General features: G+C 67.0%; 195 protein-coding genes and 2 pseudogenes (2 of these 197 only partly in view). 120 read left to right on the top strand and 77 right to left on the bottom strand.

All coding sequences use genetic code 11. The annotated features are described in order from the left end of the window. From xylB to ACX9OW_RS04735, 5 genes and pseudogenes are all read right to left on the bottom strand, one after another. Positions 1-472 carry the beginning of a xylulokinase gene (gene xylB, locus ACX9OW_RS04755; protein ID WP_445394488.1) on the bottom strand. It extends 1022 nt beyond the left edge of the window, so 472 of the gene's 1494 nt are visible here — the first part of the coding sequence; the start codon lies at positions 470-472; its stop codon lies beyond the left edge, outside the window. A 197-nt stretch (positions 473-669) separates the two neighbouring features. After that, on the bottom strand, positions 670-2202 hold the full coding sequence (locus tag ACX9OW_RS04750; protein ID WP_164152085.1) for a tryptophan halogenase family protein: 1533 nt from the start codon (positions 2200-2202) through the stop codon (positions 670-672). Between the two features lie 294 nt (positions 2203-2496). Then, positions 2497-3213, bottom strand: a pseudogene (locus tag ACX9OW_RS04745) (cupin-like domain-containing protein); the annotation flags it as partial. Between the two features lie 21 nt (positions 3214-3234). Further along, complete coding sequence (locus ACX9OW_RS04740) at positions 3235-3993, bottom strand: SapC family protein (RefSeq protein ID WP_283219304.1); 759 nt, start codon at positions 3991-3993, stop codon at positions 3235-3237. Between the two features lie 137 nt (positions 3994-4130). Further along, a complete protein-coding gene (locus ACX9OW_RS04735) occupies positions 4131-7268 on the bottom strand; it encodes a TonB-dependent receptor (RefSeq protein ID WP_053518517.1) in 3138 nt (1045 codons plus the stop codon). Between the two features lie 401 nt (positions 7269-7669). Between ACX9OW_RS04735 and ACX9OW_RS04730 the strand changes: the two genes are divergently transcribed. Beyond that, a complete protein-coding gene (locus ACX9OW_RS04730) occupies positions 7670-8917 on the top strand; it encodes an arsenic transporter (protein ID WP_459061995.1) in 1248 nt (415 codons plus the stop codon). A gap of 24 nt (positions 8918-8941) precedes the next feature. On the opposite strand, the pseudogene ACX9OW_RS04725 reads toward ACX9OW_RS04730, so the two are convergent. Next, positions 8942-9013 (bottom strand): annotated as a pseudogene (locus ACX9OW_RS04725) (CGNR zinc finger domain-containing protein); the annotation flags it as partial. A gap of 77 nt (positions 9014-9090) precedes the next feature. Here ACX9OW_RS04725 and ACX9OW_RS04720 point away from each other — a divergent pair. Further along, positions 9091-11286: an AsmA family protein gene (locus ACX9OW_RS04720; protein WP_459061994.1), complete on the top strand. Its 2196-nt coding sequence runs from the start codon at positions 9091-9093 to the stop codon at positions 11284-11286. A 66-nt stretch (positions 11287-11352) separates the two neighbouring features. Then, entirely contained in the window at positions 11353-11838 is a 486-nt protein-coding gene (locus tag ACX9OW_RS04715; RefSeq protein ID WP_111186977.1) for a TspO/MBR family protein, read from the top strand. Between the two features lie 13 nt (positions 11839-11851). Here the strand turns inward: ACX9OW_RS04715 and ACX9OW_RS04710 are convergent, their stop codons facing one another. Next, entirely contained in the window at positions 11852-12151 is a 300-nt protein-coding gene (locus tag ACX9OW_RS04710; RefSeq protein WP_065175681.1) for a hypothetical protein, read from the bottom strand. A gap of 195 nt (positions 12152-12346) precedes the next feature. Here ACX9OW_RS04710 and ACX9OW_RS04705 point away from each other — a divergent pair, with 195 nt between their 5' ends. The 4 genes from ACX9OW_RS04705 to ACX9OW_RS04690 all read left to right on the top strand — a co-directional run bounded on the left by ACX9OW_RS04705 (position 12347) and on the right by ACX9OW_RS04690 (position 18077). Next, positions 12347-12889: a biliverdin-producing heme oxygenase gene (locus ACX9OW_RS04705; protein ID WP_459062461.1), complete on the top strand. Its 543-nt coding sequence runs from the start codon at positions 12347-12349 to the stop codon at positions 12887-12889. Positions 12890-12986: 97 nt separating this feature from the next. Next, on the top strand, positions 12987-15224 hold the full coding sequence (locus ACX9OW_RS04700) for an ATP-binding protein (RefSeq protein WP_262218091.1): 2238 nt from the start codon (positions 12987-12989) through the stop codon (positions 15222-15224). Further along, positions 15221-15688: a response regulator gene (locus ACX9OW_RS04695; protein WP_053518529.1), complete on the top strand. Its 468-nt coding sequence runs from the start codon at positions 15221-15223 to the stop codon at positions 15686-15688. Before ACX9OW_RS04700 ends, ACX9OW_RS04695 begins: the two co-directional genes overlap by 4 nt. After that, the gene (locus tag ACX9OW_RS04690) at positions 15681-18077 is read left to right on the top strand and encodes a response regulator (protein WP_263178271.1); all 2397 of its coding nucleotides are present in this window, start codon (positions 15681-15683) and stop codon (positions 18075-18077) included. Before ACX9OW_RS04695 ends, ACX9OW_RS04690 begins: the two co-directional genes overlap by 8 nt. Before the next feature lie 21 nt (positions 18078-18098). On the opposite strand, the gene ACX9OW_RS04685 is transcribed toward ACX9OW_RS04690, so the two are convergent. The 3 genes from ACX9OW_RS04685 to ACX9OW_RS04675 are packed head-to-tail and all read right to left on the bottom strand — an operon-like array spanning position 18099 to position 20100. Beyond that, complete coding sequence (locus ACX9OW_RS04685) at positions 18099-18767, bottom strand: NAD-dependent epimerase/dehydratase family protein (protein ID WP_180875148.1); 669 nt, start codon at positions 18765-18767, stop codon at positions 18099-18101. A 32-nt stretch (positions 18768-18799) separates the two neighbouring features. Continuing rightward, positions 18800-19480, bottom strand: coding sequence for a ChrR family anti-sigma-E factor (locus ACX9OW_RS04680; RefSeq protein ID WP_111186982.1), 681 nt, complete (start codon positions 19478-19480; stop codon positions 18800-18802). Next, positions 19477-20100 carry a sigma-70 family RNA polymerase sigma factor gene (locus ACX9OW_RS04675; protein WP_065182216.1) on the bottom strand — a complete coding sequence of 208 codons (624 nt, stop codon included), beginning with the start codon at positions 20098-20100 and terminating at the stop codon, positions 19477-19479. The genes ACX9OW_RS04680 and ACX9OW_RS04675 overlap by 4 nt, the downstream gene beginning before the upstream one ends. Positions 20101-20231: 131 nt before the next feature. Here ACX9OW_RS04675 and ACX9OW_RS04670 point away from each other — a divergent pair, with 131 nt between their 5' ends. The 9 genes from ACX9OW_RS04670 to ACX9OW_RS04630 all read left to right on the top strand — a co-directional run bounded on the left by ACX9OW_RS04670 (position 20232) and on the right by ACX9OW_RS04630 (position 28285). Beyond that, on the top strand, positions 20232-20999 hold the full coding sequence (locus tag ACX9OW_RS04670; protein WP_459061993.1) for a hypothetical protein: 768 nt from the start codon (positions 20232-20234) through the stop codon (positions 20997-20999). Positions 21000-21092: 93 nt separating this feature from the next. Beyond that, on the top strand, positions 21093-22043 hold the full coding sequence (locus ACX9OW_RS04665) for an acyl-CoA desaturase (protein WP_459061992.1): 951 nt from the start codon (positions 21093-21095) through the stop codon (positions 22041-22043). A 1-nt stretch (position 22044) separates the two neighbouring features. Then, positions 22045-23322: an NAD(P)/FAD-dependent oxidoreductase gene (locus ACX9OW_RS04660; protein ID WP_277381766.1), complete on the top strand. Its 1278-nt coding sequence runs from the start codon at positions 22045-22047 to the stop codon at positions 23320-23322. Continuing rightward, positions 23319-24086, top strand: a complete 768-nt coding sequence (locus ACX9OW_RS04655; protein ID WP_065182212.1) for a DUF1365 domain-containing protein — start codon at positions 23319-23321, stop codon at positions 24084-24086. Before ACX9OW_RS04660 ends, ACX9OW_RS04655 begins: the two co-directional genes overlap by 4 nt. Then, the gene (locus tag ACX9OW_RS04650; RefSeq protein ID WP_180875144.1) at positions 24083-25342 is read left to right on the top strand and encodes an SAM-dependent methyltransferase; all 1260 of its coding nucleotides are present in this window, start codon (positions 24083-24085) and stop codon (positions 25340-25342) included. The genes ACX9OW_RS04655 and ACX9OW_RS04650 overlap by 4 nt, the downstream gene beginning before the upstream one ends. Before the next feature lies 1 nt (position 25343). Continuing rightward, on the top strand, positions 25344-25892 hold the full coding sequence (locus ACX9OW_RS04645) for a DUF2878 domain-containing protein (RefSeq protein WP_346475192.1): 549 nt from the start codon (positions 25344-25346) through the stop codon (positions 25890-25892). Continuing rightward, positions 25889-26674: a DUF1295 domain-containing protein gene (locus tag ACX9OW_RS04640; RefSeq protein ID WP_459061991.1), complete on the top strand. Its 786-nt coding sequence runs from the start codon at positions 25889-25891 to the stop codon at positions 26672-26674. The genes ACX9OW_RS04645 and ACX9OW_RS04640 overlap by 4 nt, the downstream gene beginning before the upstream one ends. After that, positions 26671-27744 carry an SAM-dependent methyltransferase gene (locus ACX9OW_RS04635; RefSeq protein WP_065175693.1) on the top strand — a complete coding sequence of 358 codons (1074 nt, stop codon included), beginning with the start codon at positions 26671-26673 and terminating at the stop codon, positions 27742-27744. Before ACX9OW_RS04640 ends, ACX9OW_RS04635 begins: the two co-directional genes overlap by 4 nt. 7 nt (positions 27745-27751) lie before the next feature. Then, a complete protein-coding gene (locus tag ACX9OW_RS04630; RefSeq protein ID WP_065175694.1) occupies positions 27752-28285 on the top strand; it encodes a lipocalin family protein in 534 nt (177 codons plus the stop codon). A gap of 52 nt (positions 28286-28337) precedes the next feature. Here ACX9OW_RS04630 and ACX9OW_RS04625 read toward each other — a convergent pair whose 3' ends face one another. The 13 genes from ACX9OW_RS04625 to ACX9OW_RS04565 form a co-directional block, all read right to left on the bottom strand. Then, positions 28338-29090: a SapC family protein gene (locus ACX9OW_RS04625; RefSeq protein ID WP_459061990.1), complete on the bottom strand. Its 753-nt coding sequence runs from the start codon at positions 29088-29090 to the stop codon at positions 28338-28340. 110 nt (positions 29091-29200) lie between these two features. Next, on the bottom strand, positions 29201-29473 hold the full coding sequence (locus ACX9OW_RS04620; protein WP_019659661.1) for a hypothetical protein: 273 nt from the start codon (positions 29471-29473) through the stop codon (positions 29201-29203). Between the two features lie 156 nt (positions 29474-29629). After that, a complete protein-coding gene (gene fusA, locus ACX9OW_RS04615) occupies positions 29630-31666 on the bottom strand; it encodes an elongation factor G (RefSeq protein ID WP_459061989.1) in 2037 nt (678 codons plus the stop codon). 370 nt (positions 31667-32036) lie between these two features. Then, positions 32037-32798: a heme ABC transporter ATP-binding protein gene (locus ACX9OW_RS04610; protein WP_459061988.1), complete on the bottom strand. Its 762-nt coding sequence runs from the start codon at positions 32796-32798 to the stop codon at positions 32037-32039. Next, positions 32795-33838, bottom strand: coding sequence for a FecCD family ABC transporter permease (locus ACX9OW_RS04605; protein ID WP_053518563.1), 1044 nt, complete (start codon positions 33836-33838; stop codon positions 32795-32797). The genes ACX9OW_RS04610 and ACX9OW_RS04605 overlap by 4 nt, the downstream gene beginning before the upstream one ends. Next, on the bottom strand, positions 33835-34887 hold the full coding sequence (locus ACX9OW_RS04600; protein ID WP_262218073.1) for a heme/hemin ABC transporter substrate-binding protein: 1053 nt from the start codon (positions 34885-34887) through the stop codon (positions 33835-33837). The genes ACX9OW_RS04605 and ACX9OW_RS04600 overlap by 4 nt, the downstream gene beginning before the upstream one ends. A 51-nt stretch (positions 34888-34938) precedes the next feature. Continuing rightward, positions 34939-36327, bottom strand: a complete 1389-nt coding sequence (locus ACX9OW_RS04595) for a YncE family protein (protein ID WP_128988579.1) — start codon at positions 36325-36327, stop codon at positions 34939-34941. A 122-nt stretch (positions 36328-36449) separates the two neighbouring features. Then, entirely contained in the window at positions 36450-37478 is a 1029-nt protein-coding gene (locus ACX9OW_RS04590) for an alpha/beta hydrolase (RefSeq protein ID WP_065182201.1), read from the bottom strand. Between the two features lie 200 nt (positions 37479-37678). Further along, on the bottom strand, positions 37679-38068 hold the full coding sequence (locus ACX9OW_RS04585) for a DUF805 domain-containing protein (protein WP_065182200.1): 390 nt from the start codon (positions 38066-38068) through the stop codon (positions 37679-37681). Positions 38069-38149: 81 nt separating this feature from the next. Next, the gene (locus ACX9OW_RS04580) at positions 38150-39427 is read right to left on the bottom strand and encodes a replication-associated recombination protein A (protein WP_227255445.1); all 1278 of its coding nucleotides are present in this window, start codon (positions 39425-39427) and stop codon (positions 38150-38152) included. 186 nt (positions 39428-39613) lie between these two features. Continuing rightward, a complete protein-coding gene (gene lolA / locus ACX9OW_RS04575; RefSeq protein ID WP_065182198.1) occupies positions 39614-40252 on the bottom strand; it encodes an outer membrane lipoprotein chaperone LolA in 639 nt (212 codons plus the stop codon). 111 nt (positions 40253-40363) lie between these two features. Beyond that, positions 40364-42307, bottom strand: coding sequence for a DUF3857 domain-containing protein (locus tag ACX9OW_RS04570; protein WP_459061987.1), 1944 nt, complete (start codon positions 42305-42307; stop codon positions 40364-40366). 38 nt (positions 42308-42345) lie between these two features. Then, positions 42346-44709, bottom strand: a complete 2364-nt coding sequence (locus ACX9OW_RS04565) for a DNA translocase FtsK (RefSeq protein ID WP_053517949.1) — start codon at positions 44707-44709, stop codon at positions 42346-42348. Between the two features lie 233 nt (positions 44710-44942). On the opposite strand from ACX9OW_RS04565, the gene trxB reads away from it, so the two are divergent. From trxB to ACX9OW_RS04540, 5 genes are all read left to right on the top strand, one after another. Continuing rightward, positions 44943-45914, top strand: a complete 972-nt coding sequence (gene trxB, locus ACX9OW_RS04560; RefSeq protein ID WP_053517948.1) for a thioredoxin-disulfide reductase — start codon at positions 44943-44945, stop codon at positions 45912-45914. Between the two features lie 83 nt (positions 45915-45997). Further along, on the top strand, positions 45998-47122 hold the full coding sequence (locus ACX9OW_RS04555; RefSeq protein ID WP_111186996.1) for a GNAT family N-acetyltransferase: 1125 nt from the start codon (positions 45998-46000) through the stop codon (positions 47120-47122). A gap of 43 nt (positions 47123-47165) precedes the next feature. After that, a complete protein-coding gene (aat, locus tag ACX9OW_RS04550) occupies positions 47166-47906 on the top strand; it encodes a leucyl/phenylalanyl-tRNA--protein transferase (RefSeq protein WP_053517945.1) in 741 nt (246 codons plus the stop codon). 86 nt (positions 47907-47992) lie between these two features. Next, the gene (gene infA, locus ACX9OW_RS04545) at positions 47993-48211 is read left to right on the top strand and encodes a translation initiation factor IF-1 (RefSeq protein WP_005409596.1); all 219 of its coding nucleotides are present in this window, start codon (positions 47993-47995) and stop codon (positions 48209-48211) included. A 201-nt stretch (positions 48212-48412) separates the two neighbouring features. Continuing rightward, a complete protein-coding gene (locus ACX9OW_RS04540) occupies positions 48413-48790 on the top strand; it encodes a hypothetical protein (protein WP_065182195.1) in 378 nt (125 codons plus the stop codon). Positions 48791-48864: 74 nt separating this feature from the next. On the opposite strand, the gene clpA is transcribed toward ACX9OW_RS04540, so the two are convergent. Next, positions 48865-51144 (bottom strand): ATP-dependent Clp protease ATP-binding subunit ClpA, encoded by a 2280-nt coding sequence (clpA, locus tag ACX9OW_RS04535; RefSeq protein WP_065182194.1) that lies wholly within the window; start codon positions 51142-51144, stop codon positions 48865-48867. A 135-nt stretch (positions 51145-51279) separates the two neighbouring features. On the opposite strand from clpA, the gene ACX9OW_RS04530 reads away from it, so the two are divergent. Then, positions 51280-52092: an APH(6) family putative aminoglycoside O-phosphotransferase gene (locus ACX9OW_RS04530; RefSeq protein WP_459061986.1), complete on the top strand. Its 813-nt coding sequence runs from the start codon at positions 51280-51282 to the stop codon at positions 52090-52092. Positions 52093-52135: 43 nt separating this feature from the next. On the opposite strand, the gene clpS is transcribed toward ACX9OW_RS04530, so the two are convergent. Continuing rightward, positions 52136-52462, bottom strand: a complete 327-nt coding sequence (gene clpS, locus ACX9OW_RS04525) for an ATP-dependent Clp protease adapter ClpS (RefSeq protein WP_053517940.1) — start codon at positions 52460-52462, stop codon at positions 52136-52138. Positions 52463-52570: 108 nt separating this feature from the next. Here clpS and ACX9OW_RS04520 point away from each other — a divergent pair, with 108 nt between their 5' ends. From ACX9OW_RS04520 to ACX9OW_RS04495, 6 genes are all read left to right on the top strand, one after another. Beyond that, complete coding sequence (locus tag ACX9OW_RS04520; RefSeq protein ID WP_111186999.1) at positions 52571-53041, top strand: hypothetical protein; 471 nt, start codon at positions 52571-52573, stop codon at positions 53039-53041. A gap of 1 nt (position 53042) precedes the next feature. Beyond that, positions 53043-53504 carry an NUDIX hydrolase gene (locus ACX9OW_RS04515; protein WP_053517938.1) on the top strand — a complete coding sequence of 154 codons (462 nt, stop codon included), beginning with the start codon at positions 53043-53045 and terminating at the stop codon, positions 53502-53504. After that, positions 53501-54643 (top strand): tRNA 2-thiouridine(34) synthase MnmA, encoded by a 1143-nt coding sequence (gene mnmA / locus ACX9OW_RS04510; RefSeq protein ID WP_459061985.1) that lies wholly within the window; start codon positions 53501-53503, stop codon positions 54641-54643. Before ACX9OW_RS04515 ends, mnmA begins: the two co-directional genes overlap by 4 nt. Beyond that, on the top strand, positions 54640-55254 hold the full coding sequence (gene hflD / locus ACX9OW_RS04505) for a high frequency lysogenization protein HflD (RefSeq protein WP_053517934.1): 615 nt from the start codon (positions 54640-54642) through the stop codon (positions 55252-55254). The genes mnmA and hflD overlap by 4 nt, the downstream gene beginning before the upstream one ends. A 191-nt stretch (positions 55255-55445) precedes the next feature. Next, on the top strand, positions 55446-56636 hold the full coding sequence (locus tag ACX9OW_RS04500) for a methyl-accepting chemotaxis protein (protein WP_053517932.1): 1191 nt from the start codon (positions 55446-55448) through the stop codon (positions 56634-56636). A gap of 98 nt (positions 56637-56734) precedes the next feature. Beyond that, positions 56735-56953, top strand: a complete 219-nt coding sequence (locus ACX9OW_RS04495; RefSeq protein ID WP_053517931.1) for a hypothetical protein — start codon at positions 56735-56737, stop codon at positions 56951-56953. Positions 56954-57168: 215 nt separating this feature from the next. On the opposite strand, the gene ACX9OW_RS04490 is transcribed toward ACX9OW_RS04495, so the two are convergent. Next, complete coding sequence (locus ACX9OW_RS04490) at positions 57169-59931, bottom strand: bifunctional diguanylate cyclase/phosphodiesterase (RefSeq protein ID WP_053517927.1); 2763 nt, start codon at positions 59929-59931, stop codon at positions 57169-57171. A 131-nt stretch (positions 59932-60062) separates the two neighbouring features. Here ACX9OW_RS04490 and ACX9OW_RS04485 point away from each other — a divergent pair, with 131 nt between their 5' ends. Both ACX9OW_RS04485 and ACX9OW_RS04480 read left to right on the top strand, forming a co-directional pair. Then, on the top strand, positions 60063-62165 hold the full coding sequence (locus ACX9OW_RS04485) for a sensor histidine kinase (protein ID WP_111187002.1): 2103 nt from the start codon (positions 60063-60065) through the stop codon (positions 62163-62165). Positions 62166-62169: 4 nt separating this feature from the next. Continuing rightward, positions 62170-63945 (top strand): EAL domain-containing protein, encoded by a 1776-nt coding sequence (locus tag ACX9OW_RS04480; protein ID WP_065182186.1) that lies wholly within the window; start codon positions 62170-62172, stop codon positions 63943-63945. 54 nt (positions 63946-63999) lie between these two features. Here the strand turns inward: ACX9OW_RS04480 and ACX9OW_RS04475 are convergent, their stop codons facing one another. From ACX9OW_RS04475 to flgA, 4 genes are all read right to left on the bottom strand, one after another. Continuing rightward, positions 64000-65217, bottom strand: coding sequence for an ATP-binding protein (locus tag ACX9OW_RS04475; RefSeq protein WP_065175707.1), 1218 nt, complete (start codon positions 65215-65217; stop codon positions 64000-64002). A gap of 91 nt (positions 65218-65308) precedes the next feature. Further along, on the bottom strand, positions 65309-65647 hold the full coding sequence (locus tag ACX9OW_RS04470; protein ID WP_053517922.1) for a flagella protein: 339 nt from the start codon (positions 65645-65647) through the stop codon (positions 65309-65311). Next, on the bottom strand, positions 65644-65949 hold the full coding sequence (flgM, locus tag ACX9OW_RS04465; protein WP_053517921.1) for a flagellar biosynthesis anti-sigma factor FlgM: 306 nt from the start codon (positions 65947-65949) through the stop codon (positions 65644-65646). The genes ACX9OW_RS04470 and flgM overlap by 4 nt, the downstream gene beginning before the upstream one ends. A gap of 75 nt (positions 65950-66024) precedes the next feature. Next, positions 66025-66681, bottom strand: coding sequence for a flagellar basal body P-ring formation chaperone FlgA (gene flgA, locus ACX9OW_RS04460; protein WP_414487526.1), 657 nt, complete (start codon positions 66679-66681; stop codon positions 66025-66027). A gap of 129 nt (positions 66682-66810) precedes the next feature. On the opposite strand from flgA, the gene ACX9OW_RS04455 reads away from it, so the two are divergent. The 65 genes from ACX9OW_RS04455 (at position 66811) to ACX9OW_RS04135 (ending at position 137614) form a co-directional block, all read left to right on the top strand. Next, positions 66811-67755 carry a chemotaxis protein gene (locus ACX9OW_RS04455; protein ID WP_053517918.1) on the top strand — a complete coding sequence of 315 codons (945 nt, stop codon included), beginning with the start codon at positions 66811-66813 and terminating at the stop codon, positions 67753-67755. A gap of 118 nt (positions 67756-67873) precedes the next feature. Then, a complete protein-coding gene (flgB, locus tag ACX9OW_RS04450; protein ID WP_053517917.1) occupies positions 67874-68269 on the top strand; it encodes a flagellar basal body rod protein FlgB in 396 nt (131 codons plus the stop codon). A 3-nt stretch (positions 68270-68272) separates the two neighbouring features. Then, a complete protein-coding gene (gene flgC, locus ACX9OW_RS04445) occupies positions 68273-68680 on the top strand; it encodes a flagellar basal body rod protein FlgC (RefSeq protein ID WP_053517916.1) in 408 nt (135 codons plus the stop codon). A 23-nt stretch (positions 68681-68703) separates the two neighbouring features. Continuing rightward, a complete protein-coding gene (locus ACX9OW_RS04440) occupies positions 68704-69387 on the top strand; it encodes a flagellar hook assembly protein FlgD (protein WP_277381748.1) in 684 nt (227 codons plus the stop codon). A 31-nt stretch (positions 69388-69418) separates the two neighbouring features. Next, positions 69419-70642, top strand: a complete 1224-nt coding sequence (gene flgE / locus ACX9OW_RS04435) for a flagellar hook protein FlgE (protein ID WP_053517912.1) — start codon at positions 69419-69421, stop codon at positions 70640-70642. Positions 70643-70674: 32 nt separating this feature from the next. Continuing rightward, positions 70675-71424 (top strand): flagellar basal body rod protein FlgF, encoded by a 750-nt coding sequence (locus tag ACX9OW_RS04430; RefSeq protein WP_459061984.1) that lies wholly within the window; start codon positions 70675-70677, stop codon positions 71422-71424. A gap of 103 nt (positions 71425-71527) precedes the next feature. After that, positions 71528-72313 (top strand): flagellar basal-body rod protein FlgG, encoded by a 786-nt coding sequence (gene flgG, locus ACX9OW_RS04425; protein ID WP_053517910.1) that lies wholly within the window; start codon positions 71528-71530, stop codon positions 72311-72313. Between the two features lie 22 nt (positions 72314-72335). Continuing rightward, the gene (gene flgH, locus ACX9OW_RS04420; RefSeq protein WP_253118440.1) at positions 72336-73028 is read left to right on the top strand and encodes a flagellar basal body L-ring protein FlgH; all 693 of its coding nucleotides are present in this window, start codon (positions 72336-72338) and stop codon (positions 73026-73028) included. Between the two features lie 8 nt (positions 73029-73036). Further along, positions 73037-74164, top strand: coding sequence for a flagellar basal body P-ring protein FlgI (locus ACX9OW_RS04415; RefSeq protein WP_414487527.1), 1128 nt, complete (start codon positions 73037-73039; stop codon positions 74162-74164). A 1-nt stretch (position 74165) separates the two neighbouring features. Continuing rightward, complete coding sequence (gene flgJ / locus ACX9OW_RS04410) at positions 74166-75362, top strand: flagellar assembly peptidoglycan hydrolase FlgJ (RefSeq protein ID WP_262218047.1); 1197 nt, start codon at positions 74166-74168, stop codon at positions 75360-75362. Between the two features lie 8 nt (positions 75363-75370). Further along, entirely contained in the window at positions 75371-77251 is a 1881-nt protein-coding gene (gene flgK / locus ACX9OW_RS04405) for a flagellar hook-associated protein FlgK (protein ID WP_053517907.1), read from the top strand. Then, a complete protein-coding gene (gene flgL / locus ACX9OW_RS04400; protein WP_053517905.1) occupies positions 77248-78450 on the top strand; it encodes a flagellar hook-associated protein FlgL in 1203 nt (400 codons plus the stop codon). The genes flgK and flgL overlap by 4 nt, the downstream gene beginning before the upstream one ends. Before the next feature lie 370 nt (positions 78451-78820). Beyond that, positions 78821-80038, top strand: a complete 1218-nt coding sequence (locus ACX9OW_RS04395; protein ID WP_053517904.1) for a flagellin — start codon at positions 78821-78823, stop codon at positions 80036-80038. A 72-nt stretch (positions 80039-80110) separates the two neighbouring features. Then, positions 80111-81343, top strand: a complete 1233-nt coding sequence (locus tag ACX9OW_RS04390; protein ID WP_065176170.1) for a flagellin — start codon at positions 80111-80113, stop codon at positions 81341-81343. Between the two features lie 86 nt (positions 81344-81429). Continuing rightward, positions 81430-82608, top strand: coding sequence for a flagellin (locus tag ACX9OW_RS04385; protein ID WP_312550813.1), 1179 nt, complete (start codon positions 81430-81432; stop codon positions 82606-82608). A gap of 436 nt (positions 82609-83044) precedes the next feature. Beyond that, a complete protein-coding gene (gene fliD / locus ACX9OW_RS04380) occupies positions 83045-84460 on the top strand; it encodes a flagellar filament capping protein FliD (RefSeq protein ID WP_053519585.1) in 1416 nt (471 codons plus the stop codon). Positions 84461-84587: 127 nt separating this feature from the next. Beyond that, positions 84588-85004, top strand: coding sequence for a flagellar export chaperone FliS (gene fliS / locus ACX9OW_RS04375; protein ID WP_053519586.1), 417 nt, complete (start codon positions 84588-84590; stop codon positions 85002-85004). Further along, the gene (locus ACX9OW_RS04370; protein ID WP_193396550.1) at positions 85001-85294 is read left to right on the top strand and encodes a hypothetical protein; all 294 of its coding nucleotides are present in this window, start codon (positions 85001-85003) and stop codon (positions 85292-85294) included. The genes fliS and ACX9OW_RS04370 overlap by 4 nt, the downstream gene beginning before the upstream one ends. Beyond that, positions 85291-85869: a PilZ domain-containing protein gene (locus ACX9OW_RS04365; RefSeq protein ID WP_053519588.1), complete on the top strand. Its 579-nt coding sequence runs from the start codon at positions 85291-85293 to the stop codon at positions 85867-85869. The genes ACX9OW_RS04370 and ACX9OW_RS04365 overlap by 4 nt, the downstream gene beginning before the upstream one ends. A 91-nt stretch (positions 85870-85960) precedes the next feature. Then, positions 85961-86593 carry a response regulator gene (locus ACX9OW_RS04360; protein WP_053519589.1) on the top strand — a complete coding sequence of 211 codons (633 nt, stop codon included), beginning with the start codon at positions 85961-85963 and terminating at the stop codon, positions 86591-86593. A 269-nt stretch (positions 86594-86862) separates the two neighbouring features. Beyond that, positions 86863-88272 (top strand): RNA polymerase factor sigma-54, encoded by a 1410-nt coding sequence (gene rpoN / locus ACX9OW_RS04355; RefSeq protein ID WP_459061983.1) that lies wholly within the window; start codon positions 86863-86865, stop codon positions 88270-88272. A gap of 14 nt (positions 88273-88286) precedes the next feature. Next, positions 88287-88664: a response regulator gene (locus tag ACX9OW_RS04350; RefSeq protein ID WP_053519591.1), complete on the top strand. Its 378-nt coding sequence runs from the start codon at positions 88287-88289 to the stop codon at positions 88662-88664. Beyond that, positions 88661-90166 carry a sigma-54 dependent transcriptional regulator gene (locus ACX9OW_RS04345; protein WP_253118439.1) on the top strand — a complete coding sequence of 502 codons (1506 nt, stop codon included), beginning with the start codon at positions 88661-88663 and terminating at the stop codon, positions 90164-90166. Before ACX9OW_RS04350 ends, ACX9OW_RS04345 begins: the two co-directional genes overlap by 4 nt. 259 nt (positions 90167-90425) lie before the next feature. Continuing rightward, positions 90426-90791 carry a flagellar hook-basal body complex protein FliE gene (fliE, locus tag ACX9OW_RS04340; RefSeq protein ID WP_053519593.1) on the top strand — a complete coding sequence of 122 codons (366 nt, stop codon included), beginning with the start codon at positions 90426-90428 and terminating at the stop codon, positions 90789-90791. A 12-nt stretch (positions 90792-90803) separates the two neighbouring features. Beyond that, positions 90804-92450 carry a flagellar basal-body MS-ring/collar protein FliF gene (gene fliF, locus ACX9OW_RS04335; RefSeq protein ID WP_065176166.1) on the top strand — a complete coding sequence of 549 codons (1647 nt, stop codon included), beginning with the start codon at positions 90804-90806 and terminating at the stop codon, positions 92448-92450. 7 nt (positions 92451-92457) lie between these two features. Then, positions 92458-93444 (top strand): flagellar motor switch protein FliG, encoded by a 987-nt coding sequence (gene fliG / locus ACX9OW_RS04330; RefSeq protein WP_053519595.1) that lies wholly within the window; start codon positions 92458-92460, stop codon positions 93442-93444. Beyond that, complete coding sequence (locus ACX9OW_RS04325) at positions 93441-94082, top strand: FliH/SctL family protein (protein ID WP_053519596.1); 642 nt, start codon at positions 93441-93443, stop codon at positions 94080-94082. The genes fliG and ACX9OW_RS04325 overlap by 4 nt, the downstream gene beginning before the upstream one ends. Continuing rightward, positions 94079-95464, top strand: a complete 1386-nt coding sequence (locus tag ACX9OW_RS04320) for a FliI/YscN family ATPase (RefSeq protein ID WP_053519597.1) — start codon at positions 94079-94081, stop codon at positions 95462-95464. Before ACX9OW_RS04325 ends, ACX9OW_RS04320 begins: the two co-directional genes overlap by 4 nt. Before the next feature lie 3 nt (positions 95465-95467). Next, positions 95468-95935, top strand: coding sequence for a flagellar export protein FliJ (gene fliJ, locus ACX9OW_RS04315; RefSeq protein ID WP_065183030.1), 468 nt, complete (start codon positions 95468-95470; stop codon positions 95933-95935). Continuing rightward, positions 95932-97020 (top strand): flagellar hook-length control protein FliK, encoded by a 1089-nt coding sequence (locus ACX9OW_RS04310; protein ID WP_277381740.1) that lies wholly within the window; start codon positions 95932-95934, stop codon positions 97018-97020. The genes fliJ and ACX9OW_RS04310 overlap by 4 nt, the downstream gene beginning before the upstream one ends. 111 nt (positions 97021-97131) lie before the next feature. Further along, positions 97132-97650, top strand: a complete 519-nt coding sequence (locus tag ACX9OW_RS04305; protein ID WP_053519600.1) for a flagellar basal body-associated FliL family protein — start codon at positions 97132-97134, stop codon at positions 97648-97650. 10 nt (positions 97651-97660) lie between these two features. Continuing rightward, positions 97661-98665 (top strand): flagellar motor switch protein FliM, encoded by a 1005-nt coding sequence (gene fliM, locus ACX9OW_RS04300; protein ID WP_065176161.1) that lies wholly within the window; start codon positions 97661-97663, stop codon positions 98663-98665. Beyond that, entirely contained in the window at positions 98662-98997 is a 336-nt protein-coding gene (gene fliN, locus ACX9OW_RS04295) for a flagellar motor switch protein FliN (protein ID WP_053519602.1), read from the top strand. Before fliM ends, fliN begins: the two co-directional genes overlap by 4 nt. Further along, positions 98994-99401 (top strand): flagellar biosynthetic protein FliO, encoded by a 408-nt coding sequence (gene fliO, locus ACX9OW_RS04290; protein WP_053519603.1) that lies wholly within the window; start codon positions 98994-98996, stop codon positions 99399-99401. Before fliN ends, fliO begins: the two co-directional genes overlap by 4 nt. 1 nt (position 99402) lies before the next feature. Beyond that, complete coding sequence (gene fliP, locus ACX9OW_RS04285; RefSeq protein WP_053519604.1) at positions 99403-100185, top strand: flagellar type III secretion system pore protein FliP; 783 nt, start codon at positions 99403-99405, stop codon at positions 100183-100185. Between the two features lie 93 nt (positions 100186-100278). Further along, positions 100279-100548, top strand: a complete 270-nt coding sequence (locus tag ACX9OW_RS04280) for a flagellar biosynthetic protein FliQ (RefSeq protein ID WP_053519605.1) — start codon at positions 100279-100281, stop codon at positions 100546-100548. A 13-nt stretch (positions 100549-100561) separates the two neighbouring features. Next, positions 100562-101353, top strand: a complete 792-nt coding sequence (gene fliR, locus ACX9OW_RS04275; RefSeq protein WP_053519606.1) for a flagellar biosynthetic protein FliR — start codon at positions 100562-100564, stop codon at positions 101351-101353. 163 nt (positions 101354-101516) lie between these two features. Continuing rightward, positions 101517-103649 carry a putative bifunctional diguanylate cyclase/phosphodiesterase gene (locus ACX9OW_RS04270; protein WP_111186092.1) on the top strand — a complete coding sequence of 711 codons (2133 nt, stop codon included), beginning with the start codon at positions 101517-101519 and terminating at the stop codon, positions 103647-103649. A 72-nt stretch (positions 103650-103721) separates the two neighbouring features. Beyond that, complete coding sequence (locus ACX9OW_RS04265) at positions 103722-105956, top strand: CocE/NonD family hydrolase (protein ID WP_459061982.1); 2235 nt, start codon at positions 103722-103724, stop codon at positions 105954-105956. Between the two features lie 81 nt (positions 105957-106037). After that, on the top strand, positions 106038-107168 hold the full coding sequence (gene flhB / locus ACX9OW_RS04260) for a flagellar biosynthesis protein FlhB (protein WP_053520068.1): 1131 nt from the start codon (positions 106038-106040) through the stop codon (positions 107166-107168). Continuing rightward, the gene (gene flhA / locus ACX9OW_RS04255; protein WP_065176156.1) at positions 107165-109270 is read left to right on the top strand and encodes a flagellar biosynthesis protein FlhA; all 2106 of its coding nucleotides are present in this window, start codon (positions 107165-107167) and stop codon (positions 109268-109270) included. The genes flhB and flhA overlap by 4 nt, the downstream gene beginning before the upstream one ends. Positions 109271-109415: 145 nt before the next feature. Continuing rightward, positions 109416-111068: a flagellar biosynthesis protein FlhF gene (flhF, locus tag ACX9OW_RS04250; RefSeq protein ID WP_253118435.1), complete on the top strand. Its 1653-nt coding sequence runs from the start codon at positions 109416-109418 to the stop codon at positions 111066-111068. Beyond that, positions 111055-111942, top strand: coding sequence for a MinD/ParA family ATP-binding protein (locus ACX9OW_RS04245; RefSeq protein WP_053520065.1), 888 nt, complete (start codon positions 111055-111057; stop codon positions 111940-111942). Before flhF ends, ACX9OW_RS04245 begins: the two co-directional genes overlap by 14 nt. Beyond that, the gene (locus ACX9OW_RS04240) at positions 111939-112682 is read left to right on the top strand and encodes an RNA polymerase sigma factor FliA (RefSeq protein ID WP_053520064.1); all 744 of its coding nucleotides are present in this window, start codon (positions 111939-111941) and stop codon (positions 112680-112682) included. The genes ACX9OW_RS04245 and ACX9OW_RS04240 overlap by 4 nt, the downstream gene beginning before the upstream one ends. Positions 112683-112739: 57 nt before the next feature. Continuing rightward, entirely contained in the window at positions 112740-113132 is a 393-nt protein-coding gene (cheY, locus tag ACX9OW_RS04235) for a chemotaxis response regulator CheY (RefSeq protein WP_053520063.1), read from the top strand. After that, the gene (locus ACX9OW_RS04230) at positions 113132-113737 is read left to right on the top strand and encodes a protein phosphatase CheZ (RefSeq protein WP_197571592.1); all 606 of its coding nucleotides are present in this window, start codon (positions 113132-113134) and stop codon (positions 113735-113737) included. The genes cheY and ACX9OW_RS04230 overlap by 1 nt, the downstream gene beginning before the upstream one ends. Positions 113738-113739: 2 nt before the next feature. Continuing rightward, a complete protein-coding gene (locus tag ACX9OW_RS04225) occupies positions 113740-115572 on the top strand; it encodes a chemotaxis protein CheA (RefSeq protein WP_253118434.1) in 1833 nt (610 codons plus the stop codon). A gap of 101 nt (positions 115573-115673) precedes the next feature. Then, positions 115674-116414: a flagellar motor protein gene (locus ACX9OW_RS04220; protein WP_053520060.1), complete on the top strand. Its 741-nt coding sequence runs from the start codon at positions 115674-115676 to the stop codon at positions 116412-116414. A 1-nt stretch (position 116415) separates the two neighbouring features. After that, entirely contained in the window at positions 116416-117429 is a 1014-nt protein-coding gene (gene motD, locus ACX9OW_RS04215) for a flagellar motor protein MotD (RefSeq protein ID WP_053520059.1), read from the top strand. A gap of 4 nt (positions 117430-117433) precedes the next feature. Next, positions 117434-118216, top strand: a complete 783-nt coding sequence (locus ACX9OW_RS04210; RefSeq protein WP_459061981.1) for a ParA family protein — start codon at positions 117434-117436, stop codon at positions 118214-118216. Next, the gene (locus ACX9OW_RS04205; protein WP_459061980.1) at positions 118213-119208 is read left to right on the top strand and encodes a chemotaxis protein CheW; all 996 of its coding nucleotides are present in this window, start codon (positions 118213-118215) and stop codon (positions 119206-119208) included. Before ACX9OW_RS04210 ends, ACX9OW_RS04205 begins: the two co-directional genes overlap by 4 nt. A 117-nt stretch (positions 119209-119325) precedes the next feature. Next, the gene (locus ACX9OW_RS04200) at positions 119326-119634 is read left to right on the top strand and encodes an STAS domain-containing protein (protein WP_053520056.1); all 309 of its coding nucleotides are present in this window, start codon (positions 119326-119328) and stop codon (positions 119632-119634) included. Beyond that, positions 119631-119996, top strand: a complete 366-nt coding sequence (locus ACX9OW_RS04195; protein ID WP_459061979.1) for a response regulator — start codon at positions 119631-119633, stop codon at positions 119994-119996. The genes ACX9OW_RS04200 and ACX9OW_RS04195 overlap by 4 nt, the downstream gene beginning before the upstream one ends. 44 nt (positions 119997-120040) lie before the next feature. Then, the gene (locus tag ACX9OW_RS04190; protein WP_053520424.1) at positions 120041-122050 is read left to right on the top strand and encodes a chemotaxis protein CheA; all 2010 of its coding nucleotides are present in this window, start codon (positions 120041-120043) and stop codon (positions 122048-122050) included. A gap of 345 nt (positions 122051-122395) precedes the next feature. Beyond that, entirely contained in the window at positions 122396-124639 is a 2244-nt protein-coding gene (locus tag ACX9OW_RS04185; RefSeq protein ID WP_459061978.1) for a methyl-accepting chemotaxis protein, read from the top strand. Positions 124640-124841: 202 nt separating this feature from the next. Beyond that, positions 124842-125315, top strand: coding sequence for a hypothetical protein (locus ACX9OW_RS04180; RefSeq protein ID WP_128990761.1), 474 nt, complete (start codon positions 124842-124844; stop codon positions 125313-125315). 3 nt (positions 125316-125318) lie between these two features. After that, positions 125319-127511, top strand: a complete 2193-nt coding sequence (locus ACX9OW_RS04175; RefSeq protein ID WP_459061977.1) for a methyl-accepting chemotaxis protein — start codon at positions 125319-125321, stop codon at positions 127509-127511. A 141-nt stretch (positions 127512-127652) separates the two neighbouring features. Beyond that, positions 127653-128426 carry a flagellar brake protein gene (locus tag ACX9OW_RS04170; RefSeq protein WP_053520423.1) on the top strand — a complete coding sequence of 258 codons (774 nt, stop codon included), beginning with the start codon at positions 127653-127655 and terminating at the stop codon, positions 128424-128426. Positions 128427-128563: 137 nt separating this feature from the next. Beyond that, on the top strand, positions 128564-129055 hold the full coding sequence (locus ACX9OW_RS04165) for a chemotaxis protein CheW (RefSeq protein ID WP_053520422.1): 492 nt from the start codon (positions 128564-128566) through the stop codon (positions 129053-129055). Positions 129056-129191: 136 nt separating this feature from the next. Beyond that, on the top strand, positions 129192-129575 hold the full coding sequence (locus ACX9OW_RS04160) for a hypothetical protein (RefSeq protein WP_053520421.1): 384 nt from the start codon (positions 129192-129194) through the stop codon (positions 129573-129575). 102 nt (positions 129576-129677) lie between these two features. Further along, entirely contained in the window at positions 129678-132053 is a 2376-nt protein-coding gene (locus tag ACX9OW_RS04155) for a methyl-accepting chemotaxis protein (RefSeq protein WP_459061976.1), read from the top strand. 735 nt (positions 132054-132788) lie between these two features. Further along, positions 132789-135044, top strand: a complete 2256-nt coding sequence (locus tag ACX9OW_RS04150) for a methyl-accepting chemotaxis protein (RefSeq protein ID WP_164152593.1) — start codon at positions 132789-132791, stop codon at positions 135042-135044. 34 nt (positions 135045-135078) lie between these two features. Beyond that, positions 135079-135948, top strand: a complete 870-nt coding sequence (locus ACX9OW_RS04145) for a CheR family methyltransferase (protein ID WP_065182661.1) — start codon at positions 135079-135081, stop codon at positions 135946-135948. After that, the gene (gene cheD / locus ACX9OW_RS04140; RefSeq protein WP_053519995.1) at positions 135945-136541 is read left to right on the top strand and encodes a chemoreceptor glutamine deamidase CheD; all 597 of its coding nucleotides are present in this window, start codon (positions 135945-135947) and stop codon (positions 136539-136541) included. The genes ACX9OW_RS04145 and cheD overlap by 4 nt, the downstream gene beginning before the upstream one ends. Then, complete coding sequence (locus ACX9OW_RS04135) at positions 136538-137614, top strand: protein-glutamate methylesterase/protein-glutamine glutaminase (protein ID WP_111186102.1); 1077 nt, start codon at positions 136538-136540, stop codon at positions 137612-137614. The genes cheD and ACX9OW_RS04135 overlap by 4 nt, the downstream gene beginning before the upstream one ends. Positions 137615-137683: 69 nt before the next feature. Here ACX9OW_RS04135 and acnB read toward each other — a convergent pair whose 3' ends face one another. The 8 genes from acnB to ACX9OW_RS04095 all read right to left on the bottom strand — a co-directional run bounded on the left by acnB (position 137684) and on the right by ACX9OW_RS04095 (position 146489). Further along, the gene (acnB, locus tag ACX9OW_RS04130; protein ID WP_053519994.1) at positions 137684-140275 is read right to left on the bottom strand and encodes a bifunctional aconitate hydratase 2/2-methylisocitrate dehydratase; all 2592 of its coding nucleotides are present in this window, start codon (positions 140273-140275) and stop codon (positions 137684-137686) included. A 51-nt stretch (positions 140276-140326) separates the two neighbouring features. Beyond that, complete coding sequence (locus ACX9OW_RS04125; RefSeq protein WP_053519993.1) at positions 140327-140725, bottom strand: type II toxin-antitoxin system VapC family toxin; 399 nt, start codon at positions 140723-140725, stop codon at positions 140327-140329. Between the two features lie 6 nt (positions 140726-140731). Then, a complete protein-coding gene (locus tag ACX9OW_RS04120) occupies positions 140732-140956 on the bottom strand; it encodes an AbrB/MazE/SpoVT family DNA-binding domain-containing protein (protein ID WP_053519992.1) in 225 nt (74 codons plus the stop codon). A gap of 121 nt (positions 140957-141077) precedes the next feature. After that, positions 141078-142514, bottom strand: coding sequence for an OprO/OprP family phosphate-selective porin (locus tag ACX9OW_RS04115; protein ID WP_279942283.1), 1437 nt, complete (start codon positions 142512-142514; stop codon positions 141078-141080). Between the two features lie 113 nt (positions 142515-142627). Continuing rightward, positions 142628-143404: an ABC transporter permease gene (locus tag ACX9OW_RS04110; RefSeq protein ID WP_053519990.1), complete on the bottom strand. Its 777-nt coding sequence runs from the start codon at positions 143402-143404 to the stop codon at positions 142628-142630. Beyond that, positions 143388-144221 carry an ABC transporter ATP-binding protein gene (locus ACX9OW_RS04105; protein ID WP_053519989.1) on the bottom strand — a complete coding sequence of 278 codons (834 nt, stop codon included), beginning with the start codon at positions 144219-144221 and terminating at the stop codon, positions 143388-143390. Before ACX9OW_RS04105 ends, ACX9OW_RS04110 begins: the two co-directional genes overlap by 17 nt. 13 nt (positions 144222-144234) lie before the next feature. Next, positions 144235-145290 (bottom strand): ABC transporter substrate-binding protein, encoded by a 1056-nt coding sequence (locus ACX9OW_RS04100; protein WP_053519997.1) that lies wholly within the window; start codon positions 145288-145290, stop codon positions 144235-144237. Positions 145291-145367: 77 nt separating this feature from the next. Continuing rightward, the gene (locus ACX9OW_RS04095; protein WP_164152603.1) at positions 145368-146489 is read right to left on the bottom strand and encodes a 4-oxalomesaconate tautomerase; all 1122 of its coding nucleotides are present in this window, start codon (positions 146487-146489) and stop codon (positions 145368-145370) included. 109 nt (positions 146490-146598) lie between these two features. Here ACX9OW_RS04095 and ACX9OW_RS04090 point away from each other — a divergent pair, with 109 nt between their 5' ends. The 4 genes from ACX9OW_RS04090 to ACX9OW_RS04075 all read left to right on the top strand — a co-directional run bounded on the left by ACX9OW_RS04090 (position 146599) and on the right by ACX9OW_RS04075 (position 151747). Continuing rightward, the gene (locus tag ACX9OW_RS04090) at positions 146599-147501 is read left to right on the top strand and encodes a LysR family transcriptional regulator (RefSeq protein ID WP_053519987.1); all 903 of its coding nucleotides are present in this window, start codon (positions 146599-146601) and stop codon (positions 147499-147501) included. Positions 147502-147673: 172 nt separating this feature from the next. Then, on the top strand, positions 147674-150427 hold the full coding sequence (acnA, locus tag ACX9OW_RS04085) for an aconitate hydratase AcnA (protein ID WP_193396855.1): 2754 nt from the start codon (positions 147674-147676) through the stop codon (positions 150425-150427). Between the two features lie 313 nt (positions 150428-150740). Next, entirely contained in the window at positions 150741-151115 is a 375-nt protein-coding gene (locus ACX9OW_RS04080; protein ID WP_053520391.1) for a type II toxin-antitoxin system Phd/YefM family antitoxin, read from the top strand. Beyond that, positions 151115-151747 (top strand): AAA family ATPase, encoded by a 633-nt coding sequence (locus ACX9OW_RS04075; protein ID WP_065175621.1) that lies wholly within the window; start codon positions 151115-151117, stop codon positions 151745-151747. Before ACX9OW_RS04080 ends, ACX9OW_RS04075 begins: the two co-directional genes overlap by 1 nt. A 21-nt stretch (positions 151748-151768) precedes the next feature. On the opposite strand, the gene ACX9OW_RS04070 is transcribed toward ACX9OW_RS04075, so the two are convergent. Continuing rightward, entirely contained in the window at positions 151769-153319 is a 1551-nt protein-coding gene (locus tag ACX9OW_RS04070) for a BCCT family transporter (protein WP_111186107.1), read from the bottom strand. A gap of 169 nt (positions 153320-153488) precedes the next feature. On the opposite strand from ACX9OW_RS04070, the gene betI reads away from it, so the two are divergent. From betI to ACX9OW_RS04045, 5 genes are all read left to right on the top strand, one after another. Next, positions 153489-154079, top strand: a complete 591-nt coding sequence (betI, locus tag ACX9OW_RS04065) for a transcriptional regulator BetI (protein WP_053520388.1) — start codon at positions 153489-153491, stop codon at positions 154077-154079. A gap of 40 nt (positions 154080-154119) precedes the next feature. Continuing rightward, the gene (gene betB / locus ACX9OW_RS04060) at positions 154120-155592 is read left to right on the top strand and encodes a betaine-aldehyde dehydrogenase (protein WP_279942281.1); all 1473 of its coding nucleotides are present in this window, start codon (positions 154120-154122) and stop codon (positions 155590-155592) included. A gap of 88 nt (positions 155593-155680) precedes the next feature. Further along, the gene (gene betA / locus ACX9OW_RS04055) at positions 155681-157363 is read left to right on the top strand and encodes a choline dehydrogenase (RefSeq protein ID WP_053520386.1); all 1683 of its coding nucleotides are present in this window, start codon (positions 155681-155683) and stop codon (positions 157361-157363) included. Between the two features lie 213 nt (positions 157364-157576). Further along, the gene (locus ACX9OW_RS04050; RefSeq protein WP_279942280.1) at positions 157577-159253 is read left to right on the top strand and encodes a long-chain fatty acid--CoA ligase; all 1677 of its coding nucleotides are present in this window, start codon (positions 157577-157579) and stop codon (positions 159251-159253) included. A gap of 205 nt (positions 159254-159458) precedes the next feature. Then, positions 159459-160328 (top strand): crotonase/enoyl-CoA hydratase family protein, encoded by an 870-nt coding sequence (locus tag ACX9OW_RS04045; RefSeq protein ID WP_053520223.1) that lies wholly within the window; start codon positions 159459-159461, stop codon positions 160326-160328. Positions 160329-160340: 12 nt separating this feature from the next. On the opposite strand, the gene ACX9OW_RS04040 is transcribed toward ACX9OW_RS04045, so the two are convergent. The 7 genes from ACX9OW_RS04040 to prfB all read right to left on the bottom strand — a co-directional run bounded on the left by ACX9OW_RS04040 (position 160341) and on the right by prfB (position 171730). Next, positions 160341-163055 carry a response regulator gene (locus ACX9OW_RS04040; protein ID WP_080375356.1) on the bottom strand — a complete coding sequence of 905 codons (2715 nt, stop codon included), beginning with the start codon at positions 163053-163055 and terminating at the stop codon, positions 160341-160343. Position 163056: 1 nt separating this feature from the next. Continuing rightward, positions 163057-164196 carry an HD domain-containing phosphohydrolase gene (locus ACX9OW_RS04035; protein ID WP_459061975.1) on the bottom strand — a complete coding sequence of 380 codons (1140 nt, stop codon included), beginning with the start codon at positions 164194-164196 and terminating at the stop codon, positions 163057-163059. A gap of 206 nt (positions 164197-164402) precedes the next feature. Further along, on the bottom strand, positions 164403-165914 hold the full coding sequence (lysS, locus tag ACX9OW_RS04030) for a lysine--tRNA ligase (protein WP_053520221.1): 1512 nt from the start codon (positions 165912-165914) through the stop codon (positions 164403-164405). Positions 165915-166083: 169 nt separating this feature from the next. Continuing rightward, positions 166084-167724: an acetolactate synthase large subunit gene (locus ACX9OW_RS04025; protein WP_459061974.1), complete on the bottom strand. Its 1641-nt coding sequence runs from the start codon at positions 167722-167724 to the stop codon at positions 166084-166086. 64 nt (positions 167725-167788) lie between these two features. Further along, positions 167789-169174, bottom strand: a complete 1386-nt coding sequence (locus tag ACX9OW_RS04020; protein ID WP_164152614.1) for an NAD-dependent succinate-semialdehyde dehydrogenase — start codon at positions 169172-169174, stop codon at positions 167789-167791. A 602-nt stretch (positions 169175-169776) separates the two neighbouring features. Beyond that, positions 169777-170559, bottom strand: a complete 783-nt coding sequence (locus ACX9OW_RS04015) for a helix-turn-helix transcriptional regulator (protein WP_053519318.1) — start codon at positions 170557-170559, stop codon at positions 169777-169779. 45 nt (positions 170560-170604) lie between these two features. Continuing rightward, positions 170605-171730, bottom strand: a protein-coding gene (prfB, locus tag ACX9OW_RS04010) for a peptide chain release factor 2 (RefSeq protein ID WP_111186457.1) whose coding sequence is annotated in 2 segments (ribosomal slippage) — positions 170605-171654 and positions 171656-171730 — 1125 coding nt in all. Because the reading frame shifts where the segments join, the coding sequence is not laid out codon by codon here. Between the two features lie 183 nt (positions 171731-171913). On the opposite strand from prfB, the gene ACX9OW_RS04005 reads away from it, so the two are divergent. After that, the gene (locus ACX9OW_RS04005) at positions 171914-172654 is read left to right on the top strand and encodes a M48 family metallopeptidase (RefSeq protein WP_053519322.1); all 741 of its coding nucleotides are present in this window, start codon (positions 171914-171916) and stop codon (positions 172652-172654) included. Between the two features lie 38 nt (positions 172655-172692). Here the strand turns inward: ACX9OW_RS04005 and ACX9OW_RS04000 are convergent, their stop codons facing one another. Then, a complete protein-coding gene (locus ACX9OW_RS04000) occupies positions 172693-173553 on the bottom strand; it encodes a LytTR family DNA-binding domain-containing protein (RefSeq protein ID WP_065182669.1) in 861 nt (286 codons plus the stop codon). A 175-nt stretch (positions 173554-173728) separates the two neighbouring features. On the opposite strand from ACX9OW_RS04000, the gene ACX9OW_RS03995 reads away from it, so the two are divergent. After that, entirely contained in the window at positions 173729-174937 is a 1209-nt protein-coding gene (locus ACX9OW_RS03995) for an acyltransferase family protein (RefSeq protein WP_459061973.1), read from the top strand. A gap of 64 nt (positions 174938-175001) precedes the next feature. On the opposite strand, the gene ACX9OW_RS03990 is transcribed toward ACX9OW_RS03995, so the two are convergent. From ACX9OW_RS03990 to dapB, 14 genes are all read right to left on the bottom strand, one after another. Then, complete coding sequence (locus tag ACX9OW_RS03990; protein ID WP_459061972.1) at positions 175002-177908, bottom strand: VIT domain-containing protein; 2907 nt, start codon at positions 177906-177908, stop codon at positions 175002-175004. 162 nt (positions 177909-178070) lie between these two features. Further along, the gene (locus ACX9OW_RS03985) at positions 178071-178658 is read right to left on the bottom strand and encodes an SUKH-4 family immunity protein (protein WP_065175611.1); all 588 of its coding nucleotides are present in this window, start codon (positions 178656-178658) and stop codon (positions 178071-178073) included. A 51-nt stretch (positions 178659-178709) separates the two neighbouring features. Then, positions 178710-179576, bottom strand: a complete 867-nt coding sequence (locus ACX9OW_RS03980) for a hypothetical protein (RefSeq protein WP_459061971.1) — start codon at positions 179574-179576, stop codon at positions 178710-178712. A 53-nt stretch (positions 179577-179629) separates the two neighbouring features. Beyond that, positions 179630-180130, bottom strand: a complete 501-nt coding sequence (locus ACX9OW_RS03975) for an SMI1/KNR4 family protein (protein ID WP_459061970.1) — start codon at positions 180128-180130, stop codon at positions 179630-179632. 1 nt (position 180131) lies between these two features. After that, positions 180132-184562, bottom strand: coding sequence for an RHS repeat-associated core domain-containing protein (locus ACX9OW_RS03970; RefSeq protein ID WP_459061969.1), 4431 nt, complete (start codon positions 184560-184562; stop codon positions 180132-180134). 19 nt (positions 184563-184581) lie between these two features. Further along, positions 184582-184710, bottom strand: coding sequence for a hypothetical protein (locus ACX9OW_RS03965; RefSeq protein ID WP_006441023.1), 129 nt, complete (start codon positions 184708-184710; stop codon positions 184582-184584). Then, positions 184707-186323: a hypothetical protein gene (locus ACX9OW_RS03960; protein ID WP_053519336.1), complete on the bottom strand. Its 1617-nt coding sequence runs from the start codon at positions 186321-186323 to the stop codon at positions 184707-184709. The genes ACX9OW_RS03965 and ACX9OW_RS03960 overlap by 4 nt, the downstream gene beginning before the upstream one ends. Positions 186324-186342: 19 nt before the next feature. Further along, on the bottom strand, positions 186343-188586 hold the full coding sequence (locus tag ACX9OW_RS03955; protein WP_459061968.1) for a type VI secretion system Vgr family protein: 2244 nt from the start codon (positions 188584-188586) through the stop codon (positions 186343-186345). 200 nt (positions 188587-188786) lie between these two features. Continuing rightward, the gene (gene recJ, locus ACX9OW_RS03950; RefSeq protein WP_164152632.1) at positions 188787-190544 is read right to left on the bottom strand and encodes a single-stranded-DNA-specific exonuclease RecJ; all 1758 of its coding nucleotides are present in this window, start codon (positions 190542-190544) and stop codon (positions 188787-188789) included. A 175-nt stretch (positions 190545-190719) separates the two neighbouring features. Next, positions 190720-191637 carry a phosphoglycerate mutase gene (locus ACX9OW_RS03945; RefSeq protein ID WP_197571295.1) on the bottom strand — a complete coding sequence of 306 codons (918 nt, stop codon included), beginning with the start codon at positions 191635-191637 and terminating at the stop codon, positions 190720-190722. A gap of 4 nt (positions 191638-191641) precedes the next feature. After that, positions 191642-192106: a transcription elongation factor GreA gene (gene greA, locus ACX9OW_RS03940; RefSeq protein WP_026347191.1), complete on the bottom strand. Its 465-nt coding sequence runs from the start codon at positions 192104-192106 to the stop codon at positions 191642-191644. 8 nt (positions 192107-192114) lie between these two features. Further along, a complete protein-coding gene (gene carB / locus ACX9OW_RS03935) occupies positions 192115-195357 on the bottom strand; it encodes a carbamoyl-phosphate synthase large subunit (protein WP_074901560.1) in 3243 nt (1080 codons plus the stop codon). A 150-nt stretch (positions 195358-195507) separates the two neighbouring features. After that, positions 195508-196635 carry a glutamine-hydrolyzing carbamoyl-phosphate synthase small subunit gene (gene carA, locus ACX9OW_RS03930; RefSeq protein ID WP_053519346.1) on the bottom strand — a complete coding sequence of 376 codons (1128 nt, stop codon included), beginning with the start codon at positions 196633-196635 and terminating at the stop codon, positions 195508-195510. Positions 196636-196961: 326 nt separating this feature from the next. Further along, positions 196962-197693: a 4-hydroxy-tetrahydrodipicolinate reductase gene (gene dapB / locus ACX9OW_RS03925; protein ID WP_128988716.1), complete on the bottom strand. Its 732-nt coding sequence runs from the start codon at positions 197691-197693 to the stop codon at positions 196962-196964. Between the two features lie 68 nt (positions 197694-197761). On the opposite strand from dapB, the gene ACX9OW_RS03920 reads away from it, so the two are divergent. Further along, positions 197762-198544 (top strand): 3-oxoacyl-ACP reductase, encoded by a 783-nt coding sequence (locus tag ACX9OW_RS03920; RefSeq protein ID WP_459061967.1) that lies wholly within the window; start codon positions 197762-197764, stop codon positions 198542-198544. A gap of 42 nt (positions 198545-198586) precedes the next feature. On the opposite strand, the gene ACX9OW_RS03915 is transcribed toward ACX9OW_RS03920, so the two are convergent. From ACX9OW_RS03915 to ACX9OW_RS03905, 3 genes are read right to left on the bottom strand one after another with little or no spacing between them, the layout of a single operon-like run. Further along, positions 198587-198841, bottom strand: coding sequence for a DUF6587 family protein (locus ACX9OW_RS03915; protein ID WP_065175605.1), 255 nt, complete (start codon positions 198839-198841; stop codon positions 198587-198589). Further along, positions 198841-200703 carry a ferrous iron transport protein B gene (feoB, locus tag ACX9OW_RS03910; protein WP_065175604.1) on the bottom strand — a complete coding sequence of 621 codons (1863 nt, stop codon included), beginning with the start codon at positions 200701-200703 and terminating at the stop codon, positions 198841-198843. The genes ACX9OW_RS03915 and feoB overlap by 1 nt, the downstream gene beginning before the upstream one ends. Continuing rightward, complete coding sequence (locus tag ACX9OW_RS03905; protein WP_053519514.1) at positions 200700-200954, bottom strand: FeoA family protein; 255 nt, start codon at positions 200952-200954, stop codon at positions 200700-200702. The genes feoB and ACX9OW_RS03905 overlap by 4 nt, the downstream gene beginning before the upstream one ends. Positions 200955-201073: 119 nt before the next feature. Here ACX9OW_RS03905 and ACX9OW_RS03900 point away from each other — a divergent pair, with 119 nt between their 5' ends. From ACX9OW_RS03900 to yeiP, 5 genes are all read left to right on the top strand, one after another. Then, positions 201074-201862 carry an enoyl-CoA hydratase/isomerase family protein gene (locus ACX9OW_RS03900; RefSeq protein ID WP_053519513.1) on the top strand — a complete coding sequence of 263 codons (789 nt, stop codon included), beginning with the start codon at positions 201074-201076 and terminating at the stop codon, positions 201860-201862. Positions 201863-201864: 2 nt separating this feature from the next. After that, on the top strand, positions 201865-202266 hold the full coding sequence (locus ACX9OW_RS03895; protein WP_053519512.1) for a VOC family protein: 402 nt from the start codon (positions 201865-201867) through the stop codon (positions 202264-202266). Beyond that, the gene (locus ACX9OW_RS03890) at positions 202263-203156 is read left to right on the top strand and encodes a hydroxymethylglutaryl-CoA lyase (protein ID WP_459040399.1); all 894 of its coding nucleotides are present in this window, start codon (positions 202263-202265) and stop codon (positions 203154-203156) included. The genes ACX9OW_RS03895 and ACX9OW_RS03890 overlap by 4 nt, the downstream gene beginning before the upstream one ends. Positions 203157-203259: 103 nt before the next feature. Next, a complete protein-coding gene (locus ACX9OW_RS03885) occupies positions 203260-204030 on the top strand; it encodes an SDR family oxidoreductase (protein WP_128988706.1) in 771 nt (256 codons plus the stop codon). Positions 204031-204078: 48 nt separating this feature from the next. Next, entirely contained in the window at positions 204079-204645 is a 567-nt protein-coding gene (yeiP, locus tag ACX9OW_RS03880) for an elongation factor P-like protein YeiP (protein WP_005409468.1), read from the top strand. 53 nt (positions 204646-204698) lie between these two features. On the opposite strand, the gene ACX9OW_RS03875 is transcribed toward yeiP, so the two are convergent. The 4 genes from ACX9OW_RS03875 to ACX9OW_RS03860 form a co-directional block, all read right to left on the bottom strand. After that, positions 204699-205406: an MliC family protein gene (locus ACX9OW_RS03875; protein ID WP_459061966.1), complete on the bottom strand. Its 708-nt coding sequence runs from the start codon at positions 205404-205406 to the stop codon at positions 204699-204701. 83 nt (positions 205407-205489) lie between these two features. After that, positions 205490-205882, bottom strand: a complete 393-nt coding sequence (locus tag ACX9OW_RS03870; protein ID WP_053519508.1) for a nuclear transport factor 2 family protein — start codon at positions 205880-205882, stop codon at positions 205490-205492. Next, positions 205869-208955, bottom strand: coding sequence for a multidrug efflux RND transporter permease subunit (locus ACX9OW_RS03865; RefSeq protein ID WP_459062460.1), 3087 nt, complete (start codon positions 208953-208955; stop codon positions 205869-205871). The genes ACX9OW_RS03870 and ACX9OW_RS03865 overlap by 14 nt, the downstream gene beginning before the upstream one ends. After that, entirely contained in the window at positions 208841-210196 is a 1356-nt protein-coding gene (locus tag ACX9OW_RS03860) for an efflux RND transporter periplasmic adaptor subunit (RefSeq protein WP_459061965.1), read from the bottom strand. The genes ACX9OW_RS03865 and ACX9OW_RS03860 overlap by 115 nt, the downstream gene beginning before the upstream one ends. A gap of 129 nt (positions 210197-210325) precedes the next feature. Between ACX9OW_RS03860 and ACX9OW_RS03855 the strand changes: the two genes are divergently transcribed. Next, positions 210326-211042 (top strand): response regulator, encoded by a 717-nt coding sequence (locus tag ACX9OW_RS03855; RefSeq protein WP_180876004.1) that lies wholly within the window; start codon positions 210326-210328, stop codon positions 211040-211042. Further along, the gene (locus ACX9OW_RS03850) at positions 211042-212109 is read left to right on the top strand and encodes an ATP-binding protein (RefSeq protein ID WP_053519504.1); all 1068 of its coding nucleotides are present in this window, start codon (positions 211042-211044) and stop codon (positions 212107-212109) included. Before ACX9OW_RS03855 ends, ACX9OW_RS03850 begins: the two co-directional genes overlap by 1 nt. On the opposite strand, the gene ACX9OW_RS03845 is transcribed toward ACX9OW_RS03850, so the two are convergent. The 3 genes from ACX9OW_RS03845 to ACX9OW_RS03835 all read right to left on the bottom strand — a co-directional run bounded on the left by ACX9OW_RS03845 (position 212087) and on the right by ACX9OW_RS03835 (position 215737). Next, a complete protein-coding gene (locus ACX9OW_RS03845) occupies positions 212087-213976 on the bottom strand; it encodes a DUF7844 domain-containing protein (protein WP_459061964.1) in 1890 nt (629 codons plus the stop codon). The genes ACX9OW_RS03850 and ACX9OW_RS03845 overlap by 23 nt on opposite strands. A gap of 10 nt (positions 213977-213986) precedes the next feature. Continuing rightward, complete coding sequence (locus ACX9OW_RS03840; protein ID WP_053519503.1) at positions 213987-214286, bottom strand: DUF2388 domain-containing protein; 300 nt, start codon at positions 214284-214286, stop codon at positions 213987-213989. 62 nt (positions 214287-214348) lie between these two features. Next, positions 214349-215737 (bottom strand): FAD-binding oxidoreductase, encoded by a 1389-nt coding sequence (locus tag ACX9OW_RS03835; protein WP_459061963.1) that lies wholly within the window; start codon positions 215735-215737, stop codon positions 214349-214351. 171 nt (positions 215738-215908) lie between these two features. On the opposite strand from ACX9OW_RS03835, the gene serA reads away from it, so the two are divergent. Beyond that, a complete protein-coding gene (serA, locus tag ACX9OW_RS03830; protein WP_053519501.1) occupies positions 215909-217150 on the top strand; it encodes a phosphoglycerate dehydrogenase in 1242 nt (413 codons plus the stop codon). Positions 217151-217244: 94 nt separating this feature from the next. On the opposite strand, the gene ACX9OW_RS03825 is transcribed toward serA, so the two are convergent. Next, the gene (locus ACX9OW_RS03825) at positions 217245-217859 is read right to left on the bottom strand and encodes an NUDIX hydrolase (protein ID WP_081279755.1); all 615 of its coding nucleotides are present in this window, start codon (positions 217857-217859) and stop codon (positions 217245-217247) included. A 131-nt stretch (positions 217860-217990) separates the two neighbouring features. Between ACX9OW_RS03825 and ACX9OW_RS03820 the strand changes: the two genes are divergently transcribed. The 5 genes from ACX9OW_RS03820 (at position 217991) to mtnC (ending at position 223521) form a co-directional block, all read left to right on the top strand. Continuing rightward, positions 217991-219466 carry an amino acid permease gene (locus ACX9OW_RS03820; RefSeq protein WP_459061962.1) on the top strand — a complete coding sequence of 492 codons (1476 nt, stop codon included), beginning with the start codon at positions 217991-217993 and terminating at the stop codon, positions 219464-219466. Positions 219467-219556: 90 nt separating this feature from the next. Next, complete coding sequence (locus ACX9OW_RS03815; protein WP_053519498.1) at positions 219557-220984, top strand: amino acid permease; 1428 nt, start codon at positions 219557-219559, stop codon at positions 220982-220984. Between the two features lie 560 nt (positions 220985-221544). Further along, positions 221545-222186 (top strand): methylthioribulose 1-phosphate dehydratase, encoded by a 642-nt coding sequence (locus ACX9OW_RS03810; protein ID WP_053516701.1) that lies wholly within the window; start codon positions 221545-221547, stop codon positions 222184-222186. Positions 222187-222264: 78 nt separating this feature from the next. Further along, complete coding sequence (locus ACX9OW_RS03805) at positions 222265-222822, top strand: 1,2-dihydroxy-3-keto-5-methylthiopentene dioxygenase (RefSeq protein ID WP_053516703.1); 558 nt, start codon at positions 222265-222267, stop codon at positions 222820-222822. A gap of 3 nt (positions 222823-222825) precedes the next feature. Then, entirely contained in the window at positions 222826-223521 is a 696-nt protein-coding gene (mtnC, locus tag ACX9OW_RS03800) for an acireductone synthase (protein ID WP_253118754.1), read from the top strand. A 72-nt stretch (positions 223522-223593) separates the two neighbouring features. Here the strand turns inward: mtnC and ACX9OW_RS03795 are convergent, their stop codons facing one another. The 5 genes in view from ACX9OW_RS03795 to ACX9OW_RS03775 are tightly spaced (at most 59 nt apart) and all read right to left on the bottom strand, a layout consistent with a single transcriptional unit that may run on beyond the window. After that, positions 223594-226290 (bottom strand): beta-mannosidase, encoded by a 2697-nt coding sequence (locus ACX9OW_RS03795; RefSeq protein ID WP_429000964.1) that lies wholly within the window; start codon positions 226288-226290, stop codon positions 223594-223596. Positions 226291-226312: 22 nt separating this feature from the next. Next, positions 226313-227539: an AGE family epimerase/isomerase gene (locus ACX9OW_RS03790; protein WP_459061961.1), complete on the bottom strand. Its 1227-nt coding sequence runs from the start codon at positions 227537-227539 to the stop codon at positions 226313-226315. Beyond that, on the bottom strand, positions 227536-228531 hold the full coding sequence (locus ACX9OW_RS03785) for a carbohydrate kinase family protein (RefSeq protein ID WP_053516706.1): 996 nt from the start codon (positions 228529-228531) through the stop codon (positions 227536-227538). Before ACX9OW_RS03785 ends, ACX9OW_RS03790 begins: the two co-directional genes overlap by 4 nt. 7 nt (positions 228532-228538) lie before the next feature. Then, complete coding sequence (gene fucP / locus ACX9OW_RS03780) at positions 228539-229852, bottom strand: L-fucose:H+ symporter permease (RefSeq protein ID WP_459061960.1); 1314 nt, start codon at positions 229850-229852, stop codon at positions 228539-228541. A gap of 59 nt (positions 229853-229911) precedes the next feature. Further along, a protein-coding gene (locus ACX9OW_RS03775) for a LacI family DNA-binding transcriptional regulator (protein WP_180875969.1) crosses the window boundary here: on the bottom strand, positions 229912-230686 show its 3' portion. 278 nt of this gene lie beyond the right edge of the window; the window shows 775 of its 1053 coding nt (coding positions 279-1053); its start codon lies beyond the right edge, outside the window; its stop codon occupies positions 229912-229914.

Here is a 230686-nt window from a genome sequence, read left to right as displayed (position 1 = left end):
GCGGCAGCAGGATGGTCGCCAGCCGCGCATAGGCTGTCGGGCGATGCGTCTTCGTCCACGGCAGCTTGGAGGCCGTATAGCCGGCAAGGATCGGATTGCCGGCCAGCGCGATGGTCCGGTCGATTCCGCCGGCGGCATCCATGATCCGGGTGCATTCGGCCGACGTGCTGGTATCGCACCAGAGCTTGGCCGGCGCCAGCACGTCGCCCGCCGCATCCAGCGGCACGAAGCCGTGCTGCTGGCCCGATACGGCCAGACCTGCAATGCGTGACCGGAGCGATGGATCAATCCCGTCGAAGCAGGTGCGCAGCGCCGCCACCCAGTCGGCCGGCACCTGTTCCCGGCTGCCATCGGCGCCGCTGCTCATCTCCAGCGCCGCGCTGGTGCGGGCGACAACGGCACGCCCCTCCGGGTCGTAGACCAGCACCTTCAAACTCTGCGTTCCTGCGTCGACACCGGCAACCAGACCCATCGAAACCGCCTCCGAACACCGAAAAGTTAGCGCTACCATTTCTGACATTCAAAAAAGGAGGCCTTGTTGCACTGCCTCCTCGTTTGCACGGCGTGCGTGCCGCCCGCCGTGATGCCGCACTGTAACCAGCCGCGGCGGAAAAAGCGTGCTGCAACGCAAAACCCTGCTCGCCGTCGCGGCATCTGCAGGCAGACCTGTTACGACGCCGCCCTGTTCGCGTGCCATACCTCGGGGCCCGACCGGCAATAGCGGTCGATGAATTCCGCCTGCGATGGCATCTGCGTGGCCGCCTGCCGCACCGGCTGCTGGATGCGTTTCAGCAGCGTGCGCAGGTCGGCGTCACTCAGTGCCCGCGCAAGCGGGTGCGGGCGGCCCGGTTGGATGCCCTGGCCAAGCAGCACACTGGTCCACGACTCGACCCGGAACAGCTCGCCGGGGTCCTGCCACGCGTGCGCGCGCTCACGCCAGGCGCGCAGCCGCTGCTGCAACGACTCGGGCACCGCCATCTCGCGGCACGCCTTCCACAACGGCTCTTCGCGCTGGGTGGCGTGGTAATGCAGGATGATGAAATCGCGCACGTGTTCCATCTCCTGGCGACTGACCTCGTTGTAGAGCTGCACCAGTGAGGCCGCGATCCCATCGAACGGAAACAACTGGATCAGCCGCACCACGGCGCTGATCGTCAGATGGATGCTGGTGGATTCCAACGGTTCGATGAAGCCACTGGCCAGCCCCAGCGCAACCACGTTCCTGTTCCAGGCCTGCAGACGGCGTCCACTGCGGAAGGGCACCTGCCAGGGTTCGCGCAGCGGCGGTGCGCCCACGTCGCGCAGCAGCTTCGCCCTCGCCTCATCATCGGACATGTGCCGGCTGGAATAGACCAGCCCGCATCCGACGCGGTGCTGCAGCGCGATATGCCAACGCCATCCGGCTTCATGGGCGATGGCCCGGGTGTACGGCACCGGCGGCGCGATTGATTCGGTCTGTACCGCGACGGCACGATCGCACGGCAGCCATTCGTGCCAGTCCTCATAGCCGGTCTTCAATGTCTGCTCGATCAGAAGGCCACGGAAGCCGGTGCAGTCGATGAACAGATCGCCCTCGATGACCTGCCCGTCGTCCAGCACCAGCGACTGCACCGAACCATCATGCGCATGCTGTCTGACCTCGGCGATCCTGCCCTCCACCCGTCGCAGGCCGTGCGCCTCGGCTCTGCGGCGCAGGAACCGGGCGTAGAGACCGGCATCGAAGTGATAGGCGTAGCTGGGCTGCGGCTGGGTCTGCAGCGAGAAGCGGTCGTCGCGCGAGGCGACGCTCTCCAGGCAGAAATCGCCCAGGTCCGATGGCATCCCGCGGCGGAGGCTGTCCAGCCAGAAATGGTGGAACGGCGTGGCCCAGGTGCCATGTCCGATGGTGCCGAACGGATGGAAGAAGCGCTCGCCCGGCAGGCGCCAGTTCTCGAATGAGATCGACAGCTTGAACGTGCCGGCCACCGCGCGCAGGAACTCCTGCTCGTCGATCTGCAGAAAGTGATGGAAAGTGCGGATGGGTGGTACGGTGGACTCGCCGACACCGACCGTACCGATCTGCTCGGACTCGACCAGGGTGATGTCCAGCTGGTCGCGAAATTGATGGGACAGCGCACATCCGGCCAGCCAACCGGCGGTGCCACCGCCGGCAATGACCACCTTGCGGATGCGCCCTTCTGCTGTGCTCGCGGTATCGATCACGGTGCCCCTCAGCGGTTGAGTCTGCCCAGCAGCATCGCGCGCATGCGGCGCGCGCTGCTCGTCGAACGGTGCAAGATCCCCCCGCGCATCGTCGGGCAGGTGCTGCCCCGCGCGCTCGCCGGGGCCGAATACGTAGTACTGGAAGAGCGCTTCCCACGCCTTCTTTTCACGCGCGGGCAGATCGCGCAGGGCCCACATCGCATGGTGCAGCGCCGGCAGGGGCGAGCCGAGGAAGGCCGGCGAGCTACGCCACCAGTAGTTCACCAGCACATTGAACGGCGCCAGGCTGCGCACATGGTGCCACCACATGCTGGGAATGAAGATGGCATCCCCTGGCTCCAGCACTGCGCTGCGTGCACTCGCCAGGGCCTCCCTGAAGCGGGGATACCGGTCGAAGTCGGGACGTTCGAAGTCCACCACGCTCACCACCTGGCCGCCAGGCGTGGGATCCAGCGGACCTGGGTAGAGATTGTCGATCTGTTCGGGCGGGAACAGCGTGAACTCGCGTCGGCCCACCGCGCAGCACGCAAGGTTGTCGGGGGTATCGAAATGGCACGATGCGGTGACGCGGTTGCCGATCCAGATGCTGGCCAACGCGTCGATGCCCTGCCCTGCCAACCCTGCCTGGTTGGCCTGTGCGAATGCCGGCAGCAATGCCCGCTCCACCGGCAGCGACGCCACGTAGTAGGTGGGCGGCCTTGGCTCATGCAGCGTCGAGGCGATCCCGTCCAGCACCTCGCTGAGCGATGCGCGACGGACCTCGAAGTTCAGCCGGCTGAAGTCGGCGGTGTAGAACGGGCGCCCGTCGATGTCCGGCCCGCCGAACGAGTACTGGATGGGCACGCCCGCGTCGACGCCGCCCAGGTAGGCCAGCGCGTCCAGCGTGGAGCGCTGTCCAGCCTCGACCAGCGCCCAGTGTGACGCAATGCCTCGCAGCACTACCGGCTCTCCGGCCTCGACCAGCGAGGCCAGGGGCAGCGCAGCAGGATCGATGCCCTCCAGTATCCGCATCGCAGCCCCCATCGCCCGCCCTCAGTTCCTGGCCGTGGACGCTGCTGCATCCTGCGCGCGCAGGCGCCGCTGCTTCTCGGCGATCAGGCGGCGCATGTTGTGCAGCGACGCCAGCATCAGGTAGGCGCCCTCAAGGCAGCCAGCGCGATTCAGCGCGGCCAGCGTCGAGTCGTCCAGCAGCGCCAGGCGCTCACGGTCGATGCCGTGCAATCCGTTCACGCTCACCCGGTGATGCTGCGTGATCTGCACGTCGAGCGTGATCGGCTGGATCAGTCCGCTTTCCTCGAGCATTGCAAACATCGCGGCGCCGAACGCGCTGCCATCATGGATGCCACGCAGCACGCCGGCGATGTGGTCCAGGTAGGGGGTGTTGCCACCCTGCGGCAGGAACAACGGCTCGCCGGCCTCGGTGCTGACCCGGGGATGGTCCAGATCGACATGCATCACCGCCTCACGGGTGAGCACACCGTCGACGTAATGCTCCTGGAATCCGATCAGGAACGGCCCCTTCGCTGCGGCTCCAGGAAGATAGGAGGCGTTCCAGCGGCCGTCCTGCAGGAACAGGTTCTCGTGCTGTTCAAACCCGAGCAGGGCGACGGCCTGCCATTCGCCCGATCCGGCCTGTTTGCGCAGGAAGATGGGATATTCCCGCTGCAGTTCGGCGAACTCGCTGGGATAGGCCGGCACCATGCCCACGGCGTCGCCGAACTCGGGGCCGAAGCCGGTGGCGACCCTCAGGTCCCGATGGGCGATGTTGTTGAGCATTTCATAGCGGGCCATCAGGATGTCCAGTCCGGTGCGGGGCCAGTGGCCGGCAGGGTACCGCCGGCACGTGCGACAGGTGCTGCGTCAGGACAGGCCCGCGCGGTACCGTTGCCGGGACAACGGTACCGTGCCGGACGGGTCCGTCGCCAGACTCAGAACTTGTAGCGGACACCCAGCATGTAGCGTGGGCTCTGGTCAGCCAGCTTCACGATCATCTGCGACGTGCGCGAGCGCCAGCGTACGTCCTCGCCGGTCAGGTTGATCGCTTCCAGTCCGAACGACCAGTGGTCGTCCAGCGTGTAGTTCACGCTCAGATCCCACTGCTCGTAAGCCTCCACATAGTAGGGATTGCGGCTGGCGCCCTGGTTGGCCAGGATCAGGTACTGGTCGCGCCAGTTCCACGCCAGGCGGACCGACCAGCCGTACTTCTCGTACATGAGCATGGCGTTGGCGGTATCACTCAGACCGGTGAGCGAGAACTGGTCGATGCCCGGATCGCCGCCATTGTTGTAGCCGACGTCGCCGCTGACGATCGTGTAGTTGGCCAGCACGCCGAAACCGGTGTCGCCGAAGAAGTACTGCCCGCCGAGCTCCCAGCCGTGCAGCTTGGACTTGTTCTGGTTGATCGGGCGGTTGACATTGAACTGGTACAGCGGATCGTCCGCCTGGCCATACAGATCGTAGGCCGCTTCGGTGGCCAGCACCTGCGCGTCGGTTCCGTTGTAGGCCGCCAGTCCGGCGGGGTTGTTGCGCAGCAACGCCAGCGCGGTGAACAGCGAGGTGTCGTTGGCCGAGCAGGCGGCCGCATTGGCGGCACCGACCTGGGAGACGCAGGCTGCACTGGTGAGGAAGTCCAGAGCCGCACGCGCATCCGGGCCGGACGTGGGATCGGTCAGCCCGTACAGGCTCTCCTGGACAACGGTATTGCCGATGAAGTTGTCGACCGACTTGTTCCAGTAGGTCAACGACACATAGCTGGCGTCGGCGAAATACCACTCCAGCCCCAGGTCGAGGTTGTCCGATTCCAGCGGCTTCAGGCTGGGATTCTGCGCATTGCCGCTGGCGCGCGACGACGGATCGATCAGCACCGACCCGAACGGTTGCTGTGCACCCGGGCCCGCATACAGATTGCCGTAGGGCGCGCGGGCGATGCTCTTGCCGAACGAGGCACGGCCCTTCAGCTCATCGGTGAAATCAATGCTGAAATCGAGATTGGGCAGGATGTAGCTGTACCTTGCCTTCTCGGTGAAGGGCTGCTGCTCATCGGACAGCACGATGCGGAAATCGTTGTTGGCCTGCCACTCGATGGACTCGGGAACGGCGATGACCGAGGTCGAGACCACGTCGGTGGTTTCGTAGCGCACGCCCAGCCGGGTATTGGTGCGCATGCTGCCCAGCTGACCATCCAGTTCCACCTGGAAGTAGGCCGCCTTGGTCTTCTCTTCCACGAAGTTGTCGGCCGCGCGTTGCGGGCTGACTCCCAGTCCCACGCCATATTCGTCCGCCGCCCACTGTGCGAGCTGGCCGGCGTTGCCGCGCCATGCGGGCCAGCTGCTGGCGCTGTAGTCGTCGAACAGGCCGACGATGTTGACCGGACGCAGCAGATCCATGAGCCCGGCATCGGTATCCCGGTTCACGTTGGCCACGCCCCAGTCACCGAGGGTCGAGTAGGCCTCGGCTGCCTGGATGCGGTGCGTGGTCGACTTGTTGGTGTCCACGCCGAACTGGAACCGCCCCTGGTCGAAGTTCCATTCGCCGTCCACGCGGGCCTGCTTGATCTCGCTCACCTGCGACTGTGCGTTGACACGCAGCACCTGGGTGCCGATCTCGCCCTCCTGGAAGCCCGGGTTGACCACGCCGTTGGTGCCGGCGATCGCATCTGCCGTGCTGGGATACCAGGTCTGGGTGCCGACCGGCAGACCATTGTTGAACTCCAGTTCCTGCACCCAGGAGCCACCGCAATGGGGGCCACGGGTACAGTTGTTGGTGCCGGCAATGCTCATGAAGATCGAGCCGCCGCCGGTGAGCGGATCATTCGGACGACTCTCGTTCTTCGAATTGTGTGCGTCGAAGCTCAGCTTGAAGCGGTCGGTGACATTCCACACGGCATTGAAGCCAAGCGATCCCAGCTTGTACTCCTGCATGCTGCGCTGCTGTTCCAACCCGAAATCCTTGGTGCCGGCGATCTCACGGATGTAGACCGGGGTGGCCACTGCACCACTGGTATCGAACTGGACGTTGGTGTAGTTGCTGTTCTGCAGCCACATGCCCTGCTCGCCACGGTTCTCGGTGATCTCGTTGGTCGAGTAGGTGTAGTCCACGGTCAGGGTCAGGCTGTCCGTGGGCGCGAACTGCAGAACCGCCTGGCCGTTCACGCGTTCCCGCTCGAACTCCGAGAATGCATAGCGCAGGTCGTTCGGGCGTGCATAGAGCTGGCCGATCTCCGGCGCGTTGACCACCGTCGGGTTGCCGGGCATCGAGCCCGTCCACGGCTGCACGTTCCAGTAGTTCTCCGTGGCCTGCACCGAGCCGCCCTTGCGCTTCTGCTGGCTCGCGCTCAGGCTCACACCGAAGGTCTTTTCCGGGTTGCTGTAACTGAAGATGCCCGACAGCTCCGGCGTCAGATCATTGTCGAACGGCTGGCTGCGGTCCGAGACGAGCTTCGCGCCGGCATTGGCGATGATCCCTTCGTGATCCAGCGGCCGCGCGGTCAGGATGTTGATCGTCGCGCCGATGCCGCCGCTGGGTACCTGCGCCTGGCTGGTCTTGTAGACCTCGATGCCGTTGATGGCCTCGGCGGCCAGCTGCGCGAAGTTGAAGGCGCGGGTGCCACCGTCGACGCCACCGATGGCGACCTGCCCGGACGCACCGAATGCATCGGCACCGGGCATCTGGCGTCCGTTGAGGGTCACCATGTTGAACTGCGGACCGAAGCCACGTGCAGTGACCTGTGCACCTTCGCCGTCACGACGCTCGATGGAGATGCCGGTGATGCGCTGCAGCGACTCCGCCAGGTTGGTATCGGGGAACTTGCCGATATCCTCGGCACTGATCGCGTCCACCACGCCAGCCGAATCACGCTTGATGTCCATGGCCTGGCTGAGGCTGTTGCGGATACCGGTCACCTGCACCGCGTCCAGCTGAGTAGGCTGCGTGGGCTGCGTCTGCGCCGTAGGCGGCTGTGCGGTGGTCGTGGAGGCCTCCTGTGCGAAGGCGGGATTGATCACCAGGACGCCGCCGACGAACGTGAACATGGCCCTGGAGCGGAACTTCGCCAAGGTCCGGCTCATGGACGGGTCCTCGGGTCTGGAGTAGCACGGAAACTGCGAGCGCTCATGAAAGTCCCCTATGACATACGATCGAATGGATGTACCGCCCCCTCCCAGGGGCACGCACGGGCGAGGCCCGTATTCCAAACCGAACATCGCGGGCGCCGGACGCGCCGCGACTCAAACTCGCTTTCAAGCCTGCCAGGACGAACACGCGGTAAAGAAGGCAGCCCCTGGACCCAAACCCCGAATCTATTGGTAGCGCTACCATCGCGTTGAGGCGCAGACTAATCACCCTGGTTCCCGCTTGTCACCGTGCAGCGCAGCAAATCATTCCCGCGGCAGTCCCCTTGTGCGCATCGCACACGCGGCCGCGGCGCGACCCACACGGTATGATGCCGCGTTTCCTGCTCCCCCTCCCCATGCTCGCTTCCTACTCCTCCGCCATCATCTGGTCGGCGGTGGCGCTCGCCACCGTGGGTCTGCTGTTCCGTCCTTTCCGCCTGCCCGAGTATGTCTGGGCCGTCGTGGCGGCGGCGCTGCTGCCGCTGACCGGTGTGATGCAGGTCGGCACGGTCCTGGGCGCGGTCGCCGAAGGCGGTGATGTCTATCTGTTCCTGGTTGGGATGATGGTTCTGGCAGAGCTCGCGCGGCGGGAAGGCCTGTTCGACTGGCTGGCGCTGTACGCGGTGCGGCACGCGGGGAGCTCCGGGCGGCGGCTGTTCGACCTGGTGTTCCTGGTGGGCACGCTGGTGACGGTATTCCTCTCCAACGACGCGACCGCGGTCGTGCTGACCCCTGCGGTCTATGCCGCGTGCAGGGCGGCCCGCGCCAATCCCCTGCCCTACCTGTTCGTCTGTGCGTTCATCGCCAATGCGGCAAGCTTCGTGCTGCCCATCTCCAATCCGGCCAATCTGGTGGTGTATGGCAGGCACATGCCACCGCTGCAGCAGTGGCTGGCGCAGTTCGCGTTGCCGTCGCTGGCGGCGATCGGTGCGACCTACCTGGTCCTGCGCTGGGTGCACCGCCGCGAGATCGCGCAGCCACTGGCCCCGGCGCCGGAACATCGCCCCCTGTCTGCTGGCGGTCGCCTGAGTGCTTACGGCGTGCTGTTCACCGGCTCAGCGCTGCTGGTGACGTCGGCGTTGAACGGCCCGCTGGGTCTGGTGACCTTCTGCGCAGGCAGCGCGAGCGTCGTCGCCGTCGCCCTTCGCCAGCGCCAGAGTCCGCTGCCGCTGCTGCGCAACGTGTCCTGGGGCGTGCTGCCGCTGGTGGCAGGTCTGTTCGTGCTGGTCGAAGGCGTGGCACAGACCGGCGTGATACAGATGGCGGCCAGTGCGCTGGAGTCCCTTGCCCGCACCTCACCGCAGCAGGCCGGGTGGCTGGCCGGCTCGGCCGCAGCCCTGCTCAGCAACCTCGCCAACAATCTGCCGGTGGGCCTGGCCGCAGGCTCACTGGGGCAGATGGCCGACCTGCCGGCGCAGACGCGCGCGGCACTGCTGATTGGTGTAGACCTCGGCCCGAACCTGTCGGTGGCCGGTTCGCTGGCGACCCTGCTGTGGTTGGTGGCCCTGCGTCGCGAAGGCGAACATGTCAGCGGGCTCGACTTCCTGCGCATCGGCGTACTGGTGATGCCGCCCGCGCTGCTCGGGGCATTGCTGCTGCTCTGAGCCATCGCTGGTCCGGCACAGGGTTCAGTGCGGCTGCCTGCGCGAGCGGAACGCCGCCACCTTCATGCGGTTTCCGCACTGGGCCATGCTGCACCAGCGCCGCCAGTCACTTCACATGGTGAACCACGGTACTCGGCCATAGTGGCCGGAGTTCGTCATCATGTTGAGCGTTCATGGCAGCAGTCCGCGCGCACCTCAAGCATTTGCCTCGCCGGTGGCGCACAGCGCTCTACATCCTGCTCGGCCTCTACGCAGCCTATCTGTTGGCGGGCAACGTCTTCCTCAACACGCCGCTGTTCGACAACGTCACCAACCGCAAGCCACAGAAGTTCGTGATGACCACGGGCCCGGCGATCACACTGGTGCCGGGCCACGTGATCGCCTGGAACGTGCACATGCGCGGCCACGTCAACCACACGGTCTATGTGCTGCATGCGGAACGTGCCAGTGCGCGCCTTGCCCTCCTCCCCCTGTTCCGGCGCGAAGTCCGGGTGCCGCGGCTGCAGGCGACCGGTGTTTCGGCCGACGTCAGTCGCGTCGATCAGGTCGTCCCCTCGCCCCCCCGCGGCACCCGCGGGTGGACGCTGCGCTTCAACGCCATCCATAGCGACAGCATCCGCAGTGCCCGGCTGGGCAAGCTGCTGATCATCGGCAAGGGAGCCGGAACGGTCGGTTTCCTCAAGCAACTGCGCGGCGGTCCGTCGGAACTGTTCGACTCCCAGGTCCGATTCGATGCCGCCGACGTCAGTTATGACGGCGTCCAGCTGCTGGGGGACACAGAACTCACGTCCCGCTTCAGCTATCCCCGCCATTTCCGCGACCAGGCGCCCGGCCTGGCCAAACTGGGCCTGTTGCGGGCTGCGCTCAAGGTCAACGCACGAAGCCAGGGGCTGCGCCTGGATACCGGCCTGGCGCAGCCGCGGATCGCCAGTGCCCCGGTGCCGGGGCGACTGCAGATGGACATCCGCATGGACCATGGACGCCTGCAGCCCGGCAGCCACGCGCTGTGGCACCTGCCCCTGCTGCTCGGTGACGGCGCTCCCGGCCGTGGCGTTCTGGCCCTGCAACTCAACACCGCCGACGACATTCGGCTGCAGGCCCGGCTGCCTCCCAAAGAAGGAACGGGCGCAGCGCTGGACGCCGATCTGCGGATTGCTGGCCGTGAGATTCCTTTCCGCCAGATCGACCAGTTGATCGAACGGACCTCGGGAACGGTGCGCGGCGAGTGGACCTTCACCTCGCTCAACTGGATCCCCGCGCTGTTCGTTCGCAAACCCTGGCTGCAGCTCGATGGCGGCGGCGTCCTGCAGGCGGATCTGAAGCTCCGCAACGGTGAACTGGTGGCGGGCAGCACGGTCGACATTCCCTCCGCCAAAGCGGTTGCCGGTATTGCCGGCGTGACGATGGCGGGCACGGCCAGCGCGCATGGTGAGCTCAAGGGCGGATCGCCCACCCGCGCCGAGCTGTCGGTACGCCTGCCCCGCTTCACTGCCAACCCGACGGACGCGCCGCGCACACGGCTGTTCGATGGCCGCGATCTGCAGGTGACGCTGAGCGGTGACGGCCGTATCCGCGAGCTGCGCAACGGTGTGCGCGCGCACCTGCGTTTCAGTGACGCCACCATTCCGGACCTGGCGGCCTACAACCGCTATCTGGGCACGGACCAGGTACGGCTGCTCGGCGGCACCGGCCAGGTGAGCGGCGAGATGCGGCTGGACACCAATGGTCGCATCGGCCAGGGCAGCGCCCGCCTGCTGGGCCGGCAGGCACGTGCGCAGGTCGCCGGGCTGTCACTGGCCGGCGACGTGCAGCTGGATGCAGCCCTGCGCCGCGGCAACTTCACTGACCGCCATTTCGACGTCTCCGGCAGCACCGTCGAGCTGCGCAACATCCAGATGGCCGGTGTCGCACGCAAGACGCCGTGGCGCGGACGTATCGACATCCAGTCCGGGCGCATCGATGCACAGTCGCCGTTCCAGGTGGACGCACGTGGCGCCGTGGCAATGAGCGATGCCTCGCCCCTGCTGGCGGTGTTTGCCGAGCGCGGCGACTATCCGCGCTGGGTGCTGTCGCTGCTCGACGCTGGCCAGGTCGATGCGCAGACCGTACTGCGCTGGCGGCCGGGGCATCTCACCCTGGACGAGCTGACTGCGGAGAATGACCGGTGGTCCGTCCGCGCCCGCCTCGATCTTCCCGGTCAGCACAAGCGCGGCGATCTCTATCTGCGCTGGGGCGTGCTCGGCGCCGGCCTCGAGCTCGACGGCGAGCAGCGCCGCTGGCACCTGGCAAAGGCCCGCGAGTGGTTTGATGAGCGCCCCTCCCTGCTGCCCGCCTCGGCGGCACCTGCGCGACAAGCGCCTGGGGACTGACGGCCGGCGCTGCATCCAAACGTGCCACTCGTTCGTATTGGTTCGAGACCCACGCGAGGATGCCCGATGAAACGAACAACGCAGGCCCTTGGACTGGCCGGCTGGCTTACGCTGACCTTCGTGGCAGCGGCGCTTGGCGCACGGGCCTCGATCTCGGCATCGGACTTCTACTCCACCCTGTCGCTGCCCGCGTGGGCGCCTCCCGCCGGGCTGTTCGGACCGGTCTGGACGGTGTTGTACGCGCTGATGGCAGTGGCCGCGTGGCTGGTCTGGCGCGAGAAGGAACGGCGCCCCAACACGGTGGCATTGGCGCTCTACGTCGTGCAGCTGGCAGCCAACACCGCATGGAGCTGGCTGTTCTTCGGATGGAAACAGGGTGCGCTCGCCTTCGTGGATATCCTGGCCCTGCTGGCGCTCATCATCGCCACCGTGATTGCCTTCGCGCGCGTCCGGACGCTGGCGGCGATCCTGCTACTGCCCTATCTGCTGTGGGTAGGGTTCGCTGCCGTACTCAACTACGCGGTGTGGCAGGCCAACCCCGGGGCCCTGTAAGGCGGTGCGCGCTTCAGGCGGTTGCTTCAGGCGCAGGCTGCCAGCTGCGCAGGGTCGCGCCCTTCAGCGACTGCTGCCCGCAGCCGGTCGGGCAGCGCAGCACGCGGATGGCCGACATACTGACCAGGCCCTGCCCCTCCACCGCCTTGAACACCGTCTCGCAGCGCAGGCAGCGTGCCACCATGGAATACAGGTGAACGATGCGGCGGGTGCCGGGGTCCTGCAGAAGATCCACATCCAGCAGCTGGAACTGGCAGCTGTCCGGCATCGCGCGCATGGAGTGGGACGTGTTCGGGGGTGTGTGCAGGTTCACGACGGAGCGCCAGTGGAAGTGTCCTGCGTACGTTATGGAAACCGGCGTGCAGCGGGTGTGCAGTGCACATGCAGTGACCGCGAAATCTTGTGCGGGCCGCGGACCGATTCTGCTAGGGTGCCGCAGATGCACAGTCCATTGCCGTCCTCCGATCCACCCGCCCGCTGCCAGCAGTCTGCCGGTAGTCCGTTGAGCGTGTACCTGAGGGACGCCACGCGGTCGGTGCACGGCAGCCTCGATGCGTTCCTGATCGGGCAACGCCTGTTCGAATCCACATTGCGCTACGGGCGCTTTCTCCAGGTCCAATGGCATTTCCACCACGCCGCCGCGCCGCTGTACATGGACGGGCTGATGCTTCCGGCAACGGCACGACTGCAGCTGGTTGAACAGGATCTGCTGGATATGGGCGCCCCGCTGCCACGCGCGCATGCCTGGCGTCCCAGGCTGCAGCACGCATCCCGTGCGTCGGCATTGGGTTGGCTGTATACCGTCGAGGGTTCTGCCCTGGGTTCGGCCGTCCTGCTCAAGTACGCCGCCGCGCTGGGGCTGGGTCCCGGCCATGGCGCCCGTCACCTTGCACCTTCGCCTGCAGGCGTGGCCGAGCAATGGCGGATCACCCGCGCGCATCTGGATGCGGAACCCCTCACGCAGCAGCAACGCCAGCAGGCCTGCAGCGCGGCTCAACAGGCGTTTGCATTCGTGCGGCGTTGCGCAGCTGAAGTGTTCAGCAATGCGTGAACAGGCATTCACATCGTCCGGACGGTATGCGGCAGCAGCATTTTCCGTCACCATTCCATTCCGCCCGGCCCGTCACGAATCATGAGTACCGCCCTTGATGCCTTCCGCTGATCGCACCTGGAACGATGCACTGTCGGACTGTGCGCGGGAACCCATCCACACACCGGGCGCCATCCAGCCCTACGGCGTGCTGCTGGTGCTGGATCCGCTGACGCTGCTGGTGCGGGAATGTGCCGTTAGCCAGCCCATCGCGCTGCGCCAGTACGGTGATCCGTTGATGCAGCATGTCGAGAACGCACTGGGCGGTGTGATCGGCCCCTTCGTACATCGCCTGCGGCACATCGCACCCGGCGGCACGCTGCACCTGGGCGCGGTCCACCTGGATGGGCTGGGGCGCCACCAGTTGCTCGCGCATCGTTCAGATGACGATCTTCTGATCGAACTGGAAGCCCCCGTTGCCGGTCAACCCGCCTCGCTGGAGGAGCTGTACCCCGCGATCCGCGAACTGATGCTCGCCATCGAGGGGGCCGCGACGGTCGAGGATCTCTGCCAGCTGGCGGCTGCGCACATACGCAGGATCGCCGGATTCGACCGTACCCTCGTCTACCAGTTCGACGCCGGCTGGAATGGAACCGTCGTGGCCGAAGATGGCAACGGCATCCTGCCTTCGTATCTTGATCTGCGCTTCCCGGAATCGGATATTCCGGCGCAGGCGCGCGCCCTGTATCTGCATAACCGGGTGCGGCTGATCGCCGATTGCGATTACACGCCCGTGCCCCTGGTGCGGGCCGGGCATCATCGCCAGGCCCCGCCCACCGACCTGAGCCTTTCCACGCTCCGCAGCGTCTCGCCGGTGCACCTGCAGTACATGCGCAACATGGGCACGGCGGCATCGATGTCGGTCTCGCTGATCCACGAGGGACAGCTGTGGGGGCTGGTGTCGTGCCACAGCGCACAGCCGCGCCGGCTGCCCTATCACGTGCGCACGGCCTGCGAGTTCATGGGGCAGATCCTGTCGCTGCAGATCGCACTGAAGCAGCGCGCACGCGCCGTGGAGGAACGGGTCGGGCGCCGGTCCTTGCTGGTCAAGCTGCTGGGCCGCATGGCCGGCGACGAGGACTTCATGGCCGCGCTCCGCCGCGACCCCGACAGCCTGCTTTCACTGACCGGCGCGCAGGGCGCGGCCATCGTGCACAGGAACGACTGCGTGCGCCTGGGCCAATGCCCCGGGAATCCGGAGGTACTTGCGCTGGCACAGTGGCTCGCGACCGCGCACGTGGGCGAGGAAATGTACGTCACCGATCATCTGACCGCGGCCTGGCCGCCTGCGGAGCAGTTCAGCGATGTTGCCAGCGGCGTGATCGCCGTATCCATCTCCCAGCTGCATGACAGCTACCTGATGTGGTTCCGCCCAGAGGTGGTACGCACGGTCAGATGGGGTGGCGATCCACGCAAGAGCGCAGGCGGCAGCGACGCCCTGTCGCCACGGCATTCATTCGAGGCATGGAAAGAGACCGTGCAGCAGCGCAGCCTGCCGTGGAACGAGGCCGACTGCGATGCGGCGCTCGAGATGCGCAACGCCATCGTCGACATCGTGCTGCGCAAGGCGGAAGAGATGGCCGAACTGAACGAGCAGCTGATGCGCAGCAACAAGGAGCTGGAAGCGTTCTCGTATTCCATCAGCCATGATCTGCGCGCCCCGTTCCGGCATATCGTGGGCTATTCCGAACTGCTGGGCAGCTCGGCAGCCGAGCGCTTGAACGAGACCGAGCGGCGTTTCCTCGACACCATCGTTGATTCGGCCAAATCGGCCGGCACGCTGGTGGATGATCTTCTGAGCTTCTCCCAGATGGGCCGCTCGACGCTGGGTCGCGCACGCATCGACATGGCAGCCATGGTGGAGGATGTGCGGAAGATGCTGGAGTTCGAATACCACGGACGCGACGTCCACTGGCAGATCGGGGACCTGCCCCAGGTTGAGGCCGACCCCACCATGATGCGCCTGGTCTGGCAGAACCTGCTGTCCAATGCAGTGAAGTTCACCCGCGAGCGCACGCACGCGGTGATCGCAGTGGCGCACGAGCGCTCGGAAAGCGAGGATGTCTTCACTGTGCGCGACAACGGCTGCGGCTTCGACATGCGCTATGTGGACAAGCTGTTCGGCGTGTTCCAGCGGCTGCACCATGTCGAGGAATTCGAAGGTACCGGCATCGGCCTGGCCAACGTGCGCCGCATCATCGGCCGCCATGGCGGCCGCACCTGGGCCGAGGGCGAGCCGGGCAAAGGCGCCACCCTCCATTTCACCCTGCCCCTGCATTCTGGAGATGTTCAATGAGGGACCTGCGGCCGATCCTGCTTGTCGAGGACAGCCCCAAGGATGCTGAGTTGACCCTGGCCGCGCTGTCGCGTTGCCAGCTGCTCAATGATGTCATCCATGTGCGTGACGGCGCCGAGGCGCTGGACTATCTGCGATGCGAGGGCGCCTTTTCCGGTGCCCGCCATGGCGGCCCCGTGGTCGTGCTGCTCGATCTCAAGCTGCCGAAGGTCAATGGACTGGAGGTGCTCGAGCAGGTTCGTGGCGATCCCGTTCTCAGCAGCACCCCGATCGTGATGCTGACCTCGTCGCGGGAGGAGCAGGATCTGATCCGCAGCTATGAACTAGGGGTCAACGCGTTCGTGGTCAAGCCCGTGGATTTCAAGGAATTCTTCGACGCGATCCAGGGTCTTGGCATGTTCTGGGGAATCACCAATCAACCACCGCCGCATCGCCCGAACGGCTCGGGACACCACCATGGGTGATATCACCGACCGCGGCGAGCGCCTGCGCATCCTCATGCTGGAGGACAGCGCACTCGATGCGGAGCTAATCTCCGCCCAGCTGCTGCGGGCCGGCCTGGATTTCGAGGCGGAGCGCGTATGGACGCGTCGGGGCTTCCTCGATGCCATCGACAGCGGCACGCATGACGTCATCCTCGCCGATCATGTATTGCCCGGCTTCGATGGCGATGCGGCCCTGGCCCTGGCGCGCGAACGCGTCCCCCATACGCCATTCATTTTTGTTTCCGGCACGCTTACCGAAGAACTGGCGGTGCAGGCCCTGACCCGTGGCGCGCGCGACTACGTGGTGAAGCAGCGGCTGCAACGACTGCCGGACGCGATACGGCGTGCACGGCAGGAGGCCCACGAGCGTGGCGAGCTGGCCCAGGCCCAGGCGGCACTGAATGACAGCCAGGCGCAGTTGCAGCAGATCACCGACGTGGTTCCGGCGCTGATCGCGCAGTTCGATCACGAACACCGCTTCCGCTTCGCCAACCGTGCGTTTCTCGACTGGCACGGGGTAAGCCTGGCCGAGCTGCAGGGACGGACTGCGCGCGAGATCAGCGGGATTTCAGCCTTCGAGGAGGCGCTGCCCAGCCTGCAGCAGGTCCTCCAGGGAGAGCGCGCCAACTTCCAGGCACGTCTTGCCCATCGCAGCGGTGAGACACGCTTCGTACAGATGGACTGCGTACCGGAGCGCGCAGCCGATGGCCGCGTGGTCGGCTACATCTGCGTGGGCAGCGACGTTTCCCAGCTCAAGCGCGCCGAACTGGCCCTGCGCGAGGACAACCAGTCGCTGGAGCGGCAGGTTCAGGCGCGCACCGCCGAGCTCCGGGCCAGCAAGCGACGTCTGCAGTCCATCTTCGAGTCCAGCTTCCAGCATCAGGTGCTGCTTGACCTGTCCGGGCGTGTCGTCGACGCCAACGTCGCCTCGCTGGCCGCGGTGCTGGCCGAGAAGGCGCAGGTTGTGGATACCCCCTACTGGCAGACGCCCTGGTTCACCACCACGCCCGGAATGAGCGAGGTGATCGACAAGGCGGTTGCCGATGCCGTAAGTGGGCGCAGCTCCCTGCACTCGCTCGAACTGGAGCTGCCCACCGGCCGGCGAAGTTTCGACGTTTCATTCCGTCCGTTGCAGGACGGCGCAGGCGAGGTCACCGCGGTGGTGTCCGAAGCCGTGGAGACCACCGCACGACTACAGGCAGAGCATGCACTTCGGCAGGCGCAGAAGATCGAGGCCGTCGGGCAGCTGACCGGCGGCATCGCCCATGACTTCAACAATATCCTGACGGTCATCTCCGGCAACGTCGAGCACGCGATGCTGTTGAGCGGCCATCCTGGAGCGTCGGCCGAGGCGACCACACGCGCACTGGACAACGCCCTGAAGGGCGTCTCGCGCGCGGCAAGCCTGACCCAGCGGCTGCTGGCCTTCGCGCGCCGCCAGCCCCTGCGCAGCCAGGCCGTCAATCTCAACGACTGCATGCTCGGAATGCAGGACATGCTGCAGCGGGCGCTGGGCGAGCTGGTGCGACTGGAGATCAGCACGGCTGCCGGCATCTGGTGCGTGGAACTGGACGTCGCGCAGCTGGAGGCATCCGTGCTCAACCTCGCGGTGAATGCACGCGATGCGATGCCCAGCGGCGGCCGGCTGAAGGTCGAGATCGACAACAGCCATCTCGACGGCGACTACGCCGCCCTGTTCCCCGATGCGGCTCCGGGCGAGTACGTGATGCTGCGTGTCCGCGACAACGGCCACGGCATGCCGGCCGATACGCTGGCGCGGGTGTTCGAGCCGTTCTTCACCACGAAACAGGTGGGGCGTGGCACGGGCCTGGGGCTCTCCATGGTGCATGGTTTCGTCAAGCAGTCCGGCGGCCACGTCCTGATCGACTCCGTGGAGGGCGGAGGAACCAGCATCACCATGATGTTCCCGCGCTCGCCGCTGCCACTGCCCTGTGAATCTCCCGCGCCGGCAGCGGGCCTGGCCGGCTATGAACAGCGCGGCGAGACCATCCTGGTCGCTGAAGACAATGACGATGTCCGCGCATACACCGTCGACGCCCTGCGCCAGCTGGGCTACCGCGTGCTGGAGGCACATGACGGGCCGTCCGCGCTGCGCCTGCTGGAACGCCCGGACGCGCGCATCGATCTGCTGTTCTCGGATATCGTGATGCCCGGCATGTCCGGCTGGGAACTGGGTCGCGAAGTCCGGGAGCGCTGGCCTGAGGTGGCGATTCTGTTCACATCCGGCTATCCGCGCGATCATGACGCCCCGGGGGGCGCGGGCCGCTCTGCGGCGCTGCTGAGCAAGCCATTCACGCGCGCCGATCTGGCCGAATCGATCCGCGGCGTGTTGGCGTCCTCCAGCTGACGGACCGGGGCGCGCGCCGGCTCAGGGGCCTTGCCTGGTTCCGAGCCGGTTGATCTGCGCGCACTCAACGACGCCCGGCGGCTGTGGCATGTCGGCCAGTGCAACCATCGCCCGCCCCAGGGCCAGATTGCTGGTCGCGATGGAAGGGGCCATGCGTGCAATCAGCCCCAGCACCGGGGCGCCGACACCATAGAGTGGCCTCATCCATGAATGCGCCGTGCCCGTACCTGCAACAGGCTGGACACCGCCTGGCCGCAGCATCACCGTACGGATCGGCAAGCGGGCCAGTGCCTGTTCGGTCTGCCCCTTCACCCGCAATGGCATGATGCGGCTCTGCGGATCGGCATGCGCCCCGGACACGTACAGGAAGCGCCCCTGCGGACATGCGCGGGCAAACGCAGACGCCACCGCGAGCGTGGCATCGAAGGTGACCGCGCGGTACTCGGCTTCGCGGGTTCCCACCGGCGGCGCTCCGGCGCAGTAAAGGCAGGCGTCGAATCCCGAAAACAGGTCAACACTCCCGGCGGCCTGCCGGAAATCGGCGAGCAGCAGCTCGGCGACCTGCTGCCCCGGCCGGCTGCCCGGCCTGCGGACCAGTGCCGTGACACGCTGCACCCGGGGCGATTCCAGGCAGGCCAGGACAACGCCCTGCCCCACCAGCCCTGTTGCACCGGCAACGAGCAGCTTCATGCGGCCAGGGGCGGCGTGGCTGTCCACGGGGCTCAGAGTTTCACGAAACGCTGGATGCGGCGCGCCAGCCAACCACTGAACACCAGCGGGGCATCCAGCGCGGATACACAGATGCATGGCACGCCCGGCGCCGTCACCGGCTGGTGCTCAACGTCCTCGTCAAGATCCGCGACATCGCCAGGCGCGAACAGGCCCAACGCATCGTTGTAGGAACCGCGCAGGATCTGCGTCAGTTCGCTCTGTCCGTGGCTGTGCATCGGCAGGCACTTTCCGGGGGCGATCTTCAGCATGATCAACGATGGCATCTGTTCGGCCCGGATGCAGTGCACGCCAGGCGCGATCCAGCGCCAACGCAGCGCTGCCAGTGACCTGCCGAAATACGGGTGCAGCGACGCCGGCAGGTAGTCCGGATCAGCCTCCGGCCGTTCATGCGGCACCTCCCGCGGCGATGATGGCTCGGCCGCTGCCGAGACCGCCTGCGAGGACAAATGGGCCAGCATGGCCTCGCGCAGGGCGTCCCGGCGGTCTTCGGCAAGCGCAGGCTGGGTGTGTTCCAGCAGCGCCGAACCGATCGCCTCAGCCTCCCGCAGGCGCTGCCGGCACACCGGGCAGCGCTCCAGATGCGTGCCGGCGACGATACTCAGTGGCGCCGGCAGTGCGCCGGCCGCATAACTCATCAACGTCGATTCGTGCAGATGGTGCTGCGGGCTCATTGCGCACCTCCGATCCGCGACTGCAGGCGCAGGAATGCGCGGCGGAGATGCGACTTCACGGTCCCCAGCGGCATGCCCAGAATGGAGGCGATCTCACCGTGGCTCTTGGCCTCGAAGTACGACATCCGGACCATGCGCGCCTGCACGGCCGGCAGTTCGTTGATGCGCTGGCGCAGCCGTGCATGGTCGGCAAACTGCTCGGCGCTGCTGCGCTCGACCAGGTCCGCGGCAGCGGCCTCTTCGACGGCCGCCTGGACCTGCATCCAGCTGCGCTCGCGCCGGACCCGGTCGATATGCAGGTTGCGGGCGATCCGGTAGAGCCATGTACTCAGTGCCGCCTGCGCCGGATCGTAGTCTCCAGCGCGCAGCCACACCTTCAACAGGCATTCCTGCGCAAGCTCTTCAGCCACGGCATCCGGCACGCCGAGTCCGCGCAGATAGACGCACAACCTGGGCATGAAGTGGTCATAGATGCGCATGAAGCAGTCGCGGTCGCGCAACCGCGCCACCGCGTCCATGTCACCGGTCCAGTTCAGTGCGTCAGTGCTGGGCTGCTGGGAACTGGACACGAGGCGGGCGGTGTCGAAGGGAACGGGAGGGCTGGCGGCGTCAGGGTACATCTGCGGTCGCGGCGGGCTGGTGAAGGTCTGTCCTGAGTACGGGCCACGGGCCCGTTTGGATGCAGCACCGACCTGCATCCAGCAACGGCCCTGCCGCGTATGCCAGAACACATCCCGCCGGAGCGCCTTCGATGCGCCTCACCTTCCTGCTGCTGTACCTGCCCTGCCCCGCCCTCGCGGCCACCCTGCTGCACAACGAGGGCGTCGCCACCTTGCCGGATGGCCGGGTGGCCTACCGCGAGATGCATTGGCAGCGGGGCACCACGGAAGGCGCCGAGCGCTGGGTCCAGTACCTGTGCCCGGACGGCCAGCCCTTTGCAAGAAAACACATGACGGCCACGGATCGACCGCTGGCGCGCGGCTACCGGCTGCTCGACCAGCGCTCCGGTCAGCAGGCTGACGTGGAGATGTCCAGCGATGCAGTCCGCATCTCGTGGAAGGAGAGTGCCTCGTCCACATCGCGGCAGGCACGCCTGCCAGCGCCTGCCGGTGCAGTCGTCGATGCCGGCTTCGATGCGGCCGTGCGCCAGCACTGGACACCGCTGCTGCAGGGAGCCGAGGTGACCCTGCCCTTTCTCGTCCCCGGGCGCCAGCGCTTCTATCCGGTCAAGGTCAGCTGGCGTGGTGCGAACCGCTGGCGCGGGCTGGCTGCACAGTCATTCGAGGTCCAGCTGGACACCTGGTATGGCGGCGTGGCCCCACGCCTGTCACTGGTCTACGCCGAGGCCGATCGTCGCCTGCTGGAGTTCCGCGGCACCAGCAACCTGCGCGATGCACGTGGCACTTACCCCGCCGTGGTGGTGCGCTTCGACAGCCCGCCTGCGCCCCAGCCGGACAGCCAGTGGCAGCAGGCGTGGGCGCGGCCTCTGGTCGCCGGGTGCGCCGTTACGGCGAAGTGAAGACAAACAGGAAGACGAAGAATCTGCAACGAGGCGCATCCATTTCCCGCCCTGCTGCGTAGAGAAACACACGCCTCTCTCGAGATCCGCCCCATGGCTTCCGCAGCGCCCCTCCGCAGCCGACGCGAACGCCTTCTGAGCACCCTCCGGCGCTGGTTCGACGCCGGCACTGCAATGGACACCGACAGCGGGCGTGCGGATCGGATCGACTGGCTGCGCGCGCTGCCATTCGCACTGATGCACTTGGCCTGCCTCGGCGTGATCTGGGTGGGGGTGTCCTGGATCGCCGTGGCCGTGGCAGCTGCGCTCTACGCGATCAGGATGTTTGCGATCACCGCGTTCTATCACCGCTACTTCTCGCATCGAACCTTCCAGGCGCCGCGCTGGGTGCAGTTCGTATTCGCGGTGATCGGCGCTTCCAGCGTGCAGCGCGGCCCGCTGTGGTGGGCCGCGCACCATCGGCATCACCACCGCCACGCCGACCAGCCGCAGGACCCCCATTCCCCACGCCAGCGCGGATTCTGGCGCAGTCACATGGGCTGGTTCCTGACCCGCGAGGCGTTCACCACCGACCTTGCCCGGGTGCCTGATCTGGCCCGGTTCCCGGAACTGCGCTGGCTGGACCGCTTCGACATCGCAGTGCCGGTACTGCTGGCGGCAGGCCTTTATGCACTGGGCGAACTGCTCGAACGGGCAGCGCCCGGCCTGCACACGTCCGGGCCGCAGCTTCTGGTCTGGGGCTTCTTCGTTTCCACCGTCGTCCTGTTCCATGCCACGGTCACCATCAACTCGCTGGCGCATCGCTTCGGCCGGCGCCGCTTCGATACCCGTGACGACAGCCGCAACAATCTGTGGCTGGCACTGCTGACCTTCGGCGAGGGTTGGCACAACAATCATCACTTCTTTCCCGGCTCGGTCAGGCAGGGCTTCCGCTGGTGGGAGGTGGACATGACCTGGTACGGGCTGCGCGCAATGGCCGCCCTGCGGCTGGTCAGCGGGCTCAAACCCATCCCTGCGTGGGTCCTGGACAAGGCGAGATACTGACATGCGCATCGCAGTCATCGGCTCGGGAATCTCTGGTCTGGCCAGTGCATGGTGGCTGGACGGCGAACATGACGTCACGTTGTTCGAGGCCAACGACTATCTCGGCGGACACACCCACACCCACGACATCGAGCTGGGCGGGACGCGGATGGCTGTGGACACCGGGTTCATCGTGTTCAATCCGCTGCACTATCCGCTGCTGAGCGCGCTGTTCGACGAGCTGGGCGTCACCTCGCAGCCCACCACCATGAGTTTCTCCATGCACAGCGAGCGTTCGGGCGTGGAGTACAACGCCACCTCGCTGGACGGCCTGTTCTGCCAGCGACGCAACCTCGTTTCGCCGCGCTTCTGGGGAATGCTCTCCGACCTGCGGCGCTTCTATCGCGATGCGCCGCTGCTGCTGGCCGAGCGGGAAGGCCCAACGCTGGGCGACTATCTGCGCAGCCAGCGCTATGGCAAAGCCTTCGTCGACGAGCATCTGCTGCCGATGGCGTCGGCGTTGTGGTCGTCGCCGACGGCGACCGTCCTGGACTTCCCCGCACGCTACCTGGCCCAGTTCATGGCCAACCACCAGATGCTGCAGATGACCGGCCGCGCGCCGTGGCGCGTGGTGGAAGGTGGTTCGGCGCGCTACGTGGACGCCCTGCGCCGCCGCTGGCGGGTGCACGAGCGCCTGGAGTGTCCCGTCCTCGCCGTCGAGCGGATGCCCTGGGGCGCGCGCGTGCACAGCGCTGCGGGCGTGGAAGGATTCGATGAAGTGATCCTCGCCTGCCACAGCAACCAGGCGCTGGCACTGCTGGCCGATGCCGATCCGATCGAGCGTGACGTACTCGGTGCCATCCGCTACCAGCCCAACGACGTCGTACTGCACACCGATGCATCCCTGCTGCCCCGCAACCGCAAGGCATGGGCTGCATGGAACGCGCATGTGCCGCGCGATCCCGCCGCTCCCTGCACCGTGAGCTACTGCATGAACCTGCTGCAGGGTCTGCCCGGCGACATCCCGCTGGTCGTGACGCTCAACCGCACCGAGGCGATCGACCCACGCCGCATACTGCGTAGAATGAGCTATGCACACCCGGTGCACGATCATGCTGCGGTCCGAGCCCAGCAGCGCTGGGCCGACGTACAGGGCCGCCGCCACACCTGGTTCGCCGGAGCCTATTGGGGGTGGGGTTTCCACGAAGATGGCATCCGCAGTGCCCGTCGTGTCGTCGACGCGATGCGCACCTGTTCGCCGCAGCCACGTCTCATGACGCAGGACGAGGCCGCCGCATGAGCGCCAGCGCCCTCTACTTCGGCCACGTGATACACCGCAGGCACCAGCCGCACGCGCACGCCTTCCGCTACCCGGTCGCGCAGCTGCTGCTTGATCTCGACGAGCTGGACACGATCTTTGCCGGACGATGGCTGTGGTCCTTGAACCGCCGCAATCTGGCGGAGTTCCGGCGCAGCGACTACTTTGGCGACCCCTCGATGCCGCTTCCCGAGGCGGTCCGCCGCCATGTCGCAGGCGTGCGGGGTCATCGCCCGGCGGGCCCCATCCGCCTGCTGACCCATCTGCGCTTCGGCGGGCACGTCTTCAACCCGGTCAGTTTCTATTACTGCTACCAGCCTGACGGCAGCACACTGGACTGCATCGTGGCCGACATCACCAATACGCCCTGGAAAGAGCGCCACGCCTACGTCCTGTCAGTGGCAGAAGCGGCCAGCGAGCCGGGCTCACTGCGCTGGCAGTTCCAGAAGCGCTTCCATGTGTCGCCCTTCATGGCGATGGACTGCACCTACGACTGGCGGTTCAGCACGCCCGGCGAGGACCTCAGGGTCCACATGCAGGTTCTGCAGGAGGGCGTGCGCCAGTTCGACGCCACGCAGCACATGCAGCGACGACCGCTGGACGGGCGCGGCCTGGCGAAGGTGCTCACCCTGTATCCCTTGATGACCGTGCAGGTCGTTGCGGCGATTCACTGGCATGCGCTGCGGTTGTGGCTCAAGCGCAACCCGGTCCATGACCACCCCTCACTTGCCGGAAAACCGCGATGAACGAGATGACTCCATCGGCAGCCATGCCCCGGGCCGGCGCGCTCGACGCATACCTGCGCCAACGCCTGCTGTCCCAGCTTGCGCCGCTGCGCGAAGGCCAGCTGCGGGTACGGGATGCCCTCGGCGAAACATTGCTGGGCGACGCTGCGGGGGAACTGCATGTCACTGTGACCATCGATGACCCGGCGTTCTACCGCAAAGTCGCCGCACAAGGCAGCGTAGGCGCAGGCGAGAGCTACATCCATGGCGACTGGCAATGCGACGACCTGGTTGCGCTGGTACGCCTGCTGGTGCGCAACCGCGATCTGCTGGACGGCATGGAACGTGGCCCGGCACGCATCGGCGGCTGGCTGCTGCGCGGCTGGAACCGGCTGCGCCGCAACAGCCGCGAAGGCAGCCGGCGCAACATCGCGGCTCACTACGATCTCGGCAACGACTTCTTCGCCCTGTTCCTGTCAACGGACCTGATGTATTCATCGGCACTGTTCGCCAGCGAGCAGGACACGCTCGAGGACGCCTCGCGGCGCAAGCTCGATCGCATCTGCCAGCAGCTGCGCCTGGCACCCGGAGACCGGGTGGTCGAGATCGGCACGGGCTGGGGCGGATTCGCACTGCATGCCGCGCAGCATTACGGCTGCCATGTCACTACCACCACGATCTCCGCCGAGCAGCATGCGCTGGCCACGGCACGGGTGCGCGCCGCGGGTCTGGAGGATCGCATCACCCTGCTGATGAAGGACTATCGCGACCTCGACGGGCAGTACGACAAGCTGGTCTCGATCGAGATGATCGAAGCGATCGGCGCCCAGTATCTGGACACCTACATGGCCACCCTGCAACGGCTGCTCAAGCCGGACGGGCTGGCCCTGCTGCAGGCGATCACCATTGAAGACCACCGCTACGAGCAGGCGCGCCGAAGCGTGGACTACATCAAGCGCCACGTGTTCCCCGGCAGCTTCATCCCTTCCATCAACGCGATCATGGCCGCCAAGACCCGTGCCAGCGATCTGCAGCTGCTGGCGCAGCAGGACTTCGGCCATTCCTATGCCCTCACGCTGCGGGCGTGGCGCCAGCGATTCCTCGCACAGCTTCCCGCAGTGCATGCGCAGGGGTTCGACGCCCGGTTCTGCCGTCTGTGGGAGTTCTACCTGGCCTACTGCGAGGGCGGCTTCCTGGAACGTTCGATCGGCGTTTCACACCTGCTGCTGGCACGCCCCGGCCATCGGGGCAGCGCGCACGCCACGGGTGCACACTGACATGCGCCGCACCTGGCTCAATCTGCTCGGCAACCAGGCGGTCTGGCTGTGCGCGGTCGCTGGCGCCGGGCGCGGGCTGCAATGGCCAGCACTGCTGGCCGCCACACTGTTCGTGGCCAGCCAGCTCAGCACCAGTCCCCTGCCCCGGGTCGAGCTCCGCCTGCTGGTCCTGGCCTTGGCCTGTGCGTGGCTGGTCGATGGCGCCGCTGCCGCCGCGGGCGTGGTGCGTTATGCCGCTGCGCCCCTGGGCTGGATGCCACCGCCCTGGATCCTCGCACTCTGGGCGTCCTTCGCGATGACGATCAATGCATCGATGGCCTTCCTGCAGCGGAACACGGCGCTCCCCGTGTGCTTTGGCCTGCTGCTTGCCCCGCTGGCGTACCTGTCCGCCAGCCGCGGCTTCGACGCCGTGCAGCTTTCGCCCCCGGCCTGGAAAGGCCTGCTGACGCTGGGTATCGGCTGGAGCATCGCCCTGCCGCTGCTGTGTAGCGCTGCGCGTCGCTGGTCGAGGCTGGCCATCCGCCCACCGTTTGCCGGAGCCCGACCATGAACGCCCTGCCCTGGGTTGCCCTGTATGCCCTGCTCATCATGGCCTCGGGATGGGCATGGCAACGCCGCCACCGCAACATCGGCATCGTCGATGTGCTGTGGGCGAAGGGCGTCGCTGCGTCAGCGCTGATACTGGCCCTGCTCGGTGACGGCGCCGCGCTGCCGCGTGTGGCCCTTGCGGTGCTGGGCGGCCTGTGGGGCGGCCGACTCGCGCTGCACCTGTGGAGCCGCGTGCGGCGCGAGGCCGAGGACGGGCGTTACCGATACCTGCGAGATCACTGGCAGAGCCACCAGGGCAAGATCTTCGGCTTCTTCATCGCCCAGGCGCTGCTGATCGTGCTGTTCTCCCTGCCATTCGTGGCCGTCGCCAGCAACGACTCGCCCGCCGCGGCGGGCTGGGTTGCCGCCGCTGCCGTAGTCTGGCTGTTGAGCGTCGGCGGCGAGGCGCTGGCCGACCATCAGCTCGCACGGTTCCGCGCCGACCCGGCCAACAAGGGGCGCACCTGCCGCACCGGCCTCTGGCGGTACTCGCGGCACCCCAACTACTTCTTCGAATGGCTGCACTGGTTCACCTACGTCCTGCTCGCGGCCGGCTCGCCATTGGGCTGGCTTGCCTGGACAGGACCGGTGCTGATGTACCTGTTCCTGCGCTATCTCAGCGGCATTCCCTTCACCGAAAAGCAGGCGTTGCGCAGCCGTGGTGAGGACTACCGCGACTACCAGCGCAGCACGCCGATGTTCTTCCCGTGGTTCCCGCGTTCGTCCAAGGAGCACCTGCCATGACTGTCGCCACATCACTCGCAACGCCTGCCGATCCGGAAACCGGGCTGATCGCCTGGGCCGAGCGCGGCCTCATTCCGGATGTGGCCCTGCGCTCCGGTATCCGCCGGCTGTGCGCCCAACGCCTCCAGGAAGAGAGTGCCGGGGGCATCGAGGCGCAGTCCGCGCGCTTCAACCAGTGCCTTGAGCAGTTGGCCGGCAGCCCGGTCGCGCTTCATGTCGATGCCGCCAACCGGCAACACTATGAAGTCCCCGCCGCATTCTTCCAGGCCTGCCTGGGCAAGCGCCTGAAATACAGCAGCTGCTACTACCCGAGCGGTCGCGAGACCCTGGACGAAGCCGAAGTCGCCATGCTCGAGCTCTACGGCGAGCGTGCCAGCCTGGCTGACGGGCAGCACATCCTTGAACTGGGGTGTGGCTGGGGCTCGCTGACCCTGTGGATGGCCGAGCGCTTCCCGGGCGCGCGCATCACGGCGGTGTCCAATTCGCACAGCCAGCGCCAGCACATCCTTGAACAGTGCAGGCTCCGCGGGCTGGGCAATGTCGAGGTGATCACCTGCGATGTCAACCGGCTGGAGCTGCCCGCCGGCCGTTTCGACCGCTGCGTTTCGGTGGAGATGTTCGAGCACGTCCGCAACCATGCGCAGCTGATGTCACGCATCGCGCAGTGGCTGAAGCCCGACGGCGCGCTGTTCGTGCACATCTTCGCCCACCGCACCCTGATGTACCCCTTTGAAACCGAAGGCGGCGACAACTGGATGGGGCGGCACTTCTTCACGGGTGGGCTGATGCCCGCTGCCGACACTCTGCTGCACTTCCAGCAGGACCTGCGCCTGCAGCGGCGCTGGCTGCTGGATGGCACGCATTACCAGCGTACGGCTGACCACTGGCTGGCGAACCAGGATGCCGCGCGTGAACGCATCATGCCGATCCTGGAGGCAACCTATGGCAGGCCGGCGGCAAGGCAATGGTGGAACCGCTGGCGCATGTTCTGGATGGCCTGCGCCGAGTTGTTCGGCTACGACAACGGCCAGCAGTGGCTGGTTGCCCATTACCTGTTCCGGCCACGTTGAGGTCACCATGCGCCCCCTTCCGCTGCTCTCGTTCCTGGCGATCGCCCTGTTCGGCACCGGCTGCAGTTCAAGTGACCTGCGCCCCCTGCCGCGACCGCAGGCGGTCGACGTTCCCCGCTTCATGGGCGACTGGTACGTCATCGCCCATATCCCTTCCTGGCCGGAACGCGAAGCGTTTGACGCCATTGAAAGCTACGCGCCGCGGCCGGACGGCCGCATCCAGACCACCTTCACGTATCGCAAGGGCAGTTTCGACGCACCACAGCGATCGATGCACCCGATCGGCAGGGTCGAGAAGGAAGGCAACGGCGCCATCTGGGGCATGCAGTTCGTATGGCCCATTCAGGCCGAGTACGTCATTGCCTGGATCGATAGCGACTACCAGCAGACCATCGTGGCGCGTAGCAAGCGCGACTACGTGTGGTACATGGCGCGCACCCCGCAGGTCTCTGCGGAGGACTATGCGCAGGCGGTGAAACGCATCGCCGCGATGGGATATGACACCCGCGAGCTGCGGCGCGTTCCGCAGTCACTGCGCTGACGTCCCGCACGGACCGGGCCCCGCTGCGCGGGAGCCCGGCCCTTCAGCCCGCTCAGGCTGCCAGGCGTTCCACCTGGCGACGGGTCAGGTCGTTGAAGCGGCCCAGCGACATCAGGTGCTGGTGGATCAGGGCCAGCCAGCCGCTGCGGTGCCATTCGATCACGGTTTCCTCGGGCAGCGCGACGAACTTCTCGACGTCGACCACCTGGAAGCCGTTGAGGTTGAACTCCTGGCCGTTCGGAGCGCGTACGGTCGCGTTGCGCTCGACCAGCAGTCCCTTTTCGATGAGCGCCTTGGAGAAGGCCTGGGTCTGTTCGTGCTCGCGGGTGTACTGGCCGCAGAACTCCAGCGCCTGCTGCACCATGTCGGTAGCCTTGCCGTCGGCGAACAGCGCCTGGCCTTCCTCGCCTCCGTTGACCACGCGCGGGCTCGCTTCATCGATGCCGAGCAGGAAATCGTTGTCCGCGCCGGTGTCGATGAAGATGAAGGGGTGGCGACGCAGATAGGCCGGAACGTAGGCCTCGTCTTCCCACAGCCCGTCCTTGATGAACAGGTTCTCGTTGGTCACGCCGACGGCAGCCATCGGAACGGCGCCGGGGCCGGCGAACAGGATCGGGAAATGGTGCAGTGCCAGCGAGAACTCGCCGAGCACCAGCGGAATGGCGTTGTTGCCGGCGGCGAAATCAAGCTTGCCCGGCAGGATGCGCAGGTCGGCGTGCACATCAGCCTGCAGCGGCACCGGACGGGTGTAGAACAGGGGGGTGCCGGCCTGCGCCGCTTCGGTGGTGGTGTCGCTGGTGGTCATCGTAGGAACCGTTTCATCATGCGCGCCTGCCATCCCGGGCGCGCCAGCGGGAACAACCTGAATCCCGCATTATCAACAAGCCGGGTGACGACCACCACCCCGGCACTGACTTATTTCAGCTGCAGCGGATAGCGCTGCCACAGGACGTGGACAAGGAAGCCCGCCAGTTCGGTGTCGCGCGCACTGACCGCGGCGCGGATCTTGTCCAGCAGGACCATGTCACTGCAGGAGCGCACATCGGCGTGGTTGGCCTGGCCCGACCTGCGTGCGCGGTAACGCGCGGCGCGCTGCGCATCGCTCATCGCGTACCCGAATTTGGGCGGACGACCGCGCTTGCGCGGCAGGGTCAGCTCCAGGGTTCCGGGGTCTTTGTCATCACGCATGAGTGGGGGCAGACAGCGGCAAGCAACGACGGGTGCGCAATTTATCGTGAGGCATCACTTTAATCCAGCTTTTTCTACACTTTTGTTGCAATGCAATGCGCCCTGCCGCCGCTCGCCGGCAGCAAGAGGGGCCCGCGAACGGGCCCCTTGCACACTTCAGGCAGCGCGTACCGGCTCGTAACCGTGCAGGTGCGCTTCACTGCTGGCGCGCCCCTGGCTGAGCGAGCGCAACGCAGTGGTGTAGCCCACCAGCTGCGCCAGCGGTGCAAAGCCGCTCACTTCGGCACGGCCCTCCTGGTCCTCGATGCGCGCGACGCGACCGTGGCGACGGTTGAGGTCGCCGACCACGTCGCCCACCGACGCCGAGGGCGAATGCACCGTTACCGCCATCACCGGCTCCAGCACCTGCGTGCCGGCACTGGCCAGCGCGGCCCTGACGGCCTCACTGCCGGCCCGGTGGAACGCCATGTCCGAGGAATCCTTGGCATGGGCCTGGCCGTCCACCAGGGTCACTTCGATGCCCACGACCGGATGCCCCTGCGGTCCTTCCGACAGCGCCGCACGCGCACCCTTCTCCACCGCTGCGATGAAACCACGGGGGATCACGCCTCCCACGATGCGATCGTTGAACACCACCTGGTCATCCTCGCGCGGCGCCACGTCCAGCACCACATGGGCGAACTGGCCCTGGCCACCGCTCTGCTTGACGACCCTGCCGACCACGCCGGAGACCGCACGCAACGGCATTTCCTGGTAGGCAACGCGCGGCGAACCGATGCCGACATCGACCTTCCATTCGCTGCGCAGGCGCTCGACCATCACCTCCAGGTGCAGTTCGCCCATGCCCCATACCAGCGTTTCGCCGCTCTCGCGATCGGTCTCCACGCGGAATGACGGATCCTCCTGGGCGAGGCTGGCCAGCCCCTGCGCCATGCGGATCAGGTCCGCTGCACGCGCAGGTTCCAGGCGCCACGCCAGCACCGGCGCCTGTGCCTGGATGCTCTCCAGGCGCAACGGCTGATCGCGTGCGCTCAGCGTTTCACCGCTGACTGCATCCTTCCAGCCCAGCACCGCGACGATGTCACCGGCCACGGCCTGCTCGATGTCATGGGTCTGGTCTGCCTGCACCCGCACCAGGCGGCTCACGCGCCGACCCTGCGGATGCTGCGAGCTGGCCACAGCGTCGCCTGCCTTCAGCGTTCCCGAATACAGCCTCACGAAGCTCAGCGCACCGTGCTGCTGATGGGTGATCTTGAACAGCAGGCCCGCCAGCGGACCCTCCGGATCCGGCGGCAGCAGCACGTCGCCGGCCTCGCCTTCGGCAGTGACGGCAGGCCGATCCAACGGCGAAGGCAGGTAATCGACCACCGCATCCAGCAGCGCCTCGATGCCTTTGTCCTTGAACGCCGCACCCGCAAGCACCGGCACGCCCGCACCGGCCAGCGTCGCCCGCCGGAGTGCCGCGCGCAGCAGTTCCGCATCGATCACCCGGCCTTCCAGCCACGCATCGGCCAGACCCTCGTCATGGTCGGCCACGGCCTCCACCAGCGCGTCGCGCCGCGGTTGCCACTGGCTGCGTGCAGCGTCATCCCACGGCGTGATGGTCACCACGCCGCCGTCGCGCCACTGCAGCACGCGCTCATCCACCAGATCGACCCAGCCGCTGAAGTCGCTTTCGCTGCCCAGCGGCACACCCAACGCCCACGGCCGCGCCTGCAGCTTGTCCCGCAGCTGCTCCAGCACGCGCTCGAACGAGGCGCCGACACGATCCATCTTGTTGACGAAGGCGATCAACGGCACCCGGTGCCGGCGCGCCTGGCGCCACACCGTTTCCGACTGCGGCTGCACGCCATCCACGGCAGAGAACACCGCGACGGCACCGTCGAGCACCCGCAGCGAACGCTCGACTTCAATGGCGAAATCGATGTGGCCCGGGGTGTCGATCAGGGTCAGCCGATGCGGCGGCAGATCGCGCGGCGCCCACTGCGCCTGCACGGCTGCTGCGCCGATGGTGATGCCACGCTCGCGCTCGATCGCCGAGAAATCGGTGGTGGCGTTGCCGTCATGGACCTCACCGACGCGGTGGATCTCGCCGCTCTTCCACAGCAGTCGTTCGGTGAGCGTGGTCTTGCCGGCGTCGATGTGGGCAATGATGCCGAGGTTGCGACGACGGGAAAGGATCTGGGTGTTCATGTGATGGGTTCCTGCAAGCCAACTTCGGGGGCCGCGCACCCCGGTTGGCGACAGGGTGCGCGGCTAGCGTTCGGTCTCGGCGATCTGGTGCATGGCACGTTCTCCTTGCGGTGCAGCGGGTGGATGAGAGGGACTGCGGAAACGAAAAGAGCGCCCCGGAGGGCGCTCTGTGGATGGTCCAATGGTGGCCGATTCAGCGGCCCCGTCGAGCTCCAGGCAGACACGCCCGTTCCGCGCTTGCGCGGGTCAGGGTGAAAAACTTCAGGAGCGGCATCCGGTTCATGGGGCGCATTCTAGACCTGCCAATCTGGCGCGCAAGTGCTGATTGCGCGCACCAGTGGAACGATGAGGATTCCTTTCGCCGCCCGGATCAGGTGACCACCACCAGCGGCACGCCCCGCTTCGGATGCTCCAGCACGACCACGTCCTGCTGGTAGACCCGCTGCAGCGTGTCCACGGTCAACACCTGCGCGGGTGAGCCGTCGGCGGCCACCCTGCCCTGTTCCAGCAGCACGATGCGGTCGGCATAGCCGGCGGCCAGATTCAGGTCGTGCAGCACCACGATCACGCAGGCCCCGGCCTCGGCACAGGCACGCACGCTGCGTAGCGTACGCTCCTGGTGGCGCAGATCCAGCGCAGCGGTCGGCTCGTCGAGCAGCAGCAGCGGCGTATCCTGCGCCAGCACGCGCGCGAACGTGGTCCGGGCCGATTCGCCACCGGACAAGTGCTGCACCTCGCGCAGGCGCAGCGCCTGCAGTTCGGTTGCGTCGATCGCGGCCTCCACCTGCGTGTCATCGCGTACGGGATCGGGCGGGTGTGGCAGGCGCCCCATCGCCACCACCTCCTCCACGCTGAAGGCGAAGCGCACGCCGTGCTCCTGCGGCATCACCGCGCGCTCGCGCGCCAGTGGACCGGCCTTGTAGCCGGCCAGCGGCCTGCCAAGCAGGCTCACTTCACCCGCATCGGCATGCAGATCGCCCGCAGCCACAGCCAGCAGCGTCGATTTGCCAGCGCCGTTGGGCCCCACCAAGGCAGTGACCGTCGCCGGCTCGAACGCCAGGTTGATGCCGTGCAGGATCTCGCGCTGCCCGCGTCGCACCACGACGTCGCGCAGATGAAGCAGGGCCGTCATGGGGCTGCCTTGCGGCGCTGCTGCAGCACCAGCCAGAGGAAGAACGGTGCACCCAGTGCAGCCGAGAACAGACCGAGTGGAATCTCCGCCGGCGGGTCGAGCGTGCGCGCGGCCGTATCGGCCACCACGATCAGCAGCGCCCCCAGCAGGCCGGAAAGGGGCAGCAACCAGCGGTGCCCCGGCCCCACCAGCATGCGCGCCACGTGTGGCACCACCAGGCCGACAAAGCTGATCGAACCGGCAAACGCGACGGCCGCACCCACCAGCAGGGCACTGAACGCCACCAGCCGGCGGCGGGTCCGTGCCACGTCCAGGCCCAGATGCTGGGCCTGGCGTTCCCCCAGCGCCAGCATGTCCAGTGGCGTTGCCAGGCGCTGCAGCGCGAACACGCCGATGGCGAACAACGGCACCACGGCGGCGACATCACTCCAGCTGGCGCGGGCCAGCGAACCCATCTGCCAGAACACCAGCGACTGCAGTTCGCTCTCGCTGGCGATGTAGGTCAGGAAACCGATCAGCGCCGAGCAGAACGCCGCCATGGCGATGCCGACCAGCAACAGCGTGGCATTGCCACTGCCCTTGCCCGGCCGGGCAAGGGCGTAGGTCAGGCCGATCGCCAGCGCACCGCCGGCAAACGCGGCCACCGGCACCAACCAGCCGGCCGCACCTGCAGCACCGAGCACGATGGCGGCGACCGCGCCCAGCGCGGCGCCCTGGCTGACGCCGACAATGCCCGGGTCCGCCAACGGATTGCCGAACAGGCCCTGCAGGCTGGCACCGGCCATCGCCAGCGATGCCCCCACCACCGCGCCCAACAGGGCGCGCGGGATGCGCAGCTGCCAGACCACCGCCAGGTCGCGGCTGCTCACCGCCTGCGGATCGAGCAGCCCCATCTTCACCGCCAGCGCCTGCAGCACCTCCAGCGGTGGCAAGCGCAGTGGCCCGACCGCAAACGAGGCCAGAATGGCGGCCAGCAGTGCCAGCATCGCCACCATCAACATCGTCCGCCCGCGACGACGGCGCCGGTCCGCCGGACTCATGCCTTCGGCAGCGCCGCCAGCGCCCGCGCCAGCGCCAGTGCGCCAGCCCCGGAACCTACGCTGGTGTACTTGAGCTGCACATCCGGCATCACCCAGACCCGGTTGGCCTGCCCGGCCGGTGTCTGCTTCAGCGTCGGGTACGACTTCCACAGGCCCTCGGCACCGCCGAACAGCTGCAGATCGTGCTCGGTCACCAGAATCACCTCCGGTGCCGCGGCGACCACGCCCTCATTGCTCAGCTGCGAGTAGTTCTTCACTCCCGCTTCGGTGCCGATGTTGACGCCGCCGGCCAGCGCGATCAGTTGCGCCGATGCGCTGTCGGCGCCCGCAACGGTCGGTGCGCCACCGGCACCGGTGGCCGACACATGGATCACACGCGGCGCATGGCCCAGGCCCCGGCCGATCGCTGCGGCCTCATCCAGCTGACGCTGCACCTGCGTGGCAAGCGTCTGCCCTGCTTCGGCCAGCCCGAGTGCGGCGGCGACCTTGCGCACCTTGTCCGGCGCCGGCTGCAGATCGTCGATGACCACCGCCGGCTCCCCCACCTCGCGCAGCTTCTTCGCCAGCTCGGTGTGGCGGCGCAGGCTGTTGCCCAGGAACAGCGAACCCCGCAGGCTCAGCACACCCTCCACACCCGTGGTGCGGTTGAACAGGAACTGGTGCGGCGCAGCCCGGCCAGCCTCGGTGGTGGTGTTGGTCGGGGCGGCAAATACCTGCTTGCCCAGCCCCAGCGCCTCGATCACCGCGATGACGTCGTCGCCACCGGCGATGATCCGGCGGGTGTCGGTCACCGCGATATCGGCGCCGTCATCGGAATGCACCTTGGCCGGCAGCACGGCCTTCTGGTCATGCACGGCCGGCATCTCGGCACCGGCCACGCGTTTCCAGCCTGCCGGCAACGCGGTGTCCGCGGCGGCCGCCATTGCCGCCGGCGGCGGTTCGGAAGGCTTCTTGGCATCGGAGGGAGCCGACGAGCCGCCACAGGCAGCCAGTGCCAGCGAAACAGCCAACGGAAGTGCGCACAGGCGCAGACGGGGCACGATGTTCATGGACGTTCTCCTTGCTGGCAGGGCGACGCGCGCGCCGCCCTGCCGTCTGACTTACTGCTTCGGGGTGATGCGGGTGATGCGGTCACCCTTCGGGTCTTCAGCGCCGCGCGACTTGTTCACCGCGAACACGTTGCCCTTGCCATCGGCACGGACGTGGTTCGGCAAAGTGCCGCCGTCGAGGTTGGCGACCACCTTGCCCTCGCGGTCGACCACGGTCACGGTGCCGGCGCCACGGTTGCTGACATAGGCCAGGCCGGATGCATCATCGAAGGCGACGTTCAGCGCACCCGCGCCCACCGGCACATCGTGCAGCACCTTGCCGGCTGCGACGTCGACGATCAGCAGGTTGTCGGTGCCCTGCGACGCCACGTACAACCGGTTGCGCGCCGCGTCGAACGCCACGCCCGACGCGCTGATCGAGTTGCCCAGATCGATCACCTTCTCGACCTCACCGCTGGCCACGTCGATCACCGCCGCCTCCGGCGTGCCGATGCTGACGGTGAACAGCTTGCCGCCCTTCTCGTCCAGCACCAGGCTCATCGGCGTGAACTTGCCGTCATCCACGCCCGATTCAAGCGTCACCGCGGGCAGCTCCTTGAACGTCTTCGCATCGAATACCGACAGGTGATCCTCACCGGTGGCCGAGGCAAACACCTTGCCGCGGGTACCATCGATCACCACGTCGCGCGCATGCGGCACCGCATCGACCGGGAACTGGTGCACCAGCGACAGATCCTTCTGGCGATAGACGGCCACGCTGTTCTGACGGGTATTGGTCACCCACACGTTGCCGTTGGCATCATCCACGCCCACGCCGTACACCGCATAGACCGCGCCGTTGGTACTGCCCGGCACCTGCGCCGGCGTGATCGCCTTGCTGACCTTCAGCGACGCCGGGTCGATCTTCAGCAGCTGCGACTGGGTCACCGGCGGCCGGCCGACCGCGGAGGTCACGAACAGCGCATTGCTGGCGGCGCTGTAGGCGGACTGGTACAGGCCCGGCACCAGCTTGTTGGACTGGGTGGTGAACTGCGCCTGGCCCGACAGCGGCAGCTGCGGCGAGACGCGCAGCTTCAGCACCGTCGCGGCGGCCGGCTGGCTCGCCCGCACCACGACCGGATGGGTGCCCGGCACGGCATCGGCGGGAATGGCCAGCTGGGTCTTGAAGTTGCCATCGGCATCAACCACCACCGGCTGGGCGTTCAACACGCTGTCGCCGCGCAGCAGGCTGACCTTCTGGCCCGGCACGAAGCCGCGACCGACCACATCGGCGGTGCTGCCCGGCACCACATTGTCGCCGCGCGAGACCACCTGGCCCTTGAACGTGGCGTTGGCCGGTTGATCGAATACCGGCTGCGCGGTGGCCGCGACGGCCAGCAGCAGGCCGGTGGCCAGAGTGGTGAAGCGAAGCGAAGGACGAAGGGAGGAACGGAACGACATGACAGGCTCCTTGCACACGTAGGCCGCGCCACGTGGCGCGGGATTCATCGGTTGCCTGGGCCGCTGCACGCGGGCAGCCTCGCCTGGGTAGTGGGGTCGCACGGCACGCCGCGCGAAGGGATTCATTCGCTGGACGGCCCATCCGTTGCACTGGCGCCATCGCCTGCACTGCGATCGGTCACCCCGTACAGCTCATGCAGCGCCGCGTGGAAGGACGCCGGCAGCATCGGGCCATGGCCCAGGCCAGGAAACTCGCGGTACTGCACGCTCAGCCCCGGCACCCGGCGCAGCCGCTCGGACAACTGCATCGCCGCGTCAGGCGTGGCGCCGCCGATGCGGCGCAGGTGCGCGACCACCCGCGGGTTGTTCAGGTCACGCTTGCCGCGGTCGCCGACGCGCTCGGCGCCTCCCAGCATCAACCAGACCCTGGCCGGCTGCCCGTGCACGTTCTGCACGAACTGCTGTTCGGGATCGCCCAGCGCCGCGCCCTGCGCCCACCACAGTGACGGACTGGCGGCGAGATAGGCCTGGAACGCGGCCGGCCGGGTGTACAGCGCGTTGAGCACGAACAGGCCACCGAGCGAGTGCCCCCACAGCGCCTGCTGCCCGGTGTCGACGCGGGCGCGACGCTCCACCTCGGGCTTGATGCGGCGTTCGATCACATCAAGGAACGCCGCAGCGCCCCCGCCGACCGCCTGGGTTGCGCCGCTCTCATCGTCGGCGCGGTCGATCCATGCCGTGTAGTCACGGGTCCGCGCCTTCGAGTCGATGCGCAGATCATTGTCGTAGCCGATCAGCACCAGCACCGGAGGCGCCTTGAGTGCTGCAAGTTCAGCCAGCAGCGGCTGGTCGAGCACCATCGCCACCGCATTGCCGTCCAGCGCGTACAGCACCGGCGAAGGTGCACTGGAGGCGCGGACCGGAATCGCCAGATTCACCCGCCAGCGGCGCTGCGTGTCGGCACTGTCGATCACGAAATGCTCGAAGCGATAGCTGGCGGCCGGCTCATCCAGCACGGTGTGGCCGATCTTCTGCAGCGGATTGCGCTGCTGCGCGTACGCATACGGGGTAGCCAGGAGCAGACCCATCATCAGGACGGCAAGGCCGCGGGCCAGCGGACCACGGTGCGGAGGCAGGACGAAATGCTTCATCGGCGGGCGACGTCAGCGGCCTGGGCCGCTGTTTCACAAGGGACCGCAGTCTACCTTAAACGCGAATGATTATCACAACGATCAAACGTCACACTGTGTATCACGCGCGCGATACCGCGGCGTCATGGGACGCATCATCATTGTTCCCGCCAAGGCGGGAAGGCCGATCCAGGACCGGGCGCTGCCCGGCGGGTGCCGCGTCAAGGGCCCGCAGGCACGGGGCCGTACGGGTTTTCCTGCGGCGTGCCGGGCAGCAGAGCGAACACCAGGATCACCAGGCCGCCCATCGGCACCAATGCCAGAAGATAGAGCCAGCCGGACTGGTTGCAGTCATGCAGACGGCGCACGGTGACGGCGATCAGCGGCACGATCGTCGCCAGCCACATCAGGCCCAGCAGCACCATCGTGCCGATCAGGATGGCGCTCAGTGCATCCGGACTGGAGCGCATGAGGATCGCCAGCACGCCGGCCAGCAGCGACACCGCCGTGGCCACCAGAAACAGGAACAGCTGGAACATCCAGTATTCGCGGCGATTGGCCCGACCCTCGAACTGGGCGTAGCGCTTCAACGCCAGAGTCATGTCCTGCATGAACGTCATCCTTGAGAAGTGAACCGGGGATTCTCTCGAATCAGCGTGGACCCGACAATCGGATTGGTTGCATAACGGCGATCAACGCCGCTTCGCCGCCCGCGCCGCCTCGCGCTCGGCGCGCAACCGGTCGAGCTTTTCCTTCAGCTTGATCTCCAGTCCGCGCGGCACCGGGTTGTAGTACACGCGCTCGCCCATCGCATCGGGGAAGCCGGTCTGATCCAGGGCGATCCCGCCTTCCGCATCGTGGTCATACTGGTACTCGGCACCGTAGCCCAGTTCCTTCATCAGCTTGGTCGGCGCGTTGCGCAGGTGCAGCGGCACCTCTTCGGTACCGCTCTGGCGCACGTCGGCCTTGGCCTGGTTGAACGCCGCGTAGCCTGCATTCGACTTGGCGGTGCTGGCCAGATACAGCACCAGCTGGGCGAACGCGAGCTCGCCTTCGGGGCTGCCCAGCCGTTCGTAGATGTCCCACGCTTCCAGCGCCATGCTCTGTGCTCGCGGATCGGCCAGACCGATGTCCTCGATCGCCATGCGGGTCAGCCGGCGCGCCAGGTACGACGGATCGCAGCCGCCGTCGAGCATGCGGGTCAGCCAGTACAGCGCCGCATCGGGATTGGAGCTGCGCACCGACTTGTGCAACGCCGAGATCTGGTCGTAGAACTGCTCGCCACCCTTGTCGAAACGGCGGGTACGGTCGGCCAGCACCTGGGTGAGCGTCTGCGGGGTGATGTGCCCGCCCTCGCCCCCTGCCAGTTCGGCGGCGATTTCCAGCAGGGTCAACGCGCGGCGCACGTCGCCATCGGCAGCGGTGGCGATCTCCAGCAGCAGCTCGGGCGCAACCTCGATGGACTCCTGGCCCAGGCCGCGCTCGCGATCCCCCAGCGCCCGCTGCAGTGCCTCGACGATGTCGGTGGGCGAGACCGCCTCCAGCACGTGCACGCGGCAGCGTGACAGCAGCGCCGAGTTCAGCTCGAAGGACGGGTTCTCGGTCGTGGCACCCACGAACAGGATGGTGCCGCGCTCGATATGCGGCAGGAACGCGTCCTGCTGCGCCTTGTTGAAGCGATGCACCTCATCGACGAACAGCACGGTACGCCGGCCTTCGGCGAAACGCTGCGCCGCTTCGGCCAGGACCTGACGCACCTCCGGCAGGCCGGACAGCACGGCGGAGATGGCGCGGAACTCGGCATCGGAATACTCGGCCAGCAGCAGCGACAACGTGGTCTTGCCACAGCCCGGCGGGCCCCACAGGATCATCGAATGCACGCGACCGGACTCGACTGCCCGGCGCAGTGCGCTGTCCGGAGCGAGCAGGCGCTTCTGCCCGACCATTTCATCGAGCGTCTGCGGACGCATGCGCTCGGCGAGCGGGCGCAGATGATCCCGATCGACACTCAGCAGATCGGGGCCGGGGAAGGAAGTGGAGCGTTGTCTTGGCACCCGCTCATTGTACCGCGCCCCCCGTCGGTCGCGCCGGGCCATGCCCGGCGGATCGGCGAAATGCGCACATCGGTAGCGCCGGGCCATGCCCGGCGTCACCCATCAGTTGCCGATGACGTCGGTGCCGGCCGGCGGGCTGAAGCGGAAGGTCGAGGCCGCGAAGGTCGGGTTGCGCTTCCAGCCGCTGAAATTGATCACGGTGCGCTGGCCGACCGCGTCGGTGATCTCCATCCTCGCCAGCCCCTGGGCGTTGAAGCCTAGTGCGGCGTACTGGAAGCTGGCCTCGGTATCGCGCTTCGGCGACAGCGACAGCCACTGCAGGCCATCCCGTTGTGCCGCCTCCTCGCTGAGGTCGTACTGCTGCTCCAGCAGCGCTGGGTTGATCAGCGCGGTCAAGGGGCTGTTCTGCTCTTCCTTGCCCTGCTCGCGCACGGTGGCCTGCTCCAGGTCCGGCTCGTACATCCAGACCTTCTTGCCGTCGGCCACGATCAGCTGTTCATGCGGCCGCACGTACTCCCAGCGGAACAGGCGCGGGGCCGACAGGGCCACGCGGCCGCTGGTCGACTCCTTGACCTTGCCGCGGCTGTCGAACACCTGCTGGCTGAACTGGCCATCCAGGCCCTTCAGGCCGCTGGTGAAGTTCTTCAGGTCATCGCGGGCACCCGCCCACGCGCTGCCCGCGGCGGCGCAGGCCATGGCGAGAGTGCTGGCGGCAAGAATACGGCGGAGGCGGACGTTCATGCGGGAATCCTGTGGGCGCGGGCGCAAGGAAAGGTGGATGTCAGTGTGCCCGGGCAAAGATGAATGGGCGATCAGGGCGACATTATGCCGCCCCGCACGTCCACCGGCGATTCAGTTGGCAGGCGCAGGCAGCCTTCCATACAGAACCTGTCCGCGGAAGCCGCGGCGCACTTCGCGGTACAGCGCGCGGAACGCGGTGTAGTCCTGGGGCTGGCACAGTGCCTCCGGTCCGCGCACGGCATTCTGCTGCAGGCGATGGTGGACGATCACCTCCTGGCCCTGCCGGCTCCAGTCCACCCGGTACTCGCCCGCGGCATTGGCAAAACGCTGGCTGGCCGGAACGGCGATGATCGGCGCGTTGGCCGGGAACTGCAGGCGATAGGTTTCTTCACGCAGGCTCGCGTTGCAGTAGAACGGCGTCTCGTTGGCCGGTGCAGACGCGGTAGCGTACAGCCCGCGCACCGACTCGCCGCCTGGCGGATCCGGCACCGCCATGCCCCCGGCCACGCTGAAGTCCACGTAGTCTTCCGCCTGGAAGGCCATGCGGTAGCCGAACGGCCGGGTCAGATCGACCGGGACGCCCTGCAGCTGCAGCTGGCCGCGGCCATCAAAACCGGACGCCGCCATGATCGACTCCTCGGCGCGCGCCCGATTCTGCGCATTGAGCTGGGCGAACTGTGCGCGCATGCCGATCTCCGCATTCTCGCCCAGCTGCGGAATCGTCTCGCCACGCAGGTTGCCGTTGGCATCGAACGTGAAGCGCACCTCCATCGAGGTTGCGTTGCGCTGCGGACCATTGGCCGGCGTGCGTGCCAGGCTCGCGTCGGCCGTGCGCATCACCGGCGCGCCCAGGTCGCCCTCGGGCAACTGGCCGAAGCGCGCCCAGGCGGTGGTCGAATCCAGGTACAGATCGAACTCGGGAATGTAGGTGATGGCGTGGTTGAAGCGCCCCAGCACCGGAATCTTCGGCAGCGTCGGCCCGCCACCGGCGCCGATCAGCACCGGCGAACTGGCAATTCCCTTGGCGGCCAGCAGGGCTTCCAGCAGGGTCACATGGTCCTTGCAGTCCCCATAGTGGTTGTCGAGGATGCTCTGCGCGCTGTTGGGCTCCAGCCCGCCATTGCCCAGGTACACCGCGACGTAGCGGATGTTCTGAGCGACCCAGCGGTACAGCGCATCGGCCTGCGAGCGACGGTCGCCGATGCCTGCGGTGACCTGGTCGGCCAGCGCCTGGATCTCCGCCGTGACCTGCGCGGCGGGACCGGCCTTGAGCTGGTACGCCCGGCCCATCTGCGCCCAGTCACGATAGGTGCTGGCCATGATGTTCGGGCCGAACTCCCAGCCGGCGGCCGACCAGTTCTGCGCCTGCATCGCCTCGCGGCGCTGGTAGCGCCAGCGCCACTGCGCCTGGCCGTTCCTCACCACCGGGCGATCGCTGCCCTGCACGCCGCGGCTGTCGACGAACATCGGCAGGTTGGCCGGTGCGCTCAGCGTCACCTCGGCATCCTCGTATTCGGTGAACACATTGAAGGTCTCCCACAGGCCGAAGTAGCCCGGGAAGTACGGCGTGGCCTGGGTGCGGCGCACCTGGTAATACAGGCGCGTGCCCGGCGCCAGGTTCGGGAACACGATCACCCGCACCTTGCGGTCGGCGTACATCGCTGCCGAGGCGCTGGAATAGCTTTCCTGGGTGTAGATGCGATCTGCCGGAACGTCACGGCGCTGGCCATCGGCGGTGATGGTGCAGGCGTCGAGCACCTCCAGCGTCTCCATCTTCTCGCTGTAGCTCAGCCGCACCTGGCTGAACTGCTCGACCGAGGCCTTGGTCTTGAGCAGGACCTCGTAGGTCTCGGTCTGCACATTGCCTGCGTCGGGCCGCACCTGGTAGTCGGCGCGATAGCGGACGATGCTGAAGTTGTTGCTGGCTTCGGTATCGCCGCTGGTGGAAGGCGGCGCCGTAGCGGGCGCGGGGGTGGCGGTCTCCGCCAGGGCCGGGCTGGCGGCCATCAGGCCAGCCAGCGCCAGCGCCAGCGCGCGTGGTACGGGATGAAGCATTCGTCGGATCCTTGGACGTCGTGGGGGTACGTCGGGCCTTACTTCGGCGGCGGCGGTGCCAGCACCGTCCGGTCGCCGTTGTGCTCGGGCGCACTGACAACGCCGGCCGCTTCCATGGCCTCGATCAGTCGCGCCGCACGGTTGTAGCCAATCTTCAGCCGGCGCTGCACGCCGGAAATCGACGCGCGGCGGGTCTCCGTGACCACCCTCAGCGCCTCGTCATACAGCGGATCCGACTCGTCGCCGCCGGCACTGGTTTCCGGCAGGCCGGTGGCACCCACCACCACGCCGTCCCCCAGGGTCTGAACCTCGTCCAGCACGCCCTCGATGTAATCGGCCGGACCCATCGCCTTGAGATGCTCGACCACGCGATGCACTTCATCGTCGGAGACGAACGCGCCGTGCACACGTTCGGGCATGGCGGTGCCCGGCGGCAGGTACAGCATGTCGCCGTGACCCAGCAGCGTCTCCGCGCCGGACTGGTCAAGAATGGTGCGCGAGTCGATCTTCGAGCTCACCTGGAACGCGATGCGGGTGGGAATATTGGCCTTGATCAAGCCGGTGATCACATCCACCGACGGACGCTGGGTGGCCAGGATCAGGTGGATGCCGGCTGCACGGGCCTTCTGTGCCAGACGTGCGATCAGTTCTTCGACCTTCTTGCCGACGATCATCATCATGTCGGCGAATTCGTCGATGAAGATGACGATGAACGGCAGCGTCTCCAGCGGGCGCGGCGCCTCGCCCAGCTCCGGGTTCGGCTTGAACAACGGGTCCATCAGCGGCTGGCCGGCGTCCTCGGCGTCCTTCACCTTCTTGTTGAAGCCGGCCAGGTTGCGCACGCCCACCGCGCTCATCAGCTTGTAGCGGCGCTCCATCTCCGCCACGCACCAGCGCAGGCCGTTGGCGGCCTCCTTCATGTCGGTGACCACAGGCGCGAGCAGATGCGGGATGCCCTGGTAGACGCTCAGTTCGAGCATCTTCGGGTCGATCATCAGCATCCGCAGATCTTTCGGCGAGCCCTTGTACAGCAGGCTCAGTACCATCGCATTGACGGCCACGGACTTGCCCGAGCCGGTGGTACCGGCCACCAGCAGGTGTGGCATGCGCGCCAGGTCGGCCACGGTCGGGCGGCCGGCGATGTCCTTGCCCAGCGCCAGGGTCAGCACGCTGGAGGCCTTGTCGTACTCCTTCGAGCGCAGCAGCTCGGACAGGAAGATCATCTCGCGGGTGACGTTGGGAATCTCCAGGCCGATCACCGACTTGCCGGGAATCACATCGACCACGCGCACAGACTTGACCGACAGGCCGCGGGCGATGTCCTTGTCCAGCGAGCTGATCTGGCTGACCTTGATGCCCGGCGCCGGCTCGATCTCGAAGCGGGTGATGACCGGGCCCGGATAGGCGCCAACCACCTGTGCGTCGATGCGGAAATCCTTCAGCTTGAACTCGATCTGCCGCGACAGGGTCTCCAGCGTCTCCTCGTCGTAGCCCTTGGGCTGTGGCTTGGGATCATCCAGCAGGGCCAGCGGCGGCAGGTCCGAACCATCGCCGTTGACGCCGCGGAACATCGGTATCTGGTTGTCACGCTTGGCCCGGTCGCTCTTCTCGATCACCGGTTCCGGGCGCGGTTCAATCTTCACCGGCTCGCGCTTGGCGCGCACCTCGGCGTCCGCCTTGCGGACTTCCTGACGCTCCTCGCGCAGGGCACGGGTCTGCTTCCACTCGGTCGCCTGTTCCTTCTTGCGCTCCAGCAGCGGCGCCAGCGACATCACCCCACGGCCGATCTTCTCCATCACCGTGAACCACGACAGGCCGGTGGCCAGGGTGATCGAGGCCAGCAGCAGCACCAGCACGAACAGGTTCGCGCCCAGCGCTCCGAACCCGACGGTCAGCGAGTTGCCCACCAGCTTGCCAAGGATGCCGCCCGCACTGGACACATCACCATTGAACAGGCGCACATGCAGGAAGCCGGTGCCGGCGATCAGGAAGCCGACCAGACCGACCAGGCGCAGGGCCGGATCGAGGTCGTTCTCGCCCTTGCTTTCCCGCTTGAGGCCGAACATGGCGATCCAGGCCAGCGCGCCGAGCACCACCGGCAGCAGGAACGCGATGTAGCCGAACAACTGCAGCAGCACGTCGGCGATCCAGGCACCGGCGCGGCCGCCCATGTTGTGCACCGGCGCGACCACGCTGCCGGTATGCGACCAGCCGGGGTCCGACGCCGAGTAGGTGAACAGACTTGCCGCCAGGTACAGCAGGGCCGGCGCGATCGCGATCAGGCCCAGGTCGCGCCAGAGGCGCTGGCGGCGGGGGTTGTCGGTCGTCGCCGCCGCCGCGGCCGTGCGACGTGACGCCTTGCTGTCGTCGGACTTGGAGCGTTCGGGGACCTGCTTCGCCACCTTAGACCATACCTTTGGAATGCGCTGTTAGTGATTGATAATAAATGAGACGGCGTCAGTTTTCAGTTATGCGACGCTGCGAGGCGCCCTCCGGGGCCGGAAACCGTCGATGGGCGACGGCGTTCTGTTCATCGGCTTGAATCGCCCTGCCCCAGCCGCCACTCTATGACCTGCCATGGATGCTGCGCAAACATCGCCAGCGCCTTGTCCCACTTACCTTTTCGCGAGTTTACATGAGCACCAGCCTGCCCTCCCGCCACCAACGGCTTGTCATCCTCGGTTCCGGCCCGGCCGGCTGGACCGCTGCGGTCTACGCCGCCCGCGCCAACCTGAAGCCGGTCGTCATCACCGGCCTGCAGCAGGGCGGTCAGCTGATGACCACGACCGAGGTCGACAACTGGCCGGGTGACGCCCATGGCCTGATGGGCCCGGACCTGATGGCGCGCATGCAGGCTCACGCCGAGCGCTTCGAGACCGAGGTCATCTTCGACCACATCCACACCGCCGACCTGTCCCAGCGTCCGTTCCGGCTGATCGGCGACAGTCACGAATACACCTGTGACGCCCTGATCATCGCCACCGGCGCCACCGCCAAGTACCTGGGCATCCCGACCGAAGAGGCCTTCAAGGGCCGCGGCGTGTCCGCCTGCGCCACCTGCGACGGCTTCTTCTACCGTGACCAGGACGTGGTCGTGGTCGGCGGTGGCAACACTGCGGTGGAAGAGGCCCTGTACCTGTCCAACATCGCCCGCAAGGTCTACCTGGTCCACCGCCGCGACACCCTCAAGGCGGAAAAGATCATGCAGGATAAGCTGTTCGCCAAGGTCGCGGCCGGCAAGATCGAAACCGTCTGGCACCACCAAGTCGAGGAAGTGCTGGGCAACGATGCCGGCGTGACCGGTGTGCGCGTGAAGTCCACCCTGGACGGCAGCACCCGCGACATCGACGCGCACGGCTTCTTCGTGGCCATCGGTCATCACCCGAACACCACCCTGTTCGACGGCCAGCTGGCGATGAACAACGGCTACCTGGAAATCCGCTCGGGCCTGGGCGGCAACGCCACCCAGACCTCGGTGGAAGGCGTGTTCGCCGCGGGCGACGTGGCCGACCAGCACTATCGGCAGGCCATCACCTCCGCCGGCTTCGGCTGCATGGCCGCACTGGATGCCGAGCGCTATCTGGATGCACAGGGCAAGGCCGGCTGAAGATTGCTCCACGCCATGACTGATCCTGGGGGCCGGCGCGGAAGCGCCGGCCTTTCTGTTTTCTTCTGACCTATCCTTGGCCCATGCCCTCCCCCCGTTTCCTCGACTCGCTGCAGTCCGTTACCGCCACCGACTGGGACGCGCTGCATGATGGCCGCAATCCCTTCGTCAGCTACGCCTTCCTGGCCGGACTCGAAGCCCACGGTTGCCTGCGCGGGGATTGGGGTTGGCAGGCATGGCATTTCACCCTGTGGGAGGGCGACGTCCTGGTCGCGGCGATTCCCGGCTACCTGAAGACCAACTCCCACGGCGAGTTCGTGTTCGACCACGCCTGGGCCAATGCCTATGCCCGGCATGGCCGCGACTACTACCCGAAATGGCTCGGCGCCGTGCCGTACTCGCCGGTGACCGGACCGCGGCTGCTGGCCCGGGACGATCCAGCCCGCGCGGGCGTGCTGTCGGCCCTGCGCGGGGCGCTGCCCACGCTGGGCGTGTCCTCGGCGCATATCAACTTCCACACCGCAGCGGATGAAGCGCTGTTCGGCGATGACTGGCTGTTGCGCGAGGATATCCAGTTCCAGTGGCAGAACCCGGGCGACTGGACGACGTTCGATCAGTTCCTTGGCGCCATGGACCACAAGCACCGCAAGAACATCCGCCAGGAGCGCGCCAGGGTCACCCGCCAGGGCATCGGCTTCCGCGTCGTGCACGGCGATGAGGCCAGCCGTGCCGACCTGCAGGCGATGTACCGTTTCTACCTGCAGACCTTCGTCGAGTACGGCAATGCACCGGCGCTCACCGAGCCCTTCCTGCGCCACCTGGCCAGCAGCCTCGGGCGCGGCCTGGTGATGTTCCTGGCCGAACAGGACGGCGAACCGATTGCCGGCGCCTTGTGCCTGCGTGGGGGCGACACGCTGTATGGCCGCTACTGGGGTGGCGCTACCCTGCCTGGCCTGCACTTCGAGGCCTGCTACTACCAGGGCATCGAGTACTGCCTGCGCGAAGGCCTGACCCGCTTCGAGCCCGGCGCACAGGGCGAACACAAGCTGGCGCGCGGCTTCCTGCCGACGCGGGTGCGCAGCCGGCACTGGGTGGCCGATGCGGATTTCGCAGAAGCTCTGCAGGACTGGTGCCGGCAGGAGCGCAGGGACGTGCGGCGCTATGAGCAGACGTTGCAGCAACACAGCCCGTTCCGCACGCAGGACTAGCGCCGCCGCAGAATGGATGCGCCGGCATCGCTACACTCCCGGCATGACCCGTCAATTGCCCTGGCGCCTGGACGATGCGCCGGACGCCCCCTTCCCGCCCGCTGAAACCGCGCTGCGCAGTCCCGACGGCCTGCTGGCCGTAGGCGGCGACCTGCATCCTGCACGCCTGTTGAATGCCTATGCCGGCGGCATCTTCCCGTGGTTCAGCGACGGCGAGCCGATCCTGTGGTGGTCACCGGACCCACGCATGGTGTTCCGCACCTCCGGCGTACACCTGTCCAGCCGCTTCCGCCGCCAGCTGCGCGGCAGCCACTGGGAGGTGACTGCCGACACCGCCTTCAGCCAGGTGATGCGCGCCTGTGCTGCCGCGCCGCGCCCCGGACAGGACGGCACCTGGATCAGCCCGGCAATGGTCGAGGCCTACAGCCGGCTGCACGACCTCGGGTTCGCCCATTCCGTCGAGGTCTGGGACCGGCAGACCCTGGTCGGTGGCATCTATGGCGTGGCCATCGGTACGGTGTTCTTCGGCGAAAGCATGTTCAGCGGCGCCAGCGGCGGCTCCAAGATCGCGCTGGCCGCGCTGGCGGCCACCCTGCATGGCTGGGGCTGGGAACTGATCGATGCACAGGTGGAGAATCCGCATCTGCTGCGGATGGGTGCGGTGCACCTGCCACGCGCCGCGTTTCTGGACCACGTGCGGCAGGCCGTGCGCTGCCCGGGGCGTGAAGGCCCGTGGACCCGGCACATGGGCCGCTTGCCGGCCCGCGTCCTGGCGGGGGGTTAACATAAACTTTGCAAGCCGGCCGCGTCCCGCGTAAAATACTGCGCCTTAGGCCCAGCGTGGCCGTTTTCTGAACCGCACAGGACTACATGTCGAAAGACGATTCCATCGAGTTCGAGGGCACCGTCAGCGAGACGCTGCCGAACACCACTTTCCGCGTTCGTCTGGAAAATGGGCACGAGATCATCGCCCACATCTCCGGCCGCATGCGCAAGAACTACATCCGCATCCTCACCGGTGACCGGGTCAAGGTTGAAATGACCCCGTACGACCTGACCAAGGGCCGTATCACCTACCGCATGAAGTAAGCGGTCGGCGCGTCGCGCCACTTCGACAAGGCCAGCCTGGGTTGCTGGCCTTTTGTCATGCCCGCTCTCCGGCCCTGCCGGAGGTCATCGTGACCGATCTCACCATGACGTCAGTCAGCCCTGCTTGCGGCAGATTCGCAGTTGCGACAGCGGCAGCATTCTGGGATCCGATCCACTCCGGATCGCCACCCCTGCCCCGCCATGAACCTCACTTCCCTGCTCGCCCCCTTGGCCTTGTCCGCCATCGCCCTGCTGGCCCCGTCCGCCCATGCGGCCGACACCCCGGCGGCGCAGTGCGTGCCGCTGTCCGGCGAACAGCAGATCGTTCGCGCCGGCGCCGACAGGAACATCCTGCTCCGCTCCGGCGAAGCGCACTATGTCGTGCACTTCCGCAACAGCTGCCCTTCCGCCGTGCTGGCCACCCGCCTCGGCTTCACGACCGACGGCAAGGAGGCTGACACGCTGTGCAGCGAGGGCCGAAGCAAGCTGGACACCGGTCGCGGCTCCTGCGAGGTGGCGCGCATCGAGCCGATCGATGCCGAGCGGTTCACGCGTGAAGCGCGCCGTCGCAGCCGCTGACACCTGACAGCACAAGGGCGGCCGAAGCCGCCCTTGCCCTTTCCAGTCCTTCACGCCACAGCCCGGGCGTCAGCTCACTCCACCGTGGCCGGCAGCAGCCGCTCCGGCTCGGCCTGGGTCTCGACCACCAGTTCGTCGTCGCGGACATCGATGCTGACCTTGCCGCCGTTGACCAGCTTGCCGAACAACAGCTCGTCGGCCAGCGGACGCTTGATCTTGTCCTGGATCACGCGCGCCATCGGACGGGCACCCATCAGCGGGTCGAAGCCATGGTGGGCCAGCCAGTCGCGCGCGGTCGGCGTGGCCGACAGGCTGACGTGCTTCTCCTGCAGCAGCATCTCCAGCTCGATCAGGAACTTGTCCACCACACGCAGGATGTGCTCGAAGCCCAGTGCCTGGAACTGCACCACCGCATCGAGACGGTTGCGGAATTCCGGGGTGAAGCTGCGGCGGATGGTCTCCATCGCGTCGGTGGCGTGGTCCTGCTTGGTGAAGCCGATCGAACGCCGCGAGGCCTGGGCCGCGCCGGCATTGGTGGTCATCACCAGCACCACGTTCTTGAAGTTCGCTTCACGTCCGTTGGTGTCGGTCAGCACGCCCCGGTCCATGACCTGCAGCAGGATGTTGAAGATGTCCGGGTGCGCCTTCTCGATTTCGTCCAGCAGCAGCACGCAATGCGGCGTCTTGACGATCTTCTCGGTCAGCAGGCCGCCCTGGTCGAAGCCGACGTATCCCGGGGGCGCACCGATCAGGCGGCTGATCGAATGCGGCTCCATGTACTCGGACATGTCGAAGCGGACCAGCTCGATGCCCAGCTGCAGGGCCAACTGCTTGGTCACCTCGGTCTTGCCGACACCGGTCGGGCCGGCAAACAGGAAGTTGCCGATCGGCTTCTCCGGATTGCCCAGGCCCGAGCGCGCCAGCTTGATCGCCGACGACAGGGTCTCGATGGCCGGGTCCTGGCCGAAGATCACCATCTTCAGGTTGCGCTCCAGGTGCTGCAGCACATCCTTGTCGGTGGCGCTGACCTGCTTGGTCGGGATGCGCGCCATCTTGGCAATGATGGCCTCCACCTCCTCCACGTCGATCAGTTCCTTGCGCTGGTCCTCCGGCAGCAGCCGCTGGCGCGCACCTGCCTCGTCGATCACGTCGATGGCCTTGTCCGGCAGCAGGCGGTCACCGATATGCTTGACCGACAGGTCCACCGCGGCCTGCAGCGCCTCGTCGGAGTACGTCACGCCGTGGTGGGCTTCGTACTTGCCCTTCAGGCCCTGCAGGATCTCGTAGGTCTCACCCACGGTCGGCTCGACGATGTCGATCTTCTGGAAGCGGCGCGCCAGGGCGCGATCCTTCTCGAAGATGCCGCGGTACTCCTGGAACGTGGTCGAGCCGATGCAGCGCAGCTCGCCCGACGCCAACGCCGGCTTGATCAGGTTGGACGCATCCATGGTGCCGCCCGACGCCGAACCCGCACCGATGATGGTGTGGATCTCGTCGATGAACAGCACGGCATTGGGCACCTTCTTCAGGGCCGTCAGCACGCTCTTCAGGCGCTTCTCGAAGTCGCCACGGTACTTGGTGCCGGCCACCAGTGCGCCCAGGTCGAGCGAATAGATGACGGCATCGGCCAGCACCTCCGGCACCGAGCCCTCGACGATGCGCCGGGCCAGGCCTTCGGCGATCGCGGTCTTGCCGACGCCGGCCTCGCCCACGTAGAGCGGGTTGTTCTTGCGACGGCGGCACAGGACCTGGATGGTCCGCTCGATCTCGTCGGCACGCCCGACCAGCGGGTCGATGCGTCCGGCCCGGGCCTGCTCGTTGAGGTTGCTGGCGAACTCGGTCAGGGCATCCCCCTTCGGCTCGCCCTCCCCGCCCTCGGCCCGGCTCTCGCCTTCGGAGGAAGGCTGTTCGCCCTCCTCGCCCAGCTTGGCGATGCCATGGGACAGGTAATTGACCACGTCCAGGCGGGTCACGTCCTGCTGGTTGAGGTAGTAGACGGCATGGGAGTCCTTCTCGCCGAAGATGGCGACCAGCACATTGGCGCCGGTGACCTCCTTCTTGCCCGAGGACTGCACGTGGTACACGGCCCGCTGCAGCACGCGCTGGAAGCCCAGCGTCGGCTGGGTGTCGCGGCCATCGTCTTCCGCCAGGCGGGACACGGAGGCCTCGATGGCCTGCTCCAGCTCCTGGCGCAGGCGGTCGGCATCGGCACCACAGGCCTTCAGTACGGCCTGGGCGGACGGGTTGTCGAGCAGTGCCAGCAGCAGGTGTTCGACCGTCATGAACTCATGCCGGGCCTCACGGGCGCGCTTGTAGCACTGGCCGATGGTGTGTTCGAGGTCTTTGCTGAACATGGATTACTCCGGCGGCAGATGGGGACAATATGCGGCCTGACTACGCGATTTCCATCACCCTAGCGGATTGCTGCGTTCAGATGGCGTTAGCAGTGCGGATTGCTTGATCTTCATTCACTCCCGGACGGCCCACCCATGAGCAAACCCTACCTGAGCCGCTGGCGATTGCGACGTGATGGTCCCGCCATCCGTACCCCGCACGCCCGGCTCTGGCCGGTACTGACCGCCGACGACCTGCCGGCAATGCTGAAGATCAGCAGTGAAACCGAAGAACAGAACAGCCATCGCCTGCTGCGCTGGTGGGACGGCGACGGTGCCGCGCGCCTGCTGGCGCACGAGGGGCCGGCCATCCTGATCGAGCGCGCCGGCGGCCAATCGCTGCGGGAGCGCTCGATCGGCGGCGATGACAGCACCTGTACCACGATCCTGTGCCAGGTCCTGCAGCGGCTGCACCGGCCACGGAGCGCACCGCCAGCGGAGCTGGTCTGCCTGCCTACATGGTTCGCCGACCTGCTGCAGCCAAGGGGCTCGCTGCCGCCACTGCTGGAACAGTGCAGATCGCTGGCGGTCGCGCTGCTGGAGGCCGAACAGGAGGTCCGGCCGCTGCACGGTGACCTGCACCACGACAACGTGCTCGACTTCGGCACACGCGGCTGGCTGGCGATCGACCCGAAACGGCTGATCGGTGATCGCGCGTTCGACTACACCACGCTGTACAGCAATCCCGACCTGTGCGGTCCCGGCATCCACGTCGCGACCCGGCCGGAGCGCTTTGCGGCCCGGGTGACCGAGGTCAGCGCCCTGGCGGACCTGGATCGCACGCGCCTGCTGCGCTGGATCGCTGCCAGCGCCGGGCTGTCGGCCGTATGGTTCCGCAATGATGGCGACCCGGCCGATATCGACGAGACAGTCGCGGCGATGGCACTGGAGGCGCTGGCGGAGGGGTGATCCCGCTGTAGCCGAGCATGGGCTCGGCTCTACAAGAGGCCGGTCAGGCCTTTTCCATCGTGCACAGCAGCGGATGCTGGTTCATCCGTGAATACTCGTTGACCTGGCCGACCTTGGTTTCGGCCACTTCGCGGGTGAACACGCCGCAGACGCCGCGACCGCGGGTATGGACATGCAGCATCACCTGCGTCGCCTTGTCCAGGTCCATGTTGAAGAACTGCTGCAGCACGTCCACCACGAAATCCATCGGGGTGTAGTCGTCGTTGAGCAGCATGACCTGGTAGAACGGCGGCGGCGCCACTTCCGGGCGCGCGGGCTCCACGGCGATGCCGTGCTCGTGGTGGGAATCGGGGGAAGACTCGCGGGGCATCCGGTCATTATAGAGGTTGCCGCGCGCCCGCGTCGGCCCTCCCGGAATGGACGGCACGGACGGCCGCCGTCACAATTGTCCTTCCCACCCCGGTTTCACAGGATTTTCATGAAAAGGACCCTTCTGCCTGCCCTGTTGATCGCCCTGGCCTGTGCCGGTCCGGCGAGCGCAGCCGATGCCGACGCTGCCGTCGGTCGCCAGCTGGACAAGCTGGGCTACAACTACGAGGTCGACGAGGATGGCGACTACCGCCTGGTGTTCGACGTCGAGGGCGACCGCACCCAGATGGTGTACGTGCGCTCGGCGGTGGAAGACTTCGGCAGCCACAACATCCGTGAGATCTGGTCGCCAGGCTACACGTCCAAGACCAAGCAGTTCCCGGTCGCGGTCGCCAACCGCCTGCTGGAGGACTCGCAGGACGCCAAGATGGGCGGCTGGGTGAAACAGGAGGCGACCGCGATGTTCGTGGTGAAGATCGACGCCGATGCCACCGCCGACCAGCTCAGCGACGCCATCGATGCCGCGATCCGCACCGCCGACGCGATGGAACTGGAACTGACCAAGAAGGACGATCTCTGAGGTGAATGCCACGCCGGACCCGCGCTGGGCACCGCACGCCACCGTCGCCACCGTCGTGGTCGACGGTGGCCGCGTGCTGCTGGTCGAGGAGACCATCGATGGCCGCGCCGTGCTCAACCAGCCTGCCGGGCACCTCGAACCCGGCGAGAGCCTGGCCGAGGCGGCGCTGCGCGAGACCCGCGAGGAGACCGGCTGGACGGTTCAGCTGACCGACTTCATCGGCTGTTACCAGTGGACGGCGGGCGACGGTACGACGTTCCTTCGCTTCTGCTACGCGGCGCGCCCGGTCTCGCATGATCCGGCGCAGCCGCTCGACACCGGCATCGACCGCGCGCTGTGGATGACCCCGGCCGAGCTGCAGGCCGCCGGGCAGCGCCAGCGCAGCCCGCTGGTATGGCAGGTCGTGGCGGACTATCTGGGTGGCCAGCGCCACCCGCTTTCGCTGGTCCGGGAGGTCGCATGAGCACCCCGCGCGTGATGGTGGGCGTTTCCGGTGGCGTCGATTCATCGGTCGCCGCTTGGCGGCTGGTGCAGCAGGGCGAGGCCGTGGCCGGCCTGTTCATGCAGAACTGGGCCGACGACGGCAGCGGCGACTGCCGCGCCGAGGATGATCGCCGCGATGCGGTGGCGGTCTGCGGCCTGCTGGGCATTCCCTTCCATTTCCGCGACTTCTCCAGCGAGTACTGGCAAGGCGTGTTCGAGCATTTCCTGGCCGAGTACGCCGCCGGCCGCACCCCCAATCCGGACGTGCTGTGCAACCGCGAGGTGAAGTTCAAGCACTTCCTGGACGCGGCGCGTGAACTGGGCGCCGAGCGCATCGCCACCGGCCATTACGCGCGGGTGACCCAGCGCGGCCACCAGTGGCTGCTGCTGCGCGGCGCCGACCGCTCCAAGGACCAGAGCTATTTCCTGCACCAGCTGGGGCAGGAGCAGCTGGCCGCCACCCTGTTCCCGATCGGCGACCTGGAAAAGAGCGACCTGCGCCGGATCGCCCGTGACGTCAGCCTGCCGACCCATGCCAAGAAGGACTCCACCGGCATCTGCTTCATCGGCGAGCGCGACTTCCGCGAGTTCCTGGGCCGCTACCTGCCGGCCCGGCCGGGACAGATCCTCGACCCGGCCGACGGCAGCGTGATTGCCGAGCATCCGGGCGTGTTCTATTTCACGCTCGGCCAGCGCGAGGGCCTGAACATCGGCGGCGTGCGTGGCCGCCCGGCCGCGCCGTGGTACGTGGTCGGCAAGGACGTGACCAGCAACGTGCTGTATGTCGATCAGGACCGCGACAGCCCGTGGATGCTCTCCGAACGCCTGCGTTCGGAAACCGCGCACTGGATCGCCGGCGCACCACCGGCCCGGCGTTTCGAATGCACTGCCCAGACCCGCTACCGCCAGCCCGACGAGCCGTGTACGGTCGATGTGCTGGACGATGGCAGCGTGCTGGTCACCTTTGCCCGCCCGCAGCGTGCCGTCACGCCCGGCCAGTCGCTGGTGCTGTATGACGGCGAGATCTGCCTGGGCGGTGCGGTGATCGCCGCCACCGATGCGCCGCTGGAACAGCGCCTGCGCACCACCCCTTCTCCTTTTGAGGTAATCGCTGCATGAGTTTCACTGTCGACGACCGCGTCCTGGCCCTGGCCGGCATTGCCCAGGCCCTGCAGCAGGTGCGCCGCATCGCCGATACCGGCCATTCCGACGCCGCCGCTGTACGTACCGCGGTGGACAGCGTGTTCCGCGTCGACGCGTCCTCTCCGCAGGAGGTGTTCGGCGACCGCCACGCGCTGAAGTCGGGCCTGCGCCTGCTGCACAACTACTTCCGCAACCAGGGCCAGGATCCGATCCTGCCCAAGCTGGCATTGTCGGTGCTGCAGCTGGAGCGCCGCTTCGTGCAGGACGGCGCAACCGTCAACAAGGTTGCCGCGGGCATCGAGCAGGCGCAGCGCAAGGCCGCCGAACTGGGCGACAGCGGTCACCCGGATGTGCTGGCCAGCCTCGGCGGCGTCTATGCGGACACCATCAGCCATCTCAAGCCGCGGGTGATGGTGCAGGGCAACCCGCATTACCTGGGCCAGGCCGGTGTGGTCTCCGAGATCCGTGCGCTGCTGCTGGCCGCCGTCCGCGCCGCGGTGCTGTGGCGGCAGGTGGGCGGCAGCTACTGGGACTTCCTGTTTGGTCGCAAGGCGATGGTCGAGGCCGTGGACCGCCTGCTGGCCTGACCGTTGCATCCGCCGGGCATGGCCCGGCGCTTCCGCATGGCCTGACCGTCGCGCAGCGCTGCCGGGGTAGCGCCGGGCCATGCCCGGCGAGCGTCCGGCGCCGGAAATCCGACGCATTCAGAAAGCGCATCGACGTTAAAGAGAAAGGGCACACGGCCGATACATCCTCCGTGCACCTCCCGAGAACGTCCATGTACTCACGCATTTTCATCCGTCTGGCCGCCCCGCTGGCCCTGACCCTGCTGCTCCCCTTCGCCATCGGCTTCGAATGGCCGGCCGCCCTGCGCTGGGCGATCCTGACCACGATGACGCTGAGCTGGCTGGGCTTTGCGTGGTGGACCGCCCGCGCCCAGGCGCACCGCTCACCGGAACAGGCCCGCGTCCTGCGTGAGCAGGACCAGCTGCTGACCGAACTGCGCAGCTTCGTCGGCAACGAAATCGACGGTTCGCGCGGCGAAGTGGAACGCGCCCGCGACCTGATCCGCCAGGCGGTATCGAGCCTGGGCGGCAGCTTCGATGCAATGAACCGCAAGTCGCGCCAGCAGAGCCAGGCGCTGTCGCGCATCGTCGACCGTGCCGGCGATGAAGGCAGTGCGGGCCTCGACGTTGCGCGGTTCGCCCAGCATGCCAGTCATCGCATGGAACAGCTGGTGGAAGCGCTGGAACAGGTCAGCGGCCAGAGCTCTACCACCGTGCAGCACATCGACCAGATGGCGCAGCACCTGGACGGCATCTTCGCGCTGCTGGAAGACGTCAAGTCGATTGCCGACCAGACCAACCTGCTGGCACTGAATGCCGCCATCGAAGCGGCCCGTGCCGGCGAGGCCGGCCGCGGCTTCGCGGTGGTCGCCGACGAAGTGCGCAACCTGTCCGAGCGCTCGACCACCTTCAACGAACAGATCCGAAAGCTGGCCCACAGCTCCAAGGACGCCATCGCCAAGGTCCGCGAGACGGTCTCGCACATGGCTTCGCGCGACATGGACCGCTCCCGCGAAGCACGCCAGGAAGCAGCGGCCATGCTGGACAACGTGGCACAGATCAATGCTTCTCTGGGCGAAGGCATGCGCGAGGTGTCCGAGTGCGCGCGTGCCATCGACGGCAGCGTCGCCGAGGCCGTGCGCGCGCTGCAGTTCGAAGATATCGCCACGCAGGCGCTGGGTGGCGTGCATACCCACCTCGACCGCCTGACCGCGATCAACCGCGAAGCGGTGGCCCTGCAGGAACTCCTGCACCGCAATGGCGGCGTCTTCGACGAAGAGATCGCCAGCGCGCTGCAGCGCACCGGCAACCGTCTGCGCGAACTGCGCAACGAATGGGAGCGCCCGCCGCACAAGCCGGTCGCCCAGCAGAACATGGGCGCCGGTACCGTCGAACTGTTCTGAGACGCGTGTCCGCTGCCCTCTCCGGCAGTCTGCAAGGCCCCGGCTCGACCGGGGCCTTTGCCTGTGATCCACCGCCGAATGCATCCTGTACGCGCCCCATGGCCCTGATCAGCGCCCCGCCCTCCTCCCTCACCGACATCGAACGCCCGCGCAACGCCAGCGTGCGAGAACAGCTGCAGCAGCTGGAAAAGGTCGCGCATGAGGAGATCCGCGAGCTGCAGCAGCTCGCCGATGCGCGCCCGCCCTCGCCCGGTACCGCCGGCGAACTGCTGAGCATGGCCTGGGACCTGGGGTTGGATGGAGATGCCCTGAAGTAGTGCCGGGGCGTCTGCCGGGTCTATCGCGGCCCGAACACGAAAGAGCCGAGCGTCGGCTCGGCTCTACGGTGAAACAGGCCCATGCTCGGCTGAGGCGCAGGGATATCCATCGCTCCGACCAGAAAGCGCCGCCGAGCCCATGCTCGGCTCATATGCGCCGCAGGTTCATCGCAACCGGACAGGCCTGGAGACCGCGGGTACGCGGTCACAAATCGTCAACGCACCAGCAGCGCTTCGTTGCCGGCGTCCGTGCGCGACGGTGACTGATGCTGCTGGCGCAGCCACTGCGCCAGGTCGCGCGGGCTCAGCGGCCGCGAGTACAGGTAGCCCTGGATCTCGTCGCAGCCCTGGCGGCGCAGCATGTCTTCTTCCTGGTGCGTTTCCACACCTTCGGCCACGACCTTCATGCCCAGCGCGTGGCCCAGGTGCACGATGGCCTGGGTCACCTCGGCCGTACCCGAGTCGTGCAGCATGCCCTGCACGAAGCTGCGGTCGATCTTCAGGCGGCCCACCGGGAACCGGTTGAGGTAGTTGAGGTTGGAGAATCCCGTTCCGAAATCGTCCACCGCCAGCGGCACACCGTGCCGTTCCAGCACGTCGAAGCAATGACGCAGGATGTCGGTGTCACGGATCAGCGCCGACTCGGTCAGCTCCAGTTCCAGGCGCTGTGGCGGCCAGCCATGGGCATGGCAGATCTCGATCACCCGCTCGGCGAAGCCGCGATCACGCAGCTGCACGGCCGAGACGTTCACCGCGATGCGGTCGAAGTGCAGACCGGCTCTGTCCCAGGCAGTGGCCTGGCGGCAGGCTTCGTTCAGTACCCAGTCGCCGATGCGCACGATTTCACCGCACTTCTCGGCGATGGGAATGAACTCGGCCGGACTGCAGTAGCCGATGCCGGGTCGATGCCAGCGCAGCAGTGCTTCGATGGCCGGCGGCTCGCCAAGGTGGGCGTGCAGCAGCGGCTGATAGGCCAGGCTGAACTCCTCGCGCTCGATCGCGCCATGGAGCGCATGCTCCAGCTCAAGCCGGCGCTGGATGCGGGCCAGTGCGTCCTGGCTGTAGTACTGGTAGGTGTTGCGACCGGCTTCCTTGGCCGCATACATCGCGGCATCGGCGGCGCGCAGCAGTGAATCGAAATCGGTCTGGGTATCGCCCAGCATGGCGATGCCCACGCTGGCCCCCACCTTCAGCGTGGTATCGCCGCGGCGCAGCGGCTCGGCCAGCGAGCCGATCAACTTGCGCGCCACGTGGCCAGCGTCTTCCGGTTCGGCCAGGTCGCGCAGCACCACGATGAATTCGTCACCGCTGAAGCGGCCGAACAGATCATTGTTGCGCAGGTTCTGGTGCAGCCGAGTGGCCGCCGCCTTCAGCAGCGCATCACCGGTGGCATGGCCGAAGCTGTCGTTGATGGTCTTGAAGCCATCCAGGTCGATGAACAGCATCGCCAGCGAGGTGCCGCGATCACGCGCTTCCTCGATTGCTTCAGCCGTCTGCTCGCCCAGCAGCACCCGGTTCGGCAGGCCGGTCAGCAGGTCGTAATGGGCCAGCAGCTCGATGCGCTCGTTGGCCTCGCGCTCTCGCGTGATGTCACGGAACAGCACCACGAAACGTGGCGGCAGGCCATCGCGCCGATCCAGCTCGATCAGCACCTGCACCCATACGCGCAGGCCGGATTGACGATAGAAGCAGAGATCCAGCTGCTCGGGCAGTCCGCCACCGGCAATCCGGCCCAGCGCCGCCTCGAACGCACTGCGCGAGTCCTCGGTGTACAGCGCCAACGCCTGGTCCAGGGTGATCGGCTCCTTGCGCAGTCCGTGGATGCGATAGCACTCTTCGGTCCATTGCATGTGCCGGGTCTGCACCTCGATCTCGCACCCGCCGATGCGGCCCAGTGCCGAAACGCGGTTGAGCAGCTCGGTACGCCAGCGGATCAGCGCATCGGTCTGGTGCTGTTCGGTGATGTTCTGCACCTGGCCCAGCAGCCGCTTGGGCTGGCCCTCGCCGTCCAGCAGCGGCTGCATCCACAGCCGCAGATGCAGCGATGGTTCGCCGCTGCCGCGGGCCAGCTCCAGTTCGAGGCTGGCGGAGCGGCCATCGCGCCACAAGCGGCGCCAGGCTGCCCGCAGCGCTCCACGTGAACGCGGATGCAGCTGCTTGAGCCAGCGTCGCTGGCCGGGCACGTTGCCGGGCTCAAGTGCGAGCAGCGAACGCAGTTCGGGCGACCACCAGAAGGAGCCCGTGCCAGGATCGAACGACCAGCTGCCCATGCTGGCGATGCGCTGCGCCTCGCTCAGGTGCACCTGCTGTTCGTGCAGCAACGCCTCCAGCTGCTTCTGCTGTTCGATGTCGGTGTGGGTGCCGACCATCCGCAGCGGCTGGCCGTCGGCAGTGCGCGCGACCACGCGGCCACGATCAAGCACCCAGCGCCACTGCCCGTCGGGCTGGCGGAAGCGGAACTGTGCGCTGTACTGGTCGCTGGTTCCACGCAGGTGCTGATCCAGCGCGGCGCGCACGTGGCCGATGTCCTCGCCGTGCACGCGCGCCAGCATTCCGCTGGCAGTCTCTTCGCCCAGGCCAGGGGTGCGGGTGACGCGATCGCTGGGAATATCCCAGTCCCACAGGCTGTGGCCGGCGCTGTCCAGCGCCAGTTCCCAGCGTCCGCCACCCGCCAGCGGCACCGGTTCCGGCACGCTCAGGGTGAAGGCCAGCAGATTGCCGGCGCCGTCATGCACGGCGCGCAGGTGGCCGTCGTAATGCCCGCGCGGCCCTCCCGGCAGGCTGCACGCAACAATGCCACCGTCGGCCGCCAGCAGACGCAGGTCCTCCAGCATCGGCGCGTAGGCCGCGACCGTCGCCGGCAGGCCATGCTCGCGCGCGGCCGGATTGGCCGCCAGCGGACGGCCAGTGCGGTCGACGATGACCAGCGCCGACGCGAGCGGATGCTGCAGCAGGCTGGCGATGATCCCTTGGTCCACGCGATCTTGCTCCGGATGAAACGCCCGACAGCGGGGCACGCAGTGGTTAACGGCGCCTGCGGCGGATAATTGAGTGGCTACGGGGCACCTGCGCGGTAAGATGGCCGGCGCCCCTACCTGCTGCCCTGTCCATGCCCGCAGAACCGACCGGCACCGCCCCTGTTCCCGACCCGCGGATGGCCCAATCGCTGGGCCGCGATCGTCGGCGGATCGTGCTGAGTTACCTGGCGATGGCCCTGGCCTGGATGATCGCCACCGACAGCGCCGTGCAGCTGCTGGTACCCGATCCGTACCAGGCATCACTGTGGCAAAGCCTGAAAGGGTCGTTCTTCGCCCTGGCCAGCGCCGGGCTGCTGTACCTGCTGCTGCGGCCGCTGGCCGAGCACGTGCTGCTCACCCATGCCCGCCTGCAGGCCTCCGAGCTGCGCCTGCGGCAGATGTTCGAGGGCAATCCCGGGCCGATCCTGGTCTACGATCTGGACAGCCTGGCCATTCTCGATGCCAATCCTGCGGCCTGCAGCGCCTTCGGCTGGGAGCGCGAGGAACTGCTTGAGCGCACCATCGACGTGCTCTGGCCGCCCGGCCAGGACCAGGCGCTGCAGACCAAGCTCGAAGCCATCCGGGAGGCGCCCGAGCAGCTGTGCATCCTGCGGGCGCAGCTGCAGCTGCGCGATGGCAGCCTGCGGCAGATGGAGCTGCGCTCGAACGCAATCGGTTACGACGGCCACAACGCACGCCTGCTGATTGCCATCGATCGCACCGCCGAGGACCTTGCACAGCTGCGCCGGGACCAGGCACTGGCACGGGTGGAGGAAGCGCATGAGCTGGCGAAGATCGGCGCCTGGGAACTGGACCCCTCCAGCGGGCTGGGCCGGTACTCCAGCCAGGTCTATCGCCTGCTCGGCCGGCGCCCGCCGGAAGCGCGCCGCTGGCATCGCTTCGACGAACTGCTGGTGGCGGCCGATCCGGCCACCGCCGCGCAGGCCGACCAGCTGCTGGCCGAACTGTGTTCCGGCGAACCGGTGCAGGTGGACGTGCTGCTGCCGCTGCTGTCGATGGATGGCCGCGCGTTGATGGTGCACCTGCGCGCGGCCAGCGGCGTTGACGAGGCCGGCCGCGACCGCGTGCTCGGCACGCTGCAGGACGTGACCGAGCGCGAGCAGTCGCGGCGGCTGCTGCGCGAACGCGAGGAACAGTTCCGCGAACTGGTGCGTGTACTGCCGGACGGCGTGGTCATCCTCTTCGAGGAGCACGTGCTGTACGCCAACGCCTGGGCCGCGAGCCTGTTCGGCTATGGCGGCCATGCCCTGCTCGGCGAGCCGCTGGCGGCTCTGGTCGCCGACAGCGATCTGGCGCGGGTACGCGTGCAGCTCCGGGCCGGCCAGCCCCAGCACGGCCCCGGCCACAGCAGCGTGGTGGCGATGCAGCGTGCCGATGGCCGCAGCTTCCACGCCGGCCTGGCCGTGGGCGAAGTCCGCTACGGCGGTCGCGACTGCAAGCTGCTGATCGTGCGTGACCTGAGCGATTCCGAGCGCACCCGCAGTGCGCTGGAGACCAGCAACCGCGAGCTGCAGGCGATGGCCGGCCGGTTGTTCTCGCTGCAGGAGGACGAGCGCCGCGCGATCTCGCGCGACCTGCACGATGACATCGGGCAGGCCATCACCGCCATCAAGCTCTCCGCCTATGCCGCGCAGGACGAAGACGATCCGAAGCGCCGCAGCGAGGATCTGGCACAGATCGTCAGCCTGGCCGACACCACGGTGGCCAAGCTGCGTGACATCTCCACCCTGCTGCGGCCTCCACAGCTGGATGCGCTGGGCCTGGAGGCGGCACTGAGCTGGCAGGCACGGGTACTGTTCCGCTCCTCACCGGTGGAACTGCTGGCCGAAATCGAGCCTCTGCCGCATCGGCCCGACAACAGCATCGAGCAGGCCTGCTTCCGCATCGCCCAGGAAAGCCTGACCAACGTACTGCGCCACGCCCGCGCCAGCCAGGTGCAGCTGCAGCTGCGTGATGTCGGCCAGCGCGGGCTGCACCTGCAGATCCGCGACGACGGCGAGGGTTTCGACCCTGACGGCCCGCGCGGCCTGGGCCTGATCGTCATGCGCGAACGTGCGCAGAGCGTGGGCGGCCACGTGCGCATCGAGTCGGCGCACGGCGCCGGCACCCTGGTCGATGTCCATCTTCCCTACCAGGCGGCCTGCGCGGCTGCCGTCGAAACACCGGATTACTGAGCCTATGTGGAATCCCAATCTGCCGCTGGTCAGCATCGACGATGCCCCTGACCGCCTTGGCGCCGGCAATCCCGAGCTGCAGGCGATGGTGGCCGAAGCCGCTTCGGGTGGCACGCCGCTGATGCTGATGCATGTGGACATCGACCACTTCGCGTCGGTCAACGAGAACATGAGCGCGGAAGTGGGTGACCAGGCGCTGGTACTGGTGGCGCAACGCCTGCAGTCCTACCTGCGCGGGCGCGGCAAGCTGTGGCGCCATGGCAGCGACGAGTTCCTGATCGCCGTGCCGCGCGACGCCGACCTGCCGCTGCCGGAGGACTTCGCCGAAGAAATCCGCCAGCAGATGGAACTGCCGCTGTCGGTGCTGCCCTACACCCTGTTCATGACCGGCAAGCTGGGCGTCAGCCTGTGCCCGGAGCATGCCAGCAGCACCTCGCGCCTGCTCGATCATGCTGAAGATGCGCTGTACCAGGCCGCCCGCGAGGGTGGCAACGCGGTGCGCATCCATGCCGTGGACACACCGCCCAGCGCGCACAGCGAGAGCATCATCGCGCGCCAGATCGTCGATGCCATCCCCAATGCCGAGCTGAAGCTGCGCTACCAGCCCCTGGTCAGCGCACGCGATGGCCATGTGGTGGGCATGGAAGCCCTGCTGCGCTGGCAGTCGCCGACGCTGGGGATGCTGGTACCGGAGCGCTTCATGCGAACGGCCGAGCGGCTCGGCATCATCGTGCAGATCGGTACCTGGGTGCTGGAGGGCGCGCTCAAGCAGGCCCGGCTGTGGCGCGACCAGGGTTTCGACGACTTCACCATTGCGGTGAATGTCTCCACCCTGCAGCTGCTGCGACCGAATTTCTTCGCCGAAGTGATGTCGCTGCTGCAGGCAGCGGGCGTGCCGGCGCAGATGCTGACGCTGGAGATCAACGAAAGCGCGCTGACCAACAACGTCAATTTCGTGCACGAGACCCTGGCCAACCTGCGCAACGAAGGCATCAGCCTGAGCCTGGACAACTTCGGCACCGGCGACTCCAGCCTGAGCGCGCTGGTGCGCTATCCGGTGGACAAGCTGAAGATCGACCGCAGCTTCATCAAAAGCGCACCGGCCGGCAACCGCGAGGCCGCCATCGCCCGTGCGATCATCGCCATGGGCCACCAGCTGGGCATGACGGTGATCGCCAACGGTGTGGAATCACAGGCACAGCTGGGCTTCCTGCGCCGCAACGACTGCGATGTGTTCCAGGGCTATCTGTTCGGCGAACCGATGTCGGCCGATGCCGCGGGCATGACCCTGCGCCGGCGCTACCTGCGCCCGGAAGCATTCGCCGAGACCCGCCCGGACCGCACCCTGCTGCTGCTGGACGATGAAGAGAACGTGCTGCGCTCGCTGGTGCGCCTGTTCCGTCGCGACGGCTACCGCATCCTTGCCGCCGGCAACGTGCGCGACGCCTTCGATCTGCTGGCGATCAACGATGTGCAGGTGATCCTGTCCGACCAGCGCATGAGCGACATGAGCGGCACCGAGTTCCTGGGCCGGGTGAAAATGCTGTACCCCGACACCATCCGCCTCGTGCTGTCCGGCTACACCGATCTGAACACGGTGACCGACGCGATCAACCGCGGCGCGATCTACCGCTTCCTGACCAAGCCATGGAACGACGACGAGCTGCGCAAGCACATCCACCAGGCCTTCCGTACCTACGAGGAACAGCGCCGCAGCAACGCCGGCCCGGTGACGATGGACGCAGGTGACGGTGGCGAGGATCGCCCGCCGTTGCGGTGATGGAGGCCGCCGGGCATGGCCCGGCGCTACCGTGCACCTGTGCCGTGCGGCGGCTCAGCGCGGCTGCTTCACCGGCAACACCACGCGGAAGCGCGAGCCGACGCCGGGGGTGCTGTCCAGATCGATGCGACCGTGGTGCTTGTTGATGATGCTGTAGGAGATCGACAGGCCCAGGCCGGTTCCGCTGCCCACCGGCTTGGTGGTGAAGAACGGATCGAAGATGCGCTGGCGCAGTTCGGGCGAGATGCCGCCACCGGTATCCTCGAACTCGACCCAGACATGGTCGCCCTCCACGCCGGTACGCACGGTGATGGTGCCGCGCTCGGCGATGGCATGGCCGGCGTTGAGCAGCAGGTTCATGTAGACCTGGTTGAGTTCGGACGGCAGGCACTCGACCAGCGGCAGCTGGCCGAACTCACGCACCAGGGTGACCTTGTACTTGAGCTCGTTCCAGATGATGTTGATGGTGGACTCAAGGCCGGCGTGCAGGTCGACCAGCTTCCACGACTCATCGCGGCCGGAGTACGAGAAGTCCTTGAGGTCGCGCACGATGCGCGTCACCCGCTCGATGCCCTCGCGTGATTCGGCCATCAGCTGTGGCAGATCGCGGCTGATGAAGTCGATGTCCAGCCGGTCACGGATGTCGTCGATCTCCGGGATGAGCGCCTTCGGGTCGGGCGCACGCAGGGCGCGCTCGTAGGCCTCGATCACGGTGAACAGGCTGCGCAGGTACTCCTGCAGGCTGCCGAGATTGGAGTGCACGTAGCCGATCGGGTTGTTGATCTCGTGCGCGACGCCGGCGGCAAGCTGGCCGATGGACGCCATCTTCTCCGACTGCAGCAGCTTTTCCTGCGTGCCGTTCAATCGAAGGTAGGCCTGGCGCAGTTCGGCATGGCGCTGCTGCAGCTCGCGCTCGTAGTCTTCCTGGCCCTCGATGTGGCGGAACAGTGCCAGGTAGTGGCCCTGCCCGGGCGGACCGTGATGGTACAGATGCGCGATCACCACGCCCTCGCCCAGCGGCAGGCTGCCGTTCCAGTGACCGTTCTGGCGGGCGTGCTCCAGCGCGTCCGGCGGCAGCAGCTGACGCAGGCGCTGTGGCGCCGGCAGAAGGCCTTCGTCGCTGGCCAGCAGGTTCTGCGCGGCCGGATTGGCCAAGGCGACCTGACCGTCTTCGGTGAACAGCAGCAGGCCCTCGCGCAGGCGTTCAAGCAACGCCTGCAGCACCGGCTGTGGTGGAAGGGGGGCGGTAACCAGGACGTTGGCAGCGGACACGGCGGCTCAGGGGCATTCGAACAGGCGCCCAATATACGCGGTCGTGCCGCAGGCGACAGCCTGCGAGCCGGGAGGTCCGCGCGAAGTTGCGTCAGGCCACCGCCAGAGGACGGCCAGCGGTGACTGCGTGGGCCTGCCCCTTGGCATCGTAGGCCGAGGCCTCTTCGCTGCGGCCCAGCTGGCGCAGCGCCCAGTTCACTTCGCGGCGCCTGCGCGACAGCAGCACGCCGTTGGCGCGATTGCGCTCGGCCAGCTCCTGCAGCTGTTCGCCCTCGCCCACCGGCGGTGCGCCTTCCAGCGCACGCAGCGCCTCCAGCTTGGCGCCGGTGGCGCGGATCAATGCGTGCACGTCATGCTCGACCAGGGCCTGGCGTTCGACGTCCAGGGCCAGCGCCAGGCGCTGCAACGGCTCGCTCATCGCCGCGGTCATCCGTGCAGCTGCTGGTCCAGCTCAAGCATGCGCGAAGCGATCGCGTCCGGATTGATCGTATAGGTGCCGTTCTGCAGCGATTCGCGCACGGCGGCCACGCGCTGGGCGTCGATCGCCGGCGCCGTGGTCAGTTCGCGTTCGATGGCCTGCAGATTGGTGGCCTCGCCGGTCAGGCGCAGGCTGTCGGCCGCCTCCACCGGGCGTGCCGGCGAGTCGCTGCTGACGCCGGGCTTGCTGGCCGGGTTCGTCACGCTGCGCAGTGCCTGGGGGACCTGCAGGTTGCCGTCGATTTTCTGGCTCATGGGGTGTCCTGGAGTTGCCGTTCACAAGGGATAACGGCCGCAGGGCCGTGATCTTTAGGGAAATCTTGCGGGAATTCAACGCGCCACGATTACGTCACCACGGGCATCCACCGTGCCCTGCACGATGCGCCGCGAGGACAGGTTCTCCACCGAGATGCGTTCGTTCTCGCCGGCATCGCCCATCGCCCGGCCCGCGATGCGCACCTCGACCGAGCCGCGCCGCGACACCAGCGCCACATTGTCTCCGCGCTTGATGAGACGCTGGGTGACCAGGTCGGTGCTCGACAGCAGCGTTCCAGCCTGCAGCGGACGCCGGGCGATGCGGCCGATCGCTGCATTGGGATCGGCCAGCACGGCCCCGGCAATGCGTGCAGCATCGCGTTGGGCGGTACTGATATCGGCAGCCGTCAGCGTTTCTCCAGCAGCGATGCCGCGTGCAAGCACCAGCACCGTCTGGTTGCGCCGCACCTTCACCGGTACGAACAGGCGCCAGCCGCCCGCATCGGGGCAGCTGACCTCGACCGTGGTGTTCGCTGTCGGCTGCACCTGCAGCGCTCCCCCGCACCGGGGAAGACGCAGCGCGTCAGCTACCTGGGCCTCGCCTTCGCTGCCGGCGGGCAGGCTCGACAACGCCGCCGCACGGATGCTGGCCACCGGCTGCCAGTCGGCGGCCACTGCCCAGGGCGAGGCAATGGCCAGTGCGACTGCCAGGATGGAGGAGATCGGGCGCATGGCGCCTCCTGTCGATGGGACCTGGCCCGGACGCGTGCAAGCGGCGTGCCAGTGCGACGCGCGGCACCACACTCGGCGCCGCTGGATCGGACCCTCAAGTTCCCGCCGCTGCACGCCGATACAGCAGCCATGTCCCATGACCTGCTCAACCGGATCGACCAGCGGACCCGCCTGGCCGGCCACAACCGACTGGCGCTGCTGCTGTTCCGCCTCGGCGGACGTCAGCTTTTTGGCGTCAATGTATTCAAGGTGCAGGAAGTGCTGCGGCGCCCGGAGCTGTTCCAGGTGCCCGGCCTGCCCGGGCAGTTCGCCGGCGTGGCCGATGTGCGCGGACGCTCGGTGCCGGTCCTGGACCTGGGCCTGGCGATCGGCCATCCCGAGCGCGAGCCGGATGCCGATACCTCGCCCGGCTACCTTGTCGTCACTGAATTCAACCGCTCGATCCAGGGCTTCCTGGTCAGCGGCGTGGAGCGCATCGTCAACATCGCAGTGGAGGACATCCATCCGCCACCGGAACTGGGCGCTGAATCGAGCTACCTGACGGCGGTCACCCGCTTCCAGGGCGAGCTGATCCAGGTGATCGACGTGGAAAGCGTGCTGGCCGACATCGCGCAGATCCGGGGCGAGGCCGTGCTCGATCCACAGATGGCCATGCCCGCCGACGGCCCGCAGCTGCAGGTGCTGGTGGTGGACGACTCGCGGGTGGCACGCCAGCAGATCCGCAGCGTGCTGGACCAGCTGGGGGTCGGCGCCACCCTGCTCTCCGATGGCCGGCAGGCGCTGGACCACCTGCTGCAGATCCACGCCTCGGGCGAGAATCCCGCCGACCGCTACGCCATGGTCATCTCCGATATCGAGATGCCGGCGATGGACGGCTACACGCTGACGACGGAAATCCGGCGCCATCCGGGGCTGGCGGGGCTGTACGTGCTGCTGCACACCTCGCTGTCGGGCGTATTCAACAACGCGATGGTCGAGCGCGTGGGCGCCAATGCCTTCGTCGCCAAGTACTCCCCGCACGAGCTGGCCGATTTCGTGCTGGACCGCCTGCGCAAGGTGGCGATGGCGGCCTGAGGCCGCCGGGGTTCCGCGCCGGGCATGGCCCGGAGAGCGTAGCGGCGCCCCGCCCCGCCCACGACCTTTTGGCACACCGCTTGCAGCTTCCCGGGCAACGTTCCCGTGGGAGTGCATCGTGCGCAACCTGATTACCGACTACCTGGGCGTACATGCCCAGGCCATGCCGTTGCGCGAACAGCGGATGAAGCTGATCGCCAGCAATCTCGGCAATGCCGATACCCCCGGCTACAAGGCCCAGGACCTGGACTTCGACGCCGCCCTGCGCAGCGCACAGGGACAGGATGGCAACGGCCTGATGGCCACCACCCACGAGCAGCACTATGCGATCAACAACGGCCTGAATCCGTTCCAGATCGCGCGCGAGGGTGTCCAGCCCAGCCTTGACGGCAATACCGTCGATCCGGATGCAGAGCGCGCCGCCTACGGTCGCGCCGCGCTGGAGTACCGCGCATCGCTCAGCTTCGTCGAGAGCAAGGTCCGTTCCATGCTGACCGCGATCACGGGGCAATAAGCCATGAGCAACCTGCCGATCTTCGACATCGCCGGCTCCGCGCTGCAGGCGCAGTCGGTGCGCATGAGCACCATCGCCTCCAACCTGTCCAACGCCGACACCGTTGCCGGCTCGGCCGAGGCCGTCTACAAGCCGCTGGAGCCGATCTTCCAGGCGGTCACGAGCAAGGACGACCCGAACATCACCTCGGTGCAGGTGAAGGAAATCACCCGCAGCGAGGCGGCGCCGATCAAGCGCTACGAGCCCGGCCACCCGCTTGCCGACGCCGACGGTTACATCTACCAGCCCGACGTCGATCCTGTCGCGCAGATGGTCAATCTGATCTCGACCTCACGCAACTACCAGGCCGGCGTGGAGATGTTGACCACCGCCAAGGAACTGGCCCTGGCCACCCTGACCATGGGCCGCTGAGGCCCGCAGTACCGGATACCGCCATGACCACTGCCGTCAACAACCAGACCAGCCAGGACGTCTACTCCGCACTGGGCCTGAATGCTCCCAACAGCAACGCCGCCAAGAAGAAGAACACCCTGGACCAGGCCGACTTCCTGCGCCTGATGACCGAGCAGCTGCAGCACCAGGACCCGCTCAAGCCCATGGACAACACGCAGATGGTCGCGCAGATGGCGCAGATGTCGACCGTGCAGGGCATCACCGATCTGAACACCACGGTGCAGGGCTTCCAGCAGTCGATGGCCAGCGACCAAGTGCTGCGTGGCGCCGCGCTGGTGGGACACCAGGTGCTGGTGCCGTCCGAGAAGCTGGTGCTGGAGAACGAAGGCAGCGTGGAGGGCACGGTGGCCGCGCCCGGCGCCGGCATCATCACCGTGGACATCACCGATGCCAACGGCGCCAAGGTCACCTCGATCAGCGTCGAGGCCAAGGCCGCGGGCGAAACCGCATTCCAGTGGGATGGCAAGGATGCCGCCGGCAACCGCATGGAGCCGGGCAAGTACAGCGTGGTCGCCAACCATGTCGATACCGCTGGCAAGAGCACCAAGCTGTCCACCTATGTGCAGGCACCGGTGGAAAGCGTGACCGTCGGTTCCGATGGCCTGTACCTGAACCTCAAGGGCCTGGGCACGGCCCCGATCGACTACGTGCTCCGCGTCAGCTGAGCCGCCTACCCGCATCTACCAGGAGCATCCCATGGGCTTCAATGTCTCGCTGTCCGGCATCAATGCCGCCAACTCCGACCTGAGCGTCACCGCCAACAACGTCGCCAACGTCAACACCACCGGCTTCAAGCAGTCGCGCGCCGAGTTCGCCGACCTGTTCGCCGCCACCAGCTACGGCCTGTCGAAGAACGCGGTCGGCTCGGGCGTGCGCGTCTCCAACGTGGCCCAGCAGTTCATCCAGGGCAACAACGAGCAGACCGGCCGCAGTCTGGACATGGCGATTTCCGGTGAGGGCTTCTTCACCATGAACATGAACGGCCAGCGGGTGTACTCGCGTGCCGGCAACTTCCAGACCGATGCCGCAGGCTACGTGACCAACCCGCAGGGCGCGCGCCTGCAGGTGTTCGCGCCCAACGCCGACGGCACCAACTTCGACGCCGGCCGCATGATCGACCTGCAGCTGCTGACCACCGACAGCCCGCCCCGGCAGACCAGCGATGTAAAGGTTGGTTTCACCCTGCCGGCCAACGCCAAGGAACCGACGGTGCAGCCGTTCGATGCCACCAATTCCAACAGCTACAACCACTCCAGCGGCGGCATTACCGTGTATGACTCGCTGGGCGTGAGCCACATCCAGGTGTCTTACTTCGTCAAGGAAGCCGGCGTCAACCAGTGGACCGTGCACAACTTCGTCGACGGCGAACCCGCAGGTACCCCGACGCCGGTCACCTTCGACAACAGCGGCAAGCTGACCGCACCGGCCAACGGCAGGATCAGCCTCGGCACGTTCACCCCGACCACCGGCGCGGGCGAGTTGAACATGACCCTGGACGTGAGCGGCTCGACCCAGTACGGCGAGAAGTTCGCCCTGCGCAACACCCAGCAGGACGGTTACGCCGCGGGCAAGCTCAACGAAATCACGGTGTCGGACACCGGCGTGGTCTACGCACGCTACTCCAATGGCGACGACAAGCCGCTCGGCCAGGTTGCGCTGACCACCTTCAACAACCCGCAGGGCCTGGAGCAGAAGGGCAACAACGTGTGGGCGGAGACGTTCGATTCGGGTACGGCCCGTACCGGAATGCCCGATACCTCCAACCTCGGCAAGATCCAGGCCGGCTCGCTGGAGGCGTCCACTGTCGACCTGACCGAGCAGCTGGTCAACATGATCACCGCGCAGCGCAACTTCCAGGCCAACGCACAGATGATCACCACCCAGGACCAGATCACCCAGACCGTCATCAACATCCGTTGATGAGCCGCTGACCCTGTCACGGAACTCCCCGCATGGATAAAGCCCTCTACGTGGCGATGACCGGTGCCCGCGCCTCCCTGCAGGCGCAGGGAACGCTCAGCCACAACCTCGCCAACTCCGATACCCCCGGCTTCAAGGAAGCGCTGGCCAACACCGAGGCCTTCCCGATCCAGGGCCGGGGCTTTGCCTCGCGGGTCGATGCGCTGCACGTCGACGCCGGCTTCAACCGCCGGCCCGGTGCGCAGCACATCACCGGCAAGCCGCTGGACTTGGCGCTGCAGACCGGCACCTGGCTGGCCGTGCAGTCCACCGACGGCAGCGAAGCGTACACGCGCGGCGCGGCACTGTCGGTGACACCGAACGGTCAGCTGGTGACTTCCGGTGGGCGCCCGGTACTGGATGACAACAACAACCCGATCGCCATTCCGCCGTACCAGGCGATGGAGATCGGCAACGACGGCACGATCTCGATCATCCCGCAGGGTGAAGGCCCGCAGACCATGGCCATGATCGGCCGGATCAAGGTGGTGCAGGCACCGGACAAACGGCTCGAGCGCGGTCTTGATGGCCTGTTCCGCAACACCGATCCGCTGCAGCCGTTCGCCCAGGCCCTCGGGCCCACCGTGCACAGCGGCCAGCTGGAAGGCAGCAACGTCGATGCCGCTGGTGCACTGGTGCAGATGATCCAGCTGCAGCGCCAGTACGAAATGCAGGTGCAGGTGATCAAGCACGGTGATGACAACGCACGCAGCGCCAACAGCCTGCTGCGACTGGGCAGCTGACGGAATTCCGCCGGCGCCGCGTAACGGCACTGGCACACCGCTTGCACGCCGTACCCCATGGGCCGCAGCACGCGGCCGGTTTCAGCCAGACAGGACTCCGAAGATGAACCAGGCATTGTGGATCGCGAAAACCGGACTGGATGCGCAGCAGATGCGCATGTCGGTGGTTTCCAACAACCTCGCCAACACCAACACCACCGGCTTCAAGCAGGACCGCGCCAGCTTCGAGGATCTGTTGTACCAGCAGGTCCGCCAGCCTGGCGGCGCATCGTCGGCGCAGACCCAGCTGCCGACCGGCCTGCAGCTGGGCACGGGCGTGCGCGTGGTGGCCACCGCCAAGAACTTCGAGCAGGGCAGCCAGCAGCAGACCGGCCGCGCGCTGGACGTGATGGTCAATGGCCGGGGCTTCTTCGAGGTGCAGCTGCCCGATGGCAGCTCCGCCTATACCCGCGACGGCTCGTTCAAGATCAACCAGGACAGCGAGCTGGTCACCAACAGCGGTTACCCGGTGCAGCCCGGCATCCAGATTCCCGAAGGCGCGCAGTCGGTGACCATCGGCAGCGACGGCACCATCAGCGTGAAGATGGCCGACGACGCCGCATCGGTGGAAATCGGTGCGCTGACCCTGACCGACTTCGTCAATCCCGCAGGCCTGCAGGCGCGCGGCGAGAACCTGTTCCTGGAAACCACCGCCTCGGGGCCGGCGCAGAACGGCAATCCGGGCCTGAACGGGCTCGGCAACGTGGTCCAGGGTGCGCTCGAAGGCAGCAACGTGAACGTGGTGGAGGAGCTGGTGTCGATGATCGAAACCCAGCGCGCCTACGAGATGAACGCCAAGGCGATCTCGACCACCGACTCCATGCTGGCCTACCTCAACAACAAGATCTGACCGGCCCAACCGGGATAACGCCATGTCGCCCACTTCCACCCTCGCCCGCACTGTCCTCGCCAGCACGGTGGCCGCCCTGCTCGGCGGCTGCGTGATTGCCGGCGACGTGCGCCCCTACCCCGCGATGGCGCCGCTGCAGCCGATCATGCCGCCCCAGGCGGAGCCGACGGCCGGTGCGATCTATGCGGCAGGGCCAACCCTGCAGCTGTACTCGGACCGCCGCGCGCGTGATGTCGGCGACCTGCTGACCATCACGCTGCTGGAAAACACCACCGCGCAGACCAGCGCCAACACCGCCACCAACAAGGAGTCGAACCTGAGCCTGGGGACGCCCTCGATCTTCGGTGCGCCGGTCACCCTGGGCGGCAAGGACATCCTCAGCGCCAGCGCCAAGGGCGCGCGCGACTTCACCGGCAAGGGCAACAGCGCACAGAGCAACCGCCTGCAGGGCAGCGTCACGGTCACCGTGATCCAGCGCCTGCCCAATGGCAACCTGGTCGTGCAGGGACAGAAGAATCTGCGCCTGAACCAGGGCGACGAGCTGGTGCAGGTGCAGGGCATCGTGCGCCCGGGTGACATCAGCCCGGACAACACCCTTCCCTCCAGCCGTGTGGCCGAGGCCCGCATCGTCTACGGCGGCCGCGGTCCGGTCGCGCAATCCAACGCGATGGGCTGGCTGAGCCGCTTCTTCAACTCCGGCCTGACGCCGTTCTGAGCATGGCCATGACGCTTACCTTCTTCTCTTCCTGGCACCGTCTGTCATCGCTGTGCTGCCTGGTGCTGCTGGCAGTGGCTGCGCCCGCCAATGCCGAGCGCATCAAGGATCTGGCCCAGGTCGGCGGCGTGCGCGGCAACGCGCTGGTCGGCTACGGCCTGGTGGTCGGCCTGGATGGCAGTGGCGACCGCACCAGCCAGGCCCCCTTCACCGTGCAGAGCCTGAAGAACCTGCTGGGGGAGCTGGGCGTGAATGTGCCGGCCAACGTCAATCCGCAGCTGAAGAACGTCGCCGCCGTGGCGATCCACGCCGAACTGCCACCGTTCGCCAAGCCGGGGCAGCCCATCGATGTCACCGTGTCCTCGATCGGCAACGCGGTGTCGCTGCGTGGCGGCTCGCTGCTGATGGCGCCGCTGCGCGGTGCTGATGGCCAGGTCTACGCCATCGCACAGGGCAACCTGATCGTGGGCGGCTTCGGTGCCCAGGGCAAGGATGGCTCGCGGGTGTCGGTGAACGTGCCCAGCGTCGGCCGCATTCCCAACGGTGCCACGGTCGAACGCGCGTTGCCGGATGTGTTCGGTGCCAACGGCGAAATCACCCTGAACCTGCACAACAACGACTTCACCACCGTCTCGCGGATGGTCGCCGCGCTCAACAACGCCTTCGGCGAAGGCGCGGCACGTGCCGTCGACGGCGTGACTGTGGCGGTGGCCGCGCCGACCGACCCGGGTGCACGCATCGGCCTGCTTGCCCGCATCGAGAATCTGGAGCTGACCCCGGGCAGCGCCCCGGCCAAGGTCGTGGTCAACTCGCGTACGGGCACGGTGGTCATCGGCCAGCAGGTCCGTGTCGGCCCTGCGGCGATCTCGCACGGTTCGTTGACGGTGACCATCCAGGAGAACACCAACGTCAGCCAGCCCAACGCACTGGCCGGCGGCAGCACGGTGGTCAGCCCGCAGTCGACCATCACCGCCACCAACGATGGCAGCCGCATGTTCAAGTTCAATGGCGGCACCACACTGGATGAGATCGTGCACGCGGTGAACGCCGTCGGCGCCGCGCCGGGCGACCTCATCGCGATCCTGGAGGCACTGAAGCAGGCCGGCGCGCTGAGCGCCGAACTCGAGGTGATCTGACATGCGCATCACCCCCGCCTTCGAGCTGAATCCGGCGCAGCAGAACGACCCGGCCAGGATCGACAAGGTCGCGCGGCAGCTGGAAGGCCAGTTCGCGCAGATGCTGGTCAAGAGCATGCGCGATGCCAGTTTCGGCGACTCGCTCTTTCCCGGTGAGAACAAGATGTTCCGGGAGATGTACGACCAGAAGATCGCCGAGGCGATGACCCGTGGCAAGGGACTCGGGCTGTCGGCCATGATCACCCGCCAGCTGTCCGGAGCGACCGCCGAAGGACCGGCGCTGGATACCGGCATCGGCGCTGCGAAGGCCAGCCGGGCCTATCAGCTCAACGCGCCCGCCAAGGCGGCGCCGTCGCTGCCGCTGGAGGACGCCGGCCAGGCCGTACGCATGCTGCAGCAGATGGCCGCAGGTGCACAGCAGGACGCGTCGGCCGCCATCGCGCCGATGGAACAGGCCCTGGACCTGATCGCCGGCCGCGAAAGCAGCAGCGTCCACCGGTCGCTGGGCACCGATGATCCGTACATCGCCGGGCTTGACGGCCCCGACTGGGCAGCCCGCAACGACCAGTGGGCCGCCACTGCCAGCAACCGTGGCAGCGGCACTACGACCGATGCGCTGGCGACCCGCAACGCGGTTGCCCAGCTGGGTGCGCATACCCCGGAAGGCTTCGTCGCCAGCATCTGGCAGCACGCGCAGAGCGCAGCCAGGGAGCTGGGCGTGGACGCCCGCGCGCTGGTTGCGCAGGCCGCACTGGAAACCGGCTGGGGCAAGCGCCAGATCAAGCACGCCGATGGCAGCACCTCGCACAACCTGTTCGGCATCAAGGCCAATGGCTGGAACGGGCAGCGTGCGGTGGCCGGCACCCATGAGTACGTCGATGGCGTGCGCCGCAATGAAACCGCAAGCTTCCGCGCCTACTCCTCGCCGGCCGAGAGCTTCGCCGACTACGTGCGCCTGCTGAAGACCAGCCCGCGCTACCAGCAGGCCCTGCAGGCCGGCACCGATGTGCAGGGCTTCGCCCGGGGCCTGCAGCGGGCCGGCTATGCCACCGATCCGCGCTACGCGGCCAAGATCGCCGCGATCGCCGGCGGCCCGACCATCGAGCGTGCCGTCGCCGCCGTGACCGATGCCGGCAGTCGCCTTGGCCAGACCTTCGCCAGCACCGCAACAGCGGCGCTGGGTATCACCCGTCGTTGAGGAACCCCATGTCCAGCGTACTTTCCACCGGTACCGGTGCCCTGCTCGCCTTCCAGCGCGCCCTGGCAACCACCAGCCACAACGTGGCCAACCTCAACACGCCGGGTTACAGCCGGCAGAAGGTCAATTTCGCCACGGCCGATCCGCAGAACTTCGGCTACGGCACGGTGGGCAACGGCACGCGCATCACCGACATCCGGCGCACTGCCGACCAGCTGGCGATCTCGCGCCTGCTCGACAGCAGCGGTGAGCTGGCACGCCTGAAGCAGTTGTCCGGCATGGCCGACCGAGTCAACGCGCTGTTCTCCGACGCCGCCACCAACGTCGCAGGCGTCTGGTCCAGCTTCTTCGATTCGGTCAGCGGCCTGTCTTCCAATGCCTCCGGCACGGCCGACCGGCAGAGCATGCTGGACGGTGGCAAGGCCCTGGCCAACCGTTTCGTGCAGCTCAATACCCATCTGAACAACCTCAACAGCGAGGTCAACAACGGCCTGCTCGCCGGAGCGACCGAGGTCAACCGGCTGGCGCAGGAAATCGCCCAGATCAACGGCGCCATCGGCACCAACATCGCCAGCGCGGCCCCGGACCTGCTCGATCGCCGCGACCAGCTGATCTCGCAGCTGATCGGCTATACCGGTGGCACCGCGGTGATCCAGGACGGCGGCGTGATGAACGTCTACACCGCCGGCGGCAACGCACTGGTGGTCGGCACCACCGCCACCCGGGTCACCACCGTGGCCGATCCGTACCAGCCCGAGCGCCTGCAGCTGGCACTGGAAACGCAGGGCAACACCATCACCCTGGATCCCAAGGCCGTCGGCGGCCAGATCGGTGGGCTGATGGAGTTCCGCGACACCGTGCTGACCCCGGCGCAGGCGGAACTGGGCAAGCTGGCGATCGGCCTGGCCGACAGCTTCAACCAGGTCCACCACCAGGGCGTGGATCTCTACGGCCAGCTCGGCGGTGACTTCTTCAACATCGGCACGCCGCGGGTGACGGCCAACAGTGGCAACAGCGGGACGGCCAGCATCAGTGCCAGCTTCGGCGATCTCGGCAAGCTGGACGCGCAGAACGTCGTCCTGCAGTTCGATGGCACGCAGTGGAAGGCGAGCCGCGCCGACACCGGCGCCAGCATTCCGTTGACCGGCACCGGCACCGCCGCCGATCCGCTGGTGATCAACGGCGTCGAGCTGGTGGTCGGCGGCACGCCGGCAATCAACGACCGCTTCCTGCTGCAGCCCACTGCCGGCGTGGCCGGCAGCCTGGAGATCGCCATCACCGATCCCTCGCGCATCGCAGCCGCGGCTGCCGTGAAGGGCGCCGCCGCCACCGCCAATACCGGTACGGGCAAGCTCAGCGGCGTCTCCGTGACCGATGCCGGCCATGCGGACCTGCGCAATCCTGCGGCGATCGTCTTCACTTCCGCCACCACCTACACCATCGATGGTGGCCCACCGCAGACCTACACCCCGGGCCAGACCATCAGCGCCAACGGTTGGAGTTTCGTTCTCGACGGTGCACCGCGCACCGGCGACACCTTCAACATCACCCCGACCCCGGCCGGCTCTTCGGACAACAGCAACGCGGCAAGGCTGGCCAAGGTGGAGAGCGCCAAGGCGTTCAGCAGCGGCACCGTCACCCTGAACGGCGCACTGGGCGGGCTGACCACCCAGGTCGGCGCGGCAGCGCGCTCGGCCGAGTACTCGCTTGAAGCACAGCTGGTGATCAACGAAAAGGCCCAGGACGCGCGCGACGAAATCTCCGGCGTCAACCTGGATGAGGAGGCAGCGAACATGCTCCGCCTGCAGCAGGCCTACCAGGCCGCCTCGCAGCTGATTTCCACTGCCGACAACATGTTCCAGACCATCCTGGGAGCCGTCCGCCGATGAGCAGCCGCATCTCCACCGGAATGATGTTCAACCAGTCGGTGACGCTGATGCTGGCCAAGCAGGCCAAGCTCAATCACCTGGAGCAGCAGATCGCCACCGGCAGCAAGATCGTCAGCGCCAAGGACGATCCCGTGGCCGCGGGCACCGCCGTGGGCCTGGACCGCAGCCTGGCGGCACTCGAGCGCATGGGCCTCAACGCCGGCAACGTGCAGAACCGGCTCGGCGTGCAGGAGAACACACTGGCCCAGGTCAACGATCTGATGGGCCGCGTCAGCGACCTGACGCTGCAGGCCAGCAATCCGGCGCTGAGCGCCGCGGACAAGAAGACCCTGATCACCGAGCTGAACCAGATCCGCGACGGCCTGCTGTCGCTGGCCAACAGTAGCGATGGTACCGGCCGCTATGTATTCGGTGGCACCCATGACGGCGATCCGCCGTTCGCCAAGATCGACGGCAAGGTGGTCTATCGTGGCGACCAGACCCAGCGCCAGGTGGAAGTGGGGCCGGACACCTACGTGCTCGACGCCCTGCCCGGCAGCGAGATCTTCATGCGCATTCCGACCGGCGATGGCTTCGTCGACGGCAGCGCCGCCGCAGGCAACACCGGCAAGGGCGTGCTGACCAACATCACCCGCGACGGCAGCGACAGCTGGAACGGCCAGGCCTTCAGCGTGCGCTTCACCGCCAGCGACCAGTACGAGGTGCTGGACGCAACGGGCAACGTGACCAGTACCGGCTCCCTGAAGCCCGGCGACGAACTGGAAGTGAACGGCGTGCGCCTGCAGATCACCGGCGCTGCCGAGCCCGGCGATACCTTCAACGTGCAGCCGGCCGGCAGCCGCGACATCTTCGCGACGATGGACAAGCTGATCGCCGCACTCGACGCCGATACCGGCAGCACCGCACAGCTGGCGGCGCAGCAGAACCAGCTGCAGAGTGCATTGCGCGACGTCGGTCGCGCGTCCGAGCGGATGATCGATTCGCGTGCTGCCGGCGGCTCGCAGCTCAAGGCGCTGGACAATGCAGCGGACATGCGCGAAGCCAACAGCGTGACGTTGAAGACCACCCTGTCACAGATGCGCGACCTGGACTACGCCGATGCCCTGAGCCAGTACCAGTTGCAGAGCACCGCGCTGCAGGCTGCACAGACGATCTTCTCGCAGATGCAGTCGATGTCGCTGTTCAACAAGATCGGCTGATCCGTTTCCCGCACACGCCCATGAAGGCCGCGATGCCCTGCATCGCGGTCTTTTTCGTTTCCGCAGCACCCTGCCGCTGCCTCGCCCGCCGGTGCGCCGCGCGCGTTCATTGACGACCCGCGCGCCCAGGTCCGCCCACCCGGCGCCACCAGCGGCGCCCGCCACCCCTGCCCGCCCCCCTTCCAGGCCGGTGAAACCCCGGAAAAACAGCGTCCCGCAGGCTTTTTCCGGCTCATCGAAATTCACGCCTAAAGGTTGTTGACAAAGCGCCGTTATTCATTTGGCAACGGCGAAGCACACAGCCAAACAAAAAAACAGGCGGCGCTTCGTTCCATTCACCTACGGGTTCCAAATAAGAGGAGACGACCCCATGGCACAGGTAATCAACACCAATACGATGTCGCTCAACGCTCAGCGCAACCTGAGCACCAGCGGCAACTCGCTGGCCACCACCATCCAGCGCCTCTCGTCCGGCCTGCGCATCAACAGCGCGAAGGACGACGCCGCCGGCCTGGCGATCTCGGAGCGTTTCAGCACCCAGATCCGCGGCCTGGACGTGGCCATCCGCAACGCCAACGACGGCATCTCGCTGGCCCAGGTCGCCGAAGGTTCGCTGAGCGAAGTCGGCAACAACCTGCAGCGCATCCGCGAACTGGCCGTGCAGGCCTCCAATGCCACCAACTCCAGCAGCGACCGCAAGGCCCTGCAGGCCGAAGTGACCCAGCTGGTCAGCGAAATCGACCGCGTCGCCAAGCAGAGCGACTTCAACGGCACCAAGCTGCTCGACGGCAGCTTCACCAGCCAGCTGTTCCAGGTGGGTGCCAACGCCGGCCAGGCCATCGCCATCAACAGCGTGGTCGACGCCAAGGCCAACTCGCTGGGCGCGACGACCTTCGTCAACGCTGGCAGCGCCACCCTGGATGACGCAGCCGTCGATGCCGCCGCCGGCACGCTGGCCAACATCACGGTGGGCGACGTCAGCATCGGCGACGTCACGTTCGACTACACCACCCCGCCAGGCGCGCCGGCCACCGCGGCCGAGATCGCTGCGGTGCGCAAGGTCAACCAGGACAACGCCACCAAGGCGCTGGCTGCTGCCCTGAACGGCAAGATCGGCGAAACCGGCCTGCATGCCGCGCAGTCCACCACCGCGGGCGAAGTCACCCTGACCTCGGTCAAGGCCGACAACACCGTGGCCGGTGTGACCGTGAAGATGGGGCCGACCGCCACCGCAACCGACCTGAACGCCCCCGCCGCCGGCACCGCTGCCGCCCACGTCGCCGACATCCAGATCGATACCGTCGCCGGCGCCCAGCAGGCCCTGGAGATCGTCGACAAGGCCCTGGAATCGGTCAACAGCGTCCGCGCCGACCTGGGCGCGATCCAGAACCGCTTCACCTCGGTGGTCGCCAACCTGCAGACCTCTTCCGAAAACCTGTCGGCCTCGCGCAGCCGCATCCGCGATACCGACTTCGCCAAGGAAACCGCCGAACTGACCCGCACCCAGATCCTGCAGCAGGCCGGCACGGCCATGCTGGCCCAGGCCAACCAGGTGCCGCAGAACGTGCTCAGCCTGTTGCAGCGCTGACATGAGCCGCTCCCGGGGCACGTCGGGGGCGTCTGACCCAACTCACGTGCAACCGCTCAAGGACCTCTCCTCATGGCACAAGTCATCAACACCAACACGATGTCGTTGAATGCTCAGCGTAACCTGAGCACCAGCGGCAGCTCGCTGGCCACCACCATCCAGCGCCTGTCCTCCGGTTCGCGCATCAACAGCGCCAAGGACGACGCCGCTGGCCTGGCGATCTCCGAGCGCTTCGGCACCCAGATCCGCGGCACCGATGTGGCCATCCGCAATGCCAACGACGGCATCTCGCTGGCCCAGGTCGCCGAAGGCTCGTTGACCGAGATCGGCAACAACCTGCAGCGCGTCCGCGAGTTGTCGGTGCAGGCCGCCAATGCCACCAACTCGGCCAGTGACCGCAAGGCGCTGCAGGCCGAAGTGACCCAGCTGGTCAGCGAAATCGACCGCGTTGCCAAGCAGTCCGAGTTCAACGGCACCAAGCTGCTGGACGGTTCGTTCTCCAGCCAGCTGTTCCAGGTCGGTGCCAACGCCGGCCAGGCCATCGCCATCGACAAGGTGGTCGATGCCAAGGCCGACGCACTGGGCAATGCCGTCTTCGACGCCAACACCATCGCCATCGACGAAGGCGATAGCGTCGCAGCCGATGCGGGCAAGGAAATCACCTATTCCGGCCTGACCATCGGTGGCGGCGGCCTGACCTCGGCGATCAAGATCGCCGACGTCAAGATCACCTCCACCGGCGACGCCGCCAAGGACCAGGCTGCCCTGGCCGCGGCGACCGTGACCGCGATCAACGCCAAGATCGGTGAGACCGGCGTCTACGCCGAACTCGACGGCACCACCGCCGGCCAGATCAACCTGACCTCGGTGAAGGAAAGCGTCGACAAGGACGGCAAGTTCGTCGCCATGTCGGCCACTGCGGGCACCAGCGCCGGCGTCACCGGCTTCGACAGCGCCGCCGCCACCGCCAGCACCGGCGCATCACCGGGCAAGCTGCTGAAGGACGTCGACATCAGCACCGTGAAGGGTGCCCAGCAGGCGCTGGAAGTGGTCGACAAGGCACTGGGTTCGATCAACAACACCCGCGCCGACCTGGGTGCGATCCAGAACCGCTTCACCTCGGTGGTCGCCAACCTGCAGACCTCGACGGAGAACCTGTCCGCCTCGCGCAGCCGCATCAAGGACACCGACTTCGCCAAGGAAACCGCTGAACTGACCCGTACCCAGATCCTGCAGCAGGCCGGTACGGCCATGCTGGCCCAGGCCAACCAGGTACCGCAGGGCGTGCTCAGCCTGCTGCGCTGATCCGCACCGTGATCGACTCCCGGGCGCCGGCCAGGCCGGCGCCCGGACCCTGAACCACGTACCGCCTCCGCCAAAGGAAATGCACCATGGCACAAGTCATCAACACCAATACGATGTCGCTGAATGCTCAGCGCAATCTGAGCACCAGCGGCGCCTCGCTGGCCACCACCATCCAGCGCCTGTCCTCGGGCTCGCGCATCAACAGCGCCAAGGACGACGCCGCCGGCCTGGCGATCTCCGAGCGCTTCGGCACCCAGATCCGCGGCACCGACGTCGCCATCCGCAATGCCAACGACGGCATCTCGCTGGCCCAGGTCGCCGAAGGTTCGCTGACCGAGATCGGCAACAACCTGCAGCGCATCCGTGAGCTGTCGGTGCAGTCGTCCAACGCCACCAACTCGGCCAGCGACCGCAAGGCGCTGCAGGCAGAAGTGACCCAGCTGGTCAGCGAAATCGACCGCGTCGCCAAGCAGTCCGAGTTCAACGGCACCAAGCTGCTGGACGGCTCGTTCTCCAGCCAGCTGTTCCAGGTCGGTGCCAACGCCGGCCAGGCCATTGCCATCGACAAGGTGGTGGACGCCAAGACCGAATCGCTGGGCACCGCGACCTTCGCCACCGGCGGCACGGCCATTCTGGCCGCAAGCACCGATGGCGCACGCATCACCGGCAAGGTGATGGACGTGGATATCGGCACCGTCGAGATCAAGGCCGGCGCCACCGCCGAAGAGGCCGCCAAGGCCGTGGCCACCGCCATCAATGCCAAGATCGGTGAAGCCGGCATCTATGCCGAAGCGAACAGCGACGGCACGATGAAGCTGAGCTCGGTGAAGGAAGGCAAGGACGTCGTCGCTGCCGATATCGCACTGGAGCGCAGCAATTTCGACGCTGCCGCGGGTACCTGGAGCGCGAACGCTGCTGCAGCCGCCTACACTGCGGGCACCGCTACCGCTGCCAGCGTGCAGAAGCTGGACGTGAGCACCGTGCTCGGCGCCCAGCAGGCGCTGGAAGTGGTCGACAAGGCACTGGGTTCGATCAACAACACCCGCGCCGACCTGGGTGCGATCCAGAACCGCTTCACCTCGGTGGTCGCCAACCTGCAGACCTCGACGGAGAACCTGTCCGCCTCGCGCAGCCGCATCAAGGACACCGACTTCGCCAAGGAAACCGCTGAACTGACCCGTACCCAGATCCTGCAGCAGGCCGGTACGGCCATGCTGGCCCAGGCCAACCAGGTACCGCAGGGCGTGCTCAGCCTGCTGCGCTGATCCACGGCAAGAAGGTACCGCTGCCGCCGGTCGAACCGGCGGCAGCGGCAACCCGACAGCCACGGCGCACGCAGGCGCGGGCCATGCCCGGCCCGGGACGCTTCCCGAACCGGCTTGGCATCGCCCGCCCCTGCGGACCTCTGTTTCAGCGCTGTACCTTTGACTGTACGCACCGGGCGGCTTCGTCTCCCCCCGATTGTCAGTAGCCTGATCCCTCCCCTGCTTTGGGGGAGGGTTTTTTGCAGACTCCCGGCAGCCTGCGTCGTCCCGACCGCACCCTGCCCTGTCACTCCTGCAACCTGCATGCCAAACCTGCCGTCCGGCACTGGCACGGCGCATGCATCAACGAAGTCCTCAAGACCCAGCGGCGCAGGCCGCTATTTTCGTTGACGACGGGCGGCCGCAGCGCGGCGCCCGGATTACCAGGAGAAACGACGTGGCAGACTTTGGATACGGTGGCATCGGCTCGGGCCTGGACATCTCCAGCATCGTCAGCCAGCTGGTCGCGGCCGACCGCAAGCCCGCCGACAATGCGCTGAACCTGCAGCAGTCCAAGACCAAGATGCAGCTGTCGTCGATCGGCACCGTCACCGCGGCCTTCGACAAGCTGAAGACCGCACTCACGGCACTGAAGGCCACCACGGCCTTCGACACCCGCACGGTCACCGCCAGCAAGGGCGGCAGCGGCGGTACCGACGAGATCCTGACGGCCAGCGTGGCGCTGTATGACGTCGGCACCACCAAGGCGGCCGCGTCCAATGGCACGCACATCATCGACGTCAAGTCGCTGGCGACCGCACACAAGCTGATCGCCGACACCTCCGTGCCCAAGACCGATACGTTCGCCGCCGGAACCTTGACGTTGACCGTCGGCGTCGGCGACAAGGCCAAGACCATGAACGTGGAGGTCGAGGAAGGCGACACGCTGACCACGATCCGCAACAAGATCGACGCCGCCGGCCGCAAGGAAGGCGTGCAGGCCACCCTGATCAGCTCCGGCGACAACCAGTACCTGTCGATCGCACAGGAAAAGACCGGCGCGGCAAACGCGATCAAGCTCGAATACGCCGGCAGCGACCCGAAGTTGGGAGCGCTGGTCGGCAGCCTGAAGCAGAACACCGCGGCCGCCGATGCCAAACTGACCATCGACGGCGTTGAAGTGGTGAGCGCCAGCAACACCGTGGCCGACGCCGTGCCGGGCCTGACCCTGAACCTGAAGAAGGAAGGACAGAGCACGGTCACGATCAGCACCGACACGGCCGCGGCGACCAAGGTGATGCAGGATTTCGTGACCGCGTACAACGCGGCCATCGCCGCCATCAACACCGAAACCAAGTACGACGCCAAGACCAAGGAGGCGGCAGCCCTCACCGGCGACGCACAGATGCGCGGCGCCGCCAGCCAGCTGCGCTCGGTGATGTCGGGCGTGCTCAAGTCGTTGTCCGGCGATGGCCTGGACGCCAAGGCCATCGGCCTGCAGACCCGTGGCTACCCCAATGCCGATGGCAGCCTGGTGCTTGATACCACCAAGTTCGCTGCCGCGCTTGCCAGCCAGCCGGAGAAGATCCGCCAGGCGATCACCGGCGATGCCGGCGGTGCGGGCCAGCTGTACTCGCTGGTCGACGGCTACGTGAGCACGACGGTCGGCAAGGAGGGTGCGTTCGTTGCCCGCACCAAGGGCCTGAACAACACCCTGGACAGCATCGACAAGCGCCGCAAGGACCTGGATACACGCATGGTCGGCGTGGAGGCACGGTACAAGAAGCAGTTCCTCGCACTGGACAGCCTGATGGGCAAGCTGCAGCAGAGCAGTTCGGCGCTGCAGCAGCAGCTGGCGCAGTTGAACGGTTGACGGACGCGCGCGGCACTCAAGTTTGGTGCCGAACGCACCGATAACGGACGCAACAGCAATCATCGCGGTACTGCCGGCAGTGATCGTCACGATCCTGCTGCAGCACCCAGCGCAAGGAGAATCACGAATGTACGGTTCCAGCCGTCAGTACGCCGAGCAGTACCGCCAGGTGGGTGTGACCAGTGCGGTCACCGATGCCGATCCGCACAAGCTGGTGGCCCTGTTGCTGGCGGGCGCGCTGGAGCGCGTGCGGCGCGCACTGGCCAGCCTCGAGCGCGGCGACCATGCCGGCAAGGGCAAGGCGATCGGCGAGGTCTGCGCCATCGTCGGCCACCTCAACGGCTCGCTGGACCATGAGGCCGGCGGCGAGATTGCCGGCAATCTTTCGTCCCTCTACGACTACGTGCTGCAGCGCCTGACCGAGGCCAACCTGCACAACGACCGCGCCGCCCTGGACGAATCGCTGCAGCTGCTGGGCGAGATCGACAGCGCCTGGAACGCAATTCCGCACGAGCAGCGCCGTACGGCAGCGGTGGCACCATGAGCCTGCAGGCACTGCATGCGCAGCTGGATGCTTTCGAGAAGGCGCTGGGTGAAGATGCCTTCGACACCGCCGACAGCCTGCTCGAAGGCCATGACAGCAAGCTGCACGCGCTGTTGAGCCAACCGCTGGCGGCCGCCGACCATGGGCCACTGACCGCGCTGTTCGAACGCCAGCAGAGCCTGCTGACCCTGCTGCGCCATCGCCGCGACGCGGTGGCCGTGCAGCTGCACGATGGACGGCGCTCCCTTCGCGCCGCGCACGCCTACCTGCAGGCAGAATCGCTGGCATGACCCTCCTGCCGACCACGTCGCTGCATCACCCGGCCGAAAGCGAGCTGTTCGACGAGACGCTCAGCTGCGAACTGGCGCTGCCGGTCGAGTTCCAGGCCGGCAATGCGGCGGGACGTACCAGCAGCGCCGAAGGCCTGCTGCGCAGCCTGGCGCTGGTCGAGGACAGCCGTGTCGATGAACACGACGAGCGCAGCGAGGCCAGCCTTCCGCTGCAGCGGCTGGAAGCCAAGCTGGATCTGGCCATGGTGCTGCTGGGCCGGCTCGTGCGTCAGCAGGGCCCGGCATTGACCCTGCGCCCGGTGCGCTGGTCCCGGCGCGGCATCCGCCTGCAGTTGGGCCCCCGCAGTGGCGCGGCCCCGGGCCAGGCCGGCGTGGTCCGCGTGCAGCCCAGCGACTGGCTGCCCGACCATATCGATCTGCCGGTGGAAGTGGTTGCCGAGGCCGCCGACGGCAGTGGAGGCCACTATCTCTGGCTGCGTTTCCATCGCCTCGGCGACGGGCTGGAAATGGCCATGGAGCGGCATCTGTTCCGCCTGCACAGACGTCAGGTGGCCGAAGCAAGGCGGGCGCGCTGAACCCTGGCACGCCCGCCCGCAACGGACGACGCTTGGCTCGCCCGTTCAGCTAAGTTAAGGTGGACTCCCCTCCCGGACCTCCAGCGTGCCTGTGCGAGTTCTCATCGTCGACGATCACACCCTGGTCCGCGCCGGCCTGGCGCGGCTGCTGCAGGGGTTTGCCGACGTGCAGCTCGTGGCCGAGGCCAGCAACGCCGAGCAGGCGCTGCAACTGGCCCTGCAGCACGCTCCGGACGTGGTGCTGATGGATCTGTCCCTGCCCGGACGCACCGGCCTGGAAGCACTCAGCGACATCCGCATGCGCGCACCCGGCACCCGGGTGGTGATGATGACCATGCACGATGATGCCGCCCACGTGCGCGACGCACTGGATCGCGGTGCCGTCGGCTTCGTGGTCAAGGATGCCGCGCCGCAGGAACTGGAACTGGCGCTGCGCGCCGCACACGCCGGCCAGGTGTTCCTGAGCCCGCAGATCTCGGCGAAGATGCTGGCGCCCATGCTCGGCCGCGAGAAGCCCACCGGCATCGCCGCGCTGTCACCCCGCCAGCGCGAGATCCTGCGCCGCATCGGCAAAGGCGAAAGCAACAAGGAAATCGCCGCCGATCTCGGCATCAGCGTCAAGACCGTGGAAACCCACCGCGCGCGCATGATGGAATCGCTGGGGTGCCGCCGCGCCAACGACCTGCTGCTGCTCGCCGCCCGCCACCAGCACGAGCTGGAGTGACCGCGCGACCCGGATGACGGGTTCCCGTCACCCCCACAGGCACTGACGGAATCCCGTACACGCCGGCACGACGCCCCGACCGCGTACGCAACAGGAAATCAAGGACTTGCGACCGGGGAACGTCAACATCCCGCGCCCATGTCAGGAAAACCCCTACACGCTGTCGGGTAATTCACCAACCACCTCAGGAACCCCCTGATTCCGCACCCGCCGGATCAGAAGCAAGATGCGTTCCACAAGGCGTCGGGGAGCGGCGCCGGGGAACCACGATGAAGGCTGCACTCTCGGCCCAGCTGGGCCAACAACTTCACCTCACCCCGCAGCTGCTGCAGTCGATCCGGCTGCTGCAGCTGGACGGACTGCATCTGGAACAGGAAATCCAGCGCCTGCTCGACTCCAACCCGATGCTGGAGATCGAGGATGCCGAAGCACCTGCACCCGAACCCGGCGACGCCGGCGCCACCACGCTGGAAACCGCGGCGTTCGACGAGCTGCCGGAATCCTCGATGTGGGACGTTGCCGGCGCCAGCTGGCAGGACGGCGACGACGACCGGATGGCACGCATCGCGGCGGGCGAATCGAGTGATCCGCAGCTGCGCGTGCTGCAGCGGCTGGCACTGGACCTGGACGACCGCGAGCTGGCGGTCGCCGCCTTCTGGCTCGAGCATTGCGATGACGCCGGCTATCTGCAGGCACCGCTGGCACAGCTGCAACTGCTGGCCAGCGCCCAGTTCGACATCGCCGCCGATGGTGTCGAAGCGGTCCGCCAGCGCCTGCTGCATGGCGAGCCCGCCGGCATGGCCGCGCGGGACCTTCGCGAAAGCCTGCAGGCCCAGCTGCGCAGCCTGGACGGCGTGGTTCCTGCGCGGCATCTGGCTACCCGCATCCTTGCGGGCGCGCTCGAGCCGCTGGCCGCGCACGACTACCCCGCCCTCGCCCGCCTGCATGACGCCGAGATCGGTGACGCGCGCGAAGCAGTGCGACTGATCCTCTCGCTGCAACCCCGCCCGGGTGACAACCTGCTGCCGGAACGCAATGCCGTGGTGGTACCGGACGTGGTCGCCTGGCACGCCGACGGCCAGTGGAAAGTGGCCCTCAATCCGGCGACCAGCCGCCGCGTATCGATCAACACGCAGTACGAACAGGCGCTGGCCGACAGCAACGAGGCTGCACCGGCGCTGCGCGAGATGCTGCAGGAAGCGCGCTGGTTCAGCCGTGGCCTGTCGATGCGCTATGACACCCTGCTGCGTACCGCGCGGGTGATCGTCGAGCGCCAGGCTGCGTTCCTGGTCCGGGGCGAGGAAGCGATGGCGCCGCTGACCCTGAAGGAAGTGGCCGAGGAGATCGGCATGCACGAGTCCACCGTCTCGCGCATCACCACCGGCAAGTACCTGCAGACCCCGCGTGGCACCTTCGAGCTGAAGCACTTCTTCGCGGTGCGCCTGGAAGGCGCCAGCGTCTCCGGCCAAGCGGTGAAGGCCATGGTGCGCCGCCTGATCGATGCCGAGCCGGCCGGTCGGCCGCTGGCCGATGAGGCCATCGCCGCCCTGCTTTCGCGCCAGGGGGTGAACATTGCCCGCCGAACCGTCGCAAAATACCGAGAACAACTGGATATCGCCCCGGCCCGCGAACGGCGCCGGCTCAGCGCCAGGCAACCGCAGCTGGCCCGGGTGGGCTGAAAAGGATGTTGGACATGAACACGCTCACGGTCCTGCTGGTCGACGACCACGAAGGTTTCATCAACGCAGCGATGCGCCATTTCCGCAAGATCGACTGGCTGCAGATCGTCGGCAGTGCCGGCAACGGCCTGGAAGCGATCGAGCGCTCGGAGACCCTGCGCCCGCAGGTGGTGCTGATGGACCTGGCAATGCCGGAAATGGGCGGCCTGCAGGCGACCCGCCTGATCAAGTCGCAGGATGACGCCCCGTACATCGTCATCGCCAGCCACTTCGATGACGCCGAGCACCGCGAGCATGCACTGCGTGCCGGCGCCGACAATTTCGTCAGCAAGCTGTCCTACATCCAGGAAGTGATGCCGATCCTGGAAGGCCTCAGGGAGGATCGATCGTGAGCGAGTCGCGCATCCTGGTGCTGGACAACGACGCCGTGCGTGCCGAACGCACCGTTGCCCTGCTGGAATTCATGGACTTCAATCCGCGCTGGGTTTCCGACGCGGCAGACTTCGACCTGGGGCGGCAGCGCCAGAGCGACTGGATGGCGGTGATCGTCGGCAGCCTCGACGACAGCGCCGCCAGCACCGCCCTCTACGCATGGCTGGGCGGCAGCAGCCTGCCGCCGCCGGTGCTGCTGGCCGATGGCCAGGCCAGTGCCTTCGCCCACCGCCACGGCCTGCATGAAGCCAACATCTGGCCGCTGGAGACGCCGCTGCGCCATGCGCAGATGGAAGCCCTGCTGCGCCGTGCCAGCCTCAAGCGCCTGGATGCCGAGCACCAGGCGGGCGCCGTGCAGGAGCAGGGACCCACCGGCAATGGTGCCGCTGTGAGCGCGCTGCGCACGATGATCGACCAGGTCGCGGCATTTGATACCACCGTCCTGGTGCTGGGCGAGTCGGGCACCGGCAAGGAAGTGGTCTCGCGCGCCATCCACCAGCGCTCGCCGCGCCGCGACGGGCCATTCGTGGCGATCAACTGTGGCGCCATTCCAGCCGACCTGCTCGAGAGCGAACTGTTCGGCCACGAGAAGGGTGCCTTCACCGGCGCGCTGACCGCGCGCAAGGGCCGCTTCGAAATGGCGGAGGGCGGCACCCTGCTGCTGGATGAGATCGGCGACATGAGCCTGCCGATGCAGGTCAAGCTGCTGCGCGTGCTGCAGGAGCGCAGCTTCGAGCGTGTCGGCGGCAACCAGACCATCCGCTGCAACGTGCGGGTGATCGCAGCGACCCACCGCGATCTGGAGAGTCGGATCGCCGACGGCAAGTTCCGCGAAGACCTGTTCTACCGCCTCAATGTGTTCCCGATCGACGTGCCGGCCCTGCGCGAACGGCGCGAGGATCTGCCGGCACTGGTGGAAACCATTGCCGCGCAGCTGGCGCGCACCGGCCGCGGCGAAGTCCGTTTCACTGCCGAAGCCCTGCAGGCGCTGGCGGGCTACGAATGGCCAGGCAACGTACGCGAGCTGACCAATCTGGTCGAACGCCTGGCGGTGCTGCATCCGGGTGGTTCGGTCCGCGTGCAGGACCTTCCCGCGCGCTACCGGGGCGACGCCCTGCTGGCCCCCGTCAGCACCCCGGCCGCGGTACCGGCAGCACCCAGCGAAGAGCGATTGGACCTGCGCAGCTTCTCCTTCCACACCCCCGGCAGCGGCGGCCAGCCGTCGCTGGAGCACGGCATCGCGGTCAACCGCGCTGCGGCTGCCACTGCCCTGCCCGACGACGGCCTGGACCTGCGCAACCACATGGCCAGCATCGAGCTGGGCCTGATCAATGAAGCGCTGGAGCGGACGCAGGGGGTGGTCGCCCACGCCGCGCAGCTGCTGGGCCTGCGCCGCACCACTTTGGTGGAAAAACTGCGCAAATACGGCATCGAACGCGAGCAGGCCGAACTGGCCAGCTGAGCGTGATCGCCAGCATGAAGGGGGCACGGACGCCTGGGCTTGCCCGGGCGTTCGTGTATCCGGCGGCCGCCGGCAAGGCCAAAAAACCGACGCCGGTTCACTGACACCGGCAGATGACGACAGCGTATCGGCACGCCAGCTCGCCCTTCCTCCGCCGAACGCAAACTTCCGTCACGTTTCTGAACCACTCAGGCGTTCCGGCACGGCACTTGCAGTGATCCCTGCAGATTCCCCACCCCTGTTCCTGGAACCGTTGCAGATGTCCCACTCCGTCACTTCGATCCTTTCGCAGATCCGCACCTACCAGTCCCAGATGGGACAGCCGGTGCTCAATCCGCTGGCTGAAGCGCCGCGCAGCAATGCCCTTCCGGGTGCGGTGCTGGATGCGCCGCAGGTGCAGCCGGCCAGCTTCACCGAGACCCTGCGCGGTGCGATTGCCGGCGTCAACAATGCGCAGCAGACGTCCGGCGCGCTGGCCAAGGCGTTCGAGATGGGCGAACCCGGCGCCGACCTGGCCAAGGTGATGGTCGCCTCGCAGCAATCCCAGATCGCCTTCCGCGCCACCGTGGAAGTCCGCAACCGTCTCGTCCAGGCCTACCAGGACGTGATGAACATGCCGCTGTAAGGAACTTGACGCATGGCACTGACGCTTTCCAAGGACAGCCTGAACGCCGAGAAGGCGGGGCAATGGTTCGACCGCCTGCAGAGCCTGCAGATCACCCGTCGGCTGGGGCTGATGGCGATGATCGCAGTGGCGGTGGCGGCGGGCCTGTTCGTGTTCTTCTGGTCACAGAAGCCCGGCATGGTTCCGCTGTATACCGGCCTGGACCAGAAGGCCACCGCTGAAGCGACCGACCTGCTGCGTGCAGCGCAGATCCCGTTTGCCCTGGACCCGGCAACCGGTGGCATCACCGTGCCGGAGAAGAACCTGCATGACGCCCGCCTGAAGCTGGCCGGCTCCGGCCTGACCGACAGCGGCAAGCTGGGTTTCGAGCTGATGGAGCGCGACCCGGGCTTCGGTGTCAGCCAGTTCGTGGAAAGCGCGCGCTACCAGCACGCGCTGGAGACCGAACTGTCGCGCACCATCAATACGCTGCGACCGGTGCGTGACTCACGCGTACATCTCGCCATCCCCAAGCCCAGCGCCTTCACCCGCCAGCGCGACGTCGCCAGTGCTTCGGTAACCCTGGAACTGCGCGGTGGCCAGCAGCTGGAACGCAGCCAGGTAGATGCGATCGTGCACATGGTCGCCGCCAGCATTCCGGACCTGTCGCCGGAACGGGTGACCGTGGTCGACCAGAGCGGGCGCATGCTCAGCATCAGCGACCCGAACAGCGAAGCGGCGGTCAACGCCGCCCAGTTCGAGCAGGTCCGCAGGCAGGAGACCTCCTTCAACCAGCGCATCCGCGAGTTGCTGGAACCGATGACCGGCCCGGGCCGCGTCAATCCGGAAGTCAGCGTGGACATGGACTTCTCGGTCACCGAGGAAGCGCGTGAGCTGTACAACGGCGAGCCGGCCAAGCTGCGCAGCGAACAGATGAGCGAGAACACCACCAGCACGCCCGGACCGCAGGGTGTGCCTGGCGCAACCAGCAACACGCCTCCGGGCCAGGCTGCGCCGCCACAGACCGCGCAGACGCCGAGCGAAAGCAGCAAGAACGCCACGCGCAACTACGAGCTGGACCGCACGCTGCAGCACACCCGCCAGCCGGCCGGCCGCATCAAGCGCGTGTCGGTGGCGGTGCTGGTGGACAACGTGCCGCGCCCCGGCGCCAATGGTGCACTTACCCCGCAGCCGCTGTCGGCTGCCGAACTGACCCGCGTCGAGGCGCTGGTCAAGCAGGCCGTCGGCTTCAGCGCCGAGCGGGGCGATACGGTCTCGGTGATGAATGCCCCGTTCGTGCGCGAGACCACACCGGTGGAAGGCCCGGCTTGGTGGGAGCTGCCGTGGGTGCACGATGCCGGCCGCATGCTGCTGGGGGCCATTGTGGTGCTGGCGCTGCTGTTCGGCGTACTGCGTCCGGCGCTGCGTGCCATCACCGGCCAGGCGAAGAAGCACGACCCGCTGGCACTGGAACCGCATACCGCTGACGTACAGCTGGTCGATGACGATGGCAGCCCGCTGCCGGCCCTGGGTGCCGAGCGCGCTGGCCTGGGTGGACCGGAGGCGCTGGCCCTGCCGGTGGACTCCTACGAGGAACGACTGCGGATGGCCCGTGAAGCCGTGAAGACCGACTCCAAGCGCGTGGCCCAGGTGGTCAAGGGTTGGGTGGCCAATGACTGAGGTACCGCTGACCGGAGTGCAGCGCGCCGCCGTGCTGCTGCTGTCGCTGGGTGAACTGGACGCGGCCGAAGTGCTGCGCCACATGGAACCCAAGGAAGTCCAGAAGATCGGCATCGCGATGGCCACCATGTCCGACATCACCCGCGAACAGGTGGAACGGGTGATGGACCAGTTCGGCCAGGAGCTGGGCTCCAAGACCTCGCTGGGCGTGGGGTCGGACGACTACATCCGCAACATGCTGGTGCAGGCACTGGGCAGCGAAAAGGCCGGCAACCTGATCGATCGCATCCTGCTGGGCCGCAACACCACCGGCCTGGATGCGCTGAAGTGGATGGATCCGCGTGCGGTCGCCGACCTGGTCCGCAACGAGCACCCGCAGATCATCGCCATCGTCATGGCCCACCTGGAAACCGACCAGGCCGCCGATGCGCTGAAACTGCTGCCCGACCGCACCCGCGTGGACGTGCTGCTGCGCATCGCCACCCTCGATGGCATTCCGCCGAACGCACTCAATGAACTCAACGAGATCATGGAGCGCCAGTTCGCCGGCAACCAGAACCTGAAGTCATCCAACATCGGCGGCGTACAGTGCGCGGCCAACATCCTCAACTTCATGGACAGCGGCCAGGACCAGGCGATTCTGGGCGAGATCGCACGCATCGACGCGCCGTTGAGTGGCCGCATCCAGGACCTGATGTTCGTGTTCGACGACCTGGTGGATCTGGACGACCGCGAGATGCAGCTGGTGCTGCGCGAAGTCAGCGGCGAGCGGCTGGGGCTGGCCCTGCGCGGCGCCGACATCAAGGTCCGCGACAAGATCACCCGCAACATGTCCCAGCGTGCCGCCGAGATCCTGCTGGAGGACATGGAGGCCCGTGGGCCGGTGCGTCTGTCCGACGTGGAAGGCGCTCAGCGCGAGATCCTGGCCATCGTCAAGCGCATGGCCGATGAAGGCACCATCACCATCGGCGGCAGCGCGGAGGCCATGCTGTGAGCACGGTCGTGCGCTGGCTCGCCCCTGACCTGCTGGCCCAGCCGGAACCCGTGCTGGAACAGGAGGACGCGTCCGGGCATGCCGGGCCGGACCCGGAGCACGAGCCGGAACCGCCGCTGCAGTTGCCGACCCTGGAAGAGATACAGGCCATCCAGGACAGTGCCGAGAAGGAAGGCTTCCAGCACGGCCATGCGGAGGGCTATGGCCAGGGCCAGGCCGAGGTGCGCCGGCTTGCCGCGCAGATCGAGGGCATCCTGGACAACTTCAGCCGCCCGCTGGTCCGCCTGGAGAACGAGGTGGTCGGTGCGCTGGGAGAGCTGGCGGTCCGCATCGCCGGTGCCCTGGTCGGTCGCGCCTACGAGGCCGAACCGGCGCTGCTGGCACAGCTGGTCGGCGAAGCCATCGATGCGGTCGGCGGCAGCACGCGCGAAGTGGAAGTGCGCCTGCACCCGGACGACATCGCTGCCCTCGCCCCCTTGCTCACCCTGCCACCGCAGCAGCGGCTGGTTGCCGACACCAGCCTCAGCCGCGGCGACCTGCGCGTGCATGCCGAGGCCGTGCGCATCGACGGCACTCTCGAAGCCCGCCTGCGTGGCGCGCTGGACGCAGTGATCCGCCAGACCGGAGCGAACGCATGACGGCCGAAACGCCACTGCCGCCGCCTGCGGCCGACTGGGCCCTGGCCCGCAATCTACGGTTGGCCCGTCGCCTGGACGGGCTGCGCGTGGACACCGCGCACGGCCGTGGCCTGATCCGCGAAGGCGTGCTGCGCCGCGCGGTCGGGCTGACCCTGGAAGCGGTCGGCTGCGAAGCACCGCTGGGGGCCAGCTGCAAGGTCGAAGTGGTCGACGGTGGCTGGGTGGATGCCGAAGTGGTCGGCTTCGCCGGTGAGCGCACCTACCTGATGCCCAGCGCCGAACTGCATGGCCTGTTGCCCAACGCGCGGGTCGTGCCATCGGCACGGCGCGGCGGCGTGGAAGTGGGCGAAGGCCTGCTCGGCCGGGTGATCGACAGCGATGGCGTACCGCTGGACGGCAAGGGCCCGATCCGTGCCGAAGGCCACGTCGGCATGGCCGGTGTGTCGATCAATCCACTCGCGCGCGAGCCGATCACCCAGCCACTGGATGTGGGCGTGCGCGCCATCAACGCACTGCTGCCGATCGGCCGTGGCCAGCGTGTCGGCCTGTTCGCCGGCTCCGGCGTCGGCAAATCGACACTGCTGGGCATGATGACCCGCTACACCGCTGCCGACGTCATCGTGGTCGGGCTGATCGGCGAACGCGGCCGCGAAGTGCGCGATTTCGTCGAAACCACGCTGGGCGAGGAAGGCCTGCGCCGCGCGGTGGTGGTCGCCAGCCCGGCCGACCGGCCACCGCTGGCGCGCCTGCATGGCGCCTACCGTGCAACCGCCATTGCCGAATGGTTCCGCGACCAGGGCCTGAACGTCCTGCTGCTGATGGACTCGTTGACCCGCTTCGCGCAGGCACAGCGCGAGATCGGCCTGTCGGTGGGCGAACCGCCGACCACGCGCGGCTACCCGCCGTCGGTGTTCGCCAAGCTGCCCGCGCTGGTCGAACGCGCCGGCAACGGCGCCAAGGGGCGCGGCTCCATCACCGCGTTCTACACCGTACTGACCGAAGGCGACGATCCGCAGGATCCGATCGCAGACGCCGCACGCGCGATCCTCGACGGCCACATCCTGCTGTCGCGCCGGGTCGCGGACAGCGGCCTGTACCCGGCCATCGACGTGGAATCGTCCGTCAGCCGCGTGGTCACGGAAATCGCCGACGAACCGTGGCGCCTGCGCATCCGCAAGCTCAAGCGGCTGGTGTCGGCCTACTCGGCCAACCGCGACCTGATCGCCATCGGCGCCTACCAGCGCGGCAACGACGCAGCCACCGACGAAGCCCTGGAACGCTGGCCGGAAATCATGGAATTCCTGGGACAGGACGTGGCCAAGGCCGCGGATCTCCCGCACAGCCAGGCGGCGCTGCAGCGCCTGGTGGAAAACGAGGTGTAAGCGATGAACCAGTCCAAGCGTATCGACCCTCTGCTGAGGCGGGCACAGGAACATGAAGATGCGGTCGCCCGCGACCTGGCCGAGCGCCAGCGCCTTCTCGACACTCACCTGTCGCGTCTGGACGAACTGCGACGTTATGCCGAGGAGTACGCCAACGCACAGATGGCCGCGACCAGTCCCGCCCAGCTGTTGAACCGGCGTGCGTTCCTTGACCGCCTCGACAGTGCGGTGGAGCAACAGCAGCGCACCGTCGACGGCAACCGCGAGAAGGTCGAAGCCGAACGCGCGCGCCTGATCCTGGCCAGCCGCGACAAGGCGGTACTGGAGCAGCTGGCCGCCAGCTATCGCGCACAGGAAAAGGTGGTGACAGACCGCCGCGACCAGCGCGAGATGGATGACATCGGCGCGCGCCGCTCCCGCCTGGCGCAGGCCGAGGACCAGGACGGCGCAGACACCGGAGGCCGTTCGTGACGCCCGCCGCGCTTTCCGGCAGCAGCACGACGGCCACTCCGCCCGGCGTGGGCAGCAGCCCGTCGCGCACGGCACGCAGCGAAGGCGGCAAGGACTTCGGTCAGCTGCTGCAGGGCGGTGCGCCCGTCCCGCCCACGGACAGCCCCGCGCCGACCGGCGTTGCGGCCACCGGCAGCGATGACGCCGCCAGCGTGCGGCCCCCCGCCAGCGAGCAGGCTACGGGCGAGGCCGCTGCGCCACCGGCCGGCAAGGCTGCGACCGACCAGGACGCGACGACGGAAACCGACGAAGCGCCCTGGCCTCCATTCGGTCTGGCCGGGCTGGTGCTGGCCACCCCGCTGCCCGCCGACCCTGCGGCCAGCGTCCCACCGTCCGCAACGGGCACAGCGCCTCCGGCCCTGGCGGCAACCGCCCCCCCATCGCCGGTTGCCGCGTCGCCTGCCGCCGTGGTGCAGTCACCCGCCACGGGCGTAGATGGCGAGGACGGCGCACTGTCCCTGCCCGTCCTGCCGACGGGCGACGCCGCGCTGGAGCGCAGCGGTGACACCGACAGCACGTTGCAGGGTGATCGTGCCCCGCCTGCACCCCTGCAGGCGCCCCTGCCCGCCGCACTGCAGGATCTGAAGGCGGCGCTGTCCAGCAACGCGGTCTTCAACGGTGAACCGACGCCGAAGCCGGTCCTTGGCGACGATGGATTCGACCAGGCCATTGGCGCCCGCCTGGGCTGGCTGGCCGACCAGAAGATCGGCCACGCCCACATCCGACTGAGCCCGGACGATCTGGGGCCGGTGGACGTACGCCTGCAGCTCAACGGTGACAAGGTCCACGCCAGTTTCAGCAGCCCGCACGTGGATGTCCGCCAGGCGCTGGAAAGCAGCCTGCCACGCCTGCGTGAACTGCTGGGCGAACAAGGCTTCCAGCTGGCCCACGCCGATGTCGGCCATCAGCCGGGCGGCGGTGGCGCACCTGCCGGCCAGGCCGGGCAGGAGGCAGGTCGGGGTGACGGAGAACCGACGCGGGGTGATGCCAGCCTGCCGGCCACCCCGTTGATCCGCCAGCGTGGCCTGCTGGACGCCTACGCCTGACGTGCGCGACCGACGCAGGCCCTGCCGACGGATTTCCGTCGCACCCTGCTCCCGGTGCATCGGCACACCCCTTGCATATCCCGGTGAAGCAACCCTCAGGAGCTTCACCTCGTGGCCGCAGCCGCTGACAAAACCAAGAAGAACGTCGAAAAGGACAAGGCCCGCACGCCGCGCAGTCCGATCCTGATCACCGCGCTGGTGGCCGTACTGGCTGCCGCTGCCGCCGGTGGCGGCGTGTGGTTCTTCACCCAGTCCACGCAGGAAGAAAAGACCAGCCAGGCGCCGAAGAAGAAGAACGCCACGCCGGCACCGGCGCAGTACTTCGCGCTGGAGCCCGCGTTCGTGGTCAACCTCAATGGTCCCATCGACGGCCCGCGCTACCTGCAGCTGGAAGTGCAGCTGATGACCCGTGATCCGGCCGCGCTGGAGGCGATCAAGACCCACGCCCCGGCCCTGCGTGCACGACTGCTGATGCTGTTCTCGCAGGTCGAGCCGGCACAGATCGCCGATATCGCCGGCAAGAAGAAGCTGCAGGCCGATTCGCTGGCCGAGGTGCAGAAGGTGCTCAAGGCCGAGACCGGCAGCAATGGTGCCGACGATCTGCTGTTCACCAGCTTCGTGACCCAGTAAGGGCCCACCGATGAATGATCTGCTGTCCCAGGACGAGATCGATGCCCTGCTCCACGGCGTGGACAGCGGCGCGGTCGAGACCGACCCGGAGCCGCCCTCCGGCGAAGCCCGTTCATACGACTTCGCCAGCCAGGACCGCATCATCCGCGGCCGTATGCCGACGCTGGAAATGGTCCACGAGCGCTTTGCGCGCCTGTGGCGCATCGGCCTGTTCAACCTGATCCGGCGCTCGGCCGAACTGTCGGTGCGCGGCATCGAGCTGATCAAGTTCAACGACTACATGCATTCGCTGTATGTGCCGACCAACCTGAACCTGATTCGTTTCAAGCCACTGCGCGGCACCGGCCTGATCGTGTTCGAGCCGACCCTGGTGTTCGCCATCGTCGACAACTTCTTCGGCGGCGACGGGCGCTACCCCACCCGGATCGAAGGCCGCGAGTTCACCGCCACCGAGATGCGCGTGATCCATCTGCTGCTGAAGCAGACCTTCGCCGACCTGCGCGAAGCGTGGGCACCGGTGATGGACGTGGAATTCGAGTACATCAACTCGGAGATCAACCCGCACTTCGCGAACATCGTGACCCCGCGCGAATACGTGGTGGTGTGCCGCCTGCATGTCGAGCTCGACGGCGGCGGCGGCGACATCCACGTCACCCTGCCGTACTCGATGCTCGAACCGATCCGGGAGCTGCTCGATGCCGGCATCCAGAGCGATCGCAATGACCGCGACGAAAGCTGGGGCCAGACCCTGCGCGAGCAGCTCAACATCGCCGAAGTGACCCTGTCCAGCGTGCTGGCCAGCAAGCGCATGACCCTGCGTGACCTGACCCGGTTGAAGGTCGGCGACATCCTGCCGATCGAGCTGAGCCCGCAGGTGCCGCTGTGCGTGGAGAACATCCCGGTGTTCACCGGCGAATTCGGCATCGCCAACGGCATGAATGCCGTGAAGATCACTGCTACCCATCCGCCGGGCACCCGCCCGCGCGTACCCGTCATCCAGGAAGACCCGCAATGAACGATACCGACGCCCTCGAACCGACTCCGGCCCAGTTCGGCACCCTGCACGCCGACGAGGCCTCCGGGGTCGATCTGAATCTGGACGTGATCCTCGACGTGCCGGTGACCCTGTCGCTGGAAGTCGGCCGCGCCCGCCTGCCGATCCGCAACCTGCTGCAGCTCAACCAGGGCTCGGTGGTGGAGCTGGAGCGTGGCGCCGGTGAATCGCTCGACGTATTCGTCAACGGCACCCTGATCGCGCATGGCGAGGTCGTGGTGATCAATGACCGCTTCGGCGTGCGCCTGACCGATGTGGTCAGCCCGAGCGAACGCATCCGGAGACTGCGTTGAGCCTGCTGGCGTCCACCCTGCTGGGCGTCGGCAAGGCCGCCGCCCCGGTCGGCCAGCACGCGGCCTCGGCACCGGGCCTGTTCGGCGCGGTGCTGGCGCTGCTGGCCGTGCTGGCCCTGGTGGTCGGCCTGGGCTGGCTGCTCAAGCGCCTGCCCGGCAGCGGCTTCCGCCCGGCCGACGGCATGAAGCTGGTGGCCAGCCTCAGCGTCGGCGCCAAGGAACGCGTCGTGGTGGTGGAGGTCAACGGCCAACAACTGCTGCTGGGCGTCACCGCCGGCAGCATCAACGCCCTGCACACCCTTTCCGAACCGCTGCCGCCGCCCGCGCCGGTGCGCGTGCCGGACCTGAAGAACCTGCCGAATTTCGCCCAGCTGCTGCAGCAGCGGCTGCGCAAGGACCCCTGACATGCGTGTCATCCGTACCCGTCCAGCTACCCTGATCGCGTGGCTGCTGCTGATTGCCCTGTGCCTGCTGCCCGCGCTCGCCTTTGCCGCGCCGGGCGCTGCTCCGACCACGCCACTGCCGGATGTCAACGTGGGCAGGATCGGTGGCCAGCCGGTCAGCCTGCCGCTGCAGACACTGCTGCTGATGACGGCGATCACCCTGATCCCGTCGATGCTGCTGGTGCTGACCTCGTTCACCCGCATCATCATCGTGCTGGGCCTGCTGCGGCAGGCACTGGGCACCGGCCAGACCCCGTCCAACCAGGTGCTGCTGGGCCTGGCCCTGTTCCTCACCGCGATGGTGATGATGCCGACCTGGGACAAGGCGTGGAGCAGCGGAATGGCGCCCTACCTCAACGGCCAGATCGACTTCCAGACCGCGTGGACACTGACCACCCAGCCGCTGCGCGGCTTCATGCTGGCGCAGATCCGCGAGACCGACCTGATGACCTTCGCCGGCATCGCCGGGCACGGCACCTACGCCAGCCCGGATGCGATCCCGTTCCCGGTCCTGGTCGCCTCGTTCGTGACCAGCGAACTGAAGACCGCCTTCGAGATCGGTTTCCTGATCTTCATCCCGTTCGTGATCATCGATCTGGTCGTGGCCAGCGTGCTGATGTCGATGGGCATGATGATGCTGTCGCCGATGCTGGTCTCGGCACCGTTCAAGATCCTGCTGTTCGTGCTCGTCGACGGCTGGGTGCTGACGGTGGGAACGCTGGCGGCCAGCTTCAATCCGGCGTGACCCGGACCGGCGTGATTGCAGGGGCCGCCCGCCATTGCCGGCGGCCGCATTGACCACCGCCGGGCAGGACCCGGCGCTACCGATGGAAAGACGATGTCTCCCGAACTTGCCCTGACCGAACTGCGTGGCGGCCTGATTGCCGTACTGTGGGTGGCTGGCCCGCTGCTGCTGACCGTACTGGTGGTAGGTGTGGTGGTCGGTGTCGTGCAGGCCGCGACCCAGCTCAATGAGCCCACCATCGCCTTCGTCGCCAAAGCGGCAGCGTTGACCGCCGTGCTGTTCGCCCTGGGCAGCCTGCTGATCGGCCATCTGGTCGAATACACCACGCTGCTGTTCCAGCGCATTCCGCACCTGATCGGCTAGGACGCGCACCGCGATGGATGCCGCCACCCAGATGGCTGCCGACGGCCTGCAGGCCTTCGGCATGATCGGCACCGTGCTGTGGACGATGCTGCGCATCGGCGCGGTAGCCATGGCCATGCCCATGGTCGGCACCCGTGCGGTGCCGGCGCGGATCCGCGTGGTACTGGCCGGTACCCTCGCCATCGCGCTCGCCCCGCTGCTGCCGCCCGTGCCGGAGTGGACCGGCTTCGATGCGGCCACCGTGCTGACCATCGCCCGTGAGCTGGCCATCGGCGTGGCCATCGGCTTCCTGCTGCGGCTGGTGTTCGAAGCTGGCGCGATGGCCGGCGAACTGGTGGCACAGGGCACCGGCCTGGCGTTCGCGCAGATGAGCGACCCCCTGCGCGGCGGCACCTCCGGCGTGATCGGGCAGTGGTTCTACCTGTTGTTCGGCCTGCTGTTCTTCACCGCGAACGGCCACCTCGCGCTGATCTCGCTGGTCGTGGACAGCTACCGGGCACTGCCGATCGGTGCGCCGCTGCCCGATCCGCACGCGTTCTTCAGCATCGCCCCGACATTCCTGCTGACCGTGCTGCGCGGTGCGCTGACACTGGCCATTCCGTTGACGGTGGCGATGCTGGCGGTGAACCTGGCGTTCGGCGTGCTCGCCCGTGCGGCACCTGCGCTCAATCCGATCCAGCTCGGCCTGCCGGTGTCGCTGCTGCTGGGCCTGTTCCTGCTGGTCCTGCTGGCCGGCGAAATGGGGCCCCCGGTGCAACGACTGTTCGATGCGGCGTTCCAGGCTGCGGACGCGGTCACACACTGACGCTTCCATCACGCTTTGCTGCTTGCCGTCCCCCCGGGGACGCGCGTTAGAGTGAATACGCGGCAACCGGGGGGATGCCGCACCTGGCGGCCGCTTCTGGCTGCCTGCCACATGCATGCCCCACCGTAGTTTCCGTCGACAGGCAGGTCCGGGAGACTGACGAATGCTGGTAGGCACGTACAACGCATGGCTGGTGGCAGTCTCGCTGTTGGTGGCCGTGATGGCTTCCTACACGGCATTGGCGATGGCCGGACGCACGGTCACGGCACCCGGCAGGGGCGCGACCTGGTGGTGGCGGCTCGGTGGCGGCTTCGCGATGGGCCTGGGCATCTGGTCGATGCACTTCATCGGCATGCTGGCCTTCGACCTGCCCATTCCGCTGGGGTACGACCTGCCGATCACCCTGCTGTCGCTCGCCCTGGCCATCGCCTCGTCGGTGTTCGCGCTCTGGCTGGTCTCGCTGCCCACCCTGCCACATCCACGCCTGGCAGGGGGCGCCTTGCTGATGGGCACCGGCATCGCCGGCATGCATTACGTCGGCATGGCCGCGATGCGCATGCAACCCGGCATCGACTACCACACGGGCTGGCTGCTGCTGTCGCTGCTGGTTGCGGTCGCTGCATCCTGGACCGCCCTCTACGTCGCCTTCCGCCTGCGCGCGCAGCGCACCCGGGTCGGTGACCGGCTGGCCGCCGCCGGCCTGCTCGGTCTGGCCATCGTGGGCATGCACTACACCGGCATGGCCGCCGCACGCTTTCCACAGGGCAGCATCTGCGGCGCTGCAGTGGGCGATGGCCTGCAGAGCACCTGGCTGGCGATGCTGGTGGTGGTGCTGACCGTCGCGATCCTGGCGGTGGTGCTGGTGGTGTCCTGGCTGGACCAGCGGGTGGAAGCGCAGCTGCTGCGCCTTCGCAACGCGATGCTGAGCACCTCGCTGACGGATGCGCAGGAGGAATTGACCCAGGCCGCGCTGCACGACCCCTTGACCCGCCTTCCGAACAGGCTGCTGCTGCAACGGCGCATCGTGCAGTCACTGGCCGAAGCCGAACAGGGCGGCAGCCGCTTCGCGGTGATGTTCATGGACCTGGATGGCTTCAAGCAGGTCAACGATGCCTATGGCCACCAGGCCGGCGATGCCCTGCTGGTGGCCGTCGCCGAGCGCACCCGCCAGCTGCTGCGGCCGAACGACCTGTTGGCGCGGCTCGGCGGCGACGAGTTCGTGCTGGTGGTGCGCATCGACCATGACGAGGACCTGCCGACCCTGGCCCGGCGCATCCTGCAGGCGGTGGGAGGCGGCCCGCTGCTGCCCGACAACGAACTGCAGGTGACTGCCAGCATCGGCATCGCCATCTGCCCCGACCACGCCGCCAGCGAACGCCAGCTGATGGCCTTCGCCGACGCTGCGATGTACCAGGCCAAGGAATCCGGCCGAAACTCCTTTGTCCTGTTCGCGGATTGGATGAACGACAGCGCCGAACAGCAGTTCCGCCTGCTGGCCGACCTGCGCCGGGCGATCGGCAGCGAACAGCTGTTCCTGCACTACCAGCCGAAGATCCGCGTGGCCACCCAGAAAGTCGCCGGCGCCGAGGCGCTGATCCGCTGGCGTCATCCGGAACAGGGCCTTATTCCACCGGATCGCTTCATCCGCCTGGCCGAGCGCAGCGGCGCGATCAACGAGATCGGCCGCTGGGCGCTGGACCAGGCGTGCCTGCAACTGCGGCACTGGCACGACGCCGGCCACGAGGGCTGGTCGATATCGGTCAACCTGTCGCCGGTCCAGTTCAGCTCGCCGCACCTGCTGCGCGATGTGCGCGACGTGATCGAACGGCATCGCATCACGCCGCGCAACCTGGTGCTGGAGATCACCGAAAGCACCGTGATGCGCGACACCGACACCAGTTTGCGGCTGCTGCAGGCGTTGTCGGTGCTGGGGGTCGGCATCTCCATCGACGATTTCGGCACCGGCTATTCCAGTCTGCTGTACCTCAAGCGCCTGCCGGCCACCGAGATCAAGATCGACCACGCCTTCGTGCGCGATCTCGAACACAGCGCGGAGGACGTGGTGATCGTATCGGCGATCGTGGCGCTGGGCCATGCACTGGACATGGACATTGTTGCCGAGGGCGTGGAAACGGCTGCCCAGCGTGCCTACCTTGAGCGGCTGGGGTGCGATTACCTGCAGGGCTACCTGCTCGGCCGCCCGGTCGATGCGGGCCGTTTCATGCAACTGCACGACCTGCCGCGGCCACGGGTGGAGCTGGCGCAGACCCCGCCCCCACCGGCCCCGCCGGGGTAACGTCGGACTCTCCGCGGCGGGCGGCCACCCACCGTATGATGGCCACGCGCCCGCCATTGCAAGGAACACCCCGTGACCTTACGCGCTCTTCTTGCTGGCCTGCTGCTGGCGCTCACCTGCACCGGCGTGGCCGCCAGCGATCTGCGGTGGTCGCTGCCCCGCGATGCGCCGCCAGCACAGGTGGACACGGCACTGCAGGCGCTGGGTACGGAGCTGTTGCAGTCGGCAACGCTGACCGATGCACAGCGCTGCCACGCGCTGCTGGCCACGGGTCGCTACGCCGAGGCACGCGCCATGATCGAGAAGCTGCGCGCGACGCTGGCCGCTGCCGGCGATGGCGCGGCGGCCCAGCGCTGGATGCCGATGCTGCTGGCAAGCACTGGCGCGCGGGATGCGGAAGCGTATTCGCGCGCCTTCCATTCGGCCTTTGCTGGCCTGGATGATGTTGCCGCCGTGCAGGCCGATGCAGCGCTTGCCTTGCCTCCCGCTGCGGTACAGGCGCAGCTGACGCAGGCGCTTGCGGCACAGGCCGATGCCGCCACCGTGCCGCAGTCAGCCGCGCTGGAGCTGGTGCGCCTGCAGGCTGTGTTGCGCGCGCAGACCCTGGCTGCGGCACTCGCCCCTGCACTGCTTGACGCAGAACAGCAACGCCGCTTCGTGATCGACAGCGGAGTGCGTATCCCCGTGGCCGAAGGGGTGGTGCTGTCCGCACAGCTGGCACGGCCCCGCAGCGCGTCCGCGCCGCTGCCGACGGCCATGCTGTTCACCATCTACACCGACCCGCCCAAGAACCGTCTGAAGATGCTGCTGGCCGCAGCCCACGGCTACGCCGGCATCGTGGTCGACGCACGCGGAAAAGGTCAGGGTACAGGCACCATCGCCCCCTACGAACACGACGGTGTGGACGCCAATGCCGCGATCGACTGGGTCAGCCGCCAGCCCTGGAGCGACGGTCGGGTCGCCATGTATGGCGGCAGCTATGAAGGATTCACCGCATGGGCGGCAGCGCGCCATCACCATCCGGCACTGAAGACCATCGTGCCCTACGTGGCTGCCATTCCGGGCCAGGGCCTGCCGATGGAGAACAACGTATTCCTCAGCGCCAACTACGGCTGGGCCTTCTACGTGGCCAATGGCCCGATGCTGGATGCCGACACCTATGGGCAGCAGGACCGGTGGTCACAGCTGCCCGGCCGCTGGTATGCCTCCGGCCGGCCGTACCGGCAGATCGACCAGATCGATGGCACCCCCAATCCCTGGCTGCAGCGCTGGCTCGCCCACCCGGCCTATGATGGTTACTGGCAGGCCATGGTGCCGTACGCCGAAGACTTCAGGGACATCCGCATTCCGGTGCTGACCATTACCGGCTACTACGACGACGGCCAGATTTCCGCGTTGCAGTACTTCACCGATCACATGCGCTACCGGCCGGACGCCGATCATGTCCTGCTGATCGGGCCGTATGACCACGGCGGTGCCCAGGCCGCCAGCAAGCCGATGCAGCTGCGCGGCTACACGGTGGACCCGGTCGCGCAGTTCGATACGCCTGCGCTGACCTTCCAGTGGCTGGACCACGTACTTCGCGGTGCCCCGCGCCCGGCGCTTCTGGCCGACCAGGTCAACTTCCAGCTGATGGGCAGCAACACCTGGGGGCATGCAGCCACCCTTGATGCCGCTGCCGGCGGCCATCGCACGTACTACCTGTCGACAGCCGCTGAGGGCGACCATCACCCGTTGCAGGAACAGCGGCCAACGCCGGGAACGCTGCGGCAGACGGTGGACCTTGCCGACCGCGAGGAAGTCCGGCATGGCTACTATCCGTTCCCGATCATGGCCGCCGGGGACGAGCCGGACACGGCACTGACCTTCCTTTCCGAGCCCTTCGCAGCACCGATGGACCTGATCGGACGCTTCTCGGGCGATCTGAAGGTCCGCATCAACAAGCGCGACATGGACTTCACGGTCACCGTGTACGAGCTGCTGCCCGATGGGCGCCGGATGCAGCTGTCCTACTACGTCGGCCGGGCCAGCCACGTACGCGACCCGACCACGCGGCAGCTGCTGGTGCCGGGGCGATGGACCGACCTGCCCTTCGATCGCACCCGCATGGTCGCCCGCCGTGTGGGCGCGGGCAGCCGGCTGCTGGTGAAGGTGGACGTGCTCAAGGACGCCATGCACCAGGTGAACCACGGCACCGGACGCGATGTCAGCGACGAGTCAGCCGCCGATGCCGGTGAGCCCCTGCAGGTGGACTGGCACAGCGACAGCACGCTGAGCATCCCGCTGCGGCCGGCCCTGCCCGGCTAGCATCGGCGCTGCCCCGGCGGTGAACCGCGCCGCGGAACAGTTCTTGCAGGCACCCCGGCATCCCCTGCCGCAGTGCCCGTGATGTCCGAGAACGAATCCGCCGGCGAAAAGACCGAACAACCCACCGAAAAACGCCTGCGCGAAGCCCGCGAACAGGGCAACCTGCCGCGTTCCCGCGAACTGGGGACCGCCGCGGTGTTCGGTGGCGGCGTGCTGGCGGTGATGGCCATGGGCGGCTCGATCGGCCGTGGTGCCACGCAATGGATGAAACAGGCGTTGAGTCCCGAGCAGGGGCTGCGGCAGAACCCGAAGGAACTGTTCGGCCACTTTGGCGACCTGCTGCTGCAGTTCATGCTGGTGATCACCCCGCTGGTGCTGGTCTGCCTGCTGGCCAGCTTCGTCGCCCCGCTGGTGATGGGCGGATTGCGCTGGTCGGCCAAAGCGATGATGCCCGACATCAATCGGCTGAACCCGCTGACCGGCCTCAAACGTCTGTACGGGCCGGAAGCCATCGCTGAATTCACCAAGTCACTGCTGCGCGTGGCGTTCGTGGGCGTCGCCGCCGGACTGGTGGTGTGGAGCGGCTTCGACACCCTGCGCGGGTTGATCCACCACCCACTGGAAACCGCCATCACCGATGGCCTGGGCTTCACCCTGCGACTGCTGCTGGCCACCGCCGGGGCAATGCTGGTGCTGGCGGCGATCGACGCGCCGTACCAGCGCTGGAACTGGATGCGCAAGCTGAAGATGACCCGCGAGGAACTGCGGCGGGAAATGAAGGAAAGCGAAGGCAGCCCGGAGGTGAAGGGCCGCATCCGCCAGCTCCAGCAGCAGATGGCCAACCGCCGGATGATGGAAGCGGTGCCCACCGCGGACGTGGTGGTGGTCAACCCGACCCACTACGCCGTGGCCCTGAAGTACGAGGGCGGCGCCATGAACGCGCCCACCGTGGTGGCGCTGGGCGTGGACGAGACCGCCCTGCGCATCCGTGAAGTGGCCGATGGCAACAAGGTCGCCATCGTCTCCGCCCCGCCTTTGGCACGCGCCTTGTATCGGGAAGGCCAACTCGGAAAGGAAATCCCCGTGAGACTGTATTCGGCCGTGGCCCAGGTCCTGTCCTACGTCTACCAGCTGCGCGCCTGGCGCACCGGCCCGATGCCGGGCGCCCCGCACATCGAGGTGGATGAATTCGGCAAGGGAGGCCGGGCATGAGCGCGCAGGCCTCGTCCGGATTCAACACCCGCCGGCTGCTGGAGATGATCCGCCAGGGCCTCGGCGCACCGCTGATCGTGCTGGCGCTGCTGGCGATGGTGGTGGTGCCGCTGGCGGCGCCCGTGCTCGATGCGCTGTTCACCTTCAACATCGCCATCTCGCTGATGGTGCTGCTGGCGGTGGTGTACGTGAAGCGCCCGCTGGATTTCACCATCTTCCCGATCGTGCTGCTGGTCACCACCATGCTGCGGCTGGCACTGAACGTGGCCTCCACCCGCGTCATCCTGCTCAATGGCCAGAACGGCCACGACGCGGCCGGCAAGGTCATCGCCGCGTTCGGTGAATTCGTGATCGGCGGCAACTATGCGGTCGGCATCGTGGTGTTCGCCATCCTGACCATCATCAACTTCGTGGTCATCACCAAGGGTGCCGGCCGTGTCTCGGAAGTGACCGCGCGCTTCATCCTCGACGCCATGCCCGGCAAGCAGATGGCCATCGATGCCGATCTCAACGCCGGCCTGCTGACGCGCGAAGAAGCCAAGCTGCGCCGCGAGGAGGTCCGCGAGGAAGCCGACTTCTATGGCGCGATGGACGGCGCCAGCAAGTTCATCCGCGGTGATGCGATTGCCGGCATCCTGATCCTGTTCATCAACATGCTCGGTGGCCTAGCCGTGGGCGTGCTGCAGCATGGCATGCCGTTCGGCGATGCCGCTGCGACCTACACCCTGCTGTCCATCGGTGACGGTCTGGTGGCGCAGCTGCCGGCCCTGCTGGTTTCCAGCGCAGTGGCGATGCTGGTCACCCGTGCCTCGCGCTCGCAGGACATGGCACAGGCGATGACCGGCCAGGTGTTCGGCCAGTACCGTGCCCTGGCCATCACGGCCGGCATCATCGGCCTGGTCGGCCTGGTGCCCGGCATGCCCAACGTCGCTTTCCTGACGCTTGCCTCCATTCTCGGCTTCATCGCCTGGAAGCTGTACCGGAAGGGACAGGCCCCGGCCCCGAGCGACGCTGCCGGCAGCGACCCCGGCGCGGTCAGTGCGCTGGGCCGACCGGCGGCGCCGGCCCCCACCGCGGAACTGAGCTGGGACGAACTGCGCCCGGTCGACCCGCTGGGGCTGGAGGTCGGTTACCGGCTGATTCCGCTGGTGGACAGCAATCAGGGCGGCGAACTCATGGCACGCATCAAGGGTGTGCGGCGCAAGCTGACCCAGGACGTGGGATTCCTGATTCCATCCGTGCACATCCGCGACAACCTGGAACTGCCGGCCAACGGCTACCGCGTGCTGGTGCATGGCGTGCCGGTGGCAACCGCCGAGATCCATCCCGACCGCGAACTGGCGCTGGACCCCGGCAGTGCGCTCGGCCCGCTGGACGGCATCGCCGGCAAGGATCCCGCCTTCGGCCTGGACGCTACCTGGATCCAGCCGCACCAGCGCGCCCAGGCCGAAACCATGGGCTACACCGTGGTCGACCCGGCCACCGTGGTCGCCACCCATCTTTCCCACCTCATCCGCGAGCATGCGCCGGAGCTGCTGGGCCACGAAGAGGTGCAGCACCTGCTGGCCAACCTCGCCAAGAGCGCACCCAAGCTCGTCGAAGATCTGACGCCCAAGGCGCTGCCGTTGTCGGCCGTGGTGCGGGTGCTGCAGAACCTGCTGGTGGAACGCATTCCGATCCGCCAGCTGCGCAAGATCGCCGAAGCACTGGTGGAGCACGCGCCGTCCAGCCAGGACCCGGCCACGCTCACCGCCGCAGTGCGCACCGCGCTCGGCCGCTTCATCGTGCAGGAGATCGCCGGAATGTCGGCGGAGCTGCCGGTGTTCACCCTCAACCCGCAATTGGAACGCGTCTTGCAGGAGTCCACGCAGGGCAACGGCGCCGCGCTGGAACCCGGGCTTGCCGAGCGACTGCATCAGAGTCTGGCCGAATGTGTCAGCAAGCAGGAAGCCCGCAACGAGCCCGCGGTCGTGCTGGTTCCCGGCCCGGTACGTGCCGCGTTGGCACGCCTGGTCCGTCACAGCGTTCCGTCGCTGTCGGTACTGGCGTACAGCGAAGTGCCGGAGGACAAGCGCCTGAAGCTGGTCGGAACGATCAGCTGACGCCGCCCACCGATGCGTCAGAAAACAGACACCACCTTCGAACCACCGCAACAGACAGATGCCAAGGGGAACCCGTTCCGTGCAGACCACCGACCACCCGCGTTCTCCCACCACCACCCCGCCGTCCCCGTCCCGTGACCACAGCATGAAAATCAAACGATTCGTCGCCGCCGACATGCGCTCGGCCATGAACCTGGTGCGCAAGGAACATGGTCCCGATGCTGTGATCCTGTCCAACCGCCGGATCGAGGAAGGCGTCGAGATCGTCGCCGCAGCCAACTATGACGAGAGCGCGGTGCAACGCGCGCTGGAAGCCTCGCGGCGCGACGTGGCTCCGCCGCCGCCGAAACCGCGCACCGCCGCGGATGCAGTGATCGCCGCAGTCACCCGCCGCCGCTCCGCGACACCGGCCCAGCAGCCGGTGACCGCCACCACATCGGCCGTGGCCGCCCTCGCCCGCGCGGCCGTCGGTGCCACCGGCCGCACCCTGGACAGTGCGGACGAGATCGTGCCCACCCGCGGCAGTTCCGGCTTCGCTGCCACCCTGGCGCGTGCCACCGTCAACGATCCGGCACTGCCGGAGCAGATCTTCGCGCCGTTCGCGAGCGCCGTCGTGGCTCCCGCACCGGCGCCCGCCAACCGCGCCCGTTTCCTGATCGACCCGCCGCAGGACGAGCATCACGAATCCCCCGCGCCGGCAGTGCTGCCGCCGCCGCTGCCGATCACCACTGCGGCCACTGCGCAGGCCGAGTCCGTGCACCCCGAGCCGCCGTACGCGCAGGACGTTGCCGAGACCACGCCAGCCCCTGCCGCTGCCGCTGAAGCGGAGACCGCGCCGGCCCCGGCGCCGCTCCTTGCCCCGGCGCCGGTACTGACGGTGGTTGCACAGGACGATGCCGAGATCCGCCAGCTGCGCCACGAAGTGGCCGGCATGCGCCAGGTCATCGAGCGCGAGATGAACCGCTTCACCGACGAGCGCCTGCGCGGCTGCCCGGTGCGGGCGACCGCCCTGGACCTGATGGACGAGTACGGATTCGATGCCGGGCTGGCCCGCGATGTGGCCATGCAGATACCGCTGGATACCGAAGCCCACCGGGGCCGCGGGCTGATGCTGGGCCTGATCTCGCGCAGGCTGCCGATCGCGCCGGTCGATCCGCTGGAAGAAGGCGGCGTGATCGCTCTGGTCGGTCCAACCGGGGCCGGCAAGACCACCACCATCGCCAAGCTCGCCTCGCGCTTCGCCGAGAAGCACGCGCCGCGCGATGTGGCCCTGGTCACCACCGACACACTGCGCATCGGTGCCCGCGAGCAGCTGTACGGCTATGGCCGCCAGCTCGGCATCGCGGTGCATGAAGCCAACAGCGGTACCGACCTGGACCAGTTGCTGGAGCGCCTGAAGGACTACAAGCTGGTGCTGATCGATACCGCCGGCCTGGGCCCGCGCGACCGCGCCCTGGCCGCGCAGCTGCAGTGGCTGCGTGCCGCCCGCCAGGTCCGCACTCTGCTGGTGCTGCCGGCCAATACCAGCTTTGGCGACATGGACGAGGTGGTGCGCCGCTTCGGCGCGGCCAACCTGCAGGGCCTGGTGCTTAGCAAGCTGGATGAGACCGGCCGCTTCGGCAACGCCCTGTCAGTGGCGGTAGACCACGCGCTGCCGATCACCTGGGTGACCGATGGCCAGGACGTTCCGGACGACCTGCACCGGGCCAGCGCGGCCAATCTTGTACTTCGCCTTGAAGATTTGCGCCGAGCGGCCGATATGCCCTGCAACCCGGAGTTGAACCATGCCGTCGCGTGAGTACGCCAAGCTGACCAAGACCTTCCCGCTGTCGGCCACCCGCAGCGAGCCGCTCGGCCCTGTGCGCACCATCGCCGTGACCGGCGGCAAGGGCGGCGTCGGCAAGACCAACGTCTCGGCCAACCTGGCCGTGGCGCTGGCCGGCATGGGCAAGCGCACGCTGCTGCTCGACGCCGACCTGGGCCTGGCCAACATCGACGTGATCCTCGGCCTGAATCCCACCCACACCCTGGCGGATCTGGTCGCCGGCCGCTGCTCGCTGGAAGACGTGATCGTCGAAGGTCCGAACGGCGTGCTGGTGGTGCCGGCCGCGTCCGGTCGGCGGCACATGGCCGAGCTGGCCCCGGCCGAGCACATCGGCCTGGTGAACGTGTTCTCCGAACTGGAACGCGAGCTGGACATCATGGTGGTGGACACCGCCGCCGGCATCACCGATGGCGTGCTGACCTTCTGCCAGGCCGCACAGGACACCGTTGTCGTGGTCTGCGACGAGCCGGCCTCGATCACCGACGCCTACGCACTGATCAAGGTGCTGTCGCGCGAGCGCGGCGTGGACCGCATCCAGGTGGTGGCCAACATGGTGCGCGACCCCAACGAGGGCCGCGTGCTGTATGAAAAGCTGACCCGGGTCTGCGAGAAGTTCCTTGCCGATGTCTCGCTGAACTACCTGGGCTGCGTGCCGCAGGATGACTGGCTGCGCCTGTCGGTGCAGCGCCAGCAGCCGGTGGTGAAGGCCTATCCATCCAGCCCGGCGGCGCTGGCGATCACCGAGATCGCCCGTCGCACCGCCCGCTGGCAGGCCCCCACCGAGCCACGCGGTGGCGTTGAATTCTTCCTCGAGCGCATCCTCAAGCAACGCGGGGTGGCAGCATGAAAGGCGCGGCCCAGTACAGGGAAGTCCAGCGCTCGGCGGCGACCGAGGTCATCGCCCAGCACTCGGACCTGGTGCGGCGCATCGCCCATCACCTGGCCGCACGCCTGCCGGCCAGCGTCGAAGTGGACGACCTGATCCAGGCCGGCATGATGGGCCTGATCGAAGCCTCGCGCAGCTACGACGCCGACCAGGGTGCCTCGTTCGAGACCTATGCCTCGATCCGCATCCGCGGCTCGATGATCGACGAGATCCGCCGCGGCGACTGGGTACCGCGCTCGGTGCATCGGCGCGCCCGCGATGCGGCCGCCACCATCCGCCGCCTGGAGCAGACCACGGGCCGTGCAGCCAGTGCCACCGAGGTGGCGGCGGCCATGGACATGCCACTGCCCGAATACCTGCGGCTGATGGAGGACGCCTCGCGCGGCCAGGTGCTGAGCCTGGAATCGCGCATCGAAGACCAGGGCGAACTGGACACCGTCGCCCAGGGCGGACCGACACCGCAGCAGGTCCTGGAACGTGGCGAGTTCGGCCGCGAACTGGGCAAGGCCATCGGCCATCTGCCCGAGCGCGAACAGCTGGTGCTCTCGCTGTACTACGAGCAGGAGCTGAACCTGAAGGAGATCGGCGCGGTTCTCGGCGTGAGCGAATCGCGCGTCTGCCAGATCCACGGCCAGGCCGTGCTGCGCTTGCGCGGCCGGCTGAAGATCTTCGAGGCCGCGGATGCCGGGCTTGAAGAATGAACATGCCTGCGGCGGCCACGGCCACCGCGGGCGACTGAACAACAAAGGAACTCCGCTTTGAACAAGAACATGCGCATCCTGATCGTCGACGACTTCTCGACCATGCGCCGCATCGTCAAGAATCTGCTGGGCGATCTGGGCTTCACCAACACCGCCGAAGCCGAGGACGGGCATGCCGCACTGTCGATGCTGCAGAGCCAGCCGTTCGACTTCGTGGTCACCGACTGGAACATGCCGGTGATGACCGGCATCGAACTGCTCAAGGCGATCCGCGCCGATGCCAAGCTCAAGACCCTGCCGGTGCTGATGGTCACCGCCGAGGCCAAGCGCGAGCAGATCATCGAAGCGGCGCAGAGCGGCGTGAACGGCTACATCATCAAGCCGTTCACCGCGCAGACGCTGGAAGAGAAACTGGGCAAGATCTTCGAACGCCTGGCGGCCAGCGCCTGATGGACGCCACGGTCGACAAGAACGCCCTCGTCCTGCGCCTGCAGGAAGCCCTCGACGCGCTCGAATCCGGCGACGAGAGCGCCTGGCGCCAGCGCATCGACGCCCTGGTGGCCGCACGCACGCAGCCGATGATGAGCGGCCTGTCACGGCTGGCCCGCGAACTGGGCCAGGCCCTGGGCGAACTGCCGACCGTCCCCAGCGAGGCGGGCGAGCTGGACGACGCCTGCGCGCGCCTGGACCATGTGGTGGCGATGACCGAACAGGCCACGCACCGCACCCTGGACCTGGCCGAAGAGTGCCGCAGCCTCACCGAACAGCTGCGCGCCGAAGGCCTGCAGCCGGGGCAGGATGCGCAGCTGGAACGCATCCGCCACAACCTGACCGAGATTGCCCTGACCCAGAGCTATCAGGACCTGACCGGACAGATCATCCGTCGCGTGGTCGGCATCGTCCGCCGCGTGCACGAAGGCTTTGGCGCGCTGGGCCTGCCACCGGAGCAGCATCGCACCGATCCGGCGCTGGCCGGACCGGCACTGAAGGGACTGGACCGCCACGCGGTCTCTCAGAACGACGCCGACGACCTGTTGTCGGACCTGGGACTGTAAGCATGAGCGCGGTATCCGACGACATCACCGCCGATTTCATCATCGAGGCACAGGAAATCCTGGATCGCCTCGGCGAACAGCTGGTGTCGCTGGAACAGGCGCCGCAGGACGCCGACCAGCTCAACGCCGTGTTCCGTGGCTATCACACGCTCAAGGGCGGCGCCGGCTTCCTCGGCATCACCGCCATGGTCGAGCTGTGCCATGCCGCCGAAGAGGCACTGGGCGCCGCCCGCGCTGGCCAGGCGGTGCTGCAGCCGCATCACTTCGATGCCGCACAGCAGTCTCTGGACTACCTGCAATCGATGCTGGATGCCGTGTCTTCCGGCAACGAACCCGGCTATGCCCCGCCGGACCTGATCGCCCAGTTCGACGTGCACGGCACTGCTGCGCCGGCTGCTGTCGCCCCCACAGCAGCCGCGCCCGCTGCCGGTGACCTGATCACCGACGACGAGTTCGAGGCCCTGCTCGATCAGCTGCACGGCAGCAACGCCCCCACCGCAGTGGCGACGCCGGTCAAGGCCGACGATGGCCTGATCAGCGAGGATGAGTTCGAAGCCCTGCTGGACCAGCTGCACGGCGGCGCCGCCCCCGGCGCGAAACCCGTGGCTGCTCCGCCGGCGCCTGCGCCTGCACTGCCCGCACCGCGCCCCGCGGCCGCCGCTGCCAAGCCCGCGGCCAACAAGCCGGTGGCCGAGGCCGAGCACACCGTGCGCGTGGATACCAAGCGGCTGGATGCGATCGTCAACCTGATCGGCGAGCTGGTGCTGTCGCGCAACCGGCTCAAGACCCTGCGTGCGCGCCTGCGCGACGAGGAACTGGACCGCGCCGTGTCGACCCTGGACATCGCCACCGCGCGCCTGCAGTCGGCAGTGATGCGCACGCGCATGCAACCGGTCGGCAAGGTGTTCTCGCGCTTCCCCAAGGTCGCCCGCGATGTTGCCCGCTCGCTGAAGAAGGAAGTGGACCTGGAGCTGGTCGGCGCCGAAACCGAGCTTGACCGCAACCTGGTCGAGGCCCTGGCCGACCCGCTGGTGCACCTGGTCCGCAACGCCATCGACCATGGTGTGGAGATGCCCGATCTGCGCGAAGCACAGGGCAAGCCACGCATGGGCCACGTGCGTCTGTCGGCCCAGCAGGAAGGCGACTACGTCAGCATCGAGGTGCAGGACGATGGCGCCGGCATCGATCCGGAAAAACTGCGCGCGAAAGCACGCGAAAAGGGCTTGATCGACCCGGAGGCGGCGGCCCGGCTGAGCAGCGAGGAATGCCTGCACCTGGTGTTCCTGCCCGGCTTCTCCACCAAGCAGCAGGTGACCGACATCTCCGGCCGCGGCGTCGGCATGGATGTGGTGCAGTCGCGCATCCGCGAGCTCAGTGGGCAGATCCAGATCCAGTCGGAACTGGGTCGGGGCAGCCGCTTCCTGATCCGCGTGCCGCTGACCCTGGCGATCCTGCCAACCCTGCTGGTGCAGGCCGGCGAGGACGTCTATGCGCTGCCGCTGGCGCGCGTGATGGAAGTGCTGCATGCACCGCGCACCTCGCTGGGCTGGTTCGATGGCCGGGCGGTGCTGGATCGTCGCTCGCACACCCTGCCGCTGGTCGATCTGCGCCAGTGGCTGGATGTGACGCCGGCCGCCTCGGCGCTGCTCACCATCGTGGTGCTGCAGGCCGGCGAGGCGCGCTTCGGCCTGGTCGTGGACCAGGTCCGTGGGCGCGAGGAAGTGGTCATCAAGCCATTGCCGAAGGCCCTGCGCGGCCTGCGCGGCTACGCCGGTGCGACGCTGATCGGTGATGGCCGGATGGCCCTCATCCTCGACGTGGATGGCCTGCGATGACGCTCGCCGGGCCATGCCTGGCGAACCAGAAACTGTGACTACCGTCTGTACGCGATCGACCGGTGTCTCAAGTCCCATTCACACACGCCGATACCGGACCCATGGATAGACTCAGCCTCATCGGACTCTTTCTCGCCCTGGCCTCACTGGTCGGCGGCAGCATCCTCAAGGGCGCCGGACTGGCGTCCCTGTGGTCGCCTGCGGCGTTCGTGATCGTCATCGTCGGCACCATCGCCGCGATCCTGCTGCACACCGCACCCGCCGTATTCAGGCATGCCTTCCGGATCGTGCGCTGGGTCGTGCGCCCGCCGCACAGCGATCGTCGCGAGCTGATCCAGCAGATCGTCGAGTGGAGCAACATCGCCCGCCGCCAGGGCCTGCTGGGCCTGGAAGCGCAGGTGGAAGCGCAGCAGGATCCGTTCCTGCGCAAAGGCCTGCAGCTGCTGGTCGATGGCGTCGAGCCCGAATCGATCCGGCACATGCTGGAGATCGAGCTGGGCAGCCAGGAACACCGTGACCAGGCCGCTGCCAAGGTCTTCGAGGGCATGGGCATCTATGCGCCGACGCTGGGCATCATCGGTGCGGTGCTGGGCCTGATCGCCGTCATGAAGAACCTGGCCGACCCCAGCAAGCTGGGGCATGGCATCGCCGCCGCCTTCACCGCCACCATCTACGGCATCGCGTCGGCCAACCTGCTGTTCCTGCCGATCGCCGCCAAGCTGAAGGGAGTGATCGCCCACAACAGCCGCGACCGCGAGATGGTCATCGAAGGCCTGATCTCGATCGCGCAGGGCGAGAACCCGCGGAACATCGAAACCAACCTGTCCGGCTTCCTGCACTGACATGGCCCGCCGCAGACACCACGAAGAGCACGCCAACCATGAAGCATGGGCGATCCCCTATGCCGATCTGATGACGCTGCTGCTGGCCTTCTTCGTGGTGATGTATGCGATCTCCTCGATCAACGAAGGCAAGTACCGGATCATGGCCGATGCGCTCACCGATGCCTTTGGTGGCGCGCCGCGCACCATCAATCCGGTGCAGGTCGGCAACAAGCAGGTGCAGGGGGGCGGCTGGGACAGTCCTTCGGTGATCAAGTCCGGCACCAAGATCGGCCCGTCCGCACCGGCACCCTCGCACGACCCTACCCTGCTGCCGGCCATGGCCTCGCAGATGCGCATGCCGGTCTCGGTGCACGACCAGCAGCAGATCGCCCGTGCCGAGCGCCAGCTCAGCAGCATCGCCGACCGGTTGACCGCCGCGCTGTCGCCGCTGATCGAGCGCGGCATGATCAGCGTGCGCCGCACCGAGCTGTGGATCGAAGTGGAGATCAACAGCGACATCCTGTTCCCGACCGGCTCGGCGGCGCTGGACGTGCACGCGCGCGGGACGCTGTCCAGCCTGGCCGGTGTGCTGCGCGACGTACCCAACAGCGTGCGGGTGGAAGGCCACACCGACAACGTGCCGATCGCCACCGCCACCTTCCCCTCCAACTGGGAACTGTCGGCCGCGCGGGCCGCCAGCGTGGTCCACCTGTTCGCCGACCAGGGCCTGCAGCCTTCGCGTCTGGCCATGGTCGGCTACGGCCAGTTCCGCCCGCGCGAGGACAACGACAGTGCGCAGGGTCGCAACCGCAACCGGAGGGTGATGGTCATCATCCTGGCCGACACCTCGCACTCGGTCGACCCGCTGGGCCAGCGCCTGAACGCCGCCAACGGCGCGGCCGACCCGTCCGCCGGGCCTGCGGCAACACCCGCCACAGTGCCCTCCCCGTCCCCCATCGCACCGGTGCAGTTGCCACCGGTGCCGGCTGGCAGCCGTGTCGGCGCCGCCGCTCCCCCGGCAATGAAGGAGTAAACCCATGCGCATCTGGGCAGTCGCCAACCAGAAGGGCGGAGTCGGCAAGACGACGACCACCCTGGCCCTCGGTCGCAACCTGGCCACGCAGGGCCATCGCGTGCTGCTGATCGATCTTGATCCCCACGCCTCGCTCAGCCGCGCCTTCGGCGTGCCGGTGGACCCGCCACCGACCGGCGTACTTGAGCTGTTCGGCGCACCTCCGGCCGAGCTGTCCAGCCTTTGCCACACCAGCAGCGTCAGCGGCCTGGACTACGTCTGTGCACAGCCGGCACTGGCCACGCTGGAGCGCCGCAGCGCCAACCAGCCGGGCCTTGGCCTGGCGCTGCAGAACGCGCTGGCACGGCACCAGGGCCAGCACGACTACATCCTGCTCGACTGCGCGCCCACACTCGGCCTGCTGATGATCAATGCGCTCGCGGCAGCGGACCGCCTGATCATTCCGACGCAGGCCGAGCCGCTGGCACTGCACGGGCTGGACGGCATGGTACGCACCGGTGAAATGGTCGAGCGCTCGCGCCGGCGCCCGCTGCCGATCTCGATCCTGCCCACCCTGTTCGACCGCCGCACCCGCACCGGCAACGAATCACTGCGCAGCATGCAGGACCGCCACGGCTCACGCGTCTGGGAGGATGCGATTCCGATCGACACGCGGGTCAGCAACGCGGCCGGCCTGACCCTGCCGAGCGTCGGCGAGGACTATCCCGGCCGCGGGCTCGCGGCCTACCGTCGCGCGCTGAACTGGATCCTTGGCGAGGATGCGCGCGCGCTGGAGCAAGCCGCATGAACACCACCGGCGTGCTGGACGACTATCTGGACGAGCTGCTGGGCGAAGCGATCGCCCCGGTGGCGGCCAGCCCCGATGCAGGCAACACGGCGCTTCCGGCGGCGATCGCCGAACGCGAGCCGACCTGGGACGACCTGCCGGCAGAGGTCATCTACGAAACCGGCAGCAGCGACGTGGTGCCCGTGGATGACGCCGCTCTGGCGGCCGCCTTCGAGGCCGCCAGCCAGTCCGCTGCACCGGCCGCTGCCGAACGCCAGCCGACCTGGGACGATCTGCCCGATGAGGTGATCTACGAGACCGACGGCGCGGAAAGCCCGTTGCTGGCCCACACCGACAGCCCCGCGCTGCAGGCTGCCTTCGAGGCCGCCGCCAGCGGCGAAGGGGTGGATCCGGTGGCGCCCGCGCGGATCGTGCCCCCGGCACCCGCCGCTGCGCCGCCGGCAGCGGCTGCACCGCCGCGTGTCGCCCTCGAAGCACCCGCCGCCAGCCGCCCTGCCAGCTGGCAGGAACTGCAGGCGCAGGCCCATCGACCCGCCAACAGCCCGCATCCGCAGCACCGCCGCGCGAACGAGCGCACCTCGCGCTGGCTGCGGATGCGCTGTGGCAGCCAGGCCTATGCACTGGAACTGCTGAAAGTGCAGGAGGTGGTACTGCCGGTACCCCTGCTGCCGCTGCGCGGCACTGCGCCGGCGATGCTGGGGATCATGAACCTGCGCGGCCAGGTGGTGCCCGTGATGGACCTTGGGCTGCACCTGGGCGCAGCGGCGGCCGAGGACGACGCACAGACCCGCATCGTGGTGCTGGAGGAAGACGGCGAGACCATCGGCCTGCGCGTCTCGGCCGTGGAAGACGTCGCCAATCTCACTGATTCGCAGATCGAGCCACCGGATACCGCCCGCATCTGCCAGATCTCCAACGACCTCTTCCGTGGTGTGGCCCGCGTCAGCCAACGGCCGATGATCCTGCTCGACGCCACCCGCCTGCTCAACTGAGGCGGGGGCCACGCGTTGCCCGGGCCCGTCGGAACGGGCACGCAGGGCCTCACCGCCCCCTAAAGAACCCCTGGCGGGTGCCGATATGGATGACGGAACCGTTTGTCCGGAGCAACGATGAGCACTGTCGAACTGGGTGAGGATCTCGGCATCGAGACCAGCACCGAGCTCAAGAACCGCCTCGCCCCGCTGGTAGCGCAGGTTGGCGAGCTGACCCTGGATGCAAGCCAGGTCGGCCGCGTCCACACCGCCGCCGTGCAGGTGCTGTGTGCATTCGTGCAGGCACGCCGCGAGGCGGGCCTGGACACCGGCTTCCACGGTTGCACTGCAACCTTCCGTGACGCCGCGCGCCTGCTGGGCGTCACCCAGGCTCTGGGCCTGGACGTACCCCATGACAACCTGAAATCTGTGGAGAACGCTGCATGAGCGCACGTATCTTGGTGGTGGACGATTCGGCGTCGATGCGCCAGATGGTGTCCTTCGCCCTCACCTCGGCCGGTTTTGCCGTCGAAGAAGCTGAAGACGGCGCGGTCGCGCTCGGCCGCGCGAAGGGACAGCGCTTCAACGCGGTGGTCACCGACGTCAACATGCCGAACATGGACGGCATTGCGCTGATCCGCGAGCTGCGCCAGCTGCCGGACTACAAGTTCACGCCGCTGCTGATGCTGACCACCGAGTCCGCCGCCGACAAGAAGTCCGAAGGCAAGGCCGCCGGCGCCACCGGCTGGCTGGTCAAGCCGTTCAACCCGGAACAGCTGGTCGCCATCGTGCAGAAAGTGCTGGGCTGATCGCCCCGCACCGTTCCCCTTCTTCGCTTCCGGATCACCACTGCATGAGCATGGACCTGCAACGCTTCCACGCCACCTTCTTCGAAGAGAGCCGCGAAGGCCTCGACGCGATGGAGGCCGGCCTGCTGGCCCTGGAGTCGGGGCAGCAGGACGCGGAGATCATCAACTCGGTGTTCCGCGCCGCCCACTCCATCAAGGGCGGTGCCGGTACGTTCGGCTTCGATGCCATCGCCGCGCTCACCCACGTACTGGAAACGCTGCTGGACGAGCTGCGCGCCGGCAAGCGCGCGCTGGAAGGCCACGCGGTCGATGCGATGCTGTCGTCCGTGGATGTGCTGCGCGCCCTGCTGCGCGAGGCCGAGCACGGCCAGGCGGCCGATCCGGCGGCCGTCGCCGCGGTGAAGGCGCGGCTGGAGGCAGTGCTGTCCGGCCAGCCGGCAGCCAGCGCCCCGGCCGCGGCTGCCGCCGCAGCACCGGTGGACGATACGCCCGAAGCCTGGCAGATCGGCTTCACCCCCGCGCCCTCACTGTTCATGAGTGGCAATGATCCGCTGCGCATCATCCGCGAACTGGAACATCTCGGCTCGCTGCAGGTCGCTGCGCGGCTCGAACGCCTGCCCGGCTTCGCCCAGCTTGACCCTCTCGAAGCCCATCTTGCGTGGGACCTCGGCCTGGTCGGCAAGGTGCCGCGCAGCAAGATCGAAGACACCTTTGCGTGGGTGCTGGACGACTGCGAACTGGACATCCGTCCGGCCGCGCCGCCGAGCCTGGCCACCCGCGCCCCCGATACAACAGCCAACGCCCCTTCCACGCCCGTTGCTGCAGTACCCCCCGTTGCCGCCGCCCCTGCCGCCAGTGGCACCCCTGGCACCAGCCAGGACGCGGAAACCTCGATCCGCGTCAGTGTCGACAAGGTGGACGCACTGATCAATCTGGTCGGTGAACTGGTCATCACCCAGGCCATGCTCAAGCAGGTCTCGCATGCGCTGGATCCGGTGCTTGCCGAGAGCCTGTTCGCCGGCCTGGATCAGCTCGAACGCAACACCCGCGACCTGCAGGAAGCCGTCATCGGCGTGCGCATGCTGCCGGTCGACGCCGTGTTCCGCCGCTTCCCGCGCCTGGTCCGCGACCTCTCCACCCGCCTCGGCAAGCAGGTCCGCCTGCGCACCATCGGTGAAGGCACCGAACTGGACAAGGGCCTGATCGAGAAGATCGCCGATCCGCTCGTCCACCTGGTCCGCAACTCCATCGACCACGGGCTGGAAATGCCGGACGTGCGCAAGGGCGCAGGCAAGGACGAGACCGGCACCATCACCCTGGCGGCGTCGCACCAGGGAGGCCACATCGTCATCGAAGTCAGCGACGACGGACGCGGCCTGGATCGCGCCAGGATCCTCGCCAAGGCGGCCGAACGCGGCCTGAGCGTCCCCGACAATCCCACCGACTCGCAGGTCTGGGACCTGATCTTCCAGCCGGGCTTCTCCACCGCCGACGCCGTCACCGATCTCTCCGGGCGCGGCGTGGGCATGGACGTCGTCCGTCGCAACATCCAGGCGCTGGGCGGTGAAGTACAGATCGAAAGCAGCCTGGGCACTGGAACGCGTACCCTGATCCGGCTGCCGCTGACCCTGGCCATCCTCGACGGCATGACCGTGGCGGTGGCGGGCGAGACGTTGATCCTGCCGCTGGCCTATGTGCTGGAAGCCCTGCAGCCGCAGCCGGAGGACATCCGCAGCATGGCCGGCGAAGGGCGCGTGCTGCGCGTGCGTGGCGAGTACCTGCCGATCCTGTCCCTCAGCGAGTACTACGGGTACGGCGCCCGCATGCCCGGCAGCGAATCGCTGGTGGTGGTGGTGGAAGGCGACGGGCAGAAGATCGCACTGGAAGTGGACGAACTGGTCGGTCAGCAGCAGGTCGTGGTCAAGAACATCGAGAACAACTACCGGCGTATCGGCGGCGTGTCCGGCGCCACCATCCTCGGCGATGGCCGCGTTGCACTGATCGTCGACATCGGTGGGCTGGTTCGCTCGCTGCGCGTGCCGCAGGCCGCCTGAGTCCGAGCACAGGTGATCCAGGGCCGCCGCCCCACACGGGCGGCGGCTTTCGTTTGTGCGCAGCCCGGTAGCAAGGCGAGTGTGCGCCTCCCGCTCCATTTCGTGAACTCCGTCGGCCCACGGCGCCACAGGAAACCACCCGCGTGCAGGCCGGAACACGGCCCCTGCAACGCGTCCGCGCCGCCGTCCCTACGCATCCGGATGTGACGCCCATCCATAAAGTCCGCCGGCCGTGCGCCGCTATCTCGCAGTGACAGTCGTGACCGGACTCGCATCGGCTCCGATTCACGCTGCACTCCCCGGCCGGCACGCACGCCCGCCACTCTGCCCACCTGGAGCACCTGCATGAAGTGGTTCCACGATCTGCCCATCGCCCGCAAGCTGGCCGTGGGGTTCACCCTCACCACCCTGATGACCCTGCTGCTGGGTGCGTTCGCACTGTTGCGCCTGAGCCAGGCCAACGACCAGCTGGGGGCGATGGCCAGCAACGATATTCCGTCGGTGCAGCATCTGGGCGAAGCCCGCTCGCAGCTTGGTGAATTCCGCACCTACGAGCTGGCCCAGCTGACCATGCTGGACCAACCGGACAAGGTGGCCGACTACAACAAGCGCATGGACGCCACCGCCAAAGCCGTACGCGATGAACTGGCGGCCTATGCCGCCTTGCCAGCCCAGGACAAGGAACGCGAACTGTATCGCGCCGCCTCGGCGCAGGTGGATCGCTACTTCGCCGCCAACAAGGCCATGCGTGACGCAGTGGCCGCCGGCGACGGCATCATGGCGCAGCAGATTTCCGACGAGCAGTCGCGCCCGGCACGGCGTGAACTGTTCGACGCCCTGAAGGCACTGGGTGCCCACATCGCCGGCCTGATGGACGCGCGGATCGCCGATGCCAACGCCACCCATCGCGCCAGCATGATCGCCATCATCGGCTGCATCGTACTGCTGTCGTTGCTGGCCGCCGCGCTGGCCACGGTCATCTCGCGGGCCGTGACCGGTCCGCTCGGCAAGGCCGTGCAGGCCATCCAGGCAGTCGCCCGCGGTGACCTGAGCGTCAGCACCCGCGCCACCAGCAACGACGAGGCCGGCCAGATGCTGTCCGCCACCGCGGAAATGACCGCAATGCTGCGCCGATTCTCCGAGCAGACGCAGCTGATGGCGCAGATGCATGCCGGACCGGATATCAGCCATCGCATCCCGGAAGACTTCCCGGGTGTCTACGGCCAGCTCGCCAGCGGCATCAATACGGTCATTTTCGAGCACCTGGACGCCATCCGCGATGCGATCGACGTACTCAACCAGTATGCCGTCGGCAATCTCGCACCGGACGCGCGCCGCCTGCCCGGCAGCCGCGCCATCCTGCATGAGTCGATGGATGCGGCCAAGTCCAGCCTGCTGGCGATCAATACGCAGATCCAGCAGCTCGCGGCGGCAGCCGCCGCGGGCGACTTCAGCCAGCGCGGCGACGCACAGCGCTTCCAGCACGACTTCAAGGTGATGATCGATCACCTGAACACCATGATGGAGGTCGCCGACAGCAATCTCGGCCAGCTCTCGCAGCTGCTGCAGTCGATCGCTGCCGGGGACCTCACCGCGCGCATGGACGGGCAGTTCAACGGCGTGTTCGCACGGATGCGTGACGATGCCAATGCCACCGTCACCCAGCTGACCCGCATCGTTGGCCAGATCCAGGCCAGCGCCTCCAGCATCACCCTGGCCGCCGGCGAGATCGCCTCGGGCAACAACGACCTGTCGCGCCGTACCGAACAGCAGGCCGCCAACCTGGAAGAAACCGCCGCCTCGATGGAGGAACTGACCTCCACCGTGCGCCAGAATGCCGAGCACGCCCGCCAGGCCAACCAGCTCGCCATCGGTGCCCATGGCGTCGCCTCCCAGGGCGGCGAAGTGGTCGGCCAGGTGGTCACCACCATGTCCGCCATTGAAGCTTCCTCGAAGAAGATCGCCGAGATCATCAGCGTCATCGACGGCATCGCCTTCCAGACCAACATCCTGGCCCTCAACGCCGCGGTCGAGGCCGCCCGTGCCGGTGAACAGGGCCGCGGCTTTGCGGTGGTCGCCAGCGAAGTACGCACCCTCGCCCAGCGCTCGGCCGCCGCCGCCAAGGAGATCAAAGGCCTGATCGACGACTCGGTGGGCAAGGTCGCCGATGGTTCTGCGCTGGTGCACAAGGCCGGCGCCACCATGGGCGAGATCGTCGCCTCGGTGCAGCGCGTGACCGACATCATGGCCGAGATTTCCGCGGCCTCGCAGGAACAGAGCGCCGGCATCGAGCAGGTCAACCAGACCGTGGTGCAGATGGACGAGACCACCCAGCAGAATGCCGCGCTGGTGGAGGAAGCCACCGCCGCTGCGCGGGCAATGGAGGAACAGGCTGTGCAGCTGGGTGAGGCCGTGGCCCGCTTCCGCCTGGAGTCACAGAACGAAGCACCGCTACCGGCGGTGGTCGTGGCGGCGCAGCGCAGAATGCCAGCGGCAGCTCCAGCGGCCAGGCCGGCCCCCCAGCGCGTCGCACGCGCCGCGGCGGCGCAGCCGGCGCTGGCACTCGACGGCGACTGGCAGGAGTTCTGACCTCATCGGAACCGGGACGCGTCGGATTCCTGCACGCTGGCAGGGATCCGACCCTCGACCGGCCCGGTCTGATCGCCGTGACTCCTCGCCGGTCGTCGCAACGCATCACAGTTCCAGCGTTGCCCCGGCCAACTGATTGAATTTTTCTTCAGGTTCAGCCGCCGCTCGCCGCTAACGGGACACGGTCCTACGCGAGCCAGCGATGCCAGCCAGCAACGACCCCGACCCGATACCGGTACAGCGTGGGCGAATGCTGGCCGGCGTGCTGCTGCTCGCTGCGTGGCTCGGATGGACCCTCGCCGCGCTGTGGGCGCAGGCCGATGCTTCACAGCCACCGGCCGGCCGCTGGCGCGCCGCGGACGTGCTGGCGCAGCTGTCGCCCGCCGTGCTTGCCGCCAGCCACCAGCATCCCCTGCTGCTGCGGCAGTCCATCGTCTGTGGCTGCGCCCCACCGGCGCGCACACCCGACGGCATCGATCTGCGGGAGGCCCGCACGCCGCTGCCCTTCGAATGGCTGGTGCTGTACCAGCAGCGCCTTGTCTATGCCGGGCCCTCCCTTCTCGACGCGGGCTGCGGCGGCCGTCCGCTCGCAGCCGCTCCACTGGTTGCGGGGCTGCTGCGCAATGCACAGGCGCCCGTGATCCTTTCCCATCATTGCCCATGCCACAAGGAGTAGCGCATGCATGCCTCCACCCGTAATACCGCCGCGCCGACCGGTCAGCCGACACCGCCTTACCTGCGCACGCTGGCCGCGGGTGCCGACCGCCTGTTCCTGCTGGTCAGTGCAGGGCTGGTCCTGGCCTCGCTGGCACTGGCCGTGCGCCATGGTCAATGGACACCGTGGCTGCTGGTCGCACTGCCTGCGCTGCTGGTCAGCGCGGTGCAGGTCCACCTGCAACCCGGCAGCCGCCTCAGCCGCTGCACGACAGCGCTGGCGTGGATGGTGCTGTCGGCCACCTTGATCCACCAGACGCACGGACAGCTGGAGACCCACTTCACGGTCATCGTGCTGATCGCACTGCTGCTGTACTACCGCGACTGGCTGCCGATCGTGGTGGCCGCCGTGGCGATCGCCGTGCATCACGTGCTGTTCTTCGCCCTGCAGACGCGCGGCCTGCCGTACCCGGTATTCGCCGCCGGCAGTGGTCTGGGCGTGCTGGTCCTGCACGCCCTGTACGTCACCATCGAGGCCGGCCTGCTGTCGGTGATGGCCGTCCAGATGCGCCGCCAGCTTCTGCTGCTCGGCCACGACCCGCAGCAACTGGCACACCTGGCACACGGCCTGGCCGACGACCAGCCCCTGCCCGAGGCGCTGCATGCCAGCCAGTTCCCGCAGGACTCGCTGGCCGCCGCCCTGGTCCAGGCCAGCACCCGGCTGCTGCAGCGCCGCCAGCGCGAGCTGGCGGCCAGCGGCGAATCGCTGCGCATCCGCAGCGCGCTGGACGATGTCACCACCAACGTGATGATCGCCGACCGTGACCGCAACATCGTCTTCGTCAACCGTCCACTGCAGAAAATGCTGGCCGCCGCCGAAGCCGACCTGCGCCGTGACCTGCCGCAGTTCAGCGCCGCCGACCTGCTGGGCCGCAACATCGACATCTTCCACCGCAATCCGGCCCACCAGGCCACCCTGCTCGACCGCCTCACCGGCACCTACCGCACGCAGATCCGCGTCGGCGGCCGGGCCCTGCAGCTGATCGTCAATCCGATCATCGGCGACGACGAACAGCGCCAGGGATTCGTGGTGGAGTGGGCCGACCGCACAGCCGAGATCGAGGTCGAAGAAGAACTCGGCCATATCGTCGATGCCGCCGCGCAGGGCGACTTCAGCGGCCGCGTAGGCACCGCCGGCAAGGAAGGCTTCTTCCTGCAGCTGGCGGAACGCCTCAACGGCCTGCTGGATGCCAACGCACGCAGCATCGAGCAGATCTCGCAGCTGCTGTCCTCGCTCTCGCGCGGCGACCTCACCGTGCAGATGCAGGGCGACTTCCACGGCGTTTACGCCCGCATCCGCGACGATGCCAACACCACCATCGCCGAGCTGACCCGCATCGTCGGCAGCATCCAGGCAGCCTCCAGCCGCCTCACCGGCGCCGCCGCCGGACTGGCGCAGGGCAACGGCCACCTGGCCAGCCGCACCGAACAGCAGGCGGCCAGCCTGGAGGAAACCGCCGCCACCATGGAGGAGTTGACCGCGACCGTGCGCCAGAACGCGGGACATGCGCGGCAGGCCAACCAGCTGGCCACCGATGCGGCCGACATCGCCGGCGAGGGGCGCACGGTCGTCGGCCAGGTGGTCACCACCATGTCCGCCATTGAAGCCTCCTCGAAGAAGATCGCCGAGATCATCAGCGTCATCGACGGCATCGCCTTCCAGACCAACATCCTGGCCCTCAATGCCGCGGTCGAAGCCGCCCGTGCCGGTGAGCAGGGCCGCGGCTTTGCCGTGGTCGCCAGCGAAGTGCGCACCCTCGCCCAACGCTCGGCGGGTGCTGCCAAGGAGATCAAGGGCCTGATCGACGCCTCTGTCGGCAAGGTCAGCGATGGCGCCGCACTGGTGCAACAGGCCGGCAGCACCATGCAGCGGGTCGTCGCCGCGGTGCAGCAGGTGAACCAGATCATGGGCGAGATCTCCTCCGCCTCGCAGGAACAGAGCATGGGCATCGAGCAGGTGAACCAGAGCATCGCGCAGATGGACGCCAGCACCCGCCAGAACGCCACGCTGGTGGAGGCGTCAACCGCCGCCACCCACGGCATGGCCGAACAGGCACAGCTGCTGGCGGCCGCGGTAGCGCGCTTCCACCTGAACGGAGGGGACGACAATCCGGCGGTGATGCAGCGTGTGCGGCAGATCGCCGGTATCGAGGAATGATGCCTCCGGCCCATTCCTTCGATCCCGGCCCGGCCGATGGAAGGTGATGAAACTCACACTTCATAATCCGGCGCGGTGGCCGATATCCCCATCGAGCCACGCGCCGGCGCGCGCAGGCGCCCGCCCCTGACCACAGATTCCATGTCCGACGGCAACGACACAGCAGTGCACGATGTCCATGCGGCCGACGCCGCGGATGAACGCTTCCTGGTCCGTAATCCGCGCCAGCTGCGGCAGCTGCTGCGCTCGCTGATCGAGCAGCGCTCCCTGATAAACGCGCATATCGACGGCCGCGATCGCTCGTTCCCGACCGCGCTGTTGGAACTGGACGAAGACGAGGACGTGCTGCTGATCGATGGCAGCCCGCAGGAGGCGTCCAACCGGGCAGCCGAGCAGGCCGATCATGTGCTGTGTTTCGCCCAGCTTGAGCGCGTGCTGGTGCGCTTCCGTCTGCAGGGGCTGCAGCGCGTGGACAACGACGGCCACGTCGCCTTCCGCGCTGCGCTGCCAGAGGAACTGATGCATCTGCAGCGGCGCGAACTGTACCGGCTGGAAACCCCCATCACCGACTCGCCCCAGCTGCTGCTGCCGGCTGCGGACGGACGCCCCGAGGCGTTGTCGATGCGCGTGGTGGACATCAGCGGCGGTGGCCTTGCCGTCGCGGTGCCCAGCGACTGCGCCGTGTTCGGCCTGCAGCAGCGCTACGCGGCGGTGCTGTCGCTGTCGGATGGGCCGGATCTGGATATCGAACTGGTGGTCTGCAACCTGCTGCCGCAGCGCCAGCCCAACGGTACCGAAATCAAGCGCGTGGGGATGCGCTTCGACAGCCTGCCTCGCGGTGGCGACAGCGCCATCCAGCGCTACATCTTCCGGATCGACCGCCAGCGCAAGGCACGCCGGAACGGAGAGATGTAGCTGGCGCCGGCCGTGGCCTGGCGCCATCCGGTCCTCACCAGACGGGAATGTCCTGTCACGGCCCTGCCTAAAGTCCCCCCGCGCGGGGCCGATATCGAGCCTGACACCGGGACTTCCGGCAGAACCAGGACCCCTCGATGAACGACCAGACCCGCTCCGCCGCCAGCGCCGGCGGCGAATTCCTCAGCTTCACGCTCGGCGCCGAGCATTACGGCGTGGATATCCTCAAGGTGCAGGAAATCCGCGGCTACGATGCCGTCACCCGGGTGCCGGACGCACCGGATTACATCAAGGGCGTAATCAACCTGCGCGGAACCATCGTGCCGGTGATCGACCTGCGCCTGAAGCTGCGCCTGGAGAACGCGCGCTACGACGCCTTTACCGTGATGATCGTGCTCAATGTCGATGACCGTGTGGTCGGCATCGTGGTGGACAGCGTCTCGGACGTCATCCCGCTGTCGTCCGAACAGATCCGCCCGACCCCTGAATTCGGCGCTGCGGTCGATACCCGGTTCATCTCGGGCATCGGCACCCAGGACGACCGCATGCTGATCCTGCTGGACATCGAGACCCTGCTGGACAGCGCGGACATGGGCCAGCCGGCCCTGCTCGAGGACGCCGCCGCCTGAGTCTGCGTACCGCTTCACGTTGCTGTCACGAAACCCTTCAGTTCCCTGCGGCGGTGCCGATAGGGGGACAGAGGCCGGCCGCGCGGGAACGCGTACCACCGGCAAAAAACCATCACCCTCCCGGAGAACCACCCCGATGAAGTCCCTGCTCGCGCTCGTTTCGGCTGCCGCCCTGGCCACCACCGCGTCGTCCGCCCTCGCCCAGTCCTCGGACATGATCCCGCCGGAACTGGCCCCGCGCTCGGTGGGCAAGGACGGCATGGTCTGCGGCAAGGTCGAGAAGGCCCGCTTCGCCGAAGGTTCCGAAGGCCAGCCGACGTTCCTGTACATGGGCGGCGCTTTCCCGCGCCACACCTTCTCGGCGCGCATCGCCGGTGAAAACCGCAGCAAGTTCTCGTTCCCGCTGGAAACGCTGGAAGGCAAGACCGTGTGCGTGATCGGCAAGATCCAGCGTGATGCCTCGCGCGCCGAGATCGAAGTCAGCTCGCCGGCCGGCCTGAAGCTGGCCAACATCAAGTAATCCGCTGTCCGTCGCAGTCACGCCGGTCCTGGTGCCGGCGTGGCCGCCGCCGCAACCGGGCCCGATGCCCGTGCGCGTCTGCCTTAGGAGATCGCAACGCCCATGCCTTGGATCAACAACCTGAAACTGATGCCGAAGCTGATGGTGACCTTCGGCGTCATCCTGCTGGTGATGCTGCTGCAGGGCATCGTCGCCTATCGTGGCCTGCATTCGCTGAACAACGTCACCACCGAGTTGGCCGGTTCGCGCATGGAAAGCATCCGCCTGGCCGGCGAGATGCGCGGCATGCTCGGCGAGTACCGCAACAGTGCCTACCAGCAGCTGATCCGTGCCAGCGATGACGTCAAGGCCGACGCGCGCAAGCAGGCTGCAGCGCTGCGTACCAGCATGGACAGTTCCATCAAGGACTATCCGAAGCTGGTGGACAACGCCCAGCAGAAGAAGCTGTTCGACACCTTCGCCAAGGACTGGAAGGACGCCCTGGCCTCCTACGACAGCGTCACCGAGATGCTGGAACTGGACCTGCCGGACGACGCCATCGATACCTTCGTCGGCGAGACCCGCACCAAGCACCGCAAGGCCGCCGCGGCGCTGGAAGCCCTGATTGCCGAAGACAACCGCCTCGCACGCGCCTCGCGCGAACAGGCCGAATCCACCTATGCCGCTTCGTCCGTCCTGACCGTGATCGCCCTGCTGGGTGGCGCCGCGCTCGGCCTGGTGCTGGTGTGGCTGTTCGCCCGCGCCCTCGTCGGCAGCGTGCGTGGTGCCGTCTCGGTGGCCAATGATGTCGCCGGCGGCAAGCTCGACGGTCACATCGATGTCAGCCGCCAGGATGAAGTGGGCGAACTGATGCAGGCCATGCAGCGCATGCAGCGTGATCTGCGTGAGCGCATCGAGACCGACCAGGCCATCGCCCGCGAGAACCTGCGCATCCGGACCGCGCTGGACTACAGTTCGACCGGCGTCTACCTGACCGATGCCAACAACACCATCGTCTACAGCAACCGTGCCCTGCAGCAGACGTTGAGCCAGTACCAGGACGATGTGCGCCGCGACCTGCCTGACTTCGATGCACAGGACTCGCTGATCGGCAAGCCGGTCACGGTGCTGGAACACCGTGGCGAGATGGACCCGTCCCTGCTGGCGAACCTCAAGCAGCACGGCGTGGCCCGTCGCCCCATGCAGTACGGCGATGCCCAGTTCGCCCAGGTCGTGTCGACCATCCGCAACGAGGACGGCGACACCGTCGGCTGCGTGGTGGAATGGCGTGACCGTACCCAGGAAGCGCAGGTCGAGGCCGAAGTGGCCCGGGTGATCGCCCGCGCCGCCGCCGGCGACCTGTCCGGCCGGATCGAAACCAGCGACAAGGAAGGCTTCTTCCTGCAGCTGGCACAGCAGATCAACGGCCTGCTCGACGCCAACGCCGGCAGCATCGAACAGATTTCCGGCCTGCTCGCCGCGCTGTCGCAGGGTGACCTCACCGTGCGCATGCATGGCGAGTACCAGGGCGTATTCGCTCGCATGCGTGACGATGCCAATGCCACTGCCGCGCAGCTGAGCGAGATCGTCACCCGCATCAAGCAGTCCAGTCGGGCAATCAGTACTGCCGCCGGCGAGATCGCCTCGGGCAACAACGACCTGTCGCGCCGTACCGAACAGCAGGCCGCCAACCTGGAAGAAACCGCCGCCTCGATGGAGGAACTGACCTCCACCGTGCGCCAGAACGCCGAGCACGCCCGCCAGGCCAACCAGCTCGCCATCGGTGCCCATGGCGTCGCCTCCCAGGGCGGCGAAGTGGTCGACCAGGTGGTCACCACCATGTCCGCCATTGAAGCCTCCTCGAAGAAGATCGCCGAGATCATCAGCGTCATCGACGGCATCGCCTTCCAGACCAACATCCTGGCCCTGAACGCCGCGGTCGAGGCCGCCCGTGCCGGTGAACAGGGCCGCGGCTTTGCGGTGGTCGCCAGCGAAGTACGCACCCTCGCCCAGCGCTCGGCCGCTGCCGCCAAGGAGATCAAGGGCCTGATCGATGACTCGGTGGGCAAGGTCGCCGATGGTTCTGCACTGGTGCACAAGGCCGGGGCCACCATGGGCGAGATCGTCGCCTCGGTGCAGCGCGTGACCGACATCATGGCCGAGATCTCCGCGGCCTCGCAGGAACAGAGCGCCGGCATCGAGCAGGTCAACCAGACCGTGGTGCAGATGGACGAGACCACCCAGCAGAATGCCGCGCTGGTGGAGGAAGCCACCGCCGCTGCGCGGGCCATGGAGGAACAGGCAGGCCATCTGAGTGAAGCGGTGTCCATCTTCGTGCTCGATGAAGCCGAAACCGTGGTCACGCCCCGCGTCGCCGCCCCCGCCCCGCGCACCGCTGCACCCGCCGCCCCGGCGCCGGCTGCACCGCCGGCCCGCCGCAGCAGCGGCGGTCGCCCGATGGCCGCGGAACTGGCCGACGGAGACTGGCAGGAGTTCTGATTGCTGCCTGACCTGACGCACGACAACGCCCTGGCCCTGCGCCGGGGCGTTTTCGTTTACGGGGTATCTGATTGTCCAGCCAACGGCGAAGCCCCTCGGAGTGGCCGCGGAGAGCTGCGGATTTCCTTCGTTTGGGCCAGGAGGGTGGGTCGCGCAGGGGACGCCGTGAATACGTCCCTGTAGGCTCGGGCGCGCCATCCATGGCGCTTACGCCCCTGCGCAACCCACCCTCCCGGCCACGGACAGTTTCCGTGCGCGTCCACCCCGGATTGAAGAAAGAAAGCAAAAAGCAAAAGCCAGGCCACTTCGGGGGTCAGATCCGTTTTCCGCAGGAAAACGGATCTGACCCCTCTTTCCACTTGGAAACCCAACGCCTTTGCCGTCCGTCGAAGTGAAGCCCTGGCGGGCCGGGTCGGGGTGGGCAGGCAGGACCGTTGGCGCCATGGATGGCGCCATCGAGCCCCCATGGATGGGTTCACGGCGTGTCCTGCCTGCCCACCCCGACCCGGCCAATCCATGACACCCCATCGCCATGACCTGCCGTTGCCGTTGCCGTTGCCGTCGCTTCAAAAGCCTGCCGCAGGCAGCGTCGCAGCCGCCGCTGCAAGGAAACCTGAATGCGTTCCTGCACTCCACCTCAATCCCGCGCGCCCGCGGCCGATAACGGGGGTGTCATGGTGTATTCCGCCGTGGCCGGCTCGGCGCCGCCCGCCTGCTTCAAACTGGTCCTGCTCGATGAACCTCATGCATCGCTGGCAACACTACTTCAGCAATCTTTCCGTCCGGCGCAAGCTCAATCTGCTCACGCTGCTCATCGCGCTGGGCGTGGTCGCGCTGTCGGTGATCGCCGCCCGCATGCAGTACCTCGACCTGACTGAAACGCGCAAGACCTCGCTGAAGACCCAGGTCGAACTGAGTTACGGCATTGTCCAGCACTACCACCGCCTGGCCGGTACCGGCGAGCTCAGCGAAGAGGCAGCCAAGGCCGCCGCCCTGCAGGCGCTGGAGAGGATGCGTGCCGAGAACGACACCTACTACTACAACGTCTACGACACCGGCTACCGGGTACTCATGCACCCGTTCCGCAAGGACCTGGTCGGCAAGGACATGAAGGATTTCCGCACCGATGAAGGGGTGCGCATCTATTACCAGCAGGTCGAGGCAGCCAAGGCCGGGGGCGGCTTCGTCGACTACCGCTGGGCCAAGCCCGGCAGCGAAGGCACCGTCGGCAAGATCGCCTATGCCGGGCTGTTCGCGCCGTGGAACTGGGTCATCAGCAGTGGCGTCTACACGGACGACGTGCAGAAGCAGGCCCTGGTGTTCACCACGATCATGGCGATCTCCGGTGGCGTGGTGGTTCTGATCGTGCTGGCCTTGAGCTGGCTGATCGGCAACCGCATCGCGGTACCGTTGAAGCAGGCTACGGCCGTGGCCGAAGGCATCGCCGCTGGCAGACTGGACAGCCATATCGGCCCGCAGCCGCATGACGAGCCCGGCCGCCTGCTGGACGCGATGTCCGCCATGCAGCGGCAGCTGCACGCCGTGATCGGCGGCCAACGCGAGATGGCGCGACGCCACGACGCCGGCGAACTCAGCTACCGCATCGATGCCAGCGCATTCCCCGGCGAGTATGGGCTGATGGTGCAGGAGACCAATGCGCTGGTCGGCGGCCACGTACAGACCCTTCATGATGTGCTCGATGTCGTCCAGCAATACGCCGTTGGCGATCTGAGCCGTGATATCGCCCGCTACCCGGGCGAGAAGGCGGCGATGACCCACGCCGTCGATACCGTCAAGGACAACCTCGGCCGCATCAATGCCGAGATCAAGCAGCTGGCCGGCGCCGCCGCTGCCGGTGACTTCAGCCGTCGCGGCGACGCACAGCGCTTCGATCACGATTTCCGCACCATGCTGGAAAACCTCAACGCGATGATGGCAGTCAGCGATGAGAACCTCGGCAAGCTGTCACAGCTGCTGTCAGCCATCGCCGAAGGCGACCTGACCGCCCGCATGCAGGGCGACTACCAGGGCGTGTTCGCACGGATGCGTGACGATGCCAATGCCACCGTCACCCAGCTGACCCGCATCGTTGGCCAGATCCAGGCCAGCGCCTCCAGCATCACCCTGGCCGCCGGCGAAATCGCCTCGGGCAACAACGACCTGTCGCGCCGCACCGAACAGCAGGCCGCCAACTTGGAAGAAACTGCCGCCTCGATGGAGGAACTGACCTCCACCGTGCGCCAGAACGCCGAGCACGCCCGCCAGGCCAACCAGCTCGCCATCGGTGCCCATGGCGTCGCCTCCCAGGGCGGCGAAGTGGTCGGCCAGGTGGTCACCACCATGTCCGCCATCGAAGCTTCCTCGAAGAAGATCGCCGAGATCATCAGCGTCATCGACGGCATCGCCTTCCAGACCAACATCCTGGCCCTCAACGCCGCGGTCGAGGCCGCCCGTGCCGGTGAACAGGGCCGCGGCTTTGCGGTGGTCGCCAGCGAAGTACGCACCCTCGCCCAGCGTTCGGCCGCTGCCGCCAAGGAGATCAAGGGCCTGATCGATGACTCGGTGGGCAAGGTCGCCGATGGTTCTGCGCTGGTGCACAAGGCCGGCGCCACCATGGGCGAGATCGTTGCCTCGGTGCAGCGCGTAACCGACATCATGGCCGAGATTTCCGCGGCCTCGCAGGAACAGAGCGCCGGCATCGAGCAGGTCAACCAGACCGTGGTGCAGATGGACGAGACCACCCAGCAGAACGCCGCGCTGGTGGAGGAAGCCACCGCCGCTGCACGGGCGATGGAGGAACAGGCCGCGCAGCTGGCCGATGCCGTGGCGATCTTCCGCCTCGACAACCAAGTGGCCGCCGCAGTGAAGGCGGTGGCCGCACGGGTGGAACCAACGGTGACCGCCAACACGGCACGCGCGCATGCGCCGGCCGCGCCGGTCCGCCGCGCCCATACTCCCCCCGTCGTCGCCAGCGACTGGCAGGAATTCTGAGAACCCGCGGTGGCTGCGGTCACCGCCCACGCCGATGGACACGTCCCCCGTGCATAGTCCCAGCCCCATCGTCACCGGCCCGCGCGAGTTCGAGTTCGCCGACCGCGATTTCCGCCGTGTCTGCGACCTGATCTACCAGCGGGTAGGCATCGCCCTCGCGCCCGCCAAGCGCGACATGGTCTATGGCCGCCTGTCGCGTCGCCTGCGCACACTCGGCATGCGCAGCTTCCAGCAGTACCTCGATCATCTGGAACAGGAGGGCGGTGACGAATGGCAGGCGTTCACCAACGCCCTGACCACCAACCTCACCTCCTTTTTCCGTGAGCCCCACCATTTCGACAAGCTGCGCGAGGAACTGCGGCAGCGCTCCGGCCACGCCCCGCTGCTGCTGTGGTCCTGCGCCGCGTCCACCGGCGAGGAACCCTACTCCATGGCGATCACCGCGTGCGAGGCGTTCGGCAGCCTGAAGCCGCCGGTCCGCATCATCGCCACCGATGTCGACACACAGGTCCTGGCCACCGCAGGCCGTGGCGTGTACGCCATCGACCGCGTCGCCAGCCTCGATCCGGAGCTCCGCCGACGGTATTTCCAGCGTGGCAGTGGCCCCAACGAGGGCCAGTGCCGGGTGCTGCCCGCACTGCGCGACCTGATCGAGTTCCGCCCGCTGAATCTTCTTGCCCCGCGCTACGACGTTGGCGGCCCGTTCGATGCGCTGTTCTGCCGCAACGTGATGATCTATTTCGACAAGCCGACCCAACGCGCCATCCTTGGCCGGCTGGTGCAGCATCTCACCGATGACGGACTGCTCTACACCGGCCACTCGGAGAACTACCTGCACGCGGCCGATCTGATCCAGCCCTGTGGCCGCACCCTGTACCGACGCGCGCAGGGGGCCGGGGCATGAACGCCTCGCTGCGCACCGACGAGGTGATGCGCTACCAGGACGCGCGCTTCCAGACCCTCGCCGCCAAGCTGTTGCCGACCCAGTACCTGGTGGTCGACGACACCACTGCGCTGACCACCACGCTGGGCTCCTGCGTGGCTGCGTGTCTGCGCGATCCGGTGCTGAAGATAGGCGGCATGAACCATTTCCTGCTGCCGGAAGGCAATGCCGGTGACGGCGCGCCTGCACGCTACGGCAGCTATGCGATGGAGCTTCTCATCAACGACATGCTCAAGCGCGGCGCGCACCGCAAGCGCCTGGAAGCCAAGGTGTTCGGCGGCGCCAACGTGCTCAAGGGTTTCACCAGCAATCCAGTAGGAACCCGCAACGCCGAGTTCGTGCGCCAGTACCTGCAGGCCGAGCACATTCCGATCATCGCTGAAGATCTGTGCGGCATCCATCCACGCAAGATCTGGTTCTTTGCCGATACCGGGCGCGTGGTCGTGCAGCGCCTGCCACATGCCCACGAAGCGGAAGTGGCCGCCACCGAATCGGCAGTGCGTGCCCGTCTGTCCAGGGCCCCGGTCACCGGTGGCGTGGAGCTGTTCGAATGACCCTGACCGGCAACGCCCCCTGCCGGGTGCTGATCGTGGACGACTCCGCCGTCGTGCGGCAGATGCTGACCGAAATCCTCTCCAGCGATCCGGCCATCGACGTGGTCGGCACCGCCGCCGATCCGCTGCTGGCACGCGAGAAGATCAAGCGCCTCGCCCCGGACGTGATCACCCTGGATGTAGAAATGCCGCGCATGGACGGGCTGGCCTTCCTGGAAAACCTGATGCGCCTGCATCCCTTGCCGGTGGTGATGATCTCTTCGCTGACCGAGCGGGGGGCCGACACGACCCTGCAGGCGCTGGCACTGGGTGCCGTGGATTTCGTTTCCAAGCCGAAGCTCGATGTGGCGCGCGGACTGCAGGGCTATGCCGAGGAGATCATCGGCAAGGTGAAGATGGCCGCACGCTCGCGGGTGCGGCCGCTGCTGCGGGCTGCGGCACCGAAACTCACCCTGGATGCGGCACCGGCATCGCGCCCGGTGGCACCACAGTTCCGCACCACCGACCGCCTGATCGCGATCGGTTCGTCAGCCGGTGGCACCGAAGCCCTGCGCGTGGTGCTGGAAGGCCTGCCCGCCGATGCACCGGCGGTGGTGATGACCCAGCACCTGCCGGCCAGCTTCAGCAGCGCCTTCGCCGAACGCCTGGACCGGCATTCGGCCATGGCCGTGCGCGAGGCCAGCGACGGCGAAGCCGTGCTGCCCGGCCATGCCTATCTGCCGCCGGGCGGCAGGCACCTGCGGATCATCCGCGATGGTGCGCGCTGGCGTTGCCGCGTCGATGACGGCCCAGCCGTGAACCGGCACAAGCCTGCGGTCGATGTGCTGTTCCGTTCGGTGGCCCAGAGTGCCGGCGGCAATGCCATCGGCGCCATTCTCACCGGCATGGGCGATGACGGCGCGCGCGGCCTGCTGGAAATGCGCCAGGCAGGCGCTCCGACGCTGGTGCAGGATGAAGCCACCAGTGTGGTCTGGGGCATGCCCGGCGCCGCGTTCAAGCTCGGCGCGGCCGAGGAACAGGTGCCGCTGGAACGGATCGCCGAGCGCCTGCTCGCCCTCGCCCGCGGGCAGTAGCGACGAACGCACGCTCCGCACTGCATGAAAAAACCCCCGGCTTTCGCCGGGGGTTTTCGTTTCAACGCATCAGGCGGCGACCGTATTGGCCACGTCCTGGTACTCCTCGATCTGGTCGAAGTTCATGTAGCGGTAGATCTCGCTGCCGCTGGCGGCGATCACGCCGACGTCGGCCATGTACTCTTCCTTGGTCGGGATGCGGCCCAGACGCGAGCAGATCGCGGCCAGCTCGGCCGAACCCAGGTACACGTTGGTGTTGCGGCCCAGACGGTTCGGGAAGTTGCGGGTCGAGGTCGACATCGCGGTGGAGCCTTCGCGGATCTGGGCCTGGTTGCCCATGCACAGCGAGCAGCCCGGCATTTCCATGCGCGCGCCGGTCGCACCGAAGGTGCCGTAAACGCCTTCCTTGGTCAGCTCGGAGGCGTCCATCTTGGTCGGCGGGGCCACCCACAGACGGGTCGGCAGGTCACGCTTGCCTTCCAGCAGCTTCGCGGCCGCACGGAAGTGACCGATGTTGGTCATGCACGAACCGATGAACACTTCGTCGATCTTGGCGCCGGCTACCTCGGACAGGGTCTTCACGTCGTCCGGATCATTCGGGCAGGCCACGATCGGCTCGTGGATGTCGGCCAGGTCGATCTCGATGACAGCAGCGTACTCGGCGTCGGCGTCCGGCTCCAGCAGCTGCGGGTTGGCCAGCCAGGCCTCCATCTTCTCGATGCGACGCTGCAGCGAACGCGGATCCTGGTAACCCTCGGCAATCATCCACTTCAGCAGGGTGATGTTGCTGGTCAGGTACTCGATGATCGGTTCCTTGTTCAGGCGGACCGAGCAACCGGCGGCGGAGCGCTCGGCCGAGGCGTCGGAGAGCTCGAACGCCTGCTCGACCTTCAGCTCCGGCAGGCCTTCGATTTCCAGGATGCGGCCGGAGAAGATGTTCTTCTTGCCAGCCTTGGCAACCGTCAGCAGGCCCGACTTGATCGCGTACAGCGGAATCGCGTTGACCAGGTCACGCAGGGTCACGCCCGGCTGCATCTGGCCCTTGAAGCGCACCAGCACCGATTCCGGCATGTCCAGCGGCATCACGCCGGTGGCGGCGGCGAAGGCCACCAGGCCCGAGCCGGCCGGGAACGAAATGCCCACCGGGAAACGGGTGTGCGAGTCGCCGCCGGTGCCGACGGTGTCGGGCAGCAGCATGCGGTTGAGCCAGCTGTGGATCACGCCGTCGCCCGGACGCAGCGAGATGCCACCGCGGGTGGAGATGAACTCCGGCAGCGTGTGGTGGGTCTTCACGTCCACCGGCTTCGGGTACGCGGCGGTGTGGCAGAACGACTGCATGACCAGGTCGGCCGAGAAGCCCAGGCAGGCCAGATCCTTCAGCTCGTCACGGGTCATCGGACCGGTGGTGTCCTGCGAGCCCACCGAGGTCATCTTCGGTTCGCAGTAGGTACCCGGGCGCATGCCCTGGCCTTCCGGCAGACCGCAGGCGCGGCCGACCATCTTCTGCGCCAGCGAGAAACCCTTGCCGGTGTCGGCCGGCTGCACCGGCAGGCGGAACAGGGTGGTCGGGGCCAGGCCCAGCGCTTCGCGCGCCTTGCCGGTCAGGCCACGGCCGACGATCAGCGGAATCCGGCCGCCGGCACGCACTTCGTCGAACAGCACTTCGGACTTCACTTCGAACTCGGCGATCACTTCGCCGTTCTTCAGTGCCTTGCCGTCATACGGACGCAGCTCGACAACGTCGCCGTGCTCCATCTTCGAGACATCCAGCTCGATCGGCAGCGCGCCGGCATCTTCCATGGTGTTGTAGAAGATCGGGGCAATCTTGCCGCCCAGGCACACGCCACCGGCGCGCTTGTTGGGGATGTAGGGGATGTCGTCGCCGGTCCACCACAGAACGCTGTTGGTCGCCGACTTGCGCGAAGAGCCGGTGCCGACCACGTCGCCGACGTAGGCCACCAGGTGACCCTTTTCCTTCAGCGACAGGATCTGCTGGATCGGACCGCGCTTGCCGTCTTCTTCCGGAGTGAACGGCGCGTCATCGCGCTTGTTCTTCAGCATCGCCAGGGCGTGCATCGGAATGTCAGGACGGGTGGTGGCGTCCGGCGCCGGCGACAGGTCGTCGGTGTTGGTTTCGCCCGGCACCTTGAACACGGTGATGGTCAGGCTCTGCGGCACTTCCGGCTTGCTGGTGAACCACTCGGCGTCGGCCCAGCTCTGCAGCACGGCCTGGGCATTGGCATTGCCGGCCTTGGCCTTGTCCTGCACGTCGTGGAACGCATCGAACACCAGCAGGGTGTTCTTCAGGCCGTCGGCGGCGATGGTGCCGACGCTGGCGTCGTCCAGCAGCTGCACCAGCGGGGCCACGTTGTAACCGCCCAGCATGGTGCCCAGCAGCTCGGTGGCGCGCTCGCGGCTGATCAGCGGGTTCTGCTCGCTGCCCAGCGCGATCGCGGCCAGGTACGAGGCCTTGACCTTGGCGGCGTCGTCCACGCCGGCCGGCACACGGTGGGTCAGCAGGTCGAGCAGGAACTCGGCCTCGCCCGCCGGCGGGTTCTTCAACAGTTCAATGACGTCTGCCGTCTGCTGGGCGGTCAGCGGCAGCGGCGGGATGCCAAGCGCGGCGCGCTCGGCTACGTGGTGGCGATAGGCTTCCAACATGACAACTCCCGGGTAATGCGGTTATGGAACAGTGAAAGGAATGCAACGGGCTCAGGCGTGCGGCACGATCAGCTTCAGGCCCTTGAAGTAGTCGCGGTAAAACGTGTCGTTCCAGGTGATGAGCCCGTCGCACTGCAGCAGTGCATGGGCCCCCACCATGAAGTCGTCCAGGCTGCGGCGCTGGGTACCACGCTGGCGGTGGCGGCGATGCATCTCGCCGGCGCGCAATGCCGATTTGGCTTCCAGCGCGTTGAAGTGGACGCCCATCTCTTCCAGCGCTTCCAGCACCTCGGCCCCGCCACGCAGGCTGGCGCAGACTTCGGCCAGGGTCGCCCCGCACACCACCACCTTGCCGCCGACCAGGCTCTGCCGCAGGCAGGCCTCGACGGCGTCGGCCTGCGGGCCATTGCTCAGCAGTTCGACCAGCACAGGGGAATCGACGGCGATCATCACGGCTTAGTCCTCGTCGCGCACCGCGCGTACGGCGGCGTCGGCGGAATCAAAGCCGTCCAGCGCGAACTTGCCGCGCGCCCGTGAAATCGCGTCGTCGACACTTTTGCGCAGAATGATGCGGCTGCCGTCCAGTTCGACCTTGAGCTGGGTGCCCTTGGTCAGGCCCAGGGCGTCACGCACAGCCTTGGGCAGGGTGATCTGACCGCGTTCGGCGACAGTGGCTTCCATGGGTAGGCCCTCTTCGGTATGTACGAATTATACATACTCAAGGCGTCATACCGCCAGCCGCCCCCCCTTACGGCAATGCCGGCACGTGGCCGGCATTGTCCGTTCAGCTTGATGCCTTCACTCAGAACGCAACCTGCAGCCGGGTATTGACCGTCGTGCCCTCGTCCTTGCCGCGCACCGCACCGGTGGGGTTGTCGGTCTGCCAGCGGATCACGTCGAGCATCACCCGGCTGTAGTCGTTGAGATACCAGTTGGCACCCACCGTCCACGCATGTCCGGTGCCGCCGGTCGGCAGTTCCGAGTAGTCCACGTCTTCGTAGCGCGCACGCAGCTCCCATGCGCCCCGCCCGCCACGGGTGACCGGATCGGCCACCTTGACCCGGCCCCAGGTGCCGGTCTTGCCCGAGTACGCCGGGCTGGCCCCGCCAAGGAACCAGCCGGCGGAAATCGCCCAGGCCTGGTGATCGAGGTCGTAACGGCCGCTGGCATCGGCGCCGCGCAGGTTACGCGTGCCCCACTCGCCCGTGGCCCAGCCCTGGCCAAAGAAGCCCGCCGCCTCCACACCGTAGGCGGTGCTGCGATCGGTGCCGACCAGCGCGCCCGGCGTGATCTTGACCAGGTCGTTGAAGTGGCCGGCAATGGCGGAGCTGCGCAGCACGCCCGAGGAGCCTGCGGCGATCTCTTCGTGGAACGCCCACGCCCCCAGATGCACGGTCGCGGCCTTGCTGTCGATCGGGTTCCAGTGGACGCGGGTGGCCCAGGTCTGGCTGTCGTTGTTGTCACCGGCATTGTTGAGGTCGTTGCCGGCCACTGACAGGCTGGCGTGCCAGCCCTTTCCGTACACGCGCTCGGTGAGGCCGACGCCGAACAGGCCCCGCTGCGGCAGCATCAGCGTGCCCACCACGTTGCGGTCCGGGAACGGCGTGTTGGAGGTGCTGCTGGAGCCATCGATGCCGCGGTCGTTGAGGCGGTTGCCCACGGTGAGGTCGGCAGGCAGGCCGAACAGCCTGTGGTCCACAGTGGCATACACCGACTTCCACGCCACCTCGTTGTCAGCGAAGTCGCCCTCCACCACCCAGCCGAGCGTGCCGTAGCGGCCCTCCGCGCCCAGGCGCACCGAACGGATCTCGGTGCCGGAGATGTTGCGGTCGCTGCTGGACGAGCCGTCGGTGCTGGAGCCGTCCACGAACAGACGACCGCGCGGGCGGAAGATCACGTTGCCGTCAGCGCTGCTGAATTCCGGCGCGCCCTTCGACCACGACACCTTCGGCGCCTTGGACTGCTGGGTTTCCAGCGCCGCAACACGGGTTTCCAGGGCAGGCGCAGGAGGGGCAGCCGCCGCGTTGCCGGCGGTCGTACCGACGCCTTCCAGCGCATCCAGTCGCGACTGCAGTTGCTGGATCTGCTGCGCCTGCTGCTGCACCAGCGCGGCGAGTTCGGCCTGGCTCAGCGGGGCCGGCGGGGCCGTGGCGGACTGTGCTCCGGCATGGCCGCTGGCCAGCAGCAGGCCAAGGGCGACCGTCAGCGCTGCGCGCGGCAGCACGGGATGGCTATGCATGGTGTTCTCTCCAGCCAGCCGGCCCCCTGGCCTGGCGCTGGCCCGTTGCGATGATGCGGGGGAATTACGGAAGGGCGCGCCGCCGGATCATTCCAGCGGCGCGCCAGACAGGCTCAGCTGGTGGCCTGGGCCTGGGCGTTTGGACGCCAGGTGATGAGCTTGTTCTCGACCACGTCGAGCAGTGCATCGATGACCAGCACGAAGGCGGCCAGGATGATGATGCCGGCGAACACGCCCACGGCATTGAAGTTGCCTTCTGCCTGCGCGATCAGGTAACCCAGGCCCGCCGAGGCACCCAGATATTCGCCGATGATCGCGCCGACCACGGCAAAGCCCACCGAGGTGCGCAGCGAGGACAGGATCCAGCTCGCCGCCGCCGGGAAGTACACGTGACGCAGCAGGTCACTGCGGCTGGCACCGAGAATGCGGGCATTGGCCAGCACCACCGGGTTCACTTCGCGCACGCCCTGCATGGCATTGAAGAACGTGGTGAAGAACACCAGCGTCACCGCCAGTGCCACCTTCGACCACAGCCCCAGGCCCAGCCACAGCACGAAGATCGGCGCCAGCACCACGCGCGGGATGGCATTGAAGCCCTTGATGAAGGGATCGAGGATGCGCGCCGAGCGCCGGCTCAGGCCCAGCCACACACCGCCTGCAACGCCCAGCCCGGTACCGATGAGGTAGCCCAGCGCGGTTTCGGTCAGGGTGATGTACACGTGCTGGTAGAACGAGGTATCCGACAACCAGTTCCACGCCTGCTGGGCGATGGCCGTGGGCGCGGGGAAGAAGAACGGGTCGATCCAGCCCAGCGCGATGCCGCCCTCCCAGCCACCGAACACGGCGATGACCAGTGCGATCTGGATGAAACGGTCAGTCCTGGCGTGCATAGCTCTTCTCCACTTCGCCGCGCAGGCAGGCCCAGATGTCGCGGTACAGGTCGGTAAAACGTTCGTCGAGCTTGATCTCGGCAACGTTGCGGGGGCGTTCCAGGTCCACATCGAAGCTCCGCACCACGCGGCTTGACGGACCCGAGGACAGCACCACCACGCGGTCGCCCAGCGCGATGGCCTCTTCCAGGTCGTGGGTGATCAGGATCACCGAGCGACGGTCTTCCTGCCACAGGCGCAGCAGTTCGTTCTGCATCAGATGGCGGGTGTGGATGTCCAATGCCGAGAACGGCTCGTCCATCAGGATCACCTTGGGCTCCACGATCAGTGCCTGTGCCATCTGCACGCGCTTGCGCTGGCCGCCGGAGAGCTGGTGCGGATAGCGGTGCTCGAAGCCGGTCAAGCCGACCTTGGCCAACCAGGTGGTGACCTTCTGCCGGCGCTCGGCTTCATCGACGCCGCGGAACTTCAGGCCCAGTTCCACGTTCTGGAAGGCGGTCTTCCACGGCAGCAGCGCGTCCTGCTGGAACAGGTAGCCGACGGACGCCTGCACGCCATTGACGGCGCGTCCGTCGATGCTCACGTCACCGGCGCTGGGCTTGAGCAGGCCCGCCACGGAATTGAGGATGGTGCTCTTGCCGCACCCGGTGGGACCGACGATGGCGAGGAACTCGCCATCACCGACCTGGATATCGACATCGCGCACGGCGGTGAAGTCACCGAAGGACATGGTCACCTTGTTGATGGCGACCATGGTCTGTGCGGGCTCCAGCTGCGGCGCGCCATTGAACTGGCGCACGGTGGCATTGAGGGCCATGGGTTATCTCCGCTTACGGTTGGGTTGCCTGCGTCGCGGCGCTGGCGCGCTCGACGAAGGCATTGGTGTAGGTCCGGGACAGGTCGATGTCCGCGTTGGCCACGTCCTTGTTGAACTCGCGCAGCACCTTCAACGGCGTTTCCAGGTCCGCGGGCGTGAAGTGGCCATCGGTGGTGAAGATGGCGCGGGCGTTCTCCACGGCGCGCGCGTAGGTGGCGCGGTCGCCGGAGACGTAGCTGTCCGGCAGCGCAGCGACGATGTCCTCGGCACTGTTGTCGGCGATGAACTTCAATGCCATCTGCTCGGCGCGGGCGATCTTCTCGGCTGCTTCAGGACGTGCCTCCAGGAAGCTGCGGTTGGCGTACATCACCGAGGTGGGATAGAGACCGCCGTACACCTGGCGTGCCCCCTCGTCGCTGCGCGCATCGATGATGATCCTGCCGACCTTGCGCTCGGTGATCAGGGTCGCGGCCGGATCGTAGTTGACCAGCAGGTCGATCTTGCCCTGCTCGAGCGCGGCTACCGCCGCCGCACCAGAACCCACGCCGATCAGCGAGATGCTGTCCACCGGGATGTCGTGCTGGGCCAGGAAGTGGCGCACGAAGAAGTCCGATGACGAACCCGGGGCGGTAATGCCGATCTTCTGGCCCTTGATGGTCTGCGGGCGCGCCGGATCGAAGCTGGCATCCTCGCGGCCGGCCATCACCAGGCCCGAATTGCGTGACAGCAGCACGAAGCCGACCACGTCCTTGTGCTTGGCCTGCATCTGGATGGTGTGGTCGTAGAAGCCGACCGCCACGTCGGTCGAATTGGCGACCAGGGCCTGCAGCACCTTGGAGCCGCCCTGCGCGAAGTTCTCGGTCTTCACCTGCAGGCCGACGTCCTTGAAGTAGCCCTTGGCGTCGGCGATGAAGAACGGCAGGTTGTTGAGATTGTAGGAACCGACGCTGATCCGCACCGGCGCATTGTCGCCGCCGGGCGCCGAGGCCCCGCTGGCATCGTCTTTGCCGCAACCGGACACGGCCAGGCTCGCCGCGCACAGCGCGGCCATGAAGAACTGCTTGTACATCATCCCTCCCAGGAGTGAAGCATCTGCGTTGTAGTGGCCTGGCCACGCGCATCTGCGCGGCCCCGACCGGTTTCAGGTCATGCCGCTGAGGTCCATTGGCGGGCTTCGGTGGAATGGGTTTCGGCAGTGGCAGGCGAAGTCGCGAACACGCGCCCTTCGAACAGGCGGCGCGCGGTACGGACCACGCTGGCAACGACCGGCGCATCGTCCGAGCTGCGGCTCAGGCCCACTTCCAGCAGGCCGCTCGGATGTTCGAGGGTAATGCTGCCCGGCATCGGCAGGCATCCGACGAAAGTGTTGGCCAGGGTGCCGGGCGTGACTGCGGCGGTGGCCAGACCGACCGCGCCGGTGATGGCAAGCGCGGTGTGGCATTGGTGGGGCATGAAGTAGCGCACCTGCAGGTCGCCGCCCTGCTGCGGTGCGGAAAGCAGCACTGGCTTGGGAATCACCTTGCTGCCCGCGTCTGCGATGCCCATGCGCGTACCCGCCTCGATGCGCATCGCTTCCAACCGCGCCAGCAGCGCATGATCCGCGTTCAGTTCCGCCGGCGAGGCGTCACCGCGGACACCCATATCGGCCGCGCGCACCATCATCATCGGCATCGCGCAATCCACCAGGCTGACGGCGATGCCGTCGATCATATCCTGCGGCCGCCCACTGGGCAGCAGCCGGCCGGTACGTGCACCGGCCGCATCGAGGAAGGCCAGGCGGACCGGCGCGGCAGCGCCAGGCGCGCCCGCGATACGCGTGTCGCCCCGATAGGCCACCTGGCCGTTCGGGGTTTCCACCGTGGCCACGATCAGCTTGCCGGTGTTGACGTTGTGGATGCGCACTTCGGTGCGCGGGTGGCGCGCAGGAACCAGTCCGCGTTCGATCGCGAAGGGACCGACCGCCGCCAGCATGTTGCCGCAGTTGGGGGTGGTATCCACCACCCGCTGCTCGACCCGGACCTGCGCGAACAGATAGTCGACATCGGCATCGGCGCGGCTGGCGGGGCTGACGATCGCCACCTTGCTGGTCAGCGCATTGCCACCGCCGATGCCATCGATCTGCAGCGGATGGCCCGAGCCCATCACCTCCAGCAGCAGCTGGTCACGCAGGCCGGCGTCGGCCGGCAGGTCCGAGGCCAGGAAGAACGGCCCCTTGGACGTGCCGCCACGCATGAGGACGCAGGGGATACTGAGCAGATCGTTCGACATACGTGTGCTAGATTGATGCGTATAGTGGATGAATGACCCCTCTGTGATTCGATACTGGCATGAGCCGGATTGATCTGTGAATTGCTGATTTTTGGATGATTGATACCGTATGAGCATCAATTGCGAAATCCTCGATCTGCGCGCGTTCCTGCTCGTCGCCGAGACGCGCAGCTTCCATCGCGCCGCTGAAACCCTGCACGTCTCGCAGCCCGCGCTCAGCCGCCGGATCCAGAAGCTGGAGCAGGCCGTCGGCTCACCGCTGCTCGAACGCACCACCCGCAGCGTCAGCACCACCGCGGTCGGCGAGAACCTGCTGCCGCTGGTACGGCGCATGCTGGAGGAATTCGATGGTTCGCTGTTCTCGCTGCGCGGGCACGACGACACGCGCGGCGCCACGGTCACCATCGCCTGCCTGCCCACCGCGGCGTTCTACTTCCTGCCCAGTGTCATGGCACGCTTCCACGACGCGCATCCGCACGTCCGCTTCCGCATCCTCGACATTCCCGCCACCGAGGGGTTGCAGGCAGTGGAACGCGGCGAAGTGGAGTTCGGCATCAATTTCATGGGTGCCAACGATCCCAACCTGGATTTCGATGTACTGGCCGAGGACCCGTTCGTGCTGGCCTGCCGCCGCGATCATCCGCTGGCCCGCAAGCGCCGCGTGGAATGGGCCGATCTTGCCCAGCACCAGCTGATCACCGTGCATCGCACCAGTGGCAACCGGACCCTGCTCGATGGCGCCCTCGCCCGTGAGAACCTGAAGCTGAGCTGGCATTACGAAGTGACCCACCTGTCCACCTCCCTGGGCATGGTCGAGGCCGGGATCGGCGTGTCGGTGCTGCCGAAGATGGCTACCCCGGACGGCGACCATCCCATCCTGGTGACCCGGCCGATCGGCAATCCGGTGGTCTCGCGCACCATCGGCATCGTGCGCCGCCGTGGTGCCCTGCTCTCGCCCACGGCCGAACGCTTCCTGCAGATGCTGATGAGCCAGTGGCGGGGCAAGCCGTGACATCGGCACTACATACAGCCATGTAACCTTGCGTCCTGCGCCGAGGACGTTCCCGGCCGCGCCGGCTCCGCCATACTGGCGGGGATCCGGTGGCGGAGAGCCCCGGCATACGCAAGCAGGTCCGTCCATGCACGGGCCACTGCAAGCCATCCGCAAGAAGGAGTCATCCCGCATGAGCGATTCGTTCTCCACCCGCAGCCAGCTGGACGTCGGCGGCAAGACCTACGACTACTTCAGCCTGCCCACACTGGGCCAGCGCTTCGACATCTCCCACCTTCCCTACTCGATGAAGATCCTGCTGGAGAATCTGCTCCGGCACGAAGACGGCGGCGTCACCGTCGGCAAGGAGCACATCGAGGCCGTTGCCCGCTGGAGCCCGGCGGCCGAGCCGGACACCGAAATCGCCTTCATGCCCGCGCGCGTGGTCCTGCAGGACTTCACCGGCGTACCGTGTGTCGTCGATCTGGCCGCCATGCGCGATGCGGTGGTCAAGCTGGGCGGCAAGCCGGAACAGATCAACCCGCAGATCCCTTCGGAACTGGTGATCGACCATTCGGTACAGGTCGATGTGTTCGGCAAGCCGGACGCGCTCGATCTCAATGGCAAGATCGAATTCCAGCGCAACCAGGAACGCTACGGGTTCCTGCGCTGGGGCCAGAAGGCGTTCGACAACTTCAAGGTGGTGCCGCCCAACACCGGCATCGTCCACCAGGTGAACCTGGAGAACCTGGCCCGCGTGGTGATGACCGCGGACAAGGATGGCAGGGCCGTGGCCTACCCGGACACCGTGTTCGGTACTGACAGCCACACCACGATGATCAACGGCATCGGCGTGCTTGGCTGGGGCGTGGGCGGCATCGAAGCCGAAGCGGCCATGCTGGGCCAGCCGTCGTCGATGCTGATCCCGCAGGTGGTCGGCTTCAAGCTCACCGGCCGGCTGCCTGAGGGCGCCACCGCCACCGACCTGGTGCTGACCGTCACCCAGATGCTGCGCAAGCTGGGCGTGGTCGGCAAGTTCGTCGAATTCTATGGCGATGGCCTGCAGCACCTGCCACTGGCCGACCGCGCCACGATCGGCAACATGGCACCGGAATACGGCGCCACCTGCGGCATCTTCCCGATCGACGCCGAATCACTGAACTACCTGCGCCTGTCCGGTCGCAGCGAAGAACAGATCGAACTGGTCGAGGCCTACGCCAAGGCGCAGGGCCTGTGGCACGAACCGGACAGCCCCCATGCCCAGTACAGCACCACGCTGGAGCTGGACATGGGCACGGTGAAGCCGTCGCTGGCCGGACCGAAGCGCCCGCAGGACCGCGTGCTGCTGGAAGACGTGCAGAAGAACTACCGCGAAGCGCTGGTCGGCCTGACCAGCAACCGCGACAAGCGCAGCGACGATGTGGCCTCCTTCCTCAACGAGGGCGGCGGCACCGCGGTCGGCAACGAACAGCTGGCCAAGGGCTTCGCCGACATCGAGATCGAAGGCCGGAAGGTCCGCCTGAAGGATGGCGCGGTGGTCATCGCCGCGATCACCTCCTGTACCAACACGTCCAACCCGGCGGTGATGATCGGTGCCGGCCTGCTGGCGCGCAACGCGGCGGCCAAGGGCCTGGATCGCAAGCCCTGGGTGAAGACTTCGCTGGGCCCAGGCTCGCGCGTGGTCACCGACTATCTGGAAAAGGCCGGGGTGCTGAAGGAGCTGGAGAAGATCGGCTTCTACGTGGTCGGCTACGGCTGCACCACCTGCATCGGCAACTCCGGCCCGCTGCCGACCGAGGTCAGTGCCGGCATCGCCGCCGGTGACCTGGTGGTGACCTCCGTGCTGTCGGGCAACCGTAATTTCGAAGGCCGCGTGCATCCCGAAGTGAAGATGAACTACCTGGCCAGCCCGCCACTGGTGGTCGCCTACGCCATCGCCGGCACCACCGACATCGATCTGACCACCCAGCCGCTGGGCACCGGCAGCGACGGCCAGCCGGTCTACCTGCGCGACATCTGGCCGAGCAACAAGGAAATCGGCGATGTCATCGCCGCCACCATCGGCCCGGAGATGTTCAAGCAGAACTACGCCGACGTGTTCAAGGGCGATACGCGCTGGAACACCATCGCCTCGCCGGACGGCAATCTGTACGAGTGGAGCGATGACTCCACCTACATCAAGAACCCACCGTACTTCGATGGCATGACCATGCAGACCGGCAGCATCGACGACGTGCATGGCGCGCGTGTGATGGGTCTGTTCGGCGACTCGATCACCACCGACCATATCTCGCCGGCCGGCAACATCAAGAAGGATTCGCCTGCGGGGCGTTACCTGCAGGCCCGGGGCGTGCAGCCCGCCGACTTCAACAGCTACGGCAGCCGCCGCGGCAATGATGACGTGATGGTCCGCGGCACCTTCGCCAACATCCGCATCAAGAACCTGATGTTCGGCGGCGAGGAGGGTGGCAACACCCTGTACTACCCGGCCGGCGGTGGTCAGCCGGAGAAGCTGGCGATCTACGACGCGGCGATGAAGTACAAGGCCGACAAGGTGCCGCTGGTCGTGCTGGCCGGGAAGGAGTACGGCACCGGTTCGTCGCGCGACTGGGCCGCCAAGGGCACCCTGCTGCTGGGCGTGAAGGCGGTCATCGCCGAGAGCTTCGAGCGCATCCACCGCTCCAACCTGGTCGGCATGGGCGTGCTGCCGCTGCAGTTCCGCAATGGTGAGAACGCGCAGTCGCTGGGGCTGGATGGCTCGGAAGTCATCGATATCACCGGCCTGGAAGACGGTGCCAGCAAGCGCGCCGCGGTCACCGCGACCCGGGCCGATGGCACGCAGAAGCGCTTCGAGGTGTCGGTGATGCTGCTGACACCGAAGGAAGTGGAATACTTCCGCCATGGTGGCCTGCTGCAGTACGTGCTGCGTCAGCTGGCTGCCCGCTGACCCGGCGCGCGGCATCCGGCGGGCGGAAGCCCGGCCCCGGCGTCACCGCCGGGGCGCTGCGGAGGCGCGCGAACCGGTGGTTCGCAACCGCGCCTCCTCGCCCACCACGGCGGCCTGCTGCAGTACGTGCTGCGTCAGCGTCAGCTGGCTGCCCACTGACCCGGCGCGCGGCATCCGGCGGGCGGAAGCCCGGCCCCGGCGTTACCGCCGGGGCCGAATCGCCCATGAATCATATTTTTGATATTTTTCACCATTCATGCAATTTGCATGAAACAGGCGTAAGGTGATCGCACAGGTCCCCTGGAGCACCGCCATGCTGCACGCCCCCGTCCGCTTCGACCCGATCAACGAGCTGACCCACACCACCGCCTCGTCGGTGAAGGAACATTGGCGCAAGGTCATGCAGGAAGTGCGCGACCAGCACATGGTGGTGGTCACCAATCACAACGAACCGCAGGCGGTGATCGTTTCCATCGAGCAGTACCGCGCGCTGCAGGCCAAGGTCGAAGCGCTGGAAAGCTCGCTGGAGGAACTGCGTGGGCAGGACCCGGCCCTGGCGGATCTGCGTGCCGGCTTCGACCAGCGCCTGGCGGTGCTGCAGCACGCCCAGGCCGGTGATGCCGCACGCGCGCTGCTGCGTCGCCCTGCCCGCCTGAAGGGCCAGGTCAAGGCGGGCACGGGCCACTGATGCCACGCCCGTTCCTGTATGTGCTTGCCGGCGTCAATGGCGCCGGCAAGAGTTCGGTGGGTGGCCACGTGCTGCGCGAAGCCGGCCTGGAATGGTTCAACCCCGATACGTTCGCCCGCGGGCTGCGCGAGCGGGCCGGCCTGGACGCCATGGAGGCCAATGCCGAAGCCTGGCAGGAGGGTGTCAACCGTATCCGCGACGCCCTGGATCACGCCCGCAACCATGCCTTCGAGACCACGCTGGGGGGCAACTCCATCACCGCCCTGCTGCGTGAGGCCAGCCGCACCCATGACGTGCTGATGTGGTTCTGTGGACTGTCCAGCCCGGAGCAGCACATCGCCCGGGTACGCGCACGGGTGCAGGCCGGTGGCCACCCCATTTCCGAAGTCGACATCCGCCGCCGCTGGCCGCTGGCGCAGCAGAACCTGATCGGGCTGATGCCGGTGCTGGCGCAGCTGCAGGTCTACGACAACAGCGCCGACGCCGCGCCGGGCGAGGCCGTGCCCGATCCACAGCTGCTGCTGCAGATGGAGGACGGCCACCTGCAATGGCCGGCCGCCGATGACCTGCAGCAGCTGCAGCGCACGCCCCCATGGGCGACAGCTCTGCTGGAAGCCGCCCTGCGCCTGTAATGCCAAGGGCCGGCAGTGCGCTCAGCGCCGCGGCGCGTCCGGATCGGTGCGCAATGCGCGCAGCAGGCCCAGCATGTAGAACGCCAGGGTGAACGAGAACGGTAGACCGCACAGGACCACGGCCGTCTGCATCGCGCTGAAGTTGCCCGCCAGCAGCAGGCCGATGCTGGCCACGGTGATGCCCACCGCCCAGAACACGCGCAGCCAGATCGGCGCATCGTGACCATCCTCCACCCCGTCGTCGACACGGCGGGTGCACAGGTTGGCGATCATCAGCGTGCCCGAATCGACCGGGGTCAGGAACAGTACGAAACCGATCACCACTGCGGCACCGGCTACATAGGGTGCGCCGGGCAGGTACTCCAGCAGCTTGAACAGGGTCATCGCTGCATCGTGCTGCGCCACCTGCCCCAGCACCGCCTGGCCATGGTTGAGCACCAGGTCGATGGCGGTGTTGCCGAAGATCGACAGCCACGCCAGCGTGAAGCCGAGCGGTATCAACAGCACGCCCATCACTACCTCGCGGATGGTGCGGCCGCGCGAGATGCGTGCCACGAACAGGCCCACGAACGGCGCCCAGGCGATCCACCACGCCCAGTAGAACAGCGTCCAGGAACCCATCCAGGCGCGGCCCTGCGGATCGTTGAGATACATGTCGAAGCTCTTGCGCACGAATGCGCCGAGATAGTCGCCCGTGTTCTGCACCAGGCCATCGAACAGATGCAGGGTCGGGCCGGTAACCAGCACGAACAGCAACAGCGCGCACAACAGGCGCACGTTGAGGTTGGACAGCCAGGCGATGCCCTTCTCGACCCCCGCCACTACGCCGATGGTGGCCACCACCATCATCACCAGCACGATCGCGACCAGCACCTGCGGTGTGTCCGGGATGTGGAACAGATAGACCAGGCCGGACTGCACCACCAGCGCACCGATGCCGAGATTGGTGACCATGGAGATCAGCGTGGCGAGAATGCCGAAGCCATCGACCATGTCGCCGATGCGGCCATGGATGCGCTCACCGAAGATCGGATACAGCGCCGAGCGCAATGCCAGCGGCAGGTTGCGGCGATAGGCGAAATAGCCCAGCGCCACCCCGACCAGCGCGTACAGCGCCCAGCCATGCAGGCCCCAGTGCAGGAAGGTCAGCACCATCGCCTCGCGCCCGGCCGCCACCGTGCCGCCCGGCTGGCCCGGCGGGTTGAGGAAATGGTCCAGCGGCTCATAGGCACCGTAGTACAGCAGTGCGATACCGATACCCGCCGAGAACAGCATCGACACCCACGCGACGTAGCCGAAGGCCGGCGATTCCTCGTTGTGGCCCAGGCGGATACGGCCATAGGGCGAGAACGCCAGCCACAGCACGAATCCCAGGCACAGCACGACCAGCAGCATGTACCACGCGCCGAACGCAGCCGAGACCTCGGCCTGCGCCCATTGCAGCCAGTGCTCGCTGGCATCGGGATAGAGGACGGTGAGCAGCCCGAGAATGCCGATCGACACCGAGGAGCTGAGGAAGACAAAGCGGTTCAAGCGCAGGGGCGAGCGCTTGGGGTGAGCCTGGGAAGACATGGGATCGTCTCATCAGTCCGAAGGAGCACATGGGCGGGGCCGGACCGGGAAACCGGGCCCATGGCGTGGGGCGCGAGCGCATCCTAGGGTTTATTGATTGAACGTTCAATCAATAAAAAGCATAATGATGGCCAACCCGACGCCTCGGGTCGCAATCCGTGGAGAGACAATGCCGAAGAAGGGCGTGGAGCCGGTCCGTCGCGAACAGTTGATCCGGGCCACTTTCCAGACCATCGACGAAATGGGCATGGCCGATGCCACCGTCGCCACCATCGCCAGAAAGGCCGGGCTGTCCAGCGGCATCGTCGCCCATTACTTCGGCGACAAGGACGGCCTGCTCAACGCTGCGATGCGGCAGATCCTGCGCGAACTGCGGGACGCGGTCGCCCGCTGCCGGGCCGGGGTCGGCGACGATCCCCGCGACCAGCTGCGCGCCATCGTCGATGGCAACTTCGATGACAGCCAGATCAATGGCACCGCGATGCGTGTCTGGCTCACCTTCTGGGCCGCGAGCATGCACCAGCCGGAACTGGCGCGCCTGCAGCATGCCAACGACCAGCGCCTGTTCTCCAACCTGTGCCACCAGTTCAACCGCGTGCTGCCACGCCCACAGGCACGCCTCGCCGCCCGCGGCCTGGCCGCGATGATCGATGGCCTCTGGCTGCGCGGCAGCCTGGTCGGCGGCGCCTTCGATGCTGACAAGGCCCGACGCATCGCCTACGGCTACATCGACTTCCAGTTGCAGGCCGACGCGCTATAAGCGCTTTCAGCTTCCCGCCCCCTTTCGAGGAGTACGCCCCATGACCACCCTGCCCGTCCAACAGCTCTACATCCATGGCCGCCGGGTCGATGCCACCAGCGGCAAGACCTTCGCCACGGTCAACCCCGCCACCGGTGAGGTCATCGCCGAGGTGCAGGTCGCCAGCCAGGCCGACGTCGAACGCGCCGTCGAAAGCGCCACCGAAGGCCAGAAGGCATGGGCGGCAATGACCGCCATGGAACGTTCGCGCATCCTGCGCCGCGCCGTGGAGATCCTGCGCGAGCGCAATGACGAACTGGCCCGCCTGGAAACGCTCGATACCGGCAAGGCGCTGGCGGAAACCACCACGGTGGACATCGTCACCGGCGCCGATGTGCTGGAGTATTACGCCGGCCTGGCGACCGCCATCGAAGGCATCCAGCTGCCGCTGCGCGAATCCAGCTTCTTCTACACCCGCCGTGAACCGCTGGGCGTGGTCGCCGGCATCGGTGCCTGGAACTACCCGATCCAGATCGCCCTGTGGAAGTCGGCGCCGGCGCTGGCCGCCGGCAATGCGATGGTGTTCAAGCCGTCCGAGGTCACGCCGCTGACCGCCATCCGGCTTGCCGAGATCTACACCGAAGCCGGCGTGCCGGCCGGCGTGTTCAATGTCGTGCAGGGCCCCGGTCGCGAAATCGGCAACTGGCTCACCGAACATCCGGTGATCGAGAAGATCTCCTTCACCGGCGGCGTGGCCACCGGCAAGAAGGTGATGGCTGCAGCCGCCTCCTCCTCGCTGAAGGAAGTGACCATGGAACTGGGCGGCAAATCGCCGCTGGTGATCTGCGATGACGCCGATCTCGACCGCGCCGCCGACATCGCGGTGATGGCCAATTTCTTCAGCTCCGGCCAGGTGTGCACCAATGGCACCCGCGTGTTTGTGCCGCGCGGCATGCTGGCCGCGTTCGAGGCCGCCGTGGTCGAGCGCGTCAAGCGCATCCGCATCGGCGATCCGATGGCCGCGGACACCAACTTCGGCCCGCTGACCAGCTTCCCGCACATGGAGAACGTGCTGCGCTACATCGAAACCGGCAAGACCGAAGGCGCGCGCCTGCTGATCGGCGGCGGCCGTGCCACCGACGGCACGCTGGCCCAGGGCGCCTATGTGCTGCCGACCGTGTTCTCCGACTGCCGCGACGACATGACCATCGTCAAGGAAGAGATCTTCGGGCCGGTCATGAGCATCCTTGCCTATGACAGCGAAGATGAAGTGGTCCGCCGCGCCAACGACACCACCTTCGGCCTCGCCGCCGGCGTGGTCAGCAAGGACATCAGCCGCGCCCACCGCATCATCCATCGCCTGGAAGCCGGCATCTGCTGGATCAACACCTGGGGCGAATCGCCAGCCGAAATGCCGGTGGGTGGCTACAAGGAGTCCGGTGTCGGCCGCGAGAACGGCCTCTCGACCCTGGGCCACTACACCCGCATCAAGTCGGTGCAGGTCGAACTGGGCGACTACGCCAGCGTGTTCTGAGCCGCGCCCCTCGTCCGGCCACCGCGCCGATCCGACATTCCGCCGGGACGCCTGTTTGCAGCGTGTCCCGGCCTGAAGGAGAACAACCATGAGCACCCATAACGAGTACGACTACATCATCATCGGCGCCGGTTCGGCCGGCAACGTGCTGGCCACCCGCCTGACCGAAGATGCCGATGTGAGCGTACTGCTGCTGGAAGCGGGTGGCCCGGACTACCGGCTCGACTTCCGCACCCAGATGCCGGCGGCGCTGGCGTTTCCGCTGCAGGGCAAGCGCTACAACTGGGCCTACAAGACCGATCCAGAGCCCTTCATGAACAACCGCCGCATGGACTGCGGCCGTGGCAAAGGCCTGGGCGGTTCGTCGCTGATCAACGGCATGTGCTACATCCGCGGCAACGCGATGGACTACGACAACTGGGCGAGCATGCCCGGCCTGGACGACTGGACCTATCTGGACTGCCTGCCCTACTTCCGCAAGGCCGAGACCCGCGACATCGGCCCCAACGATTACCACGGGGGCGATGGCCCGCTGCGGGTGACCACCCCCAAGGCCGGCAACAACGAACTGTTCGCAGCCATGGTTGAAGCCGGCGTGCAGGCAGGCTATCCGCGCACCGATGACCTCAACGGCTACCAGCAGGAAGGCTTCGGCCCGATGGACCGCACGGTCACGCCGAAGGGCCGCCGCTCCAGCACCGCCCGCGGCTATCTGGATCTGGCCAGGCCGCGCCCGAACCTGACCATCGTCACCCACGCGCTGACCGACCGCATCCTGTTCTCCGGCAAGCGCGCGGTGGGTGTGCAGTGGCTGCGCAACGACCAGCCGCAGCGTGCCACTGCCCGCCGCGAGGTGCTGTTGTGCGGCGGCGCCATCGCCTCGCCACAGATCCTGCAGCGCTCCGGCGTGGGCCCGGCCGATCTGCTGCGCAGCCTCGACATCGACCTGGTGCATCACCTGCCGGGCGTCGGCGCCAATCTGCAGGATCACCTGGAGATGTATCTCCAGTACGAATGCAAGAAGCCGGTCTCGCTGGCGCCGGCGCTGAAGCTGTACAACCAGCCGGCAATCGGCGCTGAATGGCTGTTCCTGGGCACCGGTATCGGCGCCAGCAACCAGTTCGAGGCCGGCGGCTTCATCCGCAGCGATGCCGAGTTCGACTGGCCCAACCTGCAGTATCACTTCCTGCCGGTGGCCATCAACTACAACGGGTCCAATCCGATCAAGGCACACAGCTTCCAGATGCATGTCGGCTCGATGCGCTCGCCCAGCCGGGGCCGCATCCATGTCCGCTCCAAGGATCCGCGCGAGCATCCGAGCATCCTGTTCAACTACATGTCGCACGACCAGGACTGGCGCGAGTTCCGCGCGGCGATCCGCATCACCCGCGAGATCTTCGCGCAGCCGGCACTGGCTCCATACAGCGGCCGCGAGATTTCGCCGGGCAGTGCACTGCAGACCGATGCGCAGATCGACGCGTTCGTCCGTGAGCATGCTGAAACGGCATACCACCCGTCCTGCTCCAACAAGATGGGCCACGCCGATGATCCGATGGCGGTGGTGGACGGCCAGGGCCGCGTGCATGGTCTGGAGGCCCTGCGCATCGTCGACGCCTCGATCATGCCGCAGGTGGTGACCGGCAATCTCAACGCGCCGACCATCATGATCGCCGAAAAGCTCGCCGACGTGATCCGCGGCCGTGCGCCGCTGCCCCGCAGCACCGCGCCCTACTACAAGGCCAATGGTGCGCCGGTGCGCAGGCAGGGCTGAGCACCGCACGCACCCTGAAACACCCGCCGGGCATGGCCCAGCGCTGCCAGTTCGGTGGCGCGGGGCCATGCCCGGCGGCATTTGACGCGATCGCACAGGCCGTCGCGCGATGCCCTCTTCGCGTTTCCCCTACGGCGGGGTATGCTGCAATGACCGGCCGCTGTCAGTACGCTCAGGGTCGGACCCAACAATCACGATTCCTGGAGGGGGAATATGAGTCTGGATCGTCCCTGGCTGCAGAGCTATCCGAAAGGCGTTCCCGCCGAGATCGACGTCAACGAATTCCATTCGGTAGCCTCCGTCTTCGACGCCTCCGTCGCCAAGTACCGCGACCGCCCCGCCTACTCCAGTTTCGGCAAGGTCCTCACCTATGGCGAGACCGATGCGCTGGTTGACCAGTTCGCGGCCTACCTGCTGGGTGAGCTCAAGCTCAAGAAGGGCGACCGCGTCGCCCTGATGATGCCCAACTGCCTGCAGTACCCGGTCGCCACCTTCGGCGTGCTGCGTGCGGGCCTGACCGTGGTCAACGTCAACCCGCTGTATACCGCACGCGAACTCAAGCACCAGCTGGTCGACGCCGGCGCCTCGGTGCTGGTGGTGGTCGACAACTTCGGCGATACCGTCCAGCAGGTCATCGCCGACACGCCGGTCAGGCAGGTGGTCACCACCGGCCTGGGCGATCTGCTCGGCGCGAAGGGCGCGATCGTCAACTTCGTGCTGAAGTACGTCAAGAAGATGGTGCCCAACTATCACGTGAAGGGCGCCATCCGCTTCAAGCAGGCACTCAAGCTCGGCAGCCGCCACACCCTGCCCGAGGTCGAGATCGACCACGACGACGTGGCGTTCCTGCAGTACACCGGCGGCACCACCGGCGTGGCCAAGGGCGCGATGCTGACCAACCGCAACCTGATCGCCAACATGCAGCAGGCCTCGGCATGGCTGTCGACCTCCGGCATCGAGCCGGGCAAGGAAGTGATCATCACCGCGCTGCCGCTGTACCACATCTTCGCGTTGACCGCGAACGGTCTGGTCTTCATGAAGTTCGGCGGCTGCAATCACCTGATCACCAATCCGCGCGACATGAAGGGCTTCGTCAAGGAGCTCAAGGGCACGCGCTTCACCGCCATCACCGGCGTCAACACGCTGTTCAACGGTCTGCTCAATACGCCCGGTTTCGATGAGATCGATTTCTCGTCGGTGAAGTTCACCCTGGGCGGCGGCATGGCGGTGCAGCGCGCTGTGGCCGAGCGCTGGAAGAAGGTTACCGGGGTGACGTTGGTCGAGGCCTACGGCCTGACCGAAACCTCGCCGGCCGCCTGCATCAACCCGCTTACCCTGCCGGAGTACAACGGCTCCATCGGCCTGCCGATCCCGTCCACCGATGCGTGCATCAAGGACGACAACGGCAACATCCTGCCGCTGGGTGAGGTGGGCGAGCTGTGCATCAAGGGCCCGCAGGTGATGAAGGGCTACTGGCAGCGCCCCGAAGAGACCGCCCAGGCGATCGACAGTGACGGCTGGCTGCATACCGGCGACATGGCGAGGATGGATGAACGGGGCTTCTTCTACATCGTCGACCGCAAGAAGGACATGATCCTGGTGTCCGGCTTCAATGTGTATCCGAACGAGGTCGAAGACGTCATCGCGATGATGCCCGGCGTGCTGGAAGTGGCCGCGGTCGGCGTGCCGGACGAGAAGTCCGGCGAAGTGGTCAAGGTGGTGATCGTGAAGAAGGATCCGAACCTGACCGCCGAAATGGTCAAGGAGCATGCCCGGGCAAATCTGACCGGTTACAAGCACCCGCGCATCGTGGAGTTCCGCAAGGAACTGCCGAAGACCAATGTCGGCAAGATCCTCCGTCGCGAGCTGCGCGATACGCCCGCGCAGTAAGGGTTTCCACGGTTCGACGCAGATCAGGGCCCCGCCGGCGACGGCGGGGCCCTTTTCGTTGGCGGCCAGCGCGGGCGGCGGCCGCTTGCAGGCGGTTCACGAGCGGTGCATAGAATCACTCGCCACCGCACGTTCCGCCCACTCCCTCACATTCCATCTCTCCGTCCGCTCTGCGGTTGGCCGGACGGTCACTCGGAGAACACCCATGTCTGCAGTACGCCCTATCATCACCCGCCCGTCGCAGCACCCGACCCTGCGCATCACCGAGGAAACCGAACGGGATGTCTACTGGATCCACATGCATGCCAACCTGGTCAACCAGCCGGGCCGCCCGTGCTTTGCCTCACGCCTGGTAGACGACATCGTCGACTATCAGCGTGAACTGGGAGACCGTCTCAGTGCCGCCCACGTTCTCTCGCCTCACGTGGTCCTGGCCTCCGATAGTGACGTATTCAACCTGGGCGGCGACCTGGAACTGTTCTGCCGGCTGATCCGCGAGGGCGACCGTGCCCGCCTGCTCGACTATGCGCAGCGCTGCGTGCGCGGCGTGCATGCGTTCCACGCCGGGCTGGGCGCACGCGCCCACAGCATCGCGCTGGTCCAGGGCAATGCACTGGGCGGCGGCTTCGAGGCCGCGCTTAGCTGCCATACCATCGTCGCCGAAGAAGGCGTGCTGATGGGACTGCCGGAGGTGCTGTTCGACCTGTTCCCGGGCATGGGCGCCTACTCCTTCCTGTGCCAGCGGGTCAGCCCGCGGCTGGCCGAGAAGATCATGCTGGAGGGCAACCTCTTCACCGCCCGGCAGTTGAAGGACATGGGCCTGGTGGATGTCGTCGTGCCGGTGGGCGAAGGCGTTGCGGCGGTCGAACAGGTGATCCGGGACAGCCGGCGCATTCCGCACGCCTGGGCGGCGATGCGCGAAGTGAACGAGATCGCCACCATGGTGCCGCTGCACGAAATGATGCGCATCACCGAGATCTGGGTCGACACCGCCATGCAGCTGGGCGAGAAGTCGCTGCGGACCATGGACCGGCTGGTCCGCGCCCAGGCCCGCCGCAATGGCGAGGCGGGCTGACAGACCTCGCGGTCAGGAGGGCGTGCGTTCCCCGTCGTCGCGTTGCTGGATGCCTGCGACGCGGGACGCCAGCGCTTTCCTGCCGATGCGCAGTGCACCTACCAGGCTGGACAGGCGCATTGTCCACTCGGCCTTCAATTGCCAGTCGGCCATGCGCATCATCTCGCCACTGGCGGCAGCAACCTGGACCAGGCCCAGGTTGCTCGCCACGCCACGCAGGGCGTGGGCGTGTTCGCGGAAGTCCTCCCAGTCCAGCCGCTCGCCACAGGCCTGCATCTGCGCCATGCTCGCGTCCACATCGACCAGGCACTGGTCGATGAACTTGCGTTCGAAGCCATCGCCCATGCCCAGTGACGCCAGCTCGTCCAGCACGGCGGTGTCGAGTACGCCGTCACCGACCTCCATGGCCGGTACCGACTGGATGCCCGGCTCGGTACGCGTGTTGGCGGCCACATCGGCCAACACCTCCAGCAGACGCGTCGCGACGACCGGCTTGGCCAGGAATGCACGTGCACCTGCCTGCTCACAGCGCAGGATGGATTCCGGGGTGACATCGGCGCTGAGCACCATCACCGGCACATACGGCAGGCCACTGGCCTGCATCACCCGCAGCTGCTTGAGCAGGTCCAGGCCGCTCATGCCGGGCATGTGCAGATCAACGATGGCTGCGTCGTAATTGGCCTGCTCGAGAGCGTCGAGCACCTCGACCCCACCATTGACGCATGTGACCTTGTGGCCGGCCTTCTCCAGCAACCGCTGCAGCACCATGCGGTTGGCGGCATGGTCATCGGCAACCAGCACCCGCAGGCTGCGTACACGGGCTCGATGGCGCAGGAATGGATTGGAGAACGCAATGACGTTGCCGCCCTCCGGCAGCTCGCCCTGCACGTCCGGCGTCGGCGCCACGTCCAGCGCGATTTCCACCCAGAACACGCTGCCGCGCGGGGTGTTCGGCAGGTAACCGACCTGCCCGCCCATCGATTCGACCAGCCCCTTGGCGATCGCCGTACCGAGTCCGGTGCCTTCATGGCGGCGGGCCAGGCCGACGTCGGCCTGCTCGAAGGCGTTGAACAGGCGGCTGCGCAGGGCCACGGGTACGCCGATGCCGCTGTCGAGGATCTCGAAACGCAGCCGGGCACGCTCGCTGCCACGCTCGTCATGGCTGCTGACACGCAGATGGACGAAGCCACTGTCGGTGAACTTCACCGCGTTGCCCATCAGATTCAGCAGAATCTGCTGCAGATGGCCGGCGTCGCCGAACAACCGTGGCGGAACGTTGTCGTCCACGTCGACGCGATACTCCAATGACTTGGAACGCGTCTGCGGGGTGAGGATCAGGTTGATCGCCTGCAGCACGTCGGCCAGCGCGAACTCATGCCATTCCACCCGGACCTTGCCGGCCTCGATCGCCGAGATGTCCAGCACCTCCTCCACCAGCGCCAGCAGGCTGCGGGTGGACGCCTGGATGGTGCTGAGGCACTCGCGCTGCTCCTCATCCAGCCGCGTGGTGGCCAGCACTTCGGTCATGCCGGCCAGGCCGTTGAGCGGCGTACGGAATTCGTGGCTCATGTTCGCCAGGAAACGGCTCTTGGCTTCGTTGGCCTGGCGCGCTTCGGCCACCGCACGGGTCAAGGCATGCAGCAGCGAATCGAAGTACAGCGGAATCGCGCCCAGGCCCAGCAGCAGGCCCCAGCCGAGGTAGTCGTGGCTGCGCCAGTAGGGCGACAGCATCACGGTACACAGGAAAGCCAGACACCCCATTGCGGTTGCCACCCGCAGGTAGGTGCTGCCGTAGCGCATGCCGTTGCCGATCGTGACCCACAGCATCACCGCGTACAGCGGAGCTGCCGGCTCACCCTGGATGGTCATGATCCAGGCCATGCAGGTGTAGTCGGTCAGCATGCCGATCACGCGGCGGACGTGTGACACCCCGGGATCGACCAGGATCGCCACCAGCAGGCCCGCCGAGATGGCCAGCTCGAAGGCGAGGATCAGCCACGTCGTGGTCAGCGTCTCGCCACCCGCGCTCAGGTAGCGCCAGCCGAGATAGCTGATGAACAGCGCGGTGATCACGATGCGGATCAGGTTCTGCGCGTGCTCGCTGTCCTCGCGTCCGGACAGCCGTTGCTTCACCCGGGCCAGCAGCGACCGGGCCGGGGAGGATTCAACGGCAGGAGTGTCCATGGGGGGATGTCGCATCCGTCGTCGCAACAGGGAGGAGCAGCACAGCGGAACCGCCACCAGGCCCAGCCACAGGGGCACGGCCAGGCTGGGGTTGTCACGCCAATACGGTGTCAACAGCACGGTGGTACCGAAGCTGACCAGGGCCATGGCAATCGCCACGCCCAGGTAGCGGTTGCCGAAGCGCAGGCCATTGCCCACCGTGACCCACATCACCACCGCATAGACCCAGGCCAGAGGCTCGCCCATCTGCACCATGCCGACCGTCATCAACCCATAGTCGGCGACCATGCCGACCACCCTGCGCGCATCGGAGCGCCCCGGCTTCCACAGCAACCAGGCGAACAGCAGCAGGGATATCGACAGCCCGGTCAGCACGGTCACGAGCACGCCCTGGTACTGCTCCAGGCGATGCATCCGGGCCCCGGACAGCAGTACGTAAACCAGGATCAGCGAGATCAGCGCGATCCGCACTATCACCTGCCCGTGCTCGGAGTCGGGCCGCTGCGACAGCCGGCGCTTCAGCCGTGCGAACAGGTCCTGCATCTCATCCACCCGGTCGCGTGGAGGCCGTCGAGTGCTGCGCGCAGATGTCCAGCAGTTGCTGGCGGCCCCGCAGCAGCGCATCCACGCAGCGGGGGTCGAACAGGCGGCCACGCTGGGCATACAGATAGGCCAGCGTTGCTTCCATCGTCCAGGCTTCCTTGTATGGACGCGGGGAAATCAGGGCGTCGAAGACATCGGCGACGGCAACGATGCGCGCTTCCAGTGGAATCGCTTCGCCTACCAGCCCATCGGGGTAACCACTGCCGTCGTAGCGTTCATGGTGGCGCAGCGCGATCAGCGCACCGACCTGGATGAAGCGGTTCTGGCTGCCGCTGAGCAGTTCATGGCCGATGCGCGGGTGACGGCGCATGATCGCCAGCTCCTCTTCATTGAGCTTGCCCTGCTTGAGCAGCACCGCATCCGGTATGGCGATCTTGCCCATGTCGTGCAGGGGCGCCGCCATCTCGATCAGCCGCACCTCGTCTTCCGGCAGGCCCAGCTGCTCGGCGATAAGCCCGGCCACGCGGGCCATCCGCTCCAGGTAGGCACTGGTGCCGGCGTCACGAAACTCGATCGCACGAGCCAATCGCGACAAGGTCTCGCGCTCCCGCTCCTCGACCTCGTGCATGCTGGCGAGCAGGCGCTGTTCCAGTGACAGCGCGCGCTGTTTCACGTTCTCGGTCTGCTGGCGCAGCTGCAGCAGGTTGTAGCAGCGCGCCCGCAGTTCGCGCGGGCGGATCGGCTTGACCAGGAAGTCGATCACGCCTGCCTCCAGCGCGGCCTGCCGGATCGGCTCGTCGCCCACCACGGTGATCAGGATCATGGGGATGTCGCGATGTTTGGGCAGGCGCCGGAAGCGGCGGGCGAATTCCAGCCCGTCCATTTCCGGCATGCGGTAGTCGAGCAGCAGCAGGTCGACCGGGTGCGATTCGCACCAGGCCAGCGCGGTCAGGGGATCGCCGAAGTCATGCACGCTCAGTTCCGGCGCGATGTCCTCGATGACGTGCCGCAGCATCGTCCGCGCGGAGGTCTGGTCATCGACGATGACGATGTTCAACGTGTACTCCGCCTGGTTTCTCGACCACGCTTGGTCATCAGCAGGCGTGGAAACGCTGCCGCTGCGCACGCTGGCACCCTGCATCGGACTGACTCCCGTGTCATGCGTCCCGGTTCATGATCGTGGTCACATTGTGAAGCGGGCTCTCCACATTGCGCTCTTCCCCGTCACCGATCAAGCCATAGCCGGCGTCAAGGTAGTGCAATTACGATACGCCGAGTGCCAGAGACGTCAATTGCGCCGTCCCGTTTCGGGACGGCGCGCACAAACGGGAGTCACAAAACCCCGGCTCAGTGCTCCGGACGCATGTACGGGAACAGCAGCACGTCGCGGATGGAGCTGCTGCCGGTCAGCAGCATCACCAGGCGGTCGACGCCGATGCCGAGGCCGCCGGTCGGCGCCATGCCGTACTCCAGCGCGCGGATGTAGTCGGCGTCGTAGTGCATGGCCTCGTCATCGCCCCCCTCCTTGGCGGCCACCTGGGCCTGGAAACGCTGGGCCTGATCCTCCGGGTCGTTCAGCTCGGAGAAGCCGTTGGCCAGCTCCTTGCCGTTCACGAACAGCTCGAAGCGATCGGTGTAGCCGGGGTCGTTGTCGTTGGCACGCGCCAGCGGCGAGACCTCCACCGGATGATCGGTGATGAAGGTGGGCTGGATCAGGGTGTGCTCGACGGTGGCTTCGAAGATCTCCAGCAGCAGCTTGCCCCAGCCGTAGGACGGCTTGACCTTGATCTTCAGGCGCTCGCAGTGCCGCAGCAGCGCTTCGCGGTCGGTGCAGTCGGCAGCGGAGATCTCCGGATTGTGGTGCCGCACGGCCTCGTCCATCCGCCAGCGGCGGAACGCCGGGCCGAGATCGATCTTCGCGCCGTCCCACTCCACTTCGGTAGTGCCGTTCACCGTCCTGGCCACGTCCCGGATCACGCCTTCGGTCAGGTCCATGATCTCGTTGTACGTGGCGTAGGCCTCGTACAGCTCCATCATGGTGAACTCCGGGTTGTGCCGGGTGCTGACACCTTCATTGCGGAAATTGCGGTTGATTTCGTACACCCGCTCCAGGCCACCGACGGTCAGGCGCTTCAGGTACAACTCCGGCGCTACGCGCAGGTACAGGTCCAGGTCCAGCGCGTTGTGATGGGTGGTGAACGGCTTGGCCGCCGCACCGCCGGGGATGTAATGCATCATCGGCGTCTCGACTTCGAGGAAGTCGCGGTTGTCCAGCCACGCGCGCATGGCACGGATGATCTTCGAGCGCTTGATGAACACCGCGCGCGACTCCGGGGTCACGATCAGATCGACGTAACGCTGGCGGTAGCGCTGCTCGACGTCGGCCAGGCCATGCCACTTGTCCGGAAGCGGACGCAGCGACTTGGTCAGCAGTCGGATCGTTGCGGCCTTGACCGACAGTTCACCGGTGCGGGTACGGGTCAGGCCGCCCTCGACGGCGATGATGTCACCCACGTCCCAGCCCTTGAAAGCAGCGTAGTCATCGCCCAGGGCCGCGCCCTGCAGGAACAGCTGGATGCGGCCGGACTCGTCCTGGATCTGGGCGAAGCTGGCCTTGCCCATGATGCGCTTGGCCATCAGGCGTCCGGCCATGCGCACCTGGCGGCCATTGGCTTCCAGGGCCTCGGCGGTCCAGGTTTCGGCGTCGCTGTACTCGTCCTGCAGCTGGCCGGCGAAGTCCTCGCGACGGAAGTCGTTCGGGTACGCGATCCCCTGCCCGCGCAGCGCTTTGAGTTTCTCGCGGCGCTCGGCGATCAACTTGTTTTCGTCGACGGAAGGGGTTTCGGTAGCTTCGCTCATGGATCTGCGGGAATCGTGTAGTTGGGGGAGTCTTGCGCCCGGCACGGCCGGCTGCACAGCATAGCAAAACCACCCTGCCCCGGCCCTGGCCGGCGCCCACGGCCCGGTAGCGCCGGGCCATGCCCGGCGGTCAGTCGGCAGGAATCCCCGGGCGTGGCCCGGCGCTACCTCAGGCATTCCCGGGGAACGCCTGCCGCAATTCATCCACCAGCACCCGCTCGTTCTCCGAATAGTCGATCGGCACCGACACCAGGTGCACCCCGCCTTCGTTGAACGCCGCCTCCAGCGTCGGGATGAACTGCTCGATGGCCGTCACTTCGTGGCCCTTGCAACCATAGGCCTCGGCGTACCTGACGAAGTCAGGATTGCCGAAGGTCATCCCATAGTCGGTGAAGCCATCCACCGCCTGCTTCCAGCGGATCATGCCGTAGGCACCATCGTTGAGGATCAGCACCACCAGGTTCAGCCCCAGCCGCCGCGCGGTTTCCAGCTCCTGGCTGTTCATCATGAAGCCGCCGTCGCCACACACCGCCAGCACCCGGCGCTGCGGGTACAGGATCGAGGCCATGATCGCCGAGGGCAGGCCCGCGCCCATCGTGGCAAGCGCATTGTCCAGAAGCAGCGTATTGGCTACCTGGGTGCGGTAATTGCGCGCGAACCATATCTTGTACATGCCGTTGTCCAGCGCCACGATGCCGTCGGGCGGCATCACCCGGCGCACGTCGTGGACCAGCCGCTGCGGGGTGAACCGGGCCTCTTCGGCACGGTCGGCGAGATGGTCGAGGATGGTGGCCCGCAGCGGCAGCAGCGCATCGGCATGGGCCACCTGGCCTTCGATGCGGTCGGCCAGCCGGGTCAGCGAACGGCCGATATCGCCGATCACCTCCACCTGCGGGAAGTAGACCTGCTCGACCGCCGCCTGCGAATAGCCGATGTGGATGACGGTCGGTCCGCCCGGCCGCATCACGAAAGGCGGCTTCTCGGTCACTTCATGGCCGATGGTGACGATCACGTCGGCCTGGTCGATGGCCATATGCACATAGTCGCGTTCGGTCAGCGCGGCAGTCCCCATGTACAGGCCTGATCCGCCCGCCACCGCACCCTTGCCCATCTGCGTGGTGAAGAAGGGAATGCCGGCACGCAGTACGAAGGCTGACAGCGCGTCGCTGGACTGCGGCCGTGACGCCGCGGAGGCGATCATCAGCAGCGGACGCTTCGCATTGCGGATGATCTGCGCGGCGCGATCGAGCGCCTCGGGACTGGCGATCGGTCGATCCACCGCATGCGTCGGGATCAATGCCACATCCTCGACTTCAGTGGCCGCGATGTCCTCCGGCAGTTCCAGCAGAACCGGGCCCGGACGTTCTTCCTGCGCGACACGGAATGCCTCGCGGACGATGGTCGGGATGGTGCGCGCCGATACGATCTGCCGCGCCTGCTTGGTCAGCGGCTTCATCGTGCTGACGATGTCGACGATCTGGAAGCGCGCCTGCTTGCTGGCGACGATGCCCTTCTGCCCGGTGATCATGATCACCGGCCATGCGCCCAGCAGCGCGTAGGCCGCACCGGTGGTGAAGTTGAGGGCACCCGGGCCGAGCGTGGCCAGGCACACGCCCGGCTTGCCGGTCAGGCGTCCGTAGGTGGCCGCCATGAACACCGCCGCCTGCTCATGGCGGGTGATGACCAGCTCGATGCTGGAATGGCGCAGCGACTCGACGACATCGAGGTTCTCTTCGCCGGGAATACCGAAAATACGTTCGACGCCCTCGTTCTCGAGCGCCGCGACAAGCAGATCTGAACCCTTGGACATGGGAATGCCGTCCCTCTTCACTGGACTGGTGGTGGATCGTTACAGGAAGGATGCAAGCCGTGCGTCAACGACGGTCGAACCACACGGTCTGCGCGTTCACGAACTCGCGGATGCCGAAATGCGACAGCTCGCGGCCGAAGCCACTCTTCTTCACGCCACCGATCGGCACGCGCGGGTCGGACGCGGAGAAGCCGTTGACGAACACGCCCCCGGTCTGCAGCCTGCGTGCCAGCCGCATCGCGCGCTCGCGATCGCCGCTCCACAGGTTGCCGCTGAGGCCGAATTCGCTCTGGTTGGCCAGCTCCACCGCATGATCGGCATCGCGTGCGCGGCTGATCGAAGCCACCGGGCCGAAGGTCTCGGTATCGAACGCCTGCATGCCCGGCTCGACACCGGCCAACACCGTGGGGGCATAGAAGCTGCCCGGACGATCCAGCTGATGACCGCCGACCAGCAGCTGCGCACCGGCCTCTACCGATGCACGCACCTGCGCATCGAGCTGCTCGAGCAGGTCCTGCCGGGCCATGGGACCGATGCGGTTGCCCGGTTCACGGCCATCACCGACGGTCAGCGCCTGCACCTTCGCGCAGAACTGCGCCACGAAACGGTCGTACACGCCGTCCTCGACGATGATGCGCTTGCCGGCGATGCAGACCTGTCCGGTGTTCTGGAAGCGCGAGGCGAGTGCCGCATCCACCGCCGCGTCGAGGTCGGCATCGTCCAGCACGATGAAGGGGTCCGAGCCCCCCAGTTCCAGCACGACCTTCTTCAATGCCTGCCCGGCCTGCGCGGCAATGCTGCGGCCTGCGCCGACGCTGCCGGTCAGGGTGACAGCTGCGATGCGGTCATCGGCGATGGCACGACTGGTGCCCTCACGGCTGATGTTGGCGGCGATGAAGGTGCCTTCCGGCAGGCCCGCGTCGCGCCAGGCGGCATCGAGCAGATGGGCGGTACCGACGATGTTCTCGGCCGGCTTGAGCAGGAAACCATTGCCACCCATCAGGATCGGCACGGCTGCGCGCATCACCTGCCAGTACGGGAAATTCCACGGCATGATGCCCAGCACCACGCCCAGTGGCAGGTAGGACACGTAGGCCTTGTCATCGGGAACCAGCGTCGGCTCGTCGCGCAGATACTGTGCGCCGTTATCCGCATACCACTCGCAGAGCACCGCGCACTTCTCGATTTCGGCCAACGATTCGGCATGGACCTTGCCCATCTCGGCGGTGGCCAGCGCCGCAAGCGATTCGCGGTCGCGGCGCAGGACCGCGGCCATCGCACGCAGTACATCGGCGCGCTGCTCCAGCGACTGCGCGCTCCAGGCGGCAAAGCCGGCCTGGCCTCGATCGAGGATCACCTCCAGCTCGGTGTCGGTAACGAAGGGATGGCGGGCGATTTCCTGGCCGGTGGCCGGATCGAGGGAAATCGCAATGGCGGGGGCAGCGGACATGCAGGGCTCCTGTTGTCTCGGCAACGGGCCGATTGCCCGTCTCCTGTCAGGAATGTGGACCCGAAGCTGCCGCGCAACAAGGCGTCTGCTTATCCTGTGACCTGCACTTACCTGCCTGAATGGGGTTGTCGGCAGGGCTGCGCCCTGCCCCCCAAGCCACGCCAAGCCACAGCCAAGCCACAGCAGAAGCTGGTTTCCTGCGGGATGGCGGGGTGGGGCCGATGGCGGGAGACGCCGTGAACCCATCCATGGGGGCTTGGCCGCGGCATCCATGCCGCGGACACTCCCGCCATCGGCCCCACCCCGCCTTCGACAGTTTCCCGCGATCTGTCGGAACGGATCTGGCTCCAAATGAATTTCGATATCTGACAGATGTGTCGACCAAGGTCGACACCCACCCACAGCCGCGGGAAATTGTCAGAGGCGGGGCGGCGTCGGAGTGCGGGGTGTCAGCCGCATGGATGCGGCTGCCAAGCCCCCATGGAGGGGTTCACGGCGTCCCCGCACTTCGACGCCGCCCCGCCATCCCACGGAATGCACGCCGTTGCCGTTGCCGTGGCTTGAAGCCTCTGCGGGTGCAGGGCGCAGCCCTGCCGACCCACCTACTTTCGCGGCAGGTAGGTGACCAACGACAGGTCGTGCCGGCTCTCCGGCACCAGCGCCACGTACTGCAGGTCCAGCAACCCGCGCGTGGGGTGGTTCAGCTTCTTCGCCCCCTCGTCGAAGCGGCGCACATCATGCTCCGGCCACCACTGCCGGAACGTATCGCTGTGGGCAGCGATGTCCTCGGCCAGCGCCAGGAAAGGCGCCTTGTCCTGCGCCTGCGCCATCGCCGCGCGGAAGCCGGCCAGCAGGCCCCGGGCCATCTCCTCCCAGTTGAGGATCAACGTGCGATAAGGCGGATACAGGAACATCAGCCGCAGCGTGTTGCGCTCATGCGGCGCCAGCTGGCTGTAGTCGACGAACAGTTCGGCAATGGCCGGATTCCAGGCCAGGATGTCGAAACGGGTGTTGCGTACGTAGGCCGGGATCGGCTGCATCGCGTCCACCAGCTGGCGCAGGCCATCAGTCACGCTTTCATCTGGCGACTCCAGCGGAACGCCATAGCCGGACAGCGCGAACGCATATGCGCGCTCGTCATCGCTCATGCGCAACACCCGGGCCAGGCGCTCGAGCACTTCCGGCGACGCACGCACTTCACGTCCCTGCTCGATCCAGGTGTACCAGCTGACACTGACCCCCACCGCCAGCGCCACTTCCTCGCGCTTCAGGCCGGGGGTACGCCTGCGCCCGGCCGGCAGGCCCAGCGTGGCCGGGTCGACACGGGCGCGGCAGGCCTTGAGGAAACCGCCGAGCTCCCTGCGTTCACTCTCGCTGCGCATCATCGCCCTCCGTTGCGGAAGGCGATGATATCGGCGCAGGCGTGCGCATCAGGCATCGACGCGCTTGGACCCCACCGCCAGGCCGGCCTTCAGGCTGGCCTCGACGAACTCATCGAGGTCACCATCGAGCACCTTCTGCGTATCGGAACGCTCGATGCCCGTGCGCAGGTCCTTGATGCGGCTCTGATCGAGCACGTAATTGCGGATCTGGCTGCCCCAGCCGATGTCGGACTTGGTCGCTTCCACGGCATCCTTCTCCGCGTTGCGCTTCTGGATCTCGAGCTCGTAGAGCTTTGCGGCCAGCATCTTCATCGCGTTGTCGCGGTTCTGGTGCTGGCTGCGGCCGGTCTGGCACGCCACCACGATGTTGGTCGGAATGTGGGTGATACGCACCGCCGACTCGGTCTTGTTGACGTGCTGACCACCGGCGCCGGACGAACGGTAGACGTCGGTGCGCAGATCGGCCGGGTTGATGGTGATGTCGATGTTGTCGTCGATCTCCGGCGAAACGAACACCGAGGTGAAGCTGGTGTGGCGACGGTTGTCAGAGTCGAACGGCGACTTGCGCACCAGGCGGTGCACGCCGGTCTCGGTCTTCAGCCAGCCATAGGCATAGTCACCTTCCACGCGCAGGGTGGCCGACTTGATGCCCGCCACATCACCGCCGGAAACTTCCATCAGCTCGGTCTTCCAGCCACGCGATTCGCACCAGCGCAGGTACATGCGCAGCAGGATCTCGGCCCAGTCCTGGGCTTCGGTACCACCGGCACCGGCCTGGATGTCGACGAACGCAGCGGCATTGTCCATCTCGCCGGAGAACATGCGCTGGAACTCCAGCTTCTCGACGTGCGACTGGTGCTTGTCCAGATCGGCAACCACGGCCAGCGCGGTGTCCTCGTCCTGCTCGGACTCGGCCAGCTCCAGCAGCTCGGTCGCATCCTTCAGGCCATCGAGCACCGAGGCGATGCCGCCCACGGTCTTTTCCAGGCTGGATCGCTCGCGCCCCAGGTTCTGGGCGTACTCGGCGTTGTTCCAGACGTCGGGGTTTTCAAGCTCCCGCGTTACTTCTTCAAGACGCTCTTTCTTGGCGTCGTAGTCAAAGATACCCCCGAAGCGACAGCACGCGATCGGTCAGATCGGTGATGCGCTGGCGGACAGGATTCAGTTCGATCATGTCGGCGGTCGTGCGTTCAAAAAATGACTGCCAATGATAACGCAGGCGCCCGGCAGGCGGCGAGGCACCCCCAGCGGCCCGGCCGGCGGCTGGACACGGGCCGGGCTGAAGCCGGTAGACTTCCCGGCCGCCGCGGCAACAGGGGGACGCGCGGCCCATCCCAATCCAAGGAGCACCATTTCAATGAAGATCATGCGTTCCACCCTGTGCCTGGCCGCCTGCCTGCTGGCCGCCAATGCCTCGGCCATCGACCTGAAGGGCCTGACCAGCACCGGCCTGAAGGCCGGCAAGGCGCTGACCCTGTCCGACGCAGAGGTCTCGGCGGCCGCCGACCAGGCCTGCGCCTACATGGACAAGGAGAACCAGCTGGCACCCGCCAACGATCCCTATGCCCAGCGCCTGGCCAAGATCACCCAGGGGCTCGCCAACGAGGACGGCCTGAACCTGAACTTCAAGGTCTACCGGACCGCCGATGTCAACGCCTGGGCGATGGCCAACGGCTGCGTCCGCGTCTACACCGGCCTGATGGACATGGCCAGCGATGACGAGGTGCGTGGCGTGATCGGCCACGAAATCGGCCACGTGAAGCTGGGCCACAGCAAGACCAAGATGCGCACCGCGCTGCTCGCATCGGCCGGCCGCGAAGGCCTGGCAGCGTCGGGCAACGGCAACCTGACCCAGCTCAGCCAGGGCCAGCTCGGCGACCTCGCCGAGGGTTTCGTCAACGCCCAGTTCTCGCAGAAGGAAGAGAGCGCGGCGGACGAGTACGGCTATCAGTTCATGAAGCGCCACAACTATGATCCGGCAGCCCTGGCCAGCATGTTCCGCAAGCTGTCCAGCGAAGGCGGCCTGATGTCGTCGCACCCCGGCTCGGAAGCCCGCGCCGCGCGCATCGACGCGATGATCAAGAAGGACAGGAAGTAAGCACGAAGGGGGCGGGCGCTCCGCAGGTCCGCCCGCCCCTATCCTCCCGCCAGCGCCTGCCGCAGCAGCGGCAGCTGGCGCCTGCTGCAGGGAATCTTGGCCCCATCGGCCATGTGCAGCAGGGCCTCGCCGCCATCCAGCGGCTCGATGGAGCGCAGCTGCCCGCGGTTGATCAGCCAGCTGCGATGCGGCCGCAGGAACACCAGCGGATCCAGCCGCAGTTCCAGCACCGCCATGGTGATCCGCAGCGGATAGTCATGGCCGCGGACCCTCAGATTCACGTAGTTGCCAGCGGCCTGGGCGTACTCGACGTCCTCGGTGGCGACCAGGAATTCCTTGCCCAGCTTGCGCACCAGGAAGTGCTGCGGGCGCTCGACCGGCTCGACCGGCGGACCGACATCCGGCGCGGCCAGCAGGGATGCCTCACCCTGGCGGCGGCGGCCGAACCAGCCGGCAAGGTGCTCCAGCGCCACGAACAACGCGAACGTGCGGACATCCTTCAGGTACTCGTAGGCAAAGCGCTGCAACCAGCCGTCATCGTCCTGGTAGTGATGGCCCAGTGCGGCGTACGCGAGGTGGCGGATCACCATCATCCCCACCACGTGCAGCAGCGACCACCCCACGCTGGCCAGCAGGTACAGCGGCAGCAGGCGCCTCCAGGTGTCGGCATGCAACGGCCAGCGCTGGCACCCCCACCACAGCAGCGGCAGGGTCAGCAGCACCGCTCCGGCGCTGCTGAACTCCCAGACCAGGGGCTCCCACAGGGCCAGGGCGGTGCCGTGGCGCCCTGAATCCATCACTTCCACCAGCGCGTTCGTCACTGCGGTCGCCGACAGGATCGCGGCCCACACCAGCAGGCGACTTGACGTTCGCCAGCGCGGCAGTCTGCCCTGAGCCATTGCTGCATCCATCTCGTCGCGGTCCCTCAGCGTGCATCAAGGGAGCGAGCGTAGCCTCCCCGTTGATCCCGGCACGCCCGCCATTGGTCACTACCGCGGCACCGGTGGCCCCCTGCCGCTTACGCCGCCACCTTTGCGGACGCAGTCTGGCGTCACCTTCCTGCCGGTTGCGGCCATGACCCGACGCCATGACATCGACACGCTCCGCGTGCTCGCCTTCGCCCTGCTCATCCTTTACCACGCGGCCATGGCCTATGTGGATGGCTGGGGCTTCCATCTCAAGAGCGCCTACACAGCCGAGTGGCTGCAGTGGCCGATGATCGCTCTGAACCGCTGGCGCATGCCACTGCTGTTCGTGATCTCGGGTATCGCCCTGGGCCTCTCGCTGCCGCGGCACGGGCGGCACCGGTTCGCACTGAAACGCAGCGGACGCCTGCTGCTGCCGCTGTTGTTCGGCATCGTCGCTGTCGTCTCGCTGCAGGCTTACTGCGAAGCGGTGGACAAGGGCGATGTGACGCCAGGACTCGGCGCCTTCCTATGGCGTTACTGGCAGTTCCGGCCGTGGCCGGGCGCGCATTTCGACGGCGCAGCCTACGGGTTCACCTGGAATCACCTGTGGTATCTGGCGTACCTGGTGCCCTACACCCTGCTGGCCATCGCGCTGGCCGGTCCGATGCAGGCCCTGTGGGCGCGGCTGCCGTCATGGCGGCCCGATGACCGCCTGATCGCGATCATCGGCCTGCTGCTGCCGGTGCTCTGGCTGGCCTGGGCCCTGCTGGTGGTGATGCCTGCGTGGCCGCCCACCCATGCGCTGCTGAACGACCTCTACGTGCATGCCGAATCCCTGCCCCTGTTCCTGGCCGGTTTCTGGGCCGCACGCTGGCAACGCGGCTGGGACCTGCTCGTGCGCGGCAGGCGCCTGACGTTGGCGCTGGCCGTGATCGGGCTGCTGGTCGAACTCGGCATCCGCGCCCTGGGCCGGATGCCCGACCTTGACCAGCTCGATCCATGGGTGCTGTCGCTGCCATGGGCGCAGACCGAGCGCGTCGGCCGGGCCCTATACACCTGGTGCGCACTGCTGGCGATGTTCGGCTGGGCCCGCGTGCTGCTCGACCAGCCGTGGCGTGGCCTCGACTACTGCCGAGAGGCGGTCTTCAGCTGGTACATCCTGCACCAGACCGTGCTGATCGTCCTGCTCTACTGGCTGCGGCCCCTTCAGCTCGGCCCCTGGCTGGAACCGGCTCTGCTGGTTGCCGGCACCGTCGCCGGCTGCCTGCTGATCCACGAGCTGCTGATCCGTCGCGTCCGCTGGCTGCGCCCCCTGTTCGGCCTGCGCGTCCATCCGCCATCGCCTTCGGTGGCAGGCGCGGCGACGGCACCGTGACACCATCGCGTGGAGCCGGGTCATGCCCGGCTCCGACTCAAGCCTGCCCGAACTGAGCTCGGCGCTATCTGACCTCGAACTCGCCCACCAGCACCGTTTCGGCACGATCCTTCAATCGCATCGTCACCCTCTGGTCCTTCTGCTTCGGCGTGCCCCAATGGGTGGTCAGGCGCAGCATCAGGGTCGTGGCACCGGTCACCAGCTGCTGGCGACTGCCGAAATAATTGGCCTCCACCTTGTACCTGCCCGGCTTGGCATCACGCAGTGAGAACTGCTCGGGTCCATAGCCTCCGGTGAAGTCCTGTGACATCTGTCCTCCCTGGTAGGTCAGACGATTGCCGTAGTACGCGCGCTCGCCGTTCGGGTCGGTCACCCACAGGTCCATGTCGCTGTTGTCCGCATCCCACGACAGCACTACCCGCAGGTCCAGCGGCATCGGCTGCAGCAGGCGCGGGTCGATGGCCGAGGTATCAAGCCCTGGCGTGCTGCGCGCAACCAGTTGGGTCAGCTCGTCCAGCGCGATCAGTGCAATGCCGTTGAACCGGCTGTCCCAGGGCCGCGTCACCACCTGGTACAGCGGCGCCAGCGCCTGCTGTGGCCGGCCCGCCGCCGCCAGGGCCAGGCCGAGATCACGGAAGCTCTGCGGCTCCTCCTCGCCCATCGCCAACACCTGCTCGAACACCGGCACCGCCAGCATCGGTTCGTCGGCCTGCATCAGGCGGTAGCCGAGCACGCGCAGCAGATGACGGTTGTCCAGGTCCATCTCGGCCAGGTTGGACAGCACGCGCAGGGCCAGGTCCCGCTGCCCCTGCTCCAGCAACAGATCGGCCACGTCGAGAAAGAACGCACTGCTGTCGGCATGCGCGGCGCGCTCGGCCAGGTAGCGGTCGTACAGCTGCGAGGACGGCCCCTGGCGCAGGCGCCGGGCAATGTCCGAATCTGGCTGCCATGCGGCCAGTTGGATGCCGAGCGCACCGCTGTTCGCTGCCTCCCCTGCCGCTGCGGCAGCGCCGCTCCCTGTGCTCGCATCGCGTGCGGCTTCCTGTGCAGGTGCCGAGCGACGGGCGCGTGCACGCGACACCTGGACGTCGCGTTCCGCGGCCGCAAGCATCGGTGCGGGCGCGGGAGGTGCGGCCGCCAGCATCGCTACCGGCGCGGCGGCCGAAGCAGAGACGGCAACCCTGTCCAACGCCTTTCCCTGCAACTGCGGCGGTGTGTCTTTCGGCCAGCTGCGGCGCCACCACTCCCGGCGCTCCTGCCACTGTGCGGCGATGTCGTCCAGGCGACGGCGCTCGGCGGCGCTGCGGTCAGCGACCACGCGTGCAAAGCGGGCGTCGTACTCGGTCCGCAGCGCGCCGGCAGGCCGGATCGCGTAGCGCAGGTAATCGTCCAGCGTCTCCAGCACGATCAACGAGGTATCCGGACCGACCAGGCCGAACTGCTGCGACAGGCGCTGCATCGCCTCACGGTTGCCGCGACGGTCGGCGGCCAGCTGCTGCAGCCGCGCCTGCGCCCACAGGCCGGCCAGCAGTTCTCCATTGCCGCTCGTCTGTGTCGCGGGCAGCGCCAGCCATTGGCCGCCGACGCGGACCCGCATCGGCACGCCGTCCGCCGCCAGCCGCGAGTGCAGCCACAGCCAGCCCTGCGCTTCACTGCGACGATCGATCACCACGGCCTGTACACCGCGGCCCGCATCGACCTGCACGTCCAGCGGCGAAGACAGCAGTTCGCGTGCAGCGGCATCGACATCCGTCCCCAGGGCGACGAAGCGACCGCCATGTGATTCGCTCCAACCGCGCAGCCGAACGACATCGGTATGTGCGCCCGCACTGCTGACCGCAAACAGGCGCTGGTCGGCGGCGAGCGTCGGCAACACCTGCGGGCCGTAGGTCAACAGACCGTCGCTGACCAGCAGGTACTCCTTCACGGCTGCCTGCGGCTGCCACTGCGCCAGCGCGCTGGCGCCATCCGGGCGGACGGCCTGCAACGCCTGCCGCAATGCCGACCAGTCACCGCCGCGGATACGGAAGCGACGCACCGGCTCGGCCCGGTCACGCAGAACTGTCAGCGCGACCGTGCCGTTTCCCAGCACAGCAAAGTAACGGTCCAGCAGTGCAAACTCCCGCGAACGGTCACGCCGGCCTGATGAGCCGGAGCCATCCCACAGCAGGCCGATATCGGTCGGCAGCGTACGCGGCGCGTTATCGACCGGCACCGGCAGCTGTGCCAGCAGATAGTGACCGTCCTGCCACGGTGCGACCTGTACCCGTGCCTGACGTGATGCCGGGAGCGTCCACTGCAGCTGCGCCGGCAACAGGGCGCCTCGGCCCTGCCAATGCAGTTGCCCCTCAGTGAAGCGGAACGGCCCTGCGCCCGTGGTCGCCGCATCCGGCGCCTGCAGCGTCAGCTCGACCGAGGCCGCGCTGGCTGCGAACTGCAACGGCAAAGTCCATTGCCAGCCGTGGGCGGCAAACGCCAGCGGTTCGCGCAGCACCAGCTGCACACGGCGGCTGCCGCCGGCGGGCAACGGGTAGACACGCAGGCGGAACTGATTGCCGGCGGTCTGCTCCAGCAGGCCCGGATCGACGCCGCGACGCGCGATGTCCTCGAACACCTGACGCCCCCGGTCCTTCGGCACGGGCACCGCCTCGCGCAACGGGCCATCGATATCCAGGGCGAAGCCGGTGATCTGCTGGCCATCAGCCAGCGGGAACTGCAGCTCGCCCTCCATGACCCGGCGGTTGGGGTTATGGAACTCCAACGTGACGCGGGTCTGGACGATACCCGCCTGGACCTCCCCTTCGATCGAGGCCCGACTCAGCACGATGGGCTGCTCGGCGCCCGCGACCTGCAGCAACGGGACCGCACGGACCGGGCGGACGGCCGGACGGCCGTGGGTCTGGGCGGCCGTGGTGAAGGCACAGAGCAGCAGCGCCAGCAGGCACAGCACACGACGAAGGACGGGCGACATGGTACGTCTCCAGAGCGAGGACGAACTGTTCAACGCATGGCAGGCCGGATCGGGGTTGATCGGGTGATCGTCCGCGATGGCTCTGGAAGATATTGCTGCCGGACGCCACCCAGTGGTCGTCCGGATTCTGCTGCCCGAATGTCGCCTTACAGGACCGACATCTCAAACAAGGCCATCCTGGATCTGTTCCAGAACAATTGACCACCGTGACCCTTCCGTCAGTGCAGCGGCATCAAGCCTCCTCCACTCCGACACCAGCGTCCTGATCGCCCTACTGCGATCGAATCGCGGCTTTGCAGAGCGCTTGGGAATCTCACCCCGCTCGAATGCCTCCAGCCGGGCCTGCATCTCCGCCTGGGAGTAGACCATCGGACCGGAATCATCCGCCTTTGCCTGGGCCTGGAATGCCTCATACGCTTCGAGAAACCCAAGGAAGCTCGACAGGCGTCCATTCACGATCTGACGTCCGCCATCGCCCACGGCAAGTACCTCGCCACTCGCCGACAGGCACAGCAGCAGATCCTCGCCCCATGGCTCTCGCGCGATAGCCAGAAGTCCGGTGCCATCGATCTCGACCACGTGGGGCACTTCGAACTGAACAACAGGTACATCGCCCGGCAGCCGTGAAGGAAGCCCCAGCCGAAGCATCAGCTCACTCGTCGACGGTTCCAGTCCGAAATCCCGAAGGACCTGGGCACTCACCTCCAACGAACCCGAGGCATAAACGCGGGAGAATGCAGTTTCAGTCACGCATGAACCTCATGCAGTTTCAGCGGGCCCGGCACCGCACATGCAATGTGGCTAGGTCGTCGCCCCGATGGTGCGCTTCTGAAGCGATTCGATCTTTGCCTGTATTTTCTTCAGACCCACCTTTCCGCAACCCACGAGCGTCAACTCACGAAGCGCGGAAAGATCATTGATGACCTCGATGTTGGCAATCTTCTTGCAGTACTGGATATCCAGTTTCTTGAGCTGCTCGAGCCCCACCAGTGCACGGATGTCTGTCAGCGAACTCAGATTCTTCAGCCATACCGACGTCAACGCGGCAAGTGTCTCGATGCCATCGAGGCTTTTCAGCTTCGTGCCACCCAACAGTCCCAGGCGTTCGAGGCCACCAGCCGATGCAGACAGGATGTTGAAGATCTCACCATCCACGGGGACATTCAGAATGTTCAGTTCTTCCAGAGGCAGGGCCAGGGCCTGCCTGAGATTCTTCAATGACTTGTCTGGATAGAGCGAAAGTACTTTCAACGCGGGGAAGCTTGATGTGTCGAAGCGCACCGGCACGTCGACATACAGCGTCCTGAGATTGGGTAGCACAACGCCCGGCCAGGCCAACGTCCCCGTGCCAAGATGGATGCTCAATGCCTCGATGCTCTCAGGCAGAAGTCCTTCCTCGAGTCCAGCCATGATCGACGGCGCGATCGATCCCGGCCCGATGCTGAGCGTCTTGAGACCCCGCATTTCCCTGAGGATCTCCGGAAGCGCTTCGAGCTTGTCGCCGGGAGGTGACCAGAGGTGAACCTGCTCGATCCGGGCGAGCCTCTCAGTGTTGAACGGGGCGTTGAAGAACACCAGCTCAGCACCCGGAGTCGGGAATGCTGCTTCGTGTCTGCCATGCATCAGAACAACTTTCTGCACGCGCTTTCCGATCTGGCCGATGCCCACGTGCTGCAGCCGCGTCTGCGCGCCAGCGGATGCTGCCGGTGCGCACCCGGCAACTAGCGCCCAAAGAATAGTTCGTCGTACTGGCCATTCATCGCCGCAGTGAGAAATTCGTCGAATGTCTCGGCAAGCCTAGTAACACTTTCAAACTCGGGCTCAACGCCGTGCACAACCGCCCCAGAGCTCCGGCCCAGCCCAACGAATTGATAGTCTCCGTCGACCGCCATAAAAATCGGCAAATACTCTGCCCAGAACTTTCGAACATCCTCGCCATCAGCATCCGTCATTGCAGCGTCAATGCTCATCTTCTCAAACTCATCCCAGGAGAACGCGCCATCCGAGACACCCGCAAACTCCTCGATTGAGACGAACCACCGTGACTCATCCTTGTTCGAGAGCGATGTGAAATTCGAAAGAAACTCCAAGTAAAAGGCCGGAACATCTGCATTTATCGAATCATCGATAACAGGTGGCGGTCCATCACCACCATCCCTACCAACCAAAATCCAGCCCTTTCCCACAAGAAAATCCAGGAAATTCGAATACAGAATATTCATATCAGCTCCTACACTGCGCCTTTATCACATTTATTATTCTTCTCTGCAATCCAGTTGCAGCACTATGATTCGGATTCTTAATCTTTCTCGTTTCATTCGTAATCGTTAGTACCTGCCCCTCTGGCCCACCCAGCGCCAAGCCGTGAGGATGATGGCCACCGGATTCTCCAGGTTTAGCGCGAATAACGTCCACTTCCGATTTCGGCCGATAGAACACGGGCGTACTATCCGGGTCGATGCCCTGCCACTCAGGCGCGCTCTTGAATTTATCCCTAGCCTCCTGCAATAGATCTGGGTAATCCTTCAACCACTCAGCAAGTGTTTTTGTTACATAGAGCCCCAGCGCATCAAACCAGCGAAACGGATTCCTTGCATATCCATATATGTTTACTCCACCAGCAATAGAAATTGGATCCTCTGAAACATACGAACCCGCGTGCGGATCGTAATAGCGATATCTATTGTAGTGGAGGCCGGTTTCAAGGTCCGCGTACTGCCCTTGGAATCTGATGAAGTTGTGAACCCCGTCATCGAAGCGTTCCTCATGCAACTTGCCCCAACCATCATACGAGCCTGACCAGCCGCACCTCCCGTCGCGACAAAGCAGCCGGATGGGCCGTCCATTAGGATCAACTTGATAGACCCATACCTCCTTGCCCGGTTGGTTTTCCTTGACCTTGGCACCTGAAGATCCCAGCTCGCCCACTAGGCTTGAAACGGGATCGGCAAATGCCGCTTCACTGTGAAGCGGCTCGGGTGGCTTTTCACCGCGCTCGACCACCTCGGCGGCAATGATTAACCCACTTGAGCCCAATGATGCTCCACCGCCCAACAAACCGATACCGCGTTTACTGGCCCCAACTGTGGAACTCACTGGTATTGAAGCACGATTACGATGTAGCAGAGCATCTGCGCCGCTCGCTGCGGGAGTTGGAGCACTGCTAGTTGCGCTTACGCCCCTGCTGGAGCGCTCTACAACCAACGCCAACGGCACAAACGTACCCGGGTAGTACACATACTCCCGCACCCGCTCATGCAGCCTCTCCAGCTGCCGCTGCCGACGCCGTACCTCGACCAGGCTGCCCACATTCCCCACCCACACCGGCGCCGCCTCTTCGGCGTCATTGGCCTGCTGCACTTCGCCCAGCAACGCATCACCATCCCAGAAGAACCACGTCGTCTGCGTCGGGTTGCGCTTGAACACCCGCCGCCCCAGCGGGTCATAGCCGTAGTACGTTGACTGCCCGTTGCGGCGGCTCTCCGCCAACCGATGGTTGGCATCCCAGATCAGCGTCAGGTCATCCGGCGCATCCCCTTGCGGTGCGCCCTTGCGCACCAGATCACCCGCCCGGTCAAACACGTAGTGCACGCCCTGATAGGTGCCTTCGCGCGTCCAGGTGGTCAGGTCGTCGTCGTCGCCGCCTACCACCTTGCGCGCCTGCACCTGCTTCACTTCGGTGCGCAGCCGGTCGCCGGCCGGATCGTTGAAGTAGCGCTCGACCCTTCCCTTCGGGTCGATATGCTGCAGCAGGCGCCCGATCGCGTCGTAGCGGTACTCATCGACGCCCTGTGCGCTGTCGCTACGTTTGGTCAGGTTGCCACTGCGGTCGTAGTCGTAACGCGTCTCGAACAACGGGGCGGCATCTTTCAACACCGACTGTGAGGTCAGCAGGTTGCGGCTGTCGTAAGTGAACTCGCGTTGCAATTGCGGGCTCAGCTGCTCGCGCGTGGTGCGGCCCAGCGCGTCGCGCTCCATCGAGATCGGCGGCTCGTCATTGATGGCCACCGATACGGTCTGGTCGCGCAAGTCGTAGCCGAACGCTAACCGATTGCCGGCAGCGGTCTCGCGCAGTACGCGGTTGCCTACTTCATCATAGGCATAGCCGACGCGGAACCCGTCCTGCAGTTCCTCCAGCAATTGCCCCAGCGGGTCATACCGGCGCTTCACTGTACGCACCGGATTGCGCAGCTCGACAATCTGGCCCTGCACGTCGTAGACAAAGTGTTCCTGTACCTGCTGTCCAGGATGGCGTACATCCGGCAGCGTCTTGCGGGTGATGCGCCCGAGCTTGTCGGTAGTGAAGGCGATGCGCTGGCCCAGCGGATCCACGGTGGCGGTCAGTCGTCCGGCCGCGTCATAGGTATAGCGCCGCGACTGCCCCCAGTAGTCCACTTCCTCGACGATGCGGCCCAGCGCGTCGCGCACCAGCTGATAGGTTTCGCCGCGCTGGTTGATGACCGCGATGAGCTGCTCTTCGGTGTCGTAGCGGTACTCCACGCTGTGCCCATCGGCCTGCAGGCGCTTGCTGATCTGTCCGATGCCCACGTACTGCAGTCGCGTCTGCGCGCCCGCTTCGTCGGTATAGCGCAGCAGCTGATCTTCGGCATCATACTCGCAACGCACACCGTTGCCGTCGGGGCCAGCGGCGGCCAGTAGGCGTCCCTTGGCGTCGTACTCGTAGCGGCTGACCTGCCCCAGCGGGTCGACCTGGCGCAGCAGGTTGCCGAGTGGATCATGCTCAAACCGGCTCTGATGGCCCAGCGCATCGATAACCGCGGCCACCAGTCCATGACGGTCATAGCGCAGTTGCGTGACCGCGTGCCGTGCGTTGGTCTGCGCCTGCAACTGGCCCTGTGCGTCGTAGTCGAAGCGGGTGGTTGCACCCAATGGATCGGTCTGGCTGACCAGCAGGCCCTGGCCATTGTAGGCCTGCTGCCAGTCGACACCATCCGGCGTACGCAACGACACCATGTGGTCGTCCAGGTCGTACTCCATCTGGATCGACGTGCCATCGGCGCGGGTCAGGCAGACCAGGTTGCCATGCGCATCATAGGCAAACGCCGTGCGCAGTCCTTCCGGATCGGTCACCGCCACGGTCCGCCCGAAATCGTCGTACTCGAACAGCGTCACGCCATCGAGCGGATCGATCTCGCACAGTGGCAGCTGGTTCTCGTCGAACTTGACCACGCTCAGGTGACCCAGCGAGTCGGTCACCCGGGTCTCGCGCAGCAGCGCGTCGTACTCGAAGTGATAATCGTAGAGACCACCATCGCCCCACGAATGCACCACCCTGCCCTGCGCGTCGAACGCGTAATGGAACGACAGGCCAACACGGTCGGTGTGCCGCACCATGCGGTGCTGTTCGTAGGCGAAGGTGCGCGGAGCTCCAAGCGCATCCACCGCTGCCAGCAGGTCACCCTCGCCGCTGTAGCGATAGCTCACCAGCGGATGCACCAGGCCGGTGGCCGGGTCATGCAGCGCCATGCGGTCGATGCGACCGTGCCGGGCCTCCACTTCGATGAAGCGGCCCTGCAGGTCACCGATACCGCTCTCGACGATGCGCACCAGATGGCCGTCGCGACGCTCGAAGCGCCAGTGGTTGCCATGCGCATCCTCGATGCGCTCGATCGGCCAGGACTGCGGGCCCGGCAGCGCGCTGACACCTGCAGGCAGCTCGCCACCGAACACGTACTGCAGGCCGTTCTTGAAGCGCACCCGCCACTGCCCGCGCCGCCTCAGCAGGCGCGCGCCATCGACGAAATCGAGAATCGCCCCGGCCTCTCCCTCGGCGGGCGGCAGCTCGGGGAAGAACGCGACCTGGTCGGGGCCGGACAGCCAGACGCTGCCGTCGGCCAGCAGCTCCAGGCGGATGTCTGCCGGCGTCTGCCAACCCGCGCCGCACAGACCCGGCGCGCGCGCGTGGCGCGAGCCGTAGCTGCGTTGCCAGGTGAGTGGCAAGCGGCCCGGAACATCGAAATCCTGGTGGTTGACCACCACGCTGCCATCACGGATGTCCACCGGCTCGGCGCGAAGCACCTTGCACTTCAGGAAACCCGAGGGCAGGTTTCCCCACTTGCCCCGCCGCCAATTGGCAAAGGCATCCATCTTCTTGCGGAAGAACGCACTCTTGCGCAGCTTGCCCAGGCCTGCGAACGCCGCGCGGAACGCGAGCGCGGTCCATGACACCGTCGGTGGTCCTCCCACCTTGACGCTGGTGGGAATGGCCACGTTCAGGCCGGTCGGCAGTGACATCGCCCGAAGTGGCTTCTTCGGCTTCTTCACCCGGAACGGGTTGATCATGCCGGCCAGATTGCAGTCCAGCACCGGCATCGCCAGCCGCGAGAACGGCTCGCCATCGGCCGACACGGTACGACTGCCCATGAAGATCTCTTCGCCGTCGAACTGAGGGCCCATCGGTGCCGCCAACGGCGGCCCCCAGACACCGAGCGGGATGTGGATATCCAGGCCGCCGGTACCGGCGGTGCCGCGATGCACGCCGTTGACCTTGATGGTCGAACCGATGAACGGGATGTAGTCGAACGGATCGAGCACCAGGCCGATGTGCGGCGTCGGCAGCGGGCACGGCGGCACCGCATACATGTGGATGTCGATACCCAACTGCGGATCGAAATGCTTGGCGGCGATGCTCACGGCAACACTCCCTGTTGCGTTACAAGGCGCGGAACAACGCGCGCAGGAACGCCTTTACTTCGTCACGGTACTCGGCGCTGATCCAGGTCACGACGATGATGCCAAGCACGATGGCCACCAGCATCACCACGGTCTTGTTCGACTTCATGCAACAGCCACTCCTGTAACGGCGGGCCCGGCAGGCGCGGCCACGGGCGGCTGCAGCAGGCCACTGGGATCGGGCAGCGGCTGCATCGCCGGGGGCTCGCTCCACACCGGAATCTCGTGGTCGAGCGGGTGTTCGATCGCCGGCAGGCCGTTCCAGCCCGGGTCGAGGAAATCACGGCCAACGGCCACGATCTTGCGGAAAAATTCGTCACCGCCCTGGATCAGCCGCTCGCGTTCCTGCTGCGCACGATGAAAGCCGCGCTCCAGCGCGGCATCGAGCTCGGCGTCGATGGCATCCAGCGCCGGACGCGGAGGACGCGGGCCGAGTGCGCGCCCCTGCGCGTCCGCCTTCTCCAGCAGGCCGGTGCTGGCCTGCAGGTAGTCAGTGGCGACCTGCCGCAGTTGTTCGCAGCGTCGTGCGTCCTGAAGCTGCAGCAGATCCCACAGTGCCTGGGGCAGCGTCGTCGCCTTGCGGTCGGCCGGCGCCAGCGGCTTGGCGATGCGGATCGCCTCCAGCAGCTGCGTGCGCGCCGCCTCTCGCTGGCCCGCCTGCACGTGACACCAGCCCGCCATGCGCTGGCCCTCCAGTGCGAACATGGGGTGCGGAATGCTGGCTGCGGACGCGGATGCCTGCAGGTAGGTCTGTGCCGCACGCTCGGGTTGCTTGGCCGCCAACCAGCAGCCCGCTTCACCGAACCAGCTCTGCATCACCAGTTCCGGCGCGGCAGGATTGCCGCTGGCACGTGCACCTTCGGCGGCGCTGCGTGCCTGCCGGTAGCTGTTGATCGCCTGGCTGTGATCGCCATGTTTCAGCCAGGCACCAGCCACCATCATCTGCACCACCGACTGCTGGTCCTGCCAGCCATGCCGCTGCGCCAGGCCCTGCGCGCGTCCGGCGCGGGCCACCACCTGCGACGGACTGCCTCGCTCCAGCAGCAGCATCAGGTCCGCCAGCAGCTGCCGGTACAGCACTTCCGGACCGCGACCACCGGATTGCGCGGCGGTATCCCGGGCAATCGCAAACATGTCGACCGGTGCGGTGACCACCCGTGCGGTCCTGGCATGACGCTCCAGCAGCGGCTGCCAGCGCGGGTCCTCTTCGGTATCCACCAGCACCAGTCGCAGGCGCTCTCCCGGCGCAGCGGCCAGCGCCGCATCCAGCCAGCGCTCGAAGCCTTCACCGGGCACGCAACGCTCCGGTTCCAGCACGGCAGCCAGCAGGCGCAGATGCTCGCCGTGATGGTCGATGAAACTCTCCAGCACATCGACCACACCCTGCGCGCTGTCCGGATGCGCCTCGCTCGGGCCACGCCAGCCCAGTGGCACCTGCTGCGCGCGCAGCTCGTCCTGGCTGGCCAGATAACGGTCGAGCAGATCCTGCTTGACCTGCCGGCTGTAACGGAAGCCCAGCTCATAGGCGGTATCGATGCGCAGGAAGCAGTCCGGCGTATCACGCCCTGCGTCGTTGCGCTGCATCTCGAAGAACGCGGCCAGCAGGCGGCTGGCGGCAGCCGGCAGACGCCATACCAACAGGCGCCTGCTGCTGTCGGCGCTGGCCTCCAGCCAGGCGTCGCGCAATGCGTTCAGGCCGCGCAGCATGGGGGTGTCCTGCATGGTGTATCTCCCGTGCTGTTCAGCAGTTGAGCTTGATCTCGCTGCCGTTGACTGACACACCGCCTGCGTCGATGACCACTTCCGAGCCACCGGCGGTGATCTTGATGGCGCTGTCGGTGATCTCGATGACCGAGCCACCCACCTTGGTGGACAGCTTGACCGCCGACTCCAGGCTCATCGTGCCATCCGAACCCTGGCTGTGCGTACCGGTCACGTCCTGGCTGAAATTGCCGGTGACGTCGATCACCCGCTCGCCGACATTGCTGTCGTCGACCTTGCCCTGCACGCTGCGCTTGTCATGACCGGTTATGGTCACCTCCCGCGCGGCGTTCAGCGTCTCCGTCACCAGTCCGCCAACCGTGCGACTGGAGGTCGAGGTGACGGTCTCGGTCCACGTGCCGGTGCGCTGGCTGGTGAAGTTGCCGGTCAGGGTGGTCTTGAAGTCGCCGGTGATGGTTTCGGTATAGCCGGCTGCGGAGATCGTCTTGGTTTCGCCTGCTTCGTACTTCTCGGTCACCGCGCCGGTCACATTGGTGGTGCGGGTGCCGGTAACGCCGAGCGTGTCGGTGCCGGTGACCGTGATGCCACGGTTGCCGCCGACGCTGATGTCCTGGTTGGCGCCGACGTCCATTCGATGGTTGACCGACACCGATGTGGACTTGTTGTTCTTGACGCTGGCGTTCTGGTCGTTGAGCACGGTGGTGACCATGTCACGCTGCGCCCGCATGTTCAGCAGCTCGCCACCGGCGCCATCATGCATGGTGATCTCATTCCAGCCCGCGCCCTTGACCGTCTTCGACTTGAGGCCGCTCACCTCCATGCCGAACGGCGGCATGTTGTCCTCGTTGTAGACACGACCGGTGATGATGGGGCGGTCCGGGTCGCCATCGAGGAAATCGACGATCACCTCCTGGCCCACGCGCGGCGGCGACACGCCACCCATGTCGGCGCCTGCCCACGGACTCGCACTGCGGATCCAGCACGAGGCATTCTCGCGGCGATCCAGCTGGCGGTCCCAATGGAACTGCACTTTCACCCGGCCGTAGCGGTCGGCATGCAGCTCCTCCCCCGGCGGACCAACCACGGTGGCGGTCTGCGGACCCGGCATGCGCGGCCACGGCGTCCGCCGCAGCGGCCTGTAGGGGATGCGACGGCGCAGCACCTCGGCCTGCACTTCGACACTCGGGGCTTCAGCGCTGCCGAAATCGGCAGCGAAATTGTTGTGGCCTTCCCGCTGCACGCTCACCACGAAGAAGCTGCGGTCGGTATCGTCACGTCCGATGAAATCCGGGTGCCGCTCCAGTTCGAAGCAGGCGCCGGCGTCGAGCTCACCGGCGTTGCCCGCGCACTCGAACAGCTTGGTCGGCCAAGCCACTTCCTCGTTGCGCACCGCCGCCAGCGCCTGGCCAATGCGGCTGTTGGTGAAACGCGCCGCACCGTCGTAGCGGTACTGCTCGAGCGGCGGCAGCAGGCCCAGCGGCACCTGGTTGCCCTGGTTGCCATCCAGCGTCTGGCCCGGCTGCTTGAAGTCGAAACTGCGCAGGGTCTGCACGCTGGGCCCGACGCGTCGGCGTGCACCCCAGCGGTGCAGACCGGTGCTGGCCAACGTGCCCTGGTCGGACACGAACGCGATGGGCTGCGGTTCGCCGTGCGCGGTGCTCAGCGTTGAATCGTCGCTGATCACCATCGTATGGCCCTCTTCGTCATGGACGAAGCTGTAGTACAGGCCGGCATCTTCCAGCAGGCGACTGACGAAGGCGAAATCGGACTCGTTGTACTGCACGCAGTACGGCAGCGGCGGCAGCTTGCCGGCATTGAGGTCGTAGCGGAACTTCGCCAGCTGTGCGTAGCCCTGGAACACCTCCTCGATGATCTGCAGCACGTTGCGGTCCTGGAAGATCCGGCAGTTGCAGGTGTAATCGAGGAAGGCGAACCAGGGCGCGAGCTCGGCCCGGTAGGCACTGAACTGGGCCTGTTGGCCGGTACTGGCGAACTCGCGAACGTAGCCGTGCACGCTGCGGTTGCCGAATTCATCACCCAGCTGCAGGCGCAGCGGCTGCCCGACCAGCTGTTTCAGTTCCAGCCGCGGCTGGACCGACAGCAGTTCGATACGGTAGGCGAACGGGCTGGACACCGCCTCGCTGCCCTCGAAACGCTTGACCAGGAAAGTGTCCGGATCCAGAGCGGTTTCGACGCGGATCAGGCGTCGGTCCTGGTGCAGGCGCTGCAGTGCGGCGCCGGGAAGCAGTGATTCGGCGTACATCGGGCGTTCCGTCGTCCCATGTTGGTCGTGGCCCGACTTTGCCACCGGCAGGTGACATGCGCCAGCTTTTTGACGCTTTTGCCTCTGGATAAAGAGATGAATTCATTAAGGAAATTCAAGGAACTGCGAATTTCCTCACATTTCCTTCCCCGCGACCCTGTCGCCAACGCTGGCCCCGGCGGCAGTGCGCGAACGCTGCCTCACGCCGGCAGGCAGTGCTCGACAATCAGCTGGATGGCGCTACCACCGCGATAGTCGTCGCAGGCCAGCCGGTAGGCCAGATGCACATGGCGGCTCGGCGCATTGCCGTGCCAGCCGCCAAAATGGATCGCGTTGATCGTGCCGGGCACGCCCGGCAGGCGCAGTTCCAGCTTGAGGTGGCGTTCCTTCAGCACGCGCCAGTTGGCCACTTCGAAATGGCCATCGAACAGCGGCTCCGGGAAGCCCTGCCCCCAAGGACCGGCCAGGCGCAGCGCATCGGCATGGCGATGGTCGAGCTCGTCCGCTGCCAGTTCGCCGTCGCTGAGCACCTGTTGTTGAAGTGCCGCTGGGTCGAGCATCTCCAGCACGACGGCAACGAAGGCCGCCTTGAAGGCGTCGACATGATCGAGCCGCAGGCTGAGGCCGGCCGCCATGGCGTGACCGCCGAAGCGCTCGATCAGGCCGGGATGTCGTGAATCGACCAATGCCAGCGCGTCACGGATATGCAGACCCGGAATCGAACGCGCGGAGCCACGCAGGGTGTCGGCACCGGGCTCGGCCGGCGCGAAGGCGATCACCGGCCGGTGCAGGCGATCCTTCATCTTCGAGGCCACCAGACCGACCACGCCCGGATGCCACTCGGCATCGAACAGGCATGCCGCCACCGGCCGCTGCCCGGCCATGTCCAGCACAACTCGGGTCAGCGCCTGCTCGGCATCGTCGGTCATCGACTGCTGCACGGCGCGGCGTTCCGCATTGATCTGCTCCAGCGTCTGCGCGATCTCCCGCGCCTGCCGCGGGTCCTCGGTCAGCAGCAGCGCGATGCCCAGCGCCATGTCTTCCAGCCGACCGGCGGCATTCAGGCGTGGGCCCAGGGCGAAGCCGATGTCGGTCGCGGTCAGCCGCGCCGCGTCGCGCCCACTGGCTTCGATCAGCGCCTTCAGGCCGACACAGCCCTGCCCCGAACGCAATCTGCGCAGGCCCGCACTGACCAGTGCGCGGTTGTTCGGATCCAGTGCCACCAGGTCGGCGACGGTGCCGACCGCCACCAGGTCCAGCAGCGTGGTCAGGTCCGGGCCCTTGCCATCGGCGAACACGCCGGCCTCGCGCATCCGCCGGCGCAGCGCCATCAGCACGTAGAAGATCACGCCGACACCGGCCAGCGACTTGCTGGGAAATGCGTCGCCATCCAGGTTCGGATCGACGATCACGTCGGCCGCAGGCAACTGCGGGCCCGGCAGATGATGGTCGGTGACCAGCACCTGCCAGCCACGCGCCTTTGCGGCCGCGACGCCGGCATGGCATGCAATGCCGTGGTCGACGGTGACCAGAAGGTCCGGCTTCAGCGCGGCCAGTTCCTCCACCAGCGAGGGCGACAGTCCATAGCCGTGCACCATCCGGTTGGGCACCGCATGGAAGACATGCTGTGCGCCGAGCATGCGCAGGCCGCGCACGCCGACCGCACAGGCGGTAGCGCCATCGCAATCGAAATCGCCAACCACCAGGATGCGCTTGTCATTGGCGATGGCCTCGACCAGCAGGTCGACCGCAGCGTCGATGCCGGTCAGCAGTTCGGGGGCATGCAGATTGCCCAGCTTCGGCAGCGCCAGTTCCGGCGTCCCCGCGCCACGGCTGGCATAGAGACGTGCAAGCAGTGGCAGCGTTCCCTCCGGCCATGCAGCCGGCGTCGCTGCCTCACGGCGTCGGATTGTCGGCGTATCGGAAGACGGCAGCGCTGGATCGGCGGCAAGGGACATCGGCATCGCCGGTTACGAAAGACAGAGGGATGATACCGCGCGTGGGAGAGGCTGGCGGGATTGCGCCCGGCACCTGCGGTAGTGCCGGCCGCTGGCGGCAACCCCGGCAAACATCGGGGTCAGAGCCGTTCTCCGATGGAAAACGGATCCGACCCCCGCTCGACCGAGTCCCCGGTCAGTCGTGCAGCTGGCGCGGCTTCTTCCAGAACTGCCAGCGCTGTCCGCGATCCAGCTGGAACTGCAGGCCGTCCTCGAAATCGAGCACCAGCCGCTGCAGTTCGCCACGCTTCAACGCGGCCAGCAGCGGGCGGATCGCCTCGTTGCCCAACTGCTGCAGCGAACGCAGCTGGCGCAGGTCAACCAGCGCATCGACAGCCTGCTCACCATCCACCGCCACGCCAGCGGCCTGCGCCAGGCTCTGCAGCAGCGCATCGCGGCTGCGCACCTGCGCATGCACCGTGCTGACCGACACCGGCATCACGCCACCGCCCCAGAACCACAGCGAATTGATCGGCTGCTGGCCCTGCGCGGCACGCTGCTGGTTCCAGGAGTGGTTGTGCAGCAGCACCTGCGCCTCGGTCATCAGCGCCCGCCAGCGGCGGCCGCCCTCGCCTTCCGGCAGGTGCGAGAACAGGTCATCGCCGAGCACCTCGTCGGGACCGTCGAACGCCGGCAGTGCGGTATCGATCGGCAGCCGCAGATACCAGCGCGACGGATCAGGCGCGTCGAGCACGAAGCCGGCCTCGGCGAACAACGGCTGCAGCACCGGCAGCAGGGCGAGGCTGTCTGCCAGGGTTGGTCGCAGGGTTTCGCCGTAGGCCATCATCCGCGCGCCATGCATGTCCGGCACCATGCAGGCCGGATCGGCGCGCAGCCAGCTGGCACCGGCCGCATCGCCCACGTCACGCTGGCGGGTCAGCGCGGCCACCGGCCAGTGCGGCGCGGCGACCTTGAAATGGCGCATCAGCTGCGCCCGTTCACCCGGCTCGACCTGCACCGCTGTGGCACGGCCGAGCGCACGTGCCACATCGTCCGGCAGCGCAGCCGCGGCAAAGCGGCTGCGTGCGGGCAACAGCAGGGTCGCCGTCGCCACGTGCTCAGTCCACGTAGCTGACGCTGACGATCTCGTACTCGCGCTGCCCAGCCGGGGCGTCGATCACGATCGAATCGCCTTCCAGCTTGCCGATCATCGCGCGCGCCACCGGCGAGGAAATCGCGATCAACCCCAGCTTGATATCCGCTTCGAGGTCACCCACGATCTGGTACTTCTTCTCTTCGTCGGTTTCCACGTCGGCCAGGGTCACGCTGGCGCCGAACACCACCTTGGAGCCGGCATTGAGCTTGCTCACGTCGATGATCTCGGCGTGCGACAGCTCGCCTTCCAGCTGCTTGATGCGGCCTTCGATGAAGCCCTGTTCCTCGCGCGCGGCGTGGTACTCGGCATTCTCCTTCAGGTCGCCATGCTCACGCGCTTCGGCGATCGCGGCGATCACCTTCGGCCGCTTGACCGACTTCAGGTGATCCAGTTCGTCGCGCAGCTTCTGCGCGCCCTTCATCGTGATGGGGGCTCTCATGCATTCAACTCCTTGTGCAGCTCCTGCAGCGACCAGACGGGGCCGGTGCCGCGGAATTCCAGTGAATCCACCAGCGCCTTGGCGCCGGCAATGGTGGTCGAGTAGGTGACGCGGTGCTGCAGCGCCTCGCGACGGATCGAGAACGAGTCGTTGATCGCCGACCGACCTTCGGTCGTGTTGACGATGTAGACGATCTCGCCGTTCTTGATCGAATCGACGATGTGCGGACGACCCTCGACCACCTTGTTGATGATCTCGCACTGCATGCCATGCTGCTGCAGCCAGGCGGCGGTGCCACGGGTGGCCACCAGGCTGTAGCCGCGCGCCAGCAGCGCCTTGGCGACCGGCAACACGCGCTTCTTGTCCGGGTCGCGCACCGACACGAAGGCCTTGCCGATCGGCGGGGCCTTGATGCCGCCGGCTTCCTGCGCGCGTGCGAAGGCGGCGTTGAAGCTGCGACCGACGCCCATCACCTCGCCGGTGGACCGCATTTCCGGCCCGAGGATCGGATCGACGCCCTGGAACTTGGCGAACGGGAAGATCGCTTCCTTCACCGAGTAGTAGTCCGGCACGATCTCTTCGGTCGCGCCCTGCTCGGCCAGGGTCTTGCCGGCCATGCAGCGTGCGGCGATCTTGGCCAGCGGCATGCCGGTGGCCTTGGACACGAACGGCACCGTGCGCGAGGCACGCGGGTTCACTTCAAGCAGGTAGACGGTGTCGTCGCCCTCGTCGCTGGTCTGGATCGCGAACTGGGTGTTCATCAGGCCGACCACGTTCAGCGCCTTGGCCAGTTCCACCACCTGGCGACGCAGCTCGGCCTGGGTCTCGGCCGACAGCGAGTACGGCGGCAGCGAGCACGAGGAGTCGCCCGAGTGCACGCCGGCTTCTTCGATGTGCTCCATCACGCCACCGATCAGCACGTTGCCATCCTTGTCGGCGATGATGTCGACATCGCACTCGACAGCGTTGTCGAGGAAGCGGTCCAGCAGCACCGGCGAATCGTTGGACACCTTCACCGCATCACGCACGTAGCGGGCCAGATCGGCTTCGCCGTACACGATCTCCATCGCACGGCCACCGAGCACGTAGCTCGGACGCACCACCAGCGGGTAGCCGATCTCGCGGGCCAGCAGCAGGGCTTCCTGGTCGTTGCGGGCGATACGGTTCGGCGGCTGCTTCAGGCCCAGCTTGTCCACCAGCTGCTGGAAACGCTCGCGGTCCTCGGCCAGGTCGATGGAGTCCGGGCTGGTACCGATCACCGGCACGCCATTGGCTTCCAGCGCGCGCGCCAGCTTCAGCGGCGTCTGCCCGCCGTACTGCACGATCACGCCCTTCGGCTGTTCCAGCTCGACGATCTCCAGCACGTCTTCCAGCGTCAGCGGCTCGAAGTACAGGCGGTCGGAGGTGTCGTAGTCGGTCGACACGGTTTCCGGGTTGCAGTTGACCATGATGGTTTCATAACCATCCTCGCGCAGCGCCAGCGCCGCATGCACGCAGCAGTAGTCGAACTCGATGCCCTGGCCGATGCGGTTCGGACCGCCGCCCAGGATCATGATCTTGTCGCGGTTGCTCGGCGCGGCCTCGCACTCGTCCTCGTAGGTCGAATACAGGTAGGCGGTGCCGGTGGCGAACTCGGCAGCACAGGAGTCCACGCGCTTGTAGACCGGGCGCACCTTGTGGGCACGACGCAGTGCGCGGATGGCCGCTTCGTTGGTGCCGGTCAGCTGGGCCAGGCGGGCGTCGGAGAAACCGGCACGCTTGAGCCTGCGCAGACGCGCAGCGTCGAGCGCGTCGATGCCGTCGGCAGCGACTTCACCTTCGGCAGCGATGATTTCCTCGATCTGGTCCAGGAACCAGTGGTCGATGAACGACAGGGCGTAGATCTCTTCCACGCTCATGCCGGCGCGGAACGCGTCGGCCACGTAGAACAGGCGCTCCGGACCCGGTGCCTTCAGCTCGCGGCGCAGGGTCTGCAGGTCTTCCTCGTTGGCCAGGTCCAGGCCGGTCGGGTCGAAGCCGACCTTGCCGGTTTCCAGGCCACGCAGCGCCTTCTGTACCGATTCCTGGAAGGTGCGGCCCATCGCCATGACTTCGCCCACCGACTTCATCTGGGTGGTCAGGCGCGCATCGGCGGCCGGGAACTTCTCGAAGGCGAAACGCGGAATCTTGGTGACCACGTAGTCGATGGACGGCTCGAACGACGCCGGGGTCAGGCCACCGGTGATCTCGTTCTTCAGTTCGTCCAGGGTGTAGCCCACGGCCAGCTTGGCGGCCACCTTCGCGATCGGGAAGCCGGTGGCCTTGGAGGCCAGCGCCGAGGAGCGCGACACGCGCGGATTCATCTCGATGACGACCACGCGGCCGGTCTTCGGGTTGATGCCGAACTGCACGTTGGAGCCGCCGGTATCGACGCCGATCTTGCGCAGCACGGCGATGGAGGCATCGCGCAGGCGCTGGTATTCCTTGTCGGTCAGGGTCTGCGCCGGGGCCACGGTGATCGAGTCGCCGGTGTGCACGCCCATCGGATCGAGATTCTCGATCGAGCACACGATGATGCAGTTGTCGGCGGTGTCACGCACCACCTCCATCTCGAATTCCTTCCAGCCCAGCACCGACTCTTCCACCAGCACTTCGGTGGTCGGCGACAGTTCCAGGCCGCGGCTGACGATTTCCACCAGCTCTTCGCGGTTGTAGGCGATACCACCGCCACTGCCGCCCAGGGTGAAGCTCGGACGGATGATGGTCGGGTAGCCGACGCGGGTCTGGATCTCCAGCGCTTCGTCCAGCGTGTGGGCGACGGCGGCGGTCGGGCACTCCAGGCCGATCTCGCCCATCGCCACGCGGAACAGCTCGCGGTCTTCGGCCATGCGGATCGCTTCGCGCTTGGCACCGATCAGCTCGACGTTGTACTTCTCCAGCACGCCGTTGTCGGCCAGGTCCAGCGCGCAGTTCAGCGCGGTCTGTCCCCCCATGGTCGGCAGCAGCGCGTCGGGCTTCTCCTTGGCGATGATCTTCTCGACCGTCTGCCAGTTGATCGGCTCGATGTAGACGGCGTCGGCCATCTCCGGGTCGGTCATGATCGTGGCCGGGTTGCTGTTGACCAGCACCACGCGGTAACCCTCGTCGCGCAGAGCCTTGCAGGCCTGGGCGCCGGAGTAGTCGAACTCGCAGGCCTGGCCGATGACGATCGGGCCGGCACCGATGATGAGGATGGTCTTTAGGTCAGTGCGCTTGGGCATTTTCTTCTCTAAGTCAGTACAGCGTGACAAGGGGGAGTGATCGCACGCTGTCGATCAGGAATCTCGATCCGCAGCGCCGCGCCGGGAGGCAGCAGCAATGCGGGGCCTTACGGTCCATCGCGGTGCCACCGGTCGCCGGTGGCCTGCGGATCACGCCTTGGCCTGTTCCATCAGGGTCACGAAACGGTCGAACAGCGGACCGACGTCGTGCGGGCCCGGCGACGCTTCCGGATGGCCCTGGAAGGAGAACGCCGGCACATCGGTGCGTGCGATGCCCTGGTTGGTGCCATCGAACAGCGACCGGTGGGTCACGCGCAACGTCGCCGGCAGGGTGGCTTCATCGACCGCGAAACCATGGTTCTGCGAGGTGATCATCACCCGGCCACTGTCCAGGTCCTGCACCGGATGGTTCGCACCATGGTGGCCATGGCCCATCTTGACGGTCTGCGCGCCCGAGGCCAGGCCCAGCAGCTGGTGGCCCAGGCAGATGCCGAAGGTCGGAATCTTCACGTCGATGAAGGTCTTGATCGCGGCGATCGCGTAATCGCACGGCTCCGGGTCACCCGGGCCATTGGACAGGAAGACACCGTCGGGCTTCAGCGCCAGCACTTCAGCCGCCGGGGTCTGCGCCGGCACCACGGTCACTTCGCAGCCGCGTTCGGCCAGCATGCGCAGGATGTTGGTCTTCACGCCGAAATCGTAGGCCACGACCTTGAAGCGGGCCGGCACGCTGACGAAGGCGTTGGCATCCAGGTCCAGCTGGCCCTCGGTCCAGACATAGGTCTTCTCGGTAGTGACGACCTTGGCCAGATCCATGCCCTTCAGGCCCGGGAACTTGCGGGCGGCTTCCAGCGCCTTCTCAACATCGATGTCACCTGCCATCAGCGCACCGTTCTGGGCGCCGTTCTCGCGCAGGATGCGGGTGAGCTTGCGGGTATCGATGCCAGCGATGGCCACCACGCCACGCTGGATCAGCCAGTCCTGCAGCGACACCTGGCTGCGCCAGTTGCTGGGGCGGCGCGGCACATCGCGCACGATCAGTCCGGCCGACCACACCTTGGAGGCTTCGTCGTCCTGGTCGGTCATGCCGGTGTTGCCAATATGCGGATAGGTCAGCGTGACCATCTGCCGGGCGTAGGACGGATCGGTCAGCACTTCCTGGTAACCGGTCATGGCGGTGTTGAACACCACTTCACCGACGGACAGGCCGGGCGCGCCTACGGATTCGCCCTCGAATACGGTGCCGTCTTCGAGGACGAGGATTGCGGCTTGGGTCACGGAAATCTCACTTTGGCTACCGAGGGGGTGCCGAAGTCACGCCTGTGCTTCACGGAAATCCGGTTGCAAAAAAGCGCGGACGTACGGTTCAGGACCGGTCCGGCTTTGGTGATTCGGCGAGTGCGAATTGTAGCGCTGCCGGAGCGCTCGCGCCAGCGGTTGAATCGTTTCATGAACAGGCGACTGCGTATTCATTTCAATACGCCCGCGTGTGCAAAGCGCGATGGCCGGGGTCGGATCCCTTTTCATGCGGGAAAAGGGCTCTGACAGCAATCGCGGCGAGGGGTCAGATCCCTTTCCGTGGGAAAGGGATCCGACCCCGTGAATCAGCCCGCCGGGGTGTCCAGCAGGTCGCGCACCCGGTAGCTCCCGGGCGCCCGCCCCTGCAGCTGGCGGGCGGCAAACAGCGCACCGCGGGCGAAGATGTCGCGGTTGGTCGCCCGGTGGACCAGTTCGATGCGCTCGCCCAGGCCGGTGAACTGCACCAGATGCTCACCCACGATATCGCCGGCCCGCAGGCTGGCGTACTGCGGATCCGCCCCACCCCGCTGCGCGGCTGCGCCCAGGGTCAGTGCCGTTCCCGAGGGCGCATCCTTCTTCTGCGTATGGTGCGATTCCACGATGTCGCAGTCCCAGCCCGACAGGGCCTGCGCAGCGCGCTCGACCAGCTCGTCCAGCACCGCGACACCGAGGCTGAAGTTCGAAGCCCACACCAGCGGAATGCGCGCCGCGGCGGCGTCCAGCGCCTGGCGCTGCGCACTGGAGATGCCGGTGGTACCCGATACCAGGCCTGCGCCGCGTTCAACGCACAGGGCCAGCATCGCATCGAAGCCTTCCGGCAGGCTGAAGTCGATGGCCACATCGAATGCCGGCGCCCCTGCCAGCTCGCTGGCGGCAAAGAACGGCACTCCGTCGACCACCCGCTGGGCCGGCGCGCGGCCGGTCACCGCTGCCACGATCTGCAGGGTTTCGGGATGATCGGCGGCCAGCCGCAGCAGGGCCTGGCCCATGCGCCCGGAAGCGCCGTGAATGAGCAATCGCAGGGGAGTCTGGTTCATGCCCCGCAGGCTAGCGGCAGCATGCCCGGTCCGGCAAGCATCATCGCTGCTACGCTGCAGGACTCTTCATGCAATGGACCGCATTTCCCATGCAGATCAGCGAACAGCTGGTACTGGTCACCGGCGCTGGCCGCGGCCTCGGCCAGCATATCGCCCGCGCATTCGCCGCGCAGGGTGCCCGGATCATCATCAACTACCACCGCAGCGAGACGGCCGCACGTGCGCTGGCGGTAGAGCTGGGCGGGCAGGCACTCGCGCTCCGCGCCGACGTCACCGACCGGGGCCAGATCGAGGCACTCCTGCAGCAGGCGCTGGCGCATTTCGGCCAGGGCGTGACCACTGTGGTCAACAATGCATTGGCCGACTTCTCCTTCAATGGTGATGCGCGCGACGGCGCTGCCGACATTGGCTGGCCGGCGTTCCAGGCGCAGTTCGAAGGCAGCGTGCGCGGCGCGCTCAACACCGTGCAGGCCGCCCTGCCCGGCATGCAGGCGCGCGGTTTCGGCCGCATCATCAACATCGGCACCAATCTGTTCCAGAACCCGGTGGTGCCCTATCACGACTACACGGCCGCCAAAGCCGCCCTGCTTTCGCTGACCCGCACCTTGGCCGGCGACCTGGGGCCGCAGGGCATCACCGTCAACATGCTGTCCGGCGGCCTGCTGCGCAGCACCGATGCCAGCGCGGCGACACCGCAGGCGGTGTTCGATTACATCGCCGCCAACACGCCACTGCGCAGCGTGACCACGCCGGCCGAGTTCGCCGACGCCGCGCTGTTCTTCGCCAGCCCCTGGGCGCGCGCGGTGACCGGCCAGAATCTGGTGGTGGACGGTGGGCTGGTGCGGGATTGAGGCTTCGGCGAGCGCAGCAGCCCCCGCTCTCTCCCGGCATCGTCAGTGCTGCTTCGGCGGCGTCGGCCCGCAGCTGTCGCAGCCACCACAGGCACCGCCGCCGCCACTGACAGGGGGCGCGATCCTGCGGCCCAGCGCCTGCAGCCAGCCGGCGCGGCCGGGCTTGAGCAGCGCCAGTGCCAAGGCACCGCGCATCCTGCGCACGGTGCCGGGGAACTGCTTTTTCAGTACGACCCACGCGCTGACCAGCACGGCCAGCGCAACGAGCAGGTACTGGAGCAGCAGTCCTGCGTCCATCAGCCGCCTCCCAGCGCCACGGTCACCTGGTAGGTGATCAGCGCTGCAACGTAGGCCGCTGCGAACAGGTAGAACGCCGCGAAACCCATCTTCTTCCACGAGTTGGTCTCACGCTTGATGGTGGCCAGCGTGGAGATGCACATCGGCGCATAGATGAACCACACCAGCAGCGACAGGCCCGTGGCCAGCGACCAGCCATCGGCCACCACTGGCGTGAGCGCCGAGATCGCCGCATCGTCGTCGGCCGCGGACAGCGCGTACACGGTCGCCAGCGAGGAAACCGCCACTTCACGCGCGGCCAGGCCCGGAATCAGTGCGATGCAGATCTGCCAGTTGAAACCCAGCGGGGCGAAAACCGCGGTCATCGCATGGCCGATGCGGCCGGCGTAGCTGTAATCGATGGCCGGCAGCGTGGCGTCGGCGGGCGCACCGGGGAACGACAGCAGGAACCACAGCAGCACGGTCAACGCCAGGATGATGCCGCCCACGCGCCGCAGGAAGATCATGCCGCGCTCATACAGGCCGACTGCCAGATCACGCGGATGCGGAATACGGTACGAGGGCAGCTCCAGCATCAACGGATGCTCGCTCTTGTCGCGGCGCCACTTCTTCATGACCCACGACATCGCCAGCGCGCTGAGGATGCCGGCCACGTACAGTCCGAACAGCACCAGGCCCTGCTGGTTGAAGATGCCGACCTTGCCATCGGGAATGAAGGCGGCGATCAGCAGGGCATACACCGGCAGGCGGGCCGAACAGGTCATCAGCGGCGCCACCAGGATCGTCGCCAGCCGGTCGCGTGGATCCTGGATGCTGCGGGTGGCCATGATGCCCGGCACCGCGCAGGCGAAGCTGGACAGCAGCGGGATGAACGAACGCCCCGACAGGCCGGCCGCGGCCATCAGCCGATCGAGCAGGAACGCTGCACGTGGCAGGTAGCCGGACTCTTCCAGCGCGAGGATGAACGCGAACAGGATCAGGATCTGCGGCAGGAACACCACCACGCCTCCCAGGCCGGCGATGATGCCGTCGGTCAGCAGGCTGGTCAGCGGCCCCTCCGGCAGCGCGCCACCGACCACCTCGCCCAGCCAGCCGAAGCCGGCCTCGATGCCATCCATCAGCGGTGTCGCCCAGGCGAACACCGCCTGGAAGATCAGGAACATCACCACGACCAGCGTCACCAGTCCGAACACCGGATGCAGCAGCCAGCGGTCAAGCGTGTCGTCGATCTTCGCGGTGCGTGCCGGCATGCGCACGGCCACCGCCAGGATGTCACGTACCCGGGCGTGGTAGTCGATGCCGTCCTCGGCCGGCGGCATCGGCGCATCCAGGTGCGGCACCATGCGGTCCAGGCGCTCGACCAGCGCACGCGCGCCCTGCTTGCGTACCGCCACGGTCTCGACCACCGGCACGCCCAGCTCGCGCTCCAGCGCTGCCACGTCCAGCTGGATGCCACGGCGCTCGGCCGCATCCACCATGTTCAGCGCCACCACCATCGGTTTGCCCAACTCGCGCAGTTCCAGTGCGAAGCGCAGGTGCAGGCGCAGGTTGGTGGCGTCGATCACGCACAACAGCACGTCCGGCGCGGCCTCGCCCGGATAGAAGCCCCGGCACAGGTCGCGGGTGATCGCCTCGTCCAGGCTTGCCGGGTGCAGGCTGTACGCACCCGGCAGGTCAAGCACGGCGAACTCGCGGCCGGAGGGCGCGCGCAGGCGTCCTTCCTTGCGCTCGACGGTCACGCCGGTGTAATTGGCGACCTTCTGCCGGCTGCCGGTCAGCTGGTTGAACAGGGCGGTCTTGCCGCTGTTCGGGTTACCGACCAGCGCGATGCGCAGGGGGGCGGCAGTGGCGGATGCGGTCATGCACGTCTTTCCTGGCTGGCAGCGTCGATCACGACGCGCTTGGCTTCACTGATACGCAGTGCGAAACGGGTGAACCCGACCTGCACCAGCAACGGCTCTCCCCCCAGTGGGCCCTTGGCCACCAGGCGGACCTCCTCGCCCTTGACGAAGCCCAGCTCGCGCAGGCGGCGGGCAATGGCATCGTTGGCATGCAGGTCCTGCACGGAGTCGACCACGGCCGAGGTATGCAGGGGCAGTTCGGACAGCGTCATCTAGCCTGTTCTCTGCTGGATGTAAATGGTTCTCGATTCTAACATTCCCGCGTCGCGTCATGGCCCATGACCAATGGCCCGCTATGATCCATACAGGTATGGAGTGACCCTGGAATCCCATGAACGATGCTTTGCAGATCGAGCGCAGCGGCGCCGTCCTCACCCTCTGGCTGAACCGGCCGGAGCTGCACAACGCCTTCGATGCCGGCCTGATCGCCCGGCTGACCGCCGCGCTGGAGGCGGCCGGGCGGGAAGACGCGGTGCGCGCGGTGGTGGTGGCCGGCCACGGCGCATCCTTCTCGGCCGGTGCCGACCTGCAGTGGATGCGGGGCATGGCCGCTGCCAGCGAGGCTGACAACCGCGAGGATTCGCTGGCCCTGGCGCGCCTGATGCGCACCCTGGACGAACTGCCCAAGCCGACCCTGGCCCGGGTCCACGGTGCCGCCTTCGGCGGGGGTGTCGGCCTGGTCGCCTGCTGCGACATCGCCATCGCCAGCACCAGCGCCCGGTTCGGCCTGACCGAAAGCCGCCTTGGCCTGCTGCCGGCCGTGATCTCGCCGTACGTGATCGAGGCGATCGGGCCGCGTCAGGCCCGCCGCTGGTTCGCGACCGGCGAGCACTTCGACGCCGACACCGCGCTGCGCATCGGCCTGGTGCACCAGCTGGTGGAACCCGAGCGGCTGGACGAGGCGGTGCAGCGCCAGCTGGCCCTGCTCGACAAGGCCGGCCCGATCGCCTCAGCGTCGGCCAAGCGCCTGGTCCGGCAGGTCCGTGACAGCCATGACCGCGATGCGCTCGACCGCGACAATGCCGCCCTGATCGCGCGCCTGCGGGTCTCGGCCGAGGGTCAGGAAGGCCTGGGCGCCTTCCTCGACAAGCGCGCCCCCCATTGGGTCACGGAGGCCTGAACATGCTCGATCATCTTGGTTTGACCAGCGCCGACCTGGCGCGCAGCAGGGCGTTCTTCAGCCAGGCACTGGCCCCACTGCAGATCGGCGTGGTGATGGAAGTCACCGCGGAGCAGACCGGCACCCATGACCAGGTCGGCTTCGGCCGCGATGGCAAGCCGTTCTTCTGGATCGGCAATGGCGGCAGCGTCAGCCATGGCGTGCACGTCGCCTTCGCCTGTACCGGCCGCGCGCAGGTGGACGCGTTCCATGCCGCCGCCCTGGCCGCCGGAGGACGCGACAATGGTGCTCCCGGCGTACGTCCCTGGTATCACCCGAACTACTACGCCGCCTTCGTGCTCGACCCGGACGGCAACAACATCGAGGCGGTCTGCCAGCGCCCCGCTGCGGAGACGGAGGCATGAGCGACTACGTCCGCATCGTCGAGGTCGGCCCGCGGGACGGCCTGCAGAACGAAAAGCAACCGGTCTCTACGGCCGACAAGATCGAGCTGATCAACCGCCTGTCGGCCACCGGCCTGCGCAGCATCGAAGCGACCAGTTTCGTCAGCCCGAAGTGGGTGCCGCAGCTGGCGGATGCCGCTGAGGTCTATGCCGGCATCCAGCGCCGGCCCGGCATCCACTATCCAGTGCTGGTACCGAATGAACAGGGCTACGAGCGGGCGCTCGCGGTCGGCGTGGAGGAAGTGGCGGTGTTCACGGCCGCCTCCGAGGCGTTCAACCACACCAACACCAACGCCGGCATCGACGAGTCGCTGGCACGCTTCGAGCCGATCCTGCGCCGCGCCGCCGCCGATGGCGTACGGGTGCGCGGCTATGTCTCCACCGTGCTGGGGTGTCCCTACCAGGGCGAGGTCCCCCTGGCCGATGTGGTGCGGGTGGCGCGCGCCCTGCACCAGATGGGCTGCTATGAGATCTCGCTGGGAGACACGATCGGCGTCGGCACGCCGCGCAAGGCACGGGCGATGCTGCAGGCAGTCGCCGCGGAGATCCCGATGAGCGCGCTGGCCGTGCACTTCCATGACACCTACGGGCAGGCCATTGCCAACATCGCCACCTGCCTGGAAGAAGGCGTGCGCGTGGTCGACAGCGCCGTCTCCGGCGCGGGCGGCTGCCCTTACGCGAAAGGCGCCAGCGGCAACGTCGCCAGCGAGGACGTGGTCTATCTGCTGCAGGGCCTTGGCCTGGACAGCGGGGTGGACCTGCCGGCGCTGGCGGAAACCGGTCGTTGGCTGGCCGGCCTGCTCGGGCGTGCGACCGCCAGCCGCACCGGCCAGGCGCTCGCGGCCGTCTGATCCATCAGGGCGCGTCGCCCGGGCTCCGGGCGGCGCGGTGCACAACGGCAGCGGTCGTGGCTTCCGTTAGAATCGGCGGTTCTCGAACCTGCAGGACCGTGCAATGCAGCTGTCTTCCGTACGTGCCGTGATCACCGGCGGCGTTTCCGGCCTTGGCCTGGCCGTGGCCGAGCACCTCGTCGCCCAAGGCGGCAAGGTGGCCCTGTTCGACCTCAACGACGACAAAGGCAGCGCCGCCGTCGCCGCGCTGGGTGCCGACAACGCCCGCTATTTCAACGTCAACGTCAGTGATGAAGCTGCCGTGGCGGCGGCCATCGACCAGGCCCACGATTTCCTCGGCGGCCTCAACGTGGCGATGAACTGCGCCGGCATCCTCGGCGCGGGCCGTGTGCTCGGCAAGGAAGGCCCGATGCCGCTGGCCGGCTTCCAGGGCACGGTGATGGTCAACCTGGTCGGCAGCTTCAACGTGGCCAAGGCCGCCGCCAACCGCATGCAGCACAACGAGGCCGGCGCCGATGGCGAACGCGGTGTCATCATCAACACCGCCAGCATCGCCGCCTATGAGGGCCAGATCGGCCAGGCCGCGTACGCCGCCAGCAAGGGCGGTGTGGTGTCGATGACGCTGCCGATGGCCCGCGAGCTCTCGCGCTTCGGCATCCGCGTCAACACCATCGCCCCGGGCGTGTTCTGGACACCGATGGTCGATGGCATGCCCGAAGCCGTACAGCAGTCGCTTGCCGCCTCGATCCCGTTCCCGTCGCGGCTGGGCAAGCCGGAGGATTTCGCCAGCCTGGTCGGCTTCATCCTCGGCAACACCTACCTCAATGGCGAGACCATCCGCCTGGACGGCGCTACCCGCCTCGCTCCGAAGTGATTCCCCCGGGCGCCGGGACGGCGTCCACCCCCAACGACCCAGATCACCATGAAAGCCAACGACATCAAGAAGGGCAACGTCGTCGAGTACAACAACGGCGTCTACCAGATCCGCGACATCGAGCGCAGCTCCCCGCAGGGCCGGGGTGGCAACGTCCGCTTCCGCTTCATCATGTACAGCGTGCCGGGCGGCAACAAGCTCGATGCCAGCTTCGATGCCGACGACAATCTGGTCGAGGTCGAACTGCTGCGCCGCCAGTCCACCTATTCGTACAAGGATGGCGATGCGTTCGTCTTCCTCGACGACGAGGACTACACCCCCTACACCCTGGATGCGGACGTCATCGGCGACGATGCCGGCTACATCACCGATGGCCTGACCGGCATCTACGTGCAGGTGATCGACGAGCAGCCGGTGGCCATCCAGTTGCCGGCCTCGGTGGTGCTGGAAGTGATCGAGACCCCGCCGGAACTGAAGGGCGGCACCGCCACCAAGCGTCCCAAGCCGGCCAAGCTCAATACCGGTATCGAGATCATGGTGCCGGAGTACATCGTCAATGGCGAACGCGTGCTGGTGAACACTGCCACCGGCGAGTTCGCAGGCCGCGCGGACTGAGCTGACCGCACGCGCCTGGCAGAGCCGAGCCCCGCTCGGCTCTGCCGACCAACTTACGGCTGCCTGGCGCCGAAATTGCCACACCCATGGTACTGGCGCGTGCCGACGGTCAGCATCGCCTTCGCCTCGAACGGCTCGCCGCTCATGTCGTCCGTGCACGTCGTGCGCTGGAAGGTGAGCTTGATGTCGGTACCGTCCGCAGCCTTGCCACTCCACCCGTCCGCCCCCTGGTTGGGCGCGCCCACGTCGAAGTGCCGCTGGCCATAATCGACCTGCACCTGCAGGCCGGGCGTGTCACCGTCGACCACCGCGAGCCAGCCCGGTTCGTTGCCGGTCGCCCTGAACGCGGCAGCACCGGCTCGGCCGTCGCCCTCCGTGGCCTCCACCGCGCGGCACTCGCGGTCCACTTCGCCCTTCAGGCTGAGCAGCCCGTCGTCGTGGCCCTTCGTCCAGAAACTGTTGCCCTGCCCGTCGCCGTACTTCGCCCCCGAAGCAGCACGCTCGGAGGTCATGGCGAACGTGCGATCCCCGATCACCACGGTGGCTGCGTCCTCGCCGTTGAACGTCGCACGCACGGCCAGATCGCCACACTGATAGGCCGTCTGGCTGGCGGTCGAGTTCGTGGACAGCGGCTGCGGCTCCGGCGGCTCCGGCGGCGCCGGGTCAGCCGTGCCACCTGCTGCGGCAGGCGGCGTCGATGGCTGGCAGGCCGCCAGCACCAGGGCCAGCGAAGCCGTCGACAGACTGGAAACTACACGCATGACTCGACTCCTTGTCGACCGTACTGAAGATAACCACCCTATCATCCGGCGATGAGCCGGCGCTGAAACCGATGTGATCGCGTTCACGCCGCGAGCACCGTCATCGACAGCAGCTGCGCGCCCTCCCCGCCGGAACTACAGGCCCAGACCCGCAACAGACGCACCCGCAATGCCTGCTCCTGCCCGTGCCGGACGACCACCATCTGCACCGGGCTGGACAGCAGCGCCAGCCGACCGCACAGCAGGGTGTCCACCGCCTGCAGATGCAGCGCCCGCACCTGCAGGTGCCCGCCCAACCAGTCATCCAGCCAGGGCAGATCAAACAGACGCCCACCATCGCCATCCATCATGAACATCGCCGGCGACAACAGCAGCGACAGTGCCTGCCGATCACCCTCGATCAGGGCCTGGCACAGGCGCCGTTCCAGCGCCTTCAGCTGTACGTCGTGCAGCGTTTGACCGTTATCCGTTCCCATCCACAGATCCTTCCGGCAGTGGCCGGCGCCTGCGCAGGCGCCGCGCGATCCGTTGCCGCACCCCCTGCACCACCACATAGAACACCGGCACGAAGAACACCGCGAGCACGGTCGCGCTGACCATGCCACCGAACACACCAGTACCGATTGCCTGCTGTGTTTCCTTCGAGGCACCCTGCGCCACCATCAGGGGCACCACGCCGAGCGCGAACGCCAGCGACGTCATCACGATGGGCCGCAGGCGCAGGCGCGCTGCCTCCACGGCCGCTTCCACCAGCCCGCGTCCCTGCTGCTGCAGCTGTCGCGCGAACTCGACGATCAGGATCGCGTTCTTCGCCGACAGGCCGATCACCGTGATCATGCCGACCTTGAAGAAAACGTCGTTGGGCATGCCCCGCAGCAGCACCGCCGCTACGGCTCCCAGCAGGCCCAGCGGCACCACCAGCATCACCGCCATTGGTATGGACCAGCTCTCGTACAGCGCCGCCAGGACCAGGAATACCACCAGCATCGACAGCAGCAGCAACCACGGGGCCTGTGCGCCAGACTCGCGCTCCTGCAGCGACTGACTGGTCCACTGCAGCGCGAAGCCCGCCGGCAGCTGCCGGGCCAGGCGCTCCATCTCGTCCATCGCCTGCCCGGTGGAAACGCCCGACGCGGGCGCGCCGGACAGATTCAATGCCGGGAAGCCGAGATAGCGCTGCAGCTGCAGGGGCGCTTCCGTCCACTGCGGATCGACCAGCTCCGACAGCGCCACCATGCCCCCTTCGCTGTTGCGGACATACAGCTTGAGCACGTCGCCCAGCTCCATCCGATACGGCGCATCGGCCTGGACGATGACCTGCTGCAGCCGTCCCTTGTTCGGAAAGTCGTTGACGTATTGCGAGCCCATTGCCGCCGACAGCGTTCCGCTGATCTCGCTGAACGCCACGCCCATCGCCTCGGCCTTGGCGCGATCGATGTCAAGCCGGACGCTGGTACCTGCGGGCATTCCATCGGCATGCACATCGGACAGCAGTGTGCTGGCCTGGGCCAGCTGCAGCAGCTGCTGGAGGGCAGCGCGCAGCTCGGCCTGGGTCTGCCCGGTCCGCGCCTGCAGCGCCAGCGAGAAGCCTGACGAGCGGCCGAGGCTGTCGATGGCCGGCGGCATCACGCTCATGACTTCGCCCTCGACCAGCGTCGACATCGCCTTCCGTACCGCCTCCACCTCGCCGGCAGCCGTCGCACCGGCACGCTCCCCCCAATCCTTCAGCATCGTGTAGGCCAGTGCAGCACTCGGCCCCGAGCCGGAGAAGCTGTACCCGAGGATCGACTGGTTGGATGCAACGCCGGGGCGCGAGGCCACGTGACGTTCGTACGCTTCAACGACGGCAAGCGTGCGCTCGGTGGTCGCCTCGGCCGGCAGCTGGATCGAGGTCATGAAGTACCCCTGGTCCTCCTCCGGCAGGAATGCCCCGGGCAACCCGTTCAGGCCCAGCAGAAGCGCTGCCACCAGTGCGACGAACACCCCCATCACGCGCCCGCTTCGCTGCAGCACAGCGGCCACGCCACGCTGGTAGCGGCCGGTCATCCGCTCGAAGCCGCGGTTGAAGGCGCCGAACAGGCCACTGCGGCCATGATGCCCGCGTGTACTTCCGCGCAGCAGCGTGGCGCACAGTGCAGGCGTGAGGCTGAGCGCCAGCAGTGCGGAGAACAGGATCGATACCGACATCGCGACGGTGAACTGACGGTAGATCGCGCCTACCGAACCACTGGCGAACGCCATCGGAATGAACACCGCGGTCAGTACCAGGGTGATGCCGATTACCGCGCCGGTCAGTTCGCGCATTGCCTTGATCGTCGCCTCGCGGGGTGGCAACCCCTCCTCGGCCATGATCCGTTCCACGCCTTCGACCACCACGATCGCATCATCGACGATGATGCCGATCGCCAGCACCATGCCGAACATGGTGAGGACGTTGATCGAGAACCCCAGCGCCAGCATCGCCGCGAACGTACCCAGCAGCGCAATCGGCGCGACCATGGCAGGTATCAGCGTATAGCGCCAGTTCTGCAGGAACAGGTACATCACCGCGAACACCAGCAGCATGGCCTCCAGCAGTGTCTGCACTACTTTGCGGATCGAGATGCTGACGAAGGGTGCGGTATCGAACGGAATGCTCGCCTCGACACCACGCGGCAGCAGCGGCGCCAGCTCGGCCATCCTCTCGCGCACCGCTGCCGCAGTGCGTACGGCGTTCGCACCGGGCCGCAGCTGGACGCCCGCCGCCGTCGCAGGCTGACCATCCTCTCGGGTACCCCAGGCGTAGCTCTGCGCCCCCAGTTCGACCCGGGCGACGTCACCCAGCAGTACCCGCGAGCCATCCGCCCGCGCACGCAGCACGATCGAAGCGAACTGCGCGGGCGTGGACAGCTGGCCATCGGCGGTCAGCGGCACGGTCAGGCGCTGGCCGGGCAGACCGGGGGAGTCGCCGATGCGGCCCGGTGCGATTTCCAGGTTCTGCTGCTCGATGGCGCTGGCAACGTCACCGATGGTCAGGCCGTACCCGGTCAGCCGCGTGGGATCGAGCCAGACGCGCATCGCCTGCTCCGCGCCGAACAGCTGCACGCGACCGACACCGTCGATGCGGCGCAGTTCCTCGATGATGTTGCGCGCCATGAAGTCACCCAGCGCGGCCTCGCTGACGCTGGCATCCGGCGAACGCAGGCCGACCAGCATCAGGAAACCAGAATCGGCCGCCTCCACGTACAGCCCGTTCTGGCGCACGCTGCGCGGCAACCGCGGCTCGATCGCCTTGATCCGGTTCTGCACATCGACCTGGGCCAGTTCGGGGTTGGTTCCCGGCTGGAAGGTCGCCGTGATCGACGCCTCCCCGGAGGTATCCACCGACGATTCGAAGTACAGCAGGTGCTTGACGCTGGACAGTTCGCGCTCGATCAGCGCGACCACCGCATCGTTCAATGTCTGCGGGCTTGCGCCTGGATAGCTCGCATAGATGCTGACACTGGGCGGAGCGACTGCCGGGTAGCGCTCCACGGCCAACCGCGGAATCGCCAGGACACCGGCAAGGATGATGAAGATCGCCAGCACCCAGGCGAACACCGGGCGATCGATGAAGAAACGTGCCATGTTGGATTTTCCTGGATCGGCCGGGTCCTGGCGGACTCAGCCCTGACGACCTGACGTGCAGCCCCGGCAATGGCGACGGGCCGTGACCAGTCGTGCATCTGGACCACCACGCCTTCCTGCAGGCGCTCCTGGCCTTCGACGACCACCTTCTCGCCCGCCTTCAGGCCATGCCGGACCAGCCACTGCCGATCCACGCTGCCATCGATCTCCAGCGTGCGGATCACCGCCTTGCCGTCACTGCCGACCACCCAGGCGTAGGCCTGACCACCGGCACTGCGCAGTACGGCCTGCTGCGGCAGAACCAGCGCACTGGACGGAGCACCGCGCGGCACTCTTGCCCGTACGTACATTCCGGGCAGCAGCTGGCGCTGCGGGTTGTTCACCAGGATGCGCAGCATCACATCGCCCGTACGCGCATCGACGCTGATGCCGGAGAACAGCAGCTCGCCACGTTCCGACAAAGGCCGGCCCGCCGGGCCGATGATCGCCACCGACGACTGTCCACCGCTCGCGGCGCTGCGCTGCAGCGACTCCAGCTGGGACGCAGGCTGGCGAACATCCACGTAGACCTGGTCGATCTGCTGCACCACCGCCATCGGCTCGGCATCGGCCACGCCGACCAGCGCTCCCTCGGTCACCCATGCCTGATCGACGCGTCCGCTGATCGGCGCGCTGACCGTCGCATAGCGCAGGTCCAGCTGGCGGCGGGCAAGAATCGCCCGGGCTTCATTCACCGCGGCGCGCGCCTGCTCGTACTCGGCGCTGGCGTCGTCGCGATGCTGCTGGCTGACGGCCTGCGCCGCCGCCAGGGCGTGCAGCCGCTGCGACTGCACACGGCTGCGGGCAAGCGCCGCCTCGCTGCGCTGCAGGGCCGCCAGCGCCGAATCGACGTCCGCACGGAAGGCCGCCGGATCGATCTGGAACAACGCCTGCCCGGCGGTGACTTCGGCCCCCTGCTCGAACAGGCGACGCTGCACGATGCCGCCGACCTGCGCACGGATCTGTGCGGTACGCACGGCCGTCACGCGGCCCGGCAGCTCATCGTCGCGCTGCACGACCTGTGGGCCGACGGTGACCACACTCACGCGCGGTGCGGGTTCGGGGCTGGCTTCGGGCGAGGAACAGGCCGTCATGGCCAAGGCGAGGACCGCGATCAACGCGGCCGGGGTCCTGAAGGTTCTCATTGCTGTGCACAATGCCGCAGGCGCGGCGGATAGGTCATGAAGCGCGCAGTCTGCGCGGCGATGATGGGGTTTCGATGGAGGAAGTGTGGAGATACGATGGAGGCAAGCACCTTATGGCCTGATCCACGCATGCACGCCTCCACTGCCCTCGCCGCCCTGGTCCTGATCGTGGAGGACGAGGCCGAGATCGCCGACATCCTCACTGCCTATCTTGAACGTGAGGGCCTGCGCACCCTGCGCGCCGGCGACGGCCACAGTGCACTGGACCTGCACCGCAACATGCGTCCGGACCTGGTCCTGCTGGATGTACAACTGCCGCGGCTGGACGGATGGAGCGTGCTGAGCCAGCTGCGCCAGCGCGGGGAAACGCCGGTGATCATGCTGACCGCGCTCGACCAGGACCTGGACAAGCTGACCGCGCTGCGCATGGGCGCCGACGATTACGTGGTCAAGCCGTTCAACCCGGCCGAGGTGGCTGCGCGCGTGCGCGCGGTGCTGCGGCGGACGCTCAGATCCTCACGCGTGGATGCACCGGCGGCACTGCGCATCGGGCAGCTGCTGATCGATCCGGCAACCCATGCCGTGCATGTGGAAGGCGATGGCTACAGCCATGAAGTCCTGCTGACGCTGACCGAGTTCAAGCTGCTGCACTGCATGGCCCTGGCACCGACCCGCATCTTCAGCCGCAGCGAACTGATGCATGAATGCCTGCCTGAGAGTGAAGCGCTGGAGCGCACGGTCGACAGCCATGTCAGCAAGCTGCGCCGCAAGCTGGACGACGTGGGCATGGTCAACATCCCGGCCAGCGTGCGCGGCGTCGGTTACCGCCTGATGGCCGACCGCTGATGCGCCGGTCCGGGCTCAGCCGGCACATCGTCGTCTCGATGTCGCTGATGGTGATCGGCGTCATCGTGATGATGATCCTCTCGTCCTGGCTGCTGTATGCGGTGCTGGTCGAGTTTTCGCCGGCCAGTACGGTCGAGCCGGAGAGCTGGCTGCCCACCGGTCCCGAACTGGCCTGGATGGTCGGTGTCATCCTGACCGGGCTGGCCCTTGCGATCGCCGCATCGTTCCGCCTCGCCCACCGTATCCTGTCCCCGTTGAATTCGCTGGTCGACAGCGTGCGCGCGCTGGCCAGCGGCGACCTGGGCGCACGCGCCAGCGCCGACGGCAACTCTCCCGGCGAGGTCGCCGCGCTGGTCGACGACTTCAACGCGATGGCGCGCCGCCTGCAGCACATGGAAAGCGAACGGATGATGTGGCACGCCGCCATCGCCCACGAACTGCGCACGCCGGTCACCATCCTGCGTGGTCGCCTGCAGGGCCTGGCCGAAGGCGTGTTCCACCCCGACGAATCGCAGTTCCGCAGCCTGCTGGCGCAGGTGGAAGGGCTGTCGCGGCTGATCGAGGATCTGCGCGTGCTGAGCCTGGCGGACAACGCCCGGCTGGACGTGCGCCGCGCCCGCACCGATGTGGTGGCCGAGGTGCACTCGGTGATGACCCTGGTCGATCCCCAGTTCCGCGCGGCCGGCTTCGTGCTGGAACTGGAGACCAGCCGCGAGGAGCACAACGCCCACTGCGATCCGACCCGCCTGCGGCAGGCGCTTCTTGCGTTGCTGGAGAACGCACGGCGCTACGCCAGCCCGGGCCGGGTGCGGATTGCCGTGCATGACACCCCGGGACACGTGCAGGTTGCCATCGAGGATGAGGGCCCCGGCATCGACCCGGCACTGCACGCGGACATCTTCAGCCCCTTCATGCGCGCCGACGGTTCACGTTCGCGCCAGGGCGGTGGCAGCGGCCTGGGCCTGGCCGTGGTCAAGGCCATTGCCGATGCACATGGCGGAAAGGTCTACTGCGCGCCCGGTGGCAGCGGCGGCAGCCGCTTCGTCATCGAACTGCCGCGTCAGTAGGCGTCGCCTGCCGTCGCAGACGCTCACCCAGCGCCGCCAGGTTCGCGTCGATGTCATCGAGTTCCCCCCGCTGCGACGCCGGCAGCTGCTGTCGCAGCTGCATGCGCAGGGTCCGCCATGCCGGCACCGCCTGGGCGCTGGCCAGCGCAACGCGGTCGGCCAGCAGTACCTGCTCCTCAGGCAGCGGCAAGCCGTAGCCGCCGTCCGCCAGCAGCTCCCCGGGACGCAGCCACTGCCCGCTCAGGTCCAGCAGTTCACGCAGACTGCGTGCCTCAGCGCCCTCCGGCGCCGCCAGCAGACGGCGCTTCAGCACATCACGCGCGCGCAGCTCCGCGCGTCGCTGCGCGGCCTGTTCCAGCAGCAGCAGGCCAGCACTTGCGCGCAGATCACCCTGCAGCAGCCAGGGGCCGCGCTCGCGCGCGGGCAGATTCAGCCATGCGCGCACGTCGCGCGCCGGCAAGGCGAGCTGGGTGGCAGCCACGGAAAAAAGCTGCTGGTAATGATCACGCGCGGAGGCGAAGTAATACCCCTGGGCCTGCGCACCCGCCCGATCCGCCAGGACCTGGTCGTCCAGAACATGCAGCCGTGCCAGCCGACGCCGCAGTCCCCGCGGGGTGAGCTGGGCGAGCCCGGCCTGGCCGAGCCGGGGCACGCCGGCCTGCAGCAGTTTCGCAGTCTCCACCGCGCAGTTGTTGCTGACGAAGTAGTAGCGTCCGTCGTAGGTCCAATGCACCTGCACGGTGCGTTCCAGCAGGCTGGCGATTTCTTCGCGCTGGAGGCGCAGGGGCAGTGACTGCAGGCCACGCAGCTCGACCTTGGTGTATTCATCCACCACCTGCTGCAGCGGCAGCACGAACAGGCGCGACGGATAGTCGCCGGTCAGGCCACGCCAGTTGGAAATCTGCACATCACCCACGAACGCGCGGAAGGACAGTACGCGGTGATGTTCGAGATCCAGTCGGCACGCTGGTCCCGGCGTCCGGCCCGGCCGGCAGATGACCAGCCGCAGCATGCTGTGGCCCCAGCGGCTCATCGGCTGCCGGCTGCCTTCAGCGAACAGGTAGTCCACCGCATAGACGCGCGCGGGATCCAGCTGCAGCAACGAGGCTGCCCCCTCCTCCGCTTCGGCCTGCAGCAATGGGAGGGTCGCGTCACAGTGCGGGCGTGGCAGCGATGGCGGCGTGCCGAAATGCGCCCGGTACCACTGCGCCAGGGCTGGACGGCGGCAGGCGAACGCACCATCGAGCAGGAAATGCTCGGCATTCACTGCCAGGTACTCGGCCGCATCCGTCAGCTCGTAGGGATCCGGGCTGCGGTCACGGAAATCATTGTCACCGCGGCCCAGATGCCACGGCCTGCGCTGCCAGCCGGACAGATCGCGCCAGCGCGCGCTGCGCGACCAGCCTGCACCGTTGCGGTCGGCAACGTGGGCCAGTTCGTGCACCAGCGCGCTGCGTCGCGCGCGGCGGGCGCCGGGCACCTCCTCATCCAGCAGGTCGCGACGCAGCGACACGCGTCCGCCAAAGGCCCGACCGTGCACATCGGCCGGCAGGGCCTCACTCCAGCGCACCTGCACCTGCGGCGGCAACGCGCGCAGCAGCCCCTCGGGCAGCAGCGACTGCACGTCGGCCAGAGTCTGCCGGGCCAGCCGTTGTTGTGCTGCATCAAGGCCTGCGGGGTCCAGCTGCAGGCGGTCGGTCGCATGCGCCAACGGTATCGCCAGCCACGCCAATGCGATACCCCATCCTGCATGCAGGGCACGCTTGGACAGCGCCGGGTCGCGCCCGGCATCTGCTGCTGCCCGCGTACGCAAGACGTTCAGCCGTGCATCGGCCGGCGCCACGGCAAGCGAAACCGCGGGCGGCATGCGGCCCGGATCAACGCGCCAGCAGGGCGCGCGCCAGTTCCAGATCGCTCTGCTGCTGCGCGGCAGCGTCCTGCTCGCGCAGATGGACCAGCGCGGCCTGCAGGCGCGCGCCACGGATCTGGCCGTCGCTGGCGACAAAGGCCGCGGCATCATCGCGCGCAGCGCGCACGACCTTGTCGTCACCCGAGCTGCTGCCCGACGAGCCGGACGATGCACCGGTTGCCGAACCGGCCGAGGTGCCGGCGAAGCTGGAAGCGAAGCCGGCCAGCGGCAGGGACAGCAGGGCAATCAGCAGGAACGGTCGGATCATCGGTCGCAGGCCGGTTGAAGGAATGGGTGGAGCGTAACGGGTGCGTGAAGGGTTTGCCCAGATCAGGCGTCGAACAGCTTGCCCGGGTTCAGCCGCCCTTCGGGATCGAACGCACGCTTGACCGCCTTCATCAACGCGATTTCCGCCGGTCCGCGCGTGCTGTCCAGGTAACCCTTCTTGACCAGGCCGATCCCATGTTCGGCCGAAATGCTGCCATCGAAACGCGCCAGCACCTGCGCCAGCAGCTTGGTCACCTGCTCGCACTGGGCAAGGAACTCGGCGTCGCTGGTGTCGTCCGGCTTCAGCACGTTGATGTGCAGGTTGCCGTCGCCGATATGGCCGAACCAGACCACATCGAAGTGTGGATAGGCCTGGCCGATCAGCGCCTGGGTCTCGGCCAGGAACGCCGGCATCGCCGAGATACGCACCGAGACGTCATTCTTGTAAGGCTTGTAGCGCGCCAGTGATTCGGTGATGCCCTCCCGCAGGCGCCACAGCTGGGCAGCCTGGGCGTCGCTGGCGCTGATCACACCGTCGCTGACCCAGCCGTTGCCCATGCAGTCCTCGAAGGCCGCCATGGCCGCGGCTTCCTGTGCCTCATCATTGGCAGCGAACTCGGTCACGACATAGTACGGATGCACTTCGTCGAACGGCGCCTGCGCACCATGTGCCAGCACGTGTTCCAGCGCCCGGTCGGTGAAGAACTCGAACGCCTGCAGCTGCAGGCGCGCACGGAAGGCGGCGAATACCTGCATCAGCACCTCGAAGCTGGGCAACGCCAGCAGCATCACGTTGCTGGCCGGCGGGGGATCGGTCAGCTTCACCGTCGCCTCGATGATCACGCCCAGCGTGCCTTCTGAACCGATCAGCAGCTGGCGGAAGTCGTAGCCGCTGGAGTTCTTGATCAGGCCCTTGTTCAACTCCAGCAGCTCGCCGCTGGCAGTGACCACCTTCAACCCGGCGATCCATTCACGGGTGTTGCCGTACCGGATCACGCGGATGCCGCCGGCATTGGTGGCGATGTTGCCGCCGATCGAACACGACCCGCGTGCGGCGAAGTCGACCGGATAGATCAATCCATGCTCCAGCGCGGCGTTGTGCAGCGCTTCGAGCGGCATGCCGGCCTGTACCACCAGGGTCCGGTCGACCGCGTCGTAGGCCAGGGCCTTGTTCATCCGTTCCAGGCTCAGCACCAGTTCGCCGTGGGCGGCTACCGCGCCGCCGGACAGCCCGGTACGGCCGCCGGAGGGCACGACCGCAACCGCTTCGGCCGCGCTCCAGCGCATCACCGCCTGCACCTCCTCGACCGTGGCCGGCAGCGCGATCGCCAGCGGCGCCGGCGTCCAGCGCCGGGTCCAGTCGCGACCGTAATGCTCCAGGTCGGATGGGTCGGTCTTCAGCTTCAGGCCGGGACAGGCCTGCAGCAGCGAGGCAATGCGGGAATCGGTCATGTCGGTCCAGCGCGGTGCGTGACGAACGGGCAAGCGTGCCAGTGGCACGCGCCATCGTCCAGCCCCGCAGTGCCGCACAGATAGCTACCGATGCAACCAATTGCGCACTGCACCATGGGCGGTCCGATCTGGCATAGTGGTCAGCCCCTGTCCCACTGGCCGTGTTGCCCCATGTCGCCGAAGAAGACCTCGTTCCCGAAGCAGGATATCCGCGTGCTGTTGCTGGAGGGGGTCAGCCAGACCGCCGTGGAGGTATTCAGCGCCGCCGGCTACAGCCAGATCGAGGCGCACACCAAGGCGCTGCCCGAGGACGAACTGAAGGCGCGCATCGCCGAGGCGCATATCGTCGGCATCCGTTCGCGCACCCAGCTCAGCGCCGAGGTGCTGGCCGAGGCCAAGCGCCTGATCGCGGTGGGCTGCTTCTGCATCGGCACCAACCAGGTCGATCTGGACGCGGCCGAGCTGGCCGGCATCCCGGTGTTCAACGCGCCCTATTCCAACACCCGCAGCGTGGCCGAACTGGTGATCGCCGAGGCGATCATGCTGACCCGTGGCATCCCGCAGAAGAACGCTGAATGCCACCGCGGCGGCTGGTCGAAGTCCGCCAGCGGCAGCCATGAGGTACGGGGCAAGACGCTGGGCATCATCGGCTACGGCCACATCGGCACCCAGGTCGGCGTGCTGGCCGAATCGCTGGGCATGCAGGTGATCTTCCACGACGTGGAAACCAAGCTGGCGCTGGGCAATGCGCGTGCCGCGGCCAGCCTGGACGACCTGCTGGCACGTGCCGACATCGTTACCCTGCACGTGCCGGAGACCCCGGCCACGCAGTGGATGATCGGCAGCACCGAGCTGGCGAAGATGCGCAAGGGCGCGCACCTGATCAATGCGGCGCGCGGCACCGTGGTCGACATCGATGCGCTGGACGCAGCACTGGCCAGCGGCCATGTCGGTGGGGCTGCACTGGATGTGTTCCCGGTGGAGCCGAAGGGCAACGGCGACATCTTCGAATCACCACTGACCCGCCACGACAACGTGATCCTGACCCCGCATGTCGGCGGCAGCACGCTGGAAGCGCAGGACAACATCGGCGTGGAAGTCGCCGCCAAGCTGGTGCGCTACAGCGACAACGGCAGCACCCTGTCGGCGGTCAACTTCCCGGAAGTGACCCTGCCCGAACACGAAGACAGCCTGCGCCTGCTGCACATCCACCAGAACGTGCCGGGCGTGCTGTCCAAGGTCAACGAGATCTTCTCGCGCCACAACGTCAACATCGACGGCCAGTTCCTGCGCACGGACCCGAAGGTGGGTTACGTGGTGATCGACATCACCGCCAGCGAGGAGCAGGCCGCCGCGGTGCGCGAAGAACTGGCGGCCATTCCGGGCACGTTGCGCACCCGCATCCTGTATTGATTGAAGGTTCGCCGGGCACGGCCCGGCGCTGTCCACGCGATCACGGTAGCGCCGGGCCATGCCCGGCGGCCCGCGCATGAGGTGGACGTCCCCGTCAGCGCGCCAACCACCGGCGCGCCATGCGCTGCATCGATTCGTCCGATTCCGGATCGGCCGCGACTTCGGTCACCGGCCGCCAGGCCAGGTCCAGCGATTCCTCACTGAGCACGAAGTCCTCGCCCCCCAGCGCCCGGATCACGAAGCGCACGTCGTAGTGCCAATGCCCCGGCACGTCCCCGCGTTCGGGGATCCAGTGCTTGTCCAGGTCGAAGATCGCCGGATCGTCCAGCACCAGCCCGGACAGCCCCGACTCCTCCTCTGCCTCCTTCAGCGCCACCCGGGCCAGGTCGCGGTCGCCGTCGGCGTGGCCGCCCAGCTGCAGCCAGCGCTGCAGCTTGCGGTGATGGGTCAGCAGCAGGCGCTGGCCATCGGCGCTGACCAGCCAGCAGCTGGCGGTGAAGTGGCCGGCCAACCGCTCGCGCCGGAACGGATCTTCCGGATCGTCCAGCAATGTGCCGAATTCGGCAGCCAGGGCGTCGTGGGCGGGCTCGAGGCGCGCATGGTCCCGCAGCAGACTGCGCAGGCGATCATCAAGCGCGGCAAGGGTTTCGGCGGTGTGGCTCATGAATGGGGGTGGTTCGGAAAAATACTGTTCATTATCGCCGCTCATTGTTGCGATTGCGCTTGTGCGTTGGCTTCAGCTTTGGCTAAGGTACAGCGGGCCGTTCGCGCGGCCTTCACCATTCAGGGCTGCCGGCAACGTATCGACGGCCCCCAAACCGATCATTAGGGAAGTACTGCATGCTGAAAGCTCTGTTGAGGGTCAAGCCGGTGCAACCGGCCGGGCACGTCGATGCCGGCGAACCCATCGAAGGCAGCCTGGACGGCGAAGCCACGCTGAAACGGACCCTCACGGCGAAACACCTGATCCTGCTTGGCGTAGGGGCGGTGATCGGTGCAGGCATCTTCGTACTGACCGGTCAGGCCGCGGCCAACCACGCCGGCCCGGCAGTGATGCTCTCGTTCGTCTTCGCCGGCATCGCATGTGCACTCGCCGGCCTGTGCTACGCCGAGTTCGCCGCGATGATGCCGGTATCGGGCAGCGCCTACTCCTACTCCTACGCCACGCTCGGCGAGGGCATGGCCTGGTTCATCGGCTGGTGTCTGGTACTGGAGTACCTGTTCGCCTCGGCCTCGGTCGCGGTGGGCTGGTCGGCCTACCTGATCAGTTTCATCACCACCACGCTGCACATGCCGTTCCCTGACGCACTCAGTGCGGCACCGATCGCATGGACCGGCAGCGAGTTCATCTCTTCCGGCAAGCTGTTCAACCTGCCGGCGGTCCTGATCGTCGCTGCGGTCTCGGGCCTGCTGTATGTCGGCGTGACCCAGTCGGCCTTCGTCAACGCCATCATCGTGGCCATCAAGGTCACCGTGATCTGCCTGTTCATCGGCTTCGGCGCCGCCCACATCGATCCGGCCAACTGGCAGCCCTTCATTCCGGAGAACACCGGCGTATCCGGCGAGTTCGGCTGGAGCGGCGTGTTCCGTGCCGCCACCATCGTGTTCTTCGCCTATATCGGCTTCGACGCGGTTTCCACCGCAGCCGGCGAAACCAAGGACCCGCAGCGCAACATGCCGATCGGCCTGCTCGGGTCGCTGGCCGTGTGCACCCTCGTCTACATCATCGTCTGCGCCGTGCTGACCGGCATGATGCCGTATCACCTGCTGGGCACCGACAAGCCCGTGGCCACCGCGCTGGAGCCCTATGCCAGCCTGTCCTGGCTGAAGACCGCAGTCGAGATCGGCGCCATCGCCGGCCTGTCCTCGGTGGTGCTGGTGATGATGATGGGCCAGACCCGCATCGCCTACACGATCTCCCGCGACGGCCTGCTGCCGAAGTTCTTCGGCAAGGTCCATGCCCGCTTCCGCACCCCGTACTGGGCCACGATCGTGGTCGGTGTGATCGCTGCGGCACTGGCCGGCCTGATGCCGCTGAACGTGCTGGGCGAACTGGTCTCGATGGGTACCCTGCTGGCGTTCGCGACCGTATGCATCGGCGTGCTGGTTCTGCGCTATGCCCGCCCGGAGCTGCATCGTCCGTTCCGCGTACCGGTGGTGTGGATCATCTGCCCGCTGGGCGCGGCGGCCTGCCTGTTCCTGTTCTGGCAGGCCTTCGTGGTGCACTGGCATCTGTTCGTCGGCTGGACCGTGCTGGGCCTGCTGATCTACTTCGGCTACGGCATGCGCAACAGCAAGCTGGCCAAGTCCGCCTGAACCTGCGGGCCGGCCCTGCGCCGGCCCGTCTGCTCCTGCCAGTGTTTCCGCCCGCGCGCCCCCCGGCGCGCATCGACAAGATCCCCACACATGTTCAAGCAACTCTGGGCCACCAAGCACCCGCATGCCGCCCATGAAGACGCCAATGGCCTGAGCCTGCGCCGCCACCTCGGACCCTGGGGGTTGACCGCCCTGGGCATCGGCGCAGTGATCGGCGGCGGCATCTTCGTCATCACCGGGCAGGCCGCAGCCAACCATGCCGGCCCGGCCATCATGCTGTCCTTCGTGCTGGCCGCCATCTGCTGCGCGTTCTGCGCCATGGCCTACGCCGAGTTCGCCTCGATGGTGCCGGTCTCGGGCAGCGCCTATACCTACACCTATGCCACCTTCGGCGAGCTCTCGGCCTGGTTCATCGGCTGGATGCTGGTGCTGGAGTACGGCGTGTCCGCCTCGGCAGTGGCGGTCAGCTGGACCGGCTACTTCCTGAGCCTGCTCAGTCACTTCGACATCCACCTGCCGGCCGCACTGGTCAGCGCACCGCTGGACGGGCAGCTGCGCCCGACCGGCGCGATCGCCAACCTGCCCGCGGCCATCCTGGTGCTGCTGCTGACCTGGCTGTGCTACGTGGGCATCAGCAAGTCCTCGGCCATGAACATGGCCATGGTGGTGCTCAAGACCGGCCTGATCGTGCTGGTGATCGTGGTTGGCTGGAAGTACGTCGATCCGGCCAACTGGACCCCGTTCATTCCGGAGAACCAGGGGCCCGGCAAGTACGGCATGGAGGGCGTGCTGCGTGGCGCTGCCATGGTGTTCTTCGCCTATATCGGTTTCGAGGCGGTCTCGGTGGCGGCACAGGAGTCACACCGTCCGCAGCGCGACATGCCGATCGGCATGATGCTCTCGCTGGTGGTCTGCACGGTGCTGTACATCGCCATGGCGGCCGTCATGACCGGCCTGGTACCGTACACCCTGCTCGGCACCGATGAGCCGGTGGTCACCGCCGTCGCGGCGCATCCCCAGCTGGGCTGGCTGCGGGTGGTGGTGGAAATCGGGGCACTGGTCGGCCTTTCTTCGGTCGTACTGGTGATGGTGATCGCGCAGCCGCGCATCTTCATGATCATGGGTCGCGATGGCCTGCTTCCGCCCGTGTTCACCCGGATCCATCCGAAGTACCGCACTCCGCATATCAATACGGTCATCACCGGAATCGGCATCGCCCTGCTGGCTGCGCTGTTCCCGCTGGACGTGCTCGGCGAACTGACCTCGATGGGCACGCTGATCGCCTTCGCGGCGGTGTGTGCGGGCGTGCTGATCCTGCGCCGCACCCAACCGGACCTGCCGCGCCCGTTCCGCATGCCGATGGCGTGGCTGATCTGCAGCCTGGGCGTGCTCAGCTGCCTGGCGCTGCTGTCGGCGATGACCATGCACAACTGGATGCTGATGGGCGTGTGGACGTTCTTCGGGTTCGTGATCTATTTCTGCTACGGCTTCCGGCACAGCCGCCTGCGGGTGAAGTAAGGGGTTCTGCATTGCAGGGCCTGCGGCCCTGCACCCGCCTTTGAAGCCGGAGCAACGGCAACAGCAACAGCGGGGCCGAGGGTTTGGCGGGACGGGTTGGGTTCGCGGGGGACGCCGTGAATCCATCCCTGGAGGCTTGGCCGCGGCATCCATGCCGCGGACACCCCCGCGAACCCAACCCGCCCCACCTCCGACAGTCTCCTGGCGCGTCTGGTTGGTCCACGTCATGCGTGGATGAATTCGTCCAGGGAATGAATTTTCGTAGGTCGATGAATCCTCTGTAGAGCGGAGCCATGCTCCGCTCCGAGCAAGCGCAGCGAAGCGACCCGCTTTTCGCTTTTCCTTCTTCACTCCGTGGCTGACGCGCACGGAACCTGTCCGTGGCCGGGCGGGTGGGTTGTGCAGGGGTGTCCGCGGCAGGGATGCCGCGGCCAAGCCCCCAAGGATGGGTTTACGGCGTCCCCTGCACAGCCCACCCGCCCGGCCAAAGCAAGAAATCCCGCCCGGCGAGACAGCCACGAGGGGCTCAGCCGTTGGCCGAATCCAGTAAAATCGCCCGCATGAACGCCGCCCCCCTCCCCTACGACACCGCGCGCCTGAGCGAGCTCGCCCAGCTGCTGATCGACAACGTCCGCGAACTGGCCCAGGCCGGCTGGACCCCGGCCACCAGCAGCAACTTCTCCCATCGGCTCGACGACCGCCATGCGGCAATCACCGTCTCCGGCAAGGACAAGGGGCGGCTGATCGAGGACGACATCATGGTCGTCGACTTCGATGGCCAGGCCGTCGGCCGTCCCCTGCGCCCGTCCGCCGAGACGCTGCTGCACACGCAGCTGTACCGGCGTTTCCCGGAAGTCGGCTGCGTCCTGCACACGCATTCGCCGGTGCAGACCGTCGCCTCGCGCCTGTATGCACCGCAGGGGCACATCCGCCTGGAAGGCTATGAGCTGCTGAAAGCCTTTGCCGGCAACAGCACGCACGAGATGGCCATCGACGTTCCGGTGTTCGCCAACACCCAGGACATGAACGTGCTGTCGGCCCAGGTCGAGGATCTGCTGGACCGCCAGACGCTGTGGGGCTACCTGATCGATGGCCACGGCCTGTACGCCTGGGGCCGCGACATGGCCGAAGCGCGCCGCCACCTTGAGGCATTCGAGTTCCTGCTGCACTGCGAACTGGAACTGCGCAGGCTGCGTGGCTGAGCAGATTCCAAACCGCAATCTGCGCCCGCCCGCCACCCTGCTACCCTGTCCTCCCCCCGAGACGTTCAAGCTGCCGCCATGAGCCGACTGCGCATCTACGACGACACCCGCCCCGAATCCCCGCTGCTGGACAGCCAGGACGGCGCCATCATCGCTGCCGAGCTGCAGAAGATCGGCGTGACCTTCGAGCGCTGGCAGGCCACCGCACCGGTCGCGCCGGGCGCCAGCCAGGACGAGGTGTTCGCCGCTTACCGCGCCGACATCGATCGCCTGGTCGCCGAACGCGGCTTCAAGAGCGTGGATGTGGCGTCGATCGCGCCGGACAATCCCAACCGCGCCGAGCTGCGCAGGAAGTTCCTCGACGAGCACTTCCACAAGGAAGACGAAGTGCGCTTCTTCGTTGCCGGCTCGGGGCTGTTCACCCTGCACGTGGGTGACAAGGTCTACGAGATCGAATGCGTGAAGGATGACCTGATCGCCGTGCCCGATGGCACCACGCACTGGTTCGACATGGGCGAGGAGCCGAGTTTCGTGGCCATCCGCTTCTTCACCGAGCCGGATGGCTGGGTCGGCCACTTCACCGGCACCGACATCGCGCAGAAATTCCCCCGTTACGTTCCGACCCAGGCATCCTGATCCATGCAGCCCCGCGTCATCCTGACCGACATCGAAGGCACCACCAGCAGCATCTCGTTCGTCAAGAACGTGCTGTTCCCCTATGCGCGCCAGGCGCTGCCCGGCTTCGTGGCCGAGCATGGCCAGCGACCGGAGGTGCGCCGCTGGCTGGACACGGTGGCCAGCGAAATCGGCGGCGCCTGCCAGGACAGCGTGGTCGCCGAGACCCTGCAGGGCTGGATCGACCAGGACCGCAAGCACACGGCGCTGAAGGCGCTGCAGGGCCTGATCTGGGACGCCGGCTATCGCCGTGGCGACTACACCGCGCACTTCTATCCGGAAGTGGCGCCGGTGCTGAAGGGATGGCATGCCTCGGGCCTGCCGCTGTACGTCTACTCCTCCGGTTCGGTGCCGGCGCAGAAGCTGTTTTTCGGTTTCAGCGACGCGGGCGATCTCAGCCCGCTGGTGTCAGGCTGGTTCGACACCGAGATCGGCGGCAAGCGTGAGGCCGACAGTTACCGCCGCATCGTCCAGTCCATCGGCGTGCCGGCAGGCGAGATCCTGTTCCTGTCCGACGTGGTGGAAGAGCTTGATGCCGCGCGCGAGGCGGGTCTGCAGACCCGCCTGCTGGACCGTCTGGACGACTACCCGATGCCGCGCGTCGGCGACGCCGCCCACGGTCACGAGCGGGTCGAGAACTTCCAGCAGATCCAGCTGTAACACGATCCCTTTCTGGTCGCAGCCAACCCGGGTTGGCTGCGGCCCAGGCCAGGTACCGCCGACGGCGCAGCCTCAACGATCATTGAGGCTGCGCACCTCCAGCGCCTCGCGCAGCGTGGCCAGATCCACCGGGCCGCGCACGCTGATGTCGCGGCTCTCGCCCGGCAGCAGATCGAGCAGGTTGTCCTCCAGTTGCACCTCCAGGGCACCGAAGTCCACCCATGCCGCGCGCACGAATGCGCTGCTCTGCAGCCGCAGCCGGTAGTGGTCCCCCTCGATGTCCAGCGTGGCCCTGAGCGCCTGGCGGGGCAGCACCTGATCCTTGGCCTCGACGAATCCCACGACCTGACGCGCAGTCGTCTTCCCTCCCTGCAGCACCTCGAACACGGCAATCGTGCGCTTCGGATCGGCACCCGCCAGCAGTTCTGCATCACTGAAATCGCCGACCGCCGTCACGCCCGCGGCCGCCAGGGTCACCGCCTGCTCGCGACGACGTAGCACTTTGCCGTCGACATCCATCACCCGCAGCCGCCAGCGCGCCTCGCCGGCGTCGCCATCGTTGAGCAGACGCACGCGTGTCGTGCCCTCGTCACGCAGCGCCGCCACGGCAACGGGAGCGAAGAAGCGCCGCGCCTGGTAGTGCAGCGCCTTCCAGCGCCCGAAGTAGTCCACACTCGACCAGGACGCACCCGGCCATACGTCATTGAGCTGCCAGTAGAGCGAGCCCATCGTGTAGGGGCGTGAGGCGCGATGGTGCAGCGCTGCCAGAGCGATGCCATCGGCCTGCATCACCTGGCTGAGATACACGAAGTCCGCGAAATCCTTCGGCGTACCGTAACCCCGCTCGATATAGTGCAGCAGACGGCTGTTGCCCTCGCCCGCCATGAATTTCTGGTGCGCGCGAATCACCGGGCTGTCGATCCGCTGCTCGGCGCGGGTTGCGATCTGGTCCACCGTAGCCACGGCCGGCCACGCCTGCAGGCCGTACTCGGACATGAAGCGCGGCGTCTCGCGCAGATAGGCCTGCACCGGCAGCGCCGGATTGCCCCACACCTGCCAGTAGTGCTTGTCGCCACGGGTGGAGTCGTTGGCCTTCTCGTCGAGGTCGTTGCTGGGCGAACTGGACCAGTACGGCACCCCCAGCCCTTCTTCACGGACCACCGCACGCAGGTCATTGCCGAACAGGTCCACATAGCCCTGCCAGACCTTTGCTGCAAAGGCCGGATCCGCGGCCTTCAGGTCGCGGCCATGGCCCCAGTCCTTCCACGCGGTTTCCTCTTCGTTGTTGCCACACCACAACACGATGCTGGGGTGATGGCGCAGGCGGCGCACGTTGTCGCGTGCCTCGGCAACCACGCTGGCGCGGAATGCCGGGTCGTAACCGGGCTGCATGCCGCCGCCGAACATGAAGTCCTGCCAGACCAGCAGGCCCAGTTCATCGGCAATATCGAAGAACACATCGTCTTCGTAGTAGCCGCCGCCCCAGTTGCGCAGCATGTTCATGTTGGCGTCGCGCGCGGCGGTCAGCACCTGGCGCACGCGCGCGGGATCCACATGGGCCGGGAACGCGTCGAAGGGAATCACGTTCGCACCCTTGGCGAAGACCGGCACGCCGTTGATCACGAATGCGAAGCCCTGGCCGCCATCAGCGTCCTTGTCGCGGCGCAGCTCGACCGTGCGCAGGCCGATGCGCTGCTCGCGCGCGAGCGACTCGCTATCGCCGCTGTCCAGGCGGACCGCCACCACGTAGCGATCCTGTGCCCCGTAGCCGACCGGCCACCAGCGGCGCGGCTGGGCAAGCGCCACAGGCAGCTCCACCGTATTCGCTCCCGGGGCCACTGCAACGTGCCGCTGCACCCGCGCGACACTGCGCATCTCCGGATCGAACACCTCCACATCGACGGCCGCGGTACCCGCGGCAGCGTCCTGTTCCACCTGCAGCACGACCGCAAGCTTCGCCTGCTGCGCGTCCAGCATCTCGGTGCGTACGGCCACATCGCCGAGGCGGCGCCCCCCCCAGGACTCCAGGTCGATGCCACGCCAGACCCCGGCGGTGACATAGCGCGGACCCCAGTCCCAGCCGAAATGGTAGGCCGGCTTGCGCGCGAAATTACCGACCATCGCATCCTTCGGCTCGTCACCGTAGGGCGATGGATAATTGCCAGCGATCCTGTGCGGCATCGCCTGGACAGCAGGCAGCAGCGTGCGGATCGGCGAACGGAACACGATCTGCAGCGTGTTGCCCGTCGCCTTCAGGCGGCCGTCCACGCGCACGCGCCAGCTGCGGTGAGCGTTGTCGGCGCGCAACAGCGGCCTGCCGTTGAGGGTGACTTCCGCGTAGGTATCCAGACCGTCAAAGCGCAGTTCCGCGTTCGGCCTGGCCAGGGTCGCGGCGTCCACATCGAAACGTGCACGGTATTCCCATGCCGCCAGGCCGATCCACTGCAGCTCGGCCTCGGCGGCGCCGACGTAAGGATCACGGATCAGTTCATGCGCCAGCAGGTCGGTGTGGATGCTGCCCGGCACCTGCGCGCTGCGCCATTGCTGCAGGCCGGGATGCGCCGCGCCCTGCGCGTCGCCCGGCAGCATGCGGAACTCCCAGCTTGCCTGTAACGGAGCGGCCGCTGCCGGGAATACGAGAGTGGCAATCCACAACAGGGCCAGAGAGGCGAATGGGCAAACGGCACGGAAAGGGCGATGCACGGGCGGGACTCCTGTTGTGTCCGCCGGGCATGGCCCGGCGCTACCGATCATGCTTCCGCCGGGCATGGCCCGGCGCTACCGATCATGCTCAACGCACGACGTTCAGCACTTCGTAGCAGGCACCCATGGTGTGGTAATCCACCTTGCCTGCGGGGCTTTTTTCATCGCTGTACTTGCGGTTGTCTGCATCGAGAATGCGGAACCAGGCGCCGTAGCGGTGATCGACAAAGTGCTCCCAGGAATAGGCACAGATGCGGTCGTACCACTGCCAGTAGCGGTCATCACCGGTGCGCGCAGCCATCAGCGCAGCGGTTGCCAGGGTTTCGGCCTGTACCCAGAAGTACTTGTCGTCGTCGCAGACGAAGCTGTCGCCGCCGATCGGCGCGCCGTCCATGCCCGGCTGCCGCCGTGACTCCGGCGCGAAACCGTAGTACAGGCCACCACGGGCCTCGTCCCAGCTGCGCTCCACGGCCACGTCGAACAGATGACGCGCCGTCGGCACCAGCCAGTCGGCCTGCACGTGCCGATCCAGGATCAGCAGCAGTTTGGCCCACTCCGTCTGGTGGCCCGGCTGGAAACCCCAGGGACGGAACAGATGCTTGGGGTCGTCCAGGTTGTAGTTCCAGTCGATCTCCCAGTTGGAATCGTAGTGCTCCCATACCAGGCCACCGGCCTTGGCTGCCTGGCGACGGGTCATGTTGTCGGCCAGCTGCAGGGCACGTTCCACATAGCGCTGTTCGCCACTGGCCTCGAACGCAGCCAGCATGGCCTCGCACATGTGCATGTTGGCGTTCTGTCCACGGTAACCGGTGAAGTTCCACTGGCCGTCCGCCTCGTCCCGGTACAGACCGTGCTGCGGCTCCCAGAAGCGCGCCTCCAGCAGCTGCCAGGTCTCATCCATCCACGCGCGGGCCTGCTCGATGCCGGCCTTCAACGCGCAGCTGTAGGCCAGCAGGACGAACGCCACGCCATAGCAGTGATTCATGTCGTCCTCGACCTGGCCATCGCGCAGGGTCCAGGCATAGCCACCGGTGGCCGGATTGCGGTGCACCTCACGCAGATAGCGCACGCCATGCTCGACGGCCTCGCGGTACTCGGCCTTGCCGAACTCGCGATAGGCCATCGCGTAGTTGAAGACGAAACGGGTGCTGCTTACCAGATGGCGATGGCTGGCATCGTAGACGCTGCCGTCGTCACGGAAATAATGGAAGAAGCCACCGGCCGGATCGATGCAGCGCGGATGATAGAACGCCAGGGTGTCGGCGATATGCGCGCGCAGGAACGCGGGCGAACGGAAGTCGGGCGAGGTGCTCATGCGGTAATGTCCTGTGCCTGCAGCAGCTGCTGCACTTCGTCGAGCGAGGGCATCGCGGCGAACGCGCCCTTGCGGGTAACGGCCAGCGCGCCGACCGCGGCACCGAAGCGCAGCGTGGCGTCGATGGCCTGCGGGTCCCGGCAGAACGCGCTGAATCCCGCGCCTGCGCCACCCCGCTCCAGCAGTCCCACCAGCACGCCTCCCACGAAGGCATCACCGGCTGCGGTGGTATCGACAGCGGCGACCTGGAAGCTGGTCACCGTGCCCTGCGCCTGGCGGGTGTACCAGCGCAGCGTGGCCGCACCATCGGTCACGATCACCCAGCGAGCCTGCGCCGCCAGCAGCCGCTGCAGCACCGCGTCCTCGCCGCCGTCGCCCAGGGGCGCCGCCAGGTAGTCCAGTTCTTCGCGCGACAGCTTGACCAGGTCCGCGCGTTCGAGCGCCTGCCACAGGCGCGGCGACGGATCGACATCGGCCGGCCACAGCGCCGGCCGCAGGTTGAGGTCGAGACTGACCACAGCCCCGGCAGCGCGCGCGCGCTCCATGCCCGCGAAGGTTGCGTCCGCGATGGCCGCCTCGGTCAGGCTGTTGGAGCAGACGTGGAAGCACTGCGCACTGTCGAAGCAGGCGGCCTGGAAATCACTGTCGCGGAACAGCAGATCGGCCGCCGGCGGACGGTAGAAGCTGAAGCTGCGCTCTCCCTCTGCATCGAGAGCGACGAACGCCAGCGCGGTCTTGGCGGCATCGGTGCGGACGATGTAGTCGGTACCGACACCGTGCTCGGCCAGGCTTTCGGCCAGGAAATCGCCGAACATGTCGCGGCCCAGCATGCCGACGAACTGGGTCTTCGCGCCCAGCCGCGCGGCAGCCACCGCGACGTTGGCCGGTGCCCCGCCGGCGTATTGCAGGAACGCGCGCGGCGTGTCCGCATTGGCCGGCGGCTGCGCCAGTAGATCGATCAAAATTTCGCCGAAGCAGACAATCGCACCCATTCCGGACTCAGCCTCCCTGCGTTGCGGAGGCCGGCGTACGTGCGCCGACCAGTCCGTAGAAAATGATGTAGACGTAGCACAGCAGCGGCAGGATGAAGCTGGCCTGCACCCCGATGTGGTCGGCCAGCACGCCCTGCAGGTACGGCACCACGGCGCCGCCGACGATGGCCATGATCAGCAGGCTCGAGCCCTTGTTGGTCAGCGGCCCCAGGCGCTCGATGCTGAGCGCGAAGATGGTGGGGAACATGATCGAGTTGAACAGGCCGATCGGCACCACCGAGTACAGCGCGACACTGCCGGCGCTGGCCATGGTCAGCGCCAGCAGTCCGACGTTGACCAGTGCGAAGATCGCCAGCAGGCGGCTCGGCGAGAAGCGGGCCAGCAGCGCCGAGCCGGCAAAGCGGCCGACCATCGCCATCGTCCAGTAGGCGGAAACGTAGTGTGTGGCCTCCTGCTCGCTGAATCCGCCGATGTCGGGCATCGACAGGTAGTTCACCAGGAAGCTGCCGATCGACACTTCCGCACCGACATAGAAGAAGATGCCAAGCACGCCCAGCAGCAGATGACGCTGGCGCAGCGCATCCAGATAGCTGTGGTGATGCCCCTGGTCGGCCTGTTCGGTCGCATCGCTCAGCGCCGGCAGGCGGAACAGGAACACGAACAACGCCAGCAGCACCAGCGCCACCGCGAGGCCCACATACGGGCCCTGCACGGCCTGCGCCTCGGCAGCACGATAGGCCAGCTGTTCGGCGGCCGGCATCGCCGCCATTTCATCGGCGCTCTTGACCGTATTGGAAAGAATCAGCATGCCGCCGAAGATCGGCGCGATCGCCGTACCCAGCGAGTTCAACGCCTGAGCCAGGGTCAGCCGGCTGGAGCTGGTCTGCTCCGGGCCCAGCAGCGCCACATAGGGATTGGCCGCCACCTGCAGCACGGTGATGCCGGTGGCGAGCACGAACAATGCACCCAGGAAGGCGCCGTAGATCCGCAGTTCGGCCGCCGGCCAGAAGCCCAGCGCGCCCACACCTGCAATCAGCAGGCCGGCCACGATGCCCTTCTTGTAGCCGAGAGCCGCGACCAGGCGGCCAGCGGGCAGCGACATCAGGAAGTACGTACCGAAGAAGGTGAACTGCACCAGCATCGCCCGCGCGTAGTTCAGCTCGAACACCGCCTTCAGGTGTGGAATCAGGATGTCGTTGAGGCAGGTCAGGAAGCCCCACATGAAGAAGATGGTGGTCACCACGGCCAGGGCCTTGCCGTTGGTGACGGCCGGTGCGTTGCCCGGGGAACCCGACGGACGGGGCGTTGCTGAGATCGGCATGCGGAACGCGCCTCGTTGCGCGGAATCGTTGTTGCGTGGAAGGAGTAACGGCAGTGAAATCAGGTCGGCCGGGCGGCACTGCTTTCGCGGATCCGCAGCTGCACCGGAGCCACCGTGCGCCGTGGCGGCGCATCCGGTTCTTCCAGGCGCTGCAGCAGCAGTGCCGCCGCCTGCCGGCCACGCTCGCGCGGGTCGGCGGTCAGCGTCGTCAACGGTGGCACCGCCACCGAAGCCTCGGAAATATCGTCGAAGCCGGTGACAGCGAAATCGCCGCCCGGCCGGATGCCGCGCGAGTTCAGGCCCAGCATCAGCCCCAGCGCGACGGTGTCGTTGTAGCAGACCGCTGCGCTCGGCCGATGGCCATCGGCGAACAGTTCGTCGGTGCGTGCAGCCGCCTCCAGCCGGTTCGGCGCCGATTCGATCATCCAGCCGGGTGGCAGCGACAGTCCAGCCTCAGCCAGCGCCTGCTGGAAGCCGGCACGGCGCTGGTGGCAGGAACTGGACGCCGCGTGGCCGCCGAAGAAGGCGATATGGCGATGGCCGCGCTCGATCAGGTGGCGGGTGGCCAGATAGGCCCCATGCTGGTTGTCCAGCGTCAGGAAGTCCCAATCGGCCCCGTCCAGCTCACGGTTGAACAGCAGGACGTTGGCATTGGCTCCCAGTGCCTGGCGCAGCTGCGTGGCATCGCTGCCTTCGGCCGGCGACAGGATCAGCCCCGCCGGGGTGTGTTCCATCAGCGTGGACAGCACCGCCTGCTGGCGTTCCGGCGATTCGCCGGTGCTGCCCAGCAGGGTCACGTAGCCACGCCCACCCAGCGCCTCGTCGACGCCGGAG

The sequence above is a fragment of the Stenotrophomonas genospecies 5 genome, assembly GCF_054473825.1.
This window is presented reverse-complemented; position numbering and strand designations above follow the sequence as displayed.

Excerpts from the sequence above, each read along its gene's own strand:
- ACX9OW_RS04675 (WP_065182216.1), bottom strand. The coding sequence starts at position 20,100 with ATGTACCCTGACGCCGCCAGCCCTCCCGTTCCCTTCGACACCGCCCGC.
- ACX9OW_RS04365 (WP_053519588.1), top strand. The coding sequence starts at position 85,291 with ATGACCCTCCTGCCGACCACGTCGCTGCATCACCCGGCCGAAAGCGAG.
- ACX9OW_RS04700 (WP_262218091.1), top strand. The coding sequence starts at position 12,987 with ATGCCTTCCGCTGATCGCACCTGGAACGATGCACTGTCGGACTGTGCG.
- flgL (WP_053517905.1), top strand. The coding sequence starts at position 77,248 with ATGAGCAGCCGCATCTCCACCGGAATGATGTTCAACCAGTCGGTGACG.
- ACX9OW_RS04175 (WP_459061977.1), top strand. The coding sequence starts at position 125,319 with ATGCATGCCTCCACCCGTAATACCGCCGCGCCGACCGGTCAGCCGACA.
- ACX9OW_RS04200 (WP_053520056.1), top strand. The coding sequence starts at position 119,326 with ATGAGCACTGTCGAACTGGGTGAGGATCTCGGCATCGAGACCAGCACC.
- ACX9OW_RS04630 (WP_065175694.1), top strand. The coding sequence starts at position 27,752 with ATGCGCCCCCTTCCGCTGCTCTCGTTCCTGGCGATCGCCCTGTTCGGC.
- ACX9OW_RS04600 (WP_262218073.1), bottom strand. The coding sequence starts at position 34,887 with ATGAACATCGTGCCCCGTCTGCGCCTGTGCGCACTTCCGTTGGCTGTT.
- flgM (WP_053517921.1), bottom strand. The coding sequence starts at position 65,949 with ATGAGCCAGAAAATCGACGGCAACCTGCAGGTCCCCCAGGCACTGCGC.
- motD (WP_053520059.1), top strand. The coding sequence starts at position 116,416 with ATGGCCCGCCGCAGACACCACGAAGAGCACGCCAACCATGAAGCATGG.
- ACX9OW_RS04635 (WP_065175693.1), top strand. The coding sequence starts at position 26,671 with ATGACTGTCGCCACATCACTCGCAACGCCTGCCGATCCGGAAACCGGG.
- ACX9OW_RS03785 (WP_053516706.1), bottom strand. The coding sequence starts at position 228,531 with ATGGGTGCGATTGTCTGCTTCGGCGAAATTTTGATCGATCTACTGGCG.
- ACX9OW_RS03825 (WP_081279755.1), bottom strand. The coding sequence starts at position 217,859 with ATGAGCGGCGATAATGAACAGTATTTTTCCGAACCACCCCCATTCATG.
- ACX9OW_RS04015 (WP_053519318.1), bottom strand. The coding sequence starts at position 170,559 with ATGATGCGCAGCGAGAGTGAACGCAGGGAGCTCGGCGGTTTCCTCAAG.
- ACX9OW_RS04220 (WP_053520060.1), top strand. The coding sequence starts at position 115,674 with ATGGATAGACTCAGCCTCATCGGACTCTTTCTCGCCCTGGCCTCACTG.
- flgK (WP_053517907.1), top strand. The coding sequence starts at position 75,371 with ATGTCCAGCGTACTTTCCACCGGTACCGGTGCCCTGCTCGCCTTCCAG.
- ACX9OW_RS04125 (WP_053519993.1), bottom strand. The coding sequence starts at position 140,725 with ATGATCGCCGTCGATTCCCCTGTGCTGGTCGAACTGCTGAGCAATGGC.
- ACX9OW_RS04135 (WP_111186102.1), top strand. The coding sequence starts at position 136,538 with ATGACCCTGACCGGCAACGCCCCCTGCCGGGTGCTGATCGTGGACGAC.
- flgH (WP_253118440.1), top strand. The coding sequence starts at position 72,336 with ATGTCGCCCACTTCCACCCTCGCCCGCACTGTCCTCGCCAGCACGGTG.
- fliN (WP_053519602.1), top strand. The coding sequence starts at position 98,662 with ATGAACGATACCGACGCCCTCGAACCGACTCCGGCCCAGTTCGGCACC.
- ACX9OW_RS03895 (WP_053519512.1), top strand. The coding sequence starts at position 201,865 with ATGCTCGATCATCTTGGTTTGACCAGCGCCGACCTGGCGCGCAGCAGG.
- ACX9OW_RS04720 (WP_459061994.1), top strand. The coding sequence starts at position 9,091 with ATGGCAGCAGTCCGCGCGCACCTCAAGCATTTGCCTCGCCGGTGGCGC.
- ACX9OW_RS03845 (WP_459061964.1), bottom strand. The coding sequence starts at position 213,976 with ATGCCGCCCGCGGTTTCGCTTGCCGTGGCGCCGGCCGATGCACGGCTG.
- ACX9OW_RS04495 (WP_053517931.1), top strand. The coding sequence starts at position 56,735 with ATGGCCCTGATCAGCGCCCCGCCCTCCTCCCTCACCGACATCGAACGC.
- ACX9OW_RS04735 (WP_053518517.1), bottom strand. The coding sequence starts at position 7,268 with ATGAGCCGGACCTTGGCGAAGTTCCGCTCCAGGGCCATGTTCACGTTC.
- ACX9OW_RS03965 (WP_006441023.1), bottom strand. The coding sequence starts at position 184,710 with ATGAAGTCGAACAAGACCGTGGTGATGCTGGTGGCCATCGTGCTTGGC.
- ACX9OW_RS04520 (WP_111186999.1), top strand. The coding sequence starts at position 52,571 with ATGAAAAGGACCCTTCTGCCTGCCCTGTTGATCGCCCTGGCCTGTGCC.
- ACX9OW_RS04455 (WP_053517918.1), top strand. The coding sequence starts at position 66,811 with ATGTCCCATGACCTGCTCAACCGGATCGACCAGCGGACCCGCCTGGCC.
- ACX9OW_RS04500 (WP_053517932.1), top strand. The coding sequence starts at position 55,446 with ATGTACTCACGCATTTTCATCCGTCTGGCCGCCCCGCTGGCCCTGACC.
- ACX9OW_RS04480 (WP_065182186.1), top strand. The coding sequence starts at position 62,170 with ATGTGGAATCCCAATCTGCCGCTGGTCAGCATCGACGATGCCCCTGAC.
- ACX9OW_RS04730 (WP_459061995.1), top strand. The coding sequence starts at position 7,670 with ATGCTCGCTTCCTACTCCTCCGCCATCATCTGGTCGGCGGTGGCGCTC.
- infA (WP_005409596.1), top strand. The coding sequence starts at position 47,993 with ATGTCGAAAGACGATTCCATCGAGTTCGAGGGCACCGTCAGCGAGACG.
- ACX9OW_RS04165 (WP_053520422.1), top strand. The coding sequence starts at position 128,564 with ATGAACGACCAGACCCGCTCCGCCGCCAGCGCCGGCGGCGAATTCCTC.
- ACX9OW_RS04320 (WP_053519597.1), top strand. The coding sequence starts at position 94,079 with ATGACGGCCGAAACGCCACTGCCGCCGCCTGCGGCCGACTGGGCCCTG.
- ACX9OW_RS04415 (WP_414487527.1), top strand. The coding sequence starts at position 73,037 with ATGACGCTTACCTTCTTCTCTTCCTGGCACCGTCTGTCATCGCTGTGC.
- ACX9OW_RS04370 (WP_193396550.1), top strand. The coding sequence starts at position 85,001 with ATGAGCCTGCAGGCACTGCATGCGCAGCTGGATGCTTTCGAGAAGGCG.
- ACX9OW_RS04540 (WP_065182195.1), top strand. The coding sequence starts at position 48,413 with ATGAACCTCACTTCCCTGCTCGCCCCCTTGGCCTTGTCCGCCATCGCC.
- acnB (WP_053519994.1), bottom strand. The coding sequence starts at position 140,275 with ATGTTGGAAGCCTATCGCCACCACGTAGCCGAGCGCGCCGCGCTTGGC.
- ACX9OW_RS04230 (WP_197571592.1), top strand. The coding sequence starts at position 113,132 with ATGGACGCCACGGTCGACAAGAACGCCCTCGTCCTGCGCCTGCAGGAA.
- flgG (WP_053517910.1), top strand. The coding sequence starts at position 71,528 with ATGAACCAGGCATTGTGGATCGCGAAAACCGGACTGGATGCGCAGCAG.
- ACX9OW_RS03995 (WP_459061973.1), top strand. The coding sequence starts at position 173,729 with ATGACCCGACGCCATGACATCGACACGCTCCGCGTGCTCGCCTTCGCC.
- ACX9OW_RS03860 (WP_459061965.1), bottom strand. The coding sequence starts at position 210,196 with ATGAGAACCTTCAGGACCCCGGCCGCGTTGATCGCGGTCCTCGCCTTG.
- mnmA (WP_459061985.1), top strand. The coding sequence starts at position 53,501 with ATGAGCACCCCGCGCGTGATGGTGGGCGTTTCCGGTGGCGTCGATTCA.
- ACX9OW_RS04080 (WP_053520391.1), top strand. The coding sequence starts at position 150,741 with ATGCTGCACGCCCCCGTCCGCTTCGACCCGATCAACGAGCTGACCCAC.
- ACX9OW_RS03790 (WP_459061961.1), bottom strand. The coding sequence starts at position 227,539 with ATGAGCACCTCGCCCGACTTCCGTTCGCCCGCGTTCCTGCGCGCGCAT.
- trxB (WP_053517948.1), top strand. The coding sequence starts at position 44,943 with ATGAGCACCAGCCTGCCCTCCCGCCACCAACGGCTTGTCATCCTCGGT.
- lolA (WP_065182198.1), bottom strand. The coding sequence starts at position 40,252 with ATGAACGTCCGCCTCCGCCGTATTCTTGCCGCCAGCACTCTCGCCATG.
- ACX9OW_RS03795 (WP_429000964.1), bottom strand. The coding sequence starts at position 226,290 with ATGCCCGGCGGAAGCATGATCGGTAGCGCCGGGCCATGCCCGGCGGAC.
- ACX9OW_RS04150 (WP_164152593.1), top strand. The coding sequence starts at position 132,789 with ATGAACCTCATGCATCGCTGGCAACACTACTTCAGCAATCTTTCCGTC.
- carB (WP_074901560.1), bottom strand. The coding sequence starts at position 195,357 with ATGCCCAAGCGCACTGACCTAAAGACCATCCTCATCATCGGTGCCGGC.
- ACX9OW_RS03875 (WP_459061966.1), bottom strand. The coding sequence starts at position 205,406 with ATGCGTGTAGTTTCCAGTCTGTCGACGGCTTCGCTGGCCCTGGTGCTG.
- ACX9OW_RS03835 (WP_459061963.1), bottom strand. The coding sequence starts at position 215,737 with ATGACCGATTCCCGCATTGCCTCGCTGCTGCAGGCCTGTCCCGGCCTG.
- ACX9OW_RS03990 (WP_459061972.1), bottom strand. The coding sequence starts at position 177,908 with ATGTCGCCCGTCCTTCGTCGTGTGCTGTGCCTGCTGGCGCTGCTGCTC.
- ACX9OW_RS04000 (WP_065182669.1), bottom strand. The coding sequence starts at position 173,553 with ATGGCTCAGGGCAGACTGCCGCGCTGGCGAACGTCAAGTCGCCTGCTG.
- flgE (WP_053517912.1), top strand. The coding sequence starts at position 69,419 with ATGGGCTTCAATGTCTCGCTGTCCGGCATCAATGCCGCCAACTCCGAC.
- ACX9OW_RS04270 (WP_111186092.1), top strand. The coding sequence starts at position 101,517 with ATGCTGGTAGGCACGTACAACGCATGGCTGGTGGCAGTCTCGCTGTTG.
- flgA (WP_414487526.1), bottom strand. The coding sequence starts at position 66,681 with ATGCGCCCGATCTCCTCCATCCTGGCAGTCGCACTGGCCATTGCCTCG.
- ACX9OW_RS04245 (WP_053520065.1), top strand. The coding sequence starts at position 111,055 with ATGCCGTCGCGTGAGTACGCCAAGCTGACCAAGACCTTCCCGCTGTCG.
- ACX9OW_RS04185 (WP_459061978.1), top strand. The coding sequence starts at position 122,396 with ATGAAGTGGTTCCACGATCTGCCCATCGCCCGCAAGCTGGCCGTGGGG.
- flhF (WP_253118435.1), top strand. The coding sequence starts at position 109,416 with ATGAAAATCAAACGATTCGTCGCCGCCGACATGCGCTCGGCCATGAAC.
- fusA (WP_459061989.1), bottom strand. The coding sequence starts at position 31,666 with ATGAACACCCAGATCCTTTCCCGTCGTCGCAACCTCGGCATCATTGCC.
- fliE (WP_053519593.1), top strand. The coding sequence starts at position 90,426 with ATGTCCCACTCCGTCACTTCGATCCTTTCGCAGATCCGCACCTACCAG.
- clpS (WP_053517940.1), bottom strand. The coding sequence starts at position 52,462 with ATGCCCCGCGAGTCTTCCCCCGATTCCCACCACGAGCACGGCATCGCC.
- ACX9OW_RS04180 (WP_128990761.1), top strand. The coding sequence starts at position 124,842 with ATGCCAGCCAGCAACGACCCCGACCCGATACCGGTACAGCGTGGGCGA.
- ACX9OW_RS03885 (WP_128988706.1), top strand. The coding sequence starts at position 203,260 with ATGCAGCTGTCTTCCGTACGTGCCGTGATCACCGGCGGCGTTTCCGGC.
- ACX9OW_RS04095 (WP_164152603.1), bottom strand. The coding sequence starts at position 146,489 with ATGTCGAACGATCTGCTCAGTATCCCCTGCGTCCTCATGCGTGGCGGC.
- ACX9OW_RS03920 (WP_459061967.1), top strand. The coding sequence starts at position 197,762 with ATGCAATGGACCGCATTTCCCATGCAGATCAGCGAACAGCTGGTACTG.
- ACX9OW_RS04350 (WP_053519591.1), top strand. The coding sequence starts at position 88,287 with ATGAACACGCTCACGGTCCTGCTGGTCGACGACCACGAAGGTTTCATC.
- ACX9OW_RS04090 (WP_053519987.1), top strand. The coding sequence starts at position 146,599 with ATGAGCATCAATTGCGAAATCCTCGATCTGCGCGCGTTCCTGCTCGTC.
- ACX9OW_RS04485 (WP_111187002.1), top strand. The coding sequence starts at position 60,063 with ATGCCCGCAGAACCGACCGGCACCGCCCCTGTTCCCGACCCGCGGATG.
- ACX9OW_RS04190 (WP_053520424.1), top strand. The coding sequence starts at position 120,041 with ATGAGCATGGACCTGCAACGCTTCCACGCCACCTTCTTCGAAGAGAGC.
- ACX9OW_RS04225 (WP_253118434.1), top strand. The coding sequence starts at position 113,740 with ATGAGCGCGGTATCCGACGACATCACCGCCGATTTCATCATCGAGGCA.
- ACX9OW_RS03955 (WP_459061968.1), bottom strand. The coding sequence starts at position 188,586 with ATGTACGCCGAATCACTGCTTCCCGGCGCCGCACTGCAGCGCCTGCAC.
- ACX9OW_RS04105 (WP_053519989.1), bottom strand. The coding sequence starts at position 144,221 with ATGGCCCTCAATGCCACCGTGCGCCAGTTCAATGGCGCGCCGCAGCTG.
- ACX9OW_RS04120 (WP_053519992.1), bottom strand. The coding sequence starts at position 140,956 with ATGGAAGCCACTGTCGCCGAACGCGGTCAGATCACCCTGCCCAAGGCT.
- ACX9OW_RS03850 (WP_053519504.1), top strand. The coding sequence starts at position 211,042 with ATGCGCCGGTCCGGGCTCAGCCGGCACATCGTCGTCTCGATGTCGCTG.
- flhA (WP_065176156.1), top strand. The coding sequence starts at position 107,165 with ATGAGCGCGCAGGCCTCGTCCGGATTCAACACCCGCCGGCTGCTGGAG.
- dapB (WP_128988716.1), bottom strand. The coding sequence starts at position 197,693 with ATGAACCAGACTCCCCTGCGATTGCTCATTCACGGCGCTTCCGGGCGC.
- ACX9OW_RS04605 (WP_053518563.1), bottom strand. The coding sequence starts at position 33,838 with ATGAGTCCGGCGGACCGGCGCCGTCGTCGCGGGCGGACGATGTTGATG.
- ACX9OW_RS03905 (WP_053519514.1), bottom strand. The coding sequence starts at position 200,954 with ATGACGCTGTCCGAACTGCCCCTGCATACCTCGGCCGTGGTCGACTCC.
- ACX9OW_RS04115 (WP_279942283.1), bottom strand. The coding sequence starts at position 142,514 with ATGCATAGCCATCCCGTGCTGCCGCGCGCAGCGCTGACGGTCGCCCTT.
- ACX9OW_RS04685 (WP_180875148.1), bottom strand. The coding sequence starts at position 18,767 with ATGAAGCTGCTCGTTGCCGGTGCAACAGGGCTGGTGGGGCAGGGCGTT.
- ACX9OW_RS03805 (WP_053516703.1), top strand. The coding sequence starts at position 222,265 with ATGAGCCGACTGCGCATCTACGACGACACCCGCCCCGAATCCCCGCTG.
- fliS (WP_053519586.1), top strand. The coding sequence starts at position 84,588 with ATGTACGGTTCCAGCCGTCAGTACGCCGAGCAGTACCGCCAGGTGGGT.
- feoB (WP_065175604.1), bottom strand. The coding sequence starts at position 200,703 with ATGACCGCATCCGCCACTGCCGCCCCCCTGCGCATCGCGCTGGTCGGT.
- ACX9OW_RS04070 (WP_111186107.1), bottom strand. The coding sequence starts at position 153,319 with ATGTCTTCCCAGGCTCACCCCAAGCGCTCGCCCCTGCGCTTGAACCGC.
- ACX9OW_RS04045 (WP_053520223.1), top strand. The coding sequence starts at position 159,459 with ATGTCTGCAGTACGCCCTATCATCACCCGCCCGTCGCAGCACCCGACC.
- ACX9OW_RS04530 (WP_459061986.1), top strand. The coding sequence starts at position 51,280 with ATGAGCAAACCCTACCTGAGCCGCTGGCGATTGCGACGTGATGGTCCC.
- ACX9OW_RS04145 (WP_065182661.1), top strand. The coding sequence starts at position 135,079 with ATGGACACGTCCCCCGTGCATAGTCCCAGCCCCATCGTCACCGGCCCG.
- ACX9OW_RS04645 (WP_346475192.1), top strand. The coding sequence starts at position 25,344 with ATGCGCCGCACCTGGCTCAATCTGCTCGGCAACCAGGCGGTCTGGCTG.
- serA (WP_053519501.1), top strand. The coding sequence starts at position 215,909 with ATGTCGCCGAAGAAGACCTCGTTCCCGAAGCAGGATATCCGCGTGCTG.
- ACX9OW_RS03870 (WP_053519508.1), bottom strand. The coding sequence starts at position 205,882 with ATGGGAACGGATAACGGTCAAACGCTGCACGACGTACAGCTGAAGGCG.
- fliJ (WP_065183030.1), top strand. The coding sequence starts at position 95,468 with ATGAACCAGTCCAAGCGTATCGACCCTCTGCTGAGGCGGGCACAGGAA.
- ACX9OW_RS04075 (WP_065175621.1), top strand. The coding sequence starts at position 151,115 with ATGCCACGCCCGTTCCTGTATGTGCTTGCCGGCGTCAATGGCGCCGGC.
- ACX9OW_RS04470 (WP_053517922.1), bottom strand. The coding sequence starts at position 65,647 with ATGACCGCGGCGATGAGCGAGCCGTTGCAGCGCCTGGCGCTGGCCCTG.
- betB (WP_279942281.1), top strand. The coding sequence starts at position 154,120 with ATGACCACCCTGCCCGTCCAACAGCTCTACATCCATGGCCGCCGGGTC.
- ACX9OW_RS03960 (WP_053519336.1), bottom strand. The coding sequence starts at position 186,323 with ATGCAGGACACCCCCATGCTGCGCGGCCTGAACGCATTGCGCGACGCC.
- ACX9OW_RS04390 (WP_065176170.1), top strand. The coding sequence starts at position 80,111 with ATGGCACAAGTCATCAACACCAACACGATGTCGTTGAATGCTCAGCGT.
- ACX9OW_RS04110 (WP_053519990.1), bottom strand. The coding sequence starts at position 143,404 with ATGCACGCCAGGACTGACCGTTTCATCCAGATCGCACTGGTCATCGCC.
- acnA (WP_193396855.1), top strand. The coding sequence starts at position 147,674 with ATGAGCGATTCGTTCTCCACCCGCAGCCAGCTGGACGTCGGCGGCAAG.
- yeiP (WP_005409468.1), top strand. The coding sequence starts at position 204,079 with ATGAAAGCCAACGACATCAAGAAGGGCAACGTCGTCGAGTACAACAAC.
- ACX9OW_RS04430 (WP_459061984.1), top strand. The coding sequence starts at position 70,675 with ATGGATAAAGCCCTCTACGTGGCGATGACCGGTGCCCGCGCCTCCCTG.
- flgJ (WP_262218047.1), top strand. The coding sequence starts at position 74,166 with ATGCGCATCACCCCCGCCTTCGAGCTGAATCCGGCGCAGCAGAACGAC.
- fliM (WP_065176161.1), top strand. The coding sequence starts at position 97,661 with ATGAATGATCTGCTGTCCCAGGACGAGATCGATGCCCTGCTCCACGGC.
- ACX9OW_RS03810 (WP_053516701.1), top strand. The coding sequence starts at position 221,545 with ATGAACGCCGCCCCCCTCCCCTACGACACCGCGCGCCTGAGCGAGCTC.
- ACX9OW_RS04195 (WP_459061979.1), top strand. The coding sequence starts at position 119,631 with ATGAGCGCACGTATCTTGGTGGTGGACGATTCGGCGTCGATGCGCCAG.
- ACX9OW_RS04155 (WP_459061976.1), top strand. The coding sequence starts at position 129,678 with ATGCCTTGGATCAACAACCTGAAACTGATGCCGAAGCTGATGGTGACC.
- ACX9OW_RS03820 (WP_459061962.1), top strand. The coding sequence starts at position 217,991 with ATGCTGAAAGCTCTGTTGAGGGTCAAGCCGGTGCAACCGGCCGGGCAC.
- fucP (WP_459061960.1), bottom strand. The coding sequence starts at position 229,852 with ATGCCGATCTCAGCAACGCCCCGTCCGTCGGGTTCCCCGGGCAACGCA.
- flhB (WP_053520068.1), top strand. The coding sequence starts at position 106,038 with ATGTCCGAGAACGAATCCGCCGGCGAAAAGACCGAACAACCCACCGAA.
- ACX9OW_RS04385 (WP_312550813.1), top strand. The coding sequence starts at position 81,430 with ATGGCACAAGTCATCAACACCAATACGATGTCGCTGAATGCTCAGCGC.
- ACX9OW_RS03840 (WP_053519503.1), bottom strand. The coding sequence starts at position 214,286 with ATGATCCGACCGTTCCTGCTGATTGCCCTGCTGTCCCTGCCGCTGGCC.
- ACX9OW_RS04660 (WP_277381766.1), top strand. The coding sequence starts at position 22,045 with ATGCGCATCGCAGTCATCGGCTCGGGAATCTCTGGTCTGGCCAGTGCA.
- clpA (WP_065182194.1), bottom strand. The coding sequence starts at position 51,144 with ATGTTCAGCAAAGACCTCGAACACACCATCGGCCAGTGCTACAAGCGC.
- ACX9OW_RS04590 (WP_065182201.1), bottom strand. The coding sequence starts at position 37,478 with ATGAAGCATTTCGTCCTGCCTCCGCACCGTGGTCCGCTGGCCCGCGGC.
- ACX9OW_RS04395 (WP_053517904.1), top strand. The coding sequence starts at position 78,821 with ATGGCACAGGTAATCAACACCAATACGATGTCGCTCAACGCTCAGCGC.
- ACX9OW_RS04205 (WP_459061980.1), top strand. The coding sequence starts at position 118,213 with ATGAACACCACCGGCGTGCTGGACGACTATCTGGACGAGCTGCTGGGC.
- flgC (WP_053517916.1), top strand. The coding sequence starts at position 68,273 with ATGAGCAACCTGCCGATCTTCGACATCGCCGGCTCCGCGCTGCAGGCG.
- ACX9OW_RS04280 (WP_053519605.1), top strand. The coding sequence starts at position 100,279 with ATGTCTCCCGAACTTGCCCTGACCGAACTGCGTGGCGGCCTGATTGCC.
- aat (WP_053517945.1), top strand. The coding sequence starts at position 47,166 with ATGACCCGTCAATTGCCCTGGCGCCTGGACGATGCGCCGGACGCCCCC.
- ACX9OW_RS03900 (WP_053519513.1), top strand. The coding sequence starts at position 201,074 with ATGAACGATGCTTTGCAGATCGAGCGCAGCGGCGCCGTCCTCACCCTC.
- ACX9OW_RS04005 (WP_053519322.1), top strand. The coding sequence starts at position 171,914 with ATGAAGATCATGCGTTCCACCCTGTGCCTGGCCGCCTGCCTGCTGGCC.
- ACX9OW_RS04640 (WP_459061991.1), top strand. The coding sequence starts at position 25,889 with ATGAACGCCCTGCCCTGGGTTGCCCTGTATGCCCTGCTCATCATGGCC.
- ACX9OW_RS04580 (WP_227255445.1), bottom strand. The coding sequence starts at position 39,427 with ATGCGTCCGCAGACGCTCGATGAAATGGTCGGGCAGAAGCGCCTGCTC.
- ACX9OW_RS04620 (WP_019659661.1), bottom strand. The coding sequence starts at position 29,473 with ATGCGTGATGACAAAGACCCCGGAACCCTGGAGCTGACCCTGCCGCGC.
- ACX9OW_RS04440 (WP_277381748.1), top strand. The coding sequence starts at position 68,704 with ATGACCACTGCCGTCAACAACCAGACCAGCCAGGACGTCTACTCCGCA.
- betA (WP_053520386.1), top strand. The coding sequence starts at position 155,681 with ATGAGCACCCATAACGAGTACGACTACATCATCATCGGCGCCGGTTCG.
- ACX9OW_RS04715 (WP_111186977.1), top strand. The coding sequence starts at position 11,353 with ATGAAACGAACAACGCAGGCCCTTGGACTGGCCGGCTGGCTTACGCTG.
- hflD (WP_053517934.1), top strand. The coding sequence starts at position 54,640 with ATGAGTTTCACTGTCGACGACCGCGTCCTGGCCCTGGCCGGCATTGCC.
- fliF (WP_065176166.1), top strand. The coding sequence starts at position 90,804 with ATGGCACTGACGCTTTCCAAGGACAGCCTGAACGCCGAGAAGGCGGGG.
- fliR (WP_053519606.1), top strand. The coding sequence starts at position 100,562 with ATGGATGCCGCCACCCAGATGGCTGCCGACGGCCTGCAGGCCTTCGGC.
- ACX9OW_RS04625 (WP_459061990.1), bottom strand. The coding sequence starts at position 29,090 with ATGACCACCAGCGACACCACCACCGAAGCGGCGCAGGCCGGCACCCCC.
- ACX9OW_RS03975 (WP_459061970.1), bottom strand. The coding sequence starts at position 180,130 with ATGAATATTCTGTATTCGAATTTCCTGGATTTTCTTGTGGGAAAGGGC.
- ACX9OW_RS04670 (WP_459061993.1), top strand. The coding sequence starts at position 20,232 with ATGCGCCTCACCTTCCTGCTGCTGTACCTGCCCTGCCCCGCCCTCGCG.
- lysS (WP_053520221.1), bottom strand. The coding sequence starts at position 165,914 with ATGAGCGAAGCTACCGAAACCCCTTCCGTCGACGAAAACAAGTTGATC.
- ACX9OW_RS04655 (WP_065182212.1), top strand. The coding sequence starts at position 23,319 with ATGAGCGCCAGCGCCCTCTACTTCGGCCACGTGATACACCGCAGGCAC.
- betI (WP_053520388.1), top strand. The coding sequence starts at position 153,489 with ATGCCGAAGAAGGGCGTGGAGCCGGTCCGTCGCGAACAGTTGATCCGG.
- ACX9OW_RS04740 (WP_283219304.1), bottom strand. The coding sequence starts at position 3,993 with ATGGCCCGCTATGAAATGCTCAACAACATCGCCCATCGGGACCTGAGG.
- ACX9OW_RS03815 (WP_053519498.1), top strand. The coding sequence starts at position 219,557 with ATGTTCAAGCAACTCTGGGCCACCAAGCACCCGCATGCCGCCCATGAA.
- ACX9OW_RS04665 (WP_459061992.1), top strand. The coding sequence starts at position 21,093 with ATGGCTTCCGCAGCGCCCCTCCGCAGCCGACGCGAACGCCTTCTGAGC.
- ACX9OW_RS04680 (WP_111186982.1), bottom strand. The coding sequence starts at position 19,480 with ATGAGCCCGCAGCACCATCTGCACGAATCGACGTTGATGAGTTATGCG.
- ACX9OW_RS04570 (WP_459061987.1), bottom strand. The coding sequence starts at position 42,307 with ATGCTTCATCCCGTACCACGCGCGCTGGCGCTGGCGCTGGCTGGCCTG.
- ACX9OW_RS04240 (WP_053520064.1), top strand. The coding sequence starts at position 111,939 with ATGAAAGGCGCGGCCCAGTACAGGGAAGTCCAGCGCTCGGCGGCGACC.
- ACX9OW_RS04610 (WP_459061988.1), bottom strand. The coding sequence starts at position 32,798 with ATGACGGCCCTGCTTCATCTGCGCGACGTCGTGGTGCGACGCGGGCAG.
- ACX9OW_RS03915 (WP_065175605.1), bottom strand. The coding sequence starts at position 198,841 with ATGGACGCAGGACTGCTGCTCCAGTACCTGCTCGTTGCGCTGGCCGTG.
- ACX9OW_RS04585 (WP_065182200.1), bottom strand. The coding sequence starts at position 38,068 with ATGCAGGACATGACTCTGGCGTTGAAGCGCTACGCCCAGTTCGAGGGT.
- ACX9OW_RS03890 (WP_459040399.1), top strand. The coding sequence starts at position 202,263 with ATGAGCGACTACGTCCGCATCGTCGAGGTCGGCCCGCGGGACGGCCTG.
- ACX9OW_RS04695 (WP_053518529.1), top strand. The coding sequence starts at position 15,221 with ATGAGGGACCTGCGGCCGATCCTGCTTGTCGAGGACAGCCCCAAGGAT.
- ACX9OW_RS04035 (WP_459061975.1), bottom strand. The coding sequence starts at position 164,196 with ATGCAGGGTGCCAGCGTGCGCAGCGGCAGCGTTTCCACGCCTGCTGAT.
- ACX9OW_RS04170 (WP_053520423.1), top strand. The coding sequence starts at position 127,653 with ATGTCCGACGGCAACGACACAGCAGTGCACGATGTCCATGCGGCCGAC.
- ACX9OW_RS04690 (WP_263178271.1), top strand. The coding sequence starts at position 15,681 with ATGGGTGATATCACCGACCGCGGCGAGCGCCTGCGCATCCTCATGCTG.
- rpoN (WP_459061983.1), top strand. The coding sequence starts at position 86,863 with ATGAAGGCTGCACTCTCGGCCCAGCTGGGCCAACAACTTCACCTCACC.
- mtnC (WP_253118754.1), top strand. The coding sequence starts at position 222,826 with ATGCAGCCCCGCGTCATCCTGACCGACATCGAAGGCACCACCAGCAGC.
- ACX9OW_RS04160 (WP_053520421.1), top strand. The coding sequence starts at position 129,192 with ATGAAGTCCCTGCTCGCGCTCGTTTCGGCTGCCGCCCTGGCCACCACC.
- recJ (WP_164152632.1), bottom strand. The coding sequence starts at position 190,544 with ATGTCCCTTGCCGCCGATCCAGCGCTGCCGTCTTCCGATACGCCGACA.
- ACX9OW_RS04040 (WP_080375356.1), bottom strand. The coding sequence starts at position 163,055 with ATGCAGGACCTGTTCGCACGGCTGAAGCGCCGGCTGTCGCAGCGGCCC.
- ACX9OW_RS04555 (WP_111186996.1), top strand. The coding sequence starts at position 45,998 with ATGCCCTCCCCCCGTTTCCTCGACTCGCTGCAGTCCGTTACCGCCACC.
- ACX9OW_RS04020 (WP_164152614.1), bottom strand. The coding sequence starts at position 169,174 with ATGTCCGCTGCCCCCGCCATTGCGATTTCCCTCGATCCGGCCACCGGC.
- ACX9OW_RS04650 (WP_180875144.1), top strand. The coding sequence starts at position 24,083 with ATGAACGAGATGACTCCATCGGCAGCCATGCCCCGGGCCGGCGCGCTC.
- fliP (WP_053519604.1), top strand. The coding sequence starts at position 99,403 with ATGCGTGTCATCCGTACCCGTCCAGCTACCCTGATCGCGTGGCTGCTG.
- cheD (WP_053519995.1), top strand. The coding sequence starts at position 135,945 with ATGAACGCCTCGCTGCGCACCGACGAGGTGATGCGCTACCAGGACGCG.
- ACX9OW_RS04050 (WP_279942280.1), top strand. The coding sequence starts at position 157,577 with ATGAGTCTGGATCGTCCCTGGCTGCAGAGCTATCCGAAAGGCGTTCCC.
- ACX9OW_RS03855 (WP_180876004.1), top strand. The coding sequence starts at position 210,326 with ATGCACGCCTCCACTGCCCTCGCCGCCCTGGTCCTGATCGTGGAGGAC.
- ACX9OW_RS04025 (WP_459061974.1), bottom strand. The coding sequence starts at position 167,724 with ATGTCCAAGGGTTCAGATCTGCTTGTCGCGGCGCTCGAGAACGAGGGC.
- ACX9OW_RS04100 (WP_053519997.1), bottom strand. The coding sequence starts at position 145,290 with ATGTACAAGCAGTTCTTCATGGCCGCGCTGTGCGCGGCGAGCCTGGCC.
- ACX9OW_RS04595 (WP_128988579.1), bottom strand. The coding sequence starts at position 36,327 with ATGTCGTTCCGTTCCTCCCTTCGTCCTTCGCTTCGCTTCACCACTCTG.
- ACX9OW_RS04210 (WP_459061981.1), top strand. The coding sequence starts at position 117,434 with ATGCGCATCTGGGCAGTCGCCAACCAGAAGGGCGGAGTCGGCAAGACG.